This is a genomic window from Nitrospira sp., from assembly GCA_037045225.1.
Taxonomy (GTDB): Bacteria; Nitrospirota; Nitrospiria; order Nitrospirales; family Nitrospiraceae; genus Nitrospira_A.
The window spans coordinates 1,610,029-1,839,340 of record JBAOHZ010000009.1 but is presented as its reverse complement, the minus strand read 5'-3'; the positions used below and the strand labels follow the sequence as shown (position 1 = coordinate 1,839,340).

226 protein-coding genes, 4 tRNA genes and 1 riboswitch (1 of these 231 cut by a window edge) are annotated in these 229,312 nt (G+C 58.5%); of the genes, 162 read left to right on the top strand and 68 right to left on the bottom strand.

The genetic code is table 11. The annotated features are described in order from the left end of the window. Window positions 1-362: the start of a glutamate-1-semialdehyde 2,1-aminomutase gene (gene hemL, locus V9G17_09390; GenBank protein ID MEI2752805.1), read on the bottom strand. Its footprint begins 922 nt before the window's first position; only the first 362 of its 1,284 coding nucleotides appear in the window; it begins with the start codon at window positions 360-362; the stop codon falls past the left edge of the window. Between the two features lie 710 nt (window positions 363-1,072). Between hemL and V9G17_09385 the strand changes: the two genes are divergently transcribed. Further along, window positions 1,073-1,315 carry a hypothetical protein gene (locus tag V9G17_09385; GenBank protein MEI2752804.1) on the top strand — a complete coding sequence of 81 codons (243 nt, stop codon included), beginning with the start codon at window positions 1,073-1,075 and terminating at the stop codon, window positions 1,313-1,315. A gap of 55 nt (window positions 1,316-1,370) precedes the next feature. Here V9G17_09385 and V9G17_09380 read toward each other — a convergent pair whose 3' ends face one another. The 4 genes from V9G17_09380 to V9G17_09365 form a co-directional block, all read right to left on the bottom strand. Further along, complete coding sequence (locus V9G17_09380; GenBank protein MEI2752803.1) at window positions 1,371-1,778, bottom strand: YidB family protein; 408 nt, start codon at window positions 1,776-1,778, stop codon at window positions 1,371-1,373. A 36-nt stretch (window positions 1,779-1,814) separates the two neighbouring features. After that, entirely contained in the window at window positions 1,815-2,351 is a 537-nt protein-coding gene (locus tag V9G17_09375; GenBank protein MEI2752802.1) for a barstar family protein, read from the bottom strand. A gap of 6 nt (window positions 2,352-2,357) precedes the next feature. Continuing rightward, a complete protein-coding gene (locus tag V9G17_09370) occupies window positions 2,358-2,819 on the bottom strand; it encodes a ribonuclease domain-containing protein (protein MEI2752801.1) in 462 nt (153 codons plus the stop codon). Window positions 2,820-2,935: 116 nt separating this feature from the next. Further along, the gene (locus V9G17_09365; GenBank protein ID MEI2752800.1) at window positions 2,936-5,257 is read right to left on the bottom strand and encodes a 6-phosphofructokinase; all 2,322 of its coding nucleotides are present in this window, start codon (window positions 5,255-5,257) and stop codon (window positions 2,936-2,938) included. A 207-nt stretch (window positions 5,258-5,464) separates the two neighbouring features. On the opposite strand from V9G17_09365, the gene pyk reads away from it, so the two are divergent. The 24 genes from pyk to V9G17_09245 all read left to right on the top strand — a co-directional run bounded on the left by pyk (window position 5,465) and on the right by V9G17_09245 (window position 35,733). Beyond that, entirely contained in the window at window positions 5,465-6,916 is a 1,452-nt protein-coding gene (pyk, locus tag V9G17_09360) for a pyruvate kinase (GenBank protein ID MEI2752799.1), read from the top strand. A 4-nt stretch (window positions 6,917-6,920) separates the two neighbouring features. Beyond that, window positions 6,921-7,484: a hypothetical protein gene (locus V9G17_09355; GenBank protein ID MEI2752798.1), complete on the top strand. Its 564-nt coding sequence runs from the start codon at window positions 6,921-6,923 to the stop codon at window positions 7,482-7,484. After that, window positions 7,481-8,131: an HAD-IA family hydrolase gene (locus V9G17_09350; GenBank protein MEI2752797.1), complete on the top strand. Its 651-nt coding sequence runs from the start codon at window positions 7,481-7,483 to the stop codon at window positions 8,129-8,131. The genes V9G17_09355 and V9G17_09350 overlap by 4 nt, the downstream gene beginning before the upstream one ends. Then, complete coding sequence (locus tag V9G17_09345) at window positions 8,128-9,699, top strand: pitrilysin family protein (GenBank protein ID MEI2752796.1); 1,572 nt, start codon at window positions 8,128-8,130, stop codon at window positions 9,697-9,699. Before V9G17_09350 ends, V9G17_09345 begins: the two co-directional genes overlap by 4 nt. A gap of 56 nt (window positions 9,700-9,755) precedes the next feature. After that, window positions 9,756-11,204 (top strand): pitrilysin family protein, encoded by a 1,449-nt coding sequence (locus V9G17_09340; protein MEI2752795.1) that lies wholly within the window; start codon window positions 9,756-9,758, stop codon window positions 11,202-11,204. 192 nt (window positions 11,205-11,396) lie between these two features. After that, window positions 11,397-12,233: an MBL fold metallo-hydrolase gene (locus tag V9G17_09335; protein MEI2752794.1), complete on the top strand. Its 837-nt coding sequence runs from the start codon at window positions 11,397-11,399 to the stop codon at window positions 12,231-12,233. A 219-nt stretch (window positions 12,234-12,452) separates the two neighbouring features. Next, window positions 12,453-13,403 carry a site-2 protease family protein gene (locus tag V9G17_09330; protein ID MEI2752793.1) on the top strand — a complete coding sequence of 317 codons (951 nt, stop codon included), beginning with the start codon at window positions 12,453-12,455 and terminating at the stop codon, window positions 13,401-13,403. Window positions 13,404-13,406: 3 nt separating this feature from the next. Next, window positions 13,407-14,135 (top strand): hypothetical protein, encoded by a 729-nt coding sequence (locus V9G17_09325; GenBank protein MEI2752792.1) that lies wholly within the window; start codon window positions 13,407-13,409, stop codon window positions 14,133-14,135. Window positions 14,136-14,196: 61 nt separating this feature from the next. After that, on the top strand, window positions 14,197-14,670 hold the full coding sequence (locus V9G17_09320) for a DUF1566 domain-containing protein (GenBank protein MEI2752791.1): 474 nt from the start codon (window positions 14,197-14,199) through the stop codon (window positions 14,668-14,670). Between the two features lie 598 nt (window positions 14,671-15,268). Then, window positions 15,269-16,948 (top strand): ABC transporter ATP-binding protein, encoded by a 1,680-nt coding sequence (locus V9G17_09315; GenBank protein MEI2752790.1) that lies wholly within the window; start codon window positions 15,269-15,271, stop codon window positions 16,946-16,948. 108 nt (window positions 16,949-17,056) lie between these two features. After that, on the top strand, window positions 17,057-18,454 hold the full coding sequence (locus V9G17_09310; GenBank protein MEI2752789.1) for an ATP-binding protein: 1,398 nt from the start codon (window positions 17,057-17,059) through the stop codon (window positions 18,452-18,454). Continuing rightward, window positions 18,451-19,809 (top strand): sigma-54 dependent transcriptional regulator, encoded by a 1,359-nt coding sequence (locus V9G17_09305; protein MEI2752788.1) that lies wholly within the window; start codon window positions 18,451-18,453, stop codon window positions 19,807-19,809. Before V9G17_09310 ends, V9G17_09305 begins: the two co-directional genes overlap by 4 nt. A 784-nt stretch (window positions 19,810-20,593) precedes the next feature. Continuing rightward, window positions 20,594-20,884: a tetratricopeptide repeat protein gene (locus V9G17_09300; GenBank protein MEI2752787.1), complete on the top strand. Its 291-nt coding sequence runs from the start codon at window positions 20,594-20,596 to the stop codon at window positions 20,882-20,884. A gap of 130 nt (window positions 20,885-21,014) precedes the next feature. Beyond that, complete coding sequence (locus V9G17_09295; protein ID MEI2752786.1) at window positions 21,015-21,302, top strand: hypothetical protein; 288 nt, start codon at window positions 21,015-21,017, stop codon at window positions 21,300-21,302. A gap of 228 nt (window positions 21,303-21,530) precedes the next feature. Then, window positions 21,531-22,460, top strand: a complete 930-nt coding sequence (locus tag V9G17_09290) for a carboxypeptidase-like regulatory domain-containing protein (GenBank protein MEI2752785.1) — start codon at window positions 21,531-21,533, stop codon at window positions 22,458-22,460. 148 nt (window positions 22,461-22,608) lie between these two features. Beyond that, on the top strand, window positions 22,609-24,636 hold the full coding sequence (hyfB, locus tag V9G17_09285) for a hydrogenase 4 subunit B (GenBank protein MEI2752784.1): 2,028 nt from the start codon (window positions 22,609-22,611) through the stop codon (window positions 24,634-24,636). A gap of 65 nt (window positions 24,637-24,701) precedes the next feature. Further along, the gene (locus V9G17_09280) at window positions 24,702-25,658 is read left to right on the top strand and encodes an NADH-quinone oxidoreductase subunit H (protein ID MEI2752783.1); all 957 of its coding nucleotides are present in this window, start codon (window positions 24,702-24,704) and stop codon (window positions 25,656-25,658) included. A gap of 4 nt (window positions 25,659-25,662) precedes the next feature. Then, a complete protein-coding gene (locus V9G17_09275) occupies window positions 25,663-26,328 on the top strand; it encodes a hydrogenase (protein ID MEI2752782.1) in 666 nt (221 codons plus the stop codon). Window positions 26,329-26,365: 37 nt separating this feature from the next. Further along, on the top strand, window positions 26,366-27,898 hold the full coding sequence (locus V9G17_09270; protein MEI2752781.1) for a hydrogenase 4 subunit F: 1,533 nt from the start codon (window positions 26,366-26,368) through the stop codon (window positions 27,896-27,898). A gap of 4 nt (window positions 27,899-27,902) precedes the next feature. Continuing rightward, the gene (locus tag V9G17_09265) at window positions 27,903-29,495 is read left to right on the top strand and encodes an NADH-quinone oxidoreductase subunit C (GenBank protein ID MEI2752780.1); all 1,593 of its coding nucleotides are present in this window, start codon (window positions 27,903-27,905) and stop codon (window positions 29,493-29,495) included. 77 nt (window positions 29,496-29,572) lie between these two features. Continuing rightward, window positions 29,573-30,094, top strand: a complete 522-nt coding sequence (gene nuoB, locus V9G17_09260; GenBank protein ID MEI2752779.1) for an NADH-quinone oxidoreductase subunit NuoB — start codon at window positions 29,573-29,575, stop codon at window positions 30,092-30,094. A gap of 379 nt (window positions 30,095-30,473) precedes the next feature. Beyond that, the gene (locus tag V9G17_09255) at window positions 30,474-33,182 is read left to right on the top strand and encodes a sensor histidine kinase KdpD (GenBank protein MEI2752778.1); all 2,709 of its coding nucleotides are present in this window, start codon (window positions 30,474-30,476) and stop codon (window positions 33,180-33,182) included. A gap of 144 nt (window positions 33,183-33,326) precedes the next feature. Then, entirely contained in the window at window positions 33,327-33,902 is a 576-nt protein-coding gene (locus V9G17_09250; GenBank protein ID MEI2752777.1) for a winged helix-turn-helix domain-containing protein, read from the top strand. A gap of 169 nt (window positions 33,903-34,071) precedes the next feature. Then, entirely contained in the window at window positions 34,072-35,733 is a 1,662-nt protein-coding gene (locus V9G17_09245; GenBank protein ID MEI2752776.1) for an outer membrane beta-barrel protein, read from the top strand. Window positions 35,734-35,811: 78 nt separating this feature from the next. Here the strand turns inward: V9G17_09245 and V9G17_09240 are convergent, their stop codons facing one another. From V9G17_09240 to V9G17_09230, 3 genes are read right to left on the bottom strand one after another with little or no spacing between them, the layout of a single operon-like run. Next, window positions 35,812-36,543 carry a hypothetical protein gene (locus tag V9G17_09240; GenBank protein MEI2752775.1) on the bottom strand — a complete coding sequence of 244 codons (732 nt, stop codon included), beginning with the start codon at window positions 36,541-36,543 and terminating at the stop codon, window positions 35,812-35,814. Window positions 36,544-36,555: 12 nt separating this feature from the next. Then, a complete protein-coding gene (locus V9G17_09235; GenBank protein ID MEI2752774.1) occupies window positions 36,556-37,503 on the bottom strand; it encodes an NAD(P)-dependent oxidoreductase in 948 nt (315 codons plus the stop codon). Window positions 37,504-37,506: 3 nt separating this feature from the next. Continuing rightward, the gene (locus tag V9G17_09230) at window positions 37,507-37,986 is read right to left on the bottom strand and encodes a hypothetical protein (protein MEI2752773.1); all 480 of its coding nucleotides are present in this window, start codon (window positions 37,984-37,986) and stop codon (window positions 37,507-37,509) included. A gap of 97 nt (window positions 37,987-38,083) precedes the next feature. Between V9G17_09230 and V9G17_09225 the strand changes: the two genes are divergently transcribed. Together V9G17_09225 and V9G17_09220 are read left to right on the top strand one after the other, a co-directional pair. Beyond that, complete coding sequence (locus V9G17_09225; GenBank protein ID MEI2752772.1) at window positions 38,084-39,448, top strand: M20/M25/M40 family metallo-hydrolase; 1,365 nt, start codon at window positions 38,084-38,086, stop codon at window positions 39,446-39,448. A 156-nt stretch (window positions 39,449-39,604) separates the two neighbouring features. Continuing rightward, window positions 39,605-40,570, top strand: coding sequence for a multicopper oxidase domain-containing protein (locus V9G17_09220; protein MEI2752771.1), 966 nt, complete (start codon window positions 39,605-39,607; stop codon window positions 40,568-40,570). A 122-nt stretch (window positions 40,571-40,692) separates the two neighbouring features. Here V9G17_09220 and V9G17_09215 read toward each other — a convergent pair whose 3' ends face one another. The 9 genes from V9G17_09215 to der form a co-directional block, all read right to left on the bottom strand. Next, window positions 40,693-41,739, bottom strand: coding sequence for an NAD(P)-dependent alcohol dehydrogenase (locus tag V9G17_09215; GenBank protein ID MEI2752770.1), 1,047 nt, complete (start codon window positions 41,737-41,739; stop codon window positions 40,693-40,695). 31 nt (window positions 41,740-41,770) lie between these two features. Continuing rightward, window positions 41,771-42,196: a PEGA domain-containing protein gene (locus V9G17_09210; GenBank protein ID MEI2752769.1), complete on the bottom strand. Its 426-nt coding sequence runs from the start codon at window positions 42,194-42,196 to the stop codon at window positions 41,771-41,773. Window positions 42,197-42,341: 145 nt separating this feature from the next. Then, entirely contained in the window at window positions 42,342-44,063 is a 1,722-nt protein-coding gene (locus V9G17_09205; GenBank protein MEI2752768.1) for a hypothetical protein, read from the bottom strand. Between the two features lie 89 nt (window positions 44,064-44,152). Then, on the bottom strand, window positions 44,153-44,530 hold the full coding sequence (locus tag V9G17_09200; protein ID MEI2752767.1) for a cytochrome c: 378 nt from the start codon (window positions 44,528-44,530) through the stop codon (window positions 44,153-44,155). Between the two features lie 18 nt (window positions 44,531-44,548). Further along, entirely contained in the window at window positions 44,549-44,848 is a 300-nt protein-coding gene (locus V9G17_09195) for an anti-sigma factor (protein ID MEI2752766.1), read from the bottom strand. A gap of 28 nt (window positions 44,849-44,876) precedes the next feature. Continuing rightward, entirely contained in the window at window positions 44,877-45,509 is a 633-nt protein-coding gene (locus V9G17_09190) for an RNA polymerase sigma factor (GenBank protein ID MEI2752765.1), read from the bottom strand. A 76-nt stretch (window positions 45,510-45,585) separates the two neighbouring features. Next, window positions 45,586-46,620 carry a hypothetical protein gene (locus tag V9G17_09185; GenBank protein MEI2752764.1) on the bottom strand — a complete coding sequence of 345 codons (1,035 nt, stop codon included), beginning with the start codon at window positions 46,618-46,620 and terminating at the stop codon, window positions 45,586-45,588. 147 nt (window positions 46,621-46,767) lie between these two features. Continuing rightward, window positions 46,768-47,226 carry a hypothetical protein gene (locus tag V9G17_09180; protein MEI2752763.1) on the bottom strand — a complete coding sequence of 153 codons (459 nt, stop codon included), beginning with the start codon at window positions 47,224-47,226 and terminating at the stop codon, window positions 46,768-46,770. Window positions 47,227-47,452: 226 nt separating this feature from the next. After that, a complete protein-coding gene (gene der / locus V9G17_09175; protein MEI2752762.1) occupies window positions 47,453-48,847 on the bottom strand; it encodes a ribosome biogenesis GTPase Der in 1,395 nt (464 codons plus the stop codon). Between the two features lie 60 nt (window positions 48,848-48,907). On the opposite strand from der, the gene V9G17_09170 reads away from it, so the two are divergent. Continuing rightward, window positions 48,908-49,594, top strand: a complete 687-nt coding sequence (locus tag V9G17_09170) for an HAD family hydrolase (protein MEI2752761.1) — start codon at window positions 48,908-48,910, stop codon at window positions 49,592-49,594. 47 nt (window positions 49,595-49,641) lie between these two features. On the opposite strand, the gene V9G17_09165 is transcribed toward V9G17_09170, so the two are convergent. Further along, window positions 49,642-53,586, bottom strand: a complete 3,945-nt coding sequence (locus tag V9G17_09165; protein MEI2752760.1) for a PAS domain S-box protein — start codon at window positions 53,584-53,586, stop codon at window positions 49,642-49,644. Between the two features lie 140 nt (window positions 53,587-53,726). After that, window positions 53,727-54,371 (bottom strand): class I SAM-dependent methyltransferase, encoded by a 645-nt coding sequence (locus V9G17_09160; GenBank protein ID MEI2752759.1) that lies wholly within the window; start codon window positions 54,369-54,371, stop codon window positions 53,727-53,729. Window positions 54,372-54,595: 224 nt separating this feature from the next. Here V9G17_09160 and leuS point away from each other — a divergent pair, with 224 nt between their 5' ends. From leuS to holA, 3 genes are read left to right on the top strand one after another with little or no spacing between them, the layout of a single operon-like run. Beyond that, entirely contained in the window at window positions 54,596-57,031 is a 2,436-nt protein-coding gene (gene leuS, locus V9G17_09155; protein ID MEI2752758.1) for a leucine--tRNA ligase, read from the top strand. Between the two features lie 4 nt (window positions 57,032-57,035). Continuing rightward, window positions 57,036-57,671, top strand: coding sequence for an LPS assembly lipoprotein LptE (gene lptE, locus V9G17_09150; GenBank protein ID MEI2752757.1), 636 nt, complete (start codon window positions 57,036-57,038; stop codon window positions 57,669-57,671). 36 nt (window positions 57,672-57,707) lie between these two features. After that, the gene (gene holA, locus V9G17_09145; protein ID MEI2752756.1) at window positions 57,708-58,802 is read left to right on the top strand and encodes a DNA polymerase III subunit delta; all 1,095 of its coding nucleotides are present in this window, start codon (window positions 57,708-57,710) and stop codon (window positions 58,800-58,802) included. Here holA and rpsT read toward each other — a convergent pair. Further along, window positions 58,786-59,061: a 30S ribosomal protein S20 gene (gene rpsT / locus V9G17_09140; protein ID MEI2752755.1), complete on the bottom strand. Its 276-nt coding sequence runs from the start codon at window positions 59,059-59,061 to the stop codon at window positions 58,786-58,788. The two genes, holA and rpsT, sit on opposite strands and share 17 nt — an antisense overlap. A gap of 115 nt (window positions 59,062-59,176) precedes the next feature. Here rpsT and pyrF point away from each other — a divergent pair, with 115 nt between their 5' ends. The 8 genes from pyrF to V9G17_09100 all read left to right on the top strand — a co-directional run bounded on the left by pyrF (window position 59,177) and on the right by V9G17_09100 (window position 64,342). Next, entirely contained in the window at window positions 59,177-59,896 is a 720-nt protein-coding gene (gene pyrF / locus V9G17_09135) for an orotidine-5'-phosphate decarboxylase (GenBank protein MEI2752754.1), read from the top strand. A gap of 168 nt (window positions 59,897-60,064) precedes the next feature. Next, window positions 60,065-60,141 (top strand) — tRNA-His (locus V9G17_09130). A gap of 36 nt (window positions 60,142-60,177) precedes the next feature. Beyond that, window positions 60,178-60,552 carry a PilZ domain-containing protein gene (locus V9G17_09125; GenBank protein ID MEI2752753.1) on the top strand — a complete coding sequence of 125 codons (375 nt, stop codon included), beginning with the start codon at window positions 60,178-60,180 and terminating at the stop codon, window positions 60,550-60,552. Window positions 60,553-60,726: 174 nt separating this feature from the next. Continuing rightward, on the top strand, window positions 60,727-61,071 hold the full coding sequence (locus tag V9G17_09120; protein MEI2752752.1) for a PilZ domain-containing protein: 345 nt from the start codon (window positions 60,727-60,729) through the stop codon (window positions 61,069-61,071). 230 nt (window positions 61,072-61,301) lie between these two features. Further along, the gene (locus V9G17_09115; GenBank protein MEI2752751.1) at window positions 61,302-61,667 is read left to right on the top strand and encodes a hypothetical protein; all 366 of its coding nucleotides are present in this window, start codon (window positions 61,302-61,304) and stop codon (window positions 61,665-61,667) included. Between the two features lie 342 nt (window positions 61,668-62,009). Continuing rightward, window positions 62,010-63,311, top strand: coding sequence for a glycosyltransferase (locus V9G17_09110; GenBank protein ID MEI2752750.1), 1,302 nt, complete (start codon window positions 62,010-62,012; stop codon window positions 63,309-63,311). 57 nt (window positions 63,312-63,368) lie between these two features. Then, on the top strand, window positions 63,369-64,076 hold the full coding sequence (locus tag V9G17_09105) for a hypothetical protein (GenBank protein ID MEI2752749.1): 708 nt from the start codon (window positions 63,369-63,371) through the stop codon (window positions 64,074-64,076). Between the two features lie 41 nt (window positions 64,077-64,117). Beyond that, a complete protein-coding gene (locus tag V9G17_09100; GenBank protein MEI2752748.1) occupies window positions 64,118-64,342 on the top strand; it encodes a hypothetical protein in 225 nt (74 codons plus the stop codon). Between the two features lie 58 nt (window positions 64,343-64,400). Here the strand turns inward: V9G17_09100 and V9G17_09095 are convergent, their stop codons facing one another. Beyond that, window positions 64,401-65,231, bottom strand: coding sequence for an HAD-IIB family hydrolase (locus V9G17_09095; GenBank protein ID MEI2752747.1), 831 nt, complete (start codon window positions 65,229-65,231; stop codon window positions 64,401-64,403). 552 nt (window positions 65,232-65,783) lie between these two features. On the opposite strand from V9G17_09095, the gene V9G17_09090 reads away from it, so the two are divergent. Further along, entirely contained in the window at window positions 65,784-70,514 is a 4,731-nt protein-coding gene (locus V9G17_09090; GenBank protein MEI2752746.1) for a hypothetical protein, read from the top strand. A 97-nt stretch (window positions 70,515-70,611) separates the two neighbouring features. On the opposite strand, the gene V9G17_09085 is transcribed toward V9G17_09090, so the two are convergent. Continuing rightward, complete coding sequence (locus V9G17_09085) at window positions 70,612-70,794, bottom strand: hypothetical protein (GenBank protein MEI2752745.1); 183 nt, start codon at window positions 70,792-70,794, stop codon at window positions 70,612-70,614. A gap of 35 nt (window positions 70,795-70,829) precedes the next feature. Between V9G17_09085 and V9G17_09080 the strand changes: the two genes are divergently transcribed. The 3 genes from V9G17_09080 to V9G17_09070 all read left to right on the top strand — a co-directional run bounded on the left by V9G17_09080 (window position 70,830) and on the right by V9G17_09070 (window position 72,610). After that, entirely contained in the window at window positions 70,830-71,447 is a 618-nt protein-coding gene (locus tag V9G17_09080) for an RNA polymerase sigma factor (GenBank protein ID MEI2752744.1), read from the top strand. Next, window positions 71,444-71,803 (top strand): hypothetical protein, encoded by a 360-nt coding sequence (locus V9G17_09075; protein MEI2752743.1) that lies wholly within the window; start codon window positions 71,444-71,446, stop codon window positions 71,801-71,803. Before V9G17_09080 ends, V9G17_09075 begins: the two co-directional genes overlap by 4 nt. A gap of 300 nt (window positions 71,804-72,103) precedes the next feature. Then, window positions 72,104-72,610: a DUF3106 domain-containing protein gene (locus V9G17_09070; GenBank protein ID MEI2752742.1), complete on the top strand. Its 507-nt coding sequence runs from the start codon at window positions 72,104-72,106 to the stop codon at window positions 72,608-72,610. A gap of 50 nt (window positions 72,611-72,660) precedes the next feature. On the opposite strand, the gene V9G17_09065 is transcribed toward V9G17_09070, so the two are convergent. The 3 genes from V9G17_09065 to V9G17_09055 are packed head-to-tail and all read right to left on the bottom strand — an operon-like array spanning window position 72,661 to window position 74,800. Then, the gene (locus tag V9G17_09065) at window positions 72,661-73,635 is read right to left on the bottom strand and encodes a diguanylate cyclase (protein MEI2752741.1); all 975 of its coding nucleotides are present in this window, start codon (window positions 73,633-73,635) and stop codon (window positions 72,661-72,663) included. Continuing rightward, window positions 73,632-74,468, bottom strand: a complete 837-nt coding sequence (locus V9G17_09060; GenBank protein ID MEI2752740.1) for an HDOD domain-containing protein — start codon at window positions 74,466-74,468, stop codon at window positions 73,632-73,634. Before V9G17_09060 ends, V9G17_09065 begins: the two co-directional genes overlap by 4 nt. Next, window positions 74,465-74,800: a hypothetical protein gene (locus tag V9G17_09055; protein ID MEI2752739.1), complete on the bottom strand. Its 336-nt coding sequence runs from the start codon at window positions 74,798-74,800 to the stop codon at window positions 74,465-74,467. The genes V9G17_09060 and V9G17_09055 overlap by 4 nt, the downstream gene beginning before the upstream one ends. A gap of 218 nt (window positions 74,801-75,018) precedes the next feature. Between V9G17_09055 and V9G17_09050 the strand changes: the two genes are divergently transcribed. From V9G17_09050 to V9G17_09010, 9 genes are all read left to right on the top strand, one after another. Continuing rightward, complete coding sequence (locus V9G17_09050; GenBank protein ID MEI2752738.1) at window positions 75,019-75,702, top strand: TIGR00266 family protein; 684 nt, start codon at window positions 75,019-75,021, stop codon at window positions 75,700-75,702. 173 nt (window positions 75,703-75,875) lie between these two features. Then, on the top strand, window positions 75,876-77,009 hold the full coding sequence (locus V9G17_09045) for a M48 family metallopeptidase (GenBank protein MEI2752737.1): 1,134 nt from the start codon (window positions 75,876-75,878) through the stop codon (window positions 77,007-77,009). Window positions 77,010-77,023: 14 nt separating this feature from the next. Next, on the top strand, window positions 77,024-77,509 hold the full coding sequence (locus tag V9G17_09040) for a metallophosphoesterase family protein (protein ID MEI2752736.1): 486 nt from the start codon (window positions 77,024-77,026) through the stop codon (window positions 77,507-77,509). 125 nt (window positions 77,510-77,634) lie between these two features. Further along, window positions 77,635-78,144, top strand: coding sequence for a DUF3015 domain-containing protein (locus V9G17_09035; protein ID MEI2752735.1), 510 nt, complete (start codon window positions 77,635-77,637; stop codon window positions 78,142-78,144). Window positions 78,145-78,146: 2 nt separating this feature from the next. Continuing rightward, on the top strand, window positions 78,147-80,102 hold the full coding sequence (locus tag V9G17_09030; protein MEI2752734.1) for a DUF4105 domain-containing protein: 1,956 nt from the start codon (window positions 78,147-78,149) through the stop codon (window positions 80,100-80,102). Between the two features lie 522 nt (window positions 80,103-80,624). After that, a complete protein-coding gene (locus V9G17_09025) occupies window positions 80,625-80,951 on the top strand; it encodes a TRL-like family protein (protein ID MEI2752733.1) in 327 nt (108 codons plus the stop codon). A 105-nt stretch (window positions 80,952-81,056) separates the two neighbouring features. Continuing rightward, complete coding sequence (locus V9G17_09020; GenBank protein MEI2752732.1) at window positions 81,057-81,689, top strand: outer membrane beta-barrel protein; 633 nt, start codon at window positions 81,057-81,059, stop codon at window positions 81,687-81,689. Between the two features lie 6 nt (window positions 81,690-81,695). Continuing rightward, window positions 81,696-82,457 (top strand): alpha/beta hydrolase, encoded by a 762-nt coding sequence (locus V9G17_09015; protein ID MEI2752731.1) that lies wholly within the window; start codon window positions 81,696-81,698, stop codon window positions 82,455-82,457. Between the two features lie 220 nt (window positions 82,458-82,677). Then, window positions 82,678-83,658, top strand: a complete 981-nt coding sequence (locus tag V9G17_09010) for a VacJ family lipoprotein (GenBank protein ID MEI2752730.1) — start codon at window positions 82,678-82,680, stop codon at window positions 83,656-83,658. A 4-nt stretch (window positions 83,659-83,662) separates the two neighbouring features. Here V9G17_09010 and V9G17_09005 read toward each other — a convergent pair whose 3' ends face one another. Both V9G17_09005 and tdh read right to left on the bottom strand, forming a co-directional pair. Next, a complete protein-coding gene (locus tag V9G17_09005; GenBank protein MEI2752729.1) occupies window positions 83,663-84,853 on the bottom strand; it encodes a glycine C-acetyltransferase in 1,191 nt (396 codons plus the stop codon). Between the two features lie 76 nt (window positions 84,854-84,929). After that, complete coding sequence (tdh, locus tag V9G17_09000) at window positions 84,930-85,964, bottom strand: L-threonine 3-dehydrogenase (GenBank protein ID MEI2752728.1); 1,035 nt, start codon at window positions 85,962-85,964, stop codon at window positions 84,930-84,932. Between the two features lie 119 nt (window positions 85,965-86,083). Between tdh and V9G17_08995 the strand changes: the two genes are divergently transcribed. The 8 genes from V9G17_08995 to V9G17_08960 all read left to right on the top strand — a co-directional run bounded on the left by V9G17_08995 (window position 86,084) and on the right by V9G17_08960 (window position 90,797). Then, a complete protein-coding gene (locus V9G17_08995) occupies window positions 86,084-86,218 on the top strand; it encodes a hypothetical protein (GenBank protein ID MEI2752727.1) in 135 nt (44 codons plus the stop codon). Then, window positions 86,215-87,240 carry an energy transducer TonB gene (locus V9G17_08990; protein MEI2752726.1) on the top strand — a complete coding sequence of 342 codons (1,026 nt, stop codon included), beginning with the start codon at window positions 86,215-86,217 and terminating at the stop codon, window positions 87,238-87,240. The genes V9G17_08995 and V9G17_08990 overlap by 4 nt, the downstream gene beginning before the upstream one ends. Window positions 87,241-87,242: 2 nt before the next feature. After that, a complete protein-coding gene (locus tag V9G17_08985; protein MEI2752725.1) occupies window positions 87,243-87,854 on the top strand; it encodes a YceI family protein in 612 nt (203 codons plus the stop codon). 347 nt (window positions 87,855-88,201) lie between these two features. Beyond that, entirely contained in the window at window positions 88,202-88,798 is a 597-nt protein-coding gene (locus V9G17_08980) for a hypothetical protein (protein MEI2752724.1), read from the top strand. A 31-nt stretch (window positions 88,799-88,829) separates the two neighbouring features. Beyond that, window positions 88,830-89,756: an SUMF1/EgtB/PvdO family nonheme iron enzyme gene (locus tag V9G17_08975; GenBank protein ID MEI2752723.1), complete on the top strand. Its 927-nt coding sequence runs from the start codon at window positions 88,830-88,832 to the stop codon at window positions 89,754-89,756. A 46-nt stretch (window positions 89,757-89,802) separates the two neighbouring features. Beyond that, window positions 89,803-90,063: a type II toxin-antitoxin system HicA family toxin gene (locus V9G17_08970; GenBank protein ID MEI2752722.1), complete on the top strand. Its 261-nt coding sequence runs from the start codon at window positions 89,803-89,805 to the stop codon at window positions 90,061-90,063. Continuing rightward, window positions 90,060-90,284 (top strand): type II toxin-antitoxin system HicB family antitoxin, encoded by a 225-nt coding sequence (locus V9G17_08965; protein MEI2752721.1) that lies wholly within the window; start codon window positions 90,060-90,062, stop codon window positions 90,282-90,284. The genes V9G17_08970 and V9G17_08965 overlap by 4 nt, the downstream gene beginning before the upstream one ends. Window positions 90,285-90,350: 66 nt before the next feature. Further along, on the top strand, window positions 90,351-90,797 hold the full coding sequence (locus tag V9G17_08960; protein MEI2752720.1) for a hypothetical protein: 447 nt from the start codon (window positions 90,351-90,353) through the stop codon (window positions 90,795-90,797). Window positions 90,798-90,942: 145 nt separating this feature from the next. Here V9G17_08960 and V9G17_08955 read toward each other — a convergent pair whose 3' ends face one another. Then, window positions 90,943-91,854 carry a uroporphyrinogen-III synthase gene (locus V9G17_08955; GenBank protein MEI2752719.1) on the bottom strand — a complete coding sequence of 304 codons (912 nt, stop codon included), beginning with the start codon at window positions 91,852-91,854 and terminating at the stop codon, window positions 90,943-90,945. Beyond that, window positions 91,833-92,672, bottom strand: coding sequence for an SUMF1/EgtB/PvdO family nonheme iron enzyme (locus V9G17_08950; protein MEI2752718.1), 840 nt, complete (start codon window positions 92,670-92,672; stop codon window positions 91,833-91,835). The genes V9G17_08955 and V9G17_08950 overlap by 22 nt, the downstream gene beginning before the upstream one ends. A gap of 173 nt (window positions 92,673-92,845) precedes the next feature. Between V9G17_08950 and V9G17_08945 the strand changes: the two genes are divergently transcribed. The 4 genes from V9G17_08945 (at window position 92,846) to V9G17_08930 (ending at window position 98,288) form a co-directional block, all read left to right on the top strand. Continuing rightward, window positions 92,846-93,277, top strand: a complete 432-nt coding sequence (locus V9G17_08945; protein MEI2752717.1) for a VOC family protein — start codon at window positions 92,846-92,848, stop codon at window positions 93,275-93,277. Between the two features lie 5 nt (window positions 93,278-93,282). Further along, window positions 93,283-94,905, top strand: coding sequence for a hypothetical protein (locus V9G17_08940; GenBank protein MEI2752716.1), 1,623 nt, complete (start codon window positions 93,283-93,285; stop codon window positions 94,903-94,905). 25 nt (window positions 94,906-94,930) lie between these two features. Further along, entirely contained in the window at window positions 94,931-95,953 is a 1,023-nt protein-coding gene (locus V9G17_08935; protein ID MEI2752715.1) for an NAD-dependent epimerase, read from the top strand. Between the two features lie 157 nt (window positions 95,954-96,110). Next, the gene (locus tag V9G17_08930; GenBank protein ID MEI2752714.1) at window positions 96,111-98,288 is read left to right on the top strand and encodes an SUMF1/EgtB/PvdO family nonheme iron enzyme; all 2,178 of its coding nucleotides are present in this window, start codon (window positions 96,111-96,113) and stop codon (window positions 98,286-98,288) included. A 12-nt stretch (window positions 98,289-98,300) separates the two neighbouring features. On the opposite strand, the gene V9G17_08925 is transcribed toward V9G17_08930, so the two are convergent. Then, window positions 98,301-99,083, bottom strand: a complete 783-nt coding sequence (locus tag V9G17_08925; protein MEI2752713.1) for a polysaccharide deacetylase family protein — start codon at window positions 99,081-99,083, stop codon at window positions 98,301-98,303. 243 nt (window positions 99,084-99,326) lie between these two features. Between V9G17_08925 and V9G17_08920 the strand changes: the two genes are divergently transcribed. Next, the gene (locus V9G17_08920; protein MEI2752712.1) at window positions 99,327-99,722 is read left to right on the top strand and encodes a hypothetical protein; all 396 of its coding nucleotides are present in this window, start codon (window positions 99,327-99,329) and stop codon (window positions 99,720-99,722) included. Between the two features lie 25 nt (window positions 99,723-99,747). Here the strand turns inward: V9G17_08920 and V9G17_08915 are convergent, their stop codons facing one another. Next, the gene (locus V9G17_08915; GenBank protein MEI2752711.1) at window positions 99,748-100,461 is read right to left on the bottom strand and encodes an HAD family phosphatase; all 714 of its coding nucleotides are present in this window, start codon (window positions 100,459-100,461) and stop codon (window positions 99,748-99,750) included. A 165-nt stretch (window positions 100,462-100,626) separates the two neighbouring features. On the opposite strand from V9G17_08915, the gene V9G17_08910 reads away from it, so the two are divergent. After that, a complete protein-coding gene (locus V9G17_08910) occupies window positions 100,627-102,651 on the top strand; it encodes a cation:proton antiporter (protein MEI2752710.1) in 2,025 nt (674 codons plus the stop codon). 9 nt (window positions 102,652-102,660) lie between these two features. Here the strand turns inward: V9G17_08910 and V9G17_08905 are convergent, their stop codons facing one another. Continuing rightward, a complete protein-coding gene (locus V9G17_08905) occupies window positions 102,661-103,749 on the bottom strand; it encodes an aromatic ring-hydroxylating dioxygenase subunit alpha (protein ID MEI2752709.1) in 1,089 nt (362 codons plus the stop codon). Window positions 103,750-104,004: 255 nt separating this feature from the next. Between V9G17_08905 and V9G17_08900 the strand changes: the two genes are divergently transcribed. From V9G17_08900 to V9G17_08870, 7 genes are all read left to right on the top strand, one after another. Further along, window positions 104,005-104,535 carry a DsrE/DsrF/DrsH-like family protein gene (locus tag V9G17_08900; protein ID MEI2752708.1) on the top strand — a complete coding sequence of 177 codons (531 nt, stop codon included), beginning with the start codon at window positions 104,005-104,007 and terminating at the stop codon, window positions 104,533-104,535. Window positions 104,536-104,556: 21 nt separating this feature from the next. Further along, on the top strand, window positions 104,557-104,802 hold the full coding sequence (locus tag V9G17_08895; GenBank protein MEI2752707.1) for a sulfurtransferase TusA family protein: 246 nt from the start codon (window positions 104,557-104,559) through the stop codon (window positions 104,800-104,802). A 139-nt stretch (window positions 104,803-104,941) separates the two neighbouring features. Beyond that, a complete protein-coding gene (ftcD, locus tag V9G17_08890) occupies window positions 104,942-106,504 on the top strand; it encodes a glutamate formimidoyltransferase (GenBank protein MEI2752706.1) in 1,563 nt (520 codons plus the stop codon). A gap of 23 nt (window positions 106,505-106,527) precedes the next feature. After that, window positions 106,528-106,722 (top strand): 30S ribosomal protein S21, encoded by a 195-nt coding sequence (gene rpsU, locus V9G17_08885; protein MEI2752705.1) that lies wholly within the window; start codon window positions 106,528-106,530, stop codon window positions 106,720-106,722. A 71-nt stretch (window positions 106,723-106,793) separates the two neighbouring features. Beyond that, window positions 106,794-107,453 (top strand): endonuclease III, encoded by a 660-nt coding sequence (gene nth, locus V9G17_08880; protein ID MEI2752704.1) that lies wholly within the window; start codon window positions 106,794-106,796, stop codon window positions 107,451-107,453. Window positions 107,454-107,620: 167 nt separating this feature from the next. After that, window positions 107,621-108,433, top strand: coding sequence for a mechanosensitive ion channel family protein (locus V9G17_08875; GenBank protein MEI2752703.1), 813 nt, complete (start codon window positions 107,621-107,623; stop codon window positions 108,431-108,433). A gap of 181 nt (window positions 108,434-108,614) precedes the next feature. Next, on the top strand, window positions 108,615-109,334 hold the full coding sequence (locus V9G17_08870; protein MEI2752702.1) for an outer membrane beta-barrel protein: 720 nt from the start codon (window positions 108,615-108,617) through the stop codon (window positions 109,332-109,334). A 127-nt stretch (window positions 109,335-109,461) separates the two neighbouring features. Here V9G17_08870 and V9G17_08865 read toward each other — a convergent pair whose 3' ends face one another. Together V9G17_08865 and V9G17_08860 are read right to left on the bottom strand one after the other, a co-directional pair. Then, window positions 109,462-109,881 carry a hypothetical protein gene (locus tag V9G17_08865; GenBank protein ID MEI2752701.1) on the bottom strand — a complete coding sequence of 140 codons (420 nt, stop codon included), beginning with the start codon at window positions 109,879-109,881 and terminating at the stop codon, window positions 109,462-109,464. Window positions 109,882-109,886: 5 nt separating this feature from the next. Beyond that, on the bottom strand, window positions 109,887-110,132 hold the full coding sequence (locus tag V9G17_08860; GenBank protein ID MEI2752700.1) for a hypothetical protein: 246 nt from the start codon (window positions 110,130-110,132) through the stop codon (window positions 109,887-109,889). A 243-nt stretch (window positions 110,133-110,375) separates the two neighbouring features. On the opposite strand from V9G17_08860, the gene V9G17_08855 reads away from it, so the two are divergent. From V9G17_08855 to V9G17_08840, 4 genes are all read left to right on the top strand, one after another. Then, window positions 110,376-110,807 carry a PGPGW domain-containing protein gene (locus V9G17_08855; GenBank protein ID MEI2752699.1) on the top strand — a complete coding sequence of 144 codons (432 nt, stop codon included), beginning with the start codon at window positions 110,376-110,378 and terminating at the stop codon, window positions 110,805-110,807. Between the two features lie 58 nt (window positions 110,808-110,865). Further along, window positions 110,866-113,511: a DNA polymerase I gene (gene polA, locus V9G17_08850; protein MEI2752698.1), complete on the top strand. Its 2,646-nt coding sequence runs from the start codon at window positions 110,866-110,868 to the stop codon at window positions 113,509-113,511. Window positions 113,512-113,515: 4 nt separating this feature from the next. Beyond that, window positions 113,516-114,070: a metallopeptidase family protein gene (locus tag V9G17_08845; protein MEI2752697.1), complete on the top strand. Its 555-nt coding sequence runs from the start codon at window positions 113,516-113,518 to the stop codon at window positions 114,068-114,070. A gap of 352 nt (window positions 114,071-114,422) precedes the next feature. Next, entirely contained in the window at window positions 114,423-115,115 is a 693-nt protein-coding gene (locus tag V9G17_08840) for an alpha/beta hydrolase (GenBank protein MEI2752696.1), read from the top strand. Between the two features lie 116 nt (window positions 115,116-115,231). Here V9G17_08840 and V9G17_08835 read toward each other — a convergent pair whose 3' ends face one another. From V9G17_08835 to V9G17_08810, 6 genes are all read right to left on the bottom strand, one after another. Then, window positions 115,232-115,411: a hypothetical protein gene (locus V9G17_08835; GenBank protein MEI2752695.1), complete on the bottom strand. Its 180-nt coding sequence runs from the start codon at window positions 115,409-115,411 to the stop codon at window positions 115,232-115,234. A 21-nt stretch (window positions 115,412-115,432) separates the two neighbouring features. Continuing rightward, the gene (locus tag V9G17_08830) at window positions 115,433-115,969 is read right to left on the bottom strand and encodes a nucleotidyl transferase AbiEii/AbiGii toxin family protein (GenBank protein MEI2752694.1); all 537 of its coding nucleotides are present in this window, start codon (window positions 115,967-115,969) and stop codon (window positions 115,433-115,435) included. Further along, on the bottom strand, window positions 115,948-116,145 hold the full coding sequence (locus tag V9G17_08825; protein ID MEI2752693.1) for a hypothetical protein: 198 nt from the start codon (window positions 116,143-116,145) through the stop codon (window positions 115,948-115,950). The genes V9G17_08830 and V9G17_08825 overlap by 22 nt, the downstream gene beginning before the upstream one ends. 161 nt (window positions 116,146-116,306) lie before the next feature. Next, window positions 116,307-117,560, bottom strand: coding sequence for a hypothetical protein (locus V9G17_08820; GenBank protein ID MEI2752692.1), 1,254 nt, complete (start codon window positions 117,558-117,560; stop codon window positions 116,307-116,309). 72 nt (window positions 117,561-117,632) lie between these two features. Next, a complete protein-coding gene (locus V9G17_08815; GenBank protein ID MEI2752691.1) occupies window positions 117,633-118,190 on the bottom strand; it encodes a hypothetical protein in 558 nt (185 codons plus the stop codon). After that, window positions 118,190-119,200: a hypothetical protein gene (locus tag V9G17_08810; protein MEI2752690.1), complete on the bottom strand. Its 1,011-nt coding sequence runs from the start codon at window positions 119,198-119,200 to the stop codon at window positions 118,190-118,192. The genes V9G17_08815 and V9G17_08810 overlap by 1 nt, the downstream gene beginning before the upstream one ends. Window positions 119,201-119,576: 376 nt before the next feature. On the opposite strand from V9G17_08810, the gene V9G17_08805 reads away from it, so the two are divergent. The 7 genes from V9G17_08805 (at window position 119,577) to V9G17_08775 (ending at window position 126,407) form a co-directional block, all read left to right on the top strand. Beyond that, window positions 119,577-120,608 (top strand): alkaline phosphatase family protein, encoded by a 1,032-nt coding sequence (locus V9G17_08805; protein MEI2752689.1) that lies wholly within the window; start codon window positions 119,577-119,579, stop codon window positions 120,606-120,608. A gap of 7 nt (window positions 120,609-120,615) precedes the next feature. Continuing rightward, window positions 120,616-121,107 carry a hypothetical protein gene (locus V9G17_08800; GenBank protein MEI2752688.1) on the top strand — a complete coding sequence of 164 codons (492 nt, stop codon included), beginning with the start codon at window positions 120,616-120,618 and terminating at the stop codon, window positions 121,105-121,107. Further along, the gene (locus V9G17_08795) at window positions 121,088-122,458 is read left to right on the top strand and encodes a HEAT repeat domain-containing protein (GenBank protein MEI2752687.1); all 1,371 of its coding nucleotides are present in this window, start codon (window positions 121,088-121,090) and stop codon (window positions 122,456-122,458) included. The genes V9G17_08800 and V9G17_08795 overlap by 20 nt, the downstream gene beginning before the upstream one ends. Window positions 122,459-122,646: 188 nt before the next feature. Continuing rightward, window positions 122,647-123,729 (top strand): HEAT repeat domain-containing protein, encoded by a 1,083-nt coding sequence (locus tag V9G17_08790; protein ID MEI2752686.1) that lies wholly within the window; start codon window positions 122,647-122,649, stop codon window positions 123,727-123,729. A gap of 92 nt (window positions 123,730-123,821) precedes the next feature. Next, entirely contained in the window at window positions 123,822-124,922 is a 1,101-nt protein-coding gene (locus tag V9G17_08785; protein MEI2752685.1) for a HEAT repeat domain-containing protein, read from the top strand. Continuing rightward, window positions 124,915-125,676 carry a HEAT repeat domain-containing protein gene (locus tag V9G17_08780; protein MEI2752684.1) on the top strand — a complete coding sequence of 254 codons (762 nt, stop codon included), beginning with the start codon at window positions 124,915-124,917 and terminating at the stop codon, window positions 125,674-125,676. Before V9G17_08785 ends, V9G17_08780 begins: the two co-directional genes overlap by 8 nt. A 20-nt stretch (window positions 125,677-125,696) precedes the next feature. Next, window positions 125,697-126,407, top strand: a complete 711-nt coding sequence (locus tag V9G17_08775; protein ID MEI2752683.1) for a HEAT repeat domain-containing protein — start codon at window positions 125,697-125,699, stop codon at window positions 126,405-126,407. A 21-nt stretch (window positions 126,408-126,428) separates the two neighbouring features. Here the strand turns inward: V9G17_08775 and V9G17_08770 are convergent, their stop codons facing one another. Then, entirely contained in the window at window positions 126,429-127,748 is a 1,320-nt protein-coding gene (locus V9G17_08770) for a UDP-glucose/GDP-mannose dehydrogenase family protein (protein MEI2752682.1), read from the bottom strand. A gap of 193 nt (window positions 127,749-127,941) precedes the next feature. Here V9G17_08770 and V9G17_08765 point away from each other — a divergent pair, with 193 nt between their 5' ends. The 3 genes from V9G17_08765 to V9G17_08755 all read left to right on the top strand — a co-directional run bounded on the left by V9G17_08765 (window position 127,942) and on the right by V9G17_08755 (window position 130,744). Beyond that, window positions 127,942-128,352: a CBS domain-containing protein gene (locus tag V9G17_08765; protein MEI2752681.1), complete on the top strand. Its 411-nt coding sequence runs from the start codon at window positions 127,942-127,944 to the stop codon at window positions 128,350-128,352. A 64-nt stretch (window positions 128,353-128,416) separates the two neighbouring features. Continuing rightward, complete coding sequence (locus V9G17_08760) at window positions 128,417-129,991, top strand: fused MFS/spermidine synthase (GenBank protein ID MEI2752680.1); 1,575 nt, start codon at window positions 128,417-128,419, stop codon at window positions 129,989-129,991. Between the two features lie 273 nt (window positions 129,992-130,264). Beyond that, window positions 130,265-130,744 (top strand): hypothetical protein, encoded by a 480-nt coding sequence (locus tag V9G17_08755; protein ID MEI2752679.1) that lies wholly within the window; start codon window positions 130,265-130,267, stop codon window positions 130,742-130,744. 105 nt (window positions 130,745-130,849) lie between these two features. On the opposite strand, the gene V9G17_08750 is transcribed toward V9G17_08755, so the two are convergent. Together V9G17_08750 and V9G17_08745 are read right to left on the bottom strand one after the other, a co-directional pair. Continuing rightward, window positions 130,850-131,185: a hypothetical protein gene (locus V9G17_08750; protein ID MEI2752678.1), complete on the bottom strand. Its 336-nt coding sequence runs from the start codon at window positions 131,183-131,185 to the stop codon at window positions 130,850-130,852. Window positions 131,186-131,397: 212 nt separating this feature from the next. Beyond that, the gene (locus tag V9G17_08745; protein ID MEI2752677.1) at window positions 131,398-131,745 is read right to left on the bottom strand and encodes a 4Fe-4S dicluster domain-containing protein; all 348 of its coding nucleotides are present in this window, start codon (window positions 131,743-131,745) and stop codon (window positions 131,398-131,400) included. Between the two features lie 242 nt (window positions 131,746-131,987). Between V9G17_08745 and V9G17_08740 the strand changes: the two genes are divergently transcribed. The 15 genes from V9G17_08740 (at window position 131,988) to V9G17_08670 (ending at window position 145,689) form a co-directional block, all read left to right on the top strand. Then, window positions 131,988-132,485 carry a DUF192 domain-containing protein gene (locus V9G17_08740; GenBank protein ID MEI2752676.1) on the top strand — a complete coding sequence of 166 codons (498 nt, stop codon included), beginning with the start codon at window positions 131,988-131,990 and terminating at the stop codon, window positions 132,483-132,485. 17 nt (window positions 132,486-132,502) lie between these two features. Next, window positions 132,503-132,820 carry a Rieske 2Fe-2S domain-containing protein gene (locus V9G17_08735; GenBank protein ID MEI2752675.1) on the top strand — a complete coding sequence of 106 codons (318 nt, stop codon included), beginning with the start codon at window positions 132,503-132,505 and terminating at the stop codon, window positions 132,818-132,820. A 38-nt stretch (window positions 132,821-132,858) separates the two neighbouring features. Next, window positions 132,859-133,191: a protease inhibitor I42 family protein gene (locus V9G17_08730; GenBank protein ID MEI2752674.1), complete on the top strand. Its 333-nt coding sequence runs from the start codon at window positions 132,859-132,861 to the stop codon at window positions 133,189-133,191. Window positions 133,192-133,219: 28 nt separating this feature from the next. Next, a complete protein-coding gene (dat, locus tag V9G17_08725; GenBank protein ID MEI2752673.1) occupies window positions 133,220-134,059 on the top strand; it encodes a D-amino-acid transaminase in 840 nt (279 codons plus the stop codon). A gap of 88 nt (window positions 134,060-134,147) precedes the next feature. Further along, window positions 134,148-134,666 carry a ribosome maturation factor RimP gene (gene rimP, locus V9G17_08720; protein ID MEI2752672.1) on the top strand — a complete coding sequence of 173 codons (519 nt, stop codon included), beginning with the start codon at window positions 134,148-134,150 and terminating at the stop codon, window positions 134,664-134,666. A 42-nt stretch (window positions 134,667-134,708) separates the two neighbouring features. Continuing rightward, on the top strand, window positions 134,709-135,848 hold the full coding sequence (gene nusA, locus V9G17_08715) for a transcription termination factor NusA (GenBank protein ID MEI2752671.1): 1,140 nt from the start codon (window positions 134,709-134,711) through the stop codon (window positions 135,846-135,848). A gap of 63 nt (window positions 135,849-135,911) precedes the next feature. Then, window positions 135,912-138,497: a translation initiation factor IF-2 gene (gene infB, locus V9G17_08710; protein MEI2752670.1), complete on the top strand. Its 2,586-nt coding sequence runs from the start codon at window positions 135,912-135,914 to the stop codon at window positions 138,495-138,497. Next, complete coding sequence (locus V9G17_08705) at window positions 138,494-138,775, top strand: DUF503 domain-containing protein (GenBank protein MEI2752669.1); 282 nt, start codon at window positions 138,494-138,496, stop codon at window positions 138,773-138,775. Before infB ends, V9G17_08705 begins: the two co-directional genes overlap by 4 nt. Window positions 138,776-138,783: 8 nt before the next feature. After that, the gene (rbfA, locus tag V9G17_08700; protein MEI2752668.1) at window positions 138,784-139,182 is read left to right on the top strand and encodes a 30S ribosome-binding factor RbfA; all 399 of its coding nucleotides are present in this window, start codon (window positions 138,784-138,786) and stop codon (window positions 139,180-139,182) included. Window positions 139,183-139,185: 3 nt separating this feature from the next. Beyond that, on the top strand, window positions 139,186-140,217 hold the full coding sequence (gene truB / locus V9G17_08695; protein MEI2752667.1) for a tRNA pseudouridine(55) synthase TruB: 1,032 nt from the start codon (window positions 139,186-139,188) through the stop codon (window positions 140,215-140,217). 6 nt (window positions 140,218-140,223) lie between these two features. Continuing rightward, a complete protein-coding gene (gene rpsO, locus V9G17_08690) occupies window positions 140,224-140,493 on the top strand; it encodes a 30S ribosomal protein S15 (protein ID MEI2752666.1) in 270 nt (89 codons plus the stop codon). Window positions 140,494-140,688: 195 nt separating this feature from the next. Then, window positions 140,689-142,806, top strand: coding sequence for a polyribonucleotide nucleotidyltransferase (pnp, locus tag V9G17_08685; GenBank protein MEI2752665.1), 2,118 nt, complete (start codon window positions 140,689-140,691; stop codon window positions 142,804-142,806). 6 nt (window positions 142,807-142,812) lie between these two features. Beyond that, window positions 142,813-144,066 carry a pitrilysin family protein gene (locus tag V9G17_08680; protein ID MEI2752664.1) on the top strand — a complete coding sequence of 418 codons (1,254 nt, stop codon included), beginning with the start codon at window positions 142,813-142,815 and terminating at the stop codon, window positions 144,064-144,066. A 375-nt stretch (window positions 144,067-144,441) separates the two neighbouring features. Further along, complete coding sequence (locus V9G17_08675) at window positions 144,442-144,954, top strand: hypothetical protein (protein MEI2752663.1); 513 nt, start codon at window positions 144,442-144,444, stop codon at window positions 144,952-144,954. 60 nt (window positions 144,955-145,014) lie between these two features. Continuing rightward, window positions 145,015-145,689 (top strand): hypothetical protein, encoded by a 675-nt coding sequence (locus V9G17_08670; protein ID MEI2752662.1) that lies wholly within the window; start codon window positions 145,015-145,017, stop codon window positions 145,687-145,689. Window positions 145,690-145,796: 107 nt separating this feature from the next. Here the strand turns inward: V9G17_08670 and mutS are convergent, their stop codons facing one another. The 5 genes from mutS to V9G17_08645 form a co-directional block, all read right to left on the bottom strand. Beyond that, window positions 145,797-148,445, bottom strand: a complete 2,649-nt coding sequence (mutS, locus tag V9G17_08665; GenBank protein ID MEI2752661.1) for a DNA mismatch repair protein MutS — start codon at window positions 148,443-148,445, stop codon at window positions 145,797-145,799. Continuing rightward, a complete protein-coding gene (locus V9G17_08660; protein ID MEI2752660.1) occupies window positions 148,438-148,782 on the bottom strand; it encodes a LapA family protein in 345 nt (114 codons plus the stop codon). Before V9G17_08660 ends, mutS begins: the two co-directional genes overlap by 8 nt. Further along, window positions 148,779-149,405, bottom strand: a complete 627-nt coding sequence (tsaE, locus tag V9G17_08655; protein MEI2752659.1) for a tRNA (adenosine(37)-N6)-threonylcarbamoyltransferase complex ATPase subunit type 1 TsaE — start codon at window positions 149,403-149,405, stop codon at window positions 148,779-148,781. Before tsaE ends, V9G17_08660 begins: the two co-directional genes overlap by 4 nt. Then, on the bottom strand, window positions 149,377-150,933 hold the full coding sequence (locus V9G17_08650; protein ID MEI2752658.1) for an NAD(P)H-hydrate dehydratase: 1,557 nt from the start codon (window positions 150,931-150,933) through the stop codon (window positions 149,377-149,379). Before V9G17_08650 ends, tsaE begins: the two co-directional genes overlap by 29 nt. Before the next feature lie 67 nt (window positions 150,934-151,000). Next, window positions 151,001-151,714: a pyridoxine 5'-phosphate synthase gene (locus V9G17_08645; protein MEI2752657.1), complete on the bottom strand. Its 714-nt coding sequence runs from the start codon at window positions 151,712-151,714 to the stop codon at window positions 151,001-151,003. A gap of 291 nt (window positions 151,715-152,005) precedes the next feature. On the opposite strand from V9G17_08645, the gene alaC reads away from it, so the two are divergent. The 13 genes from alaC (at window position 152,006) to rlmB (ending at window position 164,632) form a co-directional block, all read left to right on the top strand. Then, window positions 152,006-153,202 (top strand): alanine transaminase, encoded by a 1,197-nt coding sequence (gene alaC, locus V9G17_08640; GenBank protein ID MEI2752656.1) that lies wholly within the window; start codon window positions 152,006-152,008, stop codon window positions 153,200-153,202. After that, complete coding sequence (locus V9G17_08635; GenBank protein ID MEI2752655.1) at window positions 153,199-154,512, top strand: homoserine dehydrogenase; 1,314 nt, start codon at window positions 153,199-153,201, stop codon at window positions 154,510-154,512. The genes alaC and V9G17_08635 overlap by 4 nt, the downstream gene beginning before the upstream one ends. 45 nt (window positions 154,513-154,557) lie before the next feature. Further along, complete coding sequence (thrC, locus tag V9G17_08630) at window positions 154,558-155,616, top strand: threonine synthase (protein MEI2752654.1); 1,059 nt, start codon at window positions 154,558-154,560, stop codon at window positions 155,614-155,616. 18 nt (window positions 155,617-155,634) lie between these two features. Then, the gene (gene apgM / locus V9G17_08625) at window positions 155,635-156,885 is read left to right on the top strand and encodes a 2,3-bisphosphoglycerate-independent phosphoglycerate mutase (protein MEI2752653.1); all 1,251 of its coding nucleotides are present in this window, start codon (window positions 155,635-155,637) and stop codon (window positions 156,883-156,885) included. 4 nt (window positions 156,886-156,889) lie between these two features. Beyond that, complete coding sequence (locus V9G17_08620) at window positions 156,890-158,125, top strand: aspartate kinase (protein MEI2752652.1); 1,236 nt, start codon at window positions 156,890-156,892, stop codon at window positions 158,123-158,125. Window positions 158,126-158,252: 127 nt separating this feature from the next. Next, on the top strand, window positions 158,253-159,842 hold the full coding sequence (cimA, locus tag V9G17_08615) for a citramalate synthase (protein MEI2752651.1): 1,590 nt from the start codon (window positions 158,253-158,255) through the stop codon (window positions 159,840-159,842). Window positions 159,843-159,987: 145 nt separating this feature from the next. Further along, on the top strand, window positions 159,988-160,263 hold the full coding sequence (locus V9G17_08610) for an integration host factor subunit alpha (protein ID MEI2752650.1): 276 nt from the start codon (window positions 159,988-159,990) through the stop codon (window positions 160,261-160,263). Between the two features lie 41 nt (window positions 160,264-160,304). Then, complete coding sequence (locus V9G17_08605; GenBank protein ID MEI2752649.1) at window positions 160,305-160,658, top strand: MerR family transcriptional regulator; 354 nt, start codon at window positions 160,305-160,307, stop codon at window positions 160,656-160,658. A 62-nt stretch (window positions 160,659-160,720) separates the two neighbouring features. Continuing rightward, window positions 160,721-160,797 (top strand) — tRNA-Pro (locus V9G17_08600). 166 nt (window positions 160,798-160,963) lie between these two features. Beyond that, a complete protein-coding gene (gene surE / locus V9G17_08595) occupies window positions 160,964-161,779 on the top strand; it encodes a 5'/3'-nucleotidase SurE (GenBank protein ID MEI2752648.1) in 816 nt (271 codons plus the stop codon). Beyond that, window positions 161,776-162,411, top strand: coding sequence for a DedA family protein (locus V9G17_08590; GenBank protein ID MEI2752647.1), 636 nt, complete (start codon window positions 161,776-161,778; stop codon window positions 162,409-162,411). Before surE ends, V9G17_08590 begins: the two co-directional genes overlap by 4 nt. Window positions 162,412-162,420: 9 nt before the next feature. After that, the gene (gene cysS / locus V9G17_08585; GenBank protein ID MEI2752646.1) at window positions 162,421-163,881 is read left to right on the top strand and encodes a cysteine--tRNA ligase; all 1,461 of its coding nucleotides are present in this window, start codon (window positions 162,421-162,423) and stop codon (window positions 163,879-163,881) included. Continuing rightward, the gene (rlmB, locus tag V9G17_08580; protein MEI2752645.1) at window positions 163,856-164,632 is read left to right on the top strand and encodes a 23S rRNA (guanosine(2251)-2'-O)-methyltransferase RlmB; all 777 of its coding nucleotides are present in this window, start codon (window positions 163,856-163,858) and stop codon (window positions 164,630-164,632) included. The genes cysS and rlmB overlap by 26 nt, the downstream gene beginning before the upstream one ends. A gap of 16 nt (window positions 164,633-164,648) precedes the next feature. Here the strand turns inward: rlmB and V9G17_08575 are convergent, their stop codons facing one another. Continuing rightward, window positions 164,649-164,933: a LuxR C-terminal-related transcriptional regulator gene (locus tag V9G17_08575; protein ID MEI2752644.1), complete on the bottom strand. Its 285-nt coding sequence runs from the start codon at window positions 164,931-164,933 to the stop codon at window positions 164,649-164,651. Between the two features lie 221 nt (window positions 164,934-165,154). Here V9G17_08575 and V9G17_08570 point away from each other — a divergent pair, with 221 nt between their 5' ends. The 20 genes from V9G17_08570 (at window position 165,155) to V9G17_08475 (ending at window position 188,361) form a co-directional block, all read left to right on the top strand. Then, entirely contained in the window at window positions 165,155-165,928 is a 774-nt protein-coding gene (locus tag V9G17_08570; protein MEI2752643.1) for a prepilin peptidase, read from the top strand. Window positions 165,929-166,220: 292 nt separating this feature from the next. Continuing rightward, window positions 166,221-166,655 carry a GspH/FimT family pseudopilin gene (locus V9G17_08565; GenBank protein MEI2752642.1) on the top strand — a complete coding sequence of 145 codons (435 nt, stop codon included), beginning with the start codon at window positions 166,221-166,223 and terminating at the stop codon, window positions 166,653-166,655. Then, entirely contained in the window at window positions 166,652-167,179 is a 528-nt protein-coding gene (locus V9G17_08560) for a prepilin-type N-terminal cleavage/methylation domain-containing protein (protein MEI2752641.1), read from the top strand. The genes V9G17_08565 and V9G17_08560 overlap by 4 nt, the downstream gene beginning before the upstream one ends. After that, the gene (locus tag V9G17_08555; protein ID MEI2752640.1) at window positions 167,176-167,952 is read left to right on the top strand and encodes a prepilin-type N-terminal cleavage/methylation domain-containing protein; all 777 of its coding nucleotides are present in this window, start codon (window positions 167,176-167,178) and stop codon (window positions 167,950-167,952) included. The genes V9G17_08560 and V9G17_08555 overlap by 4 nt, the downstream gene beginning before the upstream one ends. Before the next feature lie 19 nt (window positions 167,953-167,971). Next, window positions 167,972-169,459, top strand: a complete 1,488-nt coding sequence (locus V9G17_08550; protein ID MEI2752639.1) for a pilus assembly PilX N-terminal domain-containing protein — start codon at window positions 167,972-167,974, stop codon at window positions 169,457-169,459. A 102-nt stretch (window positions 169,460-169,561) separates the two neighbouring features. Further along, window positions 169,562-171,361, top strand: a complete 1,800-nt coding sequence (locus V9G17_08545; GenBank protein ID MEI2752638.1) for a GspE/PulE family protein — start codon at window positions 169,562-169,564, stop codon at window positions 171,359-171,361. Between the two features lie 347 nt (window positions 171,362-171,708). After that, complete coding sequence (locus tag V9G17_08540) at window positions 171,709-172,212, top strand: GspH/FimT family pseudopilin (GenBank protein ID MEI2752637.1); 504 nt, start codon at window positions 171,709-171,711, stop codon at window positions 172,210-172,212. Between the two features lie 7 nt (window positions 172,213-172,219). Continuing rightward, window positions 172,220-172,744, top strand: a complete 525-nt coding sequence (locus tag V9G17_08535; GenBank protein ID MEI2752636.1) for a prepilin-type N-terminal cleavage/methylation domain-containing protein — start codon at window positions 172,220-172,222, stop codon at window positions 172,742-172,744. 20 nt (window positions 172,745-172,764) lie between these two features. Further along, entirely contained in the window at window positions 172,765-173,865 is a 1,101-nt protein-coding gene (locus tag V9G17_08530; protein MEI2752635.1) for a prepilin-type N-terminal cleavage/methylation domain-containing protein, read from the top strand. A 14-nt stretch (window positions 173,866-173,879) separates the two neighbouring features. Further along, window positions 173,880-174,512, top strand: coding sequence for a PilX N-terminal domain-containing pilus assembly protein (locus V9G17_08525; GenBank protein ID MEI2752634.1), 633 nt, complete (start codon window positions 173,880-173,882; stop codon window positions 174,510-174,512). 16 nt (window positions 174,513-174,528) lie between these two features. Further along, complete coding sequence (locus V9G17_08520; GenBank protein MEI2752633.1) at window positions 174,529-174,843, top strand: hypothetical protein; 315 nt, start codon at window positions 174,529-174,531, stop codon at window positions 174,841-174,843. 78 nt (window positions 174,844-174,921) lie between these two features. Beyond that, window positions 174,922-179,340: a hypothetical protein gene (locus V9G17_08515; GenBank protein MEI2752632.1), complete on the top strand. Its 4,419-nt coding sequence runs from the start codon at window positions 174,922-174,924 to the stop codon at window positions 179,338-179,340. A 239-nt stretch (window positions 179,341-179,579) separates the two neighbouring features. Further along, entirely contained in the window at window positions 179,580-180,362 is a 783-nt protein-coding gene (locus tag V9G17_08510; GenBank protein ID MEI2752631.1) for an Ig domain-containing protein, read from the top strand. A gap of 115 nt (window positions 180,363-180,477) precedes the next feature. After that, a complete protein-coding gene (locus V9G17_08505; protein MEI2752630.1) occupies window positions 180,478-181,539 on the top strand; it encodes a PhoH family protein in 1,062 nt (353 codons plus the stop codon). Between the two features lie 17 nt (window positions 181,540-181,556). Beyond that, the gene (ybeY, locus tag V9G17_08500) at window positions 181,557-182,009 is read left to right on the top strand and encodes an rRNA maturation RNase YbeY (GenBank protein ID MEI2752629.1); all 453 of its coding nucleotides are present in this window, start codon (window positions 181,557-181,559) and stop codon (window positions 182,007-182,009) included. An 88-nt stretch (window positions 182,010-182,097) separates the two neighbouring features. Next, entirely contained in the window at window positions 182,098-183,012 is a 915-nt protein-coding gene (gene ftsY, locus V9G17_08495) for a signal recognition particle-docking protein FtsY (GenBank protein ID MEI2752628.1), read from the top strand. A gap of 138 nt (window positions 183,013-183,150) precedes the next feature. Further along, window positions 183,151-183,939, top strand: a complete 789-nt coding sequence (locus V9G17_08490; GenBank protein ID MEI2752627.1) for a response regulator — start codon at window positions 183,151-183,153, stop codon at window positions 183,937-183,939. A 33-nt stretch (window positions 183,940-183,972) separates the two neighbouring features. Then, on the top strand, window positions 183,973-186,162 hold the full coding sequence (locus V9G17_08485) for a M1 family aminopeptidase (GenBank protein MEI2752626.1): 2,190 nt from the start codon (window positions 183,973-183,975) through the stop codon (window positions 186,160-186,162). Continuing rightward, entirely contained in the window at window positions 186,149-187,279 is a 1,131-nt protein-coding gene (locus V9G17_08480; GenBank protein ID MEI2752625.1) for a hypothetical protein, read from the top strand. Before V9G17_08485 ends, V9G17_08480 begins: the two co-directional genes overlap by 14 nt. Beyond that, window positions 187,276-188,361, top strand: a complete 1,086-nt coding sequence (locus tag V9G17_08475; GenBank protein ID MEI2752624.1) for a phosphatase PAP2 family protein — start codon at window positions 187,276-187,278, stop codon at window positions 188,359-188,361. The genes V9G17_08480 and V9G17_08475 overlap by 4 nt, the downstream gene beginning before the upstream one ends. A 19-nt stretch (window positions 188,362-188,380) precedes the next feature. Here V9G17_08475 and V9G17_08470 read toward each other — a convergent pair whose 3' ends face one another. From V9G17_08470 to V9G17_08445, 6 genes are all read right to left on the bottom strand, one after another. Then, the gene (locus V9G17_08470) at window positions 188,381-190,168 is read right to left on the bottom strand and encodes a glycosyltransferase family 39 protein (GenBank protein ID MEI2752623.1); all 1,788 of its coding nucleotides are present in this window, start codon (window positions 190,166-190,168) and stop codon (window positions 188,381-188,383) included. 11 nt (window positions 190,169-190,179) lie between these two features. Then, entirely contained in the window at window positions 190,180-190,479 is a 300-nt protein-coding gene (locus V9G17_08465) for a lipid-A-disaccharide synthase N-terminal domain-containing protein (protein MEI2752622.1), read from the bottom strand. Then, window positions 190,476-191,249 (bottom strand): glycosyltransferase family 2 protein, encoded by a 774-nt coding sequence (locus V9G17_08460; GenBank protein ID MEI2752621.1) that lies wholly within the window; start codon window positions 191,247-191,249, stop codon window positions 190,476-190,478. The genes V9G17_08465 and V9G17_08460 overlap by 4 nt, the downstream gene beginning before the upstream one ends. Before the next feature lie 111 nt (window positions 191,250-191,360). Further along, window positions 191,361-193,055, bottom strand: a complete 1,695-nt coding sequence (locus tag V9G17_08455; GenBank protein MEI2752620.1) for an ABC transporter ATP-binding protein — start codon at window positions 193,053-193,055, stop codon at window positions 191,361-191,363. A 19-nt stretch (window positions 193,056-193,074) separates the two neighbouring features. Next, window positions 193,075-193,150, bottom strand: a riboswitch (Fluoride riboswitch). Between the two features lie 71 nt (window positions 193,151-193,221). After that, window positions 193,222-193,953 (bottom strand): hypothetical protein, encoded by a 732-nt coding sequence (locus V9G17_08450; protein ID MEI2752619.1) that lies wholly within the window; start codon window positions 193,951-193,953, stop codon window positions 193,222-193,224. 137 nt (window positions 193,954-194,090) lie between these two features. Then, window positions 194,091-194,666 carry a hypothetical protein gene (locus tag V9G17_08445; protein ID MEI2752618.1) on the bottom strand — a complete coding sequence of 192 codons (576 nt, stop codon included), beginning with the start codon at window positions 194,664-194,666 and terminating at the stop codon, window positions 194,091-194,093. Between the two features lie 201 nt (window positions 194,667-194,867). Here V9G17_08445 and V9G17_08440 point away from each other — a divergent pair, with 201 nt between their 5' ends. The 6 genes from V9G17_08440 (at window position 194,868) to V9G17_08415 (ending at window position 201,812) form a co-directional block, all read left to right on the top strand. Beyond that, window positions 194,868-196,337, top strand: coding sequence for a class I SAM-dependent methyltransferase (locus V9G17_08440; GenBank protein ID MEI2752617.1), 1,470 nt, complete (start codon window positions 194,868-194,870; stop codon window positions 196,335-196,337). 272 nt (window positions 196,338-196,609) lie between these two features. Further along, window positions 196,610-196,894, top strand: a complete 285-nt coding sequence (gene tatA / locus V9G17_08435) for a twin-arginine translocase TatA/TatE family subunit (GenBank protein MEI2752616.1) — start codon at window positions 196,610-196,612, stop codon at window positions 196,892-196,894. A gap of 94 nt (window positions 196,895-196,988) precedes the next feature. After that, the gene (locus V9G17_08430) at window positions 196,989-197,288 is read left to right on the top strand and encodes a twin-arginine translocase TatA/TatE family subunit (protein ID MEI2752615.1); all 300 of its coding nucleotides are present in this window, start codon (window positions 196,989-196,991) and stop codon (window positions 197,286-197,288) included. A gap of 250 nt (window positions 197,289-197,538) precedes the next feature. Continuing rightward, on the top strand, window positions 197,539-199,206 hold the full coding sequence (locus V9G17_08425; protein ID MEI2752614.1) for an alginate export family protein: 1,668 nt from the start codon (window positions 197,539-197,541) through the stop codon (window positions 199,204-199,206). 71 nt (window positions 199,207-199,277) lie between these two features. Next, the gene (locus tag V9G17_08420; GenBank protein ID MEI2752613.1) at window positions 199,278-199,706 is read left to right on the top strand and encodes a hypothetical protein; all 429 of its coding nucleotides are present in this window, start codon (window positions 199,278-199,280) and stop codon (window positions 199,704-199,706) included. 243 nt (window positions 199,707-199,949) lie between these two features. Beyond that, the gene (locus tag V9G17_08415; protein MEI2752612.1) at window positions 199,950-201,812 is read left to right on the top strand and encodes an ATP-dependent DNA helicase RecQ; all 1,863 of its coding nucleotides are present in this window, start codon (window positions 199,950-199,952) and stop codon (window positions 201,810-201,812) included. Between the two features lie 78 nt (window positions 201,813-201,890). Here V9G17_08415 and thrH read toward each other — a convergent pair whose 3' ends face one another. Both thrH and V9G17_08405 read right to left on the bottom strand, forming a co-directional pair. After that, entirely contained in the window at window positions 201,891-202,511 is a 621-nt protein-coding gene (gene thrH / locus V9G17_08410) for a bifunctional phosphoserine phosphatase/homoserine phosphotransferase ThrH (protein ID MEI2752611.1), read from the bottom strand. Between the two features lie 82 nt (window positions 202,512-202,593). After that, window positions 202,594-203,391, bottom strand: coding sequence for a YkgJ family cysteine cluster protein (locus tag V9G17_08405; GenBank protein ID MEI2752610.1), 798 nt, complete (start codon window positions 203,389-203,391; stop codon window positions 202,594-202,596). Window positions 203,392-203,524: 133 nt separating this feature from the next. Between V9G17_08405 and V9G17_08400 the strand changes: the two genes are divergently transcribed. After that, window positions 203,525-203,923 (top strand): hypothetical protein, encoded by a 399-nt coding sequence (locus V9G17_08400; GenBank protein MEI2752609.1) that lies wholly within the window; start codon window positions 203,525-203,527, stop codon window positions 203,921-203,923. A 90-nt stretch (window positions 203,924-204,013) separates the two neighbouring features. Here the strand turns inward: V9G17_08400 and V9G17_08395 are convergent, their stop codons facing one another. Beyond that, entirely contained in the window at window positions 204,014-204,826 is an 813-nt protein-coding gene (locus V9G17_08395; GenBank protein ID MEI2752608.1) for a YdcF family protein, read from the bottom strand. 81 nt (window positions 204,827-204,907) lie between these two features. On the opposite strand from V9G17_08395, the gene V9G17_08390 reads away from it, so the two are divergent. Next, window positions 204,908-205,393 (top strand): EVE domain-containing protein, encoded by a 486-nt coding sequence (locus V9G17_08390; protein ID MEI2752607.1) that lies wholly within the window; start codon window positions 204,908-204,910, stop codon window positions 205,391-205,393. Between the two features lie 57 nt (window positions 205,394-205,450). On the opposite strand, the gene V9G17_08385 is transcribed toward V9G17_08390, so the two are convergent. Further along, entirely contained in the window at window positions 205,451-205,699 is a 249-nt protein-coding gene (locus V9G17_08385) for an ImmA/IrrE family metallo-endopeptidase (GenBank protein ID MEI2752606.1), read from the bottom strand. A 222-nt stretch (window positions 205,700-205,921) separates the two neighbouring features. Between V9G17_08385 and ricT the strand changes: the two genes are divergently transcribed. From ricT to V9G17_08340, 9 genes are all read left to right on the top strand, one after another. Further along, the gene (gene ricT / locus V9G17_08380) at window positions 205,922-206,674 is read left to right on the top strand and encodes a regulatory iron-sulfur-containing complex subunit RicT (protein ID MEI2752605.1); all 753 of its coding nucleotides are present in this window, start codon (window positions 205,922-205,924) and stop codon (window positions 206,672-206,674) included. Window positions 206,675-206,799: 125 nt separating this feature from the next. After that, window positions 206,800-207,891, top strand: a complete 1,092-nt coding sequence (locus tag V9G17_08375) for a saccharopine dehydrogenase C-terminal domain-containing protein (protein ID MEI2752604.1) — start codon at window positions 206,800-206,802, stop codon at window positions 207,889-207,891. 7 nt (window positions 207,892-207,898) lie between these two features. Continuing rightward, entirely contained in the window at window positions 207,899-209,455 is a 1,557-nt protein-coding gene (locus tag V9G17_08370) for an aldehyde dehydrogenase family protein (protein MEI2752603.1), read from the top strand. Further along, a complete protein-coding gene (locus V9G17_08365) occupies window positions 209,439-210,038 on the top strand; it encodes a VOC family protein (GenBank protein MEI2752602.1) in 600 nt (199 codons plus the stop codon). Before V9G17_08370 ends, V9G17_08365 begins: the two co-directional genes overlap by 17 nt. A 156-nt stretch (window positions 210,039-210,194) precedes the next feature. Beyond that, window positions 210,195-211,265 (top strand): cytochrome c peroxidase, encoded by a 1,071-nt coding sequence (locus tag V9G17_08360; protein ID MEI2752601.1) that lies wholly within the window; start codon window positions 210,195-210,197, stop codon window positions 211,263-211,265. 111 nt (window positions 211,266-211,376) lie between these two features. Continuing rightward, entirely contained in the window at window positions 211,377-211,883 is a 507-nt protein-coding gene (locus tag V9G17_08355; protein MEI2752600.1) for a DUF1264 domain-containing protein, read from the top strand. A 52-nt stretch (window positions 211,884-211,935) separates the two neighbouring features. Then, the gene (locus tag V9G17_08350) at window positions 211,936-212,493 is read left to right on the top strand and encodes a DUF1264 domain-containing protein (GenBank protein MEI2752599.1); all 558 of its coding nucleotides are present in this window, start codon (window positions 211,936-211,938) and stop codon (window positions 212,491-212,493) included. 87 nt (window positions 212,494-212,580) lie between these two features. Then, the gene (locus tag V9G17_08345) at window positions 212,581-213,027 is read left to right on the top strand and encodes a c-type cytochrome (GenBank protein ID MEI2752598.1); all 447 of its coding nucleotides are present in this window, start codon (window positions 212,581-212,583) and stop codon (window positions 213,025-213,027) included. A 3-nt stretch (window positions 213,028-213,030) separates the two neighbouring features. Beyond that, window positions 213,031-214,056 (top strand): hypothetical protein, encoded by a 1,026-nt coding sequence (locus V9G17_08340; GenBank protein ID MEI2752597.1) that lies wholly within the window; start codon window positions 213,031-213,033, stop codon window positions 214,054-214,056. Between the two features lie 53 nt (window positions 214,057-214,109). On the opposite strand, the gene V9G17_08335 is transcribed toward V9G17_08340, so the two are convergent. The 5 genes from V9G17_08335 to V9G17_08315 form a co-directional block, all read right to left on the bottom strand. Beyond that, window positions 214,110-214,469 (bottom strand): PilZ domain-containing protein, encoded by a 360-nt coding sequence (locus V9G17_08335; protein MEI2752596.1) that lies wholly within the window; start codon window positions 214,467-214,469, stop codon window positions 214,110-214,112. A gap of 3,051 nt (window positions 214,470-217,520) precedes the next feature. After that, window positions 217,521-217,596, bottom strand: a tRNA-Lys gene (locus V9G17_08330). A 47-nt stretch (window positions 217,597-217,643) separates the two neighbouring features. Beyond that, window positions 217,644-217,720 (bottom strand) — tRNA-Arg (locus tag V9G17_08325). Window positions 217,721-217,767: 47 nt separating this feature from the next. Beyond that, a complete protein-coding gene (locus V9G17_08320) occupies window positions 217,768-218,397 on the bottom strand; it encodes a YkgJ family cysteine cluster protein (protein ID MEI2752595.1) in 630 nt (209 codons plus the stop codon). Between the two features lie 5 nt (window positions 218,398-218,402). Next, entirely contained in the window at window positions 218,403-218,960 is a 558-nt protein-coding gene (locus V9G17_08315) for a hypothetical protein (GenBank protein ID MEI2752594.1), read from the bottom strand. Window positions 218,961-219,257: 297 nt separating this feature from the next. Here V9G17_08315 and V9G17_08310 point away from each other — a divergent pair, with 297 nt between their 5' ends. Next, window positions 219,258-219,545, top strand: coding sequence for an HU family DNA-binding protein (locus tag V9G17_08310; protein ID MEI2752593.1), 288 nt, complete (start codon window positions 219,258-219,260; stop codon window positions 219,543-219,545). 130 nt (window positions 219,546-219,675) lie between these two features. Here the strand turns inward: V9G17_08310 and V9G17_08305 are convergent, their stop codons facing one another. Next, window positions 219,676-219,948, bottom strand: a complete 273-nt coding sequence (locus V9G17_08305; GenBank protein MEI2752592.1) for a MoaD/ThiS family protein — start codon at window positions 219,946-219,948, stop codon at window positions 219,676-219,678. Between the two features lie 132 nt (window positions 219,949-220,080). On the opposite strand from V9G17_08305, the gene V9G17_08300 reads away from it, so the two are divergent. The 9 genes from V9G17_08300 to V9G17_08260 all read left to right on the top strand — a co-directional run bounded on the left by V9G17_08300 (window position 220,081) and on the right by V9G17_08260 (window position 227,359). Next, entirely contained in the window at window positions 220,081-220,452 is a 372-nt protein-coding gene (locus V9G17_08300) for a hypothetical protein (protein MEI2752591.1), read from the top strand. Window positions 220,453-220,571: 119 nt separating this feature from the next. Continuing rightward, window positions 220,572-221,129 carry a dTDP-4-dehydrorhamnose 3,5-epimerase gene (gene rfbC / locus V9G17_08295; GenBank protein MEI2752590.1) on the top strand — a complete coding sequence of 186 codons (558 nt, stop codon included), beginning with the start codon at window positions 220,572-220,574 and terminating at the stop codon, window positions 221,127-221,129. A gap of 223 nt (window positions 221,130-221,352) precedes the next feature. Then, window positions 221,353-221,808, top strand: coding sequence for a Fur family transcriptional regulator (locus V9G17_08290; GenBank protein ID MEI2752589.1), 456 nt, complete (start codon window positions 221,353-221,355; stop codon window positions 221,806-221,808). Between the two features lie 35 nt (window positions 221,809-221,843). After that, complete coding sequence (locus V9G17_08285; protein MEI2752588.1) at window positions 221,844-222,272, top strand: rubrerythrin family protein; 429 nt, start codon at window positions 221,844-221,846, stop codon at window positions 222,270-222,272. Between the two features lie 101 nt (window positions 222,273-222,373). Further along, window positions 222,374-223,660 carry a heterodisulfide reductase-related iron-sulfur binding cluster gene (locus tag V9G17_08280; protein MEI2752587.1) on the top strand — a complete coding sequence of 429 codons (1,287 nt, stop codon included), beginning with the start codon at window positions 222,374-222,376 and terminating at the stop codon, window positions 223,658-223,660. A gap of 50 nt (window positions 223,661-223,710) precedes the next feature. Continuing rightward, window positions 223,711-224,295 (top strand): DUF3501 family protein, encoded by a 585-nt coding sequence (locus V9G17_08275; GenBank protein ID MEI2752586.1) that lies wholly within the window; start codon window positions 223,711-223,713, stop codon window positions 224,293-224,295. A 58-nt stretch (window positions 224,296-224,353) separates the two neighbouring features. After that, a complete protein-coding gene (locus V9G17_08270) occupies window positions 224,354-225,106 on the top strand; it encodes a 6-carboxytetrahydropterin synthase (GenBank protein ID MEI2752585.1) in 753 nt (250 codons plus the stop codon). Between the two features lie 254 nt (window positions 225,107-225,360). Then, window positions 225,361-226,605, top strand: coding sequence for a hypothetical protein (locus V9G17_08265; GenBank protein MEI2752584.1), 1,245 nt, complete (start codon window positions 225,361-225,363; stop codon window positions 226,603-226,605). A gap of 1 nt (window position 226,606) precedes the next feature. Then, the gene (locus tag V9G17_08260) at window positions 226,607-227,359 is read left to right on the top strand and encodes an OmpA family protein (protein ID MEI2752583.1); all 753 of its coding nucleotides are present in this window, start codon (window positions 226,607-226,609) and stop codon (window positions 227,357-227,359) included. Here V9G17_08260 and V9G17_08255 read toward each other — a convergent pair. The 3 genes from V9G17_08255 to V9G17_08245 form a co-directional block, all read right to left on the bottom strand. Then, complete coding sequence (locus V9G17_08255; GenBank protein ID MEI2752582.1) at window positions 227,356-228,114, bottom strand: SUMF1/EgtB/PvdO family nonheme iron enzyme; 759 nt, start codon at window positions 228,112-228,114, stop codon at window positions 227,356-227,358. The genes V9G17_08260 and V9G17_08255 overlap by 4 nt on opposite strands. 279 nt (window positions 228,115-228,393) lie before the next feature. After that, complete coding sequence (locus tag V9G17_08250; protein MEI2752581.1) at window positions 228,394-228,726, bottom strand: thioredoxin family protein; 333 nt, start codon at window positions 228,724-228,726, stop codon at window positions 228,394-228,396. Between the two features lie 79 nt (window positions 228,727-228,805). Then, window positions 228,806-229,276, bottom strand: coding sequence for a redoxin domain-containing protein (locus V9G17_08245; protein MEI2752580.1), 471 nt, complete (start codon window positions 229,274-229,276; stop codon window positions 228,806-228,808). Window positions 229,277-229,312: the final 36 nt, after the last annotated feature.

Genomic DNA, 229,312 nt, shown 5'->3' with positions numbered 1-229,312 from the left:
ACCGCTTCGGTTCCTGAACTCACCAGCCGAACCAATTCCATGGAGGGCAGGGCCTCGCGAATCATCGTGGCCAGCTGAATCTCTAGCTCCGTCGGCGCGCCATAGCTGGTGCCGTTCGCGGCGGCCTGTTGAATGGCCTTGGTGACGGTCGTTGGCGCGTGGCCGAGAATCATCGGTCCCCAGGACAGGACGTAGTCGATGTAGCTATTCCCGTCGACGTCATAGAGGCGTGAGCCTTTGGCGCGGGCGATGAATCGAGGCTGCCCCCCTACCGAGCGAAAAGCCCGAACCGGACTGTTCACCCCACCGGGGATGATGAGCTGCGCATCTGCGAAGAGTTGTTCCGATCGTTGTGTTTTCATGGGCCTCTTTCATCGAGCCGTGAGTTGGGGCGCCAACCTACCACGGGAAATTAAAAACGGTCAATTGTCGATGCTGGGTCGAGGAGTGGCTCCGCGCCTCCACTCAGTCACGATTTGATACAGCTGGTTATCCGAATAGATACACCTCGTTGCAGCCAAGAATCATTATGTCTATTTTAGCATGGATAAACAATGAGTTAGATGTTTAGTCTCATATGGCGCATGTTTTGCTAAGTGCCTAGTATCACTGCGTAGGAGAAAGAGATGAAAGTGATTTGTTCTTGGTGCCAGGGGGAAGGGCGGACGGGGTTGGTGACAGAAAAAGCTCCGTTGGCTGACCCGCGCGAGACCCACGGGATCTGCTCCGCTCACCTCCAGCAACTGGGTATTGGCCGAGATCCACGTATCTCGAGTTGTGACGAACTCCCGTTGCCGCGCCATGAGTCCGTCCTTCTGAGCCGAAGCTCTCGTCCCGCCATGACCTGTTACGAGTGAGTGTGCGCTCGGCTGGGGGATTTTTCAGACAAGAGCGACAAAAAACGTCAATCATTGCCGGAATGCCACGCTTTTGGTGAGGGGTTTAGCCCACACCCTGCTTGTTCAAGCTATCTATCATACTGAAAACATTACCGATGTATTCGCCGATGTCGGCTGGTGCGACTCTTGCGCTCTCAGCGAGATGCGTCGAGTGCGAACGAATGGAGTGAGGCGTGAAAGTTCTGTGTGCCTGGTGCGTACGAGACAGGAAGCCGGCGTTTCTGCGGGAGAAATTCCCGTTGGAGGATCCGAGTGAAACGCATGGGCTCTGCGGCGATCATTTCACCTTGCTGAGTGCGAGTGTGGGGAAAATTGTGACGCCGCGAGTCTGGCTGCTCTCACGCATACACGACTTTTCCTGGCAAGTGACGCGGCGGGCGCAGCAAATAATGGGACGTTTCTTCCCTCTCTGCTAGCCAATGGACTCGGAGGGGCACCCGGCACCCTGACATGAGCGCCGGGTCTCAGGCCCTATCCGAGTTTTCCTCGCAAGAGATTCAACCCCTGTTCAATCAGACTGCTGTCCGGCATCTTGCCGTCCGGCGTCAGTTTATCGACCAATCCGGGAAGTAGATTTGCCAGCTGGCCGCCGGCCGCCTCCGGGCTCAGGCCCGCTTGAGAAGCCAGTTGCTTCAAGAGGTCGCCGCCCAGCCCCTGTTGGATCTGTTCGGCTGAAATCGGCAAGTTCTTGCCGGTGCTGACCCAGGAATTCACGATGTCCCCCAGGCCGTTTTTCTGAAACGCCTGCACGAGTCCATTCAATCCGCCGACGGAACTGTTCTGTCCCAGCAGACTCACGACGGCCTGCATCAGAGGATTTTTATCACCACCACCCATCATGCCGGCAGCGGCCTGTCCGAGTTGATCGAGAAGACCCATCTTGACCTCCTTGTATAGATAACCCCTGTCCCGTGCCTATTGCGTGATTTTTTTGGCCCCCTTCGGCGGTGCAGATTTCGTGGCCTTGCGCTCCATGGCCAGCGGCGGCGCGAACCAGTTGTGGCGGCTGCGCTTATGGCGATCTGCGACGGCCAACACGGCGTGAAACGGCAGACCGTTTCCCGTCGCGTCGTCGGATTCTTTGAGGCTCCAGGCTTCCCCGGCTTCGCTCAAAATCTCCACGAACGTTTCAAAGTCGTCCTCCTCGTCTGGTTTCGACAACACCTGGTCGGCATCGGTCACTACGACGAGGTATCCCTTGGCCGGCAGCCAATCTAGATCGGCCAAACATTCCTCCAGGGCGTCCCAGTTGTGGCCGAAGTAGTCCGGAAACGAGAACACCCGGCTGAATTCATCCAGCAGGCCTGCCTTCGTCTTACATTTCTTGCCGGCGATGGTTTTGATGACGAAGTGTGCGGGGACAGAGAGAATTTTATCGAGCGCTTCTCCCTCGGCATGCACCAGGAGATGCGCCCAGGGTTTCTTGATCGATTGCAGTGCAATGAGCGACATGTAGCCTCAATTCATCGGAACAAATGTCCGGTAGTGGTCTGCCGTGTAATAGGCTTTGCCGGTGCGTTGATCGATGACGATCCGTTCAGCGCCTCGATTCTTCCCCGGCACCTTGGGGTGCACATCGTACTCACGATAGCGACCACGTGGGAGTACGCGTTCACGGTTTTGAAACGTACGTCCACCGATGTATCCCGGCGGAGGTTCCCCATGGCGCGATTCAATCGCGTTCAGGGTCTCCCTCGCAGAGAGGGGAATCGGCACCTGGACGCCGCGCGGTTTCGTCTGGGGACCGGCGCGTACGGAACCGTTCTGTGTCTGGGGCGTCTGGTCGGGGGCCGGTGTCAGGGTCGGCGTCGGAGTGTCGAGAAGCGTGTGGCCAGGTTCAGCCGCGAAGGCGACGCCCAGAGACAGGGCCACGGTCGCGCAGAGCCAGAGGAGAAGACGGGTGATGCGTCGAATGGGCATAATGCGTGACAACCGGTGGCATCAACAGGCACGACCCTAACATGTCACATGGGAGGGGTCAACGTCGTCCCGCGCGGGTCCACGCGCGCAGCATGGCGCTAGACTCGATGGTAGGCTCACTCCGTCCCGTGCATGCGGGTAAACAATTCCCAGTCGAATGGTTTGGGGGCCACGGCGTGCAGCGGGATCGTGTCGAGCCGGTTCGAATCGTGGTAGGCCACCATGCAACCGACGATCGTGTCCGGCTGTTCGACCAGCCGGCGTACGGTTTCGTAGCCGAGATGTTGCGCGATCATCTTATCCTCCGGTGTCGGCGGGGCACCCCTGAGTGTATGTCCCAGGATCGTCGCCTTCGTGGCCGACGCCAATGAATAGTGACCGGACGTTTCCCGATGACGCGGCCAGGTTGCGATGGTGTTGGCGACATAGTCAACCAAGCCATGTACACCGCCTTCCCGGTGATGCCGGTGGGGGGTCCGCTCCGCCACGATAAAAATATGGCTCTTGTTGGGCACGCCCAGGGTGCGTTTCAAGGTGCCCAGCACCACGTCGTCGATGTAGGCATCGGGATCCGGGTGTTCATTCACGAGAATTCCTTCCGCACGAGCCTGATAGGCACAGGCTAAGGCCAGATGGCCGGACCCGGCGCCCATGACCTCCACAAAAAAGATGCTGCCCATGGCGGCGCTCGTCGCCTTGAGGGATTCAATGGATTGATTCGCCAGCGCGATGGCCGAATGAAAGCCCAAGGACGTCGTGCCGGCGATGTTGTTGTCGATGGTGCCGGGAATGCCGACGACCTGCACCCCGTAGGTCTCGTGAATCGCCCGGGCGCCCCGCAAGCTGCCGTCGCCTCCCAGTACCACGAGCGCGGAGTCTTCGAGATAGGGGGCCAGGGACCGCATGGCGGCGCGTTGGACCTCTTCGTCTTTGAAATCTTCGAAACGGCTGCTGCCGATGGGGCTGCTGGCATGGCTGCTCATACCGCGCGTGTCTTCTTCCGTGACGGGATCAATCCAGTTGTTGGCCAGCCCCAAGAAGCCGTGCCGGACGAAGAAGACCTTCAGGCCGAAGAGATTTCCGGTTACGCGTAATTCTTTCAACGCCGCCCCGCCGCCGCCGAAGTCCCCGCCCGACACGAGTGCTAGGAGGCGCTTGATGCGTTGAGGCTTGAGGGTGACACGTTGGTTCCGCTCCCGTTCGACCGTCACCCAGGCTTCGCGGGCGACCCGTTCGCTTTCAATCAGGCCGACGGCCGTGGAGTAGCCGGACAGTTTGCCGTTCTCCAGGGTGAGGAGGACGACATTGTCCTGTCCTTCCTTGTATTCGCCGAATTCTGAAAAGGCCTCGCGGAACGGACGCGGGTCCAGATAGATACGCAGCGCGCGCAGGGTCGAACTGTGGGTGTAGAGACAGAGCACTTCTCCAGGGTGGGTACGGCCCAGTCGGTGCAGGCCGTCGATTACGTCGATATAGAGGTCGAAGAACGAATGCCCGCCCGGATAATTGTAAAAGGGATGTTTGATGAGACGCTTGGCGGTCTTCGCATCGACGCCGAAGGCCTGAGCCGCGGCGTCGATCTCCGCCTGTTTTTCCATGCCCGTAACCCAACCGAAGTCCTGTGATTCCAACGTGGCTTCGACATGGGGATGGACCGCATCGGCACGGTCGGGGATCAGTGCTTTCGTGATGCGCCGACAGAGCTGTTCGGTGTTCGGGCTGTGGCTGATGAGGTGGAGGAACGTGCGCGGATCCAGATAGTTGCGCAACTGCAAATAGCCCAATTGTTGTCCGACCACGCCCACCATGCGGGCCAGCGCCGCACCGACGGCCTCCGCCCGGGGGATCCCGCGCTCGGCATCCAGGACATTGGCCAGCCGCCGGCCCACTCGATGGGTCTTGCTCTCGACTTCCGAGACGCCATGCCGCATCGTGAGAAAGAGTGTGCGGTCGCCGAGATCGCGGGGCAGCAGCCAGAACCGGTCATCACCGAGATCGAGCACAATGCGGCCCTCGGTGAGTTGTGGCGTCAATTGAGCACGCGGCACGATGGCAACCGGGCGGCGATGGGCGGGTTTCTGCGTGGCGCCGATCGGCGCGCGATACAACGGGGCGAGTTCGCCGCGACTGAGGAGCCAGTTCCAGGCGGCAAAGAACACCAGGGGATCACCTCCGCAGGTGTCGGCGATCAAGTCCTGGCGTGCCATGCGATAGGCCTCGGCGCTGGGCAAACCGGCCTGGGCCTGCTGAATGAACGTTTTGATCCGGCCGGTCGCCGCCTCTGCGCGCGGTAGCCGGTCGGAAGCAGGCGGGGGTGCGGGCGGCAGCACGAATCTGCCGCTCGATGTGCGCTGCGCGAGGGCCTCCCCATAGGCCAGCAAGCCGTTCATTGTGACGAAGTCCAACTGATCGGTTGACTGACTGTCGGATGCGCTCATGCGTCGCCTCGTAGGCTGATTGGTAAGAGAAAATTAATGAGACCGGCGTCGCAGATCGGTGCCACCTCTGCCGATGTTCTTTTGCGGCATGGTGTCGGGTTTGTTAGAATGACCCGTTGCCGACCGAATCACGGATGCATCGCGTCTCACCGTTTCCATACAAGATGGTGTGCCGGGCCAATCTTGTCAAGACTGAAGAACAGCACCATGCGAAAAGCGAAGATCGTCTGCACCATCGGTCCGGCGAGTGATGGCGAAGCCGTGCTGAAGCAACTGATTCAAAGCGGCATGGATGCGGCCCGTTTGAATTTTTCCCATGGTACGCACGAATCGCATGGACGGGCGATCAAAACCATTCGGGCCGTGGCAGACCGCCACGGGATGGCGATCGCCATCCTGCAGGATCTGCAGGGGCCGCGTATTCGTGTCGGCGAGATTGACGGCGCGCTGGAACTCATTCCCGGGCAGCGCGTTCGGTTACGGACCATGGCCTTGCGATCCGGCGGGCAGATCGGTGCCAGGACGGTGCTCGCCGCAAGCACGATGCACGAGATCCCCGTGACCTATCAGGCCCTGACCAGGGATATTCGGTCCGGGGCCAAAATACTGATCGACGATGGGCTGGTGGAACTGACGGCGGACCGAATCGTCGAGGGTGCGGTAGAGTGTACCGTGGTGGCAGGCGGGCGGGTGACGTCTCAGAAGGGCATGAACCTGCCCGGCACGGTCGTGAGCGCTCCGACTCTGACGGAAAAAGATCGGGAGGATCTGCGCTTCGGCGTGGCGCAGGGCGTGGACTATATCGCATTATCGTTTGTCCGTGGAGCGCAGGACATCCTTGCGGCCAAGGAATTGATTGCCGCATGCGGCGGGGATGTGCCGGTGATCGCCAAGATCGAGCGGCAGGAGGCGGTGACGGATTTGGAGTCCATTCTCGAGCACGCCGACGGGGTGATGGTGGCGCGCGGGGATTTGGGCGTAGAGTTAGGGCCTGAAGCCGTTCCGGTGCTGCAGAAGCGCATTATTGCGATGGCGAATCGCCGCCGCCGACTGGTCATTACTGCCACCCAGATGCTCGAGTCCATGACGCAACATATGCGGCCGACCAGGGCGGAAGCGTCGGATGTGGCAAATGCCGTGTTCGATGGCACCGATGCCGTCATGCTCTCCGCAGAAACGGCCGTCGGGCACCATCCGGTAGAAGTCGTGCGGGTGATGGATCGGATCATACGGGCGGCCGAAGTTGAAACAGGGCCGGGTTTTGTCCGCCGCTCGCAGGGCGAGCAGGGGCAGGATTCGATTCCAGAAGCCATCGCCCTCTCCGCCTACTCGGCTGCCGCGACGATCGGTGCGAGTGTGATGGTCGCCTTCAGTGAACGGGGTACGACGGCGCGGTTGGTCTCTAAGCAACGTCCGGTCGCGCCGATCATCGGGTTGACCCCGTTCGAGCCGGTCCGTCGGCGGATGGCGTTGTATTGGGGCGTGCTTCCCCGCACGATGCCACAGATTCCGACAACCGATGAACGGGTCCATGAAGCTGAGCGGTGCTTGAAAGTGGAGGGGCTGGTGCGGAGCGGGCAACGCATGGTCATTGTGTCGGGGACCAGAATCGGTCAGACGGGTGGGACGAATCTCATACAATTGCACGAGGTCGGCTAGTCGCATGGGAATTCAATGGCGTCGTCTTCCGGGAAGGTTCGCAACGACGGTTCTCCTGCTGCTGGCGTGTGCCGCTCCCGGTTTGGCTCAGACCAATGCGGTCTCGCACTCTCCGGCGAAGGTCGTGGAGAAATACTTTGCTCTCGACAACAAAGGAGTACGGCTCGATGCGGATTCGTTCGAGGCGGTGGCAGGCCTCGTGGATTGGAAGGAAGAGCCGGCTTGGGGGAAAGTCATCGTCATCAATGGTTTCACGGTGCCGGACGATTTTCGCCAGTGGGAGATTGTGAGCCGGTTGGAGGTGCTGGTGCCGGTGGAATTTCATGTGCTGGGGGTCATGTACATAGATACGGCCGGGTTTGTGCCTGAACCGGGCATCGAGCAGGTGCGTGTTCGCGTGAAGGTTCAAGGGGCACGGTGGAAGATCATGGATCCCATCCTGCCGCCCCATGTGGGCCAGAAGCGGATGCTGAATGTCGTGCGGCAGGCCATGCTGGAAGAAAAGGACGGAGTGCGTCACGCGTCGTTGGCGGCATTACAGGCCGAGTTGCGAAAGGCAAAAGAATGACGAAGAAGGCTGCGATTGATTTGCTCATTTTCGACCTCGACGGCACCTTGATCGAGTCGAAATGGGATATCGCCGACAGCGTCAATTTGACGTTGCGCGATCTGGGGGTGCCGGAGCGCCCGCAGGAGGAAATTTTCGGATTCGTCGGCGACGGCGTGAAGAAGCTTCTGCGCTTGGCCGTCGGTGAGGGTAAGCAAGAGTTGTACGATGAAGCGCTTCGGGTCTTTCGCGCACATTATCTGGAACATTGCCTGGATCGCACCTCGTTTTATCCGGGGATCGACCGGGTGTTGGAACATTTCTCCGCCAAGCCCAAGGCCGTGGCGACGAATAAGGCGATCGAATACACGAACGTGATTTTGAAGGGCCTCGGCCCGCAACATTTTGTCTATGTGGTCGGCGGCGATAACGGGTTCGGTCTCAAGCCCGAGCCCGGCATGCTGGTGCATGTGATGGAGCAACTCGGCGTCGAGAAGGATCGCACGGTGCTGGTCGGCGACAGTACTAACGATATCAACGGCGGCCACAATGCCGGGATCCGTGTGTGTGCCGTGGGGTATGGCATGGGCAACCGTCAGAAGATGGTCGCCTGTCAGCCCGATTGGTTTATTGAACGACCGGAGGAACTGATGGAGCTTTTCATATGATCAGCATCACAGGGGCGAGCAGAATGGGTGTGCTTATTCTGGTCGGAGTGCTTGCGGCTGCTGTGCCGGGTCAGGCCGGCTCCCCGAGCCTGGCGGACCGGGTCATCGAGCACAAGCTTGCAAACGGCATGACCGTTTTGATGGTGGAGCGGCACCAGGCTCCGATTGTCAGCGTCAACATGACGTTTGGAGTCGGCGGTGTGAATGAGCAGGTCGGCCAGACCGGCCTGGCGCATCTGTACGAACACATGGCGTTCAAGGGCACCCGGACAGTCGGCACGCGAGATTACGAGCGGGAGCAGGCCGTCCTGGACGATTTGGCTAGGGTCGGCACCGAGCTTGACCGGCATGAACGTGAAGAGGCGGCCCGCGCGCAGGCGGAAGGCAAACCGCCGGTTCCGTCCGAAACGGTCCAGCAACTGCAGCGGCGTTTCAAAGAGTTACAGGAGAAGGCCGGCGAGTATGTGGTCGGCAACGAGATGGCGCTGCTCTATCAGCGCCACGGCGGCGTGGGGCTCAATGCGTCGACCGGCAAAGACATCACCCGCTACGTCATCAGTCTGCCGGCCAACCGGTTGCCGCTGTGGGCGGCGCTGGAGTCGGACCGCATGGCGCATCCCGTCCTGCGCGAGTTTTATAAGGAGCGGGGGGTGGTGATGGAGGAGCGGCGGCTCCGGACCGACGACAGTCCGAACGGGCTGCTCTATGAAACGTTCACCTCCACCGCATTCCAGGCGCATCAATATGGCGTGCCGACCATCGGCTGGGGGTCGGACATCCTGTCCCTCACACCGGCGGCGACAGAGGCGTTCTTCAAGACCTATTACGGCCCCAACAACGCGACCGTGGCAATTGTCGGGGACATCAACCCCAAAGAGGTCATTGCGCTGATCGAACAGACCTTCGGAAAAATTCCGGCCGCGCCTCCCATTCCATCCCTGGTGACGGAGGAACCGCCGCAACGCGGTGAGCGGCGTGTCGAAATCGAATTCGATGCGGAGCCTGCATTGGCGATCGGCTACCACAAACCCACGATCGGGCATCCCGACGATTTTGTGTTCGACGTGATCGACGAGGTGCTGACCGAAGGCGTGACCTCGCGGCTCTACAGCACACTCGTGCGTGACAAGCGGCTGGCGGCCTCGGTGATGTCCGATACGAATTATCCCGGTGTCCGCGCCCCGAACCTCTTTGTCATTGCCGCAACCCCACTCGCCCCCCATACCACGGAGGAGGTGGAGTCGGCGATTTACGAGGAGCTCGACCGGTTAAAGACCGAGTCGATTTCGGCCAAGGAGTTCGAGCGGGTCCTCAATGGACTCGATGCAGACCTGGTGCGATCATTACGGTCCAACAGCGGATTGGCCTCGCAGTTGGCGTTTTATCACACCGTGGCCGGGACGTGGCGCTATGTGCTGAGCGCGCGCGACCGGATCGCGGCGGTGACCCCGGCCGATGTACAGCGGGTGGCCGCCCAGTATTTGACGAAGCCGAACCGGACGGTCGGTGTCCTGGTCAAGAAGGCGCAAGACAAGAAAATGGCGGCCGCAGGTGAGGTGGGTCGATGAGGCGCGTTGTGCGTGACGCGTATCTTGTGACGCGTGAAGGGGAGAGAGGAATTCTCATGAGGAAAGCGATGGGACGGATGTCGTGTGTGGCCATGGTGCTCATGCTCCTGTTGCAAGCGACGGTGGGATGGGCGGCGGACCCGACATCGAATGATCCGCGTACGATGCGGTTCCCGACGGTGGAATTTAGCCCGCCGGATGCGGAGCGTGTGGTGTTGGAGAACGGCATGGTGGTCTATCTGCTCGAAGATCACGAACTCCCGTTGGTGACCATCAATGCGACGCTTCGAACCGGTAGCTGGCTGGATCCGGCGGACAAGGTCGGGTTGGCCGGGATGACCGGGGCGGTGATGCGCACCGGCGGCTCCGTCGGCATGTCTCCCGATGAGGTCGATGATGAGCTCGAACAATTGGCGGCTTCGATGTCGATCGGGTTTGCGAAAGAGTCCGGTTCGGCGTCGCTCGATGTGCTCAAGAAAGATCTGAAGCGTGGGCTGCAGATCTTTGCCGATCTGTTGCGTCGGCCGGCGTTCGAGCAGGGCCGTGTGGAGCTGGCGAAACTGCAGGCGCTGGAAGGCATCAGGCGGCGGCAGGACAGTCCCGGATCGATTGTGGGGCGGGAGTTTGCCAAGCTGCTCTATGGCCCGACTCACCCGAGTGCCCGCGAAACCTCCGTTCGTTCGATCGATGCGATTACCCGTGAAGATCTAGTGGCGTTTCATCAACGGACGGTTCATCCCAACGGCATTATTCTCGGCGTGACCGGCGATTTCGAGAAGGCCGATATGTTGGCTCTGTTGCGCGACGCCTTCGGCGATTGGGCCAAGGGCAGTGTGCCGGCCGTCACGATTCCCGCTGTGTCCGAGACCGACTCCAAGACCGGCCTTGTGCGGTTCGTGAACAAAGACACGTCACAAACGCACTTGCGGGTGGGACATCTGACCATCAAGGAGACCGATCCAGATTACGTCGCGGTTGCCATCGCCAACGACATTCTGGGCGGCAGTTCGTTCCGCAGCCGGCTCTTCAACGATGTGCGCACCAAGCGCGGCTTGGCCTATTCTGTCGGCAGCGGCCTCCGGGCCAGCGTGTATGATGAAGGTGTCTGGCTGATGCGTGCCGAAACGAAGTTGTCGTCGACTCAAGAGGTGGTGAATCGTTTCGTGGCAAACATGGAGCGGATGCGCAATGAGCCGGTGACCGACACTGAATTGGAAGAAGCCAAGGAAGCCTATGTGAACTCGTTTGTCTTCTCGTTCACCAGCGCGTCGAGCATTGTGGGACGGCTGATGGATCTTGAATATGACGGGCTGCCGAAAGATTGGCTGCAGCAGATCCGCGACAAGGTGGTGAAGCTGACGAAAGAGGATATCCAACGGGCGGCGAAGGCCCATTTTAATCCTGAGCGGCTGCGGATTCTGGCCGTCGGGTCTGGCGAGGCCCTGTCGAAAGTGCTGGCCAGTTTCGGCGAGGTGAAGGAAATTACGTTGGTACCGGAGAGTTGAGGGAGCGGCAGATCGAGTGGCTCTTTGCTCGCGCAACGCGCGGCATACGAATGCCCTCGTTGGACGCGCCCAGTCAGAGCCACCACAACCTGCCTACTGGAGTGGCGAGGTGTAAGACGGGGTTCGTTCGATGCCTGCTTCGAAGTCTCAGGGGTGGTAGTCGGAAGCGTTGAATCTAGGCCGGAGGTTCTTGTGTCTCTTGAAGACGAACTCAGCGATATTTTGAAGAAGGCTCGCAACGGACAGCAGCGGTCGGTGGCCGATGTCGCGAGTGCGAGTGGCTTGTCGGAAACCGAAGTGACGGAGCTGGAGCGGGGGCAATCGCCACGGAGTCGCGAACAGGTTCGCGCGATTGCGCAGGCGCTTGGACTGATGGCTGAGCCGCTCACCCAGGTGGTGGACGGTTGGACTCCTCAGGCCATGCCTCCATCGGTACCGCATGTGGAGACGGTGTTGGGGTCGGTCGGCGGGTATGAGGTGAAGGGGTATATCGTGCATGATGGCGGCGAAGCCGTCGTCATCGATACCGCCTATAACGCAAACGGGATGTTGGCCGCGCTCGCCAAGCGGAAGCTTCGTTTGCGAGCGATTTGTCTGACGCACGGCCATTCCGATCATGCCGAGGGAATGGAGGCGATCCTCAAGACATACCCGGTGCCGGTCTATCTCGGCCCGGACGATCTCGATCTCCTCAGTTGGTGTCCGTCACAGGAGTTGCTGCATGTGCCGCAGCGGGGCGAGACGCTTTCGGTCGGCGGGCTGACCATCCGGTTCATGCCCACGCCCGGCCATACCCCGGGCGGAGTCTGTTATGTTGTTGAGCAGGCCGGTGTCCCGATCTGTTTTGTGGGTGATACGCTGTTTGCTGGTTCCATCGGCCGCTCCAGTCCAGCCGGGCTCTACGAGACCCATTTGGAATCGGTTCGGAAGCAGGTACTGACGCTGGTTCCTGACACAAGGCTATTCCCAGGTCATGGTCCGGCCACAACGGTGCGTGAAGAGCTACACCACAATCCGTTCTATTCCTAGCAGGGTGTTGAAGCAGTCAGCCAGCAGCGTGCTCGCACCGTTCAGAGGCTCAACGTACGACTCAGAGTACGTCGAGCCACTGAACTCGCTGCGGCCTTGCCGGACGGCCTGTCTGACCATCCTGCAGGCTGTTACTATGGTATCTGTGATATCTCCCGGACTGGATTCTCGAGGTGTGGAACGTATTGTTCACCAATCTGGTAGGCCTGGAGGCCCGGCATGAATCGTGAGGACTCGGAGCCGAGCCGGTCTTCCGACGAACTGATTCCCTCCTCATCCGACGAGGATGAATGGGAGGAGGACGAACGCCGGCAGTTCTCTGTCTGGATGCTGCCTGCGCTCTTGTTCCTGCTCACGGTATTTACCGTCCTCTGGGCCGGAGCCTATCAAACCAACACCAATCCGCTCGTCGGCCCATGGAACTTTCTCGTCGATGATCCGGGCTCGTTATGGCGGGGTGTTCCATTTGCCGCCACTCTGCTGGGTATTCTGGTGACGCATGAACTGGGTCATTATGTGTTGTCGCGTATCCATGGCGTGCCGACCTCGTTGCCGCTTTTCGTGCCGGGGCTGCCACATTTCGTCGGCACGTTCGGCGCCATCATCCGTATGCGGGCGCCGTTGACCGATCGCCGGGCGCTGTTCGATATCGGCGTGGCGGGGCCGATTGCCGGCTTTGTGGTGGCAGTCATCGCGCTGGTGGTGGGCCTTCGGCTCTCGACGGTGGTCCCGATTCAAACCAGTTACGGCATGCATCTCGGCGAGCCGCTCTTGTTGCAGGTTGCGTCGTGGGTTGTGCTCGGCCCGCTCGCTCCCACCGCGGATGTGATACTTCATCCGATTGGGTTTGCCGCTTGGTTCGGTCTCTTCATTACCTCGCTCAACCTACTTCCCATCGGTCAGCTTGACGGGGGACATGTGGCCTACGCGTTATTGGGAGATCGGCAACGTAGCCTAGCGGTCGCCCTCGTCCCGATTCTCATGGTCTTCGGCTGGCTGGGGTGGAAGGGGTGGTTCTTGTGGGTGGGGCTGGCCGGTATGATGGGATTGGCCCATCCACCGGTGCGGAATTCTCATCGTGAACTCGGGCGAACCCGTGTGCTGGTTGGTTGGCTCGCCCTCGTGATTTTTGCGCTGACCTTTTCCTGGGAGCCGTTTATTTTGCGGTAATCGATGCATTGTCAAAAATGTGGTTGGGCACAGGAGGACGGTCGGGTTGAATGTGTTCGTTGCGGGATTGTTTTTGCGAAGCTCGCCAAAGCGCCACGGCCTGGCTCAATTGCTAGGCCGCGTCCACCGGTTCGTGACGCAGCCTGGCTGAGATTCGCCAGGGATTATCTATTCACGACGGAGGAGTCGGTCAATCCGTTCCATTTCGCCGGGCGGGTGTTGGTGTTGTTCGGGCTCGTCCTGTGGGGCTGGCGCTTCATCACCACGCCGCTTGAGACCAACTACACGGGCGAATCGTTTCTGCATCTGGTGAATCTGCCATTCCATGAGGCAGGGCATGTGCTCTTCATGCCCTTCGGACGCTTCATGACCATCCTCGGCGGCAGCCTCGGACAAATTCTCATGCCGCTGGTGTGCCTGGGCACGTTTCTATTTAAGACCCGCGATCCGTTCGGCGGATCGGTGGCTCTGTGGTGGACGGCCGAGAACTTCATGGACGTGGCGCCCTATATCAACGACGCCCGAGCAATGGACCTTCTGCTGCTGGGCGGATTCACCGGCAAGGAAGTCGATGCGCATGATTGGAACAATCTGCTCACCATGCTCGGATGGTTACAGTACGATCATGGTCTAGCGAAACTGTCCTACGGCATTGGGACGGCGTTGATGGTACTCGCGTTGGTCTGGGGCGCAATGCTCCTGCATCGCCAATACCGGCGACTGGATTGGTAGCTGCGGCGCCCATCCTTGAAAAGATCGGACACATCGGGCACACTGCCGGACTATGCTCACCTTGCCTAGGCTCGTTCGAAGTGCAGCCTGCCTGATCGGGCTCTGTGTCGGTTTCACGCCGGGGCTTGTCCAAGCCGAAGAGGGTACGTCACGGTTCGTTCTGGAGCTGGACGGCCAGGCGGTGAAGGATGTGGTGAGCGGGCTGACCTGGGAGCGTGAACCGGATTATATCTTCGATGTGTGGGATCGCTCAGTCGCCCGTTGTGCCACCAAAACAGTCGGTGGCCGACAGGGCTGGCGCGCTCCGAGCATCGACGAAATCAAGACGCTGGTGGATTTGGATCAACAGGATCCCTCGCTTCCGCAGGGGCATCCGTTTCGCAATATTCGGTCCGGCATCTATTGGACGGCAACACCCCATCCCACCGATGACATCGTCGCCTGGCAACAAAGTTTCTTCTCTGGCCAAGCGGTGACCGATCAAAAATCCGGCATGCGCCGTCTCTGGTGCCTGCTGGCAGTCGCACCTAAGTAATCCCGGTAGGCGCTCGCTCGCGACGACATTCCTGCGATAACACGGCATGCAATTTTTGCAGAGCCATCTCCGGAGTGCTCGCTGGGGAAGCGCGGCGGCGATGCAGCCTGGTCCTTCTATAGGGTCAACCGCGTATAGATCCAATACATTGTATGGCCTGGGTAGAAAGGCACAAGAGTTGCTTTGACGAAACGGCAGGGTAATTGCGTCCCTCAACATGCCTGCATCTGGATAGGAACCGGAATCTATGGATCAGACGGATCATCCTTGCGAGCAATGTGCTCGAACCAACGCTCGCCTGATTTTCGATCAGTGGAGCAAGCTGCTCCTGTGCGAAACGTGCCTGGAGCGAATGAGATGGCAGCAGACGTGGTCGCTCCTGAGGGAGGCTGAGACGCCTGTGCGCGCGAGTTCAGTCATTCCTGGGCACGAATGAGAGAGGGCATGCGAATGAAGGAGGCTCCGGCGTTGACGGAGAGGATTTCTCGGTAGGCATGCGACACCACACCGACACACCCGTCTGTGTGGCGCCCGTCCTCTGAGTGCGGATGGTTGTCTCGCCTCGCGACGAATGCATGCGCGTGATTAGGAGGCTCTCATGCCTGGCCCCAATCTACAGCTGAAGCCGGTTCGCAGCACCCTGTGGGCAGAGGTGTCCCGGCTTGCGTTTGTGATCGGCCTCGAACAGCGCATTCTCATGCTCATCGTCTCCTACGCCTTGGCCATTGCTCTCTTCTCGCTGGTCGTTCCTCTGACCGTTCAGGAACTCGTCAATAGCTTCGCCATTTCGATCCAGCCGGTCATGATTGTGACCCTCGCATTGATCATTCTGATCGGGCTGCTCTTCATCGGGTTCTTTCGGGTCTTTCAGACGAGCGCGACGGAAATACTTTTTCAGCGTCTCTATACCCGTATCGCGATCGCCATGACGGAACATCTGCCTCGGGTGCGGGAAGACGTGTTCGTGCCCAGCTACGCGAACTACTTCGGAGAAGCGGAATTATTGCCGCGCGCGGTGGTGGTTGTGCTGGTCGACCTGATCAACGTGGTGATTTCCGGTGCGACCGGGATGCTCATCCTAGTCGTCTATCATCCGAACTTCCTCGTCTACAACGCGTTTCTGATCGGCGGGTTTGGGCTGGTGCAATTCATGTCCGCGCGAGGAGGCGTTCAAGCGACGCAGACGGTCTCGCAACTCCATTACGATCTCATGACCTGGATGCAGGATATCGCGCAAAATCGCCTGCATTTCAAGGCCACCCAGAGCGCGCCCTTGTTGCTCAGTAAAACCGATCGGCTGCTGGATTCGTACTTGTCGGCGAGACGAGCCCGCTCCGGCGTGTTGACCTGGCGTCAGTACGTCAGCACGGTGATCTGGGAGGCGGTGTGTCACAGCAGCATGATCGGCATGGGCGGGTGGCTGCTGTCGGTTGGACAGATCACGCTCGGGCAGTTTGTGGCCGCCGAAGTCATTGTCGGCACACTCCTGCTCAATCTCGATACGGTGACGCGTCGAATGTACGCCGTCACCTATATCCTGACTTCGTTCGACGAGCTGACACGGGTTTTCTCCCTTCCCAAAGACGATGTCACAGAAGAGGCGTCGCTCGCGCGGTTGGCCGATCCCGCGATCCACGGTCTTCGTGTGACGTGTAAAAATGCCGCGTTTGCCTATCCCAACTCCCCACCGGTCATTGAGGGGTTCAATCTAGAGGTGGTGCCCGGAGAAAAGGTGGCGGTCATTTCCTCGACCAGCACGGGGAAATCCACCCTCGCCCTGTTGCTGGCCGGTCTGTCTCGCCCGACCGCCGGGGTGATTCGATTCAACGATGTGGATCTCCGCGAGATGACCATGGAGGAGATCAATGCCGCTCGTGCGCTGGTCCTCGATTCGCATCTGACGTTGTTCGGAGGGACGCTGGAGGAAAATATCTCACTCGGACGGCCGTCGGTCAAATTCGAAGACCTTCGCTGGGCGCTGAGGTTTACGGGATTGGAGGATGATGCCGATAGATGGTCGCGCGGCCTGGAAACCCAGGCTCTGGCAGGAGGAAAGCTCTTCACGAAGAGTCAGATTCTGCGCATCCTCGTCGCCCGTGCGATCGTGACGCGGCCGCAATTGCTCATCTTCGATGGGACGTTACATAACATGGAACCGGATCTGAGGCAGATTCTGCTGCGGCGACTTTGCTCAAAGGAGGAAGCGTGGTCGGTGATCTTCGTCACCAACGATCCTTCCATCGGAGAATATGTCGATCGCCGCGTCATGCTGGGGTGAGTGTCGCCGGGCGTTGAGTCTGTCCCGGCAGCCGCGCGTTCGGCTATACAGCCTCAGTCCTGCGTGGTAGCATGCGACCCTGCTCGAATCTTCCTGTAGGACAGAGGTATGTTTAGGCCAATTCCCGAAGCCGCCTTCCTCCGGAGAGCTCCCTATCGGTTGATCGCAGCCGTCCTGCTGATGTTGGCGTTGGTCGTGGCGGTCATTCTGCTCTTCAGTCTGGAGCAGGAGAAACTGCTCCTGCAGGGCGTCACTCAAGGCAAGACGGTTCCCACGGATTTGTTTCCCGCGCTGTGGCAGTCGCGTCGCGATTTGATGCTGGTCGCCCTCATTGTCTTTCTGGTGAGCGCGATCGGGATCACCGCGGTCATCACGTTTCTGCACTATGACAGCACCATTCGAACCCTGGAAGAAGTGAAAGGGCTGGCGCGCCACATTCTCCAGAGCATTCCGACCGGCGTGCTGACGTTGAATCGTCGGGGCATTATTACGGCCATTAATCCCTCGGCGGAAACGGTCCTGAAGCGTGCGTCGATCGACATGCTGGGCTATTCGTACGAATTGGTGTTTACGGAGGGAAATCCTATTCGCGGGGCGCTCGATGCGGCGTTGCGGTCGCATGTCTACATGAGTCAGCGGGATCTGCCTTATGAACATCGCGATCGTACACCACATACTATCCGCGTCAGCACCGCTGAATTGACCGGTGATGAGGGGCAATCGGCCGGCGTGATCCTTCAGGCGCAGGATGTGACGGAATGGTTGGCTCTTGAACGGAGAGTCCGGGTTGCCGAAAAGCTGGCGGCGTTGCATACCTTGTCTGCCGGGGTGGCGCATGAGTTGCGCAATCCGCTGAGTGCCATCGATTTGAATCTGCATCTCCTTGAAGAAGAATTCACGGAGCAAGGGGGAGCGGCGAAACATGCCGCGCATTATCTTCAGGTGTTGAATGCCGAGTGCCGGCGTCTCTCGGTGATTCTCGACAATTTCATGAAATTTGCGCGGCCCGGTGTCATCGGCCTCCATGCGGTTGATTTGCCTGCCCTGATGGCGCACATCATGGCGCTCATGCAGTTCGAAGCGGAGGAGCGCCGGATCGATCTGGAGCAACACGTGGGCTTGGATATTCCTCCGGTGTTGGGCGACGAGACACAAATCAGCCAGGTATTGGTCAATATCGTCGTCAACGCCTTTCACGCCATGCCCAACGGCGGGAGATGCCGTATCACGGCGGAACCACGCACAGGGGAGGGGAATCGCTGGGTGGTGATTGAAGTGAGTGACACGGGCATCGGTATTGAGCCGGGCGACCTGCCGCGCCTCTTCGAGCCGTTCTATACGACCAAGTCCAGTGGAACCGGGCTCGGCCTCGCCATCGCCTACCGGATCATGCAGGATCATGGCGGGACCATTCAGGTGTCGAGCGTGCCGGGGAGTGGGACTACAGTGGTGCTGCAATTTCCAGTTGCGGTCGATGAACAGCAGCGTGTGGCGGTGACATCGTGACCCCAGGCGCCGACATCCTCGTCGTAGACGATGAGGTCAATATCCGCGGCGCGTTGGTGACGTTGCTTGAAAAGAAAGGTCACCGTGTGCGCGGAGCCGGGACGGGAGAAGAAGCCCTGGAGCAGCTTGAGGCTACCGCCGCGGATCTCGTAATGACCGATCTGAAGATGCCGGGGATGGGCGGCATGGAGTTCCTTCGACGCCTGAAGGGAAAGTGGCCGGATACGGAAGTTGTGGTGATGACGGCCTATGGATCGATCGATACGGCAGTGGAAGCGATGCGCTGCGGCGCATACGATTACCTCACCAAGCCCATCGATCGTGAGCGGTTCCCCTTCGTGGTGGAGAAGGCGCTTGAGCGTCATGCGCTGGCGAGCGAGAACAGGCAGCTTAGGAGCCACCTCGAAACACGCACCCGCTTCGATCAAATGGTGGGTGAGAGCGAGCCGCTGCGGCGCGTGTATGACCTGGTTGAGATGGTGGCCGAGAGCGACGTCACAGTATTGTTGACGGGAGAAAGCGGCACGGGGAAGGAGCTGGTCGCCCGGGCCATCCATCATCGGAGTGCTCGCGCGAATGGACCGTTCATCACGCTGAACTGTGGTGCGTTGCCGGAGAATCTGTTTGAAAGCGAACTGTTCGGCTACGACAAGGGCGCGTTTACCGGGGCGATGACGACGAAGTTGGGGCGATTCGAGCTCGCGCATGAAGGTACGCTGCTGCTGGATGAGGTGGGCGAGCTGTCGCTGAAATCACAGGTGGATTTTCTGCGCGTGTTGGAGACAAAGGAATTCAGGCGCCTGGGTGGAACGAAGGTGATTAGCGTCGATGCTCGGATCATTGCCGCCACGAACCGCAATCTGGAGGAGGCTGTCAAGCAGGGCGATTTTCGCGAGGACCTCTACTATCGACTCAATGTCGTTCCGATCCACCTGCCGCCGTTGCGTGCGCGCTCCGAGGATATCCCGCTGCTCGTGATTCAGTTTTTGACCGCGTTCTCGGCCCAATATCGCCGTGAACCAAAGGAGGTGTCGCGCGATGCGATGCGGTCGCTTCGTCTCTATGCGTGGCCCGGGAATATTCGCCAGCTCCGGAATCTCATGGAGCGGCTAGTGGTGACAGTAAAGGATGCCACCATTCAATCCGAACATCTTCCCGAAGAGATCCAAGCCAGTAAGGAGGATGCCCGTACGATGCTCGTGACGCTGGGGATGTCATTGGAGCAGATCGAACGGGATGTCATTCAACGAACCTTGGCTGAAGTCACGAATCATCGCGAAAAAGCGGCGAAACTTCTTGGCATCAGTCTTCGCGCGTTGCAGTACAAGATCAAAGAATACGGTATCCGCGGCTAAGCCTCGCCTCCGTTCTCTCATGACCGTGCCCCCCTACTCGTCTGCCCGCCGGGATGTTCAGACTCTCGCGGTAGTGGCCTCTCTGTCGGGTGAAGGCGTGGTTGCCGCGTGTACCTCCCGCATCTGTCCCGCACTCTGCAAGAAGTGCAGCTCCTCTTCCTCGGTATCCTGAGTATCCGGCCAACACCTGCAATTCTTGCACGCCGAGAGCGTGCATACGTCGGTCCGAGGCAGGGCAGTTCAGCAAAGAGAGCATAAATAACCACTTTCTGATGGAGTAACGCCCTTAGAAGGGCGGTGTTGGCTCTCGGCATGCCTCGTGCAAATGCCCATGGAGCATTCGGGACTGCACAGCAAGTAGACGTGGCGAGTGACGCGATTATGTGCTCCTGCGAGGCGAGGAGCGCAAACACTCGCAAGGCAGGTGCTGTGGCTGATGTTCAGGGGATCGATTTCCGTGGATGGAGGGAGTGGTGTCGAATAGAAGTCCCGACAAAGTTCCTCTGTTCGAGAAGATCCTGGCCGGCGGGTGTCTCGTAGGGTTTGCGGCTGCCGGGGTTTCAGAAACAGCGCTTACGGTTTCCGTCCTCTCGGTCATCGTGATGGCCCTTGTTGCGCTTTTCCAGGACCCGCTTTCCTGAGGGCGCGCAATCCGCTCACAGAAGCCTGTCGCCGGGAGGCGCAAGTGGAATGCGGAATGGATCGCCGAGGGGCCTGTGACTCGCCGATGGAACGTGCCTGACAGAGCGGGAAGTCGATTATACAGCCATATAGGAGTCTGCGCATGTCGGCGAACGGTGCACGTTCCGCAAAATCACAAGCTTCCTTGCACTCCGTCTCGAGCGAGGAATGGCTCGGGCGAATCGGGCGCCTGCAAGATGCGCTGACCGTGTGTCCGACCGATGTCGGGGCGCGGTGCGAATTAGCGACGTTATTGGAGCGGTTGGAGCAACCGGAGGAGGCCTTGTCCCATTGGCAAACGCTGCTGACCCGTGATCCGAACAGCCTCAAGGCGCGCGAAGGAGTGGCGCGCTGTCGTCAGCAGGCAGGCCGTCCGTTACAGTCGCCTAGCTAAGCGCGCGCCGGCCGACGTGGTGGCACGCGATCGAATGGACTCACGGCAGGGGCGATGAGTTGACCGGAAGCGTACGCGGCGTGGGCGGCAATGGTCTGGTCAAAATGGTGAACGGAGAGGAACAAGGAGCGTGAAGCCTATTGTGAACGATACAGGCGTCGTGGTGGTGCAATACCTGCGCGGTGCGACCGCGCTCATCTGGATCGATCCTGCCAGCCGGGTGGTCTTGAGTAGTAATGCCGGGTTGAGTGCGTTGCTTCATCAGGGAGTCAGGGGGTGGGACGGTCGATTGGTTCCTCCTGGGAGAGGGCATGATTTTTTGACGGCGGTGTACGATCGTTTTTTCATCAATGGTTGCGCCGTTCGATGGATGCATGCGCGGGCCGCCGTTCCGGTGCAACGACGATATCCCGTCTAGCGAGAATGAAATCGAGACGGCTTCTGCAGCGTGTGTCTGTGGGACCCGCGAAGGCACGTGGCGGGACACCGTGAGCCTCGGCGAGGCGGCGCACATTCTGATCAGGGACTTGACCACGAATACCATTCAGCGCATTGTGGATTCGGTTCATTGATAGAAACACGCGCATTGTTCGTCGGGCTTCGGGTGACAAACCTGATATCTACCTTCAGCAAAAGAGGATATGTCATGCGATATCTAGTGGCGGTCATGTGTGCTGTGCTGGCTGGGGTGAATTGCCCCGCGCAGGCCTACGAGGGAACGACAGTGACGGACGGCGGTACCCTCACGGGGACGGTCATGCTGGAGGGAACGGTTCCCAAGCCGAAAGGCTACAACCTCACAACCTTGCCGGACCAATTTTATTGCGGGCGCATTTCGGACGGGCAAGGGTGGCGCATTCTGCAGCCATTTCAGGTCGGGCCTGCGGGCGAGTTTCGCGACGTCGTGGTCTATCTTGAAGGGATCGACAAGGGCAAACCCTTCCACGAAGGGGGCGTGCCGCAAATCGACGCAAAAGATTGCCTGTTCGAACCGTTCACCACCGTCGTGCGTGACGATCAATCGGTCACGGTCGTTAACATGGACCCGGTCATGCACGACATCCAAGCCTATGAAACGTCGCGTCTGGGTGCGCGGGTGCTGTTTAATGTGCCGCTGCCGATGAATCCGGCGCACCCCCGTAACCTCAAGGATCGCAGCGATGCCGGGATGTATCACAAACACATGGCCGGTCCGCCGATGAAAGAGTTGGTGAAACTCAGCAAAGGCCGCCGGATCTTCGTCATGCAATGCGGCTTCCATGCGTATATGGAGAGTTGGGGACTGGCTGTCACCAATCCCTACTTTGCCAAGACGGATGAACAGGGCCGGTTCACCTTGACCGATGTGCCCCCCGGGACCTACCAGCTGGTGGTCTGGCATCCGTACATTCGTACCGCGACCGAGCAAACCGTCACGATCGGTCCGAAGGGGGCGGTGGAGGCGAATATCGTGGTCCCGGCCCCGACGGGGCGGCTCTATGCCAACGAGGTGATGGAGCATCCGTACAATCGCTACAACGTGCTTGAGGAAACAAAGCAAGAAATCGACCCGATGATCCACAAGCAGGAGCACTAAAACGGGAGGACGGCACAGGTCCATCGTCAACGGTCAGTCGCTGAGAGCGATGCTGCGGTCGACGCATGGCCAAGGACGATCGTGCCGGCCGGTGAAGGCTGAATGTATCCGGTGACGGGGGATACGCTTTGAGGTTCTTACTGCAACGATGATCGTTCTACTCGTCGGCCTGTTGACGATCTACATGGCGGGCGCCATCCTTCCTCTCTGTTTTCCTGGCAAGGCGAGGATTCAGAACCTCGTCGCACACGGGTTTGCGGCGGGGGCGGGATGTGTCGGCATTGTCCTAGGCCTCACAGGGATGCTGGCAACGGCTCCTCTGACTCTCGCACTCGAGTCCAACATTCCCCACCTGACCTTCGCCCTTCGCCTGGATCCGCTGGCGGCGTTCTTCGTCCTGACCATCTCGCTGGTGGGGTTGGCCGCGTCGATCTACGCGTTCGGCTACGTCGGCGAATTCTCCGGCCGCGTCTCGGTGGGATTGTTGGGCTCTCTCCTGAACGGATTCTTGCTCTCCATGACCCTGGTCGTCCTGGCCGACAATGGGTTTTTCTTCCTGATCCTCTGGGAAGTCATGTCCCTGCTGTCCTATGTGCTGGTGGTGACGGAGCACGAGAAACCCGGTGTCCGGGAGGCCGGGTTGTTCTATCTCATCATGACGCACGTCGGGACCGCTTTTATCATCCTGACGTTTTTGATCTTTTTTCAGGAAACCGGCTCCTTCTCCTTCGAGGCGTTTCGCCACCACGATCAGCAGCTTACCGAGGGATTGCGATCGATCGCGTTCTTCACGACGTTGATCGGATTCGGCGCGAAGGCCGGTATCGTCCCGCTGCATGTATGGCTGCCCTATGCGCACCCCGCCGCCCCGTCCCACATCTCAGCCTTGATGTCGGGAGTCATGATTAAGACCGCCATCTATGGATTGATCCGGGTGTGCTTCGATTTCATGGGGGGGGAATTTCCCTGGTGGTGGGGCTTCACGTTATTGGTCGCCGGCACAGTCTCGGCGCTGTTGGGCGTCATGTATGCCTTGATGGAACATGACCTGAAGAGCCTGCTGGCGTTTCACAGCGTGGAGAACATCGGGATCATTCTGCTGGGAATCGGCGCGGGGATGATCTTCCATACCTATGGCTTGCATGAACTGGCCGCGCTCGGATTGCTGGCCGGTCTGTATCACACCCTGAATCACGCGGTGTTCAAGGCGCTGTTGTTTCTGGGTGCCGGAGCGGTGCAGTTCGCCACTCACACGAGGAACATCGAGGAGTATGGCGGCTTGCTTCGGCGCATGCCTTGGACGGGGGCCTTTTTCCTGGTCGGCGCCGTCTCCATTGCGGCGCTTCCGCCCACCAACGGGTTTGTCAGTGAGTGGCTGGTTTTTCAGAGTCTGTTTCTCAGCTTTCAGCTGCCCACCCTGTTTCTCAAGTTGATGCTGCCGATTGCCGCCGCGATGCTGGCGCTGACGGGTGCGCTGGCGCTGGCGTGTTTTGCAAAGGCTTTCGGGATGTCGTTTCTGGCACAGCCACGCAGCACCCATGCTCGTCAGGCCACGGAAGTGCCCCGGTCGATGCGGGTGGGCATGGGCCTGTTGGCAGGCGCCTGCGTGGTGTTAGGGTTGGCGCCTATGTTGGTCGTCCCGTTGTTGGATCGGGTCACGGCTCCATTGACGGGCGTCGCCATCAGTGAGGAGGTGCTGGCGCTCGACGGCTGGGTCGTGGCGCCGGTGACGGTGGAGTTTTCCAGCATCTCGACGCCGGTGTTGGCCATGCTGCTGGTCGGAGCAGGAGGGTTGGGTCTGCTGATGGCGCGGCATTTTGGAAAGGGATTGCACGCGCGCTATTACAAGACCTGGGGGTGCGGGCTGAATCTAACGCCTCGCATGGAATACACCGCGACCGGCTTTGCGCAACCGATCAAGCAGGTCTTTGAAACCATCTACCAGCCGACGGTGAAGCTGGAGCGGGAGTTTCAGGAGCAATCGAAGTATTTCATCAAGCATCAGCGGTTCGAGTCCCACATTGAGCCGGTCTTCGAGAAATACCTCTACCGGCCGGTGGTGGCCTTTCTGCTGGCGACAGCGGACCGCCTGCGCATTATTCAGGCCGGCAGCCTCCATCTGTATCTGACCTACATTTTCGTGACCTTGGTGCTGTTGTTGTTATGGGCGGGGTAGGGAGCGGCGAGAGCACACGCGCGTAGGTCGCGTCCGGGTGTTCGAGCCGTGAGTGGCGGGGGACCATGCAGTCGATCGTTCACATCTTCTTGGTCGTCGTTCAACTGGCGCTGTTGTTGACCTTCTCTCCGTTGGTCGTTGGACTGATCCGAAAGGTGAAGGCACGCCTGCAGTGCCGACGTGGGGCGAGTCTCTTCCAGCCCTATGCGGATCTGGCCAAGCTCTTTCGGAAGCAGCCGGTGATCTCTTCGACGACCTCGTGGATTTTTACTGCGGCGCCGTACATCGTCTTTGCCTCGACGGTGGCCGCGGGGCTGCTGATGCCGGTGTTTGTTTCGCACACGCCGTTGAACTTTGCGGGGAACATCATCGCGCTCGTGTATTTGCTGGCGTTGGGGACCTTCTTCCTGATTCTGGCCGGACTCGATGCGGGGTCGGCGTTCGGCGGAATGGGCAGCAGCCGAGAGGCGATCGTGGCGACGTTGGCCGAGCCGGCTATGATGTTGTCCATCCTCTCCATTGCACTGACAGCCGGCTCCACAAATTTGAGCACCATCGTTCACCAATCGGCCTTGATGGAAGGAATGGCCGTGGCTCCGCCCGCGCATTTGATGGCGTTGGCCGCCTTGTTCATGGTGACGCTGGCGGAAACGGGCCGTGTCCCGGTGGACAACCCCGCAACGCACCTGGAGCTGACGATGATCCACGAGGCCATGTTGCTCGAATATTCCGGGCGGTACCTGGCGTTGATGGAATGGGCGGCCGGGATCAAGTTGCTGGTGTTCTTGACCCTGATCGTGAATGTCTTCGCCCCGTGGGGCATCGCGACGAGCCTGGCGCCATCGGCGATCGCCGTCGGTCTTCTGGTGTATCTCGGAAAAGTGGCTGGCCTGGCCATTGTGATCGGCGTGATCGAATCGATGTTCGCGAAGCTACGGTTGTTCCGGGTGCCGGAAATGTTGGGCGCGGCTTTCATCCTATCGTTGCTCGCGCTGGTGTTTTTTTACACATTAAAAAGGTAAGACGGTGCCAGCTTCGACCCAATTGGGCTCCCAACTCGTCGACCTCTGCTCGGTCCTGTTGTTGCTCTGTTGTTTTGCCATTGTGGCGCAGCGTCGACTCTCCGCCTGCGTGGATCTCTTTGCGGTGCAGTCGGCGTTCCTGGCGGCGACGGCCGCACTCGTCGCATTTCTGACCGGGCACAAGCACATATACTTCGCGGCAGCCTTAACGGTCGTCATCAAAGTGATCGTCCTGCCTCGCATTCTCAGGAAGGTCATCGAACGATTAAATGTGTCCCGGGAACTCGGGATGAACATCAACATTCCGGCGGGCCTGCTGATCTGCGGCGCGTTGGTGATCATCGCCTTCTTTATCACGCAGCCCATCATTCCGCTCGGATACCTGCTGACGCGCGATTCCCTGGCCATTGCGCTGGCCATTATTTTGATCGGATTTTTCACCATGATTGCCCGGCAGAAAGCGATTACGCAGATGGTCGGCTTCCTGGTCATGGAAAACGGGGTGTTCCTAGGCGCAACGGCCGCCGCGTACGGTATGCCGCTGATCGTTGAATTGGGTGTGTTCTTTGATGTGTTGGTGGCCGGGCTGATCGTCGGGATTTACACGCATCGGCTACAGGATACGTTCGATAGCGTGGACACCAGCACGCTCACGGTGCTGAAGGAATGAATTCCTCGATGACGGATGTCCCGCGGGTAGGTGCTGCATGTGGTCGGTGATCGTCCTGCTGACAGGGCCGGTGCTCGCGGGACTGCTCAGCCTGGTGATCCAGCGGGCACGGGTGCTGCACGTCGTGAATTTTGCGACGATGCTGGCGCTGGCTGTTGCCGAGACGGCGTTGACGAGGCAGGTGCTGGCCGAGGGATCAGTCACGACCTTGGGTGCCTTCGTCTACGTGGATGCGCTCTCGGACTTCATTCTCGTGATTATCACTGCGATCGGCTTGTCCTGTTCGCTGTACATGTGGTCCTACATGGACGACCGAGTCGCCCTGGGCGTCATCGCCCCCAAGCGCCTCGGTCACTTTTATTTCCTCTTCCATATGTTTCTGTTTGCGATGGTCGCAGCGACGGTGGCGAACAGCCTCGGCGTGCAGTGGGTGGCGTTGGAGGGGACCACCCTGGCGACGACTTTCTTAATCGCCTTTTTCCGTAGACGCGAGTCCCTCGAAGCAGGCTGGAAATATTTGATTCTCTGTTCGGTGGGCATCGCCCTCGCGCTTTTCGGAGTCGTGCTCACCTATTACTCTTCTGTGCGGGTCCTCGGCGATACCAGCTCCGCGCTCAACATGACCGCGCTGATCGGCGTGGCGAACCAATTGGATCCGAACGTGCTCAAGCTGGCGTTCATTTTCATGCTCGTCGGTTATGGCACGAAGGTGGGCTTGGTTCCCATGCATACCTGGTTGCCCGATGCCTACAGTGAAGCGCCCGCTCCGATTGCGGCGATGTTGGCCGGGGTGCTGGAGACGGTCGCGGTGTATACGGTGCTGCGCAGCAAGGCGCTGGTGGACCAGGCGCTTCCCCCGGAGTTCACCGGTAATCTGCTGCTCACCTTCGGGCTACTGTCGTTCATTGTGGCGTCCCTGTTCATCCTGATCCAGCATAACTATAAGCGGCTGTTTGCCTATTCGAGTATCGAACATATGGGGTTGGCCATGATCGGCTTCGGGGTGGGCGGGATGATCGGGACCTTCGGGGGCCTCTTTCATTTGCTCAATCACGCGGTGGCCAAAGCGCTGGCATTTTTTGTCGCCGGCAATATCCACCGTCGATTCGACACCTTGGAAATCGACGGGGTGCGAGGGCTGGCGCGTGCGCAGCCGATTACCGCCGTGGCGATTCTCGTGGCCGGTTGCGCGCTGGTCGGGTTGCCTCCCTTCTCGCCGTTTGTCAGCGAACTCTTGGTTGTGTCGGCAGTCGCGGCGCAGGATTTTTCCTCCGATACGATGCATGTCGGACGATTTGTCACGATGACGATTTCTGACGAGATGCGAAGTCTCGGCATCGTCGCACTGTTTCTCTTTTTCGCCGTCGTACTGTTCGGTGGCTTCATGTTTCGTATCGGGGCCATGGTATGGGGCACTCCTCCGGCCGGTGTCGCGCAGGGAGAATCGTGGACGGTCGGCCATGTGCCGTTGATGATCATGATCGTGGCGTTGTTGGGGCTGGGATTCGTCCTTCCCGAGCCGATTCAGACATTGCTGACTCGGGCCGTCAACGTGATTGTGGTGAGGTGATCCTATGATCGACGCACGTCCGGCAGTCGAGCAGGTGCAGGCAGCGTTTACGCAGGCCATTACGGAGGTGTGCGCCGTTCACGGTATCCCGATGCTCCGGGTGAAGAAGCAGGGGCTCCCCACGATCGCTCATTTTCTGCACACGAATCCGAGTCTACGAGGATCGTTGTCGCTGCTCTGGGCGGTCGATCATCGTCCTCGCGAGGCGCGCTACGAGCTCTGTTATCTCTTCACGTTGGCGGAACGCAAAGATTGGCTGCTGCTGGCGACGGATCTTCATGACGAGGAGCGGGAGTTTCCGTCGATCACACCCCATCTCCATGCGGCCAAGTGGTACGAGCGAGAGATCCGAGATCTGTTCGGGCTGATTCCGGTCGGCCATCCGGATATGCGTCGGCTCGTGCGTCATGAACATTGGCCGAAAGGGGCCCACCCGCTGAAAAAAGATTTCCCCTGGGATCGGGTGTTGGGGCGGGTGCAAGGGGAGTATGCTTTCCGAAAAATTCACGGTGAGGGAGTGTTTGAGGTCCCCGTCGGGCCCATCCATGCAGGCATCATTGAGCCGGGGCATTTCCGGTTTTCGGTGGCCGGCGAGCCCATCATGCAACTCGAAGTGCGTCATTTCTGGAAACATCGCGGTCTTGAGAAACTGTTCGAGCAGCAGCAGCTGACCGAAGCGGTCCCCTTGTCCGAACGGGTCTCCGGCGATACAAGCGTCGGTCATAGCCTGGCCTATTGTCAGGCCGTCGAGACCTTGCAGGGCGTGGAGGTGTCGTCCCGCGCCCGATATCTACGGACGCTCTTTCTGGAGCTGGAGCGGTTGCACAATCACATCGGCGATGTGGGCGCCATCTGCAATGACACCGCCTATGCCCTTGCCCATGCCCATTGTGGCCGGATGAAAGAGCAACTCATGCAACTGAATGATCGCCTGACCGGGTCACGGTTTTTGCGTGGCGTCAATTGCATCGGCGGAGTGACGCTGGATCTTTCCAGCCTGCAGCTCGCGCAGGTCGAGGTGGAGCTGAATGCCCTTGAACAGGATTTTTCGGCGATTGAAAAGATTGTGCTCGCGAACGCGTCATTGACGGAACGGCTGGAAAACACGGGCATCCTGACGGAAAATATGGCTTGGGACCATGCGGTGATCGGTGTCGTCGGTCGGGCCTCCGGTATGGATCGGGACCTTCGTCGTGACCGGCCCTTCGCCGCGTACGACGCACTGCAGCCGAAAGTGGCGCTCTACCGGTATGGCGATGTTCGTGCCAGGATGCGGGTACGGCTGGATGAGATCCATGAGTCGATGCGCCTCATCCGCGAGGCTCGCCGTTGCCTCCCACTGGGCCGGCTCGTGACTCAGCCGACGCATCAACCACAGCCGGGAGAATGGGCGTTGTCGGCGGTCGAAGGATGGCGCGGCGAGATTCTCTATGTCGTCATGGCAGGAGAAGCAGGGCGGATTCATCGCTGCAAAGTGCGTGACCCGTCTTTTGTCAATTGGCCGGCGATCCAATGGGCGGCGCCCGGCAATATCGTGCCGGACTTTCCGTTGATCAACAAGAGTTTCAATTTGTCGTATGCCGGAAACGATTTGTGAAAATCTAGCATTCAGCGATCGGCTCTCAGCAGCCGGCTCTGAGCTGAGAACTGCTGGCTGACGGCCAGGGAGGAGCCATGTTTCGAATCCTCAAAAAAAGTCTTCAGACCGGTGTCGTGACGGGGCAACATCCGGCCGGGGCTGAACCGTCCGAGCCGGTGAGCCAGGAAGCCATCGACAAGGCCAAGCCGTTCCGGCGTTCGCTGACGATTCGCGAAGTCGATACGGGCTCGTGTAATGCCTGTGAAATGGAAATGAATGCGCTGGCTAATCCCGTGTACGACGTGGAGCGGTTCGGGGTTCATATTGCGGCGTCGCCGCGGCATGCCGATGCGCTGGTCGTGACCGGTCCGGTGACGGTCAATATGGAGCGAGCCTTAAAGGATGTCTACAAGGCGACGGCCGATCCTAAGCTCGTCATCGCGTTGGGAGACTGTGCGGTGAATTGCGGCATGTTCAAAGGCAGTTATGCGGTGACGGGCCCGGTGGATCGGCATATCCCCGTCGATGTGCGTATCCCCGGCTGCCCTCCGCGTCCGGCGGAAATCCTCGCGGTGCTACGAGCGTTACGTAAAGATCGGCCGGATTCAGGTCAGTAGCGCCCAGAGACAGTCACGCCTCCGTTCATCCCACAAATCTTCGATCTGCTCAAGAGGCGGTCACAGCTTCGTCCACATGTCTTCTTCAGCGCCTCGCTCGCGAGTGGATATGCTTCGACTGTCCGTCACCTGAAACGATCCGTCCCTCATGCGTGAACAGCCGTACGGGACGATCTTTCTCGAACATCCGTGTGCCTGTCCTTTTTACACCGTTTTTACTTTCTGCGCGGTACCGTGAATATGGGGTGTAAGGGAAGAGCCGCGCAGTGGATGCGTTCTAGGAGTTTCGTTGACGCTTCCCGGTCTGTCTTTTAAAATTCACTCGGGCAGTCTTGTATCATTTCGTTGCTATTAGCAGAGTTCTTTTCTCAGGAGTGCCGTGGAAAACCAACGCCCGGATCCCGATGCGCTGCTGAGGCGCGCACAGGCCGAAGAAGCCGATCAGACTCGCGGCAAGCTGAAGATTTTCTTCGGCGCGACAGTGGGCGTCGGGAAAACGTATGCCATGCTGCGAGCGGCGCATGAGCAGCAAGCCGACGGCATCGACGTGATGATCGGGTGGGTCGAGACGTACGGCAGGACCGAAACGGACGCTCTGGTCGAGGGGTTGCCGGTTCTTCCGTTCCGGGAGGTGGCCTATGGGGTCTCCAGGATCCGTGATTTCGATTTAGACGCCGCGCTGTCTCGTCAACCGCAGCTCTTATTGATGGATGAACTGGCGCATACGAATGCCCCTGGCTCCAGGCACCCCAAGCGATGGCAGGATGTGAGGGAACTCCTGCAGGCAGGCATTCACGTCTATACCACCGTCAATGTGCAGCACATCGAAGGCCTCAATGACGCCGTGGCTCAAATCACCGGCATTCGCGTGAGCGAAACCGTACCTGATTCCATTCTCGAACAGGCGGACGACGTCGAATTGGTGGATCTTCCGCCGGACGATCTCCTGCAACGGCTCAAGGACGGCAAGGTGTATCCGCCGGAGCAGGCGCAACATCCCCCCAAACATTTCTTTCGGAAGGGTAATTTGATCGCGCTACGCGAGATGGCGTTGCGTCGGACGGCTGAGCGAGTTGATCAGCAAATGGAGGTGTATCGCCGAGACCATGCGGTCGTCGCCACCTGGCCGGCCGCGGAAACCATCTTAGTCTGCGTGAATCTGAAATCCAGGGGGCCGATGTTGGTTCGTGCGGCCAGGAAGATGGCCACAGGACTCCACGCCAGATGGATCGCCGTGTATGTACAGACCTCTAAGCATCTGCGGTTGCCTGATCTCGAGCGGAGCCTAGGCGTGGACACTCTGCGGTTGGCGGAGCGCATGGGCGCAGAATCGGTGACGTTGACCGGGGACGACGTGAGTGCGCAGCTGCTGGCCTATGCCAGAAGCCGCAATGTCAGCAAGATCATCGTCGGAAAACCGTTGCGATCACGCTGGAAGGAATGGCTCTTCGGATCGGTTGTGGACGATCTCGTTCGCGGGAGCGGCGACATTGATGTCTACGTCATGACCGGTGAAGCGGGGACCGGAACACCTCTCATGAAGGGACTGCTTCAACGGACGAGTGAGCGTCGGAACTACGGCTATGCTGCCGCTGTGGTGGTGGCCTGCACGGCGTTGAGTTGGATCATGTCCTCCGACTTCGGTCAGGCCAACCTCATTATGGTGTACCTGTTCGGGGTGGTGGCCATCGCCACCAGATGGGGGCGGGGGCCCTCGGCGCTGGGCTCATTGATGAGCGTCGCGGCGTTCGATTTCTTTTTCATCCCCCCCTACTATTCATTTGGCGTTTCCGATGTGCAGTATCTGCTGACGTTCGCGGTGATGCTGGTGGTCGCGCTGTTGATCAGCCGGCTCGCGTCTCACAAGAGTCACCAGGCGGAGGCGGCCTTGATTCGCGAAGAACGAACCGCCGCGCTCTACGCCATGAGCAGAGAATTGATCACTCAGCGTGGTCTTGACAAGCTGGCGTCTGTCGCGTCCCGCCATATCCACGATGTGTTCCATTGCCAGGTGGCGGTGTTTCTGCCTGATCGAGACGGGCGGGTGCATCTCCATCGGGGTGATGCGCTTCATTTTGAGCTCGATCCGAAAGAGGCCGGTATCTCTCAATGGGTCTTCGACCATAAGGAATCCGCGGGGTATGGCACGAATACCCTTTCCGGGTCGGATTCGCTCTATCTGCCATTATTAGGCGCTCATGGGGCGGTTGGTGTTCTGACGGTGCGAGCGTCGCGCCCCGCCGAATTGTTGGCTCCGGAGCAGCTGCATCTTCTCGAGACCTTTGCGAATCAAATGGCGTTGGCGTTGGAACGTGCGCGTCTGGCGGAAGAAACACAAGAAGCCCACGTGCAAACTGAAACGGAGCGCATGCGGAACGCCGTGTTGAGCTCAGTGTCCCATGATTTGCGGACGCCGCTTGCCACAATTGTCGGAGCGAGCAGCGCAATACTGAATACGTCCCGACCCATGTCGATTGAGAGTCAACAGGAATTGGTCCGATCCATCAGTGATGAGGCTGGTCGCTTGGATCGATTGCTGAAGAGTCTTCTCGATATGACTAAACTGGAAGCGGGGGCCATGCAGCTGCGCAAGGACTGGCATGCGCTGGAGGCGGTGGTCGGCACGGCGTTGGCCCGAGTGAAATCGCGCATCGCGACGCGTCCGGTGTCAACAATATTTCCGGACAATCTCCCTTTGGTGCTCGTGGATGGCATCTTGATCGAACAAGTGCTGATAAATTTGCTGGAGAATGCGGCGAAATATTCTCCTCCGGCCTCACCCATCGCTGTGACGGCCTTGTTGAAGGATGGAATGATCGTGACGGAAGTCGCGGATCGAGGGCCTGGTATTCCAAACGGCGAAGAACGGCGGATCTTTGAAAAGTTTTATCAGCTCGATCCCGATCGGGAGGGCGGCGTCGGACTTGGATTGACGATCTGTCGAGGGATTATCGAATCCCATGGCGGGCGCATTTGGGTGGACGCCCGATCCGGTGGCGGCTCGAGTTTCCGTTTCATGCTTCCGGTAGAGGACAATCAGCCGACAGTCGAACCGGAACCGAACGGGCGCGATCGCGCAGCCACCTAGGACCTGCCACAGAGGCTATCCACGATGATCCCCGATATGACGGTGCTGCTCATTGAAGATGCGCCGGAAATTTGGCGATTTCTTCGCACCACACTCCCGCCTTATGGTTATCGAGTGTACGAAGCTGCCAACGGTGCGGAGTGACTGGCGCAAGCCTCCGCTCGCAATCCGGACATCATCCTGCTCGATCTCGGCTTTCCCGATATGAACGGTACCGCGGTGATCGAGCACATTCGTGCCTGGTCGAACATGCCGATCATCGTCCTCTCCGCACGAGACCAAGAACAGGTCAAGGTGCAGGCCTTCGATCTTGGCGCCGATGATTACGTCACGAAACCGTTTGGCGTGGATGAATTGCTGGCCCGCATGCGCGTGGCGTTGCGGCATGCCAATCGTCCGATCGGTGATGCGGTCGAGCCGGTCTATACGTTCGGCGACGTGACCGTCGATCTAGGGCGAAGGCAAGTGTTGGTGTCAGGGACGGAGATCCACTTCACGCCGATTGAATACAAGTTGCTGACGACGCTCGTGCGGTATGCCGGGAAGGTGGTGACGCATCGCCAGTTGCTCAAAGAAGTGTGGGGGCCTCTCCATATAGAGGAGGGGCACTATTTGCGTGTGTATATGCGTCAATTGAGGAATAAGGTCGAGGCCGATCCCGCTCAGCCTCGTCATCTCGTGACGGAACTGGGGGGTGGCTATCGTCTCCGGTCGGAATGAGTGCTCCACCGACTTTTACAGATTCTTTACACCTCCGTCCTCAGTTTTAATTCTGTTTTGACACGAAATAACATAGAGTAGCTTCTCGTCGAGCCCGAGACGGGTGACGTGCAATGGTGTCGGCCTCTGTGCCATGGTTCATCTGGAGCTTGTTCAGGGTGTATACAGCGTGACGAAACTGAAGAAGGGCCGACAGCGACAACAAAAGGGAAAAAGAATGGTGATGCGGAAGTGCATATGGGCTTCGGCAGGATTGATCGGTGTCTTCGTATGGGGATTGTCGGTCATTGGATTGGCGCAACAACCGAGGGGCACCGGGTACAACCCTATTGAGGCTCAATCGACTCACGAATCTCACGCCCCCCACTCGAACACCGTTCAGGAGTCGAGTTTGTCGTCGGCGAATGGTGGCGAGGATTCCACGTCACCGGGCAGACGCGAAACTCTCGTACTTGGAGCTTCCGCTCAAGATCGACCGTGGTTTCTCCGACGCCTGCTGACTGCCTACCAGAACGAATTCAATCCGCCGTCCCAAACCGGAGAGGCCGAGCCGGCTCCGGCTCGGCGTGCCTTGCCTGCTCCATGGGATTCGCCTCCGTTTCCCGGTTCGGAGTATCAAGGGTCTCCATTGATTGGTGTGCCTGTGAACAGCAAAGAGTATCCATTGATGAAAGCCATGAGCGACACGTCGTTGGGCGACCTCATGAGGGCCAACAGAATTAAGGCATACGGCTGGATCAATGGTTCCTACAATTGGAGCACGGCGACAAACTCTAATATGCCGAGCTCCTACTGGATTGTTCCGAATTCGGTCATCCTGAATCAGGCTGTGTTTCGGTTGGAACGGGAAGCAGACACGGTACAGACCGATCACGTCGACGTGGGGTTCCGTTTGACTGGGTTGTACGGGAGCGACTATCGGTACATGACCGCCGGAGGCATCTTCAGCCAGCAGCTTCTCAAGCGCAATCAGCTTTATGGATTCGATCCCACGGAAATGTATATGGATACCTATATACCGGGGATAGCCGATGGATTGATCATTCGAGTCGGACGATGGGTAGCAACGCCCGACATCGAAGTGCAGTTTGCGCCGGACAATTATCTCGCGACTCACTCGCTGCAGTTTACCTTCGACACCTATACGCAGACAGGGACACTGCTCACGCTGGCGCTCAACAAACAGTGGACGATCCAGGGCGCCATTCACTCGGGAACGGATATGGCTCCCTGGTATAAGGGCGCAGTGCCCACGGGAATGGTCGGCGTGCGGTGGGTTTCGGAAGATAACAATGACAGTGCCTATATTGTGCTCAACAACATCAACACCGCCAAGTTCCAACACTTTGAGGAGAATGGACAGCCGGCAGGCCACGACAACTTTAACTATGTGGTAGGCACCTGGCAACACCGCTTCAGCCAGACTGTTCATAGCAAACTCGCCGGAATTTTCATGTGGCAGCGCGATGCCGTGCTTGGAGGCACACCAAGTATCGGCCCATTGCAATCATTCGGCGGAGGGGGAGGGCGAGGGGCATTGCTTCCGGGCACGTCGCTGACCTACGGTATTCTTAACTATACAATGATTCAGGTGGCTCCCCGTGATTTCATCACGGTACGGAATGAATGGTGGCGGGATGAGCGTGGCATGCGGTCCGGGTTTGCCGGACACTACTCCTCACATACGATCGGACTTGCGCATCAGCTCAACGATGTCGTCATGATTCGCCCGGAAGCCGGTTATTATCATAATTACACCAGACCGACATTCGGACTTGGAACAGAGAAGGGTATGTTCATGGTAGGAACCGATGTCACCCTGCGGTTCTAAGCGGATGGTGCGAAGCCACCCGTGACATGGCATAGAGAAGATTAGAGGTTCACGGAGAGAAGGTCGGGACGGTGACGCTCAGGATGCGGGCTTCTGCTTTTCCCTCAAGAGCCGGAGCATTTCGGCGAGTTCTTTGCCGAACCGTTCGAGTGCCACGTCTTTGGCTTCGGCCACCGCGGTCTTGTCCTCAAGTGATGGCGCCGAGCCGATGAGAGTCGTTTCCCCTTCCGCCGTTTGGGTGCCGTACAGATAGCCCGTGCGGACATCCCATAAGGTCCCTTCCATCATGAACAGCGCGTGGCTTTCGGTGCCGTGGGCGAAGTAGGCGCCGAGGCCGGTGGCGTACCAGGCGGCATGCCCGTTGTTGTACCGTTCCACGGCGGAGGCCCCATCGATGACGAGAAGCGCGTCGGCGTTGTACCGGGCGGCGGCCAGGCGAATGTCACGGAATGTGGTTCCTTGGACCGTGGAGTTCGCTAGCAGGAAACTCTGCTGAAGAATGCCCTCTTCCTGTACGGGCGCGAGCGCCCGCTGCACGCGGTCGGCGTCGGCGCTCACCCAATCTACCCGTTGCAGTACCGGCCGGCTTGGAAAATCTTCGTGTTTGAAAAACACGGCCAGGCGATAGGGCGAAGGTAACTGCGCCTGCAAGGCCATGGCGGATGCGACATCGCGATCCGTGACCACCTCGGGATGGTCGTGAAACGATTCCTGCAGGAGTTGCCGGTTCAGGCCGCGGGCGCTGGTGCACGCGGAGATTGCGATCGACAACAGCAGGAAGAGAAGGATGCGCAGAGAGACGGATCTCATACAACTCCTGTGTTACGTGGCAGCCGAAGGCTTGGCTGGATTGATAGGCGAAAGTGCTTCCAAAGCCAACATTAGCGCATGCGTACCTGCTCGGCCATGGCCGAGCGCTTGCACCTGTTCATAGAGCTGATGTGCGAGGGTCAGACCCGGCAGGGTGAGCTGTCGCCGTCGCGCCTCTTCCAGCGCAATGCCCATGTCTTTGATGAAATGTTCGACGAAGAACCCCGGGTCGAAATTACGGGCTAGAATACGTGGCGCCAGATTCTCCAGCGTCCAACAGGCGGCCGCACCACCGCGGATCGATTCCAACATGCGATCCAGCTGTAATCCGGCTCTGTACCCATAGAGCAGGCTCTCGCAGACGCCGATCATGGTGCCGGCGATCACGATTTGATTGCAGAGCTTCGTGTGTTGTCCCGTCCCCGCCTCGCCCTGGTGCACGATTTTCTTGCCGAGGCATTCCAGTAGCGGCATGACGGCCTGAACAGCCTTGGTGACCCCTCCGACCATGATGGACAGCGTCGCATTCCGCGCGCCGACATCGCCTCCGGAGACCGGTGCGTCCACGGCGAAGGTCCCGCGTGACTGAGCCGCCAGGGCGATCTCCTGCGCGAGAGACGGTTCCGTGGTGGTCATATCGATGAGCACCATCCCGGGCCTTACGCCTGCGAGCACCCCCTGCTCACCGAAGTACACTTCTCGCACATCCCGGGGGAGTCCCACCATGGTAATGACCACGTCTGTCTGCTCCGCCACGGCGCGAGGTGAATCTGTCCACGTTGCGCCCTTGGCGAGAATCGGTAACGCTTTGCTGCGGTTCCGGGTGTAGAGGGTGAGGCGATACTTGGCCGATTGCAGATGGTGGCACATGGGTGCGCCCATCACGCCGGTGCCGATCCATCCCACTCGTGTGTGGGCGGGGGCGGCAAGGCGTGGGGGCTGTTCCTGAGGATAGACCATCGGTTACTCGACTAACGGCGTAATGCGATTGGCAATCGCCTGGACGATGCCCTCTTGATCCATGGCGATTTTCCCACCGCGAAAACTCAGCGCATACCCACCATGGCTGGGAGCCTGCACCGTGGCGTCCACCGTTACGCGCGCCCCATCCTCAACCTCGGGATCTTTCACCATGGGGACCCCGCACAGCCCCGGCACGGCGACCGGTAGCGAGGCCGTGTCGTCTTCCAGGGTGAAGAGGTAGCCGCCGTAGCAGGTGGAGCCGGCCGGGATTTCATAGGGATCGAGCGACTGTACGTTGCGCACAGTTCCTCGTAGCGTGATTTGCCGCAAGTGGAACAGGGCTGGATCGGTGAGAATATCTTGTACGGTCACGACTTCCTGTGCGTCGACTCGGCGGCTGTCTGCAACCAGGACGATCATCATGCAGCAGACCAGTGTCACGAGGAGGCTGGTTCGGATCTGGAGAACATCGTGGATCATCGAGCGTATTCTACCATTCTTTGTTTCGATCCTCGCCCTCATAGGTTTTCCTTCTGCGAGTCGATATAATCGCCGGCGATCACAGGGAGGCACAGCGATGAGCGATTTGCAGCGACAATTAGACATCTACATCAAGGACGCTCGCCCACGCTATGAAGACATGCTCGGGCAGGCCGTCGAAATTCCCTCCATCAGCATGGATCCTCAGCATGCGCCGGATATGCACCGAATGGCGGAATTGGCGGCGCAATATCTGCGGGCTGCCGGGGCGGAGGCACACATCGTTGAGACCCCTGGTTACCCGGTGGTGTCAGGCGGATGGACAGTCGATCCGAGTTACCCGACCGTGACGGTGTACAACCACATGGATGTTCAGCCGGCGCAAGAGCCGGAATGGAAGCAGGCGCCGTTCGCGTTTCAAAACGACAATGGGATCTACCGCGGGCGGGGGGCAACGGACGACAAGGGGCCGGCGTTGGCCGCCCTGTTCGGCGCGCGTTATGCGATTGAACAGGGCGTGCCGATCAATGTGCGGTTTCTATGGGAGCTGGAAGAAGAAAACGGCAGCCCCAGTTTTGGGGCGGCCATCAAGAATCGCGCGGCAATTCCACGGCCGGACTCGGTGGTGATTTCCGATACGATCTGGCTGTCGAAGAATCAGCCTGCGATGCCCTATGGATTGCGTGGTTTGCTCGGCGCGCGCCTCGTCCTGCGTACCGGCTCCAAGGATGCCCATTCGGGGGTGACGGGCGGTGCGGCGCGTAATCCACTGGCCGAGTTGATGGACATCGTCCACTCCTGTGTGGATGCCAAGACCGGTAAGGTGAAGATTCCGGGCTTCTACGATGATGTGGTCGAGCCGACCAAGGCAGAGATCAAGAGTTTCCTGCAGTCTGGATTTCAAGTGAGTAAGTTCAAGCAGGCCTATGGGTTCAAGACGCTTCGCACCCAGGATCCGGCAGAGGTCATGCGCCGTATTTGGGCTGCGCCGACGTTTGAGGTGCATGGACTCGTCGGCGGTTACCATGGGCCGGGGGTGAAAACGGTGGTGCCGGGCCATGGGGAGCTAAAGGTCAGTATGCGGCTCGTGCCGAATCAGACTCCGGAGAAGGCCTTTGCGTTGCTCAAGAAATATGTCGCCAAGTTGAATCCGGATGTGAAGGTCGAACGCGAAGGGATGTTGCAGCCGTTTCGCGGTGTGTTCGACGGGCCGTATGTGGAAGCGGTGAAGCGAGCCGTGAAGGCGGGATTCGGCAAAGAGCCGGCGTTTATCCGTGAAGGTGGCTCGATCGGTGCCGTGGTGACGATGCAGAAGGCCTGGAAGGTCCCGATACTGTTTCTGGGCCTGAGCCTGCCCGAGCACGGCTACCATGCGCCGAATGAGTATTTCGATTGGGGCCAGGCCTCAGGCGGCATGAAGGCGTTTGCGCATTACTTTGTGGAACTGGCTGCGAAGCGATAGCTGACTTACAGATGTATACGTAGGTGAACCATTCGGCCCTGATCACGGGTCTGAAAAAATGACAAAATTCGTGTTGTTTCGTTTGTGATCACGGTATCCTGCCTGCTGTTGTTGAACCAATACCTATTAACTTTCAACAGGAGGAGCCGCAGCATTATGACAGTACGTCCTACCCGCTTTCGCCAATCTGTGATCCGCACGGTCTTGGGGCTGGCCTCAGTGTACGGCGTGGCCATGCAGCCGATCGAATCCGCTTTCGCGAAAGTCGTCGAAGTGTCCATGACGGCCGTGGAAACCAAACTTGTGATAGACGGCGAGGGCCATACCTATGACGCCTGGACCTTTAATGGTCAGTTTCCGGGACCGGTGATTCGTGTGCAGGAAGGCGACGAGGTCGTCTTTTCATTGACGAATCCCGACACGAACGGTCGTCCCCATTCGATGGATTTTCACGCAGCGGAAACCAACTTTCTTGAGCATTACAAGGAAGTGCGTCCAGGCGAGTCGCTGCAATATCGTTTCAAAGCCAAATGGCCCGGCATCTTCGCCTATCACTGCGGTGCCTCTCCCATGATTCAGCATATTGCGCGCGGCATGATGGGCGCCATCATCGTCGATCCCAAGGATCCCAAGGCGCTGCCGAAAGCGGATCGCGAGTATGTGTTGGTGCAGAGCGAACTCTTCAAGGATCCTGACGATGTGGATGCGATGTTCGATCGGAAGTATCAGTACGTCGTGTTCAACGGTTCCGTCTTCCGCTACGATCCTGTGCACAGCAAAGCCGGAGGTGCGTTTCTGGAGGCCAAGCCGGGTGAGCGCGTTCGGTTCTATTTTGTGAATGCCGGGCCGAATAACGTGTCGGCGGTCCATCCGATCGCTGAAATTTGGGATGATGTGTGGGAGAGCGGCAATCCCGCGAATCATACGCGCGGTGTGCAGACACAGCTGATTCCGCCGGCGGGCGCGGCGATCCTCGATATGGTGCTGGACAACAATGACGGGGTCTACCCGATTGTCACCCACTCCTTGACCGACGCCCTTCGTGGTGCCATTGCCCTGTTGAAGGTGGACAAGGACGCGAAACCGCTTCCCCTCATGCCGTTTGTCGCGCCAGCCAAGTAAGTGCGTTGTCGCCGGGCGGCCTTGTGGCCGCCCGGCCTGCCGATTCGTTCGACTCTTCCACGTTCGTGCGCCGCTCTCAGGTTCTACATTCTGTGAACACAGGTTCGGCCGCACCCGAGGCGTTACTTCAGAGAGCTCATATCGATGACGAACCGGTAGCGCACGTCGCCGCGGGCAAGACGGTCGTAGGCGGCGTTCACCTGTTGGATGGGAATGACTTCCACCTCGGCACCGAATTTGTGTTTGCCGCAGAAGTCGAGCATCTCCTGTGTCTCCTTGATCCCGCCGATCAACGATCCGACCAGTCGTCGCCGGCGCATGATCAACGGAAAGGCGCCGAGCTGCGCAGGCTTATCAGGCGCGCCGACCAGAATCATGGTGCCATCGGTTTTCAGCAATTCCAGATAGGCATTCAGATCATGGGGTGCTGAGACGGTGTCCAGGATGAAGTCGAACTGTTTGGTGAGTTGGGTCAGGGTCTCCGGTTTCGCGGTGGAGTAATAGGCCTGTGCGCCCAGCCGCTTTGCATCGGCCTGTTTCTTGTCGGAATGGCTCAGTACGGTCACGTGGGCGCCGAGGGCCGTGCCGATCTTGACGGCCATGTGTCCGAGGCCACCCAGCCCGACCACCGCGAGCCGATGTTTCTTCCCCACCTTCCAGTGTCGTAACGGGGAATAGGTGGTGATGCCGGCACACAAGAGCGGCGCCGCTTCCTCGGGACGCAATCGCTTGGGGATCCGCACAAGATAGCGTTGATCGACGACGATCTTGGTCGAGTATCCACCGTAGGTGGGCGTGACGCCGTCTCGCTCTGTGCCGTTGTAGGTGAAGGCAAGATGGCCTTCGCAATATTGCTCCAGGCCTTTCTTGCAGGCGGGGCATGTCCGGCAAGAATCGACGAAGCATCCCACCCCCACGGTGTGGCCGATTTTGAATCGTGTGACGGAGGCGCCGACCTGTTCCACCGTGCCGACGATTTCGTGTCCGGGCACCATGGGGAACAGCGACCCGCCCCATTCATCCCGTGCTTGGTGCACATCCGAATGGCAAATGCCGCAGTACTGAATCTTGATCAGCACGTCTTGGCGTCCGACTTCACGGCGCGAAAATTGAAATGGTGCGAGGGGGGATGTTGCGTTGAGTGCGGCATAACCTTGTATATCGATCATCGTGGTCTGCTCCTCGGTGATTCTCGCTGTTCTATGGTGTCGGGGCCGGAGGGTTCGTGTCGGCTTCGAGTGTGATGCCGAATGTCGACGGGTCTTGTTCCCACGCACCCGGTGCAATGAGGCCGAGTAGGGGGAGAAGGAATATGGCTCCACCGACGACATCGACAATTCCTATGCTGCTGAGTTTACGGCCCGTCATGCGGGATTGGGACTTGTACCCAGGCTTCTGTACCTCGACGACGAGATCTCCTCGTCGAGGGACCTGATACTGCAACGGCGTCGTTCCGGCCGCGGTGCCGTTGATGAGAACCTGCGCCCCCGATGGGTCAGAGATGACGGTGAGCTGTTGTGAGCTGCCCCCGAAAATTGAGCAGCCGGTGAGGGTCAGATGCGACGCGATTACGAGAGCGACAGTGGCACCCCGGCCGGTGTGAACGGTTCTAGATCTGACGGGCATGGACTCCTCCCTGGAGATGCTGGCGGATATGGTTAACATAGGATAGGTAGGTTGGCAAGGCGACGAAGACCAAGCGCGAGGCGGCAGGAGGCAACGGCGGGACGATGAAGTGAAGGACGCTCCATCGCCCCGCTCTCATGTATGGTCAGGCGTGAGGGGCGGCGGTGGTTGCCAGGATCGGTTGGAACATCGGATCCGCATCCAACACCGCCTTGAGCAGTTCCGAGTGCAGGAAGTAACGCCACACCTCATCCGACTTGCCGGGCACCTCATCGAACCAGCGCTTGGCTTCGGTGAGGTGATGAAGCATTTGGGTCTTGTCCCCGTAGTTCGGCAAGAAGATCATGGTATAGGCCATCGCATATTCAGCGAGAAACTTATCGAGTGGAAGTTCTGCCTGTGCCAAGGCCGCTTGGGCATCGGCGTAGGCACGGGGCGTCTCGGTATCGTGTAGGATCCGGTTCCAGGACACTTTGTTGATGCGGGACCAAGCCAACTGCAAGAGTGCTTCGGACTTGGGCGTTCTCCGGTGCTCGGGGATATCCTTTACAAGAGCTTCGAAGGTCTCGACCATGGGAAGCTGGTCGTTATTCCATCGGTAGGCGATACCAAGCCGGAACCGGTTGTCGAGTTGTTCCGGTTTGGTCGAAGCCAGCGTTTGGAGTGCCGGTATGAGACGGTAAAGATAATCCGCCGGGGTCGGTTGCGACAGGCCGCCCATTTCCATGCCGTTTGAGAGGTCCATGCGGGCCCCTTGCGCGTAGATATTCCAGTAAAATTCGTCCAGCACGATGCCCAGGCTCGGGTCTTTCACAGGCATCTGATGGCTGTTCCGTGCCTCCCGCAACAGTGCGCTATACAGGTGGCGGGTCAGCACCGTCAGGGCGTCGGGTTGCTTGGGATCAATGAGCAGCACTCGGTTGAGCAATGCCACCCGGTCGCGCAAGTCGGGAAAGATGGCAGCGCGTGCGGCAGCGGCAGTCAGGGTTCCGGGCTGATCGTCCGGTCCCCACCACGCCATGGATTCAGGTAACGCGCGGCTGCTTTCGGTGGCAAATGGAATTTTGTCTGCCATCATGCCCGGGGCTTCCGGCTCCGAGGCGACCGGCAGGTTGAACACGGCGCTATCTCCGGGGAAACCGTGTCGCTTGAGTCCGGTGAAGACAACCCATTGGGTGGTCACGGATTTCAATGCGCGCCGCGGCCGTTTGATCGTATTGGTCCATTTGACGTTGCCGGGGGCATAGGTGATCGGTGAGGTGAGGGGATCCTGATATTGCACCGACAGCTGGACCAGCGTCGTCGGGACGCCAAGAACTTTTCCGGTCCGCTCGAGCTTGAATGAACCGGATGGAATAGTGCGGCTGCCGATGACGGTCACATGGAGGCCGCTCCCGGGAGGGGAGATACCCACCACGTCGGCTACGAAGGTCGAGGCAGGCGCTCTCGGCAGATCGTCGCCAAAGAAGACCAACGGACCTGTGCTTGGCCAGATGATATCCATGGCAATGTCCGATCGCTTCAACATCGGGGCATAGGCCTCGGTGAGGGTCTGCCAGCAGGAATCGTACGACGCATCGGCGGCCGGTGCGAATTGTTTCACCTTAGCCGGGGATGCGACGACGTAACGGTATTGGCAGGCAAAATCCAATTGCCCGGCCGTCACGCGGTCGCCGTGCGCGATGGCTTCGGCATATCGGACGGCGGTTTGGACTGCCGGTGGTTGCTTAGCGGAGGCGGTCGGGCGATGCCCCTTCCCGCCGGTCGCCGGTGCCGACTCGGCTGTCCCGGCCCAGAGACCGAGAGAGACTGCGAGGGTCACGATGGCAATGGTCTGTCGTCGATGGAACAGGTTCCCGCGAATCATGCGAACGACCTCCGGTGACAAGAAAAGAAAGTCACTGTACCACGTGGCTCTTTTCAGGGGAAAGGGGCGTCCTGGGAGTCGATGCGAGATTACGGACCTGGTGGAGGAGGTGTGAGCGGCCGGGTAAACCGAACCAGGGAGCGGATGTATTGGAGAACGGCCTGTTGATCCTCGGCCGGCAGTACGTCCTGCCAGGCCGGCATGGAGGTGCGTGGTTTTCCTTGGGCGATCGTGCGAAGCAACTCGCGATCCGTTTTGGCAGAGGTCGCGGCGGAGATGAGATTGCCCGGTCGAGGGGACAGAAACGGGGCCTTGGCCCCGTCGCCCTTGCCGGTGGAGCCATGGCACTCCATGCAATGTTGGCGATAGATGGTTTGCCCGAGGTCGAGAGGGTCGGACGGTTGGGCGAGCAGGACGCCTGTTCCTCCGATGGTCAGGAGGAGCGCGAAAAGGAGGTGATGGGACATCGGCCGAATCACGGCTGATTACGCCGTTGCCGCAGCCTTCAAAATCTGGCGGCGGAGGCTCGCACGATCATTCTTGGAGAGTGGCGGAGACGGGCGGTTCCGGCAGAGCTGGACGGTTTGGCGTAAGGAATCGAGAAATACTTCACAATTCGGGCAATCACCGAGGTGGGCGCGAATTTCCAGACACACGTCACCGGAGAGTTCGTCGTCCAGATAGGCAGATAGCCGTTCAAGCACTTTGACGCAATGTCGCTTTCCGTGACCCAGGTGAGGGGCGGGTTTGCGGGTGCCTGGATGTGTATGTGCGCGATCAGTCATGGCGGTGTTTCTTCTTAACTATACCAAACTATCGGTGCCCGGTGGTAACGTTCGGATGAAATTCTCCGGCCAGTCCTTTGCCGCTGAGTTCCCTGCGAACAAAGAGGCGGGCTCGATGCAGCCTCGATTTGATGGCCCGTTCGTTGAGCCCCAAAATGCCGCCCACTTCTTTCGCGCTTAAGCCCTCCATGTCGCGGAGCACCAGCACCATCCGATACTTTCGCGGCAATTTGGCGATCGCGCGATCGAGGATCTGGCGAAGTTGCTTATTTTCCAGCGCTTCTTGAGGGCTGAGGCCCTCCATCGGGACTTGGAGGGAAAACTCGCCTCCCGACGTCGGGACGAATTCAGTCAACGACAACTCGCGTTCCGGCTCGCCTTTGCGTTTGCGCCGCATGCGTTGGCACGCATGGGAGGCGATGGCGTAAAGCCAGGTCGAGATTTGTGCGTCACCACGAAAACGGTCGTACGCACGGTAGGCGCTGAGAAACGTTTCCTGAACCAGGTCTTTCGCCGACTCGGCTTCGCCGCATAACCGATAGGCAAACCGGTACATCACGTCGACATGGTCACGATACAGTTCGTCGAATGAAGTGGATGGAGAGCGGGAAACAGCATGGCCGTCGTGGAGATCCGGCCGACTTTTCTTCCGTAATGCCATACGCGGGTGCGAGTCTACGGGCGGCGTGAGCCACTGTCAAGGAGCGCATCGACCGCCGTGGCGTACTGGGTGGGGGTCAGTTCACACGGCGGATCTCGACGAGTTCGCCCTTTTGATTCAGCTCGACAGTGATCGGCCACCCTTCCTTCACGGTTGCCAGAGAGGACGGTTTGGTCGTCAGCGGAATGGCCTGGGATCCCTCCGGGCCCTGCATGGTCAGCGCGTCGTGCCCGTCGGCACCATAGGTGAGCGGGCCGGAGAGGAATCGGTGTGACGGGGTGGAGAGTCCGTCTTGGTACAAATCAATGGCCACATGCCGATCCCGAATCCATACCGACATTTCCTGCCCGACTTTGGCATTCTTCACGCCGGTCTTGCCGCTCACGGTCACGATGCCCAGCGGGGTCTTCAGGAATACATAGTTCGATTTGAGTTTTGAGACCGTGCCATTCAGCAGGAGTTGCAACGGTGACGGTGTGCGGGGAAGCTGATTGACCTGCAGATCAAATTGTACGTCGTGCAGCCCCTTGATGGTGCCCGCCCCGTCCACTTCGATGGCCACAGGTTGATGATCTTGGCGCCCGGCGATTTTGGCTTGAAATGAGCCGAGCGCGAAGGATTGTTCGCCATCGGGCGTCCAGAACGTCACGGCGGTTTTCTCAGGGGACGTAAAATTTGGCATGCCGCTGACATACCGGTGGACCAGTTTGTCGATGCCCCTCTCGCGAATATCGATGACACTGGTCGTGCCATGGACCCAGAGGGTAATTTTTTGCGAGGTCTTGATGTCGCGAAGGGTGGTTTTCGAACTGAGCGAAAGTGGTCCGATCGGGGTTTGGAGGAACACAATGCCGGGTTTCGATCGCCAGATCGCGCCGGAGATCTGAACCGAGGGAGACACCGGCGCGGGGGCTGCGGCCGGGGATGCGTCTTCGGCAACGGTCGGTTCCGGATTGTCTTGGGCCGCTGGATCGGTGAATTCAGGGAGCGGGGGCGGTTCGACGAGTGGCTCGGATGGGTCTGCCCAACTGGGTGGGGTCAGGACTAGACAAGTCCCCAGCTGGATTGAAAGCACGAGGAAGCGAAAGGCGGAAACTCCAGAATGCATCATAGTGTTCACAAACCCGTCGTGATCGGAGTGGTGTGACGCCGATTGAATGGAGCAGAAACCGACCTTCGCTCGTGCGGGGCCGGTTCATGCCGGATCACGTGTGGCGTACAACGTCTCCTGTGCGAATAACATGCTGATCCGTATGAGTCAAGTTGAAAGCCCTTCGAGGCGAGCGACGTGTTCGGGGGCCTGTGTGTCACAGGCAGAAGGTGAGAGGGGTAAAAGGTCTGCCTGGTGGTGGAGTGTCAGAATGATACGTGATTGCTGCCGCCGGGCCTGGTCGGGAATTCCCACTCCTCTGAGATGTATCAGGCCTGCTTCCCAGTGGATGATGCGCGCGCGTTCGAAGGAGTTCCAGTCTTCCGCTGCGATGTGTTTTTCCAAATTGGACAAGATGTCATAGAACAGATCCAGCAAGGGGTCACGAAGCGACTCGACCGGGGAGATCTCCAGCGGAGGGGAATCGCCGGTCAGGAGGGGCGCAATGTCGCGAGCCTGTTCGTTCGCATGGAGTACGCGACCGTCCATGGAGAGGACGAGGATCGCGGTCTCGGCCCATGGGGCCGGGGGAGCGAGGAGTCCGAGGTGTGGGCGTTCGATGAACATGGAGCGGTGCGCTTCCCTGGTACGGCTGTCCATCTTCGGTTCGGCACGTTGGGCTGGAGGTGCCGTCCGAATACCGATGTGAAACGCAAGATGCGCGCCACAGTAGCGAACTCTCACAGAGGGGGAAAACTACGAAATATTCAAGGAATCGTGGGGAACGAAACAGACCGGGTGAGGAAGCCTGGAGCCGATTGTGTCGATTGCGCCTCAACCTGACAAGGTTGCCTCATTTTTTCCTGGTCAGCAGTCGAACGGGTGTGCCCGAGAAATGATATTCCTTCCGAATCTGGTTTTCGAGAAACCGGAGGTAGGCCGGCGTCATATTGTCGGGATGTCCCACAAAGAGCGCAAAGGCCGGCGGGCGTGTCGCCACTTGCGTCATGAATGCCGATTTGCTCGCTTTGGCCGGCTTGCCTTTTCGAACCGGTAACGGGTGCTCCTCCAACAAGCCCTGAAAGAATTGATTCAGGGGTCCAGTGGGGACCCGTTTACAAAATGAGAAATAGACTTGATCGATTAAGGCGAACAAGCCGCGCAAAAAGTCCTGTTCCAGTGCCGAAATGAACAGTACGGGCGCCCAGGCGAGAAACGGGAAGCGACGGTCAAGGTCTTGTTTGTAGGCCTCGCGTGCGTGCACGTCGTCGGTTTTGAGATCCCACTTGTTGACGATGAGGATGCAGGCGCGTCCTTGCTTGAGAACGAGGCCGGCAATTTTGGTGTCTTGCTCAGTGACGCCTTCTTCCGCATCCAGCAGCAGCACGGCGATGTCTGATCGGCCGATGGCGCGTAAGGATCGGGCGACGCTATACCCTTCAATGCCCCGTTCTACACGGCCCCGGCGGCGTATTCCTGCCGTATCGGTCAGCACATACTGCCGATCCTTGAACGTGGCGACCGAGTCGACCGGGTCACGGGTTGTGCCCGGCACATCACTCACGACGACGCGCGCTTCCCCGAGCACTGAATTGACCAGGGTAGATTTCCCGACGTTTGGCCGTCCGACGATGGCGATACGCGGCGTCTCGCTGATGGCCTCTTCGTCGAGGGGTTCGGCCATGTGGGAGAACAGGTCGTCCAGCAATTCGGCGACACCGATGCCGTGTTCGGCCGACAGGGGGTAGAGCTGTTCCTGCCCGAGGCGATAAAAATCGGCGATGAGCGGATCGGCCTTCGGGGTATCGATTTTGTTGATCACGTAGTAGACGGGTTTATCCGAGCCGCGCAGGGTTTGCACGACCTCTTCATCGGCCGGCGTCAGGCCTGCCCGGGCGTCCAGAACCAGTACCAGGATATCCGCTTCGGCGATGGCGAGTTGGGATTGTTGCCGGATCAGGGACAACATGCCTTCGCTCGCTGTCGGGTCGAGGCCACCGGTGTCCACGAGGCGAAAACGGCGATTGCGATAGGTCGAATCGGCGTAGTTCCGATCCCTCGTTACGCCCGGCACATCGTCGACGATGGCCGCACGTGTGCCAAGAATGCGGTTAAACAGCGTGGATTTCCCGACATTGGGCCGCCCGATGAGGGCGATAATGGGCAGCCGGCCGCCCTCAAGCGTGAACAGCGGGGCCACAGGACCGCGCGTTTGTTTGGTGCGTGACATGGTGCGCGACGGTAGCATAGAGATTTCACCGAACACAATGACTCGTCTTGACGCGCCGGTCTCCGGTATACTGCCTGGATGCTGTCACCACGCGCCGCGTCCGCCCCTCAGTCCGTCGATTGGAGTCAGATCGACGATGTGCTGCTCGACATGGATGGCACGTTACTCGACCGTCATTTCGACAACTTTTTTTTCGAGGAAGAACTGCCGAGACGGTATGCGGTGAAGCAGGCCCTGACGTTTGAGGAAGCCCGGGATCGGTTGATGACCATGTACCGTTCCGTGGAAGGGGAGTTGGCCTGGACGGATTTGCACTATTGGTCGGAACGGGTGGATCTCGATGTGGTGGCGATGCATCGCGAACTCGACCACATGATCGGGTTTCTGCCCGATGCCGAGGAATTTCTCTCGTCCCTGCGTCGAATGGGAAAGCGGGTGACGATCCTGACGAACGCGCATCGAGCCGGGGTGGATGTGAAAACGGCCAAGACGGGGTTGGATCGGCAGGTCGATCGTATCGTGGATGCCTTCGAGGTGGGCTGGCTCAAGATGCGATCGGAGTATTGGCCGACCTGCCGTGATCTGGTCGGCTTCGATCCGGCGCGGGCGTTATACGTCGATGACGATGAGCAATGTCTGGCTGCGGCCGAAGATTTCGGGATCGGTCGGATTTTTCACCGCTCGCGGTCGAGCTCTCAAGCTTCAGCCGTGCCTTCTGCGCGGTTTTCCTCCATCGAACATTTTCACGCCATCCTGCCGGGGTAAGTCTCGGTCCGCGCTACTGCTCCCGCCTGACAGGCCATGGGGGTGTGTTACGTGATGGGATCCAGCAACTCGCGGAGTTTCTGTGCCAATTCCGTGGGGAGAAAGGGTTTCTGAATGAAGCCGGTGCCTGGTTCCGCGAGAAACGTCGGCAACACGCTGCCCTCCGCGTATCCCGACATAAAGAGCACCCGGAGCTCAGGCCATCGCTGACGCAGGTGCTCAGCCAAGGTCGGTCCGGTCATCTTCGGCATCACGACGTCCGTCAGCAGAATATGAATGGGAGTTTGGGTGGCGGCGACCAAGCGGAGCGCCTCTTGCCCGCTGGACGCTTCGAGCAGGGTGTAGCCGTAATCGGACAGGGCTTGGGTGAGCAGCAGCCGGACGGCCTGTTGATCCTCGACCAACAGAATGGTCTCCTGTCCACCATGAGGTCTGGACAGGAGGGGAGCCGAGGTGGTGAGCGCCGGGGCTTCGACCAGTGGAAAGTAGAGGTCGAAGATCGAACCTTCGCCGGGTGTGCTGTCGACAAAGATGAACCCCTGGCTTTGGTTGACGATGCCGTAGACCGTGGCCAACCCGAGTCCGGTTCCTTTGCCGTCTTCTTTGGTCGTGAAGAAGGGTTCGAAAATATGGGACAGGGTTGTACGGTCCATGCCTTCCCCTGAGTCGCGGATCGACAGGTGCGCATAGGCTCCCGGCAGCAATGTGGGATGGGGCACCGGGTTGTCGGGTGTAATGAGCAGGGCCTGCGTGGCCATCGTGAGTGTCCCGCCGGCAGGCATGGCATCTTTCGCGTTCACGGCCAGATTCAGCACCACTTGATCGATCTGTCCTCTGTCTGCGCGAATCGTGCAGGGCTGCGAGTCCAGATTTCTGACCAGGCTGATGTCTTCGCCGATCAGCCGTTCGATCATGGAACTGATCGACGAGAGCGCCTCATTGAGATCGAAGATCTGGAACGTCAGTACTTGGCGCCGGCTGAAGGCCAGGAGTTGCTTGGTCAAGGCCGCCGCTCGCTGGCCCGCGGTCAGGATCTGCGTCAGCAAATGATTCAGTGGATCTTCGGCCCGTACCTGTTCCAGCAAGAGCGTGGCGCCTCCGTTGATGACCGTGAGCAGGTTGTTGAAATCGTGGGCCACGCCGCCGGCTAAGCGGCCGATTGCTTCCATCTTGTGGGCCTGCCGGAGCTGGTCTTCGAGTTGCTTGTGCTTCGTGATATCGACGAAGAATCCGATGGCGCCGACTGCCTGGCTGCCGGGCCCTTGCAGCGAGCTGCCCCACATGTTCACCTCCACCAGGGTACCGTCCTTCCTCTGGCGGCACAGCTCCAGGTTCCGTGGCGCCGCGCCGCTCATCGCGGCCGTCCACAAATCTTTGGACTCCTCTTCCTGTCCTGGCGGCACATAGGGGAGTTCTTGGCCCAGCACCTCGTCTTTGGTCCATCCGAAGAGGGCGGTGGCGGCGGCATTCCAGGTGGTGATGAGGCCTGTTTGATCCAATTCGATCATGGCCAGAGGGGACTCTTCGATGATGGTCTCAAGATGGCCGGTCGTCCGGCGCAATTCGTCGGTACGCTCACGGACATGGTGCTCCAGCGCTTCTTGCGCCTCACGGCGATCGGACGCTTCCAGGGTTAAGGTCGCCATGGCGGCCAGGGATCCGGCGAAGGTTTGTTCTTCCGGGGCCCATGTTCTGGTGGAGCCGACGTGCTCGATGCATAAGATCCCGATCACCCTACCGTGTCGTCGGATCGGGGCATCGAGCACGGCGTTGATGTTCAAGGGGGCCAAATAATCCAGCGTCAGCTCGCTCATGCGTGGATCGGTTTGGGCGTCATGTGCAGAGAGGGCAAAGGGTTCTTGATCCAGCGCAAGGACGAAGGAGGGGTACTTATCAGTCGGCAGGCGTAATCCGCTACGGTGCTGCTTCGGAGTAACTTCAAAGAGGTCCTGGAGGATCAGGGTGCTCTGTGTATCGTCAAAGAGCCAGATGCTGGCCCGCTCGACGGACAGCGTGTGGGCGGCATTCTCTGCAATAGTCGGAAAGGCCTCCAAGGGGTAACCGCCGTGAATGGCAGGATGTTCCGCCAGGCCATGCAGGACGGTCTGCTGTACGGCTAATTGCTTCAACCGTCCTTGTTCGATTTCTTCATGTTGTTTTCGGTCCGTGATGTCTTCCGAAATGCCCAGCATATAACGCGGCAGGCCGGCCTCGTCGTAGAGGGGCACCTTCTTGGTATGGAGCCATCGCAAGCCATGGTGCTTCGTCTGGATGGGTTCGGCGGGAATGTCCAGCACAATGCCGCTGGTCAGGACTTCGCGGTCTCTGGCGGTAAAGAATGTCGCCTGCTCATGAGGGAAAAAATCGAAGTCGTCTTTCCCCAAGAGCGCCTCCCGCGGCACGCCGGTCAGTTCCTCGCCCGCTTTGTTGAACTGGACGTAGCGCAATTCTTGGGCGTCTTTTACAAAGACCATGTGGGGAATGTGCTCGACGATAGACTCCAGGAGTTGGCGTGTCTGGGTCAGGGCCGCTTCCATGTTTTTTTGTTCGGTCACGTTCGTGCACACGATGACGATATCGTACTGCCCGTCGGGGTTGCGCACGGCCCGGGCCGCTTCCCTCACCCAGAGCACGCTGCCGTCCTTGCGCATCTTCCGGAAGCTCCAGCGAAGGGCTTCTCCCGGCCGGCTGAGACAGTCGGCAAAATGTTGCTGCATGCTGCCGTGATCATCCGGGTGCGCGATCAGAGTCGCCGGGTAACCGCTCAGCTCGTCGGCCTCATAGCCCAATTCGGCGGCAGTGGCGGTGTTGACTGTGAGCAATGTGCCCTGCGCGTTGACGGTCAGCAACATTTCTGGGCTGCTCTCAAACAGCGCACGGTATCGCTCCTGGCTGATGCGCAAGGCTTCTTCTGCCTGTTTCCGGGCAGAAATATCCCGAAGCACAGCCTGAAATCCGATGACTTCCTGGTCGCGTTGCAGCAGTTGCACGTTTTGTCCGACCCACAGGATCTGTTGAGAGCGGGTGATCAGGGGAAACTCATAATAGGTGCTGGCCGTCTTCCGGAGAAATTGCCGGAAGTAAAAGCGTTCCGTTGAGCGACGGTACTCGGGGTGCACAAAATCCAGCGCACGATGGCCGAGCACCTCTGTCTCGTGATACTCCAGGAGCCGGACGACCGCGGGATTGATGAACGTAAAACGGCCGCTCCCGTCTGTCCGGTAGATGATGTCCTGGGCATACTCCATGATGAAGCGATGGTGTTCGGTCTTGATGGTGAGGAGCAATTCCATCTGCTCCCCTTCCCGTAGCTGACCGGTGAGTTGATCCACCAGTTGCGCGTTGTGATATTTCAGCTGGAGGGTTTCCTGGACGGTGCGGGAGGCTCGGTGCGCCGTGTAGACCATGAGCAGCGAGAAGAGCATGGTGCAGATCGCCATCGGCAGGGCTTGCTCATGGTTGAGGGTGAAGAGTCGCAGGATGAGTGGCGTCAACATCGGTAGGGCGAAAGACAGAAAGGCGTCGAAGCGAGCGGCTAAGGTAGAGACGGAACCGGCGGCGATGCCTGCGAGTACGAAAGTCAAAAAGAGTTGGTGGGCCGGTGAGGATTCCGGAAACAACCACAGGGCCGAGGCACCCCAGCCGAGCCCCGCGAGGGTTGTGCCGAGCAGAAACGCCCGGTCCCAGCGGTAGATGTTGGCGGGGCCCGGTTTGTTGGCCGTGAACGATCGAGCGAGCCCGTATCGGCCTGTGATAAGGATCAGGTGGTACGCAAGCCAGATGAGCAGCCGGTCGTGCGGGACGATATGCCAATTGACGGTGATCAGAGCGAGTGCGCAGCCGAGCCCGGCCACCAGCGCTGCCGGCATGGCCTCATACAGGAGCACGACCCGTTGTAGGGCGATGCTGCTGTCGCGGGCTGAATCAGATGGTTTGGATAATGGAGAGGTCAACGGCGGCTGCCTGTCGGGAAACGACGGTGAGGAGGCCATCTCGGTCACTCCTGTCTGATGCATGGGCGAACCCCAGGCTAGACCATTACTACAAAATTTCCGTCAGGGAAACAATTTTCCACTTTCAGGGCTCCCGCGGTTTGGCCGGTTCCGAAAACGGAGAGATGCTCGTGCAAGTGTCAGGCTTTGAACATGAACTGCGGGGAAGGTTGCTCATTGACGCGGGCGGTGCCGCGATACATGTCACCCCCGATTCTCGGGACGCCGGGAAGGCAATACCGATCAAGTTGTTCCAGTCGCAGGCCGGCGTCGAGCACCAGTCGATCGATGCGGCGGTTGAGATGGCAACCGCAGGCCAGGATGTTTTGCAGGGGGTTGAGCCGATCCTGCCAGCGGGCGATGAGGGGATCGTCGCTGCGGCCGTGCTCCAGGAACAGAAAGCGGCCATCTGGCTTCAGGACCCGGCGAATGTCGTGTAGTGCCCTGACCGGGTCCGGAATCGTGCAGAGAGTGAACGTACTCACCACGTCGTCGAAGGTGGCGTCGTCAAAGGGTAATTGCTCGGCACTCCTCTGCTGAAAGTGAACGGGGAACGAGACGTGTGCCACCCGCCTGGCGACTCGATCCGGCAAGAGTGGTGCGGGATCGACGGTATGCAGGGCGGTCACGGTCGGGGGATAGTGTGGCAGGTTCAATCCGGTTCCGAAGCCGATTTCCAGGACGATGCCATGCACCGATGTCAGCAGCTGCCGGCGTTCGGCCTGAAACCGCTCGCCTCGGAGCACCCAATCCATGAGTCGTGGAAAGATGTAGGTTGCGTACATCAGTGTGGGCGTCTGGTGGAATGCCGTGGTGGCATCGATGGCCGGGTGTTGAGTGTGTCGCTATTTGATCAGGAGTTGCGTCAGGGATCAAGCGAGGCTCCCCTTGGTGGCCGAATCGGCCTTCATTGGCCCAGCCTCGTCCTTGTTGCTCCGTGCGGCGTGTGCTAGAGTCGTCCGTTCTTTCACCGAACACGAATGATGACCTCACAAATGACGATCACACCATGAGTAAGGCGTACGACCACCAGGCCCTTGAATCGAAGTGGCAAACCTATTGGGAGACACACCGCCCGTTTCGGGCGCTGGACGATCACTCGAAGCCTAAGTTCTATTGCCTCGACATGTTCCCGTACCCCTCAGGGTCGGGCCTGCACGTCGGGCATTTGGAAGGGTATACCGCCACAGACATTGTGTCCCGCTACAAACGGATGTGTGGCTTCAACGTGTTGCATCCTATGGGGTGGGATGCGTTCGGGTTGCCTGCCGAGCAGTATGCGGTGAAAACCGGTGTGCATCCCGCCATCACCACGGCGCAGAACGTCGCGACGTTTAAGCGGCAAATGAAGCGAGTCGGGCTCTCCTACGATTGGGACCGCGAACTCAGCACCACCGATCAGGATTACTATCGTTGGACTCAGTGGATCTTTCTGAAGCTGTTCGAGCGGGGGCTCGCCTACGTGGCGGAAGTGCCGGTGAACTGGTGTCCTGCGTTGGGGACCGTACTGGCCAACGAAGAAATTGTGGACGGCAAAAGCGAGGTCGGCGGGTTCGATGTCATTCGTAAGCCGATGCGGCAGTGGGTCTTGAAGATCACGGCCTATGCGGAGCGATTGCTTGAAGATCTGACCCTGGTCGAGTGGCCGACCAGCACGCTCGAAATGCAGAAGAATTGGATCGGCCGGTCGATCGGTGCGGAGGTCGATTTCCCCTTGGCCGACCGGACGGGCAATTTGCGCGTGTTCACGACCCGCCCCGACACGCTCTTCGGTGCGACCTACATGGTGTTGGCGCCGGAACATCCGCTGGTCGATGTGGTGACGATCCCGTCACAGCAGGAGCAGGTCGCGGCCTATCGTGATGCGGCATCCCGCAAGAGTGATCTGCAGCGTCAGGAGCTGGACAAGGTCAAGACCGGTGTCTTCACCGGCGGGTATGCCATCAACCCGGTGAACCAGGAGCGCTTGCCGATTTGGATCGCCGACTATGTGCTGATGACGTACGGCACCGGCGCGATTATGGCGGTACCTGCGCATGACGAGCGTGACTGGGCCTTCGCCACGCAATATCACCTGCCGATTCGGGAGGTGATTCAAGGCGGGCAGGTTGAGAAGGCGGCCTTCGTCGAGACGGACCGCGGACGTGTCATCAATTCGGCCACGCCGGACGGATCCTGCTCTCTCGATGGACTGTTGCCCAGTGACGCGATCCCCAAAATGATCGCCTGGCTCGAAAGCAAGGGCAGGGGCAAGAAGACGATCAATTACAAGCTGCGTGACTGGCTTTTTGCCAGGCAGCGTTATTGGGGTGAGCCCTTTCCGATTGTGTGGGTCGACGGCGAACCTCGGCCTTTGCCGGAGGAGCAGTTGCCGCTTCCGTTGCCTGAGACGAAGAATTTCAAGCCCTCCGGCAGCGGCGAAAGCCCCTTGGCAAATTTGCACGAGTGGCTGGAGACGACGGATCCTGTCAGCGGGAAGCCGGCTCGACGGGAGACGAACACGATGCCGCAGTGGGCCGGATCCTGCTGGTATTATCTGCGGTTTATCGATCCGAAGAATGCCGGGCAGGTAGTCGATCCGGAGAAGGAACGCTACTGGATGCCAGTGGACCTCTACATCGGCGGCAGTGAACATGCGGTGTTGCACCTGTTGTATAGCCGGTTCTGGCACAAGGTCTTGTTCGATGCCGGGGTGGTCAGCACGCCGGAACCGTTCAAGAAACTCGTGCATCAGGGCATTGTGTTGGGCGAAGACAATCAGAAGATGTCGAAGTCGCGCGGCAATGTGGTGAACCCGGACGAGATGATCGACCAGTTTGGTGCCGACGCGGTGCGGCTCTATGAAATGTTCATGGGCCCGTTGGAATCGATGAAGCCTTGGAGTACCCGCGGGGTGGAAGGGATCACGCGATTCCTGGATCGGGTGTGGCGGTTGATGGTCGGCGACGAGGGTGCGTTGAGTCAGGCGGTCACGGATGCCGAGCCGACAACCGAGCAACTGCGACTGCTCCATCACACCATCAAGAAAGTGACCGACGATATCGACGCCTTGCGCTTCAATACGGCGATCTCGCAGATGATGGTGTTTACGAACGACATGACGAAGCTGGAGCAGCGCCCGCGCCGTCTGCTGGAACCGTTTGTGTTGTTGCTCTTACCGTTCGCGCCGCATCTGAGCGAAGAGTTGTGGGAACGTCTCGGTCACACACCGAGCGCCGGCCAGTACGCATGGCCGCAGTTCGATCCGGCCTTGGTGGTCAGTGACCGGTTGACGATTCCGATTCAGGTGAACGGAAAACTGCGGGGGAAACTCGATGTCGACGCCGGGGCCTCACGCGATCAGCTGGAGCCGCTGGCCAAGAAAGAAGTCGCCGAATGGCTACAGGGGAAAGAGCCGAAGAAGGTTATATACGTCGAGAAAAAATTGATCAACTTCGTGGTGTGATGCCGTGTACCGGTACCTGTCAGCTTGTCTTGTCTGTTTTTTTGCGATGATCCTCACCGCCTGTGGGTATCAGTTCCGGGTGCAGGGCGCTGGGCCCACGGTCGGGGGCGCGCCGGTGGCGGAGACGAAGCGGCCACATGCGCCACGGCTGGCCATCCTTCCGATTGCGAACAGCACCTACGAAGCGAATTTTGAAGTCAAGCTGGCGAACTATCTGCGTCGGGAATTCTCGGCCGGTGCGGGAGCGGAAATCGTGGGCCCCTCGGCGGGCGCCGATCTCTACATGTCCGGACAGATCATGCAGATTTTGCTGCCCACTCTCAGTTTCGATCAGACCACGACGTTTGAAAGCCGGGTGGAAATGCTCGTGAGCGTGAGGATCGAGGCGGCCAAAACGAAAAAGGTTGTCTGGTATCAGGTCGCGAAGGGCACCTCGGAGTTTTTTCTGACGCAAGATCTGCAATTCAACCGGGTGCTGCAGAATCGGGCGTTGGAGCAGGCGGGCCGGTTTGTCGCGGAGGATCTCGCCTCCCGATTCCTGCTCTTTCTGGATACGGGCGAGTTAGAGAAGGCGTTGCAGCGCCCGGTGAAGGCCGAGGCCCCTCCGGCCGGGGAGCCCCCGCCTGCCTTGGCGCGCTGACGCGATGGGAGCGTTCCACGAATGAGTGCCTCAGTCATGAGTATGGAGCTGCCACAGTCTCTCGCGCGTAGCGGGGTGGCGCCGATTTATGCCGTGGTGGGCGAGGAGGACTATCTCCGCGACCAATCGGTGGCCGCGCTGAAGGCCGCCGCTTTGGGATCGGCGGCGGACAGCGGCTTCAATCACGATATCTTTCACGGTGACGACTCCCCGGTAGAAGATGTGTTGGCCTGTGCGGCGGAGATCCCGGTGTTCGCCGAACGCCGCGTGGTGGTCTATAAATCTCTTGAAAAGCTCCCGGCGCGAGAGGGCGAAAAACTGCTCTCCTATTTCGCGGCTCCCAACGACACAACGACGTTGATTGTGGTGAGCGCCAAGCTGGACGGGCGGATGAAGTGGACCCAAGCCCTGACGAAGCGGGCGGTGACGGTCAATTGCGCCCCGCTGCGCGACGCGCAACTCTCGACATGGATTCGCCAGGAGGCAGCGGCATTGGGAGTGCGTCTCCACGAGGAGGCCACGCAGCTCCTCAAGGAGGTGGGAAACGAATCACTCTATGCGGTGAAGCGGGAGTTGGAGAAGCTCGCCGCCTATGTGCCGTCCGACCGGGCTGTGCAATCGGTGGATGTCGAGGCGCTGAGGGGGACCGAGTCCGGTGCATCGGTGTTCGATCTCATGAACGCCATAGGAGCGCATGACCATGGACGGGCGTTACGAATCCTTGCCAGAAACTTGGAAAATGGAGAGGCTCCGCTCCGGATTCTCGGCGCGTTGGTGTGGCAATACCGACGGCTGTGGAAAATGAAAGAGCAGGTCAAGTCAGGTGGTCGGGAAGGCGAAGCGGCCAGGACGCTACGAATGGATCCCTCACGAGTGCGTGGTTTTCTGGCGCAATTTTCAGACGCGCAGCTGACGCACACGTTTCAATGGTTTTTGGAAACCGACTCGAAGCTCAAAGGCGGGAGTGGCAGTGCCCCCGTGCGCGTGATGGAGGACTTGTTGTTACGGCTCTGCGGGCAGCCGCAGAAACCAGCATCACCGGTGGAGCCTGTGCATCCAACACCACCGGCCTCGCGCCCATCGGGTTCGAGACCGGTGTCGAATGTCAGGACTGTTACGCGGAAGCGGTGATCGCGTTCACACGCACAGTGAGTCGGGACACGCGGCGCGAGGCCGTATTAGGCTTTAGGACACCCTTGGTGACCGCTTTGCTGAGAGCTGACGTGGCTTCCCGCAGGGTGGCTTTGGCTTCATCCGGCTTCTTGGCCGTGATCGCATCCTGAACCTTGCGGAGGATGCTTCGGACCGAGCTGATGGTGGCGCGGTTACGTAAACGACGCTTCTCAGATTGACGGGCACGGCGAATCGTGGATTTGTGCACAACAGGCATACGGATTCTCCTACGTTCAAAGCTTGAGCTTGTAGCATAGGATGAGAAGAGAGGTCAAGGACATGGAAAGGAGTCAGCTGGGCCCCGGGGAAATCTCGACGGTGCCGGCGTACACATGATGGCGCGAATTGATGCACGAGATCGATTGATTGTCGCATTGGATGTCCCGTCTGCCGCGGAGGCGGATGCGTTGGTGGCTCGAATGGGAGACCAGGTGCGGTTTGTGAAAGTCGGCCTGGAGTTGTACACGGTGGCGGGGCCGGATATCGTCCAGAAATTAGTGGACCGGGGCAAGCGGGTGTTTCTTGACCTCAAATTCCTCGACATTGAAGAAACCGTCCGGCGCGCGACGGCCCGAGTGGCTGCGATGGGGGCCACGTTCTTGACGATTCATGCGAATCGAAAGGCGCTGATCGCGGCGGTGCAGGGCCGGGGCCCGTCCGATCTCAAGCTGCTGGCCGTGACGGTGCTGACCAATTTCGACGGAGACGATCTGCGGGAGATGGGCATTCAGCGGAGCGTCCAGGATCTAGTAACCGCGCGGGCGATGCTGGCGGCTGAGGTCGGCTGTGACGGTGTGGTGGCGTCGGGAGAGGAGCCACAGGCGATTCGCGCCAAGGTGGGGCCGAATCTGGTCATTGTGACCCCCGGCGTCAGGCCGGCAGGAAAAGGGACCGATGATCATGCGCGGGTGACGACGCCGACCCAAACCATTGCCGCCGGTGCCGACTATCTGGTGATTGGTCGTCCCATTCGCGATGCCCAAGATCCTCCTGCCGCCGCCGCGGCCATCTTGGAGGAAATGCAAGCGGCCTTCGATCGTCGGGAGCGTTGACGGTTGGTGAACAGGTTCATTGCGCCCCTGTGGCTGTGATGAAGAAGGCCCCGCGACGTTGCCCGCTCACTCTAGGCAGCGAACAATGAGTCAGGGGGAGGGTTCCCGGGCGGTTGCGACTGTTCTTCGGGGTTTGTTAAGATGCGCGTTCCTCGTTGGCCGAGTGTGGTGGGTGTAGCTCAGTTGGTTAGAGCGCCGGATTGTGGATCCGGAGGTCGCGGGTTCGAAACCCGTCACTCACCCCAACGCTCACGGGTACGGACCATTCAGGCGGATACCCTATGACCGGTGGCAGCAAACAAGTCGTTCCCTTGGCTTCGTGCCCCTCGCCGGCTGCGGTCGCTGCGAGGTTCCAGCTGCGGTCGTTTCGCCGGTTTCCCGTCCAATGTTCTGTGTACTACTCCAGCGATGCGCTTCAAGGAACCGGCATTGCCTGGAACCTCTCCCTCAATGGCTGGCGTGTCGACGGAACCCATCCGATTGAGCCGGGGACGGTCGTGACCCTCTGCGTCTTTCTTCCCGATCAACATCCCACCGTGTTTATTGACCGCGCGGTCGTTCGTTGGTCGCGGGGGCGGGAATTCGGCATTGAGGTAAACATGATCAAAGCCGATGAGCATGCGCGCCTGGAACAGTTCGTGACCGCCTTAGTCTGACCACCGCCCTGTGCCTCTTCCCCCTTGTTCCTCTTCTCAACCTGTGCGGTGCAGGGGCCTGCCCGCGCCTCCTGATAAAAAAGAGAATATTCCTGGCCATCCTCACTGAGTCGAGTAGACTGAGTTGTAGTTGAGGACGATACGGCGGCCTGCCCATTCTCCTCGCCACGAATCATGGCTCAATCACACACATCTCGTTCCCATTCCCGCGTGCCCGTGAGCTGTTTCCTGTACTACCTCGGGGAAGGCCTGATTGGAACCGGCAAGGTGTGTGATCTCTCGGTCAAGGGATGGCGGATTGAGGGGGATAAGCCCGTCACGGTTGGAATGAAGCTCACACTGCGAGTCTTTTTACCTGACCAGCCGAGGGCGATCGATGTCGACGGGGTGACGGTGCAGTGGGTGGATGGCCGTGACTTTGGGCTTGAAACCATCAGGATGAGTGCGACCGCGCAAGCACGTATTCATAAATTTATAGAGTCAGTCCACAAGGACGCAGGATCTTCCCGTGTCGCGTGAGCCCGTGATTCTTCATCGGTGTTCCTTCGAGCGTCAGGTTCAGTCGGGTTGCTAGTTCTCACCAGCCTGTTCCATTTCTTCTGCCCCATTACAGAATTCTGTCCGCGATAGCACGGTCCTCCGTGTACCGGGTCAGTTTGCCTGAGCCGGGGATCCCCCCCCACTTTCGGGGACTATCGGGCTATTCGTGGTTTTTCATATTCTGCCGAGGCGTTTGTTTGGAGGAATGGATGGAACGACAGAATCGCCCACGTTTTATCATCGAGTGCACTGGATCACGTTCCGAGGAGGGGCTGTTGGTGTGGAACGGCCGGATGCTGGATCTCTCGATCCCGGGATGGTCACGGACCGGACTCAAAGGGTTGCAAGCGGGAGATCTTCTCCAACTGCACCTGCACATTCCAGGACAGCCTAAACCCCTCTCCGTGAGACTGGCCACAATCCGCTGGGCCAGCGAGTCAAAGCTGGGGGTTGATCCCATCTTAATGGATGCCGATGACCAACTCCGTTTGAGTGACTTTGTCAGTGCCCACGATAGCGTACCTGCTTTCAGCACGGATCGAAACGAACAGATCGTCATTTCCGACCCTGGATAACCGTTTTCCCCTCGCGCCCCGCTTGCCCTCGTGCGTTTTCCTCGCCTGCCTGTTCCGGTTGTCGTTTATATGCGATCTACATCATTGAGGGTTCGCCTTCGCTCAATGGAGTCGGGGCAGGTGCGCTCGTCGATGAAACGGTGGGTCAGTCTGAGGTCTGCGCCGATAATCGAACGAGATGTCGAAGCCGTTCCCTCGGTGTCGCGGCAGGATTGCTTGACATCATCAGGCAAGATGGTGTCTCTTAGCTTAGCACCGTGTCACATCCACGAGCCCTTCGCCGATCCAGTTGAGTCATGTCATCCATGGTTTGCCAGGGCGGAGGCGTGCGAGACGGAACGTATGACTCCTGGCCCTCAACTTTCTGACGCTTCCAATACCACCCCGCTGACGCCTGAAACTGAAGCGCAGGTCGCCCAATTTGCCCACACGGATATTTTGGTCGGTATTCCTAGCTTCAACAATGTCGAAACCATCGGGCATGTCGTCAAGGCGGTGAGTGCCGGCTTGGCTAAGTATTTCCCGGAAGCCCGAGCGGTATTGGTGAATTCGGACGGTGGCTCGACCGACGGCACGCAGCAAGTGGTTACGCAGGCGGTCGTCGATCTCAAGACGCTCTTCATCGGTGACCAACAGAGTTCGCTCCATAAGATCATCACGCCGTACCATGGCATTCCTGGAAAAGGGAGCGCGTTTCGAACGATTTTTGAAATTGCGCGTCGCTTGAAGGCCAAGGCTTGCGCCGTGGTGGATTCTGATCTGCGCAGCATTACGCCGGAGTGGATTGAGTTGCTGGTCAGCCCGGTGCTCGAGCAGGGGTTCGACTACGTCGCGCCCTATTATCTACGCCACAAATACGACGGGACGATCACGAATAGCATTGTATATCCGCTCACGCGCACACTCTATGGTCACCGGATCAGGCAGCCCATCGGTGGCGATTTCGGGTTCTCGGGGCAATTAGCCCAGCACTACCTGGATAAACATGTGTGGGAGTCGGAAGTGGCGAAGTTCGGCATCGATATTTGGATGACGACGGAAGCGATCGCCAGCGGGGCGCGAGTCTGTCAAAGTTTTCTGGGCGCAAAGATCCACAACCCCAAAGATCCGGCAGCGGACCTGTCGGCCATGCTGGTACAGGTGCTCGGCGCCGTGTTTGCGCTGATGGAAGATCATTATGCGGTATGGGGGAAAACCGATGGTTCGAACGCGGTGCCGTTGTTCGGGTTTCAGTATGAGGTCGGCGTCGAACCGGTCAATGTCAACGTCGATCGGATGATCAGCACGTTTCGGCAGGGCCTGAGTGATCTGGGGACGATTTGGGACCAGATTCTTGCTCCCGGTACCCGACAGAGCCTGCGCCCGCTGGGGACCTGTTCGGCGCAAGACTTTCGTATCGCCGACAGCCTGTGGGCACGGGTGGTGTATGACGCCGCCGTCGCGTATCGCAACCGGGTGCTGCCGCTCGATCATGTGTTGAAGGCCTTCACCCCCCTGTATCTGGGGCGAACCGCGTCGTTTGTGCTGGATACGCAGGGGCTCACATCGAGTGAAGCCGAAGGCCGCATTGAAGCGCTGTGCCAGGCGTTTGAAAAGGATAAGTCCTACCTGGTGGCTCGCTGGAATGAGCCCCATGCCAGTTGATATTCGCGAGGCGATCCATCTGAAGGCAGGCTGCAGAAGAGGCCGGAGGAGGGAAACATGAAGGAGTTTTTTGAGAAGGGGCTGCTTGATCCCTTGGAGTTGATGGCGCGGCAGGTGCTCGCGGTTTTGCCGAGCCTGTTGGCGATGTCGATCATTTTTTTCGCAGGATTGGTGGTGGCGTGGACGGCCAGCCAGGCCCTTGAGCGGTTGTTGCGGGTAGTTGGGTTGGATCGATTGTTTGATCGACTGGGAGTGACGGGCGCCTTGCTGCGCGGCGGCGTCAAGACCGACCCCTCGCGGTTGGTGGGGCAAGCGGCCTATTGGTTAGTCATGATTTTTGCGACGGTCGCCGCGCTGGGCGCGCTGAATCTCCAGCCGATCAACGATTTTGCCAAATCGTTCCTGGCCTATGTACCGCATCTCGTGACGGCGGGTCTTATTCTCGTCGCGGGCTGGTTGCTCTCCAACTTTGTCTCCCAGGCGGTGTTGATCGCCGCGGTCAACGCGGGGTTGCCCCCTGCGCGATTAGTGGCGACGTGTTCGCGGTGGGGCATTCAGCTCTTGGCCGTAGCCATGGCGCTGGAGCAGCTCGGTATTGCACAAAACATTGTGGTGGTGGGATTTGGCATTACACTGGGAGGGGTTGTGTTAGCTGGCGCGCTGGCCTTCGGGCTCGGCGCAAAAGATTTGGCGAAGGACTATCTCGAACGGGGACTTTCCGTTCGTATGCGAGACGGGAAGCCCGATGACTTGCGCCACCTGTAACGGGCGAGCTGGTTCAGCGCCTCGATCATAAAGGACAGGGCATGAAGAATAAAATCTCGGAAATTGATGGAGAGGCGAAGGCGCGTCGCTGGTTGGGCGGCGAGGCGGCCGTTCCCCGCTATCCGCACCGGCGTCAAAACCCGTTTGTGTTCAATCGATCGCTCGTGGGGCTGGTGGCCTTGGCTGTTGGGCTGGGATTTGCCGGTGGGCTCTTGGCTGGCATTCAATTCCCGCGGCGCGCCGATGCGCCGCCGAAAGGAAACTAGTGCCTCGTTCATTTCGGCGTTGGGTCAGAGTGCTGCCGGAGTGCCGTTCGGCCGATCGTCAAAGAGTCGGCAGGAGATCCATGAGGCTGCGGTTCCATCCTACCGGTCCCACCCCTTCGGCGCGGGTGAGGTGGGGAAGCTGCACGTCCGGGTCGTAGGAGCCATCCGGCCTCCGGACGAGGATGGGATAGTCTACGGCTTCGAGCATGGGGAGGTCGTTCAGGCTGTCTCCGATCCCGACGGTGGTTAAGATGCGCTGTTCCTGCTGTGCGGCCTGCATATACCAGGCAATGAGTCGTCGACTCGCAACCCCCTTATCGTTATCTCCCATCAAGTGATAAAACCGCCCTCCTCGCGTCATGCGTAGACCGCGTGTTTCCGCCGCAGCCAGCAGGCGGGGCCAGGCCACTCCGTTTCCCTCAACGACAAACGGCTCGTCGTATTCCCGGTGGAGCGCATGCAGGGTCTCCTCGGGAGACAGTCCTGTGAGATGGGATATCTCGCTGGGGGAGAGATCTCCAAATCCCTGCAGACGACAACCGAGCTCTTGACGAATGGCGTTCAGCGCCTCCCGTAATTTGGCATAGGGGGTTCCGATCGCGACTACCTCATATTCCCCGTTGGCCGTTGCTCCCTCCAAGGGAAATGGAAAAGAGCCCTTGGGAATGAACAGCCCACCACCGTTTTCGACGATAAAGGGATGGTGATTGTGGAGGCGAAGCCGAAGCGGCTCCATTTCCGATCGGGTCTTGCTCGACACCAAAATAAGGGTCGCGCCTGTTGTCTGGATAGCCGAGAGCGCATCCACCGCGGCGTCGTAGGAATACGTGGTGGCGTCGAGCAGGCTTCCGTCGAGGTCGGTGAGGATGAGGATGTGGCGCTGGGGCAACGGGATACTCCTTGAGTCCAGTATACGGAACCTCCGGATGTAGATCACCACCCTTCTCGGCAACGCGGCCAGTTTTCCTCATTGGTTACGGGGCAGCACTGGCCTGCAACTGTGTTTCCCGAACTCGACGACGGTGTGGGCGGCTCCGGTGTTCCGACCGGTCCGCGCACCCATCGAAGATCACCGTGGGAGACTCGTAGGTTCTGGTCCCGACGACGTTGGCTTGTGTCAAGTTGATGCAAGGGGCTGTGTCGGAACAGGCACAGGGGAATCCCCAATCAAGATCGGACCGAGAAATACCGAAAAGGATAGGCACATTGCTGTGTCAGATCCCTGGTTGAAGGGGAAGGCGGGTGAAGGTCCCCATCCAGGGGCATCAGCGCATCCGGGCTCGGAAGAGGACCATCTAGTGGACAAGACCCTTCCTCCTGTTCCCGTACCGTGTTGTTCTCGAGTGCAGTGGCATGTCCGTCTGATCATCCCCCCAGTCGATTTCATAGTGATCACATGTTGAGAATGCTGAAACGTATCAAGTAGTTACAGGTTGGTGCCGTGCGACACGATAAGAAAAACCCGCTCAAACCCGACAAGAAGAGCCCATCGAAAGCTCCGAAAAAGGTCAGCTTTGGCTACAACAAGAAGTCAGCGCTGCTCGAAGATGCCATTACGCAAATGAACGCCGGCAAGTACGGCCGGGCGTCTGCCGTGCTCAAAGATCTGCTCGCACTCGATCCACTCAACGCTGAAGGGCGGCACCTGTTCGCCACGCTCCACTTGCGGCTCGGCAGTCTCATGAGCGCTCGGACGGCGTTCGAATCGTTGGCGAGAGAGGCGATGGAACGGCAGGACTACTGGCTGGCGGAATCACTGTTGCGGGAATACCTGACGGCTGGCCCACGCTATGTCCCCTTCCTGGAAATGTTAGGCCGTGTGTATGAAGATAAGGGCGATGTCATGGCGGCCGTGGCTGAGTACGGAAAGGCTGTGGAGGTGTTGCTGGAAGATCCGGACACCGACAATCCCAATCGGGCGAGTGATCTCTTTGCGAAGATTCGGTCGATCGCTCCAGGGAGTCCGGTGGCCTTCCGTTTTGCGGCTCTGTTCGACACGGTGACGGGGCAGGTCCTGCAGGCCACGCCCAAGCCAGCGGTCGCTGAGTCCAGCGGCGAGTCTTCCCAGAGCCCGGCCTCGTCTGATTCGCCTCTTCCTTCTGCGGACCCTGCGGTGATCATGCCCTGGGAACAGCTGGAGACGGCCTTGGGCGAGGTCCCATTTCAAGAGGAGACACAGGCTGCTGCGGTCGCGCCGGCTTCCGAGACCATGGTTCCAGTCGCCCCCTTCTCATTCCCGGTAGAGGCGGGCGAGGATGGTCTGGGCCAGGCTAAGCCAGAGGATATACCGGCAACCATGCTCTCCACGGGGAACCCCGTGGAGGAGTCGAAAGCTCCTAAGCACGTGGACCCCGTCGAATTTTTGGCGACTCCGGATTTAGATCCGATTCAGTCCGAGCAATCGGAGCCTCCCAACGACACGCTGGCTCCCGATTCGGTCGAGCCAGCCGAGCGCGTTACTTCACCGACTGCTGAAGTGGGGCTAGCCACGAGCGAAGTGGCGGCGCAATCCGACCACGATCCAATTGCCCAAGTGCGGGCCACCCCTCTACCAATGCCTCGGGAGCAAGTCGAAGAGACCGCTACACCGGGGGCTCCGGTCTCAGAAACGACGGACTCCATCGCGACCAATCTTGTCTCTCCACCGTTCGCTGAGGTCGAGTCTCCGTCGTCGGCGGCAGAGCCGATAGTTTCCACGATTGAATTGCTTCTGCCGGCTACCAGCAGTCATCCGATCACTCAAGCGCCGGCAAGCCCCGCCCCGATGCCTTGGGACCAGATTGAAGAGGTCGGGACGGAAATCCCGCCGCCGGAGAGCGACGAACCGGTCTTTGCTGAAGCGCCTCGCTCCGAACCTGAGGTGCCGGAGGCCGTCGCTCTGCTGCAGTCTAGGGAGGTGGAGATCCTCCCGCCGGTGGTGGACACCGCCACGCCGACGATCGAACTGCTCGCACAGGCCAGTAGTGTTCCGATTGCCAAAGCGCCGACCACTCCCGCGCCGATGCCCTGGGATCAGATTGAAGAAGACACGAACGCTGCGGTCCCCAGTGCCGAAACGGTGCTGGCGCACGGAACGGTCGAGGCCACAACGGCGAGTGAGTCTCCCGCTGAGGACCAGCTGATCGAGGCAGGGGCGGCCACGGAGCCTTCCCCTTCACCACATTCCTCCGACATCACTGCATCGGGGCTCACGTGGGATGAAATTCTTGCGGCAGTCACGGCTATGCAGACGTCTCCTGCGCCTGCGCAGACGTTGTCGGGCAAGGAGGAGCCGCTTGTTGCTGATCCAGTTGTCCCAGAGCCGTCCGCCGACCTCCTTATGGCTCCGGCCGAGCCGGAAGAGACAGAGGTCTCGTTATTTGAGGCGGAGGTGTCGGATCACTTGGCCCATCAGGCAGAGGCCGCCTCATCCTTGTCGGCACCCATGCCATGGGAACAGATCGAAGTCGACGACGTCACGATTCTACCCCAGGAGCCGGAGCCTGAGTTCGGGTCGGTTTCTGCCGAGAGGGTCGTGGCAGTCCAGGACTCTACTCTGCTTTTGTCGGAGGCGCCTCAGGTTCCTGAGACCACGGTTTCTGCAGAGACTCGCGTAGGTGAGACGATCGTTGATCGTTCTGTTGAGCCGATTCCACCTATCGACTCGGAATTGCGCAATCTGTCTCCGGACAGGCCGATCACCGCGCATGAACATCCGATTCATATTCCTGTAGAGACGTACAGCGTGGCCGAGGAGTCAACTTCCGATGCCCCGGTTGAAGCTCAACCACCCTCCAATGTGACGATCGCTGAGACGGTGGAACCGCCCTTTCACCTCGCCGGCGATGAAGCGGTCGCGGTGACGGTGTCGGCCGAGCCTGCGCTTGTCCCCACCGACCTGGTGACGGAGTTCACCCTTACGGCCGGCACCGACGTGACGTCTCCTGCTCCGGAACCGGCCGTGGTCGTCCCCGCGCAGCAGCTACTTAGTTCGCCGGTCACAGAGGTGGGCGTGGAGAGCCCTGCGGCTGCCATGTCGTCTTCGCTGATAGACGAGAAGCCGGTCGAAGCAGCTCAGCCGACGGCGATGTTGTCGCCGACGGTTCAGGAGGTGCTGCCGGCACCAGAGCCGAAGCCTGCATCGGTGGAACAGGAACCGGCCGTGACAGCGGTGGCTGGGATTTCTGAAGTTGTGACGACTTCGATAGCCGATTCCGTGGTGGCGACAGTGGAGACCGCACTCGTCTCGGCAGGGACGGGTCAGAAATCAGTTTCACCTCCACCGATTCCTGAGCCGATTGTGACGCCAGTGGAAGTGCCGGGTTTGACGATGATCGAGCCGATGCAAGACTCGGTCGTCAGCGCACCGGCTGTGGCGGCGTCCATTGAGTCTGTGGCTCCTTCCGGTGAGCCGGCAATTACTCCGACGACTCCGTCTGCGTCAGTGTCTGCCGTGGATGAAGGTTTGCGCATTATTTGGGATGACTCATCGTCAAAACCGACTTCGAGTGTTGGAGCCGGGAATATGCTGACACGCTGGCTCAAGAAGCCGGTCGAGCCCGCTCCGGCTGAGTCTCATGACGAGCATGCCTCGACGACGGTCCCCGCCGTGTCCTCGTTGCCCGTTGAAGCACAGGAAGCCACCGTCGTGGTGACCGGCCACTCATTCGATCCACCAAAGAGTTCCACACCTGTTGCTGCGACCGCGTCTGTGGTTCGTTCCAAGGTGAGTCAGCCGGTCACGGCCGGCGTGTGGCGTCGAACGGGCGAGGTGGTGGCGTCTCTCGTCGGAGCCGGCGTGTCGACGACCCACTCATTGGTTGTCATGGTGCTGGCACTGGTGGGCGTCACGCTGGCTCTCATGGCTGGGGGTATCGGTGCCGTTGCGCTGACCTGGCTCGTCTTGGATGAGCAGCCCAACGCGGCTTATCGCAGCATGACCTCCGTCCCGCAGCATACGTTACAGGATTCTAGCAAGAACGGATATGTCCTCCTCCTTGGATTCGGTGCGGCGGCATCACAGGATCCTGTGCAGGCCGGGATAGACCGGCGGGTAGACGGCGCCGATCGCGCGGTTGCCCACACCTGCTTGAGTGCGGAAGAACAGTTGTCCGGCGGGGAGCAGGGGGCATCGGCCGAGACGATCGGCAGGTGGATGAAGATGAGTGATCCGGCGTCGCAGATGCGCGCAGAAGCGACGGGCATCAAGGCATGGGTCTCCAGGGCCGAGGTGAGCATGGGCCGGTACCAGCAGTGGCTGTCCAAACCCTTTGAAGATTGGGGATATGGGCAATCAATCACTCCGAACTGCGGGCTGATTCTCTCTGCCCATCGACTCTATGTGGCTGAGGGATTCGCGCAAGATATCGACACCGGAGTCACGCGGCTCGAGACTGATCTCACGGCCTGGCGGACCGTGTTGGGGCAGGCCAAGACGCTGCCGGTGAAAATGTTGGCCAGTGCCGCGATGAATGACGACATCATGGTCGTGGGAGGGCTCTTGGTGCGGCCGGAGCTCGAGGACCGATTCGTGAGCCGATTGGCGAAACTTTCCCGGCCGCTCGAACAGGCTGAACAGTCTGTCCGATGGCCGATGCAGAGCCAGTTCGTGCTGGCCACAAGGACTCTGGATGAGGCGCTGCGTGAGGACCGGTCCGGGACGAGACCGTTCTACGGCGCCATCGCCGCCGTGTTACCGCTGCCGAAGCAGCGCCGGTTTAATGCCTATGCACAATATTATGAAGCGGCCGAGAAGGCAGCCGTGGAAGGGCAGTATACCGACTTGCCGAAACAGTCTCAGTTTGTGCGTACTCCGCCGTACGGACTGGGAGACGTATTCGTGAATCCCATTGAGAGCCTCGTCGGGCTCGATCCCCTTCCCACATGGGAACTGTATGCCGGGCGAGTGATGGAAACGGATGCCCGGTTACGGCTGGCATCCTTACAGGCCTGGTTACGACGGACCCCGCCGGAGCAGGACCTGATGACCAGGATTGCCAAGGCCGGGCAAGGTGTGTACGACCCCTTCACCGGGTTCCCCATGTTGGTGAATAAGCAGAAGGGGGTGCTCTACAGTGTCGGGCAGGACTTGAAGGACAACGAAGCCCTGAGCCGATTGGACGTAGTGGCGAAGATTCCTTCGGTCGCATGGCCTGACGGAACACGCCCTGACGACAGTGAGAAATCCAAGTAGTCCTTTCCCGCGCAGGCTCCTCCTCCTCCTCTCCTGGTATCTCTCTTCCGTATGGTGCATTCCAGGCTGGCTCCCACAGGTCTGATCGCCAGAGCGGTTAGCCTGCCCGTTCAATCCAGTCAACCGAGAGGTCCTTGGTGCGTTGTTGTTCCTGGAGGGAGCGGCTGCAGGTATGTCCAGACGACACGTGTTGGTGAGTGAGAGGATGTTCGGCGATGCCGGAGAGCATGTCCTGCCGCCCCTTGATTTCAAGGTTATTCGAGTCGAAAATCGAATCCATCCCAATGGTCCCCAGGTAGACAGGGGTAGGTGGGAATGAGCGGCTGGCATTCCCGGATTGCCATAGATGGGCAGCCAGGCAGTCTGTGCCTGGGTGAGAGGGTGGGATCACTGGATCGAACCCAGGCATTGGATCGGTTCCTGGCAGGGATTGAGCGGCGCGCATTCCGCATGGCCCATATCGCCACGGGGAATGAGGATGAGGCGCTGGATCTCGTGCAGGATGCCATGTTGAAGCTGGCGCACAAGTATGGTGAGCGGGCCGAAGCGGAATGGGGTCCGCTGTTCCACTGTATTCTCCAGAGCCGAATCCGCGACTGGTACCGCCGGGAGAGGGTGCGCAATCGGGTGCGGGAGTTTTTTCGCGTCTCTCAGGATGAGGAGGAGGGAGAGGATCGGCTGGAACAATTCGCCGATGTGACCGCCGCGGCGCCGGACGAGGAGTTGCAGCGTAAACGTGCCTGTGCGGAGCTCGAGGTGGCCCTACGCGCTCTCCCGCTACGACAGCAGCAGGCGTTTCTGTTGCGCATTTGGGAGGAATTGGATGTCGCGCAAACGGCTCAGGCGATGGGCTGTTCGCAGGGGAGCGTCAAAACTCATTTGTTTCGGGCGTTACAGGTATTGCGAAAACGATTGGGAGCGCATTGGCCATGAACGAACGATCGGACGAACATCCAGACCCGCTGGCGGTGGCGGCCAAGGGGCTTCTCGATCGGAGTGTGCAGGATCTTGATCACAAGACCGTGTTGCTGGTGCAGCGCGCCCGGCTCAACGCGTTGGACGCGGCTTCGCGGCGGCGATATCCCTGGTTCCGATGGGCCGGCGGTGTGGCGGTGGCGTCGATGACGGCATTGGCCGTCACCATGTGGATGGGGCCATTCAACGGAGCAAGCCACCCCCATCTTTTGCTCGAAGATCTTGAACTGATGCAATCGCCTGAAAATATCGAATTGTCGGAAGACCTCGAATTTTACGATTGGCTGGCCGATGGCGCTTCTGCGACCGGCTAAGTGTGGGGTGTGGCTCGGTGTGTGTCTGGTGGCCTCACTGGTTCAGGCCGCTCCGGATCCGGCGCCAAGTCCGGAAGAGATCGAGGCTGATTTTCTCGACTTCCTGGGATCTTGGCAGAACGACTCCTGCCGCTGGGTGGATCCCTTTCACGTTGCTGAAGATCTTCCCGTAGACCATCGTCCGAAATCGAAAACCGATGTGCCGGGGCAGCGTACAAGCCCTTCGACACAATTGAAAGGCAGTGAACAGCATCGTAGTTCGACCGTCCCACGTGATCCGATAAGGATGCAGACTGGACCATGAGAGCGCTACTCGCGTGTGTGATCGTGTTGGTATGTGGCGTGGCCTCTGCCTGGGCCCAAGGCGATGCGACGGGTGTGCCGTGGAACCAGCTGAGTCCCGGCGAGCAGCAACTGTTGCAACGGTTCAGTGAGAACTGGGACGAGCTGCCTCCGCGCAAACAACAACGGTTGCGCAGCGGGGCACAGCAGTGGGGAACGATGACCCCGGAGGAGCGGCAAGAAGCGAAACAACGGTTTAAGCAATGGCGGACGCTTCCACCGGAGCAGCAGCAACAGTTGCGCGAACGGTATCAGCAGTTTCAGCAACTCCCGCCCGAACAGCGCGAGTCGGTGCGGAACGCTCGGCGGTGGTTCAGGTCTCTCCCGCCCGAACAGCGTAAAGAGCTGCGGGAGAAATTCAAAAGCATGTCTCCGGAGGAACGGCGCGCATATCGGCGGGAGCTTCGCCGTCAGTACGGCGGGAATGGCAGCGGACAGGCACCCGGCGGGTCATCGCCGCAGTAAACAGTGGAATGTGCCGATCGGTCTCTTCCCAGGACACTCCCTTCGAGCACCTAGTGGGTAGATTCAGATACTGAATCAGGGGACTGTGTTTTCCGGTTGTCCTTCACGTAGACGCTGCCGGGTCGGCTCTTAGCGACTTTCTTCAATTCCGAGACAATCTTGCTGACATCTCCCGGGTGGGGGATGGTGCGATGTTCATTCGTCACCACGGCGATGGACACACTCATGATGGGAAATCGTTCGTGGTTGCCGCGGCGGTCGACGGAGTCGATGAATCCTGTCTGTCGATCCTCCGGATCGTAGAAGTCCGGAATGACCAGATCGAACCGCTTGATGAGGGTCTGGCAGATCGCATCGATGGCGGAGGGGGCGCTCATAAACACAAAGTCGTCTCCGCCCACATGGCCGACGAATCCGTCGGTGCCGGTCAGTTCGCTGACCACGGTGGTAAGGATCCGGCAGGTGACGACCAGGACTTCGTCGCCGCGGGCATACCCATACCGATCGTTGAACGACTTGAAGTTATCGATGTCCAGGTAGGCCAGGGCAAAGGGCGATCGGTTTTCGATGCGGGCGGTCGTTTCATGGAGAATGGTGCTGTTGCCGGGGAGCCTGGTGAGGGGATTCGCGTCCAGTGAGCGTTCAAGCCGACTCAGGCAAAGGCGCACCCGTTGCGGCACTTCGTCTGGACGGTAGGGCACGGCGATATAGTCGTCCACCCCGAGCGTCGCCCAATCCAAATCGTTGAGCCGGATATCACGCACCAGGATGATCAGGGGCAATCGGCCGAGGAAGGGGTCGGCGCGCAAGTCCTTGGCTAATGTATCTGCGGAACGGCCGTTGGTGCCTTCGGCGGCAAGCACGAGGCAGGGTGGATCGTGTACCAGTTCATGCATGGCGAGACGGCCGGCATCCGGTGTCACCACCGTAAAGCTAGACCGGTTCAGCGCCGCGGTCAGCCGCTCGATTTCAAGCGGATCGCTGTGCAGCAACAGAATGCGCCGGGTTGGGGACGCCCCGCTCATAAGTAGTCGTCGATAGTCTGAAATTCTTCCGTGGCCTGGGCCACGCAGTGGGCGAGGCTCTGTGTATCCAGGCCCACCAGATCCCAGGCTTGACGGGACAGCGGCGGGACCAGATCGTCGCCGGGGTTCCCGCAGGCGAGACCCTTTACCAACACATCGGCCACGTGCACGATGGCCGTCTGGAGCTTCGCCTCCTGGGCTGCCGTCGGCGTGTGGTGGTAGAGAATCGGCTCCCTCAGGCTGATCGGGAGATGCCAGGCGGTGGCGAGCCATCCTCCGACGTCGGCATGGGTGATGGCGAACAGTTCTTGCTCCGCGTCCATAAGAGGCCGGGAGGTCTTGCGGGTCAGGGCTGTGATTTGTTGTCCGACATCGGGCCATTTGACATACAACACGACTTTGCCGATGTCGTGCAGCAGCCCGCCGACAAAGACTTCCTCCGGATTCTTCATGGCCGCCTTGGTGCCCAGAATGTGCGCGGTGATGGCGACGCCCAGTGAGTGCCGCCAGAGTTCGTTCATGCCGGCGTTGCGCATGATGTCGAACGCCGTGGCACAGAGGGTGAGGCCCTTCACCACGTTCAAGCCCAGGACCACCACCGCGTGAGCGACCGACGCAATACGCGAAGGAAAACCGTAAAAGGGGGAATTGGCCAGTCGCAAGACCTTGGCGGAGAGCACCTGGTCTTTTTCGATCAGCGCACCGATTTCTTCCGCCGACACGTTGGGGCGGCCGATCATCGAGGCGAGTTTCTGGACGACATGCGGCAGAGTCGGCAGTTCACCGACTTGCTCGATGCGTCGACGGAGATCAACGTGTCCTGAAGGATTCATGCCGATGGCGTCGCCTCCGGATGGTCGTTGATTCCGTGTGTGGTTCGAATGTGGAGGCGAATCGCCTCACGAAGTCGGCATTGAATCGGATCCTGGTCCACCAGTCGAAAGCGGTGGTCGAGCTCGGCTTCCAGCTCGTCGAGGGTTTTGCCGCTTGCGTCACCCGCCTCCCCCTCCACGTAGACAGAGGTCAGCTCCAGGCGCTGCAATCGGGAGAGGGTCGCTTCATCCAGCGCGGCGCCGACAGGCAGCACCACCAACCCTGCGTTGTTGGTGACCGGTTTGGCGAGAATCATGCCCGGCGTGAGCTCTGCTATCACGACTCGTTTCATACGAGCGGCCTATCCTGGTTCAATGGCGCACGGGTCCTGATTCGGTCGCTCTTTATCGGTCGGTTTCGGCTGAATCTGAAGAGGGCGGAACGAGCAGGGCGCGGAGGAGAATGCATGGACGCACGATGGCTTTGTGGTGTCGACTTGACAGGATGGGGGACATTCCACAGAATCGGCTGCATTGTCAGCGAGCTGTAGTTTCAAGAAGGGAGCATCCGATGAAGAGCGAGATTCTGTATCCCGGTGCCTTTCCGATGGTGCGTGTCTATCTGAATGAAGGCGAGACGGTGAAGGCTGAGTCCGGTGCGATGGTGGCGGCCTCTCCGACGATCGATATCGAAAGCAAGATGGAGGGCGGCTTCCTGGGCGCGTTGTCGCGCAAGATGTTGAGCGGCGAGAAGTTTTTCTTTCAGACGCTCAGGGCTGCTCGTGGAGCGGGTGAAGTCCTCCTGGCTCCGACGGTGCCCGGGGAGATTGTGTTGCTGGATCTTGACGGCGTTAATGAATATATGGTGCAGAAGGACGGATTTCTGGCCGGCGCGGAAGGGGTGAAGATCGAAAGCAAGATGCAAAGCCTCACGCGCGGTTTGCTGGGCGGCGAGGGGTTTTTTATTCTGAAGATCGGCGGGACCGGACAGCTGGTCCTCAACAGCTTCGGAGCCATTCATAAGATCGAGCTCAAGCCGAACGAAGAGTACATCGTCGATAACAGCCACTTGGTTGCCTGGACGTCCACCACTACCTACAATATCGAAAAGGCCTCCTCCGGTTGGATTGCCAGCCTGACCTCCGGTGAAGGACTGGTGTGCCGCTTCCGTGGTCCCGGGGTGGTCTACATCCAAAGTCGCAATCCCGGCAGCTTCGGGAATTGGATCAGACAGTTCATCCCTGTCTCAGAATAGCGGCCGAATGGCGGGCGCTGAAAACGCCTGCCAACTTTGTTCTCGGTTCGAAAAAATCCTCAACGTACCCAGAGGGTACGCTTCCGGTTTTTTCTCGCCTGCGGCCGCGTTGGCCGCCGTTTTGAACGCCCGCTTCACAGACGATATTTCTTCATGAGGAAAGTCCAGGCTCAATGAACCCTACTCCCAACGCGCTCTGTTTCGGTGATGGCCTGCCGGGCGCAGGTGCGCCGTGCCATGTCACGGTATCAGCCGATGGTTTGACCATGGATCCAGTCGGGGATGTGTCGCTTGTCGAAGAGGCCATTGCGTTCACGGCCATGTCCGTTCAGGCCGGGGGGCTGGATCATGATCAACTTGTGGTGTTGTGGGGAGAGGGCGCCTCGGCCAGGACGCTTTATCTGAAAGACCCGGCGTTGATCATCGCCTTCCGTCGCGCCGCTCCGGCTGCGTTGATGGCGCATCTTGAGCGGGCGGCTGAGCAGGTTCGGCGCGCGCGTCACAGCCATCGTGTCTTATGGGGCAGCGCGGTGGGGGTGGTGGTCGGGCTGGGATTGATGTTGTGGTTCGGGTCGGATCTGATCGTCGAATGGGCGGTGGCCCGCATCCCCGTCTCGTGGGAACAGAAGCTCGGCGAAACGGTCTATCAAGACTTCTTGGCCAAAGAGACGGTGCTCAAGGAAGGCCCGGCTGTCACGGCGGTACAGGACATGATCCAGCGCATGACGGCCAAGATTCCCAATAACCCCTACACGTTCCAGGTGTCGGTGGTCCAGAGCCCGGTGGTGAACGCGTTTGCGTTGCCGGGGGGCTATGTGGTGGTGTTCACGGGCTTGATGAAAAAGGCGGAGAGCGGGGAAGAAGTGGCAGGGGTGTTGAGCCATGAGTTGAATCATGTGTTGCAGCGGCACGGGATGGAACGTATCGTGAGGACGATGGGGTTGGCTGCGGTGGTGAGTATTCTTGTGGGAGATCAGCAGGGCCTGATCGGGCTGGCCAGGCAACTAGGAATGGAGTTGGCCACATTAAAGTTCGGCCGCGAGCAGGAGACAGAAGCCGATGTGACCGGCATTCGGCTCTTGCACGACGCACGCATTGCTCCGGACGGCATGATCCGGTTTTTTGAGCGTCTGTCGGAAAAAGACAAAGAACGTGTGGAGCTTTTTTCCACCCACCCCATGAGCGCGGCCCGTGCTGAGCGCTTGAAAGCGGAACTGGCCGCATTGCCCAAGCAGACTCCCGAGCCGTTCACCTTCGAGTGGAAAAGCGTTCAGGACTCGTTGGGGACGTCCGAGCCAAAAAAATAGTCGCGGAGTGGCGGATGCGCATCGGGGTGGTTTCAGATACGCATGGGTTGTTCGACCGGGCGATTGTTCGCCACTTTTCAGGGGTCGACCATATCCTCCACGCCGGGGATATCGGACAGGGCGGCGTCATTGAGCAGTTGGCACACATCGCTCCGGTGACAGTCGTATCCGGTAACGTCGATGGGTTCGAGGCAAGCGGGTTTCCGGTGGAGCAGGTGCTCGAACTGGCGGGCCGCCGGATCGCGCTGTACCACCGGCTCTATGAGGGTGGCCGGCTCACTCGCGAAGGGGCGGGATTTTTGGCGCGTACGTCTCCGTCGATTTGTATCTATGGGCATACCCACCAGCCAAAGGCGGAATGGCAGGAAGGGGTGTTCTTGTTCAATCCCGGATCTGCGGGACCAAAACGGTTTCACTTGCCGCGTGCGGTGGGACTGCTGGTGCTCGAATGTGACACGCTCGACGCGCGGCATATTCTGCTGGCTGATCGGGCAGAGTAAGGTGCGGTGGCGGCACGCAGATTTTTTTTGCTCTACAAGATAGGATACGTTGGCTATAATGCGACAGGCTATCAATAGGTAGTCGCGCGGATAGAGTCAGCCACCAGTTTAAACGAGGAGGACTTATGCTGAGACAAGTCATCGTAGCATTGGGTGTGGCCGCAGTGGTATCGCAGGCAGGTTTGGCCATGGCTGCCAATCCCGACACCGGACCTGGTTGTGGTCTTGGGAAGCTGGCCTGGGCGGATTATAAGAATCAAAAGAATATCGGCCCGCAGGTCATGATGGCGACGACCAACGGCACGTTCGGCAGCGGTACCTTCGGCATCAGCTCGGGAACGTCCGGCTGCACGAACGATGGGCAAGTCATGGCTGATCAAAAGACCACGATGTTCGCCTTGCTGAACTTCGAGAATTTGACCCAGGAGATGGCGCAGGGACAGGGTGAGCATTTGGCTTCCCTGGCTTCGCTCATGGGGATTGCGGACGAGCAGCATCCGGCGTTTTTTGCGTTAACCCAAGAGCGCTACACGGCGTTGGTGCAGGATGGTGAAACCTCGTCGGTCGCGTTGGTGAAGACGTTGAACGACGCGGTCTCGAAGAGCCCTGTCCTCGCGCAAGCTGTCAGCCGCTAACAATGCCAGGGCTCCGGTCATTGACCGGAGCCCTGTCCGTTCTTCTGCTTCCCATCGTGCCCATCCTGTCTTTTCTGCTGGTGCTTCTTGTTCTGGCGACGTCTGTCGCAGCGGAAGACTTGCCCGCGCCTTATGTGACGCAACTTCTTCAACAGGCTCGTCAGGCTCGGTTGGCGGAGGCGCGTGAGTGGCAGCTCCTGCTCCACTATCGCGCCAACCTGTTCGGCGGCTACACAAGCGAACAGGATGACCCAGGGTTTTTTCTCTCACCCGAAGGCAAGACCGATCCTCAGGCGGAGCTCGATGCGACGCTGAAACAGTTTTTTTCACCGGACCTGGTCGGTCGTTCTCAGCAACCGGCTCAATGTGCGTTTGTCGCGCGCTACGGCTGGCTTGCGGAGCAGTTGACGTTCGATCCGATGCAGCTGCCTCCCATGCCCTGCGAACGCTTCGAACGATGGATCGCGGAGTTTCACGCCCGCTCCATCACGCTCGTGTTCCCGTCGGCGTTCATGAACAATCCCGCGTCCATGTTCGGCCACACGTTGTTGCGTATCGATCAGGAAGGGCAGACGCCGCACACCCGCATTCTGGCCTATACCATCAATTACGCGGCGGATGTGCCGCCTGACGAAGGTCTTGCCTATCCCGTGCGCGGCATCTTCGGCGGCTATCGAGGATACTTTTCCACCATTCCCTATTACCTCAAGGTGCAGGAATATCGGGACATCGAAAATCGCGATATCTGGGAGTATCGGCTGAATTTCAACGGGCCGCAAATTCGTCGGCTCCTCATGCATGCCTGGGAGCTCGGCAACGCCTCCTTTGATTACTTTTTCTTCAAGGAGAACTGTTCCTACCATCTGTTATCCTTGCTGGAATATGCGGACCCTTCGCTGCATCTGACCGAGCAGTTCCGGTTCTGGACTGTCCCGGCAGACACGGTTCGGGTGCTGGCGGCTGAGCCAGGCTTGGTGAAAGAGATCGCATTTCGTCCGTCCCGTGTCACACTCATTCGCCGCAAACGCGAACACCTGTCGGAGCCTGAGCAGGAGATGGTGAAGCGATTGCTGCAGGATGCGTCCGCCACTCAGTCGGAGGACCTTCGGAGCCTGCCGCCGGCCCGTCAGGCCTTCGTGTTGGATGTCGCGTCCGACTATGTGCGGTATAGGGGGGAGCGCGACGAAGCGCAGGCAGCGACGGCTCGAGACCACAACCGGCAGATCTTGACCGCACGGAGTCTCTTGCGGATTCCGTCACAAGATCTCTTGATTCGTCCCTTCGCCACGCAGCCGGAGCTAGGGCACAAGACATCCCGCGCGAGTCTGGGCGGCGGCTGGCGAAACAACGATACCTTCGAAGAGGTCAGTGTGCGAGCCGGATATCACGATCTGCTCGATCCTGAGTCTGGCTATACGCCGGATGCGCAGATCGAACTCGGGTCAATCAGTCTGCGTCACTACAACCGGGCCGATCAGACGCGGATTGAACGGGCCACCCTGGCGAACGTGTTGTCGCTGTCACCGATCGATAGTTTGTTCCATGCCCCCTCTTGGAAATTGAACATCGGGATGCAGACGATCAAGCATGGAACCTGCGAGCTCTGCAGCAATTGGAATGTCAGTGGTGGCATCGGTGCAGCGACGGAGACGCATCTGCTCCGCCGTGAGGTGTGGTTTGCGTTTGCGGAAGTGGAGGGGAATTACAGCCGGGCCTATGAAGAACGACATCGGGTCGGCGGTGGGGCATCGGTGGGGCTGTATGCCGATCTGGCCGAGCGGTGGCGGCTGTTGGCCTCGGCGGGCTATCTCAGGTATGCGTTAGGCGAGAAGTCCGACGATGTGCGCTGGTCAGTGGGGCAGCGGTATACGCTCGCGCAGAATTGGTCGCTTCGCCTGGAGTACAGTCATCGCGATCACGATAACGATGTCCTGTTCACGATGCAGGCGTTTTTTTAGCGCGCCTGCATGGCCAGGTACGAGATTACGGAACGGGTGGCGATTGCGTCAGGCTCGACAGGGACGGTGCTTCGGATGTGGCCAGACCTTGAGTGGGTTTCAGCGTCACGGCCACCGCGTCGGGGTCGATCGTATCCCCGCCACCATAGGGACGGCCAGCAGCTGATTGTCGGAGGTCAACGAAGCCGAGTGGCCTGAGGTGAAGTTCTCGATGGCGCAAGCACTTCGGGCTCGCAGGAGCTTACAATTGCCGGCGTTCCTACGTAATGGAGGCCCGCCTAGATCGTCGGACATCGCGGACGCACCTTGTGTGCGAAGTCCGATGTCGCCTGCTGAGGAGGCCCATCAACGGTCCTTTTCGTGATGGGGCCATATGGACCTAGGGTTTGTACGGTTCTATTCGGAGGCGCTCGCGCGTAAACCGGCTTTGCGATTGACAAGCCTAGAGAGGTTACCTATACTCCCGCCACGTAGAGCCCCAACTTGGTGGGCGCCATCAACTAACCTCGAGAGGGAGGACTTATGAAGAAGGTGACCGTCTTGTTTTCTCTGAGCCTGATCAGCGCAGCGTATCTCAGCCTCACGGGCTGTCAGATCGTGGCGTCTCCGATGGCAGGTGGAATCTACAATGAAACGAAGTATGGCGATGTGGCCACGACCCACAACAGCGCCACGAAGGAAGGTAAGGCCTGCGGTACCTCGATTCTGGGCTGGGTAGCGACGGGTGATGCCAGCGTGTCGGCGGCGAAAGCGGCCGGCGGGATCACCACCGTGGCTTCGGTGGACCACTCAGCGAAGAACATTCTCGGCATCCTTGGCGAATGGTGCACGATCGTTAAGGGCAGCTGATCCGGTTCGTTGTCTCTCTGAGGAAAGGGTCTTCGGGATATGCTCCCGAAGACCCTTTTTTCTTTCTTCGTTCAGTGGCCTCCTGCATGGTACGGTACGACGTGTATGTGGCTTCCCATCCTCCTGTGTTTTCTGGTCGGTTCATTGTCGCACCCGTTTGCAGCCGGAAGCGCCGAATTTGGCGAGATCGATTTGGCTGGATATTTCCTAGGCAGCTGGCCGCGTGATCAGAGTCTCTACAATCAAGGTGAGACGGTGTCGGCTTCAATCCAGCATGGCTTCGGCGCTGGGGTGAAAGTTGGCCTCTTTCCACATGCTACGCGCCGGATGCTGGGCATCGAGATTGATTCGTACGGGCATGGTGGCGCACTCTCTTTCCCGAATACGGCGAACGGCCACCAGAACGGGACCGGGCGCTCAAATCTGTTGGTGCTCAATACCATGATCAATCTGGTGCTCCGGTATCCGGGCGAGACGGTGACGCCCTACCTCGGCATCGGCGGCGGCTGGTCGCACGGAACATTGCTCAATCCCAACATCACCGGACGGGCCGACCAGGATTTCGAGTCCGCCCGCGCATTCGGTCGTCAGTATCTGGCGGGGGCTCAAGTCATGGTCAGCCAGAAGGTCTACGTGTTCGGAGAGTATCGCTACTTTTCTGCCAACTACCATTGGGACGGCCTCGCGGTAGATTTTCGCGTTCATTATGGGGTGGTCGGGGTGGGGCTGCGGTTCTAATCTGCCATGAGTCTGTTCGATCAATTCTTTGTCTATCATCCGGATCCGTGGGAAGAAGGCGATTGGTCCGCCGCCGGCGGTGTGCCGTTGCAGGAGGTTTGGTTTCAGGCTACGGATGGAACGAAATTGTTCGGCTGGTATGCGGAGCAGTCTGCCGGGTCTGCGGTCGTGCTGTGGTGCCACGGTAATGCGGGTAATATGGTCCACCGGCTGGACAATCTTCGTGCGTTGTATCGGTTGGGGTTGTCGGTGTTTCTCTTCGATTATCGAGGATACGGGAAGAGCCAGGGGCGTCCCTCGGAAGCCGGACTCTATCAGGATGCGATCGGGGCCCATGACTATCTCACGCACGTTCGCCGGATCAGGCCTGAACGTCTCGTGATTTTCGGCCGTTCCTTAGGCGGCGCGGTAGCTGGAGAACTGGCGGCGCAGCGACCTGCCACGGGGCTGTTGCTGGAGTCCTGTTTCCCATCGATCGAGGCGGTGGCTCGCCACCATTATATGGGGTTGCCGCTGCACTGGTTGTTGGGCGCGTCGTTTCGATTGGAGGATCGGCTTCCTCATCTTTCGTTGCCCAAGCTGTTTGTGCATGGAGATCGTGATGACATTATCCCGATCGAATTGGGCCAACGGGCCTTTGCCGCCGCGAAAGCGCCGAAGGAGTTCTACATCGTGCGAGGCGCCGATCACAACGATGTGCCGTCGGTCGGTGGGCGGGCCTATTTTGCCACACTCTCCGCCTTTATTGCTGCGGCGCTCGGTCGCTGAGGGGGAGAGAGGCTCTGCACCGTCTGCGTTTTTTTCTCGTCAGGATCGGCTTGCTTGCTAAGATGCCCTGGAGCGATCATGGGGTGGGCTGTGAGACCGGCAGGCGGCGTCATCAGCTGGCAGCTGTCCGTATAATTCTGCTAGAGTGCGTTCGCTTGCCGTGCTATCGAATAGCGGGACTGAAGTCAAATTGGGAATGAGGGGCTCTCGTCGAGGAGGCATGGTGCATCGGATAGGTGTAGGCGCGGGACGGTTTCTCGAAGTGGTGTCGGCGGTCGTGTTGCTGATGGTGGTGGGATGTGCCGGCGGGCCGCCTCGCCCTACATTGACCACAGGTGCCGGGGTTGAATCTCTCTCAGTGCCGGAGTATCAAACTGACGGGGGTGGAACCGCCACGGTCGACACCACCCCGCTCGCATCGCCTCACGCGGCTTTGGCCGAGGACAAGCAGGCGCCGTCGCCTGTCTCGGAACCGACGGTCGAGCCGGCTGAAGATCCGTTTTTCGATCCCTTTGCGAAGAGCGACGAACCTGCTGGGGGAGAAGAGTATGACCCCTGGGAGCCGGTGAATACGAAAGTGTTCGAGTTTAATAGGCTGGTGGATCGGTGGGTGCTCAAACCGGTCGCGCAGGGGTATAACGCGGTCATGCCCAACCCGGTGCAGATCGGCATCGGCAACGTGTTCTACAACATACGATTCCCTTCGCGGCTGATCAACAATCTGGCTCAGGGCAAGTTGTCGGGCGCTGGGACCGAGGTCGGCCGCTTTCTGCTGAACAGCACCTTCGGGCTGGGCGGGCTAGTTGATGTCGCGAAGTATATGAATATCACCACACCGGAAGAAGACACCGGACAGACGTTAGGGTATTACGGCATGAAACCGGGCCCCTACGTGGTGTTGCCGTTGTTGCCGCCGTTTACCTTGCGGGATCTGGTCGGGTTTGTCGGAGATATTGCTCTGAATCCGATCAACTGGATGGTGTTCCCTATTATTGAGATCAACGGCATTCCTTCATTGGTTGCTCATCACAACCGGACGACCTCGTCCATCGCACAGATTGGCAGCCGCGTCGGAGAGATTCTGAACGATCGCTCGTTGAATCTGGAAAAATTTCAAGGAGTCGAGGAAGCGACGCTGGATTTGTATACGGCGGTGAAGAATGCCTACATTCAGAAACGGCGGAACCAGATTCGCGAGTAAAGCGTTACGTGATCACTTTGAGTTCACGGCCTACTTTGGCGAACGCGACAACCGCTCGTTCGAGTTGCTCGTGGGTGTGGGCGGCAGACAGTTGCAGACGAATGCGAGCTTGCCCTTTCGGGACCACCGGATAGCTGAACCCCACGACATAGATCCCTTCCTGCAGTAGACGGTCGGCCATCCGTGTTGCGACCGCCGCCTCCCCCAGCATGACTGGAATGATGGGATGGATTCCGGGCACGAGGCTGAAGCCCAGCGCCGTCAGTTGTCCTCGAAACCAGCGGGCGTGCTCCATCAAGGTGTGACGCAGGCTGTTGCCTTGCGCGACCAGCTCGATGGCTTGTAATGCGGCCGCGGCAATGACCGGTGGCAGACTATTCGAGAAGAGATAGGGCCGGGAACGTTGTCGTAACAGCTCGATGAGTTCTTTCCGGCCTGTGGTAAACCCACCGGTTGCGCCACCGAGCGCCTTCCCGAGGGTGCTGGTAATCAGATCAACCCGTCCGGCGACTCCGAACTGGTCCGGGGTGCCGCGCCCGCCTGTTCCCAATACTCCGGTGGCATGACTGTCGTCCACGACCACCGCCGCATCATACCGATCGGCCAGCTCCACAATGCGGTCGAGTTGTGCCAGATCGCCGTCCATCGAAAACACCCCGTCGGTCACGATCATGCGCACCCGGCTCGCAGCCGATTCAGTCAGCCGGGCTTCTAGCTCGGCCATGTCGGCATGGGCATAGCGCAGGCGGGCGGCTTTGCAGAGCCGAATACCGTCGATCAGGCTTGCGTGGTTCAAGGCATCGCTGATGATCGTGTCCTGCTCGTCGAGCAGGCTCTCGAACAGTCCGCCGTTGGCATCGAAGCAGGAGCTATAGAGAATGGTGTCGGCAGTGCCGAAGAAGGTGCTGATCGCCTGTTCGAGGGTTGTGTGCAGCTGTTGCGTGCCGCAAATGAATCGGACGGAAGCCATCCCATAGCCGAACTCGTTGAGTCCATCGGCGGCTGCCTGCCTCACCTCCGGATGATTCGCCAACCCGAGGTAATTGTTCGCGCACAGATTGATGACATCCCCCTGGGCCACACGGATCTCGGTACTTTGCGGGCTCAGGATCTGCCGTTCGGTCTTGTAGAGACCGGCTGCACGGATGTCCGCCAACTGTTGTTCGACGGCTTTCTGAAGCGACGTGTATGCCATGATTTGTGTGAGTCGTGAACAGTCGGGCGTAACGTGTCCGGACGGCCGACTGAGAAGATGCCTCAGCCAGGACCGTTCATGGAAACAGGACTACTTTGCCGCATTGGCCGGAGTTGATCAATTCAAATCCTTGGGCGAAGTCCTTGAGCGGGAAGGTGTGGGTGAGGACCGGGCGGATATTGAGGCCGGCTTTGAAGAGACCGGCCAGGCGATACCACGTGCTGAACAGGCGACGACCAGTGATCCCATGAACACGGATACCTTTGAAGATGACCTCGTTGGCGAGGTCGCAGGTGACGGGGCCGGTCGGAATGCCGAACAGCGTCACGCGCCCGCCGTTCTTCACGGCCCGAAAGGCATGGTGCAAGGCCGTGGGGTGTCCGGACATTTCCAGTGACGCATCGACGCCTTCTCCTTTCGTGATATCGAGAATTGCGGCGGCGATGGCTTCCGGGCCGTCGGTCTTCGCATTGAAGACGTGATCGACGCCCACGTGTTTGGCCAAGCCCAGGCGGTAATCACTGACGTCGGTGGCGAGAATGGTAGCGGCTCCTGCAGTGCGGGCGACAGCCGCCGCGAACAGGCCGGTCGGGCCGCAGCCGGTGATGAGGACGGTGTGACCGGTCAAGTCCTCTACCAGGGCCGCATCGACGGCATTCCCTAACGGTTCCTGCAGGCAAGCCAGCTCGGGCGGAATGTCCGGAGACGTTTTCCACAGCACGGTTTCCGGGAGCACGACATAGTCGGCAAACGACCCGTCCAGATCGACGCCGAGAATCCGGTAGTGCTTACACACGTGGGCCTGGCCGGTGCGGCATTGAAAGCAGGCGCCGCAGGTCAAGTGCGATTCGGCCGCGACATAGTCGCCGACGCCCACGAGTGTGACATCTGCTCCCACGGCCACCACTTCGCCGCACATTTCATGTCCGATCGTCCTGGGAGGGTGGATGCGGCTGTGAGCCCAGGCATCCCAATTATAGATATGGGCATCGGTTCCGCACAGGGACGTGGCTTTCACGCGGATAACGGCATCTGACGGGCCTGGTGTGGGATCGGGGCGATCGGTATAGGTCAGGCCCGGTTGAGCGGCGGTCTTCACGAGTGCGCGCATGGGCTCATTATAACAAGACCGCGGGAAATGCCTAGCAAGCCGTTGAAACACGTCGCCAGCGGCGTTCACAAATGTGACGCGCGTGATTCAGCGCGTCGTGAACCTCAGTGGTTCGCCGTATGACACCTGTACGATTCGCCGGGTTGCTTGCTGCGTCCTTGCTGGATGGCCTGGCCGTGAACATGCAGTTCGTCCGAATCGTCGTGGCAAAATACGGGTTGAACTGGGTAGGGCTCCTGGGTAGGATGCGATGATGCGATATGCGTTCGGTAAGGTACTGGGACCGGCGCTCGGCGGATTTGGGCTGGCGCTCAGTCTCCTGATTGGTGCTGTTTCGGTCGTAGCCGGTGCCTCTCCTGCCTCGGCGCCAGCGGCCGCGAAGCGGTGGGCGCAATTCGAACTCGTCAGCACGGAGTCGGATGGGTCGGTACAGGTGGGCAAGGACGTGGTGCTTGGCATCACCCTTGGCGGAGTGCCCGCGGGGACCGAGTCCGTCATGGCGATCATCGAGTCCTCCGGCTTTCAGAGTCAGACCGTGTCGTTGAGCGAGGATGATACTCCCGCGGTCTTCCAGGGAACGGCGATATTGGAGCCGAATTCCATCTTGAAGAGCCGGACCACTGTCCATCCGAAGGCCGTGCGAATTCGAGTGTCGTTCGCGAGGGCAAAAATCACGGGACTCGAGGAGTTTCTCAAACGTGATGTGTATGTCACGCTCGGCGACCCGCCGCTGGAAGAAGACAACGCCGAGGTGCTTCCCGGGCCACCCGCTGAGAGCCCGGAAGCCGATGCTGCGGCTGTGCAAAAGGTGACCGAGCAGGTGATGACCGTGAATGCGACCATTGCCGAGGAAGATCTCTTGCCTTTACCGCCTCCCGGAGAATCCAAAGCTTATTGGAAACAAGTGAGTGATCTGATCAGCCGGAATTGGAGTCGGCAGATCCGCTCCATCCGTCGGGCTCCCAGCAGCGAGACCGTGCGTGTGCATTTCAAGATGTACGCCAGTGGAGTTGCGCAGCTGATCCAGTTGGAGAAAGGTTCAGGCGCGCGGGATGTCAATGAAGCCGGATTGCAGACGATCATTCATGCCCACCCGTTCCCCCCTATTCCGCCGGATATCAGCAGCGATGTCGTCGATGTGCATGTGCGTATGCGAACGGGGGCGAAAGTCGCAACCCGCGATGTGCAAATGACGGTCGAGAAAAAACCGTCCAAGCCCGTGGTGCCCCCATCACCGAAGGAAGGTCCCGCCGCAAGCGGTCCTGTAAAGGAGTAGTTATGACGAATCGGATCGGTCGTGCGATGGTTATGTGGTGTATGGGCGCAACGGTGCTGTTCGGCGCAACGCTCGGGCATGCCGAAACCGCGCGCTATGATGTGGATCTGGATCATTCGATCGTGGAGTTCAAGGTCGCCCATATGGTGATTTCAAAAACCACCGGGCATTTCAAAGACTACACCGGATTTATCGAAATGGACCCCGATGCCGGGACGGTCAAGTCGCTTGAAGCGACCATCAAGACGGCCTCGGTGACGACCAACCATGAAAAGCGTGACGCGCATCTGCGCAATCCCGATTTCTTCGATGTCGAGAAGTATCCGACGATGCTGTACAAAATGAAGAGCTATAAAAAGACCGGCGACGGCTATACCGCCGTCGGTGATTTCACGTTGCACGGCGTGACGAAAGAGATCACGTTGACGGGCAATTTCAACGGCGTCACGAAGGATCCCTGGGGGAATACCCGGGCTGGATTTACGGCTGAAGGCAAACTGAACCGGAAAGACTTCGGTATGGTGTGGAACAAAGCCCTCGATAGCGGAGGGTTAGTAGTTGGGGACGAGGTGTTCATCAAGTTGGACATCGAGTGTATTAAGGCAAAGTCGTAAGTCGAATACCCCCCTCTCAGGGGCCGCATGCCTGCCCGGATTCCAGGTCGGGCAGGCCGACCCAGCCGCGGCGCATGTAGCGGGGTATCTCTGAAACAGAGATACGGCCCGCCCTCTCCGTGATGCCGGTTTGATCGGCTCAGTAGCTGATTAAGGCCTAGCGTGGATGTCTCCGGACGTCTAGTTTCGTTTCGGGCTGGTCCTGTTGCGGTTCCATGGCGACCCGGGCTGTGTGTCGATGGGGGGATGGTTCAACCAGAATGATTCGGAGGCCGAGAGTAGGGGGCATCGTCATGTGTCGCAAGCGGGCTGGAAAATTCGGATTAGGCATCGGTAGGATATGCAGGATGTGGATGGGCAGAGTGGTGACCGTGCTGGCGGTGCTCTGGAGTGTGGCTGCCGTGGAGGCCGGGGCGCTGGAGTTTACGGCCGATCAAATTACCAAGATCAATGGCCGAACCCAAAAGTCCAACATCTTCTATCGAGACAACATGTGGCGCATCGAGCATCACACGATGGGACCCGTCAACATCAGTATTGTGCGCAAAGATAAGAAGGTGGTTTGGCTTCTGCTGTCGCGGATGAAACACTTCAAAACCGTGCCGTACCAGGCGGAGCAGGATCTGAAGGTCACAGAGCGGTTGGAGGGGGAAGTGTCGCGCGAAGAAATCGGGACGGAAACGCGCGAAGGGCATCCGACGACCCTCTACGAAGTGACGGTGAAGGAAGGTGAGCGGACGGAAGTCTACTATCAATGGCTCGCGACCGACATCCGTTTTCCAATGAAACTGGCCAAGAAAGACGGGAGCTGGATCGTCGAATATCAGCACGTCAAATTCAGGCCCCAGATCGATTATCTGTTCCAGCTGCCGCTGAATTTCGAGCCCTTGGAAGAGTTCGATCACGAGCCGGCAGCGACGGAATCAAACCACCAGCCGATGTGAGCGGCAGACTCGGATACAAAGGAGCGTGATTGTGACGAAGGTTGGCATGACGGCATGGGCGATGGGTGCGGCGATTGTGGGGATGAGCGGGGCCCTCTATGCGTTGGATGTCGCCGACGTCACCAGGGAATGGACGCCGGAAGGGAAAAAGCTGGCAGCCGAGCGGGTGAAGTTGCCGGCGCATGATGAGATGATTCGTATTCCGGCGGGCGAGTTCCTGATGGGCAGCGATCGGAAGGTCGACAAGAATTCTTACCTGGCCGAGTTCCCGCAACGGAAAGTCTATTTGGATGCCTACGACATCGATAAGCACGAAGTGACCACCGTGCAGTTTCTCAAATACGTGCTGGCCCACAATCTCGATCCTTTGATCGATTGGCAGTACGACGGCGGCAATTTCCAGGATACCATGGTCAGCCATCCGGTCATGCATGTGTCCTGGTTCGATGCGGAGGCCTACTGCAAATGGGCGGGGAAGCGATTACCGACCGAAGCGGAATGGGAAAAGGCTGCGCGCGGCGAAGACGGTCGCATCTATCCCTGGGGCAATCAAATGGCCGGACTCTCCCGGGCGAATTTTGGGCGCACGGGCCTCTCGGGGCCGGTACGAGACCGCCCGGAGCGGCTGTTGCTCTATCCGCCCATCATTTCTGTGGATAAGTACGATAACGCCGCCAGTCCCTATGGTGTGTTTCAGATGGCCGGGAATGTGGCTGAATGGGTGAATGATTGGTATGCCCCCAAATACTATGCCACTGCCCCTAATAAAAATCCCAAAGGTCCTGAGACCGGCAGCCAGCGAAGTTTTCGCGGCGGTGGCTGGATCGACAGTACTCCCAGCGTGCGAGTGGCGCAACGGAACGGGACGGAACCCAATACCAAGATGAATTGGATGGGATTCCGCTGTGCAAGGGATGTGAAGGACGGGGCGGACGCGCCACAGGCTGAGGCGAAATGACGGTATCTGGTGACCAAGAACCGAGAGTAGACGCTGAGCCGAACCAGTGAATAAGCGGAAGTTACTGGCTAAGGTCCTCAGCGGTTCGAAGAACTTACGATTCAACGAGGTTATTTTGCTCGTGGAAGCCTTCGGATTTCGTGCTTCGAGAGTTAAGGGAAGTCACCATATTTTTGTGCACCCAGATCTAAGTGAGTTGGTGAATTTGCAGGAGGTCGGAGGCAAGGCGAAGCCTTATCAGGTGAAGCAGTTGATGGATCTCGTCGAGAGGTATAACCTTAGGCTCCAGGAAGATGAGGATCGATGAAGAAAGATTATCATATCAACATCTTCTATAGCGAAGACGACGGCGGATACATCGCTGATATTCCCGACCTGGAAGCCTGCTCAGCCTATGGGAAGACTCCAGCGGCAGCCCTGAAGCAGGTAGAGCTCGCCAAACGCCTCTGGTTACAAGCGGCTAAGAGCGAACGGAAACCGATTCCCAAACCTCGTTACCGTCCCGCCATTTACCAGACCGCTTCCTGACCGACTCCCCTGTGAGTGCGTTTCCAACGTTTGACAGCGAGCACGGGTGGCGTGGAGGAAGGTGGATTGAGGCTGGTCAAGACAGTCAAAACCTCTCTATGCTTTATGAACCGCCAGTTCGCAACAATATTGTTTGGCCTCTTAGTTCCTGGCCTTCTTGTGGTGGGGGGCGACAGAGTTTATCCCACTATTGTTCGCAACGGACATCCAGTCACGATCGTGATCACGACAGTGTTTGAGGATAACACCGAACGTACCACTGAAGTTCCTTCGATGGGTGAGATGTACGGTCAAAAAGTGGCGAGCCAGATTAGTCCTGAATCGGTCGGCCTCTTTGGAGTCGTGAATCCAAGTGCTGCGGGAGAAGGGGCCGGCAAACGGGTTATTAAACAAGTAAGAGGGGTGACCTATCGACTGGCAACCGGAGACGTGCTGATGACGTATCCCAGAGATCAGGATGTGATCATCAGCTTAAATACCGGGGGGGGATTCATCATCGGATTGTCTATTTGATTTCTCCGAATGGGGTGTTTGATATTCCAGAAGAATGACAGGAGAGATGGCGGGATCACATTTCATGGACCGAGAGGGCCGGCCGGAAACTATTTTCGATTGAAGGCGAGAAGAGAAGGTCGCAGTAGCCGGTCAGGGCAGAACCTTAGGCTTGTGCTCCTTTCTTGTTCAGTAAGATGGCGTGGGCCTGCTCGCTCGTTTCCTTCACCAGAATGCCCATCTTGCCGTGCGAAGGCTCGAAATCTACCGGCAAGCCGTGGCTGCGAATGCGCTCGCTGGCCGTGGGGCCGATGGAGGCGATGACCAGTCCCTTACTGGCTTGTTTGAACTGCGCCGACTGCCCTTCCTGTTCCACGACCTGCATCACATGATCGATCTGGGCCGCATTGGTAATCAGCAGCACCTGTACCTGCCCGGCCAGAATCTGCCTAATGACCTGTTTGAGCGGAGCGGTATCTTCCGGGAGCGCCCAGCGGTAGACAGGCACTGGAATCACCTGGGCTCCGCGCTGGGTCAACGCCTCCAGCAATTCGCGGTTCGGTAGCCCGTATTCTTGCACCGCCACACGTAACCCTGTGACCGGCCGGTGGGCGTCCAATGTGGAGATGACATCCGCCCAGGTATTGGGCTCCGGTACCGTCAACGTCGGGTGGAGGCCCAGGGCTTTGAGTGCGGCCACCGGTTTGGGCCCGCGCGCAATAAGCACCGTCTCTTTTAGAGCGCCCTTGATCGTATCTTGGGAATGACTGCTGTGTAGGATGTCAAACAGGGTGGTGGTGCCGGCCCCGGTCATCAGGACCAGCACATCGAGACCGTCGGTCAGGAGCTGCTCGCCGAACTGCAGTGCGGCAGAGTTGTCCTCCAACGGAATTTCGCGCAGGGCCGGCGCCACCAACGGCTTGCCGCCGTGGCGCTCGATCAACCGCATCATCTCTGTCGCCATGCGCGATTCAAATGCGGCGACGGTCAGTCCGTTAAACCCTGTGCCGGTCATCGTACGTCGTGCCTCAACCACCGACTGCCCAGCCGGTTGAGTTACTTGGCGTCCATCGCGCATCGAAATCCGGTTGATTCATTTCTCATCGTCGGATCGCTGTCTACGCGGGTAAAGATCCGGACTGTGGGCGTTTCATTCTGCCAGCCGGCCCCTCGAATGACCTTTTTCTCGCCGCTTTCCGGACCCGGAGGATTCTTGTCCGGGCTCTTTTCGTAGTACTTGGAGTCATACCAGTCGTTGACCCATTCCCACACATTGCCGGCCACGTCATAGACGCCGTAGGGACTCTTTCCTTTCTCGTAGCTGCCCACCGGCATGAGCGTCTTCTCGCCGATCCACTTCTGGTTGAAATTGAGGTGTTTGTCGGTGGGTTCCACATTGCCCCAAGGGAAGCGCCAGTCGTTGTTGCCCTTGGCGGCTTTCTCCCATTCGGCTTCTCGCGGCAACCGCCTGCCGGCCCACTTGCAGTAGGCATCGGCATCGGCCCAATCGACGTTGATCACGGGGCGGTCGGTCAGAGAGGCGGGAATGCCGGTGCCCTCCCAGAGATTACGCGTGGGGTTTTTGGGGTTCTGGGGAACACGATGATTCGTGGCCTTCACGAATTCCAGGTAGCGTCCATTCGTCACTTCATATTTGTCGATATAGAAGTCGGTGATCTCGATGACGTGTCGGGGATATTCATCGCGTCCACCGTCCCGGTCCCCGGTCGGCACACCCATGGGATACGAGCCGGCCGGAACCAGGACCAGCGGGGCGCCGTCTTTTCCGGTTACTTCTTTGGGAAAGGCCGCCGGCTCCGCCGCAAACGCCTGCGAGCCTGTACCAGTGAATCCAATGAGTGCCATCACTGCTGCGAGGACGGATCGTGCCAACATAGCTCCAAGCTCCTTTGGTTCGAGAACGACGATGGGAGATCGTACCACAGCGGTGGAGGTCAGAAACATGGCTAGTTGCTGCCCTTGCAACAGGAGGCTCAGGCCCTAGAGCGAGAATGAGGATTGACGAGATGACAGGCTCACACCTACTATACGATGAAGGAGATCCTACCGTGCCGACCCATCGAGGCTTGCGACATCTGGCCCTTCGCGTGACCAATCTTACGCGCTCGCGCGCCTTCTATGAACGCTTTCTGTCCATGAGCGTGGTGTGGGAGCCCGATCCGGACAATGTGTATTTCAGCTCGGGATCCGACAACCTGGCCCTGCATCAGATCGCGCCTGCCGAGCTGGCTCAGTATCAGCCGTTGCGCGGACAGTTGCTCGATCACGTCGGGGTGGTGATGGAAAGCCCGGCCCACGTGGATGACATGTATCGGGACGTTCAACAGGATGGGGCACGCTACGGAGCCACCATCGCCAAGCCTCCTAAGCAACATCGTGACGGCAGCTACTCCTTCTACTTTACCGACCCGGATGGAAACGTCATCCAGGCCTTGTATGAACCAACCATCAGCCGTATGAAGTTCCAGTCTCCTGCCTGACCATCATGGGTATTTGGGACACATGGTCGCGTGATCAGTATGTGGGCTTGGCGCCCTGGGTCTGGGTACAACTCGAAAGCAACCAGCCGCCTGGGCCGTTTCCGTTCGTTGGCGGAGTTGCTCCGGAGGTGGTGGCGAGCCTGCATGAGGCGCATAGCCTGTTCCTCGCCTGCGTCGAGACGGCCATCAGCGATGTCTTCTCTCGACGCGCGACCCTCGACGATCCGCAGACCAAGGTGCGGCTTGAAGATGCCTATGCCGAGCTCGTCAATTCCCGTCAACAACTGAGTCAGCACATTACCGCTCGGCGCCAACCGGACGGCCACTTTCACTGGTCCCATCCGTTTGATGCCACAAAGTCGGCGACCGTGGTGAATACCGGTCTGCGGATTTTTAATGCTGTGAAACGCCAGGCGATTCCTGTGCCGTTCGAGCGTCCGATGGGGCCGGCGGTCGGAAAATTGCTGGGGATGCTGGACGGCACGCAGGAGGCCGGCGCGATTCAGACGATTGTGGCGACGGCCGGGCGGGACGGCGAGCGGCTGTTGACCAAGTTAATGGAGTTGTTTGTCCAATACGAGTGTCTCACGCCCACGGCGCAGACTTCGATTCGAACCCAGTGGTTGTCCAATACCAACGATCGGGACACGATTCATCTGGGCCATGCCGCTTTGATGTACCGGCAGCAGGACCAGTTCCTGTTATTTGATCCGTGGCTGTTACCCTGGTTTGCAGAGTCGAATGTGCCGAGCCTCTGGGTGTCGATGCTGCCGAAACCGGCGGCGATTTTTCTGACGCACGATCACGATGACCACGTGGATCCTCGGACGCTGCTTCACGTCCCGAAGGATGTGCCGATCGTCATTCCCAGTCGGCGGAACCGTAAAAAATATTTTTATGACTACCTCCCGTTGCTCCGGGAATTGGGGTTCGCCCACATCATTGAACTGGCGCATGGCGAGACGTGGAATTTCGACGGCGGGGCCGTGGTGTCGGTCCCGTTCTATGGCGAAGACCCCTGTGACCTGGAGATGCCCAGGAATTGCTATCTCATCACGGATCGCGGGCAGAACGTGCTGGTGCATGCAGACAGTGGACCGACGAACAGCGGACGGTCGGCGATCAAAGAAGGTATCATTCAGCAACTGGTGCAGAAGTATGGCTCCCTGTCGTTGGTCTTGGCCTCTCAGCAGCAACTCCAAGAGATCCGCAGTTACGCTGCCCATGCGCCCCTGTCTCATCCGGGACTCTGGTTGGAGGTGGGTGAGAACGGCTACCTCACGAATAGTTATCTGGATGAGTTGTGTGCCACCGCGCAAGCGCGATTGTTTGTGTCCTACGCCACCGGGGGGGCGGACTGGTATCCCGATCACCTGTCATTCATGTTCAGCCAGCGCAATCCGGCACGCACGGCACTGCTGACGGCGAATTGGGAGCCGCCCGAAAAATTGAAAGATCTTCTGGCTCAACGTGATTGCCGGTATCATCGCGCTCATGCGCTGGATCTATTTCGCGGTGCGGGCGACGGGTCGGTTCAGGTCGTCTCGGCGGCCGAGGCCTTGGCGCCTCTGTCGCTCTATCGACTCGATCATGGCGAGCCGGCGTTCATGAAGCGTGGCGGGAGATAATCAGTCAGGAAGGGGAAGAGTCGCTATGGGGTCTGCACAGGGTGTTGTGCTCGTCACCGGCGCTGCCGGGTTCATCGGGTCGCATGTAGCCAGGCGGTTGCTCGATCGTGGCGATACCGTACTTGGCCTGGATAATCTGAACGACTACTACGATGTCCGGCTCAAAGAGGCGCGCCTCGCGCGGCTCCGTTCGCATCCGCAATTTCAGTTCGTGAAGCTGGACCTCTCCGATCGCGCCGCAATCGCCGCGTTGTTCGAGCAACATCCCATTCGGCGCGTGGTCCATCTGGCGGCACAGGCCGGGGTCCGGTATTCACTGGTGAATCCCCATGCCTATACGGCGAGCAATATCGATGGGTTCCTGAATATTCTGGAAGGCTGCCGTCATCATAAGGCCGAGCATCTAGTGTATGCCTCCACGAGTTCCGTCTATGGCGGTCACACGAAGATGCCCTTCTCGGTGCATGACAATGTCGATCATCCCGTGTCGCTCTATGCCGCTACGAAGAAGGCCAATGAGCTGATGGCCCATTGTTATGCGCACCTCTACCGATTCCCGATCACGGGATTGCGTTTCTTTACCGTCTACGGGCCATGGGGACGACCGGACATGGCGCTCTTTCTGTTTACGAAGGCCATTCTCGAAGGCAAGCCGATCGATGTGTTCAATCACGGCAAAATGCAGCGCGACTTCACCTACGTCGACGATATTGCCGAAGGGGTCTTGCGCACGCTCGACCGGCCGGCGCAGGCAGATCCAGGCTGGGCGAGTGATAACCCTGATCCGGGCAGCAGCTCCGCTCCCTACCGGCTCTACAACATCGGCAATCACCAGCCGGTTGAGCTGTTGCGGTTTATCGAGGTGCTGGAACACACGCTCGGCAAGAAGGCCGAAAAGAACTTCCTTCCCCTCCAAGCAGGGGACGTGCCGGCCACCTATGCCGATGTCGCGGATCTCATGCGTGATACGGGCTTCAAACCCGCCACGTCCATCGAGCCCGGTATTGCGCGTTTCGTCGAGTGGTATCGCGAGTATTACAAGGTGTGAGAATTTTGAAGTGTTTCGATCGTTTGGTTTGAGATTGTCGCGAGAAGATTTGGCTAATGTGATGGATTGTAGGCATCCCGTCTGGTCGCTACTCCATTGAGAGTGGGCTGGGTTTAGAGAGAAACTCTCATTCATTCCTGCCCATGATGAGTCCCGCATGCCTGGCACTTTCCGGGTGAGCCGTCGCCAACTTTCCAGATTGCTGTTTGGTTTCCTGGTATGGCTGTACTCTGGCATGCCTCGTCCGGTAGGCACCCAAATGCCAATAGAACCGCGAATAGATGGGCACAAGCCATTGATCCTGGCTCCCGACTCACCTGACCTCTGGCCAGGATTTCGCCAGCAATTGATTGAATGGCGTGATCAGGCCAGACAAGAGTTGCAGTATGACGATGTCCGATACCGGGATGAATCAACATCGTGGGCACAGTCGAGTCTATCCAGTTGCTTCGTGATGTTGTGTGACGCCACTTTTTTTGATCATGAGCTGGGCCAATACCGGGTCAGAGAATTTCTCCAGCAGGCGCGGTCTGACTTTGGTGGTTTCGACAATTTGATCCTGTGGCATGCGTACCCTCGTATTGGCGCTGATGATCGAAATCAATTCGATTTCTATCGGGACATGCCTGGAGGATTGCAAGGCATACGAGATGTCGTGCGACAGTGCCATCGCTTCGGGGTACGAGCGTTCGTTGTCTATAAACCTTGGGATGTCGGGACTCGCCGGGAGGCATTGTCTGATGTTGCTTTGCTGGCTGAATTGGTTGAATTGACTGAGGCAGACGGGGTTTATCTCGATACGATGCCGGTCGCACCGGCCGGACTCCGCCAAGCCTTGGATGAAGTTCGGGCGGGGCTCGTTCTTGAAGGAGAAGGCGAACTGCCGCTTGTCTCTATACAGGATCACCACATGTCTTGGGCTCAACATTTTGAAGATAGTCATGCGCCAGGAGTGTTGAGGAACAAGTGGTTTGAGCCTCGCCACATGATGCATCAAACTGCTCGATGGAACCGAGACCACATACCTCAGCTTCATACTGCGTGGATGAACGGTGCCGGGATAGTGATATGGGAAAACGTATTCGGTTCATGGGTAGGATGGTCGGCCAGGGACCGTTCAATGCTCCGCGCACTGCAGTCCATCCAGCGTCGATTTTCATCCCTTTTTACGGGAGGGAGCTGGATCCCCCTCATCCCCACGGAACTCCCGGACGTATACGCAACCCTTTGGGAAGAATCTGGCGTCAGGCTCTGGACCGTCGTGAACCGGGCAGATCGTTCAATGTCCGGAACGATCCTGAATGTTCCCGTTGTGAAGGATGGACAGTATTTTGATGTAGTTGAGGGACGCGAATTATTCCCTCGGATTAATGGAGATATGGTCACCTTTGAAGGGACCATTGCTCGACGTGGGATCGCTGGGTTTGTGGCAGGGAATCGGACTGCCCTGGGCACGGACTTTAATGCTTTTCTTAAGATGAGACAAGCCAGCCATTCAGAGATAGATGAGAGAATGGAGGTGCCTCACCGAGCCGTTAATCTGCTGGGTCGAAAAGAGCGCCCTGACTATTCAATTGTCAGGGTTCCCTCTGGGATGGTGCTGATTCCAGCCGTGTCCTTCACCTTTCGTGTGAGATTGCGAGTTCGAGAGTGCGGTTTCTATGGGAACGAAATATCCCGAGAGGAGCTGTATGCCAACTTTCATAAACTTCGCATGTTCGAGCGTGCTGTCTCATTAAGCAGGTTTGCAATCGATCTGACGCCCGTGACGAACGCTCAGTATGCAGACTTCTTGCGCGATTCAGGGTACCAGCCCCAGCATACGAAGAACTTTCTAAAGCACTGGACAAATCGAACCCCACCAGTTGGCATGGAGGAACACCCAGTGGTGTATGTGGGTTTGGAGGATGCAAGAGCCTATGCGACCTGGGCTGGCAAGCAACTTCCAACCGAGGAAGAATGGCAATATGCTGCGCAGGGCGCTTCGGGATTGAAATATCCTTGGGGAGGGGTGATGGAGCCGGGACGATGTAACGCTGGCGAAACCGGTGCGACTACAAATGTCACGGCGTTCCCAGAGGGTCGATCTCCGTTCGGGTGCTATGATATGTGCGGCAATACGTGGGAGTGGACCGAAAGTGAACGGACGGATGGGCGCACACGGTTCTGTATGATACGCGGCGGTTCATACTATACGGCGAAAGGCTCTCATTGGTATATGGATGGAGGCCCTCAACCGTCAAATTTTGCCGCGAAGTTTCTGCTCATGTGGCCGGGTCTGGATCGATGTGCGACCATTGGGTTTCGGTGTGTAGTCCCGGTTGAGAAGTTGTAACGCATGTGTAGGCTAGCCTCCCGGGTGAATCACCTCCGACGCCCACCTGGTCTCGTAGTGCGATAAGAACCGGCAGAGTTGCTCAAATTCGTGCATGTGGTCTGCGATGTCCATGCAGAGGGGATGGGCGGTGATGGTGGCAATCCCCCCGAGTTGCTCGATCGTGTGAACTTGCTGCTCCACAGTTTCCCGCCATTCCTGAATCGTCCGTCGTCCGTGTGCCGCTGCGCTGCCGCTGCGCCTCTCCGCGTACTTGCCGTGCAGGAGCTGTTCGTGATCGGGCAGGGTATTAATCGGAAGTGACAGCAGTTCCTGACTCACGCGTTCCACGGCTGTGGTGTGTTCCGTGATTCGATCCGATACCAGTCGGATGCCGCAGTCCCCGAGCAGTCGGTAGGTACGGACATCGGAGCGGGAGGCATGGTTGCGCCAGACCGTGATCCGTTTCCCTGTGACGCTCTGGATGGCGGCGATCGTTTGCTCAATGTCCCGGCGTTGCATGGCGGCAGATCCCAGCGCCGATCCGCCGAGGGTTCGTGAGAGCCAATGCCGGACTGATTGAAAGGCACAGAAGGTGTGCCCGCCGAGCTCGGCGTTGGCCTGTCTGCTCAGGTTGCCCACCCCGTTCTGTTCTTCGATACAGGCCTTCCCGGTGATGAACATCGTGACCTTCACGTGATGTCGAGCGGCGATCTCGCAGTACCGCAGCGCCAACTGCACTTCGGTGTCTCGGGCATATGGTCTGTCGACATTGCGATAGGATCGATGGCGCACGTTACCGGTCAGGCAGACCATAGCGATTCCGATGGACAGGGTTCTTGCCGGCGTGTGCATTCTACATCGGCAAGCGGATTGAGATTGTGCTTCAGTAAGAGTAATCAGACTATTCGGGGGAATCAAGATTCATGAAGGTATGCAGCGGCTCGGGAAGTAGTGCGCTGAGGGAAATAGGCGGCTACGTCACCACTTGTCGCAGCTTGGAGCAAGGAGTAAATTAGAACATAGGTTCTCCGCTGTATGATGAGGGTTTCAGTGGACATGACTAGACATCGAGCGATTCGGTCGTGGCTCGTCGCAGGGATGTTGCTACTCGCATGGCAGGGGCTTGTGTCGGCCGAAGCGCCGCCGACCGAGACAGCGACGTGGAGTGAGATGCGTAGCCAATCATCCAACGCATGGTCCCAGACTCCGGTCATGAATGAGAGGCGCGTCGACATCTTTCGGCAGACGCCCACGTTGAGTGGTCGCTTGCAGGTTCGCGAGCAGACCCTCATTCCCTATGTCGGTGCTGGCTTCGGTGGGGGATATATGACGGAGCGGGATCGGGCTCTTGGTCCGGGGCCGGGACTTCCGCAGCAAAATCTCTCGGGCGACTCGTTGGGCAAGGGCATGATGCCGAACGAATTTCAGATGGGCATTCGCATTCCGTTTTAAGTCCTGCCGATTGTTTCGTGCCGTATCAGTGTACCCCTCCGCTCTCATCGCGTGCCTTGAACATTCGACGGGCGAGATCTGCCGGTTCCACTCCATCCAGGGTCGGGAGGACCAGGTGTGCCTCGACGAGTTGAGATGCCGGGTAGGTCGTCTCGATTGCGAGGACGTGCATGCCCGCCTTCAGGCCTGCGAGCACTCCTGCCCGAGAATCTTCGATCACCAGGCACTCGCTTGGCTTGAGCAACGGTGGCCGTGGCCTGTGGGCGTTCAGTTGCTTGAGCGTGAATGTATAGATCGCCGGGTCCGGCTTGCCGAGGGCGCAGTCATCCGCGGACACGATCAACTCAAATGCCTGTTCGATGGTGCTGCCGCTGAGTGCGGCAAGGATCTGTTCCCGTCGGCCGCCGGACGCGATCGCCAGCCGGTACGCTCCAGCCGCGCGCTGCACGAATCCGGTGATCCAGGGAAACAATGCCGGTTTGCGCAGAGCGGTATGTTCTCGGAACAAGCCGGCTTTTCGTTCGATAATCTCCGCATGAATCTCGGAGTCGCAGTTCCCATCCCGTCTCGTCAATAAGGCCGCCGTGCAGGTTCGTTCATCCATGCCCAGGTAGGTGCCGTAGTATTCCTCCTTACTTAGGCGGAGTCCCGCTTCCGCCAGCGCCTGCTGAAAGCAGTGCAGGTGGGGCGTTTCGTCATCGGCGATGACGCCATTAAAGTCGAAAATGATCGCGCGCATAGGAGGCCGTCTACTCTGATCTGCTCTGTGGGTGCGTCACTGTAGCCGACCGGTCTCCCCCGAACAAGCGGTTCTGCTTGTTCGGGGGAGAGCCCTACGGTATGCTGCGCGTTCGGCACGCAGCATACCGTGCCTGATCCAGCCACAAACGGACCCCGTGACACGATGAGTGACTACGCAGTTCTCGGCGATCTCCTGGTGATTTATACGGTGTCCACCGCGGTGGTCTTCGTGTTTCATCAATTTCGCCTGCCGTCGATCGCCGGGTTCCTCGTGGCTGGTGCGTTGATCGGCCCGCATGGGCTGCATTTGATCCCCGATGTCTCACAGGTGCAGGTCCTGGCTGAGATCGGGATTGTGTTGCTGCTCTTTACGATCGGGATGGAATTTTCCTCCGCGCACTTTGCCGCGGCCCGACGCATTCTCCTGGTTGCCGCGCCGGTGCAAACCGGGGGCGTTCTTATCCTGGCGATGCTCGGGGCTTTGGCGGTGGGCCTCTCGTATCAACAGGGGATTTTCTGGGGTTTTCTCCTTTCATTAAGCAGCACGGCCATTGTCCTGAAGGCCCTTTCTGAGCAGGGTGAAAGTGATTCGTTTCACGGTCGCGCCACCGTGGCGATTCTGATCTTCCAGGATCTGGCCGTCGTTCCGATGATGCTCGTCACGCCGATCCTCGGCACTCCGAGCGGGAGTGCGATGGGGACAGTCCTGATGACGTTGGTCAAGGCGGCGGTCGTTGTCGGATTGATCGTCGCGGCGGCCTGGTATCTCGTCCCGCGACTCCTGCGCCATATCGTTCGGAGTCGAAGCCGGGAGCTGTTTTTGCTTTCCATCATCGTGCTCTGTCTCGGTATTGCCTGGCTGACGTCGCTGGGGGGACTCTCGCTCGCGCTCGGTGCGTTTATTGCCGGATTGGTCATTTCGGAATCCGAATACAGCCATCAGGCGTTGGCCGAGGTCCTGCCGTTCCGTGACAGTTTCAATAGCCTGTTTTTCGTATCGATCGGCGTGTTGATGGACTTGCGGGTGGTGCTGGCGCATCCCTTCATTGTGTTAGGCCTGTTGTTGGCCGTCATTGTAGGAAAACTGATCACCGGGAGCGGGGCGATGGTGGCGGCTGGGGCTCCGCCCAGGTCATCGGTGCTTGTCGGGGTGGCGCTTGCGCAAGTCGGGGAGTTTAGTTTTATCCTGGCACAACAGGGGCAGGATGCCGGCTTGTTCACCGGGGACCAGTATCAAATGTTTCTGGCGGTGTCGGTGTTGACCATGGTGGTGACGCCGTTCTTGATGCAATGGGCGCCCCATCTGGGGCGGCGAATCGAAGCGATGCAACGCGTCCGTGGCTGGATGCCGGCCCGCACCGCCGCCCACGTGGAACACACGGAGAGTTCCCAGATCCGGATCAAGGACCATGTGATTATTGTGGGATACGGGCTCAATGGTCGAAACCTCGCCCGCGTCTTGAGCGAAACGGAGATCCCTCACGTAGCGCTCGATCTGGACGGCGAAACGGTGCGCCGCGAGGCGCGTCATGGCGTGCCGATCTACTACGGCGACGGGTCGAACGCCAATGTGCTTCGGCATATGAAAATCGACGATGCCAAAGTGCTGGTCGTGGCCTTGTCCGATCCGTTCACGGCTCGGAGAACGGTGAAAGTGGCCAAAGGATTGAATCCAAAGCTCCACATCGTCGTGCGAACGCGATATTTGCGGGAATTGGAAGAATTGCATCAATTGGGTGCGGATGATGTGGTTCCGGAAGAGTTCGAGACGTCGATCGAAATCTTTGCCCTGGTGCTGCGTACCTACAGTTTGCCGCAGGAATTTGTGGCGCGAAAAGCGGAGCAAATCCGGCGAGAAGGGTATGCGTTGCTGCGTCGGAGCGAGATGCCGGAGTTGGCGCATCATCTCCGCGGAGGCACGTTGACCGATGTCGAGGTGGAAACGTGCCGAATCGATGACGAGGCTCCGGCGGTGGGAAAGTCGTTGACGGAATTGTCCATTCGCCCGCGGACCGGAGCGTCGGTGATCGCCTGGACTCGCAGCCAGGTCACCCAGTCGAATCCGGCTGAAACCGTGCGGTTGCAAGCCGGAGACGTCGTCACGTTGCTCGGATCCCGCGACCAGATTCGTCGCGCCATGGCGCTCTTAAATGAGCCCAATCACGGCACGAGTCACCAGCTCAACTAGCGCTGTCGGCTAACTTCTCCAGCGAAGCGTCACGCGGTCTTTCAGCGGATGGTCTAAGGGACGTCCGGTTTGGATGGCGGTGAGATGGGCGGCCTTTAGTTTGTAGTACCACTTGGCGGGCGTATCAGCGTCATCGATCAGCATGAGCGACGGTTTGTATTTCAGTCCCACCGCTTGCCGCTCCATGGCTTGCTTGTCCTGCTTCATGAAGATGTTGGCAAAATAACGGAACAGGGGCTTGGCAAAGGGCAGCCAGGGGAGGAGGTTCCAGGCGGCGGCAAAATCGATCCGGCATTGCTGCTCGCCGATGGGCGTGACCGTGGCGCGCGAAGAGACGTACATTGAGCCGCATTGCACAAACTCGAAGCGTTGGTTGGGGAGCACGAAGTCGATGGTCGTCGTTAAGGGCCCGCCGTAGAGTCGGTTGAGGAGCTTATAGGGCCCGCTGTTCTTCGAGGGGGCATGTGGAACCATGCGGAACCCATTGGGGATCGGCTCGAAGGTCTTGGCTTTGTCGTGCATGCTGGCTTTGGTCCGCCACCAGGAACTCTGATGTACGAAGGGGCCGTGGGCCGGGTCCATGAGGCCAACGATGCCGTCGTCGATCGTGCAGTCTAAAATCGTCGAGATCTGGATCATGCGATAGGGCTCGGACGGCAACGGGAGGCGTGGGAGTGCCGGAACCGGTTGTTTCGGCTGCTGTGGATCGGGGAGAAACACCCAGATGTACCCATCCTGATCCTGGCAGGGATAGGATGTGATGCCGATCTTGTCGGGTTGTAACGGGGATCCTTCCACGAGTGCCGGAATATGGCGGCAGCGGCCGCAGGTGTCGAACTGCCATCCGTGATAGGCGCACTCGACACGCTCTCCATCAAAGTGTCCGAACGAGAGCGGCATGCCGCGATGTGGGCAAATGTCGCGTATTGCCGCCACCTTGCCGTGCTTGTCGCGGCAGATGAGAATCGGGTGTCCTAACATCACATGCGGTTGCATTTGGCCGACAGCCAGAGATGTGCTCGTGCTGGCTGGGTACCAGAAACCGAAGAGCGGGGCGCTCTTACTTGGTTTGAGTTCGGTGATGAGGTCTGTGCTCATAAGTAAGGCAGTGGCCAGATTTGTCTCGCTGAGTGAGATCGTTTGTCACCGAATGGACTATAACGGCGGGCCTGCAACAGGTCAAGCAACCGGCGGCATAGGGCGAAGGCTGCAGACGGCACGATCTGGATCGCCCCCCCGCTTCTGACTGCCTATTTGACCGCCCATTTCTTGACAAGAAAAAGAAGCGCAGACTATAGTTAATTTCCATCGCAGGTGACTCCATATCCCTACCCCGAGAGACGAGGTGCCCTCATGACAACCGCACAAATCGAGCCGACGGCTGCGCTGGCGGAACTTCGCGAGTCGAAGACGGATCGGGTCACGATCGTGCTCCTCAGCGGAGATCTCGATAAGGCCATGGCTGCGTTCATCATTGCCACCGGCGCAGCAGCCATGGGGATGCAGGTGACGATATTTTTTACGTTCTGGGGCCTCAATACGATCAGGAAGAAAGGCGCGAGTAGTTCAGCGTCTGACTTGCTGCGTCGGATGTTCGGGTTCCTCAACAAGGGTGGAGCCGATACGTTGCCCCTCTCGCGTTTTCATTTCTGGGGGTTGGGTACGAAGATGATGCAGGTGGTGATGAAGCAGAATCGTATGCCGGGCGTGCCGGAGTTGATGCAGATGGCGCTGGACCTTGATGTTCGCTTCATTGCCTGCACGACGTCCATGGGATTGATGGGCATTACGAAAGATACGTTGATCGACGGAATCGACCAATTCGCCGGGGTGACCACCTATTTGGCCGAAGCCAAGCAGGGCAGTGTCAATCTGTTCATATAAGCAAGGGGCTGAGGGGGCGGCATGATGCAGGCTGATGTGAAACTCGATACGCTCGGGTATTTTTGCCCGATGCCGATTATTTTGACCTCGAAGAAGATCAAGGAACTCACGATGGGGCAGGTGCTGGAAATCGTGTCGGACGATGAAGGCATCAAAAAGGATATGCCGGCCTGGTGTGAGACGACCGGCCACGAAATGGTGGGGCTCGAAGAGGAACAGAGTGCGTCCAAGCGGATCTATAAGGCCTTCGTCAAGAAGACCAAGTAGGGGCGGCGACAAGCGCGCGGCCGCGGGGCCACCATGTGAGTAACGCCGGAGGGCATGGTTACCAGCCTCCGGCTTTTTTATTGCCTCAGCCTTCCAGGACGGACCGGGGCGGGCCGGGTTGGGTGAGAGAGGGAACGTTGTGAGCCAGGTTGTTGAATGTGTCCCGAATTTCAGCGAGGGACGGAACGCCGAAATCGTCGACGCGTTAGCGGGAGTGGTCCGCTCAGTGCCCGGTGCTGTCCTGCTGGATTACACGAAGGACCCGGACCATCACCGGGCCGTGGTGACCTTCGCCGGTCGGCCCTACGCCGTGGCTGAGGTGGCCTTTCAGATGGTGCGACGGGCTTCCCAGTTGATCGATCTTCGAACCCATCACGGCGAACATCCGCGCGTCGGGGCGACGGATGTCATCCCGTTCGTACCGATTCGTGGCGTCAGTATGCAGGAGTGTGTGCAACTGGCTCGCATGGTCGGCCAGCGTATCGGGAATGAGCTCAAGATTCCGGTGTTCTTGTATGAACAGGCGGCGACCACCGCCGAGCGGATACAGTTGGAGTGGATTCGGAAGGGTGGATTGAAGGGACTGGCCGACCGGATGGCCAGCGATCCTGCGTGGGCGCCGGACTTCGGCCCGACGCATCTGCACCAGACAGCCGGGGCCACAGTGGTGGGAGCACGGTGGCCGCTGATTGCGTTCAATGTGAATTTGAAGAGTCGCGATCTTTCGGTTGCCAAGGCCATTGCCAAGTCGGTCCGTCAGTCGAGTGGCGGGCTGCCGTTCGTCAAAGCGATCGGTGTGGAGCTGACGAGCCAACAACTCGTGCAAGTATCGATGAATCTGACGAACCATGAAGAGACCCCGCTCCATGTCGTGTTTGCGGCGGTGCAGCATGAAGCGACGGCTCGTGGTGTGGAAGTGGCCGGCACGGAGATCGTCGGATTGGTTCCAGAGCAGGCCCTCATGGAGACGGCGCAGCAGACGCTCTGTCTCACGCAATTCGACGGGCGACAGGTGCTTGAGGCGCGATTGGACCGCCCCGAATCCCGAGAGGCGATGGGGCGGCTGGGCCTGTCGCAGCCATCCAAAGAGGTATCGCCTGTGTCGACGAAAACCGGGGTGGCGGCGGGGAAGGCGGCAGAATCTCAAGGGGTGACCGGGGGCAGCGTGGGGGCTGAGTCGGCGGCGTTCGCGGCCGGGTTGGGAATGATGGTGGCCAAGCTGAATCGTGCGCACGCGGTTGGGGCGCGCTTGGCTGAGATTCGCACGCGCCTTCACGAACTAGCGGAAGCGGATCGAGAGGCCTATGCACAGGTGCTGCAGGCGAGAAAACTTCCGATCACCCATCCGGATCGTCCGCTCCAACTCTCGTTGAACTTGCTGGGGGCGATCGAAAAGCCGCTGGAAATTGTGAAGGTGTCTTGTGAGCTCATCCCGCTCCTACGTGGTCTCTTGGCACAAGCGAAACCGGAGCTTCAGCCGGATCTGAAGATGGGGCTGGGACTCGCCAATGCCGTCATCGACGGGTGCCTTGGGATGATCGAAGAGAACATGAAAATCCAACCAAATCAGCTACTTATTGCATCGATTCGTGGGCGTTTTTCAGCGGTGGAACAAATGCTTGTGGATGCGAAATCGCTATGCTACACTCCGCCCTTCGATTCGTGGGCGCAAAACATGTTGAATATTCTGAAACTTCGGTGAAAGAGAGTCGAAGGTAGCTGACGATGGAAATTAAGGTTTTCAATAACAACGTCGAAAAAGCCCTGAAGGTCGCCAAGAAGAAATTGGCGGGCGAAGGATTGTTCCGAGAACTGAAGCGCCGCCGCTACTACGAAAAGCCGAGCGTTCGGAAGAAGGCGAAAGAGCGAGAAGCTCAACGTCGTCGGCAGAAGTGGCTCGCGAAGCGACGGCCCGAATAGACGTCAGGCGCTCGTTCCATCCGACGACTCGTTCGACCACTCCCTGTTGAGTTCTCCACTCCCGCAGATCCATGCAGGCGCAAGAGATCCACGCCGTCATCCGAACGGTCAAGCGGGAAATTTCCCGCTGGCCAGATCCGGTTGTCGGCGTCGTGGCTAGACAGTCAGGCCGTGATCCCTTCCTTGTATTGATTGCCTGTCTCCTCAGTCTACGCACCAAAGACAAGACCACAGCCGAAGCCAGCGCGCGGCTCTTTGCCTTGGCGTCCACACCGGCCGTCATGCAGAGGCTGACTCTCCCGGTCTTGGAGCGCGCCATCTATCCCGTCGGCTTCTATCGGACGAAGGCCAAGCAAATTCAGCAGATTTGTAGCCAACTTCTTGAGCGGTATCATGGTCGGGTTCCGGACAAGATCGATGAATTGCTGACTCTGCCGGGGGTTGGGAGGAAGACGGCCAACCTGGTGGTGACCGTCGGGTATGAGAAGCCCGGGATTTGCGTCGATATTCATGTCCATCGGATCAGCAACCGATGGGGGTATGTGCAGACCAAGAGTCCCGACGAGACAGAAACAGCACTGCGCGAAAAGCTTCCCCGCAAGTATTGGATTACGTTCAACGACCTGCTCGTGCCCTACGGGCAGCACCTGTGTCAGCCGGTCTCGCCATTCTGCAGCCAGTGCAAGATCGCCGCCTATTGCGGTCGAGTTGGGGTGACGCACTCCCGCTAGCCATGAGAAGGGAGTAGCCGGTGCACATTGGTGATCGTCGGATCGACGTCAACCCATGAGCCGGATCTCCTGAAAGTTCACTACAAAGTTTGACGGAGTTGCGAGTCTGCACCTTCCGTGTAGAATGACATGCCAGTCGAGTCTGTAGCCCTTCACGGGAGGAATCCATGGAAAACGTGTCCAAGTACAACGAGCTGCTGATGACTTATGTGATTGCGTTCGGGAGCAAGGTGCTCGGTGCTATTGCACTCTGGGTGATCGGGGGGTGGGTTATTACGCTTGCCGGCGGACTCACGTCTAAGGCAATGGGGGCGCGGAATGTGGATCCGACGCTGACTCGCTATACCGAGGCGGTCGTCAAGGTCGCACTGCGTATCGCTCTGATCATCGCGATACTGGGCGTCATGGGTGTGGAAACGACCTCCTTCGCGGCACTCTTGGCGGCGGCCGGTATTGCCATCGGTGCGGCGTGGTCCGGCTTGTTGGCGAATTTCGCTGCGGGCGCGTTTTTGATGGTGCTTCGTCCGTTCAAAGTCGGTGACATGATCACTGCCGGCGGCGTTACTGGCGATGTGCTGGAGATCGGGGTGTTTGCCACCACACTTCAGACCGGGGACAACGTGCGCGTGTACGTCGGGAACAATAAGATTTTCTCGGACAATATTGTGAACTACAGCCAAAATCCCTATCGCCGGGTCGATTTATCGGCTCAGTTGGCGCATGGCGTCGATTCTGGATCGGCGGTTTTGCAGATGAGGCGTGAAATTTCCGCGATCCCCAATGTGTTGACTACCCCGCCGCCCGATATCGACGTGGTCGGATTTACGCCATCGGGAGCACTCCTTGCCGTCCGCCCCTACTGTGACAACAAACACTACTGGCAGGTGTTTTTCGATACCAATCGGGCGATCGAACGCGTGGCGACGGCGGCCGGATGGCCGACACCGGCTCCGGTGCACGTTGCGGTAACCCGGCATTAGTCGGGGCGATGCCGTGCGCTGCATCCGGTGACGGCATCTGTTTCGACGATGGTTGCGGGCTGCCGCCGTGGCGTTATCCGACTGTTCAAAAAATCAAACTCTTCTGTCCCAGGATGAGTAGAGGTGATACTCATGAAGTGTCTCATGAGTGAGGCATTCGATCCGATGGGAGGGGAGACGTATGCTGATCAAAACAACAGGCAGCCTGGGATGGGCACTGTGTCTTGTGGTGGCGGCGGAACTGTTGAGCAGTGGATTTCCGGTGGACAGTCAGGCCGAATGGTATGTGGCCGGGCAGGCGGGATATGCGATGATCAAAGATCCCCGCAATACGCCGGTGACTGGTGATCAAGCCGTCACTGGCATCCCGAACGGGACGATTTCGTCCCGACTCGATTTCGACAACTCGCTGATGCTCGGGGCCAAGGTGGGGTACTATTTCGAGACGCTGCCCTGGTTGGGCGTGGAAGCTGAAGTATTTACCTCCGCTCCGAACTTGAAGCAGCAAGTGGTGACCGACCGGGCTCCCGGTGTCGGCACGTTTCAGTACAATCAGCCTGGTGCGCATATTCAGGCTACGACGGTGGCGGCCAATCTGGTCGCGCGGTACCAGATGGGGGCTTTTGAACCGTACGTCGGCGTCGGCCCTGGGATCTTTTTTATTCGGTCCTCGCATCCGTCCTACGGGGCAGGGAAGCCCGGTTATGCCGATGCCGATGTCAGGCCGGGTCTGAACACGCAGGTGGGATTGCGCTATCGATTGACGGAGCATGTGGCGCTGTTCGGTGAATGGAAGGTGAACTACACTCGTTTCCATCTCGAGCCGCGCGGGCCCTATGGTGGCGTCAATGCCAACTATTTCGTCAATATCTTTGCGTTCGGGGTCGGCTATCACTTCTAGTCCACCTCCTCGTCGGTGACCCTGTGCCGACAGCATGAGGCCGACGCGAAAAGGTTGGGTTGAAGGATGGGCGTGGGGGCGTGAGATAGTCACGCTCCGAGGCGTCTGCACCGCCGCCGGCGAGTCGCTAAATGAACAATTTGGTTTCCGCTTGCGCGGTGAGCGAGAGAATGGAGGGGAGCCCGAGTACCTCGTCCACGTTGCGTTCCACCGCGCCGGCTTCCACCCCCATATATTCGAGGCCCGCGCTGCATGCGATGAGGCGAAACTGCCCGACGAGACGGGCTTCCTGGAACATCTCGGAGATCTTCGGGACCTTCTTCTCCTTCAGAAGCCGGGCGACCTGTTCCGCCGAGGCCGCATATTCGGGCGGAAAATCGATGTCGTCGATCTTTCCTTCTGCGAGTTTCTTAATCGTCCAGAACAGCAACACCACGATTACATCCTTGCCCATGGCGGCGGCGGTGAGCCCCAGAGTGGCGACCTGATGCAGCTTGTCGTACGTGGCGTTATGGGCGAAGAGAACGAACTTGGGTTTGTCGGCCATGGCGGCTATTGGACTTTCTGTCTGGTTTTGACGCTATTCACAAAATCGGTGATGGCCGCATCTACTTCGGTAGGTGTCATGGCGCGATCGTGCATTTCGCTCTCGTCGAGGAGGTAGCGCTCCCCGTCTTTTTCCTGCCGCACCACCACGGAATTTTCCGGTGTCACTTCCACCCGCATGAACCATTCTTTCCTGCCCTTGGTAATCACCACTTCTTTGCCGAGCCCGATTCGGGTGATGTCGATCTGCAAGTCTGATTCGGGGACGTTGTCAGCTGCCCGAACCGCTTGCCCGCCGAGTACAACGGGGCACAAGGAGAGTGCGAATGCGAGAGCGGCCAGGCCGGAGGTGTGGAGGCAGGCTCTCCTAAGTCGTGCGCTGCGGGGTCGTAAGGACAGCATGGTCCGGAATTATAGCTGGCGGAGTAGGCAACGTAAACCGGCTTGCCTCCGTTGCTCTTTCGGCCATGCGAAGCCCCATGCTAGGATGCGCCGGTGATAAGCGAAGTTCTCACGCAGATCGAGTCCTACGTGCCGGCGAATGTGCTGATCTGGTTTGCGGTCTCCTCCGTGTTCATGTTCGTGGGGACCTTGATCGCAATTCCCGTCATTCTCATGCGGCTGCCGGCGGACTATTTCGATGTCCGCATTCCGCGCCCCTGGATGGAGAACCATAATCCGGTCCTTCGACTGATCGGCCATGTGGTGAAGAACGTCGTGGGCGCGATCTTTTTGTTCGCGGGTTTTCTCATGCTGTTCCTGCCCGGACAGGGCGTGCTGACGATGTTGATCGGCCTCTCTCTGATTGAGTTTCCCGGCAAGCGGAGGGTGGAGGCCAAGATCGTGGGGCAATCCACCGTCCTCAGCACCATCAATGCCATGCGGGCCAAGTTCGATAAACCGCCGCTCATCATCGCGCCCGACTGAGCGCGCCGCGGTCGGTTCGATCCCTGCACGGGGCTCCATCGATTACGTTGTTTCAGCTATGCCCACACTCTATCTCATCGACGGGAGCGCCTACATCTATCGGGCATTTTTTGCCCTGCCCCCGCTCTCCAATTCCAAAGGCCTGCAGACGAACGCCGTCTACGGGTTCACGACGATGTTGTTGAAGGTTCTACGGGATCATCGGCCGGACTATGTGGCGGTGGTATTCGATGAAAAGGGGCCGACTCATCGTCATGAAGCATTTAAAGACTATAAGGCGCAACGGCCACCCATGCCGCAAGGTATGAGCGCGCAGATTCCCTACATCCATCGCGTGGTGGAAGCCCTGTCTTTGCCGGTCATCAGACAAGCGGGGTACGAGGCGGACGATCTGATCGGCACTCTGGCCCGGAAAGGGGAGGTCGAGGGTCTTGACGTCGTGATCGTCACCAGTGATAAGGACATGTTCCAACTGCTCACCCCCAAGACGCGCATTTTCGATCCGGTGAAAGATAAATGGTTCGGTGAAGCGGATTCGCAGGTGCGCTTCGGCGTGGAGCCGGCACGTGTGGTCGAAATCATGGGCCTGATGGGGGATGCCAGCGACAACATTCCCGGCGTCAAAGGTATCGGTGAAAAGACCGCGATGAAACTGATCGCGCAATTCGGCACCATCGAAGAATTGCTGAATCGGGTCGAAGAAGTCACGCCGGCGAAAACCAAGAACTTGTTGTTGGAGCAGGGTGAGCAGGCGCGGATGAGCAAGCAGCTCGCGACGATTCAGCTGGACTGTCCGCTTGAATTTGTCCCGGCCCAGTTTCAAGCGAAAGCGCCGCAGACGGAGACGCTTGTAAGCCTGTTGCGTGAACTAGAGTTTATGACGCTGGCCAAGGCCTTTCAGGGAGAGACGCCTGAACAGAATCGGCTGGGGGCTGATGTCGAACAGATTCACGATGCTGCAGCGGCGGACGCGTTTCTGAAGAAGCAACCGGCAGATGCGATGTTGGGCGTCTCCTGCGTCCTGACCGGTGAGCCGGGTGTGCGCGCTGATATTCAAGGCTGCGCGCTGGGTCGGTCAGATGAGCACGCGGCCTTCGTGCAGGGCGAGGCGCGTGGCTGGCCACGCCCACTCGTTGAGTGCCTGCTCGATGGAAGCAAGCTGAAAGCCGTGCAGGATCTCAAGCCGCTGCTGTTGGCGCTTCATCGACAGGGTGTCGAGATGCCGGGGCCTTATTTCGATACGATGGTGGCAGATTATCTGTTGAACCCGAATCGCCGGGCCCATACGTTGGAAGCCATCGCCATGGATCTGCTGACTTATCAGTTGGGTGCGGGGGAGCGCGACGATGCTAGTAAGGGCCCGCAATCCCTGTTCGATGTGGATGAGGCGCTGGTTCGTCGAACGGGCGAGGCGGCCGCTGTGACGGCGAAAGTGGCACCGATGCTTCGTGAGCGGCTGAAGGAGCAGGGGAGCCTCGCGCTGTTTCAAGACGTAGAGATGCCGCTCGTGCCGGTGTTGGCCGACATCGAACGGAATGGCTTCTTGCTCGATGTTGAGGGCCTGCAGGTTTTGAGCAAAGAGTTGGAGCGTGAGCTGGAGCAGATGGTGGGAAGTATTTACCATCTGGCCGGCGGCGAGTTTAATATCGGGTCGCCCAAGCAGCTCGCCACAGTACTCTTTGAGACCCTCGGCCTGAAGCCGCTCCGAAAAACGAAGACCGGCTACTCCACCGATGAAGACACCCTCACGCAACTCGCCTCGCAGCATGACCTGCCGGCACAGATCCTGAACTATCGAACGCTGACGAAACTTAAATCAACCTATGTCGATGCCCTGCCGCAGTTGGTGAATCCAGACACCAAACGGCTCCATACGTCGCTGAACCAGACGGTGGCGGCGACGGGACGACTGTCCTCGACCGATCCCAACTTGCAGAATATTCCGGTGAAGGGCGATTACGGCCTGCGCATCCGCGAAGCCTTCATCGCGCCGCCGGGTTATCAATTGCTCTGCGCCGACTACAGCCAGGTCGAACCACGCATTTTAGCTCACCTCTCGCAAGACCCTCGCCTGCTGCAGGTCTTCGAGAAGGGAGAAGATATTCACATGGCCACGGCCATGGAGATTTTCAATCTGCCTGCAGGAGAAGTCACGCGGGAGATGCGTCGCGCGGCGAAGAGCGTGGTGTTCGGGATTGTGTATGGCATCAGTCCGTTCGGCCTCGCATCGAACATCGGTGTGTCGCAAGCCGATGCCAAGAAATACATCGAGACGTTCTTCGAGAATTTTGCGGCCGTGCGGACGTTGATGGATCGCAATATCGACGACGGCAAGACCAAGGGCTATACGACGACCATCCTCGGCCGCCGGCGCCCGATCCCGGAATTGCAGGGTGGCGATCCCTCGCAGCGCGGTGTCGGCGAGCGCATGGCGGTGAATAGCCCGATTCAAGGATCGGCCGCCGATCTGATCAAGGTGGCCATGATTAAGGTCCATCAACGCCTCCAGAACGAATTGTCCCGCTGCAAGATGATCCTTCAAGTGCATGACGAGTTGATTTTCGAAGTGCCGGACCAGGAATTGGAACAGGCGAAGCAGCTTGTGAAAACCGAAATGGAAGCCACCGGCGCGGCGTTGGGTCTGTCGGTTCCGCTCAAGGTCGATCTGGGGGTGGGGAGCAACTGGCGAGTCGCCCATCCGTAGCAGGATGTTGAAACAGGCTGCCAGCGGCGTTCTCAGTCGCACGTCTTCCTGCGACGTACTCAAGCGGTACGCCTCAGTCGACGTCCTCCCTGCGGCCTTGCTGGCCAGTCTGTTTGAACATCCTGAACGAACGCGGGTGTTGTACAGAGCGTCAGTCGATACGGTTCAGCCTATGCCGCCTCGAAAGCGTACATTGACCATACCCGAACCGGAGTTTCAGGCATTAGTGCAAGAAGCGCTGGACGGCCTGCCCGACGAGTATGCCAAACTCATCACCAACGTTGCCGTGGTGGTGGAAGAAGAGCCCTCACCCGAAGTCCTCGCCGACCTGGAGATGGAGGAAGACGAAGATCTCCTCGGCCTCTATCAAGGTCTCTCTCTCGACAAAGAATCCTTCTTCCAGGCGGGTGGACAACTGCCGGCCAAAATCTCCATCTATCGCGGGCCGATCCTCCGACTTTGTCGCACCAAGAAAGAAGTCGTGCAGGAAGTGCGCGATACTGTCGTGCATGAGATCGGCCATCATTTTGGGTTTGACGATGACGAGATGCCGTATTAGCGGGATGGTGAAAAAGACGACAGTATCGCACCCGGGGCGATGCGAGCCGAGAGACCTTTGCCGTCACTACGATCGCCAGCGGCTGCATCAGAGCCTGGGCTATCTCTCGCCGCTGGAGTTCGAGCGACGGATCAGTGCCCCTTAACCTGGTGTCCACAAAACCCGGGGCCGCTCATCTCGACCCCTTTTATTCGTTCGTGTGCCTGACGCGGCGATACGGTTGACTCTGATCGCCTCCTCATGCGATCTCAGCAAAGACGGAGGCCCTGGCGCCCCCATTATCTTTCAGAAATTGAGTGCAATGGTTCGAGCCAATTTTAATGAAGGTGCGCTCTAGAAAAGGAGAGCTACGATGAGTACAAAACCTACAATCGTCCTAGTACACGGTTTCTGGGGTGGTGCTGCACACTGGAACAAGGTGATCGTCGAACTCTCGCGCAAGGGATACGACAAGCTGCGCGCGGTTGAACTAGCTCTGACCTCTTTGGCCGACGATGCCGAGCGCACACGCAAGATGGTGGCACAGCAGCAGGGTTCGGTATTGCTGGTCGGGCATTCATACGGTGGGGCGGTTATTACTGAGATGGGTGACCTTCCGAATGTAGTCGGCCTGGTCTATATCGCCGCATTCGCGCCCGACGCCGGCGAGAGCCCCGGCGGCCTCAGCCAAGCCACGCCGCCGGCCGCGATCGCCAATCTTGCGCCCGACAGCGATGGCTATCTGTGGATCAAGGCAGACAAGTTCCACGAGAGCTTCTGCCAGGATCTGACGGCCGACGAAGCCCTGGTGATGGCGGTGGCACAGAAAGCGCCGCTGGCCAGTACGTTCGGCGATAAAGTCACCGCGCCCGCGTGGAAGAAGAAGCCGTGCTGGTACCAGGTGTCCAGTGAGGACCGGATGATCCATCCAGATAATCAGAAGCACATGTCAGGACGCATGAATGCCCGCAAGGTCCTTACCCTAGCAGCGAGCCACGCGTCGTTGGCGTCGAAGTCGGTCGAGGTGTCGGGGCTCATCGACGAAGGAGCCCGCTCTTTAGCGTGAGCGTCCACTCCCAGAGATGTCTAGCAATTCGCGGACAGAGTGCACTCACCGATCTATGGAACACAGTGCCAAGAGGCAAGTTCGTGCGGGGGTATGTTGTATGGCTGATGAACCGGTTATGAATACAGCCGACTGACGATCTGATCGAAGTTGAAGAGCATCGCGTTGGTGCGGGTGTAGGCCGCGTGGCCGTAGTAGTGGTCGCGGATATTGGTTGAGCTGGTGCAGTCTTTATAATCCACCAGCAGGCACTGGCCTTTGCTCGGGATGCGTCCAGGATCGAATAATTCCACCATACTTCGTAAAGTCCTGCCGATCTAACGGTCGACAAGTCCGAGCGTCGTTTTCCAGCGGTCAACATACGACCAATTGATCCGTAAATCGGCCTGGCGCGCGCGAATTTTTTCTAAGTCAGCGCGGTCCTGGAGTCGCCCTGCCACCATTTTGAGGATGACGAGATCCTCGATCGACAGCATAGGGACTTGGAGCGTGCCAAATGGGACCGTCTGTCTCCTCTCCAATGCGGTTCGAAGATAGGTCGAGTCTGCCAGGAGGAAATCGATCACGACTTCCTGCCCGGAGCGGATTCCGACAATGCGCCAAATCGAGATCCCCTGAAAGATCATAGGGCTCGGATGGATGATGGTGGAGTCGAAAAGGGATGAGACGAGCGCCTGCATCTGTTCGCGTGAAGGCGGATCCAGCAGAATGAGGAGGTCGATGTCCGTGGTGGCTCGAGGCTCCACCAAGGCGCTGTAGGCCCAGCCTCCGGCGAGCGCGTAGGCGACGCCGCGTCGGTTGAAATCGGTAATGAGGTCGGAGAATGCTTGGACTAGGATTGGCTCTGCCGCCATGCCTGCTCTTTGGCCAGTCGAATTTCGTGCATGACCTGCGAGATTCCCTCGCCCGGTCCATTCCGTTGTTCGATGACGGCTCGGCGCAAGGCCAGCCCCAACTCCGTCAGTTCGACCGTGCGGCGCAAATTGTCGGCAATACGTATGTCGTCTGCGGATGGGGACGATGGTGACATAACCCAGGCTCCGAGGAAGCGCGGTCGCTGAAGAAGAGTCTACTCGACGATCCGGTCGGGAGCAAGCAGGAAGGCGCGCTCTGCCGATGTTCCCTCACTGGAAAAGGGCGGGACCAGATCGATGTGGGGTCCCAATTGCCTGGCGCGGCCAAAATTCAGGATCAGGAATACAGCCGACTGACGATCTGATCGAAGTTGAAGAGCATCGCGTTGGTGCGGGTGTAGGCCGCGTGGCCGTAGTAGTGGTCGCGGATATTGGTTGAGCTGGTGCAGTCTTTATAATCCACCAGCAGGCACTGGCCTTCGCTCGGGAACCGTCCGGCGCGTCGGGCACATTCCACCCAGCGCTCAAAACCATCGTAGGGTTCCAGCAATTCCCACACCGCCTTATTGGCGGCTTTGGCATTCTCAGCGGGGAGCGCATCGCTGCCGGCCACGGCCAGTTCCTGCACGTAGTCCCCGCCCCAGGCAATCGGCATTTCGACGGTGATCTGCGGCAGGTCCATTTTGGACAGCCAGGTTTTTCCATCTGTGCGCAAATTGCGATGGTTCACGATGTGAAGCAGTTTGCCGATGCCGGATGGATCCCAACCGTACCGCACCGGCGTGCCGAAGGTCACGATATCGAGGGCCACGCCATTGAGCAAGGTGCCATTGGTCAATAACGGGTCGATGCGCTGAATGGCCTGCGCATCCGGCGCGGGTGGATTTGCGGCGAGCAGAAGATCGAAGAGGGTCTTCCGTCCCGTGATCGGCGATGGGCAGAGGAGATTGGAGGCCAGCGCAAGGACGAGGCCGGCTTGGCCATGGGCTTGAATCAGGATACGGTCGCCGGGGCCCAGATGCTGCTCGCCGACGAGGACGCGCAAGCGGTCCAACAGTCGGCAGGCGGCCAGAGCGCGGCCGAGGTGATGGTGTTCGCTGGACCAAAGTTCCCGGATACAGGCGATGGGTGTGGCCAGTTTCTGATTCAAGGCTTTCCGGCATTGGTCGACCGTGGTGGTCGTAAAGTTTCCCGCGTCGCCGATCTGGCTGTCGAGCAGGGTTTTTGTGGCGTCATCGTTGGCTAGCGGCGGTTTCATGCCGCCCGGCAGCGGGGTGATGCCATTCGTGCCTTCCCGCATGAACGAGAGGAGCGAATCTAGCCCTGAAATGCCGCGTGAATAGCCTCGCTTGAGCCCGCCCACTTCATCGAGCCGTCCCAGACCAAACACATCGGTCCCAGGAATGGCGCCATGCAGAAACATGATCAGCCGCACACCGGCTTGTGACAGCTTCTGCCCGAGCTGGCTCATGGCGTCCTGCCAGGCCGGGGAGTCGGTGTCGGGCGGCGTGGTCCAGTCCGCGTAGGTCAGCCGGTCGCCCGGATTTTTGCGGGAGAGTTCGTCGTGCTGAAAATTGTTTTCAATAGGCATGGGAAGATTGTCTTACCCGAAACGGAGCGCGAAGTTCAATGGAGGAGCTGCAGATTCGATCCGGAAGGAGGTTCAACGATGCGCGGCTGTATCGGGCGTGCGTGAGCTCGTGGACGTCGGCGCAGGTGGGCGGGGCTTGGGCATGACGGCGGTGGCAGAACAGGTTTTCGCTGCGTCATCGGTGCGGCGTTCCACGATTCTGACACCCTGCAGATATTCCTGCACGATTTCCTCCCGCACGACCTCGATGTCTTGCTCGGCCTCACGACCGGTGCGTTCACGCAGGCGATCGGTGGCATGTTCCTTCACGAGCACTCGAATTTGTTTGGCGATATCAGCTCGGGCGGCGAGCTCGGAGACACGTTGGCAGACGAGTGTGCCTTTGCTCAAGTCGCCCTGTCCCTGGCCGGTCAGTAGTTCCTCCGGGCTGGATATGGCTTGCGCTAGGGTGGCTTGGGCTGTGCTCGTCGGCGCTTCCCCCTGCTCTCGTGTGTGGAGGTATTGGAAGGTCTGGTCGGCGTGGCCGCGTACAGTGGGAGCCGTCAGATCTGCAGCCAGCGTTGGTGATGCAAGCAGCAGCGCACAGAGAGGCCACCATCCTGCTCGAAGGGGTCCGGCGCTCAGTGACATTACGGCGTTCCTCCCTGGTTGTTTCCCTTATTGGGAACAATTTGTGAGGGTTGGGGTGGGACGGCCACCGGTTTCTTCGGTGCCTGGTAGATGATGGACGGTGGGGTTTCGCGAGGGGCACCGCTTGATGGTTGTTCCGCAGCAGGCGCGGTCTGGTCGACTCCCGATCGATAGGTATGGAGTGTGCGCGTTGTCGGTCGGCCGTTTGGCGGCGGGACTTGCCGATAGGTCGGCATCGTGCCGCGGCTGCCCTGCGGTGGTGGTGTTCCAGGCTGTGCTGGTACTTGAATTGCGCCTGGTTGGGCCGGTTGCTGCGGGACGACGGCATAGCCCGGCAAGAAGGGAACGGTATGGGGCACGGGCGGCCGCGGAGGTTGCGGCGGGGCCGGTGGGGTTTGGGCCCCCACGGTCTGTTGCGCGATGGCCAGGTGCGGATTGTCGGGGTTCAGCCGACTTGCTATCCCAAGCAAGGCGTAAATTTGCGCGAGGCCGGTCGTCGATGGAGAGGGGTGCGCGAATGGAGCGAGTAACACCCAGTCGGTCCAGGCTTGCGCGACCATCGCATCAGACTCCGCGCGGTTGAGCAAGTCGTTCCGGTCATGGCTCAGTGCTTGGACCTGTTCAGGCGAGCTGGCTGCGGCGAGGGCGTCGTTCGCTGCGTCGAGTTCCTGTTGCAACGATTCCACATCCCGTCTGAGCGCAAGTAACTGCTCACGCGCATCCTCGTTCTGGCGTAAGGTCGCAATGGCCCGGGCGACCTCGTCGGTGTCCACCTGTGCGGTGAGATCGACACGGACCATGACGAACTCCCCATCCAACGTGGTCGTGACGTGTTGATCGAGAATGAGCACCATTCCGGCGGTGTAGCTGCGGAGTTCATCCCGGGTGACATCCAGATCCCGCACGACCGTGACGCTTTCCAGATACGAGGCGACCTGTTCCAACGCCTGTCTCTTGGCCTGCTCGGTGGCCAGTCTGATCCCATCTGATTTGGTTTCATGATCGTTCATTCGATGTTCGCCAGTTCCGGTGACGAGTCGAACTTCGGCTTGGCTTGGGGTCGGACAGGTGAGGAACAGGGAGAGAGTGATGCAAAGGAGGCCGAGAAAAAGGCGGATGGACCGCGCTCGTGTGGAGGTGTCGGGGATGAAACGCGGGCCGCTGTCGAAACGGTTTTGGGGCATCGCCTCACCACCGCGGTGTGTCTGTTTGAGTAGGGGAGTCGAGCAGTTGGCCCGACTGGGTCAGGATACCATCGATCCCCCTCGGGCGCCATGAGTGGCGGGGTTCGCGCCTTGCCTTCGCGGAAAACAGCATGCTAAGGTATTTTCTCTTCACTTCTCGAAGGGTCGTATGGTGGGGCAGGTTATGAGTCGTATCCGCAGTATGATCACAATCACGGCGGCCTTCTGCATGGTCGTCGGCCTGGGTCTGGCACTCGGGGCGCCCTCGTCCCAATCCGTTGCGTTTGCGGCACGCGGTGGGGGCGAAGCGGCAACTCCCGCTCAGGTCGGTACCACGGAGCACGTCATTCTCTTCGTGTTGGAAGGGTTGGGCCAGGAATCGCTTAAGAGTGGTGCGATGCCGGTCTTGTCGTCCCTTGTGAAGGACGGGGCTGTGACCTGGTCTGCCATGGCGGTGGCGCCTGCGCGCCGGTTGCCGACGATGGCATCGCTGGTGACGGGCATGCCGGTCGCCAAACACGGGATCACGTGGAACGTGTTTGAATTTAGTCGTGGATATCCCCGCGCGCCGACAGTGTTTGATTATCTGGACCTGAGCGGCGGCCGGGACAGTGCCATTTTCTATATGGATGAGTCGTTGTATCAACTTGCGAAGCCGGAGCCCTACACGGACTATCAAATGTGTGGTCCGCTGCGGGCCGAATGTAATCCTGACCGGTTGATCGGTTATGTCCGGGATTATTTCAAGAAGGCGACGAGTGGGTCTGGTTACGGTCATGCCATTCCGTCGTTGCCGCATCTTCTCGTGGTCCATTTGCCGACTCCAGGGCGCGTCGGGGAGGCGCAGGGTTGGAAGTCGGCTGCGTACAAAGACGCACTCAAGACGGTTGATAAAGCAATGGGGACGGTGCTCGATTTATACCGGGAACATGGTTTGATCAAGCAGACCACGGTGTTCGCCACCTCGCTGAGCGCATTTGGAGAGACGCAATTCTCGGCCGGCGAAGTCTCGGGTGAGCAGGCGAGTAATGTTCCGGTGGTGCCATGGATTGCCTCCGGCGTCGGTATCAAGGCTGGGCATACGATTCGCCAGCCGATGTCGATTATCGATACGGGCGCGACGGTGATGCGCGCGCTCGGCCTCACGACCTATACCGAATGGGAGAGTCACCCGGTCGAAGAAATCTTCAAGACCGCGTTCGTGGCTGCTCCTGTCAGTCCACTCCTGCAATAGAGGACCGATGCATTCATCATCGCACAGAGGATTCGCCGGACGGCAGGTGTACTTCTGGATCCTCGCGCTGGCGTGCGTACTGTTGGTTGGGCAATCGGGACGGCTCTTGGCGGCCGGTCCTCCCCCTGCGTACGGCAAAGAGCATCCGATTACCATCGATCCGACTCCGTTGGTGCCGCAATCCTGGTGGCAGATTCCTGGCGTGACGCCGCCGCTCTGGGTCTTGGACCCGGAGACCTCGGATGCCTACCGGACAACCGAAACGCGCGAGCTGAAGCTCAAGCCGGGACAATACAAGTTCATCAGTTTTACCTTCGACTTTCCCTTCACGGTGAGTTTGGACGGGAAACTGGAATACTCCAAGTCACTCGATCAATGTGTGGAGGGCCGCGGGACTCAGACCCTGGTGGTACGGTGCAAACGCACCTATCCCCATGGCGGTCAACGTGATGCCTATTACGGGAATAGTGAGGTGGGTGATGGCACAGGCACTCGATGATCTGCTGGATTCCCTCGAAGATGCGGACGACGCCACGCGTGAAGAGGCGGCGAAGGCTCTCGCCGAGTTAGCGAATCCGGCCACGCTGGATGCGCTCATTGGCGCTTGCAGCGATGAGTTTTGGTCTGTGCGGACTCGTGCCGGATGGGGCGTGGCCAAGATCGGCGGCCCGAAGGCGATCGAAGCGCTGATCGTACTCTTCAACGACCCGATCATGGAAGTTCGCAACGAAGCGGTCGCGGCCGTGGTCTCGCTTGGCGTGGGCCAGCTGGATCGGCTGCTTGCCGCGATGAAGGATGAGCGGTGGCGGGTTCGGGAGCATGCGGCCAAGGCCTACGGGGATCTCCATGATTCGCGCGCCGTCGATGCGCTGGTCTTTGCCTGCCGGGATCGCGACGGAGCCGTGAAGAGTGCCGCCGCGGAAGCGCTGGGAAAAATCGGCGATCCGAAAGCCATTCCCGCGCTGGTAAAACTATTCCGTGATTCATCCAAGATCGTGCGTGAAACCGCCGGCATTGCCCTGGTGGCGATCGGGCAACCCTCCGTCGATTTGTTGCTCGAGACATTGAAGGACAAAGATTTCGTCGTGCGTTGTCATGCGGCTCGTGCATTGGGCGGCATGACGACGGACTATCAAATCGGCCGGAGCTGGGTGCAGGAGCCGCGTGTCGTCGATGCCTTGATCGAGGCGTTGAAAGATCCCGATCGCGCGGTGCGCGAAGATGCCACGATTGCGCTGGGTATGATCGGCGATCCTCGTGCCATCGATGGATTGCTGGAAGCGATGAAGGACGGGGCGGTGAAGCGCCATGCCATTGCGTCGCTGGGTATGATCGGTGATCCTCGCGCCCTTCCTGCCGTCTTAGCCGCCCTCAAGGGAAAGGGTGTGCGTCAGGACGGCACTCCGACCCCCGGGTGCATCGTCAGTGAAGACGCATTTATCAAGGAGGCGGCCGCGACGGCGCTCGGTCATTTCCGCGACCCACGCGTCATTCCGGATCTCATCATGCTGTTGAAGGACGGGGTGTTACGTGAGAAAGCGGCGGCGGCGTTGGTGTTAATCGGTGACTCCGCCATCGAACCGCTGATCTCCTTTCTCTACGATCCCAAGGCTTCGGAAGTGGAGGCCGAAGGTGAACGCGTCCTTTCCTACGCATCCGTCCGGCTGACGGCGAAAGATTCTTTGCGGTTACTCGTCGTTGAAACGTTGGAGCACCTTGGGTGGACGCCTCCGGATGAAGAAACGTCGGTAGACTCCAGCCAAGCCGATAATCTTCGCGTCGACCGCCCCCTGGGCGATATCGGCCGGTTTGGTCCGAGCGGAGATTTTGCCAAAGGATCGGTGCGGTAATCTCCGGTTTTCTCGCCCGGGATTTCTGTCTCGGAACGAGTATCTCCGGCGGTCCTACCGGCTGTGCCTTTCTGTGTGGAAGGGCGGTGCGGAGGGCGCTTCGATGTCAGGTTGCCCGGCCGACCCCGCGGTGACCCCCTAAAAAATTCTGTGTGAAGGTCGATGGCCTCACCAGAGGCCGAGGTACCATGGCCGACACTGTCACTGAACAGATCGCAGCGTTGTCGGACGAAGATTGGGCGATTCGAGAAGAGGCTGCGACCCTGCTGGGCGAGCTCAATGACGCTCGGGCTGTTCTGCCACTGACAAAGATGCTCCGTGATTCCGATCGGGCTGTCCGTGAGGCCGCGATCGGGTCGCTCTCCTCGCTTGGCTCCGCGTCGGTCCCTGCGTTGGCCACCTGTTTGGCGGATCCGGCGTTGCAGGTGCAGGAAGCGGCTTCGGCCATCTTGGCCTCGATTGCCGATGCGCGGGTGTTTCGCCCGTTGGTCGAGGCCCTGGGTAGTCGCGATTGGATCGTGCGTATGCATGCCGCGAAGGGGCTGGGACGGATCGGCGATCCGGAAGCCGTCAACGTCTTGATGCCGCTTTTGCAGGACAAGGTCAAGGCTGTTCGCGAGGAGGCCTCCGGTGCGCTGGCCGCCATCGGTGCCGCCGCCGTGTTGGGGTTGATCCAAGCCCTGGAGCACGATGAATGGTTGGTTCGCCTCCATGCGGTGGAGGCGTTGGGGAAGCTGAAGTCTCCGGACTCGGTCGATCCGTTGCTGCGCGCGCTGTTTAATGAGCGGGACTCGGCGATTCGCGAAGATGTGGTGCGGGCCTTGGGTGCGATTCGGGATGCGCGGGCGGTCGATTATCTGGTGACGGTCATGAAGGAGCCGGGGTTGCGGCTGTTGGCCGTCGAGGCGCTCGGCCATATCGGCGACCCTCGTGCCGTGCCTCTGCTTCGGCGGGTGGTGGAGGGGGTACCGCTGGGCGAGCCTCGCGACACGGCCACTCCCTGTGCCGATGGGTGGACGGACGAGATGGCGACCATGGGGATGGCGGCTCGTGCGTTGGGCATGATTGCCGACGGAGTGGCCATACCGTCTCTCATCGTGGCCTTGCGCAATACCATTACGAGGTCGGAGGCGGCTGCGGCGTTGACCAAGTTCGGACCGGCGGTGATTCCGTCGTTGTTGCCGATGCTGGCCAAGGAGCAGGACGAAAATATTCGGTATCACGTTCGAGAGACGTTGACGGCTGTTGGTTGGCGTCCAGGGCGGGTCTGATAGGGAAAGAGTTCGTGATGGGTGATGTCGCTGCGGGTAGTCAGCCCCGGCACTCACCGAATCAGAAAACCTCGCACTCGCGAACGAGAAACATGTCCAAGGAAAGTATCGATACACTGGTTTCTGAACTCACCCACGAGGAAGAGTGGCGGCGTATGCGGGCGACGGCGGCCTGCTTGGCCGGTGGACCTCGGGCGGTGCAGGCGTTGACGCAGGCGTTGGAAACGGGCGATGTGGCCCTCCGAGCTGAAGCGGCGGCGATGTTGTCGCGGATCAAGGATCCTGCAGCCGGACTGTCGTTGGTCGGGTTGCTTCGGGATTCTGAAGAGACCGTCCGGCAAGCCGCCTTTGCAGCTCTTGAGCAGATGGCCGGCAACCTGGATGACGAGACTGCCGCAGGTCTGGTACGCAACCTCCACGAGTCTCCGGATGAGGATGTGCGCAATCGGGTTCGGCAACTCCTGGGCGTGATCCCCAATGCGATCACTCCCCTGTGCGAGATGTTGACCCATCCGGAGGTTGAAGCGCAGACGACTGCAGCGATGATCCTGGAACATTTGCTGGATCCGCGCTCGGCGGACGGCTTGATCGATGCCATGTCGTCCCCTGCGGTGCGTGACACCGCGGTGCGGACACTGAAGAAGCTGGGGGCGATTCGAGACCGGATCGATGCGACGTTTAATGCTTTGCGCGACGTGGAGGGGGCGAGCGAACGTGAAGAAGCCCGCATGTCCACGGTCATGGATTTGCTGGGGATCGGGCGACCCTCGGTCGAAATTCTGATTGAGTATCTGGAAGATGACGATTGGGTGGTGCGGGAAGCGGCCGCAGATTTGCTGGGAAAGATTGGGGATGTGCGCGCGGTCGAGCCGTTGATGAAGCGGCTTCAGTTGGATAAGGATACCGGAGTGAAAGAGTATGCCGTGAAGTCGCTGGGGCTCATCGGGGACCCGCGTCCGGCGCAATTGTATATTGAGGCAATCCCGATCAGGCCTTTGCGTGTGATGGCGATTGAGGCCTTGGCGAAAATCAAGGATGTCGAGGTCTTGCGTCCGTATAACGAGCTGTTCAACCGGTTGCGGACCGACCGGGACGGCATCGTGTCGTACAGCGCGGGCCTCATCGCAGACAAACTTGCCGCGCTTGAAGGCGAACAGCCGGTCGGACAGGAGGAATCGGACGATCATGAGTGATGCCGAGCGAATTGCACAATTAATCTCCGCGCTTCGCGATGACAACGAAGCGTTGCGGGACCATGCGATGGCGAGCCTTGGGCAGATGGGCATCGAGGCCGTTCCGCAACTGATCGGCCTGATGGCCGATGAAGACGTGGTGATTCGTGAAGCGGCCGCGACGGCCGTGGTGCGGATCGGGCCTGTGGCGTTCGATCAGATGCTGGAGGCGTTGACCGACGATGAATGGGCGATTCGCGAGCAGGCGGCGAATGCGCTGGGGCGTTTTCGCGATTCGCGTGCGGTCGATCCCCTCATGGTGGCCCTGAAAGACAAGGACGGAGCCGTCCGGACGGCGGCCGTCTGGGCCCTGGAACGGATCGGCGACTCCCGTGCGACGCCGGGATTGATCGAGGCACTCGGCGACGGCACGGTGCGTGAAGACGTGGCGCGGGTGTTGAAAAAGATCGGTGATACCAGGGCCGTCGATGCGCTGATCGGCGGACTTCTGGGCCCCAATTGGATGGTGCGGCGTCATGCCGCGGAAGCGCTCGGCAAGATCGGTGATCCGCGTAGCGCCGATGCGTTGATCCAGTCCCTTCAGGATGAGGACTGGCTCGTGCGTCGAAATGCCGCCGAGTCGTTGGCGCGCTTGGGGGCGAAGCAGGCCATCGAGCCATTGCTTCCCCTCCTGGAAGATGAAAATACGATGGTGCAGGAAACCGTCGAAGGTGTCCTTGCAAGTTTGGGATGGAAACAGGCGACCTCGTCATAACCCGATAAAGGAACTCTACTATGGCAGAAGAAGCACCGGCAAAGCTGATTCAGATCGGACCAAAGGGCGGCACCAAGAAGGACGGGTTCAACCTGGTGACGGAACGGGTGGTGGCCGTCAATCCTGAGGCCAAGCAGTTGGAGGTGGAGCTGCTTGCGTACGACGGCAAGACCGTGGTGTTGGATGTCGGTGACGAGGCCCTCGAAGATTTCCTCAAGATCAAGCCTGGCGATGGCGCGACGATCCGTGTCGTGGAAGAAGGCGGCAAGCGCATTGCGAAGAGCTTCCGGATCCGGGCGAAAGACCCGAATGCGGCCAAAGCCGATGCCATGTTGATCGATCTCAAGGATTCGCATTGGCTCAATCGAAAATATGCGGCGGAAGTGTTGGGTGAATTGAAAGATCCGCGCGCCGTTCTGCCGCTGGTTGAGGCCCTGACCGATGAGGTGGGCGATGTGCGGCAGCGAGCCTACGATTCCTTGATCAAGATCGGCGGAATCGCCGTCTCGTCACTCGTGCCGTTGTTGGCTTCTGAGGAAGATGATGTGCGCCAGTCGGCCACGGAGATTATTCGGAAGATCGGAAAGCCGGCCGTCGAGCCCCTTGCCACGGCCTTGGCGGATGCCGATGACCGGCTGAAGACCCGGATCATGAAGGTGCTCGATCGGATGGGCTATAAGCCGAAGGCCAAAGAGGGCGCTCAGGCCGAGCCTGCCAAGCTGCTCAGTTAGTGTGGGCCGTCCGGCCGCCGGTTAGGCGGCCGGATTTTTCGTGGGGCGACCGACCGAGACGTGGCGGAATCCAAAGCCAACCACGCGGTCCGACTCGTAGGTATTGCGGAGATCCAGCAACAGCGGTTGCCGCATGGATTTCTTCAGCCGATCGAAATCAAGGTTTCTGAACTGGTTCCATTCGGTCATGATGATCAGGCCGTCGGCGCCTTCCGCGACGTCGTAGGTATCCTGACAGGGCACCATTCCCGGCAGGAGTTTCGTCGACTCCTCCATTGAGGCTGGGTCATAGGCGCGAATCGTCGCCCCTGCCTTCATAAGTTCGCTTAAGATTGTCAGGGACGGGGCTTCCCGCATATCGTTGGTGTTGGGCTTGAACGACAGGCCCAATACGCCGAGCGTTTTTCCCTTCACGTCGCCGCAGGCCTCTTTCACCTTTTCGACCATCCGCAAATGCTGTTCGTAGTTCACCTTGGCGGCAGCCCCTGCGATCTGAAACGGGTAGCCCACACGCTCACCGGTCTGGACGAGTGCCGCCAGGTCTTTCGGGAAACACGAACCTCCGAATCCAGGTCCGGCATGCAGAAATTTGTTCCCGATGCGATTGTCGAGGCCCATTCCCTTGGAGACCATCTGCACGTCGGCGCCCACTTTTTCACAGACCGTGGCGATTTCGTTGATGAAGGAAATTTTGACGGCGAGAAACGCGTTGGAGGCGTACTTGATCATCTCTGCGGTCGGAATGTCAGTCACGACGATCGGAGTTTCCAGGAGGTACAGCGGACGATAGAGGTCTTGCATGATCGCCACGGCCTGTTCACTGTCCGCGCCGATCACGACACGGTTGGGGCGCATAAAGTCTTCGATGGCCGACCCCTCGCGCAGGAATTCAGGATTGGAGACGATGTCGAAACGGAAGCGGCCGGTTTGGTTGGCCTTGATGACTTCGCGGAGCTTCTCGCCGGTCCCGACGGGGACTGTGGATTTTGTGACAATGACTTTGTAGCCGGTCATGTTCTTCGCGATGCCCCGTCCCACTTCCTCGACATAGGACAAGTCGGCTGATCCGTCTGATTTCGGGGGGGTCCCCACGGCAATGAAGATGGCCAGCGCCTTGTCGACGGCCTTGGCGACATCGGTGGTGAAATGCAGGCGGTCTTCTTTGATGCCTTTGGCGACGAGTTCGGTGATTCCCGGTTCAAAAAAGGGTACTTCTCCCTTCTCAAGTCTGGCGATGCGGCGCGCATCGGTGTCCATACACGTGACGTTCACGCCGAATTCCGCGAAGCAGGCACCGGTGACTAGGCCGACATAACCCGTTCCAATCACACTGATATGCATGGAAGCATCTCCTCCTGAAGGTAAGCCGTGGAAACTCTGGGTGAGTATCTGTGTAGAGTTGGTAGTATAGCAACGCGTACGAAAGTGAGCAATTCATATCGCAGGTTTTAACCGGCGGGCGGGGCGGGGGCGAATTGCAGATTGCTGCGTACTTCCAGTAGAATTCGGCCCTCTTTGAAGGAGCGGCTGGCACATGGCAGGTTTGGGCGGGTCCGTTCAACGACCACTAGCGATGATGATGCGTCCCATCACCAGGACCGTGCATCCCGATGACACGCTTTTGGCCGTCGCCCGGCAGCTGCGTGATGCCCGTGTCGGGGCGATGCTCGTTGCTGATCATGGCGACTACGTGGGCATCGTCAGTGAGGCCGACCTTGTTCGTAAGGGCATGGCTAGCGGGGCAGCCGCTGAGCAGGTGAGGGCCCGTTCGGTGATGAGTACACCTCTGATGACGATCGATATTGCCCAGTCCGCGCACGAGGCGAGTGATGTGATGGCTGAGCGGGGGATCCGGCACCTCGTGATTACGGAAGAGGGTCGGGCGGTGGGCATGATTTCGGTGCGCGATCTGTTGCGCTATTTCAAGAATTGGGGAGCGATGTAATGATGGTGCGCCGCCGCCTTCAGCATCGCCGGTGTGTTTCACGCGGCCCTCTGGTCCCTTGTTGATGATGCCACAGGGATCCGCTGCGCCCTCCACTCCACGCCTCTTTTTGCTCATCACGGCACTCGTGACCGGTGCTATTGTCATGGCGCTGGAAATTCTTGGAAGCCGTTTGCTGGCCCCGGTCTTCGGAAATTCTCTGTTTGTCTGGGGGGCATTAATCGGAATCATCCTGGCGGCCATGAGTTCGGGGTACGCCTTCGGCGGCTGGGCGTCGGATCGGTATCGAGTTGCGGCGGTACTTGCGTGGCTCCTGCTTGGTTCCGGGGCCTGGACGGTGCTGATGTCCTGGATGGGCCAGGCCGCGATCTTCAAGGTTGCTACGCTCATCGAGGACCCGCGATGGGGCCCCAGCCTTGCGGCCTGCGTCTTGCTGGCGCCCCCGGCGTTTGGGTTGAGCGGCGTCATGCCGGCATTGCTTCGATTAGCCGTTGTCGACATGGGGTATCTCGGTCGCCACACCGGCAGCATGATCGCGCTGTCCACTGTCGGGAGTCTGGCCGGGACCTGGGGCACGGCCTTTTTTCTCCTCTCCTGGTTGGGGACCCAGACACTCGTGGCTTCTTTGGGAATGCTCCAGCTGTTGCTTGGTTTGTTGTGGCTGCAGCAGGGGAGTGGAAAGATCTCGAAAATGACGGGTGTGTTCCTGACCGGCCTGCTCATGCTGAGTTGGCAATTGTTTGGGCAGGCGCCTCCCGTTGCCGGGTTGGTGCATCAGGAGGATAGTCCGTATCAGCAGGTACGCGTTCGCGACGACGATCTGTTTCGCTACCTGGTCCTTGATCGCACCTGGCACGCAGTGATGTGGCGGTCCGACCCGACCACGCTCTTCCTTCCGTACAGTCAACTCATGGTGGCGGCAGTGGCATTGGCTCCGGAGCCCAAACGGGGACTCATTCTGGGGCATGGTGGTGGATCGCTTGCCAAGTGGTTGGCGCAGGTCTGGCCGGAGCTCGAATTGGATGTCGTGGAGTTCGACCCGGCCGTTGTTAGGATGGCCGAGGAATATTTTGAGTATCACCCCCCTGCTAACCATCATGTCTTCGTCAAAGATGCTCGTGTGTTTTTGCGCGATACGAAGGTAACGTACGACGTCATCTGGGTCGATGCGTTTGCTCGACATCTCATTCCATTTCATTTGACCACGGTAGAGTTCTTCTCGGAACTCCGGAGTCGGCTGAATCCCAATGGGGTATTGGCGCTCAATCTGGCGTCGTCCGGCGAGGGTGGGGATCTTCAGCGCGCGAACGCGGTTGTGCAAACGTTGAAGACGGCGTTTCCTACGATCGAGTCTTTTGGCGTGAAGGGGCCATGGCGGGCGCATCAAACCACGGCGGAGAATTTGATTTTTTTCGGCGGCGGGCCCATCGATAGAATGCCGTATGGCGAGGTAGTGACCCGTATTCAATCGCAGGTCGAAGCTCGCCGGCTGCCACCTGAAGCAACGGCTTTGTTAGCGGCGCGACGCGTTCAGCCCTGGTTGCCAGGCTTGACCTTGACTGACGACTATACGCCGTACGATTTGCTGATCGGATCGCATGCGGCAGAAATGTCTCCTGATGGAAAGGTGTTGCCGTAAGCGTATGAAATAATAAATTAAATATGGTGATTCTCTTTCCGTGACAGCAGGAATTTTTTTGGAGAGCGGTCTGAATGAACCGCCAAGAACTTTCTTGCTTCCTTTTTAATCCCTATGCTATAAGGTGTCCCTCATCAGCCTATTATGTAGGACATTTTTGAGTAGTGGAGGCTAGCCTCCTGGGCGGAGTGTCTAGCGGATGGTTCAGAGCGCGGTGGTCATTATTCACCAACCTAATCGCATCTCTTCTTAATCTCTTTAAGGAGGTAGGTCATGGGTAAGACGATGGTAGCAGTTTTTTTTGGCCTGGTCATGCTGGTGGCTGGGGCATCTGGCGCGTATGCGCTGCAAGCTGGCGGTGTCGAAATCGGTGATTTGGATACCGGTTCCGTCGTCGGTCAGCCGTTTAAGGAATTGATCGTGGACGCGGAATTGTACGCCGTTGAAATCGGCAACATGAAGGCGTGGTATCCGCCTGTCACCGTGATCGACTTTAAAGTTCGTCCGGGCCGTCCGGTCGTGTTGAAGGTCACGAACAGTTCTACCGCGGAGCATGGGTTCCAAATGACCGATGCCGCCAACTCGGGTTCGCCGTTTGTGATGAAGGCTGAAGTGGTGTTGAAGCCGGGTGAAACCAAGTACATCGGCGTTCCCACCAGTGACATGTTCTATGCCACGCAGGGGAACACGTTGATCTACCGCTGTCATCTGCACCCGGCCCATGTCGGTGGCAAGATCCTGATGATTAAGTAATCGACGTTTGAAGTGACGATAGTGCAACGCCCCATCTGCAGTGATGCAGATGGGGCGTTGTTGTATCGAGCGCCTGCTGGTTGATGGCGCGGAAATGTTTATTTCCTAGGCTTCCTGCTCCGGATGGCATTCGGCTGCAGCGTCCAGGGGGATGCTCTGAATACCCTTCAGTCTACCTGCCACAATCAGGAGCAAGAAGCGGCTTGCTATAGGGGCTGCCTGCCGCTGTTCCGTCACAATCGCGTTCATGTCCACGATCATTTCGTCACCGTCCCATTGTGTGTCGTTCACGATCCAGAAGTGGTTGGTGGCATCCGGGAATTGTTTCGCCACGAAGCTTTCTATGATGGTGCCGATATCTCCCGTTTCGGCGATGGCTTGGATGGGAAGCGAAGCTATGGCGAGGAGGCCGAATAGGAGCAGGAGAGTCACGCGTGTCATATGCACCTCCCGTTGAGAGGGTGGCGAAGAGGCGGAATGCAGCGAGGCCAGGATAGAAGGGGAATTGGCCTGCGCAGGCCGCACATCTCTTAAAGTCTACAGCGATCGATCCGGGAAAGCCATAAAGTTGACGGTTTGCACATATCCGAAAATGACGAAGGCTCCCGAAGGAGCCTTCGCGCTGCCATCTATATGACGATCGTAGGTGGTAATTAGTTGCGAACGCCGCTCCACACCTTGGCGGCGTCAATTTCCTTGTCAGGATTCAAGGTCTTAGCTTTGTCCAGGAGCACGTCGGTGGTTTCCGGATAGGCCGGGTCGGCGATGCAGCAATTGTCGACCGGGCAGACCGCTGCGCATTGAGGTTCGTCGAAGTGTCCGACGCACTCGGTGCAACGATCATGAGTGATGACATAAATATTGTCGCCGACTCCCTGTCCGTCGCCGACATGGTTGCCCTTCCCTTCGGCGTCGCTACGCGTTTCGAAGATCGCTTCGTTGGGACATTCTGGCAGGCATGCCCCGCAGGAAATACACTCATCGGTGATCAGAAGCGCCATGGCCTGTGCCTCCTAGTTCCTAAATGACGGATAAGATGTTGACAATTTCGTGTCGCCGCGACCATAGTTCGCGACGAAACAGGTCCGCATTCTATGCTGCCGTTCTTCGGCAAGTCAACAGAATGAGACTCGGGAAGAAGGCCTAGCGCTCGGAAAGTCATGGGGCTTTGGGCCCAATGTACATGCGGCTCTGCGCGTGTGCGATCACATGAGGATGCATCCATGTCCGACGACATTTGGTTATGGTGACGCGCGTGAGTGCTGCCGAGTCGGAGCAGCGTCGCAAGAAAATTGTAACGTTTGCGCTCTTGCTCATTTTACTGGTGAGTGTGATCCTGTTTCTTGGGGGGCCGAAGGAATCCGAGCTCATTCTCGTCGAGTTTCCGAATGGAAAGACCATGGAAACCGAAGTGGCCAGTACGCCTGAAAAATTGCTGTTCGGGCTCGCGTTTCGCGAAGGATTGCCAGCCGATACAGGGATGCTTTATATCTTTGAGTCGACCGGGCTGCATCGCGTGCAGACGAGACAGTTTCGTATCGCCGTCGATATGGTGTGGATCGACGAGAGCCACCATGTGGTGCACCTCTTAGAGCAGGTTCCCCCCTGCGAGAAGGACCCCTGTCCGTTGTACGGGCCTCCCCCCGAGCCGGTTCGGTACCTCATCGAGGCCGAGGCGGGCTCCATCCGGCGCGCGGGCATCACGACGGGGATGGAACTCAAGTTTACGCTTCGCATGTAAGGAATCGGAGTCGTCTTATGGAAGGGTTTCAGTACGTGGCCAAGGTTGAGGACATTCTCCCTGGCCAGGTCAAGGTTGTCACGGTCAAGGAGCGGGCCATTGCGGTGTTTAATATCGAGGGCCAGTTTCACGCCATTTATAATGAATGCCCGCATGAAGGGGGGCCCCTGAATAAGGGGCGTGTGAAGGGACATGTTGTTTCCTGTCCTTGGCATGACTTGAAGTTTGATATTCGCAATGGGCAAGGGACCGACGGAGGAGGTTACTGCGTCGGTAGCTATGATGTGCGGGTAGAGGATGGACAGGTGTTTGTCGGGGGGCGGCGCAAGGTATAGCTCCTGGCAAGAGTGCCTGGGATTTGTAGGAGAGTACTATGAGTCCATTAAGCAAGGCAGTGCCCACCGGGACTGAGCAGGAACCGGGGGCGAAGATACTCAAGGCCCGGGTGGGGGCATCGGTGCACATTCGGCTGTGGGAGGACCGCACGCGTGGGGAGTTATGGGTTCCCGCCTACGACGCCACCGTCATGCCCCTGGTCGAGGACGATTTTCTCCGCACGGCCAGCAATAATGCGGTCGATGCGGGGCAGCGTACGTTTGAGTTCAAGCCGATGGTCGTCGGGACCCACCGGTTGGTATTTGAAAAGCGGATGGGGTGGAAATTCACGGCTGAGGACCGGCAAATTTTCTACGTGATGGTGTCGTAACGCGGCGGGAGGCGATGAGAACTGAGGCATGCCTGACATTGCCTGTGTGAATGGCCGTTTCGGTCTACTGGCTGATGCGGTTGTCAGTATTGAGGATCGGGGGTTTCAGTTCGGTGACGGGGTCTACGAAGTCATTCGGACCTATCGCCGACAGCCTTTTGCCTTGGACGCGCATCTGGCTCGACTCGAGCGGAGCGCTCAGGCATTGCAGCTGTCGAGCGGGTATACGAGGACGCAATGGGCGTCTTTGATTCAGGAAGGTCTGCAGCGGAGCCAATTTGCTGACACCAAAATTTATCTGCAAATCACTCGTGGACAGGCCCCCCGCGATCACCCATTCCCGGCATCATCCGTACCGACCACCGTTCTGACCTTCCGTGAGCTTCATCTGCTGGATCCTTCCGTTCGTACGGCCGGGGTCCAGGCGATCTCAGTCGAGGATATCCGGTGGGGGCGGTGCGATATCAAGAGCGTGAACCTCTTGGCAAACGTCCTGGCGCGGCAGCGGGCCAAGGAAGCGGGGGTGTTTGAGGCGATTTTGGTCCGAGAGGGGGCTGTCACGGAAGGTTCGGTCAGCAATGTCATGATCGTGCGGAACGGAACTATTTACACCGCACCGGAGGGCCCTAGGATTTTGTCCGGGGTGACGCGCACGATCGTATTGGAGTTGGCACGCAAAGAAGGGATCCCGGTCGTCGAAGTGTGTCCCTCTCTAGGCGAATTGCGCATGGCGTCGGAAGTGTTTTTGACGGGCACGACGGTGGAAGTGTTGCCGGTCGTGGGTGTCGATGGAAAGTCGATCGGTGCCGGATCGCCCGGGCCTATTTCTCAGCTGTTGTCCCGCCGTTTGGAAGCGCTGGTCGGCTAGCGTCCCCTTGCTTTCACTCCTATGGCATGGTAAGGTCTCGCGCTGTAAGTGGGCCAAGGCCCACTTTTTTGTTTGAGCAACTTTTTCTATGAATGACACGGGAGTGATTTCGGCAGGGAAGCCGGCAGTGAAACGCGCGGAGGCGTTAAATCTCCGTGTTCAAGAAGTCGCCGCTCCTATTTTGCAGTCGCATGGGCTGGAGTTGGTCGAGGCCGTTTGTGTCGGTCAGGGGCCGAGGACGGTCATCCGTGTATTCATCGATAAGCCCGGAGGGATCACGTTGACGGACTGTGAGCAGGCGCATCGCTCGTTGAGTCCGGCGCTTGATGTGATTGATCCGTTTCCTCATGCCTATACGCTGGAAATTTCGTCGCCAGGACTGGATCGTCCCTTGCGGAGCGTGTCGGACTATCGGCGCCTGATCGGAAAGCCGGTGACGCTCAAATTGCGCGAGCCCATCCAGACGCAGTGGCGGCTGGTGGGCACAGTGGCCGAAGTGGACGATCGTGGAGTGGTCCTTGCCATTCAGCAGAAGAAAGCCACGGAGACTATCCGAGTTGAGTTTGATCAAATCGCCCTGGCGCGGCGGAAGGTGGAGTTCTCGTAGCAACAGGTGCCGGGGTGATGTGTTAACCATGAGGTGTGAGCTATGAACCGAGAGTTGATCGCCGTCATCGATGAAATCGGCCGTCAAAAAGGGATCGATAAGGCCAGGGTCATTGGCGCGATCGAGTCAGCCCTTCAAACCGCTGCCAAGAAACGATTTGGTCAGGCGGAAAACATTCAAGTAGAAATCGATCCGAAGACCGGTGAAATCTCGGTCGTCTCGAAGAAAATCATTGTCGATACGGTGGCCAACCCGAAAGCGGAAATCTCCCTGAAGGAAGCGCGCCAATATGACGAGGGCGCGGAAGTCGGTGATGAGATCGGTTCCCTGATCGAGATGGATGAGTTGGGCCGCATCGCCGCGCAAACGGCGAAGCAGGTCATTTTCCAGAAGGTGCGCGAGGCGGAGTGGGAAGCGGTTCAGAAGGAATACTCGACCAGGCAAGGCGATCTGGTGAACGGTATTATTCTCGGCATGGAGCGCCGGAACTTTCTGGTCGATCTCGGCAAAACGGAAGCGATTCTTCCCATTCAGGAGCAGATCCCGCGTGAAACGTATCGGCGTGGAGATCGCGTGAAGGCTTTGCTGCTGGAGGTGCGTCGTACCCCGAAGGATGTGCAGGTCATTCTTTCTCGCAGTCACCCGCAGTTTGTGGCAAAAATGTTCGAGCTTGAGGTCCCGGAAGTCGGCGAAAAGATCGTGGAGATCAAGTCGATCGTGCGGGAGCCTGGCGACCGTACCAAAATTGCGGTCTCGTCCCGGGACAAGGCGGTGGATCCGGTGGGGGCTTGTGTCGGCATCAAGGGGTCGCGTGTGCAGGCTGTGGTTCGTGAGCTGCGCGGGGAAAAGATCGACATCATTACGTGGACGCAGGATCCGCGGGTCTTTATCGCCGAGGCCTTGAATCCGGCCACAATCGAGAAGGTTGGCATCGATGAAGAAAAGAAGTCCGCTCTGGTCGTGGTGGCCGATTCGCAGTTGTCTCTGGCCATCGGGAAAAACGGACAAAATGTACGCTTGGCCGCGCGCCTGACCGGCTGGAAGATCGATATCATCAGCGCGACCGAATACGAGAAGGAAAAGGCAGAGCGGGATCGGGACATCAAGGCGGCCCTGGCAGAAGAAACCGAGGCGCAACGCCAGCAGGATGAAGCGCGGGCTGCCGCGCAACAGGCGGAATAAAGCGACTCGACATTCACGGGCTGAATGGCAATTAATTAAGCGGGTGGAGCTGAGCGGTACTGTATGCGCGTGTACGAATTAGCAAAGCAGCTGGGGATGGAAAATCGGGAGCTGATTCCTGAACTGAAACGGCTCGGCATTCCGGTGGCGTCCCACAGCAGCGCCTTGGATGACGATTCGGTTCGTGTGGCCCTGGAGAAGCTGACCTCGAAGGTGAGGAGCGGTGAGGCGGCGCCCGGCGCGCATGAGGCAAAAAAGATGGTGCGTTCGTCAAGAGAGGCGGGGGCGTCTCACGAGCGAGGGCACACGATCGCGCACGAGGAGCCACAGAAGCCTGATAAGAAGCGCATCCTCATTAAGAAAAAAAGAGAAGAGGGGGTTGAGGACACAGCAGCATCGCTGGCGGCGGCTGAGGCGGCTTTTGCGCCGACCGTGCCTGCTGGGCCGGACGTGCCGGTGACCGGCGCTGAGGTGGATGGGCTGGAAGCCGCTCCAGTTGAATCGGCTCCGGCTGATGAGGTAATCGTCCAGCCGCCCGTCGTGACTGTGTCGGAGGAACCGCAGGTAAAGCCGGTTCAGGCGCCTCCGGTCGTGCCTCCTCCGCCCGACGCGCTGGTGACGGCGAAGAAGAAAACTGCGGCGGTCGAGGCCATGGAGGCTGAGGCTGCGGCGCGCGAAAAATTGAAAAAGGCCAAGAAGGCTCCGCGCACTCGTGAGGAAGATGAAGCCAAGTTTAAGAACGACGCCACTCGATGGGGAGATCTGCGGGCAATCCCGGTGCAGCGGCGCGAAGACCGATCCAAGCATATTCACCATGCCTCGCCAACGGAAGTCACCAAGCCGAGAAAGAAAAGCGTGAAATTGAGCGCAGGAGTGAGCGTTAAGGAATTCGCGGAACTCATCGGTCAGCGGCCTGCGGACGTGGTCCGGAAGCTGATGGAGATGGGGCAGATGGTGACCTTCAACCAGTCGATCAATCTCGAGGCAGCCTCCTTGATTGCCGAAGAGTATGGCACCAGGGTCGAAGTGTCGACGGAAAAGGTCGGCGAGGCGTTGCTGGAAGAGGCCGCGCAGTCGTCCGGTGAGGAGCATGCCGTCTTGCGGCCCCCGGTCGTCACGATCATGGGGCATGTCGATCACGGGAAAACATCCTTGCTCGATGCGATTCGGCTGACCAAAGTGGCAGAGGGTGAGGCCGGAGGAATTACCCAGCATATCGGTGCCTATATCGTCGGGGTTCGCGGCAAGCAGGTGACCTTTCTGGATACTCCGGGTCATGAAGCGTTTACGGCCATGCGCGCCCGTGGTGCGAAGGCGACGGACATCGTCATTCTGGTCGTGGCCGCCGATGACGGCGTCATGCCGCAGACGGTTGAAGCTATTCACCACGCCAAGGCCGCCGGAGTGCCGCTGATCGTGGCCATTAATAAGGTTGATAAGCCGGGAGCCAATGTCGATCGTGTCAAGAACGCCCTGACCGAACACGGTCTCGTTCCTGAGCCCTGGGGTGGTGACACGATTATGGTTGAAGTGTCCGCGAAGCAACGGACCGGCCTGGACCAGTTGTTGGAAATGATTCTCCTGCAGGCGGAAGTGTTGGAGTTGAAGGCGGATCCGGCACGTATGGCGAAGGGCTTGGTCATCGAGGCGAAGCTGGATCGTGGGCGCGGACCGATCGCGACGGTGTTAGTGCAGGGCGGGACGCTCCATGTCGGGGATGCATTTGTGGTCGGCAATTTCAGCGGTCGCGTTCGCGCACTGATCACCGATACGGGGAGTAAGGCGACGGAGGCCGGACCCTCGGTTCCAGTTGAGGTGATCGGTCTCCCGGGTGTGCCGTCCGCCGGCGATTTATTCACCATTGTGAAAGATGAGCGCGTTGCTCGCGAGATTGCGCAGGAACGGGCCATGAAGCAGCGGGCGGCGGATCTGGCTGGACCGGCGAAGGTCAGCCTGGACGATCTGTTTGCCAAGATTCAAGAGGGGAATGTCAAAGAGTTGCCCATCGTCATCAAGGCCGATGTGCAGGGATCGGCTGAAGCCTTGGCCGCTGCTGTGGAAAAAATGCCGGCCGGCGCAGTCAAGTTGCGAGTGATGCACAGTGGTGTGGGTGGGATTACCGAAACCGACATTCTCTTGGCAGCAGCTTCCAAGGCCATCGTGATCGGGTTCAATATTCGGCCGGAGCCAAAGGCGTCGGCGTTGGCGGAGCGAGAAGGCGTGGATGTCCGTTTGTACAGCATCATTTACGATGCGCTCAACGATATCCGCGCTGCGATGGAGGGCCTGCTCGAGCCTACGCTCAAGGAGCGTATTCTCGGTCGAGCGGAGGTGCGGCAGATGTTCACGATTCCCAAGGCCGGCTTGGTGGCCGGTTGTTACGTGGTGGATGGCGTCATCTCTCGGGCCAGCGTCGGTGTGCGCGTGATTCGAGACAGCGTGGTGGCCTATGAGGGCAAGCTGGGCTCGCTCCGTCGGTTCAAGGATGATGTGCGTGAAGTGCAGCAGGGGTATGAGTGCGGGATCACGGTCGAGAATTTCAATGACCTCAAGGCCGGCGATATTATCGAGGCCTACGCCATTGACAAGATTGCGGCAAAGCTTGAGCCAGTGAACCGTGGGACCTCACCGCAAAGTCATCGGGCATGATCGTCGGGCTTTGCACGGTTGAGCTGTTCATTCCTGACGGGCATTCACTGAAAGACAAACGGCAGGTCCTGCAAAGCCTGAAGACCCGATTGCGAGACAAGTTTAATCTGTCGGTTGCTGAAGTCGGAGATCAGGATTTGTGGCAGAAAGCGATTCTGGGGTTGGCTTGCGTGGCGAATGAGTCTGCGCACGTGAACCAGGTGCTGGATCAAGCTGTGAATGTGATTCAGTCTGTGCCGACGATCCAGTTGTTGCGCTCGCGAATCGAGTTGCTCTAAGGCACGTCATGTCCAAATCGACGTATAGCCGAGCCGATCGTGTGGCGGACCAGATCCGCATGGAAGTGGCCGATATCCTGATGCGGAAGATCAAGGATCCGCGTGTGCGCTCGGTCACCGTCACCGATGTGGAGTTGACCAAAGATCTTCGTATCGCGCGCGTCTTTGTGACGACCATGGAACAAAATAAGGATGAGCGGCTGGTGTTTGATGGACTGGCGAAGGCCAGTGGGTTTGTTCGGGCTGAGTTGGGCCGACGCTTGGCGCTGCGGTATTTGCCCGAGCTGATCTTTATGAAGGACATCAGTGGGCCCAGGGCCGACCGGGTGCTGGAGTTGTTGGACGGGCTGCACCGCGACCCATCCCACGATGAACAATTGAACGAGACCCCGCGCAGCGATGCCTAACACATGACCATGATTGTCTCGACGGAGCCGCGTACGACCACTGTGCTGCAGGACGGAGTCTTGAATGTCCGCAAGGAGGCCGGGTGGACGTCGCATGATGTGGTGGCTCGTATTCGTGGCAAGTTGCGCGGGATGAAATTGGGCCATGCCGGAACATTGGATCCGGACGCGACGGGCGTGTTGCCGTTGCTCGTGGGCCGTGGCACACGCATCGCTGAATATTTGCTGGCGTGGGACAAAACCTATCTCGCCGGGTTACGGCTTGGTGAAACGACTGATACGCAGGATGCCACGGGAACGGTGCTCACTCGCTCACCGGTTGAGTCGTTGACCGATGCCCGTATTCGTGAAGTGGTGGCTGGGTTCGAGGGGCGCATTCAGCAGCTGCCTCCCATGTACTCCGCAGTCAAGGTCGGAGGCGTTCCGTTATACAAATCGGCGCGGGCGGGGCGAGAGGTGTCTCGGCAGGCTCGCGAGGTGACCGTCTTTCGCCTGGATATTGTGGATATTCAGATCCCCAATGTGACGCTCCGGGTGGCCTGCTCCAAGGGCACGTATATCCGGACGCTATGTGCCGATATCGGCGAGAAGTTGGGAGTCGGCGGTCACATGGCGACATTGGTTCGCGAGCGTGTGGGGCCGCTCACGGTGGATCAGGCGTTGACGGTGGACGAAGTCGAATCACGGTTGGAGCAAGGGGCGCTCGCGGCGTCGATGTTGACGCTGGACGAGGCGCTGGTCGGACTGCCGGTGTGTACGGTGGGGGCGGGAACGGCCGGCCGGGTTCTGCATGGCATGCCGGTGCCTTGTTCCGAAGTGCTGGCGTGGCATGGTCTGCCCTCGAGGCTTGTTGAGGGGGAGGCCAGACCCATCCGCATCAAGGACGACGCGGGCCGTTTACTGGCCATCGGCACAATGCCGATCGGCATGGATACGCAGGCGCCCGGAGTCAGTGGGCAGCCGATCGCTGTCTCGAAGGTCTTGGTTACAGAAGCATTACAAGGTGGGAGCATCGCGAACTCAATAGAGGAGTAGAGACGTATGGCACTGGTAAAAGAAGTGAAGACGGAATTGGTCAAGAGTTTCCAGCAGCATGGCAAGGACACCGGCTCTCCGGAAGTGCAGATTGCTATTCTGACGAACCGGATTACGTATCTGACGGAACATTTCAAATTGCACAAGAAGGACCACCATTCACGGCGCGGGTTGTTGACGTTGGTCGGCCGCCGTCGTCGGTTGTTGGATTATCTCCGGAAAGTTGAAGAGGCTCGGTATCGCGCCATTCTGGAGCGCCTGGGCATTCGTAAGTAGTCGTGTGAGCGAGTCGGCCGCCACCGCGTGGGTGGCGGCCGAACCATTTGTTGTCCCCGCAGGTGAACACTGAAACACGTTCAACACCAGGGATCGACATGCAACGGGGGGCCGAGTGATGCCGTTGAATGCGCACTGCGCCGGTTGAACGTATTTCTGTGGGCATCTGTGGGAGTTAAACGGAGGAGACCATAGATGAAACATGTTGTAGACATTGAGCTGGCGGGTCGCCGCTTGACGCTGGAGACCGGTCGCATCGCGAAACAGGCGGACGGCGCTATTTGGGCCACCTATGGCGACACCGTGGTGCTTGCGACGGCTGTGGCCTCGCAAAACGCCAAGCCGGGAGTGGATTTCCTCCCGCTGACCGTAGATTACCAGGAAAAGACCTACGCAGCGGGGAAGATTCCGGGTGGCTATTTCAAACGGGAAGGCCGGCCTTCTGAGCGTGAAGTGCTGACCAGTCGGTTGATCGATCGACCGCTTCGTCCGCTGTTTCCTGAAGGGTATTACTTCGAAACCCAAGTCATTGCCTCCGTGTTGTCTGCTGATAAGACGGGCGTGTCGGATGTGATCGGTATTACGGCGGCCTCCGCGGCGTTGGCGGTCTCGTCGATCCCGTTCAACGGACCGATTGCCGGGGTGAAGATCGGTCGCGTGAATGGTCAGTTCGTGGTAAATCCCGATCTGGAAGCCCTGGAAACGAGCGACCTCCATCTCGTGGTCGCGGGAACCGCCGATGCGGTCATGATGGTCGAAGCCGGGGCGAATGAATTGCCGGAAGCGACCATGTTGGAAGCGATCGAGCTGGCGCACAGCGAGATCAAGAAAATCGTGGCGAAGATTGAAGAGTTGCGCAAGTTGGTCGGCAAGGCGAAGCGGGTCGTAGTGCAGGAGCCGATCGATGCCGCGTTGACCGAGCAGGTGCGGGCGCTTGTGGCCGGTCCGATTCGCGAAGCCATTCTCATTCCCAATAAGAGTGCGCGGCAAGAACGTCTGGATCAGGTGTTGGCCGAGGCGGTTGCGAAGCTCAAGTCGGATGAGCCCAATCGGGATCGGCACGTCAAGATTATTTTCCACGGGTTGGAGTACACCGAAGTCCGCAACATGATCCTTGAGAAGCGGGTGCGTGCCGACGGGCGTGGTCCGGCGGACATCCGCCCGATCACATGCGAAGTGGGCGTCTTGCCCCGTGCGCACGGCTCCGCGGTGTTCACGCGCGGAGAAACGCAGAGTTTGGCGGTGGTGACGCTGGGCACGGCCGACGATGAGCAGCGCATTGATGCTCTGGAGGGTGAATACATGCGCACCTTCATGCTGCACTACAATTTCCCGCCGTTCAGCGTCGGCGAAGCGCGGCCGCTGCGATCGCCGGGCCGTCGTGAGGTCGGACATGGCGCACTGGCTGAGCGAGCCCTCAAATCGATTATCCCAGGAAAAGATAAGTTCCCCTATACGGTGCGGATCGTGTCAGAAATCCTGGAGTCGAACGGATCCTCTTCAATGGCCACGGTGTGCGGCGGTACATTGGCACTGTTGGATGCGGGCGTGCCGATCAAGGAGCCGGTGGCGGGGATCGCGATGGGATTGATCAAGGAAGGCGATCAGGTCCTGGTCCTGTCGGACATTCTCGGATTGGAAGACCACCTGGGCGATATGGACTTCAAAGTGACGGGAACGAAAAACGGCGTCACGGCGTTGCAGATGGATATCAAGATCGGTGGCATCACCGCGACGCTGATGCGTGAGGCGCTTTCCCAGGCCAAAGCGGGTCGGTTGCACATTCTCGGGTGTATGGCTCAGGCGTTGACTGAGCCGCGAACCAAGCTGTCAGCCTTCGCACCGCGCATATTCCCGATGAAAATTAAACAAGACAAGATTCGGGACGTCATCGGCCCGGGTGGGAAGATGATTCGCAGCATCATCGCCGAGACCGGCGTGAAGATCAGCGTCGAAGACACCGGTGATGTGACGATTGCTTCTTCGGACGAAGCATCGGCCCAGAAGGCCATCGAAATGATCAAGCGGCTGACTGAGGAAGTCGAAGTCGGCAAGATCTATCGTGGAACCGTTCGGAAGATTATGGATTTCGGCGCATTTGTCGAAGTGTTGCCCGGGACGGACGGTCTCGTGCACATTTCCCAGCTCGCTCATCATCGTGTCAAGGCGGTCACGGACGAGGTGTCGGAGGGTGACCAGGTGATGGTCAAGGTGTTGGAAATCGATAAACAGGGAAAGATTCGTTTGAGCCGGAAGGAAGCCATGCCGGCGCCGGCTGGTTCCCCCACGACCGAACCAACGCCTGCGGGATAATTGATCGTGTATCGTAAGATCGTGCTCGACAACCGGTTGCGCATTGTGGCCGAACTCCTTCCGACGTTGAAGTCCGTCACGATCGGTATATGGGTGAACGTCGGATCGCGCGATGAGCAGCCGGGGGAAGAGGGCTTGTCTCACTTCCTGGAGCATATGTTTTTCAAGGGAACGCGTAACCGCACGGCGACGCAGATTTCCCGTGAGATCGATGCGCTGGGAGGTGAGATGAATGCGTTCACCACCCGAGAAACGACGACGTTTTATGTGAAGGTGCTCGATCAGCAATTGGAGGCGGCGTTGGAGCTGCTTTCGGATCTGTTCTATCGTTCCCGGTTCGACTCCAGGGAAGTCGAAAAAGAAAAGCAGGTGGTGCTCGAAGAGATTCGGATGGTGCGGGATGATCCGGAGGATCTCGTCCAGGAGCTCCACATGAAGCACACGCTTGGTACCCATCCGTTGGGCCGGCCGATCCTGGGGCAGGCTCCGAGAATCCAGGCCCTGGGGCGAAACGATCTGCTGTCCTATGTTGGTTCGCACTACGATCCTGAGCGTACCGTCGTCGCCGTGGCGGGTAATTTTACCTGGAGGCGGTTGGAGCAGTTATTGGCGCGGTATTTTTCCAGCTCGCACAAGGGGGTGGCTGCTCAACCGAGCCGTCGTCCGCCTGAGGTGCGAGGTGGCGTGTTGGTTAAGCGCAAAGCTCTTGAACAGGTGCATTTGTGTCTGGGCCTACAGGGTTTAAGTGCCGGACACAAAGATCGGTATGCGGCCCATGCATTGAACGGAGTGCTGGGTGGTAGCGTCAGTTCGCGCTTATTTCAGGAAGTGCGTGAAAAACGCGGACTCGTCTACTCGATCTACTCCTTCTTGTCCACGTATTCTGACGGCGGTATGACCACTGTTTATGCGGGGACGCGCCCGAAAGAGGTCGAGCGAGTCGTGGAGGTCGTCTGCCGGGAACTCAAGAAGCTTCGTGTGCATGGAATCGATGCAAAAGATCTGGCGCGGGTGAAAAACCAGATGAAGGGTAGTCTGATGCTCAGTCTGGAGAGTTCACACAGCCGTATGAGCAAGTTGGCCAAGGATGAGCTGACGCAAGGTAGTCATGTCTCCCTCGAGCAGATGATCGCGGAAATCGATCGTGTGACGACCGATCAGGTCTATCGTGTGGCGCAAACATTGTTGGATCAGCGCTGTCTCTCGATTACGGCGCTCGGGCCGATTGCGACCAAGAGCCTGCAGTCCTTTGCGTCATAATCAGTCAGACCTACGGGTGCTCTGCTGTGGTGCCGTGAGGTGGACTCAGTGAATTCGGACGGTGATTTTAATTTTATGAAGTAGGGCACGATATGATACGCTCGGCCTGTCTCCGCGTGGGAGAGGCTGAATTGGGGCAAAACATTCTCTTGACACGTTTGGTGGATTTAAGTACCATGGCCGCGTTTTCATCCTATAAGTCTGAATTTATTTCGGCTGCATTACAGGGGAAGGTAAGCAGAGAGAAAGGGGGTGTGCATCGCACTTCCTCCTCCTAGCGCGTTCTCTGGATTTTTGTTTTTTTCTGCACTCTTTTTTTGGGATACTGTGATTCAACGGTTCTCTGGTCATCATTTTTCCAAGGAGGGTAGGGTTATGAATAGGGTCGGAATTCTAGCCGCACTTGCAGTGTCCTCCGTTGTCGGCTTGCTGACCGCCGGTGTTACGTTCGCGGCGGATGCTCCAGCCGGGGGTGGACCGAGCGAAACCACCACGGGCAGCGGAAAGTTTTTTAAGGGCGAGACCACCAATACCTTGAAGGGACGCGTGTGGTCGCAATGGGCAGACAATCCTGATAGCGAATTGCTCTTCGGCATCCAGTACTGGAACACCGGTGATCCGGCTTCTGGTGAGGGTGGTGGTCGGTCGTCAACGTCCATGGATGTGAAGCCGCCGGATCCTTTGTTTACGTGTTGCGGCTGGGGCTTTACTGGCGGAACCGATAAGAATAATCCGTACGCCGGCTGGCACCATGCGCAAACCACTGTTCGTTTGTCTGTGAAGGATAAGAGTCTGATGGATCAAATCATCAAGGCATCGCAGGAACTCGTGGCGATGGAAGTGACCCTTGATGGTCGGACCATTACCGGCTTTAAGCTCTTGAAGTAGGATTTATACGCGAGGCGACATTCTTAAGACTTTTTTGTCTTCTTTAAGGAGGATGTGATTATGAAGCTTCAAAAGCAGGGGTGGACCTTCATGGCTGCCGTGGCTTTGGTGGTAGGGTTCACCTCCACTGCGCTGGCCATTGAGGCGTTCCAGGAGCGATTCGAGTGGGGAGATTTGAGCAAGCCCACCACGTTGCAGGGGCGTGTCATCATTCTGGATCCATACGATGAAGCGGTTTGGCTCAACATCGCCGTGTTCGGCGGCAATGCGGAGAGTGGTCTGTTCTGGCAGAGAATTCACCCGGGAAAGAACCTCAAGTTCTATCCTGCTGATAAGGCTGTGTGGGATCAGCTGAAGTCCATGGCGCGTCCGCATTCTGGACCGGCTGCGGCAAAGGAAGTTCCTCCTGGTTCCCCTACGACCTTGGTCGAATTTGTGGCTCAGGAAGTCGAGCAGAATCGTCGCGTCATTACGTCAGTCAAGAAGTTGGCTGACAATGCCGGCGAAATGGGCAAGCCAAAGAGCATCTCCTCCCTTCGTTTGAAGGAGTGTGACGGCAAGACGGAAGTGGATGCTCCTTGCCACGCCGCCAAGACCTTGCTGAACACGTCGCCGAAGACGCCGGATGGAGCGAATTTGCCTTTGCAGTATGATGTGTTGTTGCCGGATGGCAAGCCGATTGCCAACCTGATTCCTTGGACTGCCAAGTACAATCAGGGTGGTGGACATCACTAGTTCTAGAAGGCCATTGGCCTGAAGTAAGAAGGCGGCATTCCTTTCGGAATGCCGCCTTTTTCATTTATGGCACCAAGGGAAGAAAGATACCTAGGCCTTGAAGGGAACTATTCCTGTAGCAGCCGTTGTTGCAACGCGGCCAGGCGATTGAGCGCATCAAGGGGAGTCATGGAGAAGAGATCCATCTGGCGAACCTCCTCTAGCAAAGGATGAGGCGCGGGGAGAGTGGCGTCAAATTGAAGTGACTGTTGGCTCTCCAGTACTGGCCGCCCGGATGGTGCCGAGGACTCTAGTTGAGCGAGCACGGCCTTGGCCCGGTGTATCACCAGGTCGGGAAGACCTGCCAGTTGGGCAACATGGATTCCATAACTGCGATCGGCGCCTCCACGGATAATCTTCCGCAGAAACAGCACCTTTCCATCACGTTCCTGCACGGCAACGCAGTAGTTTGTAATTCCTTCCCGTAGACTCTCCAATTGCGTCATTTCATGGTAGTGGGTCGCGAAAAGGGTGCGTGCGCCGAGACGCTGAGGGTCTTGGATATATTCTGCGATGGCCCAGGCAATGCTTAGGCCGTCGTAGGTGCTCGTGCCGCGACCGATTTCATCGAGGAGGATTAAGCTGCGAGATGTGGCGCAGTTGAGAATATGTGCCGACTCGGTCATCTCAACCATAAAGGTGCTCTGGCCACCTGCGAGATTATCGGAGGCGCCGACTCTGGTGAAAATGCGATCCGCCAGTCCGATCCTGGCTTCCGTGGCAGGGACAAAACTCCCCATCTGCGCCATCAATGTGATCAGGGCGACCTGTCGGAGGTACGTGCTCTTCCCGGCCATGTTGGGGCCGGTCAGAATATGCAACCGGCTGGTAGCCAGGTCCAGATGGGTATCGTTCGGGATGAATCCGCCAGAGAGGTCAAGGCGTTCGACGACCGGGTGCCGCCCTTGAACAATCTGAAGTCCATCCCCCTCGTCGATGGTTGGTCGCACGTAGCGATTTAGTGCGGCAGTTTCGGCCAGCGCGGCTAGTACATCCAGAATGGACAGTCGTCGGCTGATTTCCTGAAGGCGGGTCGTTTCTTCGGCTAATCGTGTCCGGAGTTGTTCAAACAGTGCTTGCTCCAAGGCCGTCAGTTTTGCGTCGGCTCCCGTGACCCGCTCTTCGAGTTCCTTTAACTCGGCGGTCATGAAGCGTTCGGCATTGACCAGGGTTTGCTTGCGGATATAGTCGGGCGGTACCTTCCCGAGATTTGCCTTCGTGAGTTCAATATAGTATCCGAAGACTTGGTTATATCTGATTTTCAGCGACTCGACGCCGGTGCGTTCGCGCTCTTTGGCTTCCAGTCCGGCAATCCAGCCTTTGCCTTCCCGGCTCGCCTTGCGAAGTTCATCCACCTCTGGGTGGTATCCGCTCTTCAAGATGCCACCGTCGCGAATCGATACGGGCGCCTCCTGCTCGATAGCTCCTTCGATTAATTCGAAGAGATCCTGGGCGTTATCCCATGAGGATGTGAGCTCGGCGAGGAGTGGCGCCTGGAGTCCTGACAATTCGGCTTGAATGGCCGGGAGCGAGGAGATGGAAATTTTCAACGCGAGAACATCTCGTGGATTGGCAACTCCGAGGGACATACGGCTGCAGAGACGGGAGATGTCCTGGACGGTTCGCAACGCCGTTCGGAGGCGAACTCGCGCGTCGATCAGTTGTTTCAGTTCATCGACTGCTGTCAGTCGGGCTTCGATCGCCGCGCTGTTGACCAATGGCCGCAGGAGCCATTCTCGGAGTAACCGGCTTCCCATCGCGGTGACGGTACGATCTAGCACGCCTAATAGGGTATAAACCGACTGGTTCGACGATTCCTCCGTACGACCCGCAGGCCTGATGAGCTCCAGATTGCGGATGGTGACGCTGTCCAAGTGCATGGCGTCATGATCCTGCCTGACTCGTGGCGGACGGATATGGTCGAGCGGGGACGACGGCTGGGTCTCTCTGACGTAACGCAACACGGCCGCTCCGGCTTGGATGCCCAGTGTGAGTCTGTGGCAGCCGAAGGCTTCCAGGGAATGAACGTGGAACTGCTCTTGTAGCGCGATACGGCCCGGCTCCAGGTCGAACCACGTCGCAGGTTGTGTGCAGCATCGGGAGCCTGTCAGGTCGGCCGTCCACTGGTGTTCGTCCGGGGAGAGATCTTCGGGAAACAGCAGTTCTTTCGGGTCGAGGCGGGCCAGCTCGTCCCGCAGGGCCGCTTCTGCTTGATTCCCGTGAAACTCACTGAGCCAATAGTCTCCAGTCGAGACTTCGAGCGTGGCGAGTCCGTAGGAGGATTCTTTGCGTCCGGCACCTGAGGCGCGAATGCGCACGGCCACCGCGGCCAGCACGTTGGATTCTGTGGAGGGGAGGAACTCACTATCGATGAGTGTGCCGGGGGTATAGAGTCGAACGACTTCTCGGCGGACGAGACCCTTGGCGAGTTTGGGGTCTTCCACTTGTTCGCAGAGTGCGACGGTGCGGCCGGCACGGAGGAGTTTCGCGATGTAGTTGGTGGCAGCGTGATAGGGGACCCCACAGAGTGGAATCGGGGTCTCGCTGGATTTATCCCGGGATGTCAGGGCGATGGAGAGAAGTTTGGACGCTTCCACCGCATCTTCCTGGAACATTTCATAGAAATCACCGACACGGAAAAAAAGGATGGCATCGCGATAGGCCTGCTTGATGTCGCGATATTGCCGCATCAATGGGGTGCCGTCGGCGTCACCCATCGGAGGGCTCCCCCTCGGCAGGAATATCCGAAAACGATCCCACACGGCGAGCGGCTTTGTCGAGGGCCTGTCGGAGGCGCTCCAGATCTACTTCAGCTTCCTGCAGCGCCTTGGTTTTTCGCCGGAGTTCGATGCGGCCGCGCACCCAGGCCGGAAATAGCAGAATTCCCGATACCAGCAGTCCGACACCGAAGGCGGCCAAAATCGGTTTATAGATCAGGATTGAGGCGGATCGAAGGCCGAAAAAGTACCGTAGAGTGACTTCCTGCTCCTGGTTCTGCAAGAAAAACGATAATGTGAGCAGCAGTAGCGTTCCTACCAATATCAGTCGGATCAATGCGAGGCCCTCCTTGGCCGGCTCAATTGTACACGTGTTTGCTGAGCCGCTCTAGTGGGGCGATTTGTGGAGAGCTTGGAGCGAAGGGCGTCCAGTAGGTGCCGTGCAACAGGGCCTCTGGCTGTGAGAATTGCACGGCGGGTCGCCGGAGGATGGTGCGACAAGTGGATATCGAGTCGGTCGGTCGGAAGATCGGCGCCCCATCGGTCGGCCCACTCGATCGCCATGACGGTATGGCCGTTGAGGTAGTCGTTGAGGCCGGTGTTTTCGAGCTGGCCGGCGGTCAGGCGATAGAGGTCAGTGTGGACCAGTGGGAGGCGTCCCTGGTATTCGTGGATTAGGGTAAATGTGGGGCTACTCACGTCCGTCGGTTCGGCAAGCAGCCCGGCTGCGATACCTTTCACCAGTGAGGTTTTACCCGTTCCCAATTCGCCGAATAGGGCCAGCACTTCGCCGCCCTGAAGAAGTGTGCCCACGCAGCGTCCCAGGCGGTGGGTGTGTTTCGGCGAGCGAAGCACAACGCGCCACGGTTTGCCGATAGGGGGAAGCCCCGCGGGTGTGTGTCTGGCAGGTGCCGCAGGTGATGGCACCGGCTTAGGTGTGTGTGGTCGGCGAGATGGCATGGGGGATGTGCCGAATGAGATCACTCGCAATCATGCCGGCTTGGCCGAGATGCTGTGCGGCCAAATCTCCGGCTAGGCCATGAAAGTATGTCGCCGCGCAGGCGGCGTCCCAAGGGGCCAAGCCTTGAGCAAGGAGCCCGCCGACCATGCCAGTCAAGACATCCCCGGTACCGGCTGTGGCCATTCCGGGGTTGCCGGTCGGGCAGATGGCTGCCAGACCGTCTGGGCGTGCAATCACCGTACAGGCGCCTTTGAGAATGACAAAGACACCGCGCTCTCGCGCAAATCTGGTGGCTGTGCCAAGACGGTCGTCATTGACTGATTGGGTGGTGGCCTCCGTTTCCAGCCTGGCCATCTCGCCAGGGTGCGGGGTGATAATCGGCGGTCGCTTGCACTCGGTCAGTAACGAGGACTTCCCTGCCAATGCATTCAACGCATCGGCGTCCAGTACGCAAGGCTTGTCGATTCGTTTCACGAGTTCCTGTACCAGGTCGACGGTCTCGGGATGGGTGGTCAGGCCCGGCCCGATCGCGATAGCATCCCGGGCGCCGGCGAACGCGAGCAAGCGATCCAATCCGGATCGCGCGAAGGTTCGAGCTTTAGTCTCCGGCATCGGCAGGGTCATCACTTCCAGGAGTTTTGCTTCCAGAATATCATTGGCGCTCGAGGGGATGGCGGCTGTCACCAAGCCGGTTCCGATGCGCAGGGCTGAGAGCGCGGCCATTGCCGCGGCGCCTGTCTTGCCGACCGATCCGGCGATGACGCCGAGATGGCCGTACGTGCCTTTGTGCGAGGAGGGCCGTCGCGAAGGGAGTGCCGCGCGCGCGTCCGTATCGGTCAGCAGCATCAGCCGGCTTCCGACAGATTCGACAAAGGAGGCGGGGATTCCAATATCCACGAGCCGAACCGTTCCGGCGCAATCGATGCCGGCTCCACCGTAGAGCCCCGTTTTCGGCAATCCGAAGGTCACCGTGAGATCCGCGCGCACGGTGGCTCCCAACACCGCTCCTGTGTCGGCGTGCAAGCCCGATGGAAGATCGACGGCCACGGTCGGGCGGCCGGCGGCGTTTATCGCTTCGATCGCATCACGATAGAGGCCGGTGACGGAGGTGGAGAGGCCGGTGCCGAGAATGGCATCGAGAAGAATGTCGCCGGTCGCCAACCGCTCCTGTATCGACTCGGCGCTGGTTGGGCATGTGACGGCCGATTTCCCTGCCGATCGGAGAAATCGTTGGTACATCGTCTTTGCATCGCGACTGAGGTCATCGGGGGATGTGAGCAGCAGGATGTGGACCCTGGCCTGCTTCCGTCGTAACAGCCGGCCGACGACAAAACCGTCTCCCCCATTGTTTCCCTTGCCGCAGAGGATGATGACCGATTTCCCGGCGAGGGGTGCGTACCGGGCTTCAAGCTGGGTGACGACCCCTGCTCCGGCTCGCTCCATCAACATCAGGGATGGTACCAAGGCCTCGGTGATAGTCCGTTGATCCAAGGCCCGCATTTGCTCGGCGGTCACGATCGGTATCATGGTGTGCTGTGACTCCCGGTCGGTTTCTCGCGGCGAGGCTGGCCAATCCGTGCCGTGAGGGGGCGGACTAGGCGACCAATTCCTTCATTTCGCGCACAGCTTGGACCAATCCGACCATGACGGATCGGGCAATGATGCTGTGACCGATGTTGAATTCCACAATCTCGGGCAATTTGGCGAGTCGTTTCACATTTTTATAGGTCAAGCCATGCCCGGCGTTGACGCCGAGGCCGAGTTTGTACGCCAGTTTAGCTGCCTGGGTGATGGCCTCGAATTCTTCATCTTCTTCCTTCGACCGTTTGGCGTTGGAGTACCGGCCGGTGTGCAACTCGACATACGCGGCACCGATTTTGTGCGCCGCCTTGATTTGATCGAGACTCGGCTCGATAAACAGGCTTGTGGGGATGCCTCCGTCGCGGAGGAGGTCGACGATCTTTTGAATCCGATCACGATGGTTGGCGACATCGAGACCGCCTTCTGTGGTCAGCTCTTGCCGGCGTTCCGGGACCAGTGTCACGAGATCCGGTTTCACGCTCAGCGCAATCTTAGCCATGTCGTCGTCGGCCGCCATTTCCAGATCCAGTTTCGTGCGAACGATTTCCCGCAGCATGGTGAGATCTCGATCCTGAATATGCCGGCGGTCTTCACGCAGATGCACAACCAAGCCATCGGCACCGGCCAGCTCCACGAGAATCGCGGCCGTCAAGGGGTCTGGATCGGTCCCTCCGCGCGCCTGCCGGAGGGTCGCCACATGATCGATATTCACACCCAGTCGAGCCATTACGCCTCCGCAATTTCCCTGAACGTCGCAGCAGAAAGATTTCGGAACTGGTCGAAATTCATAGACAATTCTCTTGTTACTGAGGCATTATTAACAGAAGATGGCACGGGGGAGCAAGGAGGCAGATCGTGGCAGGCCTTACTGTGCCCAAGGTGAGCGCTCGTTCTCAAACCCTGACAATCCTGGCGAAATTGACTCATTTTGAGGCCTCCATTAAAATACGCCCCTTTCAGAGGCATGGCGACTGAATCTGTTCGGCAGAGGACCCGCCTGTAGGAGTCTGACAAATCCATGGCGATCGGCGACGGCTTTTACCGCATTAAACGACTTCCCCCCTACGTATTTGCGCAAGTACAAACCCTGAAGCTTGAAGCGCGTCAGCGGGGCGAGGACATCATCGACTTCGGCATGGGCAATCCGGATCAGCCCACGCCTCCTCACATCGTCGACAAATTGATCGAAGCGTCGAAGAAGGCCAAAAACCATCGTTATTCAGCCTCGCGCGGGATCACGAAGCTACGCCATGCAATTACCGGTTGGTATAAGCGCAATTACGATGTGGATCTGGACCCTGAGACCGAAGCGATCGTGACGATTGGCTCCAAGGAAGGCATCGCGCACTTGGCGCTGGCCACGATCGGGCCAGGTGATGTGGTGCTGACGCCCACGCCCACCTATCCCATCCACATGTACAGTTTTATTATTGCTGGCGGGGAAGTGCGTGGAATTGAACTGCGCCAGGACAGCGATTTTTTCGATGATCTGTTGCACGTCTATCGTCAAACGTTGCCGCGCCCGCGTATTCTCGTGATCAATTTCCCGCACAACCCGACGACCGCTGTGGTCGATCTTGAGTTTTTTAAGAAGATCGTCGCGTTTGCCAAGGAACACGATGTGATCGTGATTCACGACCTGGCCTATGCCGATATCGCGTTCGACGGCTATAAGGCGCCGAGTTTTCTCCAAGTGCCGGAAGCGAAAGATGTGGGCGTGGAGTTTTATACGCTGTCGAAGGCCTACAACATGCCCGGCTGGAGAGTCGGATTCTGCGTCGGCAACCGTGAAGTGGTCGGTGCGCTCGCCAAGCTGAAGAGTTATCTCGACTATGGAATTTTTCAACCGATTCAGATTGCCAGTACCGTGGCGTTGAATGGCCCACAGGACTGCGTCAAGGACGTGGTACAGCGGTATCAAAACCGGCGCAATGTGCTGGTGAACGGACTGAATCGTATCGGCTGGCAGGTGGCACTACCCCGCGCGACCATGTTCGTCTGGGCGCGTATTCCGGACTCGTTCCGGCATATGGGCTCGCTGGAGTTTTCGAAGCTGCTTCTGCGTGAGGCCAAGGTGGCTGTGTCGCCCGGAATCGGTTTCGGAGAGGGTGGCGATGAGTTTGTGCGATTTGCACTGGTGGAAAATGAACATCGCACGCGGCAGGCGTTGCGCGGGATCCGCAAAGTGTTGAATTTGGATGATCAGGAATCATGAAGCGTGAGATCGGTGTCGGATTAATCGGATTTGGAACGGTCGGCACCGGTGTGGCTCGGGTGCTGATCGAGAATGCTGAACTGATTCGTCGGCGGGTGGGTGTGCCCGTCAACCTGGTTCGCATTGCGGACCTGGACATCACACGCGACCGCGGTATTGCGATTCCGGCAGGTGTGCTCACGACGGATATTCAGCAAGTCCTCACGGATCCACGGGTGGATATCGTCATCGAGTTGATCGGCGGCTATGATTTCGCCAAGCGTGTGATTCTGGATGCCATTCAGCGTGGCAAACATGTAGTCACGGCCAACAAAGCCTTGCTGGCCGTGCATGGTGAGGAGATCTTTGCCGCGGCTTCCCGCCAAGGGGTCGACCTCGGGTTCGAGGCCAGCGTGGGCGGCGGGATTCCGGTCATTCGTGCGCTGATGGAAGGATTGGCCGCGAACAATATCCAGTCCATCTACGGCATCATCAATGGTACCTCGAATTACATTCTCAGCCGGATGACCAGCGAGGGGCAGCGGTTCGACGAGGTGTTGGAAGAGGCCAAACGTGCCGGTTATGCCGAGGCCGATCCCACGTTTGATGTGGCGGGTATCGACTCGGCGCATAAACTGACGATCATGGTCAGTTTGGCCTACGGCACCCCTGTCAATTTCAAAGACATCTACACCGAAGGGATCACCGGGCTCACACCGCTCGATATTGCCTATGCGAAGGAGTTCGGGTTTACCATCAAGCTGTTGGCGATCGCCAAATTTTCAGATGGTGAAATCGAGGCGCGTGTGCATCCGACGATGGTGCCCTCGGCGTCCCAAATTGCCAAGGTCGACGGTGTCTACAATGCGATACAGCTGGTGGGCGATGCCGTCGAAGATGTGGTGCTCTATGGCCGGGGCGCCGGGTCGATGCCGACGGGAAGTGCCGTCGTGAGTGATGTCATGGCGATCGCGCGAAATTTGCTCAAGGAGGCTGCCGGTCGTGTCCCGCCTGCATCCTACCAGCCCGATCAGCGTCGGCCATTACGCATGCGGCCGATGGAGGAAATTGTCTCGCTCTACTATATTCGTTTTATGGTGCTGGACCGGCCGGGCGTCTTGTCGCAGATTGCCGGGGTGTTGGGTCGGTATGGGATCAGCATTTCGTCGGTATTGCAGCAGGGACGCAAAGAGGGGCAGACGGTGCCGGTGGTGATCATGACGCATATGGCTAAGGAGCGGGACATTCAGTGCGCGTTGCGTGAAATCAACCCCATGCCCTACATTTCAGAGCCCACCACGCTGATTAGGGTTGAAGGGCGGGATGAATGAATGGGACTGTTCGGGCGTGCTGAGAGGATGGTTGAGTAGATTCTTATGACTCGTTGGCGTGGCATTATCGAAGAATACCGAAAATTCCTGCCGGTCACAGCGAACACGCCTGTGGTCACGCTCGGCGAGGGTAATACGCCCTTGATTCGTGCCGCGCGACTCGCGAAGAAAATCGCTCCGGGGATCGATCTCTACCTGAAATACGAGGGGATGAACCCCACCGGATCCTTCAAGGATCGTGGTATGACCATGGCGATTTCCAAGGCGGTCGAGGGGGGTGCCCGGGCGGTCATTTGCGCGTCTACCGGAAATACGTCCGCTTCAGCAGCGGCGTACGGTGCACGGGCGGGCATTGCCGTGTATGTGCTGATTCCGGCTGGAAAGATTGCATTGGGGAAATTGTCGCAGGCCATGATGCACCAGGCCACTGTCATTCAAGTCGAGGGTAATTTTGACCAAGCCTTGGCCATCGTCAAAGAGTTGTCGGCAACCTATCCCGTTGAGCTGGTGAATTCCCTCAACCCTTTCCGGATCGAGGGGCAGAAAACGGCGGCGATGGAGATTTGTGACGATCTCGGCGATGCCCCAGCTATGCATGTACTTCCTGTAGGGAATGCAGGTAATATCACCGCCTATTGGAATGGTTATCGTGAGTATCGTGCCGCCAATCAAACAACACGATTGCCTCGTATGATGGGATTTCAGGCCGCCGGTGCGGCGCCGATTGTGTTGGGACATATCGTGCAAGAGCCACAGACGGTGGCCACGGCGATCAGAATCGGCAATCCGGCCAGTTGGCAATCGGCCCTCACGGCGGTCAACGAGTCATCAGGTGCTATCGATATGGTCACCGACGAGGAAATTCTTCATGCGTACGCGATGGTGGCCAGGGAGGAAGGGGTGTTTTGCGAACCTGCATCCGCTACCTCTGTTGCCGGTGTGATTAAGTTAAGTCAAGCCGGACAATTACGCGAAGGCGCCATGGTTGTGTGTACGTTGACCGGGCATGGTTTGAAAGATGCCGATACGGCGATTGGTATCTCACGTCAGCCTCAAACAGTAAAAGCCACCCGAGACGATGTGGCCCGCCTCCTTCATGTCTGATTACCTCAGGAACATTGCATGAAATATTTGATCCTGCATGCCGACGGGATGGCCGATCTTCCGTGTCCGGAGCTCGGTGGGAAAACCCCGCTTCAGGCGGCCGCAACTCCGAACCTTGACCAGATTGCCCAGCGTGGCGAAGTGGGGCTCTTGAGCCTTCCCTCGGAAGCCGGAGCCGCCGGAAGTGATGTCACCAGTGTAGCCGTGTTGGGCTACGATCCCAAAAAATATTATCCGGGCCCCGGCCCGCTGGAGGCGGCCGGCCTCGGCGTCACGGTGGGCGAGCAGGACGTGGTCTTCCGATGCACCATGGTAACGGTACGAGGAGAGGCAGCCTCCGGCAGTAAAGATCGGGCAACCGACATTAAGAAGCTCGGGCCGCATGTTCTGATGGAGGACGCGACCGCCGGTCTCATCGACACGGAGCAGGCTCGTGAGCTGGTCGAAGCGGTGAACGAACAGCTAGGCTCGGAGTCGATTCAGTTTTATCCCGGTTCCGGGCATCGGCATCTCATGGTTTGGGTTGGCGGAAAATCCCGCGCGACCTGTCTCGATCCGCAACCGTTGGTCGGCCGGTCGATTGCCGATGCGTTGCCGAGTGGTGATGGCGCCGACGTGCTGCGCAAGATCATGGATGCGGCGTTTTTTGTCCTGCGCGACCATCCGCTGAATGAGGAGCGTGAGCAGGAGGGGGGCAAACCCGCCAATTGCCTGTGGTTATGGGGCCAGGGCCGCGCCGCCGTGTGGCCACCTCTGCCGGAGCGATATCAGATTGCCGGTGTGGTGGTGTCATCCAGCGATGTGCACCGTGGTGTTGGCGTGTGCGCCGGGTTGGATGCGGCCGATGTCCCGCTTGCCGACGGCAGTGAAGCGAATGAGTTCACGGGTTGCGTCCAGACGGCCGTGCAGGAGCTGGCGAAGAAAGACTTTGTCTATCTCCATGCCGGGCTCTCCGACGACGTGCTTCACGCAACCGATGTGCAGGATAAGGTGCGGGCTATCGAGCGGTTCGACGCCCAGGTCGTGGGGCCCGTTCTCGCGGCACTGGCGACGTATCCTGCCTATCGATTGCTCGTCGTGTGTGATCCTGGTCTTGCGAAGGGCCATGGGGCCGAGGTTCCGCCGATCTTGTATGCCCTCTGTGATAGTGCCGCCAAGCCGTCGGGCGGAGTCACCAGTCGGTTTCACGAGCAGGATGCGAACATTGCCGGGACCGCACCGCGTGATGCGACGAAATTGATGCTGCGATTATTTCCGCGCGGAGTCTAGAGCGGTGGCACTGATTGTTCACAAATACGGTGGAACATCCGTCGGTACGGTCGAACGGATTCATCGCGTCGCCGAACGTGTTGAACGTGCTCAGAAAGACGGACACCAGATCGTGGTGGTGTTGTCGGCCATGAGCGGAGACACGGATCGGCTGCTGAAGTTGGCACATGAGGTTACCGACGCGCCGGACGAACGGGAATTGGACATGCTGCTCTCGACGGGGGAGCGGGTGACGATTGCGCTGCTGGCTATGGAGCTTCGTGGGCGAGGGGTGAATGCTCGGTCGTTCACGGGTCGGCAGGTCGGTATTCACACCGACAGCGCGCACACCAAAGCCAGAATTTCCCGTGTCACGGCCGATCGGATCAAGGAAGCGTTGTCTGCCGGCGTGATTCCCGTTGTGGCGGGGTTTCAGGGCATCAATGCCAGTTCGGATGTCACGACGCTGGGGCGAGGGGGTTCCGATCTGACAGCTGTTGCGCTGGCGGCAGCCCTCAAGGCCGACCGCTGCATTATCTATACGGATGTAGACGGCGTCTACACCGCCGACCCGAATATCGTGCCGGCTGCGCGACGTCTGGAGAAGATCTCCTACGAAGAGATGTTGGAAATGGCAAGCCTCGGCGCCAAGGTGCTGCAGAGTCGCTCCGTCGAGTTTGCCGCGAAATACTCGGTGCCGGTGGAGGTCAATTCGAGTTTCAAAGAAGGAAAGGGAACGCTCGTGACACGTGAAGATGCCGATATGGAAGGGGTTCTGGTATCGGGCGTGACGGGGGACCGCAATCAGGCCAAGATTACGATTGTCGGTGTGCCGGATCGACCGGGGATTGCCGCGCGCGTGTTCGGGGCCGTGGCCAATGCCAACATCGTGGTGGATATGATCATCCAGAACGTCAGCCAGGCCTCGACAACCGATATTTCGTTCACGGTTCCCAAGGCAGATTTACGCAACGCCGTGGATCTCGTCCAGCGTTTGTCCGAAGAGATCGGGGCCCGGTCGGTGGCTGTGACCGAATCCATCGCCAAGGTGTCGCTCATCGGGGTGGGCATGCGGTCGCATTCCGGAGTGGCGGCCAAGATGTTCGAGGTGCTCTCTCGCGAAGGTGTGAACATCATGATGATCAGCACATCGGAAATTAAGATCTCCTGCGTCATCGAGGAAAAGTATTTGGAATTGGCCATGCGCACGCTTCACACGGCATTCGGCCTGGACCGGGTGTCGGCGCCAGCGCTGGGCTAGTCTGCGAAAGCCGATATCGGCCGGTGTGCCGTCTCCTCGACAGGTCCGTCATGACCCTGTTAGTCTCACATCTATGAAACGTCGCAATACAGCGCCGCGGCGCTCTCGCGGTTCGGAACCTGTTTCGGTGCCGGCTCTCACGGCGGCGCAGGCGTCTGCGCTTGAAATCTACGATACCACCTTGCGGGACGGGGCTCAGGCGGAGGATGTCAGTTTCTCCGTGGAGGATAAGCTTCGTGTTGCGCAGCAGCTGGATGAACTCGGTGTGCACTTCATTGAGGGCGGCTGGCCCGGCGCGAATCCCAAGGACATCGAATTCTTTCGCATGGTCAAGACCATACCCTTTAAAAACGCGACTATCGTGGCGTTCGGGTCGACGCGCAAAGCCAGCAACTCGGTACGAAAAGATAAGAATCTCCAAGAACTGCTCGCGTCCGGAACTCAGACCATTACACTCTTCGGCAAGAGTTGGTCGTTCCAGGTGACGGATGCATTGGGTATTGCGCTCGCCAAGAATCTGGAGTTGATCGAAGACTCGATTCATTATCTCCGGTCCAAGGATCGTCGGGTGTTTTACGATGCCGAGCATTTTTTCGATGGGTACAAGGCCAATCCTGACTATGCGTTGCAGACGATTCGCCGAGCGATTGCCGGGGGCGCCGAGCGGGTCATTCTCTGCGATACCAACGGCGGGACCATGCCGTGGGAAATCCGGGAAATTTGCCGCATTGTGAAACAGGAATGCCCCGTGCCGTTGGGGATTCATGCGCACAACGACAGCGAAATGGCGGTGGCGAACTCGCTCGTCGCCGTGGAGTCCGGAATTCTGCAGGTGCAGGGCACGATCAATGGCATCGGTGAGCGATGCGGCAATGCCAATCTCTGCTCCATCATTCCAAATCTCCAGTTGAAAATGCAGCGGCCTGCGATTGGGGCTAAACTGACACGCTTGCGAGATGTGTCGGGCTTCGTGACCGAGATCGCCAACCTGATGCCCAACAAGCGGCAACCCTATGTCGGGGATGCGGCCTTTGCGCACAAGGGCGGCGTGCATATTCATGCGGTGCTCAAGAATGCGGCGACCTACGAACACATCGATCCCGCCGAGGTCGGAAACCGTCGTCGGATCTTAGTGTCGGATTATGCGGGGCGCAGCGGACTCCTGGAAAAGGTTGAGGCCTACGGCATTTCGCTGAACAAAAATCACGCGAAGGTGCAGGAATTGGTCGAGACACTCAAGGAACGCGAAAGCCAGGGATATCAATTCGAAGGCGCCGAGGGATCGTTTGAGCTGTTGATGCGTAAAGCGATGGGCAGCCACCGTCCCTCTTTTCAGCTGCTGGGGTTCCGAGTGATCGTCGAAAAGAAGCAAGAGCATAGCTTGCTGCTGTCTGAGGCGACCGTGATGGTGAAGGTCGGCGAGGTGATTGAACACACGGCCGCCGTCGGTGCCGGCCCGGTCAATGCCCTCGACCACGCGCTCCGCAAAGCGTTGGAAAAGTTCTATCCGCAACTTCGGGAAGTGAAACTCCTCGACTATAAAGTGCGTGTGCTTTCCGCTGATAAGGGGACGGAGTCAAAGGTGCGCGTGTTGATTGAGTCGGGAGATCACAAGGAGAAGTGGGGCACCGTCGGGGTGTCGGAAAACATCATGGAAGCGAGTTGGCAGGCGTTGGCGGATAGCATTGAGTATAAATTGCTGCTGGCGGATCGTTAGGCGATTTTCTCCCCCGTTTGGTTCACATAATCCTTGACAGGGCAGGTAACCTCACGTAACTTATGGGGAAATTCTTTGTCTTGGACGCTCGACACCAAGAAGCACTTCCTAAGGAACGACTCTAGTGGATGGCGGGGGGAAAGGCATGAGGAAGGCGGATATCGCGAACGAAATCTTCAAGCAGGTGGGAGTGTCCAAGAACGATGCAGCCGATATCGTTGAACTCGTGCTCAATCTGCTGAAGGGAGTGCTGCAAAAAGGTGACGCAGTCAAGATTGCAGGATTCGGGAATTTTGTAGTACGGAGCAAAGGGGCACGTAAGGGGCGGAACCCGCGAACCGGCGAAGAAATCGGGATCACTCCCCGTCGCGTGGTGACCTTTCGTCCCAGTCAGGTGTTTAAAAAGTACGTCAATTCCTAGTCGCTACCTTGCCACGAGCACACGCAGCATGAGGACCGGTCATGGGGAATGAGCCCAGGCTGGGAAGTAAAGTTTTCTACAAAATCGGCGAAGTCAGCAAGATATCGAAACTGCCGGCTTACGTCCTTCGGTTTTGGGAGTCGGAATTTAGCTTCCTTCGGCCGAAGAAGAGCCGTGGCAACCAGCGTCTGTATGTGCAGAAAGATGTGGATACGGTACTGGAGATCAAGCGGATGCTCTATGACGAGGGGCATACGCTAGCCGGCGTCAAGCGCTACTGGGCTCGTCGAGGACGAGTCACCGTGAAGAAGCAGGGCTCGCGGAAAGAACTGGCGCAACGTGTCAGGGGCGATCTCCAGGCGATTATCAGAATGATCGATTCTCATTCGTCCTGAACGGTTCCTTGTGATGCGGGCGGCTGCGTCCAGTCGTGTGGGTACATCGATGTCGTGTGTGTCGGGGCGTAGCGCAGCCCGGTAGCGCACTCGCTTGGGGTGCGAGGGGTCGTGGGTTCAAATCCCGCCGCCCCGACCATCGACACGATGTTCTCTATGACTGTCAGTGTCCCGAGGGACGTTGATCATTGCGGACGATCCGGTGAGCTTGTTCGAGTGTTTTCCCGCCTCTTTCGTCCCCACTCTTGATCCAGCGGTTTCGGTGCTCCATTTTCACGATGTGTGCGAATCATGAAGGAGCGGTTGTGGCGCGTGTACGGATTCTTGTGACCAATGACGATGGGATTGCGTCCCCCGGGATTCACACAGTTGCGGCGGCATTGGGTGCATTGGGAGAGGTATGGATTGTCGCACCCGATCGGGAGCGCACGGCCGTCGGGCATGCGGTCACGTTGCATAAGCCCCTTCGTATTACCAAGATGGCGCCGCGTGTATTTATGGTGAATGGGACGCCGGTGGACTGTGTCAATTTGGCTCTGGTGAAGGTCTTGCCCGAGCGGCCGTCGTTGATCGTATCGGGGATTAACCGAGGGGTGAATCTCGGCGATGATGTGATGTATTCCGGTACCGTGTCCGGTGCGCTAGAGGGAACAATCCTGGGCATCCCTTCGATTGCCGTGTCTCAGGAAGGTGACGAGACGTTTCGGTTCGAGGTCGGAGCGCAGTATGCAGCCCGAGTGGCTGCCGAGGTGTTGCGGCATGGATTGCCGCCCGAAACGATCTTGAACGTGAACATTCCGAATGTTCCGGGACGGTCTATCAAAGGCGTGAAAATTACCTGCTTGAGTCGGCGTCGTTTCAATAACCCCATCGTTGAAAAAGTCGATCCGCGGGGTCGTAAGTATTATTGGATTGCCGGCACGCGTCAGTCGTGGAGTCGCGAGAAGGATGCCGACCATGAAGCGCTGGAGCAGCGTATGGTGTCGGTGACCCCGCTTCATCTCGACACGACCCACCATGAGGTGTTGGAACAGTTCAAGGCATGGGAGCATCCGCTCTCGCGACCATCCGCGCGTCCGAAAGTGGTGAAACCGCATGTTCGAAAGAGGGGCCAGGCGTGACCGGACTGATCGAGTGGTTGATAGAAGTGCTCGGCCGATTCGTCATCTCCACGATTTCGACGTTCGGCTACACGGGCATCATCATCACAATGGCGATCGAAAGCGCCTGTATCCCGCTCCCGAGTGAAATCATCATGCCGTTTTCCGGCTACCTGGTTTCCACCGGCCAATTCTCGATGATCGGCGTAACCCTCGCCGGCGCAATCGGTAACGTGCTGGGATCGTTGGTGGCCTACTACGTGGGCGTGTGGGGAGGGCGGCCGTTTGTCGCGCGGTATGGCCGGTACTTCCTGGTCTCCCAGCATGATGTGGAGTTGGCCGACCGGTGGTTTGCGAAACATGGAGAGGCGGCGGTGTTGATCGGTCGTCTCCTGCCTGTCGTTCGAACGTTCATCTCGCTCCCGGCGGGGATTGCGCGCATGGACGTCAAGAAGTTCGTGCTCTATTCATTTGTCGGAGCCCTTCCCTTTTGTTATGCGTTGGCCTATGTGGGTTTGAAGATGGGGGAGCACTGGAATGAATTGCGTCAGTATTTCCATCATGCCGATCTGGTGATCGGATTGGCACTTGCCGTGGGCCTCGGATATTTTCTCTGGTCTCATTGGCCGAAGCGTCGTCCGTCTATGGAGTAATTGCGCGTCATGTTGCGTGTCTACAATACCCTGACCGGAAGCAAAGAGCCGTTCGAATCATTGGTGCCTGGAAAGGTCCGCATGTATGTGTGCGGCGTGACGGTCTACGACTATTGTCATATCGGACATGCTCGGAGTGCGCTGGTGTTCGACGTGTTGCGTCGGTATCTGGAATATTCAGGTTTCGTCGTCGAGTTTGCCAAGAACTTCACCGATGTCGATGACAAGATCATAAAACGGGCGAATGAACAGGGCGTGAGCTGCGAGCAGGTCACCACCACCTATATCAACGCCTATTACGAGGATATGGAGAAGCTCGGTGTGCGCCGCGCGACGCTCGAACCGAGGGCGACGGAACATATCGCGGACATTGTGCGGCTTGTCGACACGTTGCTCACCAAGGGGATGGCGTATCGTGTCGACGGGGATGTCTATTTCCAGGTCGATCGGTATCCAGCGTATGGTCGGCTTTCGAAGCGGAACCTTGATGATTTACAGGCGGGAGCGCGGGTGGATGTCGATGAGCGGAAACATCACCCGATGGATTTCGCCTTGTGGAAGGGCAGCAGGCCCGGTGAGCCTTCCTGGGACAGTCCTTGGGGACCGGGCCGTCCCGGCTGGCATATCGAATGTTCCGCCATGGCTATGCGGCATCTGGGTGAAACCTTCGATATCCACGGCGGCGGGATGGATTTGATTTTTCCGCACCACGAAAATGAGATCGCGCAATCCTGCGGCGCAACCGAGAAAGAGTTTGCGCGATACTGGGTGCATAACGGATTTGTTCAGATCAATCACGAAAAGATGTCCAAGTCGTTGGGAAACTTTTTCACCATTCGCGAAATCTTTCAGCAATCGGAATGGCCCGACACGGTGACCGGCGAGATGATGCGCTATTTTCTCCTTTCGACGCACTATCGAAGCCCCTTGGATTTTTCCGATCAGAGTCTCAAAGAAGCGAAAAGCGCACTCAACGGATTTTACGATCTCTTTGAACGGTTGAATGAATCCGGCCCGTCCGATGGTGCGGCTGATCAGCTACTGCAGGAGGCCACGGCACGGACGCGAACGGCATTTGTGGCGGCCATGGATGATGATCTGAATACGCCCAACGCGCTGGCAGCATTACAGACGCTACGCGGAGAGGCGAACAAGGCGCTTGAGGCCGGATTATCCGGTGCGATGCGGCGACTGGTCCGACAGGAGTTTCGCGCTTTGGGCGTCGTGCTCGGTCTTCTGCAGACCGACACCTGGCGTTTTAAGGGGCAGGGGCCACAGCGAGCATCCGGGGAAGCCGAGTCGACCGCAAAGACATTGTCTGACGAGGAAATTGCCGACAAACTGGCTGCGCGCCTGACTGCGAAAAAAACGAAAAATTACCCGCTCGCCGACCAGCTTCGAGCCGAGTTGGCCTCCCACGGTATTACGATTGAGGATCGGCCCGATGGCACCAGTCGATGGAAACGATGATTCCCAGGAGGTGATCTACGGCCTCCACGCTGTGCGTGAGGCGCTCCGCGCCGGGGTTCGCCCGCTCCAGCGTCTCCTTGTCTTGGGAACCGACCGGCAGTTCGGGGAGATCGTGCGCCTGGCCAGGGAGCAGCGCGTGCCGGTCCGTGTCGAACCGAGGGCCGCATTCGATCGGCTTGTTCCTTCGGGGCACCACCAAGGCGTGGTGGGTATGGTTGCGGCGAAGGCCTACGCGGAGCCTGATGAAATTCTTGCCTCCGCGCAAGCAGAGGGCCAGACGCCACTTCTGGTGCTGCTGGATGGTGTCGAAGACCCACACAATTTGGGGGCGATTCTGCGGACAGCCGAAGCGTCGGGCGTGCAGGGTGTCTTTATTCCGGAACGTCGTGCCGTGGGGTTGACGAGTGTGGTGGCGAAGGCTTCCGCCGGGGCAGTCGATTATATGCCCGTGGGGCGTGTGCCGAATCTCTCGCGCTTAATTGAACGTCTTCAAGCTGCGGGCGTCTGGGTCTACGCGTTGGATGCTGACGCTCCCAAGGCCTATACGGCACTGGATTTCAGGGGCCCTGTGGCGCTGGTCTTTGGCGGGGAAGGGACGGGGGTTCGCCCAGGGGTTCGCGATACCTGCGACGATCTCGCCCACATTCCCATGCTGGGAAAAGTCAGCTCACTCAATGTTTCGGCATCAGCAGCCATCGTGCTGTATGAGGCCTTGCGTCAACGTCGGGGAGGGGCGGGGAAACAGTCGTAGGAAGGGGGCACGGGGCTTACCGGAGCTTCAGCATTTTCCCTTGAATCGCGGCCTTGAGCAATTGCGCGGTGTTGGAGACTCGAATTTTCTTCATCATGTTCGCCCGATGTGCTTCGACGGTCTTGACGCTGATTTTTAAACGCTGAGCAATTTCCTTGTTTTTGAATCCGGTCCAGATCAACTCAAGGATTTCCTGCTCACGAGTCGTGAGGGCTTCCGGACGTCGTTTTCGAGGGGGAAGGACCGGATCCGGTGCGGATGCTTTTGCTCGAGGTTTTGGGGTCTTCGCGACTGGTGACATGTACATCTAGCTCCACTTCGGGTAAAGACTAATCACAGATGGAGGTGTGTCACCTCCTGTGCCAAATGACTCCCGGATTATACGCAGTGCCCCTGGCGTTTGTAAATGGAAAGCGCGAGGGGGAAGGTGTCTCGTCTCTGCGGCTATTGGCGTAGTTTCTAATACCTATACTTAGAGAGGTGACTCATGTCCTGGTCAGCCCCATTACTACAGGCATATCCATGACCTTCTACCTCATGGTGCTGTTGTTCGGCGCGGTGATCGGTAGTTTCTTGAACGTCTGCATTTACCGGTTGCCTCGTGAGGAGTCGGTGGCTTGGCCGGCCTCGCACTGTCCCTCCTGCCACCACGCCATCGCCGTCTATGACAACATTCCGATTCTGAGTTACCTGCTCTTGCATGGCCGCTGCCGGGCTTGTCGTGCGCCGATTTCGATCCAGTATCCCTTGGTGGAAGCGGCCAACGCGATTGGATATGTGCTGGTCTTTTGGACGTTTGGATTTACCGCAGCGGCCTGGGCCTATGCAGCGTTGGTGTCCGCGCTGATCGTGGTGGCGGGGACAGACCTCTCTCATACCATGATCCCGGACGCCATCACGTTGCCGGGAATCGTCATTGGTCTGTTGTGTGCCGCCTTGATCCTCCCGATCGGACTTGTCGATTCCTTGCTCGGTGTGTTGTTGGGGGGCGGTCTCTTATGGTTCTTGGCCTGGGTCAGTCCCTACGTCTTCGGGAAGGAAGGGATGGGAGGCGGGGATATCAAGCTGATGGCCATGGTCGGGGCCTTCCTCGGCTGGCAGCCGGTTTTGTTGGCCATTATGATCGGCTCGTTTCTAGGGTCTATTGTCGGTGTCGGGCTCATCGCGGCCGGCGTCCTGCGGCGCGATCAGTACATTCCGTTCGGACCATTTCTATCCGTGGGATCTCTCCTTGCCCTGCTGTTTCACCAGCCGCTCCTCACGTGGTATTGGGCCTTGATCGATCTTCCGCAGTAGCTGCCCCCAAATCGTTGACCAGAGCCGATTTGCAGGCATCTCGGTCTCGCCGACCTGTATCTGAACGGATGATTCACTGTATCCGATTCGGAACAGTTCAGAACTGTCCACCTTCATTTGTTTGATCGGCCTCCGGTCGCGATTTCCGATCGTCAGCCTATTTCCTCAATATCTTCGCAGGTTCCCGTGATGCTTCGGCAGGGATGGAGCGCCAATGAGCGGGATGCGTCTCAGGCGTGAGCAACGGCATGGAACTTGGAAATGCTCTACGCGCTCGAGGAAAGGAGCCGGTATGAATGAACGTGGTGGGAGCCTGGTGGAGTTGTGCACGGTAGTCGCCATCATCGGGATTGTGATGGGAGTCAGTGTGCCTGGATGGGCAGCGCTCGTTGCGAAGCATCATCAGCGTGCGGTGATGAGGGAGATTGCATCGGAACTGCGTATGGCGCGGCAATTGGCGATGGCGCGGCACGAGCGTATTCGAGTGGTCGTGGATGCGGAACAGTCTGAATTGCGCACGGAATGTACCGACTGCAGCAATAGCCTACTGCGTCGGTATGCGTTCGGGCAGAGGGGTACGGTCATTGAATCCATGTCGACGAAGCCGGAAATTCTGTTTCAGCCTAGTGGTCGATCAGCGACGGCGACCACCATGATTGTCGTTGACGGTCGCCACGCATCGCATCAGGTGACGGTGAGCATCACCGGTCGGGTGACTGTGTCATGACACCATCTAATCTGAAGAGCCTCAAGCGACGTTCCGTTTTCGTGGGTGCGCACGGATTCACCCTTGTGGAAAGTATGGTGGCGTTAGTCGTGTTATCGATCGGCATGATCGGGACGATCGGGATGTGCGAGTGGGCTGAGCGCGGTCTGCAACGCGGGGCCTTGACGACGACGGCACTCGCCTTGGTTGAATCACGGCTGGAAGCCAAGCGGAGTGTGTCGTGGGAGCAATTGTTGATGGACGATTTGGATCACGACGGCACATTGGAATCTGCCATGCATGACGATGGCTTGCAGGATGACAGCACGAACGGCGATGGCATCTTCACGGCCGGTACCACTCAAGGCAACATTCGGCTTGTTTGGACGGTGGAGTTGAATCGAGGCAGCCATCCGGCCGGAGCGAGTTTGGCGACTATCGAGGCGCGTGCGACATTCCGAACCATAGCGGGGCAAGAGAAAGAGGTTCGGGTCCGCACGATCCGAGCCAATCCTCGGTATGTCGGCCCGTCGGTGCTGTCATGAGCCGCGGCAAGGGCTGTGTCGTCTGCGCACCGCCCCGTGTGAAGCTCGGCTGGCGCCTCGGTACGGCCGGAGTGAGCCTCATTGAACTGTTGATCTCCATGGCGATCAGCAGCGTTGCGATATCCGCCTCAATTCAAATGTTTTCGGCGGTCGGCCTTCGCTTCACGGCGCAACACTCGGCTATGGCGACCAATCAGGATTTGCGCCTTGGCTTGGATGTGTTGTGTAGCGAAATACGGTTGGCCGGAAGCGGGTTGTTAGGGGGAGATGCGCCGTTTCTCAAGGCGAAGTCGGATGAGGTGGAGTTCTTCGCCGGCTTGAGCGGTGAGTCGACCACCCTGACACAGATGGCAGACATTGGTCGACAGGAGCTGTCGGTGGAAGAAGGGGCCGGCTGGCCCAAAGGGAAGCAGGTTCTGGTGTGTACGGCTGCGCGGTGTCGGTGGAACCAGTTGGCGGCCGACGGCCGGAAGCACACATTGTCATTGGCGACGCCGATTGGTGAGCCGGCTCCGATTCGGAGCGCCGTTTTCCTGCTCAATCGAGTGCGTTATTACGTGAAGCGGCAAGACGATGGAGTGCTGCGGGTCATGCGTGATGTGGATGGTGGCTCAAGCACGTTATTGGGCGACGTGCGCCGCTTTGAGCTGCAGTACCTGGACAGGAATGGTGCTGTCGCAACGGAAGTCGGTGAGGTGGTGCGGGTGCGTGTCACGATACAAGCTGGACGACAAGGATCGATGTTACTGCGAGATGTGGCGATACGGATGTAACTGGTAAAGGGAAGTGACTATGAACACAAGTATGGGGCGTTCAGGAAGTATGGTTCGGCACGATGAACGGGGAATGGCGTTGTTGGCGGTGCTGATGGTGGTGTTCTTGCTGACCCTATTAGGGATGACATCGATGCAGCTGGCCGGACAGGAGATGGTGAGTGCCAGTGCATTACAGGAAGAACGGCTTGCGCACCACGCTGCTGAAGCAGCGGTGGATGTCGTGATGGGATGGTTTCACGATCCCGGACTGTTGTCGCAGGGAGCGGAGGTGACGTGGTTGACGAAGCGGCTGGTCAATGCACAGGGGGACCCCTCCTATTTTGATGCAGCGGGGCGTGCGCAGTTTGTGGGAACCGGCGCCGATCCCGACGTGGTCTTTGATGCCGCCAATATTCAGCACGATCGGCTGCTGAACGATTCTCAAACCGGATGGTTTAAATCACTCAAGGGGCTCGCCAGGATCCTCAAGTTGCGGGTCTATGGCGCGACCCGGCCGGGATTGCTCTGTACGGTCGAGGTTACGGCGGGAGCCGGCCCTGCGTCGCGTGTGACAAAGACCGTCTCGGTTGAGTTCGGCGCTTATGCGGTTCCCGCGTTGCATGCACCCATCCAGAGCGGCTCATTGGGCGCCGAGTCTGTGCAATACCGGCCTGGCTCTGTGCTCGCTCATTGGGGCGACGTGATGGTGAGGGGCAGCGCGTATTTCACTCAGCCGGAAGAGATTCCCCTCAAGAGCGGGTTGGCACCGATCACCGGGCAGGCGTATGGCGAGATGGCGCATCGGGAGGATCGATGGCTTACGATCCGCCTCGGTGGCGATGCCTATTTTTCCCAACTGCCAGCAGAGGCCTGGTCGGGAATTCCACTGAATCTCCACACTCATCAGGAGCCGGTTCCCGGTCTCAAGTTCGATCAGTGGGACTACGACACCTTGAAGCGAATGGCCAAGCAGTTTGGACAGTACTACGGGATTGATCGTGAAGGATTGCTGTATGCAGGTGGGGCGATTCAGCCAGGATTGGGGCGCCCTGCTGCGGACGTATTTGCCTCAAAGGGCCCAGGTGACCATCGAGGGTTGATTTTTGTCGATACGCTGGATGGGACAGCCCCGCGACAGGACAACCTAGGAACGATCGTGCTTGATCAAGAATATGCAGAGGGCCTCTTTGTTGTGAATGCGCATGTGCTCTGGAAGACAGGGGCGTATGGCAAACCGGTTCCCGTCCTCAGTCCGCCGCCGGAAGGCCAGCAAACTTTGGGAAGCAGGGTTCCTGTGCAATTGCCCGGCATTCATCTGCAGGGGGTCCTGTATGCTGCAGGGGATGTGCGATATGCAGGGCATCTTAAGGTTTACGGTGGAGTGGTCGCACAAGGAGCGATCGTGGACAGCACGAACGGATCGGGGATGTTGGAAGTTTGGTACAACCATGATCTTCGCGAGGGCCTCGTGCAAGGTATGCCACTGGTGGTTGTGGCGCCTGGAAGCTGGCAGGCCAAAATGTGAGGAGAGGCTGCTCGACCGATGCGGTGAGACGGTCATGATGTTGGACTCGAAGAAGTAGATGTAATGAAATCATATTTGCAGAGTTCAGAAAGGAATCGGTCCATGAGTCGTGCGATGCGCTCTATGTCTACCGTCAGTGAGTTTGTTCATGGTGCAGGATCTGAAGGGCAGAGCCGTTCCGTCAGCCACTACCATCAGCTCGTCGAACAGGGTTTTCTCCAACAGGGAGAGTTGGTGTCGGCCACGGCCGAAGCGTCGAGAAAACGACTTGATCTGGCCACGGTGCTTATGGAGCGATATCGGATTCCCAAACCGGCTATCGGTGCCGCACTCGCGGAATTCTATCACTGCCCGTTTCTTGCCTATGACGAGCGCATGGTCATGGAGCGGGAGTTAATAAGAAATCTCAGCCTGGATTATCTTCGAGTGAATCATTGGGTTCCGCTCAGGCGACTGGGTAGCGGCATCGAAATCCTGATCGACGATCCGTGCGATCCGGAGAAGATCTTTGATGTGCGACGAGCGTTTCCTGGGCAGGCACTATCCTATCGAGTGGGGCTGCGTAGCGATATTGAACGGTTCTTGAGCGTCGTCCCGGGACGAGAGTCAGGCGATGCGATCTCCGATATCCTCGGCGAGTTGGTTAGTGAGGCACAGTTAGAAGAGCAACAAAATGCGACGATTGCCGCGATCACCGAAAACGATTCGGCCATCGTCCGGCTCGCCAATCAGATCATTACAGACGCCTATCGTCGCGGGGCGTCGGATATCCACATTGAACCCTATGCCGATCGAAAAGAAACCGCCGTACGTTTTCGCGTCGACGGCACCTGTTTTACGTATATGAAAATTCCGGCCGCGTATCGACGGGCGATCGTCTCCCGCCTGAAGATTATGGCTAACTTGGACATCGCCGAGCGCCGCAAGCCGCAGGACGGAAAGATTCGGTTCAAATTGAGTACCGGACAGGAGGTCGAATTGCGGGTGGCCACACTGCCTACGTCAGGCTTCAATGAAGACGTGGTGATTCGCTTATTGGCGGCCAACGGGCCTCGCCGTTTGGAGGAGTTGGAATTCAGCGATGAAACGCGACGACTCGTGGGGCAGTTGGCTCAGAAGCCGCATGGCATTATCCTGTGCGCCGGCCCGACGGGGTCAGGGAAGACCACCACGTTGCACGCCATACTATCCTCGATTAATACCGACGAACGAAAGATTTGGACGGCGGAGGATCCGATTGAGATCACGCAGGATGGATTACGGCAGGTGCAGGTGCATCCCAAGATCGGGCTCACCTTTGCCACGACCATGCGGGCATTTCTGCGAGCGGATCCGGATGTCATCATGATCGGAGAAATGCGCGACAAAGAAACGGCTGATATTGCCATCGAAGCGTCGCTCACAGGCCATCTGGTCTTCAGTACCATCCATACGAACAGTGCTGTAGAGACTGTGGTGCGTCTGCTCGACCTCGGGTGCGATCCGTTCAATTTCTCGGATGCCATGTTAGGTGTGTTGGCAATGCGATTATGTAAGCGCATCTGTTCCAACTGTCGGGAGGCCTATCATCCCACCTGTGGTGAATATGACGAACTGGTGCAGGCCTATGGAGCGAGCGATTGGGAGCGTGTGCGAGGAGCGCATGATCCAGGCCTGACATTGTTTCGTGGACAGGGATGCGATGCGTGTAACCAGACCGGTTATCGTGGACGAGTGCCTATTCATGAGCTGATGGTGGTGTCTGATCCCATGAAAGCATTGATTCAGACGAGAGCGCGGACCGGCGAACTGATGGCTCTCGCCAAGAATGAAGGCATGAGGACGTTAGTGCAAGACGGCATTGAGAAAGTCCTGCAAGGTCTCACCACGTATAAACAGGTGCGAGCGGTCGCGATCAAATAGGGATATCGCGATTGGCGCGTGGCACATCTCGACACCCGAGACTCTCTGCTTGAGGGACACTTCTGCCTCTTGTATGTGCGCGGGTGACGCTCAGAAGATCATCGGTAAAGCTGTTAGCTGCCGTAGGGTGTGTTTGCGCAGCCTGTGACACTCAGAGGTTAGCCCACGCTTCCGTCCAGCTTCACTCCCTCATCAATTTTTCCCGTGGTTAGGACTGAGAACGTCAGGAATCCGACAAAAATTGTCACCGAAGTGATCATGGAGCGCTCTAAAATGTACGCAGCTCACGATGAATGTACACGATATATCAATTGGTTATGCGCTAAATTAAGTGGAAACCCATCGGCATGGCACTTGCTCATCTGGCTGTTGCCATGTGTGTCTCTACCTATCTCCAACGGTCCTCTGCTGTCCGCTTCCAGAATGGCTTCACCCTCATCGAGGTGATGATCGCGGTCGCGATCGTCGGAATTTTGGCCATGGTGGCCCTCCCCAACTATCTCCAATGGAATGCTCGCTATCAGCTGAAACAAGCCACAACGGAATTGGCTGGCAGCCTCAACTTGGCCCGTATGGCAGCGATGAATCGGAATCTCGCCGTTACTGCCACACTGGCTCTTGTATCAGGTAGGGTGAACATCGATTTCGGTGGGGCACTGGCCCCAGTCGTGTTGCCCCAGGCCGTCGTCGCGTTCACGGGTGGTCCGACGATTCAATTCACCCAACAAGGGTTGAGCGGGGCAGCCGTGAATGTTCCAGTGACGCTGACCTCTCAGCAGGGGACGACCTATTCCGTGGTCGTCACTCCGGCAGGCAAGGTGAACTGGTGTACCCATGCGACGTGTCCCTAGAGGCCGAATGAAAGATAATAGAAAACCACAAGGCTTCTTCAGGCGGATCGCAATCACGAAGCAGGGGTTTACCCTGTTGGAAGCCATGATTGCAGCGGGTGTGCTTTCGGTCGGACTCCTGGGGTTGGCCGGGCTCTCAGGAATGTCGCTGGGTAAGAATGTCGACGCAAACGACATGTCCCGCGTGACGAATCTTGCCGCCGATATGGCGGAACGTATTCAGAATAATCGACAACGTGTGTTGGACTATCACAATACCGACACCACAGCCGCGTGCGCACAGAGCGCAAGTACGCAACGCATGGCCTTAGGCGACTGCACACAGTGGCGAGCGTTGCTGACAACTTCTGGTCTTACCGGTGCCACTGGGAGTATCACCGCGACTCGACTCGATCCGGATCCCACGGCAAACCCGGTCACGATGAATCGCTTCCTAGTGACGATTACTGTCAATTGGCAGACAAGGAAGAGTGATGTGAGCACGGCACGGACCAAAGCCGCAGTATTTACGACGGTGGTCGCGCCTGAATAGCCGCAGTGTGGAGCATGACAATGCGTAAAGTGTATTGGAATCAAAGAGGCTTCACTCTCGTGGAATTAATGGTCGCCGTCTTGATCACGGTGGTGATTGTGGCTGCGACAATGACCACCGTCGTGACCTCGAATCGTGCCAACGTCGTGAATTCGCAGGTGGCAGATACGCAACAGAATGTGCGAGTGGCCATCGACTTGCTCAGCCGGGATATCAAGCTTGCCGGCTATAACTATAACGCGACTGATCCAGCCACTAGGTCGGTAGGTGCGTGCAACGCTACCATCGGTGCCATAGTGAAGCCGGTCGGCCTGCTCCCGCAGGATCACACGCCGACAGGCGCGGATACCGGAGCAGATGGAGTGTCGATGGTGCTTCCGGTGAATACGGCAGGGTGGACGTTGACCACGGCGGTGGGTGGAACACCGAACAGCAAGACCTATGACAACACTATCAGCCTTTCGGGAGCTGCGATTACGGAGATGGTCGCGCAAGGACTCGTCGTCGGGTCAACGGTTTCCATCGGAGGTGCAGTGTCAAAAACGGTACAGGCGGTCAATGCCACGTCGATTGGGTTCGGCTCTGGGAACTTTGTGGATGGGCAGTTCCCGGTCGGTACGCGTGTGTATTTGATGCAGTGCGTCCGGTATCAGGTCGTGGCGAATACGCCTACCACCTGTGGAAGCAATACACCCTGTCTGGTGCGAAATAACGTGCCGCTTGTCGACGGTGTGGAAGACTTGCAAATTGCCTATGCTTGCGACGGCTGCAACCAGGCGGCCCCTAATCCCCTGTTTCCAGACGGGGTCGTCGATGATCAAGATGCGTCGTCGACCTCTGGGTTTCCGACCTTCACCCAGGGGGACTTTGTCTCCGACAGTGCGTGGGCGATCACTCCGTGGATGCCGGATAAGATCAGAATGGCGCAAGTCAGCCTGGTAGTCAGACCAATGAACGCGGATGACGGCCTTGATGAGAAGGGAACCAAAGCCATCAATACCACGGGACCCGTGATCGTCGGTGACCACAACCCATCAGCGGATGCGGGCTATGACGCCAACATTTATACGCAGCAACGTCGACGCGTGATGATCCGCACGATTCAGCCGAGAAACCTGTAACGAGAGACGCTGTGATGAATCTGCGACGGGATACCATCAGTGCGGGCCGAACGTACGACCGAAAAGAAATGAAGAATCAGCGAGGCATCGCGTTGCTCACAGTGATGCTGATGTTGTTGATTCTCACCATTCTCGGCATTGCGTCGATCACTGTGACCAGCATGGAGCATCGAATGGCTGGATTTTTCCGTAGTACTGAGGCTGTGGTGGCTGCGGCAGACTCCTGTGAAGGACTTGCCGCCAACATCATCCAGCAGACATTGTCCCCCCCAGGAGTGCTCCCGACCGCCTTCGTTGCACCGACGGGGCCTGTCCCGGCGGCCAATGCCACGACATTGTATGCCGAAATCTACGGGTACGATCTTCCGTCACCTGCCGCGGCAAACACACCGGCCGTGAACTATGCCGATGTGGCAAACACAGCCCCGAATTTTGTGATGACCGATCTCCCGGGTTTCACCGTCAACGGCGATATCGATCTTCTCTACACGCACGCGAAGAGTGGGCAGGGAACAGGGGTGGCCGGCACGGAGCATGTGTATCGGATCACCTGCATGGCGAGTAACCCTGCAACCGGTTCAAATAGCGCGGTGACCTCTGTCTATGGCTGTTTGGATGGCGACACGTGTGTGAAGAAAATCAACTAAGAGGGAGCCTATGACCATGTATCGCGCAATCATCATTGTGGCGCTCGGCGTACTGGCATCGGTGTTACCCTCCGGCCCTTCATTCGTGTCGGCACAAACCGAAGGTGTCATGCCGTTTTCATCAGCCGGGTTTCAGTCCGGCGTGATTGATGAGGTGCAGGGATCGACCATCCGCATCGATGGTCGGAGCTATGTGCTGAAGTCCGCGGTGGTGGTGGTGGATCACGAAGGGGAGCCACTTGAGATTGAGCGGATTATTCCCACGTCGCTCGTAAAGTTTCATCTGAAAGAAGGCCACATCGACAAGATGGTGGTCACGTTGCCGCAATAGCGCATGAAAGGTCTTGTCTCAACTCGTCGCCGCGCATTCGACGGCTGTTGTCCTGCTTGAGATGAGGAGGAAGAACGCATGAATCGCCGAACCCTTGTTGCTGTGATGCTTGTGGCTGGAAGCCTGAGTGCTTCGCTGGTTGGCTCCGGTGATGCCGTAGCCGTGGTGTCCAATGCCGACTACACTGCTGTGCCGGCCTTCGTTACGAACGCGACGACACCCAATATCATCGTCGTAATGGACAACTCGGGCAGTATGAGCAATCGCGCCTGTGAGTCGACGTCATGCGGCATGTTGGCGGATGGCAGCACCTCGACGACGACGACGTGGACCGATACCACTCGATATTCGGGCTATTTCGATTCACTGCGTTGTTATACTTATAACACGACGGACACCCGATTTGAGAGTGGGACTGGCAAGGCAACATTGGATGCAGCGTGTCCGATTACGGAGTGGGACGGTAATTTCTTGAACTGGGCAACCTTGCGTCGGTTCGACGCGGTGAAGCGGGCCATGATCGGTGGAGATTGTTTCAGTGCCAGGGATGCGGATGGAAACTGCCCAGCCAGCGGGACGCCGGCCCTGAAGACCGTTCGCGCACAGGCTAGTGGGGTGAACACCGAGCGTGCGAGTGTTAATTATGGCAGTGGCACTGGTGCCAATACATATGTCGGGCATATTCCACTCGCGGATCGAAATAGTAGTCCAGGCACGATTACGATCCATGTGGCAGGCGCCTATTTTTGTGTGGATAACGATACGACATTTGACAGTAATTGCGGCGATTCGTACAGCGTTCGAAAATATCATCTGAAGATTGGATACGCGAACGAGCCCACCGGAGTCATTCAACAGATCGGTGGCAAGGCACGATTCGGCTTGATGGAGTTCAAGTCGAACAGTGAAGGCGCGCGGATGTTGGTGGGGGCCGGCTCCCGTCAGTCTATCGACTGGTCGGGAACCGGGGTTGAGACATTCACGACGAACACGGCGGCCATGGTGGATGCGGTGCAGGAGTCCTATCCTTCGACGTGGACTCCGCTCAGTGAGGCCCTGTATGAAACCGCGCGGTATGTCGCACAGATCCAGTCGACCTTCTCGGCGGGCTATGTCTATCCGGTCGCATTTTCCGGTGGTGTGTCAAATGGTGTTAACTTTGCCACGAGTGGCGCCGGGTCGGTCGGCACGAGCGAAATCACGGCCCTGGTTGGGACTGAAACATGTCCGCCCGGTTACATCACCAACGCGTGTGGTCGTGATCCCTATTTCTTCGGGCAAAATCATACGCCGCCCTGGTCTGCGAGTTCTCAGGTGGTGACTTGCTGCCGGACATTTGTAATCGTGTTCACCGACGGCGAACCGACGCAAGATCAAAATATACCGACGGCGCTGCAAGACTATGCCCATGCTCATCATGGGCAACATTGTCTTGGGAGTGATACGGCGGCGCCCCCGCGCCCCATCAACGGCACATGTAATGTGCACGCAGCCACTCCATTCAGCGATTTGCTTGCAGAGCACAAGACCGATTATGCCGACAACGGCAGCCATTATTTAGATGATGTCGCCTATTGGGCGCACACGAGCGATCTTCGTCCTTGTAGCGGTACGAGTGATGGGACGATCGCAGGTTTGGCGGTCACCGGGCATTGCATCGCTGGCACCCAGAGTGTGACGGTGTATTCATTCTTTGCATTCGGCAACATGAATGGTCGTGGGATTCTGGCCCAAGCCGCTCGCTTAGGAGGCTTCGAGGACGCCAATAATGACGGCATCCCTCAAACTGGCGAATGGGATAAGGAAAATAATCTCACAGGAGCGGCTACGCCGGACGGTATCCCGGATGCCTATTTTGAATCCTCCAACGTTGATGATCTGCAGGATAAGTTGCTGGCCACGATTGCGAGTATTCTCAGGCGGAGTGCGTCCGGTTCATCGGTTTCCGTGCTGGCTACGGCCTCGACTGGTGAAGGGGCGTTGTATCAATCCTATTTTTACCCCAGCACCATCGAACCCACGACGCTCAGCGACGTAAAGTGGACGGGTTATACGCAGGCCCTATTCATCGATACGTTCGGCAATACTCGCGAGGATACGAATCAAGATGGTCGGCTTGATTATAAGGTCGACAAGATCATTAAGACCCGCTTTGATTCACTCTCGAATTCCGTGAAGGTCGATAAATACGTCGACACTGACGGTGATGGTTTGCCGAACGACCAGAACAGCGACAATTCTGTAACGGTGGCAGACTGCAATCCCTGCGGGCAGGCGTTGAGCGAGATTCTCCCGATTTGGGAGGCCGGGAAACGACTGGCTGTGAAAGATTCCACAACTCGCACCATCCTCACCTGGGTCGATTCCGATCATGATGGAGTCGTCGATGCGAGTGAGCAGATAGCCTTTTCAACCGCCAACGAGTCAATCCTTCGGCCATATCTTCGTGCCACATCGAGCGCCGAGGGGACCAAGATCATTAATTTTGTGCGCGGCTGTGATGTGGGGACCTGTCCAGAGCAGTCAGCGACAAGGGACCGCCGACTCAGTGTCGCGTCAGGAGGAAGCACCTCCTTGAAAGTGTGGAAGCTCGGAGACGTCATCCACTCCACACCGACGCTGGTTGCGGGTCCCAGGGATCGGCACGACGCGCTCTATGGCGATCAAAGCTATTCGGCATTCCTGCAGAAGTGGTACAACCGCCGGCAGGTGGCCTACGTGGGGGGAAATGACGGCATGCTACACGCGTTCAACGCGGGGTATTACCATCCCGGCGATGATGCAAGTGCCTCTGCTCCCACGAATATCACCGAACACGGCTGGTTCACCACTGCTCCAGCGGACAATTCCAGTGGGGCTCCATTGGGGGATGAATTGTGGGGGTTCGTTCCGTATCAACTTCTTCCTCAGCTGGAGTTCTTGAGTCGTGCTGATTACCAGCATACGTACTATGTCGATCTGCCACTCAAAGTCGTGGATGTTCGGATTTTCACCCCGGACACCGATCATCCGAACGGATGGGGCACGATCTTGATTGGCGGATTTAGAATGGGTGGAAGTTGCGGCGCCTGTGTATCTGGATCCGGCGCGCCGCCGATGACGGTCAACATCAGCGGTACGGACTATACATTTTATAGTTCCTACTTTGCGATGGATGTGACCAATCCCGATGCCCCCAAGCTGTTGTGGTCGTTCAGTAGCTCGAATTTGGGGCTGACGACCAGTGTGCCGGCTGTGGTCCGGGTCAATCCTGCAGCGGATGCGAAGGCCAGTAATACAAATGCAAAATGGTACATGGTGGTGGGGTCCGGCCCGACCGGGTATGACGCGAGCGCGGCGCAGAGCGCAAGAGTCTTTGCCATCGATCTTGCGACAGGGCCAGGCAGCGGCAACAGCCTGGTGACAACGTATGCAGCGGGGTCCTGGAATTCGTATATCGGAGACATCACGGCTTTCGATCGAGATCTCGATTATCGCCACGATGTCGTGTATTTCGGGCGAGTGATTGATGACGGGGCGCTTCCCTGGCGTGGCAAGATCTATCGTTTGACCATGGGCGCCGGAGGAGTCACGTCCAAGTTCGGTACAGTCACCAATCCGGCTCAGTGGGGCATTGCGTTAGGCAGTGCCCGCGTGCCCACCGAGATGTTGGATACGTTTGCGTCAGGAGCGGAGATGGGCCCGATTGCGACGGCACCGTCTGTGACGATGGACGACGCGGCTAACGTCTGGGTTTTTGCGGGCAGCGGGCGTTATTACAGCAAATCCGACAAGACGGATGTGTCCACCCAGTATTTCGTCGGCCTGAAAGACTCGGTTCTTAATGCCGGGTGCAATCAATCGGCCGGTCCGCTCAACTGCATGGACAATGATCTTGTGGATGTATCGAATGCCACTGTCTGTGTGGTGGGAGTCGGCGATTGTGGTCAGGCCAGTGGAACCAGCCAGGTCTCCGGCGTGTCCGGTGCCACGACGTTTACCGGCTTGATCGGACTGGTTCAGAGTAAAGATGGCTGGGTGACGAAACTCGTCGAACCTGCCAACCCGCCATCTCATCCGGTCCCCTACGGCATCGGCGAACGGGCCGTCAGCAGTCCGACGGTCTTCGGCGGAGTGGTCTTTTTCCCTACCTTTATCCCTACGAACGACATCTGTGTCTCGTCTGGAACGAGCCGACTCTGGGCGCTCTTTTACAAAACCGGGAGTGCGTATCAAGAGCCGATTATCGGAACGGCTGCATCAGGCGCGAACCAAACGGTCAATAAGTTCGGCTCTCTTGGGGAGGGATTGGCGTTCGGTATCGTGGTTCACATGGGCTCAGGCCGGGACGGCGGCAGTCCCTTCGGGCTGCTCATCAATATGAGTCAGGGAAATTTTGGCGACTGTACGACGTGCGGGTTGGGAGGAGGATCCCCTGGAGGTCTTCCGAGTTCGAACATCGACGCCAACGTTGCGATTGATCCACGGAGTCGATACTTCTCATGGACGAACATGTGATGGTCACTTTGAGGCAGGCGCTACATGGGAGGGTGGGGGGACTCCGTCCCCTTGCCTTTCCTCAGGCAACCCGTCTGGGATTGATGGTCCTCGCGGTTGCTGTCTGCGGCGGGTGTTCGTCATCTCCTCAGGATGGGGCGGGTGCAGCAGGCAGCACAAAGACTAACCACCCTCCGACCGTCCGCCTGGTAACCATTGTTCCAAATCCTCTCGTCTTGGCGGGACCTATCACGGCGCATGTGGCTGTTGACGACCCGGACGGTACCCAACCGGTAACACGACTTCAGTGGATCGTGAACGGAAGTCCGGTCCTGGGGGCGACGGGGTTTGAGTTCGAGGCCGATCGTGTGAAGCGAGGTGATACAGTTGCGCTTGAAGTGGTGGCCTCTGACGGCCAGGTAGAGAGTCCCCCCTATCGTACGGATCCGGTGACTGTGGTGAATACTCCGCCTCTCGTCTCGCGCGTCACGATTGAGGCGGATTCGCCTGACAAGGGAAATCGCGTCTTTGCCAAAGTTGAGGCGGTTGATCCAGACCATGACGACATCCAATACCTGTACCGTTGGTGGCGGAATGACAAGCAAGTGAAGGAAGGGGAGGACAACGTTCTTGATACTGCGGGTTTCGGCCGCAAAGACATTGTGGCAGTCGAGGTGGTTGCGCGAGATCAGGATGCACTCGCCGCTCCAGCTCGGTCGGTGCCGATTGTGCTGGGGAATTCCCCACCACAAATCCTGTCGACTCCCACCGCGTTAACGAGTCGAGAGCAATACGAATATGTCGTCCAGGCGAAGGATCCCGATGGAGATAGCGTCAGTTATGGGTTGGAGACTGGTCCTCCAGGGATGACGATCGATAAGGTGACGGGCCAACTGACGTGGAATGTTACAGCAGGTGTTGCAGGGACTCACCGGGTAAAGGTGATGGCGGAAGATGGTCAGGGCGGTACAGCCTGGCAGGAGTTTGAACTTTCGATTCCCTCCACGGCTCAGTCACCGCCGGCGTCTCCGTCCCAAGGCTAATCTGTTCCGAGGGGTTTCCTTATTTTCTGGCGCGCCCCCTCCGCCCTTGTTCCGGACTTTCCCGGTTTGTTAGAATCTTCCTATCGTCTTGACGAAAGGGGTTTTCGACACCGGCGTGCGCAAGATCAAACTACGGGAAGGCACGAATACCGCAGCCCTCTTTGGGCACCACGATCGACACCTCAAGTTGATTGAGGAAGAGTTTGGGGTGCGATGCTCGGCGCGGGGTGAAGAAGTGACGGTGGAGGGGACGCCCGAGACCGTCAAGCAGGCCGAGCGGGTGCTCAATGAACTCGCCTCGTTGACTAATGAAGGTTACGATCTCCGGTCAGACGACGTCACACACGCGCTGACCGCCCTCCGTCACAATCAAGACGCTTCCCTCAAAGAACTGCTCTTCAGCGCTTCCCCCATCGTGACACGGAAGCGGTTCATCGTTCCGAAGACTCCAACTCAGAAATACTATCTGGACGCGATCGAAAAGCACGACATCGTGATCGGTATCGGTCCTGCAGGCACGGGCAAGACCTACTTGGCCATGGCTATGGCGGTCAGTGCGCTGATGAAGAAAGATGTAAGCCGCATCATCCTCGCGCGGCCCGCCGTCGAAGCCGGCGAGAAGCTCGGGTATTTGCCGGGCGATATGTATGCCAAGGTCAATCCGTACCTTCGGCCACTCTATGACGCGCTGTTCGACATGATGGATATGGAGCGGGCCAATCGCTTGATCGAGCGAGGGGACATCGAAATCGCGCCCCTGGCTTTCATGCGTGGCCGCACACTGAACGATTCATTTGTGATCTTGGACGAAGCGCAAAACGCGACCGCCGAACAAATGAAGATGTTCCTCACACGGCTGGGATTTCATTCGAAGGCCGTCGTGACGGGGGACATTACGCAGATCGACCTGCCGTCCGATCGGGTGTCGGGTCTCATCGAGGTGCGCGATATTCTTCAGGACATTGCCGGGATCGAGTTTGTCTACTTCGATGAGCGAGACGTTGTGCGGCATCGCCTCGTCCAGGAGATCATCAAAGCTTACGATCGCCACACGGCTGGTCCTGCGCATCCGGCTCAGCAACGAAAAGGCGAGGCTCAGACCAAGGGCCATCGCGTGGACTCTAAGCCCACTCGTCCCGCGTCTCCTTCCGCAGGTTCCTGGGGCCAGTCGCATTAATGCCGGTTGTGATCGGCATGCGGCTGAGGAGGTGCCACCTCCGTCTCGGGGCACTCAAAAAACTCGCCCTGCAGGTATTGCAAGCCGTCGGCGACGCCGAGGCGCTGTTGAGTCTTGAGATCGTCGGCGACGTACGGATGCAGCGCCTAAATCGAACCTTCCGTCATCGTGACAAGACAACGGATGTGCTGGCGTTCGCGACCAGGGAAGGCCCTGGGCCATCCTCATCTCTGCTGGGCGACGTCGTCATTTCTCTCCCGCAAGCCATTCGCCAGGCGCGTCGGCATGAGCAGGGTGTTGACCACGAGTTAGCCGTGCTGCTGATTCATGGTGTGCTCCACTTGTGCGGGTATGACCACGAGCGCAGCGAGGCGGAGGCGCAGCGCATGACTCGGCGTGAAAAGGCCGTGCTGCGAGCCATCGCTCCTGTTCCACGGCTATTGGTGCCGCGCGGATCGGATCGGGTATGATGCAGGACTTGATCGCCGTATACGACAAGTCCTAGGTCGGATCGTTCATCAATCATTCTGATGACTTGACGAGAGGGTGAGGTGCGCGGTGGGTTGGTTTCAGAAACTAAGTGCGGGGCTCTCCAAAACACGGGATGCGGTCACGGGACAGCTGGATCGACTCCTGGGGCGGGCGGCTGATCCGGCGCTGCTGGATGAGCTGGAGGTGGCTCTGATCAGTGCAGACCTGGGTATGCCGGTCGTGGAACGTGTGATGGGGCAGCTGCGGGCCCAGATGCGGGGCGGTAATTTCTCCTCGGCCGATAAAGTGCGAGATCTCCTGCGACAATCTGTGCTGCAGATTCTTCTTCCGACACAATCCGCTTCGATGGAGCAACTAGTGGCACAGGGGCCGCGCCCCTTTGTGATTCTGGCTGTGGGAGTCAACGGGGTCGGCAAGACGACGACGGTGGCCAAGTTGACCCAACGATTTCGTCAACAGGGGAAAAAACCATTGCTCGTGGCCGGCGACACCTTCCGGGCGGCCGCGATTGATCAATTGCAGGTGTGGGCGGACCGCATCGAGGTCGATGTCATTCGCCATCGCCCGGGCGCGGATCCCGCTGCGGTCGCCTATGACGGGATAACGGCTGCGAAAGCGCGTGGTTCAGATGTCGTGTTGATCGATACGGCTGGGCGGCTGCATACCAAAACAAACCTGATGGACGAGTTGCGAAAGATCAAGCGTATCGTTGCGCAAGAGTGTCAGGGGGCGCCTCATGAAGTGTTGCTCGTGTTGGATGCGACAGTGGGGCAGAATGCCATTGCTCAAGCGAGGCAGTTCCATGAGGCGGTCGGGGTGACCGGAATCGCCCTGACGAAGCTGGATGGCACAGCGCGTGGCGGCATCGTGGTGGCCATTGCCGACACGTTCAAAATTCCGGTTCGGCTGATCGGAGTCGGAGAATCGGTCGAGGACCTGCAGGACTTTGATGCCAAGGCATTTGTCGACGCGTTGTTCTAGCCCTCACTAACGGCCCCAACTCAGACGCTTTCACTCAATTGCTTCTCATCCCGTCGAGCCCATGTTAGGCTTTCTCTAACGGGCTGCTTCCGCTGTGCGGCCTTGTCGCCATTGGCCGTGAGGCACATACAGGATAAGATGATGAGCACGTTACTGGTGATCGACGATGATCGGTTGCACTGCGATCTATTGCAGATGGCACTCGCCCGTCACGGGTATCAGGTCAGTATTGCGACCAGCGGACGTGAAGGTGTCGTGTTGTTTCGACAGCTTCGTCCACTGGTGACGCTCCTTGATTTGCGCATGCCGGAAATGGATGGTTTGGCGGTGCTCAAGGAAATCCGAGCGCAGGACCCGCGCGCCGGGGTGATTATCCTCGGTGGTGGCGCGACGGAGCAGTTGGAGAATCAAGCGCGCGAGTTGCACGTCACGGATTTCCTGCGAAAAGGGTTGTCGCTGGATGTGCTCATCGGAGCCGTCCACCGTGTGGCGCAGCAGGCGAGGCGACAGGCCTCATCTGAGCAGTCCCGTGCCGCGGAAGAGATGGATCAGCTTCCTGATGAGCAGATCCTTGTGGTTGATGATGATGTGATGGCGCGCGACCTCCTGGTGCGGTTTCTCAGCCTTCGCGGCTACCAGGTTCGAGCCGCGCAGGATGGTCGCGAAGCGTTACGATTGATTGGCGACTCGGCACCGGATTTATTGATCCTGGATCTTGCTATGCCGGAGATGAACGGGGTCGAGGTCTTGCGGGCGCTTGCGGCGCGAGACTATGCCGGCCGGACGATCATTTTGGGCGGACATCACAATGACTCCTTATTGGCCGAGGCCTGGGCGTTGGGTCCGCAAGAGGTGCTGGATAAGCCCATTGATTTGGAGCGGGCGTTGATGGCTATCCAGCTTGTGATGGTCTGTCGAGAGTGTTAATCTTCATCGTCCACCTCGAGGTGCCGGTGAAGGGTGACTGGTTTGTATCGCCTCATCCGTTTGGGTCTGCTCACAATTTGTTTCCTGCCTGCGCCTGTACTCGCTGAGTCAGTCCTCCAGCATCCGACGATTGAACATCATCAGCTGGCCCTTGAATTACGTCCTGATTCCCATCAACTGGTCGCCACAGATCGAGTGACCGTTGCGGGAGGAGTTCCCGGGCAGGAACTGGCATTTTCCCTTGCACTGACGCTCGTGTTGGAGCGGGTCGAGGATCTCACGCATTGTCAGGATCCCTGCGAGTCCGCCCCCTCGATTCCATTTGTAAGGAATAGCGCGTCAGGTCAGGCGGAGTCGCAGCGCATTATCCTGAAGCAGCCGCCTGCGAATCTGGCAGGGGGAGCGATACGGCTCAATTTTGTCTACCATGGGGTAATCGATGATCCGCCCCGAGATCCGCGCCACCTCCGGTTTGTTACGCCGAGTGAAACGGCCGGGCACATCGGTCCGGAGGGGGTGTATCTCAGCAGCGAGAGCCAGTGGTACCCGGACCTCGACGATTCGCTGGCCACCTATGATGTACACATCACGTTGCCTGAAGGGTGGGCCGCCGTCACGCAGGGCACGGCCCAGGCCGACGCCTCGAGATGGATGGTGTCGACGAAGAGTGAAGCGTTGACGGTGGTGGCCAACCGGTTTGTGGTCAAGACTCGCGCCTGGAAGGCGCAATCCGGGCAGTCGATTCAGTTGGCGACGTATCTCTTCCCGGATGAGGCCGCGCTGGCCGATGAGTACCTCGATGCATCGGCCAGATATCTCGACGCCTATATCCCGCTGCTGGGCGCCTACCCCTTTTCACAATTTGCCGTCGTCGAAAACTTTTTCTCGAGCGGATTGGGCATGCCGTCCTTCACGCTGCTGGGAAGCGGGGTCATCAAGCGGCACTATACGCAACCATATGCGTTGGGGCATGAGATCGTGCATTCCTGGATCGGCAATGGGGTCTTCAACCGGGTGAGCCAGGGCAACTGGGTGGAGGGGCTGACGACCTATCTGTCCAACTACTACTATCACGAGTTGACCGGCGACAAGGCGCAGGCTCGTGAGCAACGGCGGTTGATGTTGCTGGGTTATTCCGTCTACGTGCGTCCCCACGAAGGATACCCGCTCAAGAGCTTTGCGCAAAAGCGTGATGAGAAAGACAATGCCATCGGCTACCAGAAATCCGCCATGGTCTTTCATGCGCTCAGACAGGAAGTGGGCGATGCGGTATTTTGGCGGGCGCTAAAGCGCATTCCGGAACGGTATCTTGGAGCAGTGGCCGATTGGAGTGATGTGGAGCGGATCTTTCAGGAAGAGGCGGGCCGCGACCTGCGATGGTTTTTTGCCCAGTGGGTCGAGCGTGCCGGTGTACCGGAACTCGCCCTGTCCGGCCTTCGAGCGCAGAGTATCCCCGGCGCGTCCGGCCACGCGAACGTCATCGAGGCGACGGTCCATATCGCCCAGCGCGACGAGCCTTATCGAGCGTCAGTGGAGCTGGAGTTCGTGTTGAGTGAGGGGCGCACCCAGCGCGTACGCGTTCCATTGAGCGCCGCACAGCAGGACCTGGTCGTGCCCCTTGCGGAGCCGCCGTCGGCAGTCCGGTTGGATCCGGATTATCATCTGTTCCGGCGTGTGGCACGGAGCGAGATGGCTCCCATGCTGAATCTGTATGTGACGGATGGCCAGCGAACCGTTGTCTTGGCCCAAGACGCCGCGGGGAGGCCGGGCCCGTTCGGCGACATCCTCCAGCGTATCGCCGCGCAGGAAGCGGCGAAGCCTGGTGCCGCGCGCACGGCGGTGCTTGAATCACGTGAGGGTAACCGGCCTGCGCCGCCGGGATCGTTGCTGTTGCTGGGCGATCCGCGCGAGAATCCGGTGGCGGCAGAAGCCTTGCGTTCTTGCGGCGAACGAGTCCGTCTCCTCGAGGACGGATTTTCCGTGGCGGGTAAGACGTACGAAGGCGCCACCATGGCGTTGCTGGTCTCCTGTCGGCGTGATGAGTATCCCGGCAGTGTGGTAACCCTGCTGTATGGAGTGACGCCCCAGGCGCTCGGGCGTGTGGCTCGACTCTTGTTTTTTTACGGGTGGCAGAGTTATGTGGTTTTTCATGAAGGAGCCGTGGTTGCACGGGGAGATTGGGAGGATATGATGAGTGCAGAGGTGCCAATTGAAACACGTTAAGGTGGCCATGATCGGGATGCTGGGACTCGCGCTGGTTGCCACCTCGATGGTTCCGCCGGCAGCAGCTGAGCCGAAACGTGCGCAGGCCCCGGCGAAACCCGCTGCTTCGTCCGAACGACATCTGACGAACATCCGGCAGCTGACGTTCGGCCGACAAAATGCCGAGGCCTACTTCTCCTTCAGCGGCAATAAACTGATCTTCCAGTCCACGAACAATTGGATGAAAGACACGTTTGCCGCGGCGATGCATCCGTCCGACGTCCCGCTCGGCTGTTATCAAATGTACGTGATGGATCTCGAAAGCGACAAGATCCGGATGGTCAGCACCGGTGCCGGCACCACGACCTGCGGGTATTTTTTTCCCGGCGATCGCCGGGTCCTGTACTCCTCGACCCACCTGCGAGGTCCCAACTGTCCTCCGAAGCCAAAGCGCGACGGAGCGTATCGCTGGGCGTTGGATGACTACGATCTCTTTTCCGTTCGGATCGACGGGCTGGACCCGCAACGGTTGACGAACACGCCGGGGTACGATGCCGAAGCCACAGTCTCTCCCAACGGCAAGACCATCGTATGGACTTCCATGCGCGATGGGGATCTGGATATCTACGCAATGGATCTGGACGGGACCCACCCTCGACGGTTGACGCAGGAGATCGGATACGACGGCGGCGCGTTCTTCTCGCCCGACAGCAAGCGAATCGTCTATCGCGCCCAGCATCCAAGCAATCAGGAGGAGCTGGATCAGTACAAAGCGCTGCTGGCTCAAAATCTGGTCGAGCCCGGACGACTGGAAATTTTCATCATGAATGCCGACGGGTCGAATAAGCAGCAGGTGACCAATAACGGCGCCTCAAACTTCTCGCCGTTTTTCCATCCCGACGGCCATCGGGTGATTTTTGCGTCCAATGTGGAGACGCGAAACGCATCGGGGCGACCGGATTTTCACCTCTATCTGGTCAACGAAGACGGATCCGGTCAGGAGCGGTTGACGGTCGATGGACACTTCAACAGCTTTCCGATGTTCTCGCCGGACGGGAAGACCCTGGTATGGGTGTCGGACCGAGGTGCCAAGGAGCCCGGAGAGTTCAATGTGTTTCTCGCCGATTGGGTTCCATGATCGAATCAGGTGACGGGTCGGCTGCGCCGGTGACGGTGCAGCCTGAACCACCACCGGCCAGCCCACCGATCTCGGCGGTCCTGCTCTCGGTGATTGCCTTGCTTGGGTCGTTCGCGGCGCTGTTTTATATCGACATCCCCATCCTGTGGTTCCTTCGGTCGCACAATCTATCGGCGCTCCAATCGTTAGGTGATCTGGGCGAGAAGCTCGGCAATGGTGGCACGCTCGTGACCATCAGCCTCGTGCTCCTGGGGATTGGGTACATGGCGAAGCGCCAGCCCCTCACACGCGTGGCGCTGGATAGCCTCCTGGCGCATGGGGTGGTGGCAATACTGGTGAACGGGCTGAAGCACATCATCGGCCGTCCGAGACCCAGGCTGACACATTCGGGCGGGTGGCAATGGTGGCCATCGCTGGATTCCGGTTTGGATTCGTTTCCGTCCGGCCATACCTCCGCGACCGTGGCCGTGGTGACTGTGCTGGCAAGGGCGTTACCCCGGTATCGATGGGTGCCGTTTGCCCTGGCCGCGTGGGTCGGAGCCAGCCGGGTCTGGCGTGGCTCCCATTTTCCGGGTGACGTGGTGGCGGGGATGGTGTTGGGGTTTGTGGTGGGCTCGATTTTTAATGGTCCGCTGCGCTGGTGGGGACGATCTTGTGCGCAGGCGCTAGTTCGTATCGCCCCAGTGGTCCTGTTGCTCACGGGCCTATTTTGGGTGTTGACACATCGAATCGTGGATCCGCTGACGGATCACATCCTGCTTGCCTCCGGGATCATGCTGGTAGTCGGAGGTGTGGCGTTGCGAATGGGAGGACGTCGGAATCCGGCGAGCGACGGTGATATGACGAGAGTTGCAGCGGCAGAAGGTCTGGTCGGACTGGGGTTAGGTGTCGTGACCGGCGCACCGGTCATCATCGGCTTGGCCGGATTATTGTGTTTCGCACGATGGAATGGGAGAGTCGCCTATACGGACGCGTGCGTGGCGGCCTCGCCGTCCTCCTCAGGCCACGTCCTTTATGCGGGAGGAGTTCTTGCTGTGGTGGTCGTGATCCAGGCGTGTAAAGGGCTTGTGCCGTTGCAGTGAAGAGAGAGTGAGCAGGATGTCAATGTCCTGGAATGCGAATCGGCGGCTGCTCCGCCTCTTCCGGCACATGGATCAGCGATTGGTTGGCCAGCAAGATGTAGCCGTACCGTTCGAGCAGAACCGGGTAGTCCATCGTTTCGAACGGCAATCTATTTCTCAGCGCCGCCGGTAAGAGGATCATGGTGCGTCCGGGTTGAGTCAGATAGGGTTTGATGTTCGCTTCTTCATTCTTCGGCACCACGATAGCTTTCCGCTTCGCGTAAAACACCAAAGAGGGGCGTGGTTGTCCGTAGAGGATTAGCCGGTCGTTGGGCCCGAGATTGACGCCTGCGACTTCTGCCAATTGTTGGGGCGGTTCGATGACAAAGTGGTTCACCAGCGGAAAAGTCAGCTGTGTGGCGGCGAGTACGACGAGGGCCAGTGATCCACCGGCAACCCAGAATACGGCCGGTCGCCTCGTTTCGCTGAATCCAAAATAGGCAATCAGGCCCATTCCCAGCAGGAAGATCGAGGCAACGGTATAGGGGCCTGGTCCAAGCGTCACTTGCCCTGCGAGGGGGAATTCATCGACTAGTTTCCCTGCGAATTTGGCGTAGAGGGGCGGCAACGAGGCAAAGGCCAGCGCCAAGATGCAGCCGACGGCTGTCATCGTGTGGATTGCGGCACGCAGGCCCGGAGTCGTCTGGTTGGTCACGCAGCGGTTCCAGTAGGAGGCCGTCAAAATCGCCGCCGCGGGAAACAGCGGACCGATGTAATGCGGCAAGCGGGTTGAGGACAGGCTGAAAAACACCAATCCTCCCAGAATCCAGGCGGCCGTGAACCATTCGAGCGCGTGGGGCAAAGGATGGACATCCAACACCGAGGTCTGCGACGGGGGCAGCGCGCCGGATTGTTTCGAGTCCTTCCAGCTGCGATAGGCCTGGTACCAGGCGAAGGGCAGCAGGCTGCTCCAGGGGAAAAATCCAAGCAGGAACACGGGGAGGTAAAAGAGGAGCGTGCCGCCGTGTCCTTCCATGGTGCCGAAGAACCGGCCGATTGTGTCGCCCTGCGCCGAGGTCGTATACCGCTGTCCATGAATATTCAGCATCATGAGGTACCAGGGCAACGCCAGGAGTAGAAACAGTACGAGGCCGGGAATGGGAAACCCCTGACGCCAGAAGTGTGACCAGGAACGGGTGAGCCACAGGTACAATCCCACGGCCAACATGGGAATCAGAAACCCGATCGGGCCTTTCGTCAGGGTTGCCAGCGCCATGCCGATGTAGAAGAGCCACAGGTAGTGGCGTTCACGGCCTTCCCCATATAAGCCCAGCCAGAATCCATAGAGCGACAGGGTCGTGAAGAAGATCAACACGCTGTCGGTCAGTGCCATCCGGCTGAGGCCGATGATTTCCAGGTTCAGTAACAGCATGGCCGCGCCGAAGAGGCCCACCACCGGTCCTCGGCAGCGCGTCAGAAAGAGATATTGGAGCAGGATGAGCCCAATACCGAAGATGGCCGACGGGAAGCGCGCGGCGAATTCACTCACCCCGAAGACGTGATAGGAGAGGCTCATCAACCAATAGACAAACACCGGTTTGGCGAAGCGCGGCTCGTAATTGAATGTGGGGCTGATGTAATTGCCCGTTTCGTACATTTCACGGCCGGCCTCGGCGTTCCGCCCCTCATCTCGATCGGTCAGCCCGAGGGAACCAAGTCCAACAAAGAAGAGCACGGCCGCCAGAGCCAATAGCAGGACGAGCGCCAACGGTTGGATCGATCGGTCGGCCTGCGCCGGCGTCTGCGAGGACGGGTGCTGTCCGTTCATGTGAAGTTCCATTAGGATTTGGTCGCCGGGGATGCCGTGCCGGAGTCGGTGTGGTTGGGACGGTGAATCAGCATGAGGTTGCGGAGATAGACGATACTGCCGATGCTTTGCCCGGCGATGAAGACAGGATCCTGCCGATAGATCGCATAGGCGAGTGTAATCAGCCCGCCGATCATACTCATGTACCAGAAGGCGGTCGGCACGCGACTTTCCGCATGGCGCTCGGAGGCGATCCACTGGACGACCCAGCGCATAAAGAAGATTCCCTGCCCTAGGAATCCGATAATCAGCCAGATGGTGTCGAGTGTCATAGTCGTGTGGGGGCCGAGACCGAAGGCGATGATGTCGTCGGAGCGGTACGGTATTGGTAGCGCAGGCACCGGTGCTGCATCCATCGCACAGCCACCAGATCGTACAGGCCTTTGAAGAGGCGGTTGCCCACGCCATACTTCGACGTGCCCCGGGTGCGTGGATAGTGGCGCACCGGCACTTCGGTGACGGTGAACCCGTGCATCAAGGCGAGGGCTGGAAAGAAGCGGTGCATGCCCTCGAAGAGCTGCATTTTTTCCACCACCGGGCGGCGGAATAGCTTGAGCGAACAGCCGGTGTCGTGCACCCGATCACCGGTAACCGCGCTGCGGACGTTGTTGGCAATGCGGGAGGAAATCTTGCGCGTGAGGTTGTCGTGGCGGTCTTTTCGCCAGCCGCAGACGAGGTCGAAGGTCTTGATGTGCGGGAGCAACGTGGCGATATCCGCTGGATCGTTTTGCAGATCGCCGTCGATGGTCATGACCAATTCCCCAGTCGATTGCTTAAACCCGGCATCGAACGCCGCCGATTGCCCGTAGTTCCGATCAAAGTGAAAGACCTTCACGGTGCGGTATTGAGCGGCCAGTCCGTCGAGGATGTCCGCACTGCCGTCCGAGCTGCCGTCGTTAATGAAGATCAATTCGAACGGAGCCGATCGCGACTCCTCCCGGCCGTCCAGGACTTTCACAAGTTGCTCAGTCAGGGGTACCAGATTGTCGCGCTCATCCTTGATGGGGATGACTACGGAGGCCCATGGGCGGGTCACAGTCATGGAGCGGAAACAGTTCCTTCACGCAGCGGTTTGTCCCTGTGCACGGCGCCCATTCTACAAAACGCATAGAGGGGCGGTCAAACGGTTCTGTCCCAGGCTGTGTGGCTGTGTTCATGAATCGAGCGAGATTCGACGATCCACAAAGGCCGAGAAGTTCGGATCGTTGGACAGGAAGATGACCGACCAGGGTTCGTCTTTGGCGCAGAGGCGGCGAAGCAGCACTTCACGTGTGGCCGGCAGCATGTTGTGGAGCGTGCCGTCGAAGATCAGCAATTGCGGCCGTATCACAATCGCTCGGGCGACGAGGAGCCGCAGAATCTGACTCATGGAGAGGGTGTTGTCCAGGCTGGACACGCGCGTGTTCAATCCCTGCGGCAGCGCATCGATGTCGTGGTCCAGTTCGACGAACCGGAGCGCCCATTGGAGGTCTTGGTAGTCGATCGTGGGACGGCCAAGAGTGATGTTCTCTTCGAGCGTTCCGTCCAGCAACGTGGGATGGGAATCGAGGACAAGTCCGCGAACCCGGCTGATCGAGTCGCGGCTCACCTCGACCAGACTCATATCGTTGTATCGAATGAACCCGGCCGTCGGTGGGTGTAGTCCGGCCAGGACCTTGGCGAGAGCGGTTTTCGTGTTGTTCGTGCTGCAGACGATGGCCACCTTCTCCCCAGGCGCGACATCGAGAGACACGTTCTCGAAGATCGGCGCACCATCCGGACCGCAATAAGAGAGGTTCCGGCATGTCATGCGGATGCCGGCTGCTCCGAATTGTGCCGCCGGGACGTTTTCCTGCGCGCCGTCCTCCTCGGTCGGCAGGGAGAAGACCGCGGCAATTTCTCGACAAGAGACAAAGGTAAAGAACATGGCGACCATGCGTCGGGCCAGGGTATCCATGTTGAGCAGCAGGTTGCCGACCAACACTTCGGCGGCGGCGAATTGCCCGACGGTGAGTTGTCCATCCGCCACGAGGAGTCCGGCGGTGATGAGCAATCCGCTGTGGCCGACGACTTGCCAGAGGGCTGCAGCTTTGTACTGTCGCCCGGTCAGTGTGTCGGATCGGCGCTGCCGAATTCGGGCGTAGGTGCGGGTCAGGGTATCGGTGCGTTCAAGGAGATACGGGCTGTCGCCTGCGGCTCGCAGATGGGGGAGATTGTGCGCAATGTTTTGAATCCAACCGAAAATATCGTAGTGGAGTCGAGACATCTCCAGAGTGATGAAGAAGCCGCCGCGCCCGAAGAGCGTCAGTAATCCCACAAAGCCCAGAATCAATACCAGAATGTAGAGGAGAAAGAAGGGGTGAAACAAGATCAGCATGGTCACCCCGATCGTACCGACTACGGCGACATTAAACAGGTCCGCCACCATGGCCACCAAGGCGCGGGTCAGCAAGTCGGCCTCCATGAACCGATAGGCCTGCGGTGTGGCGAACGTATCGTCGCGGAGGCGGGGTAGGAGGCGTGTGAATCCGATTGCGACGCGCGTGTAGATTCGTTGCTGGAAGGTCTCCACGGCGCGCGCCTGCAGCACACGGAACGCCGCGACCCCGGTCAGGGAGCTGGCGACGAACAGTGTCAACGTAAAGATCATGCGGGGTTCCATCGCGAAGGAGAACGTGCTGACGAGCTCCTGAACGGCAATGGGGACACAGAGGAGAAAGAGCCCGATGGCGACGGAGTAAGACGCGATGATGCCGAGGATCGATCGCTCCAGTTTCAGCAACATCCCCAGGTGGGCGAAGATATCGCGAAGGACTTCAGTGAGTTGATACTGGGGATAGGTTGGGGTTGTGGTGGGACCCTGATGCACAAACACTCCTACCGCGTGGGCGCTGGTAGGAGTTATCAGCCGAGCGCGAGGCGCGCGACCGGCGGTTCTCGGTGAACTCCATCACCTGGTGGATTTGCTCTAACTGAGCGAAGTCTAGACTGAGATCCGGTCTTGCGTCAACACAACCGGCGCTTCCCGCATCCGGTTAACGAAGGAAGAGCGACTTGAAGATCAGGGCTGTGCCGGAAAGAAAGAGAAACGCGGCGAAGGTGGTGCGGTAGCGTTCCGTACTCATCTTGCTGTACAGCAGCAGTTCCGTGGTGAGGAACATGCTCACGCCCACCGCCATGTAGAGTGCGGTGGCAGAGGTGGCGATTGCGGAAGGACCGAGAGAGATGCCCAACGTGATGAGTTGAAACAGCGCGAACGTGCCGTAGGACACGGCGGTCGTGGCGCGGGTTTGGTCTTTGTCGTACGGTTTGCTGTGGATGATGGCCGTCAGCAGCGAGCCGCCCAGATTAGTCAGGCCATGGACGATGCCCATCACGATGAAATAGGTACGTTCATAACGCACCAGCGATTCGATCAACCGATTGAATGGCAGATAAACGCTCTTGAGCGCCGCGACGATCAAGAAGAGTCCGACAATGCTCCCGATGTTCAGCTTGAGTTTCGTGACCAGCAAGAGACACAGCACCACGCAGGGAATCGACAAGGTAAGGATGTGCTTGTAGAAGGGCCTCTGGATGTGCCGGTAGTCCTTGCTGACTTGCAAGAGATTGATGGTCAGCGAGATCGGGAGGAGGATGGTCAAGGCCGTGATGAAGTCATAGCCGAGCACGAGGAGGATCGGAGTTCCGAACAGCAACACTCCCACGCCGAAGAGTGACTGGATGCTTGCCGTGAGGAGGATGGTGGCGAGAATGTCCCACTGCAAGGCGATACGACTCCTGTCTGGCCGAAGGTGCCTGCGGCGGGCCGACCCTCTATCCTGGGGCTCTTGCCTGGGGTGCGCAGACCGGTATAGCTCAGTGCCGGAGCGGGCGTCAATCTAGTCACAGGTGGGGGATGGGGTTATTGGTTTCGGGCAGGGGAGTCCGAGTTCGTCGCGGCGGTGATGGTGAACCGCATGGTGCCCATCAGGCTCATGTCGTTGACCTGCTCACCGGCGTGGATCTCCACCTTATACCGGCCCGGCTTCCAGCCGCTGTCTGTGGGGAACAGCTTCAGGTAGCCGGTTTGGTCCTCCAGGGCGATGTACATCGCATCTTCGGTGACCACGGTGCGTTCGTCCAGTCCGGCTACGTTCTCCGGGTAGCAGCGCCCAAAGACTTGGAACGATTGGTAATGCTGGTGCAGTTCGAAGACAATGAAGACCGGTTTGGGGCCGGCAGGGAACTGCTCGGTCGGTCTCACGGGAACAATTTCGTGGGTCCGTTGAAACCCGAGTTCCTCGTCAAACCCTTCGGCGAGCACAATGTGGCGAAACATCCCTTCGGGTGGGGCGTCGAAATTATACGGCTTTGGGCTCTCCGTGCGATTCTGGAAATCCGGAATCGGCACATTCCGAGTGAGCGGGAGATCTTCGGCCCAGAGGAGGGAGCCGGAGAGCAGGAAGATGGGAGTGCAGAACCAGAGCGACTGCCTCATCCCGTCTTGGTACACTCTGCCCGGCCGGCCTGTCAAGGAACGGCTCCATGCCGGCTCTCTGACCGGACGGTTCGCGTGGCAAGTGGGAGGTCTGCGCGGCGAGGCGGGGCGAGGAATCGCGCGGGGTAGGTTGCGGGCGAAAATTGCTTCCTGTTAGACTTTCCCTCTTTCTACAGGGGGACAGATATGGAACAGCACCTCATGACGCCGTTAGAGGATCCCGACGCACTGCCGCAACCGCTTGGGGAGTACAAGCCGGTCGACTATTGGCAGGCTCATATCAATACGCTGTTTTATCAGTTGCGGGGCGACCAGCAACGCAGTTTCTACCAGACATTCACCTCGGCCGACTATCGATTGGCGCACGCGCTGGCGGCCGACTATTTCGAACAGGTCACCAAGCGTGACAAGAAAATCGCTGCGACCCGTGGGACATCAGGCGGGCCGGCTGCGACGCCGTCCACCGATTCCAGTTCCCAGCCACAGTTAACGGTCATGGAGTGGGGGCCCGGCAACGGCAATCTGGCCGCCTGCTTTCTCAGTCATCTGCAGCGTCTCGATAAGGACGGGCGGGTATATCCGCGTGTGCGGTATCTGTTGGTCGATTCCCAGGCCCACGCGTTGGACCGGGCGCGTGCCCATCCGGATCTGATTCCCCATCTGGCGAAGGTGGAGTCGTTGTGTGCGGAGGTCGAGAACATGACGACCATTGCCGATGGCACCGTCGACCGTATTCTGTGCAACGAACTCTGGAATGAGTTGGCGACCAAGCTCATGGTCAAGAAGGCCGGCGAGTTCGAAGAGGAGCACCTCCGGCCGAACCTCAATGAGCATAAGGCCGCAGCGATCGCCGATTGGTCGGGATTTATCCGCGCCTTCGACGAGAAGGACATCGAACGACTGAAACAATTCCCGCCCTTTCTGGACGATCTGATCTGGGAGCGCGAATACCACAAGGTGGACTGGAAAGACGTCCCCTATCGCAAGACGATCACCGAGTTCATGAAGGCGATCGACGATGAGGTGTTAGTGCCGGTCAATCTCGGGGCCTTTGCCTCCCTCAAGGAAGCGAAGCGGGTGCTGGCCCCGGATGCGGTGGGTTTCAGCAGCTTCGATGCCGGGACGGCGGATATGGACGTACTTAACGATCCGGACAAGCCCTGTTACGGCCAGTTCGGCGGTCAGTACAGCTTCATGGTGAACCTGGCCTTGATTCAGGCGGTGGCCAAGCATCTGGGTCTGAACTCGGTCACGATTGAAACGCAGCGCGAGTTTGTCGGGAGTCGGCTGGTCACCAATGTGATGACGCTGATGGATTTGCTGGCCTGTCACCCAATGGTCGGTTCAAAGGTGCCGGCATGGGAACTGGATCGGCTCACGGTCAAAACCATCCGCACCTTGAACGAGACCTATGAGAGTCCGTATCAACGCAAGATCGAGTTCCCCTTGCGCAGTGAGATGCCGGCCGAGGAGCGCGACGCAACGCAGGCTATCCTGCTCTCTCTCAAACCGAACGGGGTCCCGGATACCATTGCGTATATCACTGAAGAAGAATTAAGTCAGGCACAACCGGAGTTGGAGGATTTGGGCTATGAGCGCGAGGCGGTGCTGATGGCGCTCGGGGCACCCCCGAGTCCTGTCGAGTATTATCACTTTGCCTGTCGTCCGTAAGCCGCGTTGGTGCGTGTCGGAGAACGGGCCCACCAGGTGATGTCTGCGGGAGAAAGAGCTTGACTAATTAACTTCATTTCTATAGCCTTTCCCGCGATTTCTAAGAGAAGATACCTCTCCCTTCCGTGCATCGCGAGAATTCAAGCGGGATGGGGGTTCGCAGGCAAGATTACCTTAAGCGACGTTCTTCACGAGACGGTGTTGCGGTCGCGAATGCGTGAATCAGCGTCGTGCGAATAATCACACAGCTGTAACAAGGAGCATACAGTACCATGTTTGGTTCGTTTGGCTGGATGGAGCTGTTGCTGATTCTCATCATCGTTCTGATTATCTTCGGTGCCGGGAAAATTCCTCAGCTCGGGGAGGGATTAGGTAAGGCAATCAAGGGGTTTAAGAAATCGGTTCACGAAGCGGATGCCATTGACGTCACGGCCACCGAGGCGGAACCCGCCCCGGCTCAGCCTGCGGCACAGATCCAGCAAACCGGACAGCCGGCGACACCGCCGCCTGCGCAGCAGGCCGGTGCAGCTCCACCGCCACGAACGACGCAGGGGTAACTTGCGAAACTGAGGATGTAGACCGAATGACGGCGATGCGACCTCGGCGTCCCGCCGCTCGGGCTTCAGGACACCCCCCTCAGTATGGAACACCATGTTCGGTCTTGGCGCTGGTGAAATTCTCATAATCCTGGTCATTGCCTTCCTGCTCTTCGGGCCCAAGCAGTTGCCTGAGATCGGACGTCAGGTGGGTAAGGCCGTCAAGGGATTTAAGGAAACGGCAGACGATCTGAAGAAGACCGTTGAGCCTGAGATCAATATGATTCAGCAAGAAATGAAAATGGTGGAGCAGGATTTCGAGTCGTCGATGAAGGAAGCGGAAGAACAAATCAACCACGCAACATCGGGCGTAGAGCAGGGGGCAGAGGAATCGGGTTTGCCCAAGCAGGCTTAATTCCCTCATATCCGCTCTACGGCTGCGAAGGGAGGTGACCAGAGCAACAATACAAGACCTTACGGTGTGAGAAGCTCGTTTCAGGATTGAAACGAGGATCGGGGCCGAATGGTGGGCACCATTCAGGTTCGAGCATCCCGACATCACGCACAAAGTGGGCTTTGTAGTGCAATAGCGGTTGGATGTATAGGCGGCACCCGGCGTGAGTGGGTACACAACGGGTTGCCATCCAATTCACAGGAGGAACGCTATGAAACGCATCCATGGACGGACCAGATGGGGCCGATTGGCCGCCATCTTCGGCGCTGTGGCAGTGACGGCTCTGCAGTGTCTGACAGTCCCGGCTTTTGCCGGATTTGAACTTCCCCCGGGCGAACGTATCACTAACCTTCCTGCAATTCCTCGTAACATGCCGCAAAAGGAAGCGTACGAACTGTACGATCCGGTCATCGGCCGGAACTTTGATATCAAGAATCTCTGGATGCGCGCGGATCTGCGTGTGCGGCCTGAAATGCGCAACAATGCCTGCTTCGGCGGCGCGCAGCTTGCCGCAGGAGCTTGTAACTCCTTCGGAGGCGCCAACGCCAGAGGCGCTGCTTCCGGCAACGGTAACAAGGGCAACGACATGTTCGTGCAGCAGTGGATGCGTTTGGGTATCGGGTATGATCTCTCCCCAGACGTAAACTTCTATGTGGAAATCATCGACAGCGCCACTTGGGGCGGCAATGGCAGCGCGGTGAATGCGGGGAACGGTGGTGATCCGCTGAACCACAACGGCGCATCCGCAGGCGGAGCCGGCAACGGTGGCCGGTTGGGCGTCCGTGCGGCCTACATGTTGATCAGAAATCTAGCCGATGTGCAGGGCTTGAGTGTGAAGGTCGGTCGGCAATATGTCGTGTTCGGCAATCACTCTCTGTTCGGTCACTTCGACTGGGCCAACACCGGTTATTCGCATGATGGTGTGATGTTCGCGTATCAGACCAAGAACTGGGACAGCTACTTCGGCTGGTTCCGTAACTCGGAAAGCGACCTTGGCCAGGCTGCTCCAGTCGGGAGCGGCGCGGCCAACATCGCCGGCAGCGGCGGTCAGGATGCGCAGCGCGATGCCGACATGTTCATTTTCTACAACCAAATCAAGATGGTCCCTGGAATGGTCATTGAGCCGTTCTACGTGTTGTACCAGAATCGGTATGGTTCGGCGGACAATGCGGCACAAGGGCTTGGAACGGCCAAGCATTCGAACCAGACTCGCCACATGATCGGAAACCGGATCGAAGTGCGCAAGGGCGGGTTCGATTTCAGCAACGAAATTGCGTACCAGTTCGGCCAAATGGGTCAGGCTGGGGCCTGCTCAGGCGAACAAAAGTGTTTGCACATCAACGCGTGGGCGACCAGAAACTGGATCGGCTACACGTTCTATGACACGGCGTGGAAGACGCGATTGGCATTCAATCTCGATTACGCTTCCGGCGACAGCCGCAATAACACCTGCGGTGCGACACCCGGTTCCTGTAGTTCCGCCAATACCTTTGAAAACTTCTTCCCGACGAACCACATCCATATGGGTTATATGGACGTGCAAGCGTGGAAGAACATGCTGTCTCCGTCCGTCAACTTGCAGGCCCGTCCTTCCGCTCGTGACCATATCGAATTGTGGTACACGAACCTGAACCTCGCCAACTCCAAGGATTGCTGGTATCGAGGGGCGCAGGGCTGCTACGTCTTTTCGAATCAGAACAATACCAAGACCCACATCGGCGACGAAATTGACGTGGCGTACACCAGAATGTTCGCTGACGGCAAGGTGGCGCTCCAGGCTGCGTACGGCACGATTTTCGGTGGTGGTTATTTGACCAGCACCCTGAATCAGACGCAGAATCAGCACTGGGCGTACATGTCCCTCTGGATGAACTTCTAGGGAGAAGGCTTCAGCTCATAGCGCTTAGTCCTTAGCGACTGATCGCGAATGCAAGACAAAGGAGACACGTGATGAAAAAACTCATGTTCGTAACGCTGGGCATCGCAGCGTTGGCGATCGGCAGCCAGCCGGTTACCGCGCAGGCTCAGGTCGCGGATGCGATTCAGGTAGTGAACGATGCCATCGTCGAGTTGACCGATGCGCCGGCTCTCGGCAAGCGCACCACGGTCGATTTGGCCAAGCGGTGGGGGTCTGACCGGTCCGTCATCGATAGCGCCACGGCGAAATTGCAGGATGGGCTCAGCAAGGCTCAATCCGGCGGAGTGGGAGCTGATGCCATGCGCCAGTTGAAGATGGCGGTGGATTACGGCAAGGCTCGTCTGCATAAGGAAGCCCGGTTGTCTGCGCAGGGCGCGTTGCGCTACCTGTGTGTGGCGAATCAAGATCAAGGTCCCGGATGCGATACGGTGCCGAAGTACGGCAGCTATACCGCTCCGTAGAAGTGGATCGCAACATTTCTTGCGAGGCGTGAGGGAGACCCCCTGCCTGTCTCGAACAGTGAAACCCCGTCGGGTGATCCCCGGCGGGGTTTCCTATTTTCTGCCTCGGGGTGCCAGGCTGAGCCACGTAAACACGCGGCTGGATGGTCTTTCTAGACTGCCGGCTTGCCCGGGCTCAGTGGCGCGCTCTATACTCGGCTGATTCGTCATCCTCATCACCATTCGTGCGTTGCGTTCCTCACCGTGGACGATCTGAACACACAGCTGAGCCGACAGTTCGGTTTCCACACGTTTCGCCCGGGCCAGCGCGAAGTGATGGAGGCAGTGCTGTCCCGGCGCGACGCGATGGCGGTCATGCCGACCGGCCAGGGCAAGTCGCTTTGCTATCAACTGCCGGCCACGTTGTTGCCGGGGTTGACGCTGGTTATTTCTCCACTCATCGCTCTGATGCAGGATCAAGTGAACAGTGTGCAGGCGCGTGGAATTGCGGCCGCGGCATTCCACTCCGGGCTCTCCGAGCAGGAGCGCGATCGGGTGGTGTTGGATCTCAAACTGCGCCGGTTGCAATTACTCTATCTGGCCCCGGAGCGAATGCAGCATGAGCGGTTTCTCCGGCTCTTACGCTCGTTATGGGTCTCGTTATTGGTCGTGGACGAAGCGCATTGTATTTCCCAGTGGGGGCACGATTTTAGGCCCGACTATCTGAACATCGGTCGGTTACGACGGGAACTCGAGAGTCCGCCCTGTCTGGCCTTGACGGCCACCGCGACGGCACGCGTACAGGCAGACCTGTGTGAGCGGCTGTCGCTTCAGGATCCACTTCGATTGGTCACTGGATTTCGCCGGCCCAACCTGGCGCTGTCTGTCCGTCCCTGCCGTTCCCGCCAGGAGAAACTGGCGACCCTTGCTCGCGTGGTCCGTGAGTATGAAACGGGCACCATTCTCGTCTATTGCGCGACGCGTCGAGCCGTGGAGGAGGTTGCGGCCTGCCTGGGGCAGTCGTATTCGTCCGTCGGGTACTATCACGCGGGGTTGTCGGATGAGGAACGCCGTTCGGTTCATGAAGAGTTTCGCCTGGGAACAGTGCGGATTTTGGCGGCGACCAATGCGTTCGGGATGGGGATCGATAAGTCGGATGTCCGACTGGTGGTGCATTTCGATATACCGGGAAGTCTGGAGGCCTACTATCAGGAAGTGGGTCGGGCTGGTCGTGACGGGCAACCTGCCGCCTGTCTGCTGCTCTTTCATGAGCGTGACGTCGCGACGCAGGAATATTTCATTCAGCAGGCGTCGAAGGAGTCCGGCAGTTCAGCGCGGGCTGATCGCATGAAGACGTTGCTGCAGGATTTGTTGGGGTATGTGTCGGTCGAGACCTGTCGGCAACTCGCGATTCTCGACTACTTCAGCGATGAGGCTGAACGGGCGTTGGGGCCTTGCGGCCTTTGTGATCGTTGTGCAAGCCCTCCTGCGCCAAGCCTGGGCGTTGTCGGTGAGGAGGAGCCCTGTGCGAAGGCGGTCCTGTCGACCGTGTCTTGGTGTATGGGTCGCTTCGGTGTGACTCGGATTGTCGAGCTGCTCCGTGGAAGTCGATCGAAGGCGCTGCTGGCCTATGGAGCGGAAGACTGTCCCGAGTACGGTGGGTATCACACATGGTCGAAGACGGCGTTGACTCGTGTCGTGAAAGACCTGATCGAGGCGGGATATCTGCAGGTTGAAGGACTGGAGTATCCCACACTCGACCTGACACGGAAGGGCCAGGAAGTTGTGAAAGGGACCAGTTCCCTGGTGTTGCAAGAGAGGGCAGAGGCGCCCGGAGTATCGGTGCTGCAGCCGCAAGAAGGTAGAGAGAGTCGGTCGATGGCGCCTCCGCACACCGTTGTCGTCGACCCACAGCTCTTTGAACGGCTTCGCCAGCTTCGGCGGGAGTTGGCTGAGGAGGAAGGGGTCGCGCCGTTCGTGATTTTTCACGACAAGACCCTTCGGAACATTGCCGGACACAAACCCGTGACGCTTGCTGCGCTACAAGAAATTCCTGGAATCGGCGAGGTCAAGGTGGAACGGTACGGCCGTCGAGTGCTCGGCGTCGTGAATGAAGCCTGTGACTAGGCTGCCGTTTTCTTATCACCCGACGATCCGTTCATTGTCCGCGTATTCGAGCAGAAGGATCAGGAGATTGGTCTGCGATTATCCTCTCAAGTTCCCTGCCTTTCGAAACTGCTCTTGCAAGTCAGCGTAGGTCGTCGTCACGGGAAACTGAGGGAACTCTTTCGGGAGATGCTCGGGCGGGCGGAAGAAGAATCCGGCGTGAGCCTCTCCCAGCATGGCGGTGTCGTTGTAGGCGTCTCCGGCCGCCATGACGCGAAAATTGAGATTCTTCAACGCGGCCACCGCATGTTTTTTCTGGTTGGGCTGGCGCAATTTGTAGTTGACGATTTTGCCGGTCGGCCCGATCTCCAGCTGATTGCAGAAAATCGTCGGATATCCGAGCTGGCGCATCAACGGACGCGCAAATTCATAAAACGTATCCGACAGAATGATGACCTGGGTCCGTTCCCGTAGCCAGGCCATAAATTCGGCGGCACCTTCCATCGGTCCCATGGCGTCGATCACGGATTGAATGTCGGCCAGGGTAAGGCCGTGCTGATCCAGGATGTTGAGGCGGCGTGTCATCAGAGCATCGTAATCCGGCATTTCGCGGGTGGTGATCTTGAGCTCGTCGATGCCGGTCTTGATGGCAAAGTTCACCCAAATTTCTGGCACCAGCACGCCCTCTAGGTCCAGGCACACAATCACGGGGTTCTGCATTCATCCTCCTGTGGGAGTTTGTGGATGGTAAAAAGTGAATTCTCGGTGGCGAACAGTTATAAGCGCCAGCCGGCGGGCTGACTTATCCCCCGCTATTGCGACGAGCCTTTTCCTGGCTGAGATACCGCCAGATCTTGTCCATGGCCTTCTCGAACAGTTCTGTGCCGGCCCATTGCCTAGTCTGCTCTTCCTTATGCCGTCTGGCCCAATCGACGGCCAGTGGGAGCGGGATCAGCCTGGGTGCCGTTCCGGTCAGGTCTGCCCAGAGGAGGCTCAGCGCCGTACTGAGGCGAACGGCGACGGGAATCGGCTGGACGGTCTGCTGGGTCATATCCTGACATTCTGTGGCCGGTGAGGTGACCGCGAGTTCCCGGCAGGCGGCTGGTCGATCGGCGTAAATGCTGCAGATTTCGTGGTCGAGAAAAGGGCAGGGCAGACGAAGCGCGTAGTAGTCCCGGTTTAACGGCTCAATAGCCTCGTCACTCACGGGCTCTGAAGACTCGGCCAGCGAAGAGAGTCGTGTCAGGATCCCGGCCCGAGCCAGTTGTTGCTGAGCCAAGTCGAGCTTGGATAACAGGCGATTCCGTTCATTTTGATCCAACCGATCGATGGTGTTCGTGAGCGCAAACGCTTCCGGTGCCGAAATCGGCACGAGCATCCGGCAGCAGGCGGCGCAACCCTTTTCACAGGAGACTGTTTGGCCGGCATCGAGTAACGGGCGGTGCTCTAATGCCTGGGCTTCTTCTCCGAGACTGCGCATGAGCGGGAGGATCGCGGTGACCGGCACAAACGCGGTCGGCACTCCCACGGCGGTGCTGACTTCTCCGCTTGGCGTCTGCAGCGAGATTTCAAAATGTTGAATGGTGGTTTGGTTGCTCACGACCATCGATCTTTGTGTTCGAATGGGTGTCGCGGCGCGACGACGTTCATGCCATTCTGAGGCTGGCGCTATCATAGAGAACCTCCGAATCCGCGGTCAACCAGCGCCGCACGACTTCCGGTCTTGCCCCGTGATGATGGTTGCGGCTACTCTGTCGACGATGCGTTTATCCGGCCACATTATCGGATTGCTGAAAGAGTATATGCACGACCTTGTCGAGCAGGCCCGGCAGGAGTTGCAGGCTCAGGAGGCGTTCGGTTTCTCGGCACCGCCCTATCAAGCGGACCACGCCATCGCGGATTTACTGGCTATTTTAGATGACCGTACTGAATCGGAAGGGGTGCAAGTCGGGCTGCCCGTTGAGTTCTTGCACGAGATGTGGCGACGCTGCAGCGACGCGCGCAACGAGATCGCCGATCGCGTGTGGCTCGAAACCAATGTCGGCGCAGTTCCTCCCTCCAAGGCTCGTGTTCGTGAGCTGACCTACGCATCCGTCATTGACTATCTTGAGCGTGAGTCTTCCGGCGAATGATCCCTATACACGAGAGTCGTTCCTCGCATGGCTACACGGTCTTGAGTGTGTGCCTGTGTGGAGTCTCGACAGGCTAGGGGCTTGAGTAGACTACAATTTCCCAGCCAGCCAATAGACGATGATTCCTGCGACTTCCTCGATGGCTTGGGTGGTGACGAGCAGGGCCTTGGCGGTAGGAAGGAGGTCAAAGAGGGTCGCCTGTTCCCAGATTTGTTGTGGAGTGTGTTGGGATTCATAGCCGCATGCAGCGGGTGTCACGATAAATCCTTGCTTTTCGAACAGGCTCACCGCGCGAGGCAGGTGATAGGCGGAGGTCACTAAGAGGATGCGTCCTGACCCAAGCAGGGCTTTGGTCTGCACGGCGTTTTCATAGGTGGTCCTCGATTTGTCTTCGACCAGGATGGCGGATTCCGGCACGCCGAGGCGGAGCGCCCACCGCTTCATCTCGTGGGAGACCCTGGGACCGGTTCTGAGTATGGTGGCGTCGCCTCCCGTGACCAACATTCTCGGGGCAAGATTCGATTGCCACAAATCCGCGCCACAAGCCGTACGTTGACGCGAGGCATCAGCGACCTCGTCGATTGGACGGAGTGATCCCTTCTGATAGACACTTCCGGCTAGGACCACCACCGCATCGAACGTCGATGTGGAAGTGGGCTGGAACGGTGGGTACTGTGATTCGAGCAGCGCAATGTACAGGCTGGAAAGAAGCGGAGTGGCCGTCAGCAAGAGCAGCAGGACGGTAAGGAGTGCGAACCGCCTGACCCAAGTCGTCCTCCTGGGAGACACAGGGAAGCAGGCGGTCAACAGGGTGAATAGTCCGGCGATGACAATCCATGAGAATGGATAGAGTAGGTATTTCAAGGCTTTATACACACCGAACCACATGGGGGTGAGGTCCATAGACGCTCCCGGTTAACAGGCGAGATAGAGCGCTCAGCATACACTGAGGGCGTACAGACACCAAGGGTTGAGGAGGATTCGATGGCAGTTGAGCGGCACTATTGGTTGATGAAATCTGAGCCTGAGGTCTTTTCGATCGATGACCTGGCTCGATCACCGAAGAAAACGACTGCCTGGGATGGGGTACGGAACTACCAGGCGCGTAATTATATGCGGGCAATGAAGGTCGGAGATCAGGTTCTCTTTTATCATAGTAATGCCAATCCTCCTTCGGTGGTGGGAATTGCCGAGGTCGTGAGAACGGCCTATCCAGATGCCACACAGTTCGATAAGCAGGATGTGCACTACGATCCGGCCAGCCGTCCCGATCAGCCGCGCTGGGATCTCGTCGATATTCGATTTGTTCGCAAATTCACCGTTCCGATGGGGTTGGACTTGCTGCGAGGTCGGGTGGGCCTCAAAGGGATGGAATTGCTACGAAAGGGCTCACGATTGTCGGTTCAGCCGGTGCGGGTATCCGAGTGGAATGACATTCTCCAGCTGGAAAGGGGACAGGCCGGCAAATAGGGGCAAGCGGATTAGAGGCGATTCTGGGTTAGGGGAGAGGATGGTTTCGGCAGGAGGTCAGCTGCGAGCCTTTCCGTCATCCAGGTATCGATGTTGCCAGTCGAGCCAGGCGTGTCCGAGTTCGTGGGCCAGTATATACCGCCGCCGTGTGACGGGGAGTCGTTTGCGGATGTAGATGGTCTTGGCCTCATTGTCCCAAATCCCATCCGCATTCGCATCCTGCCGGTCCATTTCAGAGTCTGTGACCTGCCTGATCATGATGTGATAGCCGAATGGAAGGACGACTTTGTTTGGTATTCGCACCATGCCCTCACGGTCGTATCGATGGGTGGCCTTAACCTAGAATTCCTGTTCCTGGATAGCCTAACATATTTCCTCTTTCGTCTTCCTATCTAAAAATTGATTATTTTCAGTAGTTTGTGGTCTGTTGCCTTGTACTCGACCCATGAGGGTTCGCGGTGATTGCGGAATTTTCGATGCTGGTCAGGGAGCGCCGAGCATTTCAATTGAAAGAGGGGATGGTGTATCATGCCTCCAATGGTCGAGAACCTGCTGGCACAAGAACTCGCGAAACCCTATCCCTCAGTTGTTCGGATCGTGGGTGTAAAGATCCGTGATAGAGGGGAGGTCAAAAAATTTGATGCTGGGGACGTGCCCCTGGTGTCAGGAGATCGTGTGTTGCTCGAGGTGGCGGGTGAGTTAAGCTACGGGGTGGTCTACGGGGCCCCACAGGTGATGCCGTTCAGTCCGCCCATGCGGGTCATTCAGCCGATCGCCAGGAAGGCCACAGCCGAAGATGCGGCTACGATCGATCGATATGAACGGTTGGCATCGGAGGGGATGAAGGCCTGCCGGGAGCAGGCTTCGGCTCTCGGTCTCAGAATGAAACTTGTCGAGGTGTTCTGCTCGTTTCACCGCCGGCAGATGACCTTCGTGTACACGGCCGAGGATCGCATCGATTTCCGTGAATTGGTTCGTCTGTTGGCGCGTCGGTTCGGGGGACGTATTGAGATGCGCCAGGTGGGGGTGCGCGACGAAGCGAGTCGATTGGGCGGGATTGATACCTGTGGTCTCGTGCTCTGTTGCGCGGCATTTCTCACCGAAGTGAAGCCGGTCACTGTCAAGCAAGCGAGGGTACTCGGCCTCCCTGTCGACGATCCCAAATTGCTTGGCGTCTGCGGTCGCCTCAAGTGTTGCCTTTTGTTCGAGGCGATGGACACCCCTTCCTCAAAAGCATCCGCGTTGATTAATCCCTCCCGTACACGCCTGGCCTCGTCGTAAGTCTCTCGAGTTCCAAAGATTCTTCCGCTCATTCGTTTCCCGGGCCACTCTTCTCTGCACCCGATCGCCGTTAGAAAAGGCGGTTCTTTTCGTCCGAAGGAGTATAATGGGCTGTGAGGTGACGGATGCCTCAGGTCTTGGTACTGGGAGCCGGGAAAATTGGGTCCCTCGTGGCCGGGTTGCTGTCGGCTACCGGGCAGTATCACGTTCACCTGGCGGATCTCACCCTCGATGCCCCCAAACGACTCGTTGATGACTTGTCGTTGTCCACAGTCACCCCCTGTGCGTTAGACGTGCGGCGCCCGGATTCAGTTGCGGGCTACATCGGCTCACACCGATTCGACGCGGTGATCTCCAGCCTACCGTACTTTTGTAACCCGACCGTGGCCGAGCTCGCGCGAGCCCACCAACTCCATTATTTCGATCTCACCGAAGATGTGGCCGTGACCGGTCGCGTCAAGGCGATCAGCGAGGGCGCCGATCGTGCGTTTATCCCTCAGTGCGGGCTGGCGCCGGGGTTTATCAGTATCGTAACGAACGATCTCATCGGCCACTTCGAATCCATCGACAACGTGAAGATGCGTGTCGGCGCGTTGCCCGTTCATCCGAGTAATGCGCTGAAATATTCCCTCACCTGGTCCACCGACGGGTTGATCAATGAGTATGCAAACGTCTGTGTCGGCATTGAAGGGGGGGAGGAGGTCCACCTTCAGCCGTTGGAAGGATACGAGACGATTGAGTTGGATGGGCTGCTCTACGAGGCCTTCAATACGTCCGGCGGGCTTGGCACCCTTGCGGACACGTATCGTGGGCGGGTCCGAACCATGAATTATAAGACCCTGCGGTATCCCGGGCATTGCGAAAAGATTCAATTTCTCATGAAAGACCTCAAGCTGAATGAGGATCGGGAGACGCTCAAGCGAATCCTGGAACGAGCCATTCCTCAGACGCAGCAGGACGTGGTGTTGATCTATGCGGCGGTGACCGGCACCAGGCAGGGTGAGCTGTTCGAAGAGACCTACGTGAAGAAAGTGTACCCGCGAACGATTCTCGGGCGGCTCTGGTCTGCTATTCAGGTCACGACGGCGTCGTCGCTCTGTTGCGTCGTTGATCTTGTCATGGCTCAGCCGTCAGCCTATCGCGGCTTCGTCACGCAGGAACACTTTTGCTTGCAAGATGTGCTGAACAATCGCTTCGGGGATTGTTTCCGGGCCTGACAACATCATGACGAGACAAGAATTGTTCAAGACTTTGGGGTTGACGCAGGAAGAGCAGGGGGGCTGTCTTTCCTCCGCGACATGGAGTCGCTCCACCGACGCCGGTATCGTCGAGTCCTGGAATCCATCAACGGGGGAGCGACTGGCACAGGTGTATGGGTGTTCCGTTGCCGATTACGATGCCCTTGTGACCGAATCGCAGCAGGTCCAGTCCTCCTGGCGGATGGTGCCGGCGCCGAAGCGCGGTGAGGTGATCCGTCTGATGGGGCAGGCGCTACGAGCCCACAAAGATGCCTTGGGAACGCTGGTGTCGTTGGAGGTGGGCAAGATTAAGGCCGAGGGCGATGGCGAAGTGCAGGAGATGATCGACATGGCGGACTTCGTCGTCGGGCTGTCGCGGATGCTGTATGGGCAGACCATGCAGTCAGAGCGTGCACGACACCGGATGTATGAGCAATGGCATCCATTGGGCGTGGTGGGGGTCATTACGGCGTTTAACTTTCCTGTCGCGGTCTGGGCCTGGAATGCCTTTCTTGCCGCGGTGACCGGCAATACGGTGTTGTGGAAACCCTCACCGAAAGCTCCGCTCTGTGCATTGGCGGTTCAGCGGCTGTGCAATCGTGTGTTGGAAGAGGCCGGGTATCCCGGTGTCTTCGCACTCTTGACGACTGAGCGCGTCGAACTGGCCGAGCGGATGGTGCGAGACGAGCGGCTTCCGTTGATTTCTTTCACCGGCTCGGTGCCGGTCGGAAGACATGTTGCGGAGGTGGTCGGACATCGGTTGGGGCGGAGCCTTCTGGAGTTGAGTGGGAATAATGCCGTCATCGTGGACGAAACGGCTGATTTGGAGTTGGCGACACGCGCTATCGTGTTTGGGGCGGTTGGGACGGCGGGGCAACGGTGCACCAGCACCAGGCGTTTGATCGTGCAGGAATCCCAATACGAACAACTGATCACTCGGCTGCTCTCGGCCTACGCGCAGGTGAAGATCGGCGATCCGCTCCAGCCGGATTCGTTGATGGGGCCGCTGATCGACGGGGAGGCGGTGACGCGGTACCGGTCTGCACTTGAGGCCGTGATAAAGGCAGGCGGGGAGGTGCTGTGCGGAGGACGTGTCTTGTCTCGACCGGGCCATTTTGTCGAGCCCACGATCGTGCGGGCGCAGCACCACTGGGACATCGTGCAGCAGGAGACCTTTGCGCCGATTCTCTATGTGATGACCTATCGAACGTTGGACGAAGCCATTCGGATGCACAACGCGGTTCCGCAAGGGCTGTCCTCGTCGCTGTTTACCACTAACCTTCGAAATAGCGAGACCTTTTTGTCCGCGATCGGCAGCGATTGCGGGATAGCCAACGTGAACATCGGGACGTCCGGCGCAGAAATCGGGGGGGCGTTCGGTGGAGAAAAGACCACGGGTGGCGGCCGTGAAGCCGGCTCCGATGCCTGGAAGGCCTACATGCGTCGGCAAACCAACACGATCAATTGGGGAACGGAGTTGCCGCTTGCTCAGGGCGTGACCTTTGAGCGGATGGAAGGAGGACGCGATGGCGCACGCAGGTGACCTTGATGCGGTGATGGCAGTGATGACCGCCGACTTTCTGTCGCAGAATAGTGCGGGACGGATGCTCAGCCGGGCACTCGACGACGTCGGGGTTGGGTTTGTCCCGGTGATCGACCATGTCACTATCCGGACGATGGATATCGATCGGCGTGCCGAGGAATTCATCGCGCTGGGATATACCTACGATGAGACGATTCACTATGCCGATTGGTATGCCAAGGTGTTCCGGCGGGGCGGGTATCCCGCCCTGTTTGTCGATCAGGCGTACTCCGACGATCGAGGCAAAACCAGCATCATCCCTCGGTGGGTCGAGAAATTCGGCGATCAGGTGTTTCACCATGTGGCGGTTCGGGTGGAGGATATCGAGCAGGCCATTCTCAAATTGAAGGCGAAGGGCGTGGTCTTTGCTGGTGAGATCGTCGGCGCCCGGGGAGGTGCCTTGCGCCAGATTTTTACCGCCCCGGAGATGGTCGACGGGCAACCCTTTTCCGTGCTCGAACTAGCCGAGCGGCATCAGGGGTATCAGGGGTTTCTCCCGCCGCAAGCCGACAGTCTCATGCGCTCAACCATGCGAGGGATGTGAGATTCCGATGCCCGTTGCCCTTCCTGTCCGAACCTTGTTTCCCGCCATAGAAAGAGTCCCTCGACCAAGTGCGAGAATCTGCGTACAATGTGCGCCGTCGACTAACCCAGGTCGAGAGTGTTCTGGTCTGTGCGGTCTCAACAGGAGGTGTTCTTCATGGTGCAATCTCTCTCGGTGTCACGCTCGATCCTTGCACTACTGGTCGTCTGCTCAGTTGGGGCCGGCAGTGGCTCCGTGCAGGCTTCGCCGTCCGGCCACGCTCCTCACGGCACCGTGACGGTCGATGGTGTGACGGTGCCGGATGTCGGGCCCCTTCCGACGGTGGTTCCGATACCGGTCTCGAATCTCAACTACACTGCAAAGGTCGAACTTGGCAAGCAACTCTATTTTGATGGGCGACTCTCTAAGAATAACGCGATTTCCTGCGCCTTCTGCCATAACCCTGGGACGGGTTTTGCGGATCCCCGCCAGACATCGATCGGGGTCGGCGGAGGCATCGGGGGGCGTCAGTCGCCGACGATATACAACACAGCCTTCAATCACGTTCAGTTTTGGGATGGTCGCGCACGGTCGCTCGAAGAACAGGCGATCGGACCCATTCATAATCCGGTTGAAATGGCCGAGACGCATGAGCGTGTCGTGGCCAAGTTGGGGAAGATCAAAGGGTATCAGCAACAATTCAAGGCCGTGTTCGGGGCAGACGTCAGCCTGCAGGGCATTGCCGAGGCTATCGCCGCGTATGAGCGCACGATACTCTCCACGAATTCCGCGTTTGATCAATACGTTTTGGGTGATCAGAAGGCCATGGACGAGGCGGCGGTTCGAGGCCTAGCTCTCTTTAAGGGAAAGGCCCGCTGCATTCTGTGCCATAACGGCGCGAACTTTACCGACAACCAGTTCCACAATCTCGGAGTGCCGCAAGTCGGCCCGATGAAAGAAGATCTCGGCCGCTTTGTCGTCAGCAGGGCGGAAAAAGACCGAGGTGCCTTTAAGACGCCGACGCTTCGGAGTATCACGGACACTGCCCCGTATATGCACGATGGGGCGTTCAAGACGCTGGAGGAGGTCGTCGAGTTTCTGAATCAGGGTGGCGGGAACAATGCCAACCTGAGTCCCCTCATGAAGCCGTTGAATCTGACGGCGGAAGAGAAAGCCGATCTCATTGCGTTCTTGAAGTCGTTGACAGGAGCACCGATTCCATTCAGCATGCCAACATTGCCGAAATAAACGCGAATCCTTTTGATCTGTCCGTGTCTCTCACAGGCTGATAGCGCGTCCTGATCCGTCTATCGCGTGGAATCATTGGTAGGTTCTAACCCCAACCAGAGGAGGCCGTACATGTTTCGAAACCTTTGTGTGCTCGGTGCGAGCACAGTGGCACTCGCCTTCGGCGGGCCTGCGTTTGCGGCGGATATGAAACCGGGTCCGGCCGACGGATTCGATATTCACGTCATGGCACCGCATAAAATGGAAGACGGCTCGGTCGCCGGTCCCTTCCATCACTATTGCAAGGCCATCAAGCCGGAGGTGTTGCAATGTCTGTTGTTCGAATCCACCGATCCTAATGCGGTGTTGACCGACATTGAGTATTTCGTCGCGAAACCCGTGTCACGCTCGGCGGTGCCCCTCGATGTCTGGAACAAGTTTTATCACGACCATGAAGTTGAAATTGCCACCGGGCGGGTTCAGGTGCTGGATCTGCCTGATGCCCAGGCGAAGGAAGTCGCGGCAGCGGCAGCCAAGACGGACGGCATTATTTTTCATTTATGGCCGAAGGGCGCTAAGGCACCGGATGGATCGGTCGGACATCCGACGTCCGTGGGACATAAGCCGCGGACGGAGTAGTGTTGCCGGTCATGCGTGATCGATCTTGCGAATACATTGTAAGGAGGCCCCGATGCGAAGTGCGATTGTGATGATCGGAATGTGTGCGGCGGCGCTGACGGCAGCCGGCTGTGCGGAAACGTCCCATGAGATGAAGTCTTCCTCAGCCGCGGCACCCGCCGCCGCTGCGGTGGCAAAAGCCAAGCCGACACCAGCACAGGGGTATACCATTCACGTGATGGCGCCTCATAAATTCGAGGATGGGACGGTGCATGGCCCCTATCACCACTACTGCAAGCCGATTTCTCCGGAAGTGCTGCAGTGCTTGTTGTTCGAATCAACGGACGCCAACGCCCTGTTGACGGATATTGAGTATTTTGTGGCGAAATCCGTCTCGCGCGCGCATGTTCCTCTGGAGACGTGGAACAAGTATTATCACGACCACGAGGTCGAGATCGCCACGGGACGGGTACAGATTCTCGATATGCCTGAGGCGCAGGCAAAGGAAGTGGCGGCAATCGCCGCTAAGACCGACGGCATTATCTTCCATCTCTGGCCCAACGGTGCCAATGCTCCCAACGGTGAGGTGGGACATCCGCAATCTGTGGGCCACAAGCATCGCACTGAATAATCGGCGCACCGCAGATTCATCAGGCGGAGAGGGCGCATCGTGCGCCTTCTCCGCCTGTGTCATTTTTGGTGGAAGGGAGCGGCTGTGATGAATATTGGCCGGGTATGTCTGATCACCTTCCTCCTGCTCGGGGGAATCAGGCTGGGCTGGTCGGCGGAGTCGGAAGTCTTGCGTCCCCGTGTTCCGATCGACCAGATCGAGTCGACCCGGGCGGTGACGAATCCCTTTCCTGTCACGCCGGAGAGGCTGCAGCAGGGGAAGGCGCTTTTCGAGGGGAAAGCATTCTGTCGAGCCTGCCACGGATCGGATGGGAAGGGGTTGGGAATGGATTTAGACTATTCCAGCTTCAAAGGACCGCTGCCACGAAACTTTACCGACAAGTTATGGCAGCATGCTCGGACGGATGGTGAGCTGTTCTGGATTCTGAAAAACGGGAGTCCTGGGACGGATATGGCCCCATTTATCCCCCTGGTCTTGACCGAGGAAGAGGCGTGGCAAGTGCTCATGTATGTCCGTTCCTTTGGCGGGCGATGACATGTGAGGCCGGAAGTGCACTCGCGGGCTCGACTTCGACGGGCATGGTTCCTCGTTGGTTGGTTGGTTGCGGGAATCTCTCCAACGTTCCACGCCCAGGCGGGTGAATGGTCGGCCTCGACCGAAGCCAAGGTCTTGTATACCGACAATGTGTCTGAGCTCTCTGCTACGCGGCGGATGGCGTTGTCTGAGGACCCCAGTCAACCGACCATCGTGCCTCTCAAGAATCCTCGAGATGTGGTCTGGGAACCGTCGCTGGATGTGCGGCGTGTCTCCGAGACGGCCTTCGGTCCGACCGAATTCTCGATGAAGGCAGCCGGCTTCATCTATACCGATCACAGTATCTTTAACCATGGGAATTATCGACTGCAGGTGAAGCAGGCGCTGACACCGGATACGTCGCTGCTTCTTCGGTATCGGTACGTTCCGAATCTCTTTCTCGGGCCGAATATCGAGCGACGAACGGGCACACGGCTGTTAGATGAGGAACGAGTCACGTCCCATGTGTGGCGGACGCAACTTGAACATCGGTTTCATCAGCAATGGATGGCTACCCTCGTTGGGCGGTATGGGCTCCGATTCTTCAACGAGGCGTTCGCAGAACGAGACACGAAGTTCTGGACGATCGGCCCACAAGTGACATTTGACGCCGCTGCTTGGCTCTCGCTGACAGTGGCCTATCTGTTTGAGCGAGGGGTGGCAGACGGTCGGGGAGATGTGCAGGTGAGAGACGATGTCTCCTATCGACAACATTTCCTCTCCGTTAGCTCGACTCTGGTGCTGGGGCAGGGGTTCTCGTTAGATCTGGGGTACGCGTATCGACGAAAAGACTTTACGAGTGAGTTGGCAGGCGATAGCAATCGAGGCGTAGTTGATACGACACATGTCGGGTCGGCGGAACTGCGGTACCGGATTAGTTCGGATGCCTCGGTCACCCTGGGAGTACAGCGGTCGCAACGAGCCTCGAGTGCCACGAGTCGAGACTTTTTCAATACCAATACGTCCGTCGGCCTGCAGTATCGTTTTTAGTCGGTGGGGGGATGACGGCTTGCCGGATGAGATTGGCCTGGCGTGGGGCGGGATTAGCGATGGTGGTCGAATAAAAACCGGTCTAGACGGACTCGATCAGTAGGAGGGATTCGGATGAACTCGAGACCGAAGTGCCCTTGACGAACCCATCGGATGGCGGCCAGCTCAATGCTGAGCGCACGGGTTGCATCCGGCAGAAGCAGGCGCACGATAAGGTAGCTGCCGTTCAGCACGATTCGGTCGGACTCCACGGTACACCCGGTGTGAGAGACGTTGTGGATGACGCCTTCTGCGATAAAGGGAGCCCCAGCGAACATGATAGGGCAAACGATGCCAAGACGATCCCTCGATCGCTGAAAGGTGAGGGTTGTCTCCGTGGGGGAAGGAATGGAGGAAGGAACGTGTGGATGCATAGATGGGAGTGTAGGCGTGAGTCAGGGCGGAATCCTATTCCGCCTTAGAGGGGCCAGAGCTTTGCGCGGTCTGGTCGAGGCCGAATCCCGTGCCTCGTGGTCGCCAGTGATGGTCAGGTACGTTATCGGCGGCTGGCGGCATAGAAGCGGTGGCTGCAGGCCCGGCATCGCCAGGGGTAGCGACGGAGGAGAAACAGGAAAAAGTCTCGCCAACCGCGACGTTCGGAGCGATAGATGCGGCCGGTGCAGCTGGGACACGAATCCAAAAGTTTGGCGAGGGATTCGACGGAGTGCCGACTACCGAATGAAGAAGCCACTAACGACTCCCTACGTTGGGGTTATTCGCTCATCGAGGGTAGTCGGCGGGAGGAGGTTGCCGGTACCTGGTCGTTGCCGGCACAGGTGAGACATTCGTTCCCGGTAGTCGACCGTGAGCAGGTCTGATGGGTTGTTCCTCAGTCGAGCTGGGGGGCCATCTGGGATTCTGGAGGCGCTTCTCTCCAGAGGTCAGTCAGGTTCGACGAGTGCATCGGCATTACTCCTGCCACCATACCAGCCGAAGAAGATAAATCCCTGCCACATACGTTCCCACTATCGCAATGGCCCAGAGCATGATCGTACCCTCCCTTTGTGATTGGCCAGGTGGTCATCGGCCCGGCGTTCGCACAATGGGTAATAGCAACTCACGTACCATTTCCGTGATAGCGCGTAGTTCTGGCCGAACGTATTGTTTTTATTGGGGTGAGATGGTGGACGGTTGAGCAGCTCGATACGGCTTGCGTGAGTGCCCGGATTAAAATTGTATCCGATTCGATAATGAGTACATCAATTTGGATACCGCTCTGGTTGAGGACGAACGTGAAGGTGCTGCGGCGCGTGAGCGATGGGTAAAACCCGGGTGTGGGTGTTCAGACCTGCTGGTTGGAATAGGACATCCTTGGGCAGCGGACTGTCCGCGCTTACTCAGTGGGCGAGCGAACAGCCGGCGAAATCAGTTCCTACTTTGATTGACACGCACGTGCTTTTTAGCCCCCCAATCACGTTCACCAACGGATGGTGCTCAGTAGTGCAAGCAAAACCATGAGTAGGGACACGACGAGGCTGAGTGCGACCGGCAGATCGCTTCCCATTCTAGGGCGCACATATTTCTGAGTAGGACTGTTCGATACCATGCCGTTCCAGGTCGGACCGATTATGTTTTTGAGCTGTGGAATGAATCGTTTCGTGATTGCCGCTCGGCGGCCAAGGCATAGGCCGTAATGGCGTAACCGCATTGCCCGCATGACAGGAACCCTCCTGTGTGGACTAGGCTGTGGTGTCTGCAGCGGGGGCAATCATAAATCTTCATAGCGGCCTCCATGAATTAGTGGCAAAGATCATTGTGCAGCGACGGGACTGAGTTGGACGGTTGCGCTGGTTTCATTTCCGTATACTGCGCGTGTAGGTGTGCCACGGCGCTTGCGAACGAGGTGAATTCATTGGCCTCGAAATGTAAGGTGATCGAGCCGTACTTGAAGTGAAGTTTGCCGCAGGTACACAGGCTGAGTGCGGTTGGGCTTGTGCGGTGGTTTAGAGAATGCATGATGTGGATGCTCCTTTATTACATGAGAAAGACGTTTCCAGGGGAAGTGGTCTGGGCAGCCGATGATTTGTTATCAAGGCTTCTTTCAATGAGTTCATCCTAAGGTCATTGGGGTGATGAGTGAGATGGGCTTTCAACGCACCAGGGGGGGCGATCAGTACGCTGCAGCATTGGGCCTGGGCGGATGCTCCGAACAAGTTGCGTGGGCGGTGCAGTCGAGACAGCGGATCAGTAAGCACGGAAGTTCGGAGGGTGGGTGTCTGGCGAATCCATGAGGTATGGAAAGTCTTGGCATTGGGGCAAGTCGTAAGCAGCAGTGTTTCCTTATGGACCCCATTGTCGTTGTGGCGGTCGAGAGAGGCGGCCTCAGGCGCTCTGAGAGGAAGCACGATGTACAAGGATAACCAGGGATGGTTGTGGTTGGTGCAGTTGAATAGTGTGAGGGTTTCTTGCGTGATGGCGGGTGGCAGAAATGGGGGAGTTTTTGGGTTGATCGTGAGCATGGAGGCACCTCTGGCGTGTGACTAGGGACGACTCGTGATTCGTAGGGCTTCAGCGTCAACATGAGGAATGGTGCGACGCGATGCGGATTGCATTCCGCGTACAGGGTGCGAGTGACGTGAGCCATGCGCCCCGCAATTGATGCATCGCCATCGATCTTCAGGACGGTAGAAATCGAGAGACGGCTCGGTCGCAAGGCACCCTCCGCATCGGGAGCAATTCATGCGGCGTCTCTCCAGGATAGAATTTGGTATGTGAAGCCGTTGGATGGAGTTTGAGTAGAGGGGTGTTCCCCCTTCACGCGCTCCATCCAACGGGTCCATTCACGCTACTCCGCCGGACTGATGGGCATGCTCAGTGCCGCCTTGTCTTCAGGCGAGGGACATAAACGGGCAGTTCAGTTCCTGGTCGCGCTGAATATCGAAGCAGGGTGAATGTCTGTTATGATTTCAATTCTCAATATCATTGTAGGTCATGCGTGAGATCTTGGGAATGTTTACTTTCCGGATCTTCACATAATTTCTCGGCGCTGAGGGGCGAGCGGACTTTCTGTGCTAGCTGTGAGCGCGAGACCTTCTGCCCGAGAGCTGACAGGCTGTTTGGCGGCAGGATGATGGTTGCGGCTGGCTCCGTCGGTGAAACATTTTTGTCTCATGTCCGGGGAGGTGCATCTCAATGTTCAGCATGAGAAGGAGGATTGAGCCCGGTCGTCTATCACGCTCGGTTTGCCTCGCATTTCGCAAGGCGCAGATCGAAGGTTTCAACTGTCACGACTTGTGCCACTAGTCTGTGAGAACCCTCGTGCAGAGTGGAATCGATCTCTACCAGATGCAAGCGTGGTTGGACACAAATCGCCCATCATGACGCAACGGTATGAGCACCAGTATCTGGAGAGATTGCGGGATGGAGTCGGGATCTTAAACCGGCTGCTCTTGAATTAGGAATGAACTGCGTAAGTAGTTGAAAAATGGTGGGCCGTGTAGGGGTCGAACCTACGGCCCGCTGATTAAGAGTCAGCTGCTCTACCAACTGAGCTAACGGCCCCACCGGTGTGCACTATGTATCGATCGTCTCGTACCTGACAGAGCGAATGGTGCGCCTGACAGGATTTGAACCTGTGGCCCTCAGCTCCGGAGGCTGATGCTCTATCCAGCTGAGCTACAGGCGCTCCCGTCGATCAGATTCGGCACATTAGCATAGCGTTTCTGTTGCTGTCTAGGGAGTGAGATCGCCATTGTGCACGAATCCGTAGGGCAGGAGGATTTCGTCGTCGGCCTGAGATCGTGGGTGGCGCAGGACAGACAGCGAGAGTGCTTCGTATTCGGCGAGGCGATCGGCCTCGTTTCGAAGGGTGGCTGAAAGGCGGACAATGGGCACGGCGGTTTGAAGGGCGCAGGCTCCGTGGACGACACCATCGGATTCGTTGGGAATGCCCATTGTGCGGCACGTGATGGGTCTGTGAGAGTAAATGCCGCAGGTTCCGTCCGAGTCCAAGGCTGGGCAAGGAAGGTGGGCGAATTGTTCGGCCATCTCATCGACCGTGCGGTCGGTCCACTCGTCGAGGGAGGGGTTCGACTTCAGCGTAGGGTAGCGCTCTTCGATGGTGACGATCTGCGCACGGGCACGCGCGGTGATGGTCTGTTTGATAGGGGGTGGTAATACATCGAGGCCCTGCCGAATTTCGAGGGCATCGAGACGGGTAATGGGGAAGATTCCTGTGCAACAGTCACAGCAGCCTCGCCCGCAGGGGATTTGCCCCAGCAGGGAGGCGCGTGCACGTCGGAACCAGTCTTCGGCTTGGTGAAACAAGGGCATGGGGTGAGGAGAGGACGCCTTGGCCCCCATGGCGTCTATTCCTCAGGAAGAGAGAGATCGACGATGAGTTCTCCTTTGGGGGAGAAGAATCCTTGCTGATCGATCTGCACGATCCCGTTACAATGCTCCTGGAAAAATTCCAAAATCCATCCATTAAAATCATAGCCCTCGTCGGTGATGTCGGCTTCGACCATACGCGTCGTGAGGATGAATCGCGCGCGGGTGACGTGTTCTTGGGCGAGACTGGCCTCGAGGGTATCGTGTGAGGACAGATGCTCCAGGAATTGTTTCTGCTCCTGCTCGAACACATCCTGATAGCTGCCTCGATCGCGCACGCAAAACACGTGAATCGGCTTGCGCTCGCGTGCATACCCCAGAATGACTTGCACCCAGGCCCACTCGTCCAGCATAGCCTCGCTCATGTCCGGGGGGAGAATGGGAAGTTGCCCGCGCGATTTGAGAAATTCTATCAACAGGCGAAGCGGAGGAGCGTTTTCATTCTTGCAGAAGACTCGTGAGTAAATCACCGCCTCGGGTGCGGCCCCCTCGGCTGGTTGAGCGTTGGAGGAAATAATGGGGAGTTCTTTAGCCATGGAGACGCCTCTTGATCCTGAGTGATGTGCTGGATACCCGCCGCTCACGTACTGTACTCTCCGGTTTACGCGACGCGCAAGAGCATGAGACGCGCGCTGGTCGTGTGTTCGGATGCGCAACGCCCGCTTTGCGGCTCTTGACAGCCCCTAGGGCTTTGGATACACTCTCGCCCTGTTTTCGGACTGATTCTGCAGGACACGCGCAGATTTCCGGCTCCACCTCTGTACGTACGAGTTTATAGATCACAGACCGCACACGTCAGTTCACACTCATTCGTTGTTCAAAGGGAGGAACGCATGGCCAAGTCGATGACGAAATCGCAGATTGCTGACCATCTTGCTGGGAAGGCAGGGATTACCAAGAAGACGGCCGTCCAATTTTTGGACGATTTCGCCGCGCTCGCCTATCGTGAAGCGAAGAATGCCTTTGTCGTTCCAGGAATCGGGAAGTTGGTGCTGGCCAATCGGAAGGCCCGCATGGGTCGGAATCCGCAGACGGGTGAACCGATCAAGATCCCGGCTAAGCGGGTGGTGAAGTTCCGGGTCGCGAAAATGGCCAAAGATTCGATCCTCGGTAAGAAGTAATCAGCCTCGTTCCTCTACAGACTAAAGGGCCGGTGCTCCGTTTGTGGAGAGCACCGGCCTTTATGTTTTGTCCCGCGGGGGAGCGATTTGTTCTGGGGGCGAGACGCTGGGGAATTGTTTCGGTTGCCTGCTAAAAGGACGGAGCGAGTCCGCTGCCTCCTGCACCGTCATGCCCTACGAATCGAACGGCATCTCCGTCTTGCACCAGCGAATCCTCGCTGGCGATGCGTTTGTTGATGGTAACCAGGACTTTCTTTTCCCGCAATAGCTGGAGCATGTGGCGAAGTCCGCGGCCCTGTCGTTGAATCACTTGGCGAACGGTCACCGGGGCAGGGAGTTCGCAGGCGAGGTCCCGTTCTCCATCAGTGGTCTGTAGTTGTCCCATCAGCGTAATCGTAATCATGCGACCTGTGTCCTCCCGTTGATCTGTCGTCGTATCCGTGGCGCTGCCCAACCCAGGGGCAAAAATTGACTCCCCACGCCGGCCGCGACTAATATTATCACTATGCAATCCCTCAATATCCAGAGTCCGGGCATGCCCGATCTCCAGTTTGTCTTGGTCGTGTCGGCCTTGTGCACGTCCGGTCTGGACACGCTCAACGTTCCCGAAGAACTTCGGCGGAGGGTGTTCGACGCCTGTTGGGCCCTCGTGAGTACCGACTCACCCCCAATCACGCCTCGGGAACGTGTGCTGGATTTACGATCCGGTACGGAGCTGACGCTGGACGCGATCGTAGCCACTATTCGTCGGCTCTTTGCAGAAGCGGGAATTACCACGCTCACTTGGGAGCATGCAGCTAGCGATCCGACGCGATCCAGTAGCCCTGCAGCTGAGCCGTTGATTGATCGATTGCAACAGCTCTATCCAGATCCCCCTCCGACTTCTGGTCCCTCGGATCGAAACTAGCGGCCTCTTCTTGGCTTCACGCATCCGACTTCGGGTGAGGAAGGCGAAGCCTCCTTTTCCCGTGAGCGCGAACGAGGTATGATGGCGCGCGTGCTCTTCAATGTGATTTAGGAGGTGTCTTGCAGATTACGCCTACGCCGCTTCAGGGTCTTTTTCAGATCGAACCCGATGTCTTCGGAGATGCCCGAGGAAAGTTCGTCGAGATCTTTCGTGAATCACGATACGACGCGGCTGGAATCGACAAACCCTTCGTGCAGGATAATTTTTCCTGGTCCGTTCGCGGCACGCTGCGCGGACTTCACTATCAGTTGACCCGGCCTCAAGGGAAATTGGTCATGGTCGTCAAGGGAACGGTCTATGATGTGGCCGTCGACATTCGACAAGGATCACCGACATTTGGGCAATGGTATGGGGTAGAGCTGTCCGAGAGTAACATGCGGCAGTTGTATATTCCTCCCGGTTTTGCCCATGGTTTTTGTGTGCTGAGTGAAGAAGCCGGATTTCTGTATAAGTGTACAGAGGTGTATTCGCCGCCGGACGAGCGCGGCATTCTCTGGAATGATCCGGCTCTGGCGATTGACTGGCCGATCACGACGCCGCTGTTGTCGGCGAAGGATCAAGCCTACAAGTATTTGGCCGACATGATGACGGAATTGCCTTCGTACGTCAGCCGCTAGTGCTCTGCCGGTCTCCCAGCTGATTCGATTCCCCCCTCCGTTCTTCCTTGATCAGTTTCCGGGCGGCGTGGGCACTGAACCCACTCACTCGTCACCGCTGTCGATCTTGAACGTATCTTGCCGAGGTGATCCTTCCTTATCGCTGGCAGGCTGCAGCCGCGCCAGCCTTGCTGTCAGATGGGCCTACGTGCTATGTAGGAATGATTCCTGACTTGAAAGCAACATGATGAAGGTGCATCCCCAGGAAATTGAGGCGCGTTTTCGTCGGCACGCGGTGCGTGTGACTCGACAGCGGGCGGCCATATATGCGGCTTTGGCGGAAACGACCAGTCATCCGAGCGCCGAGGACCTCTATCGAACGGTGAAGCGCCAACAGCCGTTGATGTCGCGCAATACCGTGTACTACACGCTGGGGGTGTTGCGCCAAGCTGGATTGGTGCGGGAAGTGAACGTGGGCCATCATGTGGCGCGGTTCGACGGCAATGTCACCGCGCACCATCACCTCATCTGTTTGGGGTGCAGTCGAATTATGGATGTGATGGATGAGGGGTTGAATCAGTTGGCCCTCTCGCATCGGCAGGCGCGGGGATTTCAGGTGCTCGGGCATCGGGTTGAGTTTCGCGGATATTGTGCGGAGTGCCAGCACGCGCAAGAGAACGTGATGAAGCGTCGCGAGTAGAGGAGAGATTCGTCAATTTATCCAAGGAGGAGTGTATGGGAAACAGTTTGAAGGGCACAAAGAGTCATGAGAATCTCAAACACGCGTTTGCCGGGGAATCACAAGCCAACCGGCGCTATCTCTATTTCGCGCGTCGCGCCGACATTGAAGGCTATCCGGATGTGGGCGGGTTGTTTCGCGACACGTCTGAAGCCGAAACGGGCCACGCGTTTGGCCACCTGGATTTCCTGAAAGAAGTCGGGGACCCAGCCACTGGTGTGCCGATCGGGAACACCGAAGCCAATCTGAAGTCTGCGATCGAAGGGGAAACGTACGAATATACGCAGATGTATCCGGGCATGGCGAAGACGGCGCGTGATGAAGGTTTCTCGGAATTGGCCGAGTGGTTCGAGACCTTGGCTAAGGCAGAACGGTCCCATGCCAATCGGTTTACCAAGGGTCTTGATAGTTTGAAACAAGGCTAAGGCGCGTGTGATTTTCGCGTTCAATCATCAGCGATCAGCGAGGGCGCGATTGGATAGCCTCGCTGGTTGCTGCTGGCTGCGCGTGTGACCCTGTCTCCTCCATGACACAGCTCACCCTGATCAACCCGATCGACCCGAAGGACCTGGAGAAGGATACCCTGCGGATCTATGACGTATGCGACGGCTGCCGCCGCTGCTTCAATCTCTGTCCCTCCTTCAATACGCTGCTGGATCGAATTGATGAATACGCGAGTGACGTGACCAAGTTCACGGCGGCTGATCATCATCGCGTCGTCGACGAATGTTATTACTGCAAGCTCTGTTTCAACCATTGCCCGTATACGCCGCCCCATCACTACGGCATCGACTTTCCGCTCCTGATGGCAGTGTGGAAAAAGCGGCTGGCTATCGAGCGTGGGACCCGGTGGCGGGATTGGTTCCTCACGCGAACTGACCTGCTGGGACGACTGAACAGCGCCTTCGCGCCGCTGGTCAATTGGGGGTTGGGGCAGCGGTGGGTGCGAAGCGTCATGCAGACCGTATTAGGTGTCCACCGTGACCGGCAGGTGTTGCGCTATCAGCGTGAAACATTCGTGCGTTGGTGGGCGCGCCGGTCTTCGTCCAGGAAGGCGACGGCCAGCAAGAAGGCCGCTCTGTTTGCCGGGTGCCTGGTGAACTATCAAGCGACCGATGTGGGCAAAGCGACCGTGCAGGTGCTCGAAAAAAACGGGGTAGACGTCGCACTGCCGGACCAGTCCTGTTGCGGTATGCCATCGTTCGATATCGGCGATACGGCGGCAATGGTGGCCGCGGCAGAGCGCACGATCGCATCGCTGAAATCATGGGTGGATCAGGGCTATGATGTCGTCATTCCCACCCCCAGTTGTAGTCTCATGGTGAAGCGGGAATATCTGAGTTTGGTGGCCGGAGACGATGCGAAACGAGTGGCCGAGCATACGTATGACATCAGCGAGTACCTCATGAAGATGAAGCGTGAGGGCGGCTTGGCCATGGATTTCACGCAGAAACCTGGGCGGGTGGCGTATCAGGTACCGTGTCACCTGCGGGATCAAAATATCGGCTTCAAATCGAAGGAACTCATGGAATGTGCCGGGGCGAAGGTTGAGGTCATAGAAAAATGTTCCGGGCATGACGGGTCGTGGTCGGCCAAGGTCGAGTTTTTCCCCCTCTCCATGACGATTGCACAAAAAGCCGTGCGTGTGGTCGAGCAGACGCCGGCTGATCTGGTGGCGTCCGATTGTCCACTGGCGGGACTTCAGTTGAATCAGGCCGGTGCCGCGGCCCATGTGGGTGGGAGAGCTGCACAGCATCCCATTCAGATTGTCCGCGATGCCTATGGATTACCACGAGACCCGCGTGCCTCCTAAGTCGTAACCTCTTGCGCAGCGGGCGGGTTCTGTTTCACTCTGGACTAGACATGAAAACACTCACACTGCAGGACCTGATTCCTCACGACGAGTACGAGCGGCAGCGCGAGCCGTATCGTCAGACCATCATTGAGCTCAAACGGCGTCGGCGGATCAGTCTTGGCGAGAAGATCACGATGGTTTTTGAGAATCGGGAGACCGTGCGGTTCCAAATTCAGGAAATGATTCGCGTCGAGCGGATCTTCGATCCACAGAAGGTCCAGGAGGAATTGGATGTTTACAATGCCCTCCTCCCGGCCCCTGGTGAGTTGAGCGCGACGCTCCTGATCGAACTCACGGACCCGGACACGATGAAGCACTGGCTGGATCTATTTATGGGCTTGGATCACGGCCAGAAAGTCGGTCTCCGGGCCGGAGGAGACGTCGTCTACGGCGAGTTCGAGGGCGGCCATAGCCATGAAACGAAAATCAGCGCGGTTCATTTCGTCCGCTTTCGTCCGACACCTGCGATGGTCACGGCCATCGCCGATCAGGCTGCGCGAGTCGCGTTGACAGTGCATCATGCCGGGTATGACGCCGAAGCCGAGGTGCCGTGGGTGACGCGACAGGAATGGCTTGCAGACTTACGGCAATAAGAGTCAATTCAACGATCGCTCTTGAAAATTGGGTCTCGAACATTGAGAATTGGATCGTATGGCGTCTGTGCTCCTGAATAAACGCATAGAGTTCTGCGCCTCTCACCGGTACCACAAGCCGGAGTGGGACGCAGCGAAGAACCGCGCCACATTCGGCGCCTGTAATAACGATCCCGGGCATGGTCATAACTACATGTTGGAAGTGACGGTGGCCGGGGAGGTCGATCCGCAAACCGGTATGGTCGTGAACCTCTTCGATCTGAAGCGGGTCTTGCTGCAGGTTCTGGAAGAGTTTGATCACAAACACCTGAATTTGGATCTCCCCTATTTCGAACACCAAATCCCAACCTCAGAAAACATCGCGCGAGTCCTCTGGGACAAACTTCAGGTGCAGCGGGATATCGGCACCCTTCAACGGCTCTCTCTGTACGAGGATGAGGACCTGTGCGCTGATCTCACTGCGGAAGCAGGCCTGGAGGTGGCCTCAGTGACCAGGCGGTATTCGTTTACCGCTGTGCATGACGGCCATCGCGGACATACCTGGGACTTGTTCGTCTCAGTGCATGGACCGATTGATCGTGAGACCGGCATGGTCACGGATATTGTCGCGTTGGATCGCCTTCTGAAAGAGCGCGTCCTGGTACCGTTCGACGGGCGGGATCTACGCATTGTGTTGGCGACCCCTTTTGTGACCGGTGAATATCTGGCCAAGGCGGTCTGGGATCGTATTGCCTCGTCCATTCCAGCGGGGACTCTTCAACTCGTCAAGCTTGTCCAAACTCGCGACGTCTCCTACGAATACGCCGGCTAATTCGCATCGTCTCCCCTCGCACTCCCGCAGCCTCTCTGTCCCGATGCACCTGTGGCTAGCCGCGTCATTGCACCGCCTGCATTTTGTTCCGCTGCTCGGCAGTTCTTGCCGGGTATCCTGTGTCGCGCGCATCGCGAGTACACAAATCCCCTGAGTTTCAGGCCTGCCTGCCGGCTGTACGCCTGGCCCGAAAGTTGTATCTCTGTGCGAGGGCTGGGTCGTTCTGTTCGTTTGAATCGGGAGGTGCTGACACCATGATGTCTCTCTGGGAATTCTTCGGCCAAGATGTGACGCTCTTCGGGCAGCTCCACAGTCCGATGTTGAGCTGGCTCGGTTCCGGCGGCCTGATCGCCCTGTTCTTGTGGCATGCCGGGCGCCTGACGACGGCCATTTCCACGGTGCAGAGGTGCTACACCCGTGTCTGGCCGACCCTGACGAGCCTCACAGCCGACCGTAAGAGCTTGCAATCGGACTGGTTGACTGTTCCTAGTTTGAGCGATGTGAAGAAGCCGGGGAAATCAACCGGCGGTCAATCGGATCGGGTCGATTTGGATGATCTCCATACGCTCGACAAGGCGATGCGTCGGGAACCGCGTCTCGAGGCGGCCTGGTTACATTTTCGTAAGACCTTCATCGTGGAGCGCACCGCCTGGTTTATCGAGCCGAAAGTATTTGCGACCCGCACCGCGGCGGAATTTTTCCCTCGTGATTTGTTGAATAGCCGCTTGAATCTGGCCTTTTACCATCAGTTCCCGTCGTTGATTACGGGGGGCGGTTTATTGCTCACGTTTCTGGCCATCCTCATCGGCTTAAGCAAGCTTCATGCGGATGGATCGCATATCGTGGGGATCCAAGGGTTGATTAACGGATTAGCCGGGAAGTTCCTCACGTCGATTGTCGGGTTGCTCTGCGCCAACCTCTTTGTGCTGTTGGAGAAGTCTGCTTTGCATCGGTTGGGGACGACTCAGCAGCAGTTTGTCACGATGGTCGACGAGCTCTTCCCCCGCAGAACCATGGAGCAGATGTTGGAGAACTTCACGCCTGGGGCAGGGCCGTCACAAGCGTCGGCTGCGGTGGGGACGGTGCCCGGCGACCTTGGCGATCGGCTGGTGGGTACCCTCAGTGATCGATTGAGTCCCACCGTGACGGCGCTCAAGGAGGCCGTGGAGGTGCTGAGCCGGAGAGAGCCGGGAGGGCGATCCGTTGCGCCGGATCGGTTGGCCGAAGAATTGTCGCGGGTGATGCAGCAGACGATGGCGGCCCCGATCCAGGAGTTGAACCAGGCGATCCAGACGCTGGCACGCTCGGTCGAGGAACTCAAGCATGATCACGCGGGGGCCCCGAATGTCGGGACGAACGCGAGAGAATGGGACTCGACCTGCTTTGATGACACGTTGCCGTCAGAGTTGGAGGAGAACATCACCCCGGACGGCGGGATGCTTGGGTTGCGCTGGTTTGCGAATTGGCGGCAGGGGACCTCAATGAAGGGAGTGGCCTGATATGCGTATCAACCCCTCGCCGGACCTACAGGAGCACTCGTCGACGCTCACGATCGGAATTACGGATTTGATGACCTCACTCGCGGTCATCTTCATTCTGCTGTTCAGCGCCTATGTCACCAAAGTGTCCGAAACGGAACCACAGGCGAACGTGCCGGCACCCATCCCGGCGCCGGATCGGAAGGTGGCCCGGATAACGACGGATGATATGAAGGGGCTGCTACGGGATCATTTCCAACGATTTGACCTGTCGCTGGATGCCGATCCTGCGGATCCCAATGTGGTCCGAATCGTCGTGCCGGAGGCGTTGCTGAATTTTGAGTTCGGCAAGGGCGCGCTCTCGTCGGTGGCGGACCGCTTTCTCGCGGATGCGATGCCAACCTATGCGGCGTTGCTCTGCGGTGCCATGCGGGATCGCATCGATTCACTGGTGATCGAAGGGCATACCGATGATCGCGGGACAGATATCTACAACTTGAAATTGAGTCAGGAGCGTTCGCTGAATGTGATGGTGAAGGGACTCGAGGTGATTCAGGATTCGGCGCCCTGGGCCTATCACTGTTTTCACGAAAAGACGTCTGCCAGCGGGCGAGGGCGGCAAGATCCCATCATGGATGAGGCTCGTGTCCTTGATCGAGACAGAAGTCGTCGAGTGGTGTTTAAGATTCGCCTGAGGTCCGCAGACCAGGTGGCAGACGCCAATCACGCCATGCGGCTTCGTGAAGAGCCAAGCTTCAGCTCGCGCCTGTTCTAACGACCTTCCATCGCCTGTCCATCCCTTGCGCAGCGAAATCCGACATCGTTCCGGCGGGTATCCGGCGCATAACCTGCGCGATTCGCCGACCGGATGGTCGTGGAATCATTGTTCCATGCGCCTCCACGCAAGGCTCTGAGTGGTCCCGCCGAAGGCCCCTTTGGGTTGTCGCGCGCACTGAATTGATAGTAGGTGGGATCGTACAGATCGGCGACCCATTCCCAGAGATTCCCGGCTAAGTCGTAGACGCCATCCGGTGTTTTTCCCAATTCATAACGTCCGACATTGCTGAGGGCGTCATATCCTTGCCATCTGGTTTGCCCTGCATTGGCATGAGCCTTGGTCGGGTGCACACTGCCCCACGGGTAGATACGTCCCTCGTTGCCGCGAGCGGCAATTTCCCATTCCGCTTCTGTCGGCAATCGTTTCCCGACCCATCGGCAATAGTCACGCGCATCGTACCAATTAACGCCGGCCACAGGCTTCTGTTCGTGAGGGCCGGCGGTGGCCTCATTCCACTTGAACGGCGTCTCCGGTTTCTGGGCGGCCAGGAACTCGCTGTACCGGGAGACTGTGATTTCATAGATATCGAGATAAAAGGGTTTGACTGAAACGCGGTGGACCGGCTGTTCATCCTCTTGACCGCGGTCGCTGCCCATGGCGAATTCGCCGGCAGGAATAAGTACCATCGGCGTATCCTGGCGGGTGCCGATCAGCTTGGCGGGTGGCTCGGCAACGCGAGAGATGGACGGCATCGGAGCGACCGCACGTGATGGAGATGGTGAAAGATCTGCTGTTTCGGCCGACCCTGTGAACAGGAGGCACTGGAATAGGGCGAGGGCAATGGCGAAGAGCAAATGAGTTTGCAATCTCTGACAGGTAAGCGATGGCGAGACGGCCGGTGTGTGTAGCCTCACCCGCATATTGTATCCTGTTCCGGGGAAAAGTGTGAAGTCGACGGGGTGCGTGGCCTGCGAGGTGGCCCCATCACGTCAGGGTTCAGGAGTTTGGTGAGGCCTATCGAGAGGGGCCTGTTACTTCAGCAAATGGTCGGAGATTAAAGCCGCCAATTCGGCCGGTTCAACCACGCCTTCACGAGTCAGCAGCAGTTTGCCCTCCGCAAAGAAGTGCGTGGTGGGATAGGTCTCAAACGTATGGGCTTTCTTGATCTCGCGGCATCGGCCTGGCACGTGCATCTTGGCCTTGCCGATCTTAATGGTGGGAAACTTCGCCGCGGTTTCTTCCAGAATGGGATCGTATTGCTTGCAGGGCTCGCAGGTGGCGAGGCCATAGGCTACCACCGCCCCTGAACTCTCGGTGAATTCCTTATAGTTCTCGTCTCGAACGTCTTGGACCGTGCCGGTCATGGAATCTCCTCGGCTAGAAGGGGTGATCGAGGGGGAGGGCGTCGTAGTAGCCCCTTCCCCTCGGTCTTTGTCCCGGCGTTTAGCTCAGTTTTGCGAGGGCGGCGAGAATGTCCTTATCTTCCCGCGCGACCTTGATTTCTTGAACTTTGACGTAGGCAACTTTGCCGTTCTTGTCGATGATGACCGTGGCGCGCTTCCCGCAGTTCAGCGGTTCAAAATACAGTCCGTACTTCTTCACGACTTCGCGGTTGAAGTCGGAGAGGAGGCGGTGTTTGAGGTCCAGCGAATCCGCCCAGGCCTTGTGAGAGAAGAAGCTGTCGCAGCTGACGCCGAACAGTTCGGCGTGCGCGCTTTGAAACTTCGGGAAGTCATCGGTCAGGCACTTGTTCTCGCCCTGACAGACCGGGCTCCAGTCGAGCGGGTAGAACGCGAGGACGACATTGCTCTTCCCTCTGAACTCGCTCAACTTCACGTCCTTCTGGTCCTGATCCTTTAATGTGAAATCCGGCGCGGTATCGCCGACCTTAATTTCTGCAGCCACATCACTCATTGAGAATCCTCCTAGGTTAGACCTACAGCACTACGC

Bases quoted from the DNA above. Each gene is read 5' to 3' on its own strand.
- V9G17_09380 (MEI2752803.1), bottom strand. From the start codon at position 1,778: ATGGGTCTTCTCGATCAACTCGGACAGGCCGCTGCCGGCATGATGGGT.
- V9G17_09375 (MEI2752802.1), bottom strand. From the start codon at position 2,351: ATGTCGCTCATTGCACTGCAATCGATCAAGAAACCCTGGGCGCATCTC.
- V9G17_09370 (MEI2752801.1), bottom strand. From the start codon at position 2,819: ATGCCCATTCGACGCATCACCCGTCTTCTCCTCTGGCTCTGCGCGACC.
- V9G17_09365 (MEI2752800.1), bottom strand. From the start codon at position 5,257: ATGAGCGCATCCGACAGTCAGTCAACCGATCAGTTGGACTTCGTCACA.
- pyk (MEI2752799.1), top strand. From the start codon at position 5,465: ATGCGAAAAGCGAAGATCGTCTGCACCATCGGTCCGGCGAGTGATGGC.
- V9G17_09355 (MEI2752798.1), top strand. From the start codon at position 6,921: ATGGGAATTCAATGGCGTCGTCTTCCGGGAAGGTTCGCAACGACGGTT.
- V9G17_09350 (MEI2752797.1), top strand. From the start codon at position 7,481: ATGACGAAGAAGGCTGCGATTGATTTGCTCATTTTCGACCTCGACGGC.
- V9G17_09345 (MEI2752796.1), top strand. From the start codon at position 8,128: ATGATCAGCATCACAGGGGCGAGCAGAATGGGTGTGCTTATTCTGGTC.
- V9G17_09340 (MEI2752795.1), top strand. From the start codon at position 9,756: ATGAGGAAAGCGATGGGACGGATGTCGTGTGTGGCCATGGTGCTCATG.
- V9G17_09330 (MEI2752793.1), top strand. From the start codon at position 12,453: ATGAATCGTGAGGACTCGGAGCCGAGCCGGTCTTCCGACGAACTGATT.
- V9G17_09325 (MEI2752792.1), top strand. From the start codon at position 13,407: ATGCATTGTCAAAAATGTGGTTGGGCACAGGAGGACGGTCGGGTTGAA.
- V9G17_09315 (MEI2752790.1), top strand. From the start codon at position 15,269: ATGCCTGGCCCCAATCTACAGCTGAAGCCGGTTCGCAGCACCCTGTGG.
- V9G17_09310 (MEI2752789.1), top strand. From the start codon at position 17,057: ATGTTTAGGCCAATTCCCGAAGCCGCCTTCCTCCGGAGAGCTCCCTAT.
- V9G17_09300 (MEI2752787.1), top strand. From the start codon at position 20,594: ATGTCGGCGAACGGTGCACGTTCCGCAAAATCACAAGCTTCCTTGCAC.
- V9G17_09290 (MEI2752785.1), top strand. From the start codon at position 21,531: ATGCGATATCTAGTGGCGGTCATGTGTGCTGTGCTGGCTGGGGTGAAT.
- hyfB (MEI2752784.1), top strand. From the start codon at position 22,609: ATGATCGTTCTACTCGTCGGCCTGTTGACGATCTACATGGCGGGCGCC.
- V9G17_09280 (MEI2752783.1), top strand. From the start codon at position 24,702: ATGCAGTCGATCGTTCACATCTTCTTGGTCGTCGTTCAACTGGCGCTG.
- V9G17_09270 (MEI2752781.1), top strand. From the start codon at position 26,366: ATGTGGTCGGTGATCGTCCTGCTGACAGGGCCGGTGCTCGCGGGACTG.
- V9G17_09265 (MEI2752780.1), top strand. From the start codon at position 27,903: ATGATCGACGCACGTCCGGCAGTCGAGCAGGTGCAGGCAGCGTTTACG.
- nuoB (MEI2752779.1), top strand. From the start codon at position 29,573: ATGTTTCGAATCCTCAAAAAAAGTCTTCAGACCGGTGTCGTGACGGGG.
- V9G17_09240 (MEI2752775.1), bottom strand. From the start codon at position 36,543: ATGAGATCCGTCTCTCTGCGCATCCTTCTCTTCCTGCTGTTGTCGATC.
- V9G17_09235 (MEI2752774.1), bottom strand. From the start codon at position 37,503: ATGGTCTATCCTCAGGAACAGCCCCCACGCCTTGCCGCCCCCGCCCAC.
- V9G17_09230 (MEI2752773.1), bottom strand. From the start codon at position 37,986: ATGATCCACGATGTTCTCCAGATCCGAACCAGCCTCCTCGTGACACTG.
- V9G17_09225 (MEI2752772.1), top strand. From the start codon at position 38,084: ATGAGCGATTTGCAGCGACAATTAGACATCTACATCAAGGACGCTCGC.
- V9G17_09220 (MEI2752771.1), top strand. From the start codon at position 39,605: ATGACAGTACGTCCTACCCGCTTTCGCCAATCTGTGATCCGCACGGTC.
- V9G17_09215 (MEI2752770.1), bottom strand. From the start codon at position 41,739: ATGATCGATATACAAGGTTATGCCGCACTCAACGCAACATCCCCCCTC.
- V9G17_09210 (MEI2752769.1), bottom strand. From the start codon at position 42,196: ATGCCCGTCAGATCTAGAACCGTTCACACCGGCCGGGGTGCCACTGTC.
- V9G17_09205 (MEI2752768.1), bottom strand. From the start codon at position 44,063: ATGATTCGCGGGAACCTGTTCCATCGACGACAGACCATTGCCATCGTG.
- V9G17_09200 (MEI2752767.1), bottom strand. From the start codon at position 44,530: ATGTCCCATCACCTCCTTTTCGCGCTCCTCCTGACCATCGGAGGAACA.
- V9G17_09195 (MEI2752766.1), bottom strand. From the start codon at position 44,848: ATGACTGATCGCGCACATACACATCCAGGCACCCGCAAACCCGCCCCT.
- V9G17_09190 (MEI2752765.1), bottom strand. From the start codon at position 45,509: ATGGCATTACGGAAGAAAAGTCGGCCGGATCTCCACGACGGCCATGCT.
- V9G17_09185 (MEI2752764.1), bottom strand. From the start codon at position 46,620: ATGATGCATTCTGGAGTTTCCGCCTTTCGCTTCCTCGTGCTTTCAATC.
- V9G17_09180 (MEI2752763.1), bottom strand. From the start codon at position 47,226: ATGTTCATCGAACGCCCACACCTCGGACTCCTCGCTCCCCCGGCCCCA.
- der (MEI2752762.1), bottom strand. From the start codon at position 48,847: ATGCTACCGTCGCGCACCATGTCACGCACCAAACAAACGCGCGGTCCT.
- V9G17_09170 (MEI2752761.1), top strand. From the start codon at position 48,908: ATGCTGTCACCACGCGCCGCGTCCGCCCCTCAGTCCGTCGATTGGAGT.
- V9G17_09165 (MEI2752760.1), bottom strand. From the start codon at position 53,586: ATGGCCTCCTCACCGTCGTTTCCCGACAGGCAGCCGCCGTTGACCTCT.
- V9G17_09160 (MEI2752759.1), bottom strand. From the start codon at position 54,371: ATGTACGCAACCTACATCTTTCCACGACTCATGGATTGGGTGCTCCGA.
- leuS (MEI2752758.1), top strand. From the start codon at position 54,596: ATGAGTAAGGCGTACGACCACCAGGCCCTTGAATCGAAGTGGCAAACC.
- holA (MEI2752756.1), top strand. From the start codon at position 57,708: ATGAGTATGGAGCTGCCACAGTCTCTCGCGCGTAGCGGGGTGGCGCCG.
- rpsT (MEI2752755.1), bottom strand. From the start codon at position 59,061: ATGCCTGTTGTGCACAAATCCACGATTCGCCGTGCCCGTCAATCTGAG.
- pyrF (MEI2752754.1), top strand. From the start codon at position 59,177: ATGATGGCGCGAATTGATGCACGAGATCGATTGATTGTCGCATTGGAT.
- V9G17_09125 (MEI2752753.1), top strand. From the start codon at position 60,178: ATGACCGGTGGCAGCAAACAAGTCGTTCCCTTGGCTTCGTGCCCCTCG.
- V9G17_09120 (MEI2752752.1), top strand. From the start codon at position 60,727: ATGGCTCAATCACACACATCTCGTTCCCATTCCCGCGTGCCCGTGAGC.
- V9G17_09115 (MEI2752751.1), top strand. From the start codon at position 61,302: ATGGAACGACAGAATCGCCCACGTTTTATCATCGAGTGCACTGGATCA.
- V9G17_09110 (MEI2752750.1), top strand. From the start codon at position 62,010: ATGACTCCTGGCCCTCAACTTTCTGACGCTTCCAATACCACCCCGCTG.
- V9G17_09105 (MEI2752749.1), top strand. From the start codon at position 63,369: ATGAAGGAGTTTTTTGAGAAGGGGCTGCTTGATCCCTTGGAGTTGATG.
- V9G17_09100 (MEI2752748.1), top strand. From the start codon at position 64,118: ATGAAGAATAAAATCTCGGAAATTGATGGAGAGGCGAAGGCGCGTCGC.
- V9G17_09085 (MEI2752745.1), bottom strand. From the start codon at position 70,794: ATGGATTCGATTTTCGACTCGAATAACCTTGAAATCAAGGGGCGGCAG.
- V9G17_09080 (MEI2752744.1), top strand. From the start codon at position 70,830: ATGAGCGGCTGGCATTCCCGGATTGCCATAGATGGGCAGCCAGGCAGT.
- V9G17_09075 (MEI2752743.1), top strand. From the start codon at position 71,444: ATGAACGAACGATCGGACGAACATCCAGACCCGCTGGCGGTGGCGGCC.
- V9G17_09070 (MEI2752742.1), top strand. From the start codon at position 72,104: ATGAGAGCGCTACTCGCGTGTGTGATCGTGTTGGTATGTGGCGTGGCC.
- V9G17_09065 (MEI2752741.1), bottom strand. From the start codon at position 73,635: ATGAGCGGGGCGTCCCCAACCCGGCGCATTCTGTTGCTGCACAGCGAT.
- V9G17_09060 (MEI2752740.1), bottom strand. From the start codon at position 74,468: ATGAATCCTTCAGGACACGTTGATCTCCGTCGACGCATCGAGCAAGTC.
- V9G17_09055 (MEI2752739.1), bottom strand. From the start codon at position 74,800: ATGAAACGAGTCGTGATAGCAGAGCTCACGCCGGGCATGATTCTCGCC.
- V9G17_09050 (MEI2752738.1), top strand. From the start codon at position 75,019: ATGAAGAGCGAGATTCTGTATCCCGGTGCCTTTCCGATGGTGCGTGTC.
- V9G17_09045 (MEI2752737.1), top strand. From the start codon at position 75,876: ATGAACCCTACTCCCAACGCGCTCTGTTTCGGTGATGGCCTGCCGGGC.
- V9G17_09040 (MEI2752736.1), top strand. From the start codon at position 77,024: ATGCGCATCGGGGTGGTTTCAGATACGCATGGGTTGTTCGACCGGGCG.
- V9G17_09035 (MEI2752735.1), top strand. From the start codon at position 77,635: ATGCTGAGACAAGTCATCGTAGCATTGGGTGTGGCCGCAGTGGTATCG.
- V9G17_09030 (MEI2752734.1), top strand. From the start codon at position 78,147: ATGCCAGGGCTCCGGTCATTGACCGGAGCCCTGTCCGTTCTTCTGCTT.
- V9G17_09025 (MEI2752733.1), top strand. From the start codon at position 80,625: ATGAAGAAGGTGACCGTCTTGTTTTCTCTGAGCCTGATCAGCGCAGCG.
- V9G17_09020 (MEI2752732.1), top strand. From the start codon at position 81,057: ATGTGGCTTCCCATCCTCCTGTGTTTTCTGGTCGGTTCATTGTCGCAC.
- V9G17_09015 (MEI2752731.1), top strand. From the start codon at position 81,696: ATGAGTCTGTTCGATCAATTCTTTGTCTATCATCCGGATCCGTGGGAA.
- V9G17_09010 (MEI2752730.1), top strand. From the start codon at position 82,678: ATGGTGCATCGGATAGGTGTAGGCGCGGGACGGTTTCTCGAAGTGGTG.
- V9G17_09005 (MEI2752729.1), bottom strand. From the start codon at position 84,853: ATGGCATACACGTCGCTTCAGAAAGCCGTCGAACAACAGTTGGCGGAC.
- tdh (MEI2752728.1), bottom strand. From the start codon at position 85,964: ATGCGCGCACTCGTGAAGACCGCCGCTCAACCGGGCCTGACCTATACC.
- V9G17_08995 (MEI2752727.1), top strand. From the start codon at position 86,084: ATGACACCTGTACGATTCGCCGGGTTGCTTGCTGCGTCCTTGCTGGAT.
- V9G17_08990 (MEI2752726.1), top strand. From the start codon at position 86,215: ATGATGCGATATGCGTTCGGTAAGGTACTGGGACCGGCGCTCGGCGGA.
- V9G17_08985 (MEI2752725.1), top strand. From the start codon at position 87,243: ATGACGAATCGGATCGGTCGTGCGATGGTTATGTGGTGTATGGGCGCA.
- V9G17_08980 (MEI2752724.1), top strand. From the start codon at position 88,202: ATGTGGATGGGCAGAGTGGTGACCGTGCTGGCGGTGCTCTGGAGTGTG.
- V9G17_08965 (MEI2752721.1), top strand. From the start codon at position 90,060: ATGAAGAAAGATTATCATATCAACATCTTCTATAGCGAAGACGACGGC.
- V9G17_08955 (MEI2752719.1), bottom strand. From the start codon at position 91,854: ATGCGCGATGGACGCCAAGTAACTCAACCGGCTGGGCAGTCGGTGGTT.
- V9G17_08950 (MEI2752718.1), bottom strand. From the start codon at position 92,672: ATGTTGGCACGATCCGTCCTCGCAGCAGTGATGGCACTCATTGGATTC.
- V9G17_08940 (MEI2752716.1), top strand. From the start codon at position 93,283: ATGGGTATTTGGGACACATGGTCGCGTGATCAGTATGTGGGCTTGGCG.
- V9G17_08935 (MEI2752715.1), top strand. From the start codon at position 94,931: ATGGGGTCTGCACAGGGTGTTGTGCTCGTCACCGGCGCTGCCGGGTTC.
- V9G17_08930 (MEI2752714.1), top strand. From the start codon at position 96,111: ATGCCTGGCACTTTCCGGGTGAGCCGTCGCCAACTTTCCAGATTGCTG.
- V9G17_08925 (MEI2752713.1), bottom strand. From the start codon at position 99,083: ATGGTCTGCCTGACCGGTAACGTGCGCCATCGATCCTATCGCAATGTC.
- V9G17_08920 (MEI2752712.1), top strand. From the start codon at position 99,327: ATGACTAGACATCGAGCGATTCGGTCGTGGCTCGTCGCAGGGATGTTG.
- V9G17_08915 (MEI2752711.1), bottom strand. From the start codon at position 100,461: ATGCGCGCGATCATTTTCGACTTTAATGGCGTCATCGCCGATGACGAA.
- V9G17_08910 (MEI2752710.1), top strand. From the start codon at position 100,627: ATGAGTGACTACGCAGTTCTCGGCGATCTCCTGGTGATTTATACGGTG.
- V9G17_08905 (MEI2752709.1), bottom strand. From the start codon at position 103,749: ATGAGCACAGACCTCATCACCGAACTCAAACCAAGTAAGAGCGCCCCG.
- V9G17_08900 (MEI2752708.1), top strand. From the start codon at position 104,005: ATGACAACCGCACAAATCGAGCCGACGGCTGCGCTGGCGGAACTTCGC.
- V9G17_08895 (MEI2752707.1), top strand. From the start codon at position 104,557: ATGATGCAGGCTGATGTGAAACTCGATACGCTCGGGTATTTTTGCCCG.
- rpsU (MEI2752705.1), top strand. From the start codon at position 106,528: ATGGAAATTAAGGTTTTCAATAACAACGTCGAAAAAGCCCTGAAGGTC.
- nth (MEI2752704.1), top strand. From the start codon at position 106,794: ATGCAGGCGCAAGAGATCCACGCCGTCATCCGAACGGTCAAGCGGGAA.
- V9G17_08875 (MEI2752703.1), top strand. From the start codon at position 107,621: ATGGAAAACGTGTCCAAGTACAACGAGCTGCTGATGACTTATGTGATT.
- V9G17_08870 (MEI2752702.1), top strand. From the start codon at position 108,615: ATGCTGATCAAAACAACAGGCAGCCTGGGATGGGCACTGTGTCTTGTG.
- V9G17_08865 (MEI2752701.1), bottom strand. From the start codon at position 109,881: ATGGCCGACAAACCCAAGTTCGTTCTCTTCGCCCATAACGCCACGTAC.
- polA (MEI2752698.1), top strand. From the start codon at position 110,866: ATGCCCACACTCTATCTCATCGACGGGAGCGCCTACATCTATCGGGCA.
- V9G17_08845 (MEI2752697.1), top strand. From the start codon at position 113,516: ATGTTGAAACAGGCTGCCAGCGGCGTTCTCAGTCGCACGTCTTCCTGC.
- V9G17_08840 (MEI2752696.1), top strand. From the start codon at position 114,423: ATGAGTACAAAACCTACAATCGTCCTAGTACACGGTTTCTGGGGTGGT.
- V9G17_08835 (MEI2752695.1), bottom strand. From the start codon at position 115,411: ATGGTGGAATTATTCGATCCTGGACGCATCCCGAGCAAAGGCCAGTGC.
- V9G17_08830 (MEI2752694.1), bottom strand. From the start codon at position 115,969: ATGGCGGCAGAGCCAATCCTAGTCCAAGCATTCTCCGACCTCATTACC.
- V9G17_08825 (MEI2752693.1), bottom strand. From the start codon at position 116,145: ATGTCACCATCGTCCCCATCCGCAGACGACATACGTATTGCCGACAAT.
- V9G17_08820 (MEI2752692.1), bottom strand. From the start codon at position 117,560: ATGCCTATTGAAAACAATTTTCAGCACGACGAACTCTCCCGCAAAAAT.
- V9G17_08815 (MEI2752691.1), bottom strand. From the start codon at position 118,190: ATGTCACTGAGCGCCGGACCCCTTCGAGCAGGATGGTGGCCTCTCTGT.
- V9G17_08810 (MEI2752690.1), bottom strand. From the start codon at position 119,200: ATGAACGATCATGAAACCAAATCAGATGGGATCAGACTGGCCACCGAG.
- V9G17_08805 (MEI2752689.1), top strand. From the start codon at position 119,577: ATGATCACAATCACGGCGGCCTTCTGCATGGTCGTCGGCCTGGGTCTG.
- V9G17_08800 (MEI2752688.1), top strand. From the start codon at position 120,616: ATGCATTCATCATCGCACAGAGGATTCGCCGGACGGCAGGTGTACTTC.
- V9G17_08795 (MEI2752687.1), top strand. From the start codon at position 121,088: ATGGCACAGGCACTCGATGATCTGCTGGATTCCCTCGAAGATGCGGAC.
- V9G17_08790 (MEI2752686.1), top strand. From the start codon at position 122,647: ATGGCCGACACTGTCACTGAACAGATCGCAGCGTTGTCGGACGAAGAT.
- V9G17_08785 (MEI2752685.1), top strand. From the start codon at position 123,822: ATGTCCAAGGAAAGTATCGATACACTGGTTTCTGAACTCACCCACGAG.
- V9G17_08780 (MEI2752684.1), top strand. From the start codon at position 124,915: ATGAGTGATGCCGAGCGAATTGCACAATTAATCTCCGCGCTTCGCGAT.
- V9G17_08775 (MEI2752683.1), top strand. From the start codon at position 125,697: ATGGCAGAAGAAGCACCGGCAAAGCTGATTCAGATCGGACCAAAGGGC.
- V9G17_08770 (MEI2752682.1), bottom strand. From the start codon at position 127,748: ATGCATATCAGTGTGATTGGAACGGGTTATGTCGGCCTAGTCACCGGT.
- V9G17_08765 (MEI2752681.1), top strand. From the start codon at position 127,942: ATGGCAGGTTTGGGCGGGTCCGTTCAACGACCACTAGCGATGATGATG.
- V9G17_08760 (MEI2752680.1), top strand. From the start codon at position 128,417: ATGATGCCACAGGGATCCGCTGCGCCCTCCACTCCACGCCTCTTTTTG.
- V9G17_08755 (MEI2752679.1), top strand. From the start codon at position 130,265: ATGGGTAAGACGATGGTAGCAGTTTTTTTTGGCCTGGTCATGCTGGTG.
- V9G17_08750 (MEI2752678.1), bottom strand. From the start codon at position 131,185: ATGACACGCGTGACTCTCCTGCTCCTATTCGGCCTCCTCGCCATAGCT.
- V9G17_08745 (MEI2752677.1), bottom strand. From the start codon at position 131,745: ATGGCGCTTCTGATCACCGATGAGTGTATTTCCTGCGGGGCATGCCTG.
- V9G17_08740 (MEI2752676.1), top strand. From the start codon at position 131,988: ATGGTGACGCGCGTGAGTGCTGCCGAGTCGGAGCAGCGTCGCAAGAAA.
- V9G17_08735 (MEI2752675.1), top strand. From the start codon at position 132,503: ATGGAAGGGTTTCAGTACGTGGCCAAGGTTGAGGACATTCTCCCTGGC.
- V9G17_08730 (MEI2752674.1), top strand. From the start codon at position 132,859: ATGAGTCCATTAAGCAAGGCAGTGCCCACCGGGACTGAGCAGGAACCG.
- dat (MEI2752673.1), top strand. From the start codon at position 133,220: ATGCCTGACATTGCCTGTGTGAATGGCCGTTTCGGTCTACTGGCTGAT.
- rimP (MEI2752672.1), top strand. From the start codon at position 134,148: ATGAATGACACGGGAGTGATTTCGGCAGGGAAGCCGGCAGTGAAACGC.
- nusA (MEI2752671.1), top strand. From the start codon at position 134,709: ATGAACCGAGAGTTGATCGCCGTCATCGATGAAATCGGCCGTCAAAAA.
- infB (MEI2752670.1), top strand. From the start codon at position 135,912: ATGCGCGTGTACGAATTAGCAAAGCAGCTGGGGATGGAAAATCGGGAG.
- V9G17_08705 (MEI2752669.1), top strand. From the start codon at position 138,494: ATGATCGTCGGGCTTTGCACGGTTGAGCTGTTCATTCCTGACGGGCAT.
- rbfA (MEI2752668.1), top strand. From the start codon at position 138,784: ATGTCCAAATCGACGTATAGCCGAGCCGATCGTGTGGCGGACCAGATC.
- truB (MEI2752667.1), top strand. From the start codon at position 139,186: ATGACCATGATTGTCTCGACGGAGCCGCGTACGACCACTGTGCTGCAG.
- rpsO (MEI2752666.1), top strand. From the start codon at position 140,224: ATGGCACTGGTAAAAGAAGTGAAGACGGAATTGGTCAAGAGTTTCCAG.
- pnp (MEI2752665.1), top strand. From the start codon at position 140,689: ATGAAACATGTTGTAGACATTGAGCTGGCGGGTCGCCGCTTGACGCTG.
- V9G17_08675 (MEI2752663.1), top strand. From the start codon at position 144,442: ATGAATAGGGTCGGAATTCTAGCCGCACTTGCAGTGTCCTCCGTTGTC.
- V9G17_08670 (MEI2752662.1), top strand. From the start codon at position 145,015: ATGAAGCTTCAAAAGCAGGGGTGGACCTTCATGGCTGCCGTGGCTTTG.
- mutS (MEI2752661.1), bottom strand. From the start codon at position 148,445: ATGGGTGACGCCGACGGCACCCCATTGATGCGGCAATATCGCGACATC.
- tsaE (MEI2752659.1), bottom strand. From the start codon at position 149,405: ATGCCATCTCGCCGACCACACACACCTAAGCCGGTGCCATCACCTGCG.
- V9G17_08650 (MEI2752658.1), bottom strand. From the start codon at position 150,933: ATGATACCGATCGTGACCGCCGAGCAAATGCGGGCCTTGGATCAACGG.
- V9G17_08645 (MEI2752657.1), bottom strand. From the start codon at position 151,714: ATGGCTCGACTGGGTGTGAATATCGATCATGTGGCGACCCTCCGGCAG.
- alaC (MEI2752656.1), top strand. From the start codon at position 152,006: ATGGCGATCGGCGACGGCTTTTACCGCATTAAACGACTTCCCCCCTAC.
- V9G17_08635 (MEI2752655.1), top strand. From the start codon at position 153,199: ATGAAGCGTGAGATCGGTGTCGGATTAATCGGATTTGGAACGGTCGGC.
- thrC (MEI2752654.1), top strand. From the start codon at position 154,558: ATGACTCGTTGGCGTGGCATTATCGAAGAATACCGAAAATTCCTGCCG.
- apgM (MEI2752653.1), top strand. From the start codon at position 155,635: ATGAAATATTTGATCCTGCATGCCGACGGGATGGCCGATCTTCCGTGT.
- V9G17_08610 (MEI2752650.1), top strand. From the start codon at position 159,988: ATGAGGAAGGCGGATATCGCGAACGAAATCTTCAAGCAGGTGGGAGTG.
- V9G17_08605 (MEI2752649.1), top strand. From the start codon at position 160,305: ATGGGGAATGAGCCCAGGCTGGGAAGTAAAGTTTTCTACAAAATCGGC.
- cysS (MEI2752646.1), top strand. From the start codon at position 162,421: ATGTTGCGTGTCTACAATACCCTGACCGGAAGCAAAGAGCCGTTCGAA.
- rlmB (MEI2752645.1), top strand. From the start codon at position 163,856: ATGGCACCAGTCGATGGAAACGATGATTCCCAGGAGGTGATCTACGGC.
- V9G17_08575 (MEI2752644.1), bottom strand. From the start codon at position 164,933: ATGTCACCAGTCGCGAAGACCCCAAAACCTCGAGCAAAAGCATCCGCA.
- V9G17_08570 (MEI2752643.1), top strand. From the start codon at position 165,155: ATGACCTTCTACCTCATGGTGCTGTTGTTCGGCGCGGTGATCGGTAGT.
- V9G17_08565 (MEI2752642.1), top strand. From the start codon at position 166,221: ATGAATGAACGTGGTGGGAGCCTGGTGGAGTTGTGCACGGTAGTCGCC.
- V9G17_08560 (MEI2752641.1), top strand. From the start codon at position 166,652: ATGACACCATCTAATCTGAAGAGCCTCAAGCGACGTTCCGTTTTCGTG.
- V9G17_08555 (MEI2752640.1), top strand. From the start codon at position 167,176: ATGAGCCGCGGCAAGGGCTGTGTCGTCTGCGCACCGCCCCGTGTGAAG.
- V9G17_08550 (MEI2752639.1), top strand. From the start codon at position 167,972: ATGAACACAAGTATGGGGCGTTCAGGAAGTATGGTTCGGCACGATGAA.
- V9G17_08545 (MEI2752638.1), top strand. From the start codon at position 169,562: ATGAGTCGTGCGATGCGCTCTATGTCTACCGTCAGTGAGTTTGTTCAT.
- V9G17_08540 (MEI2752637.1), top strand. From the start codon at position 171,709: ATGGCACTTGCTCATCTGGCTGTTGCCATGTGTGTCTCTACCTATCTC.
- V9G17_08535 (MEI2752636.1), top strand. From the start codon at position 172,220: ATGAAAGATAATAGAAAACCACAAGGCTTCTTCAGGCGGATCGCAATC.
- V9G17_08530 (MEI2752635.1), top strand. From the start codon at position 172,765: ATGCGTAAAGTGTATTGGAATCAAAGAGGCTTCACTCTCGTGGAATTA.
- V9G17_08525 (MEI2752634.1), top strand. From the start codon at position 173,880: ATGAATCTGCGACGGGATACCATCAGTGCGGGCCGAACGTACGACCGA.
- V9G17_08520 (MEI2752633.1), top strand. From the start codon at position 174,529: ATGTATCGCGCAATCATCATTGTGGCGCTCGGCGTACTGGCATCGGTG.
- V9G17_08515 (MEI2752632.1), top strand. From the start codon at position 174,922: ATGAATCGCCGAACCCTTGTTGCTGTGATGCTTGTGGCTGGAAGCCTG.
- ybeY (MEI2752629.1), top strand. From the start codon at position 181,557: ATGCGGCTGAGGAGGTGCCACCTCCGTCTCGGGGCACTCAAAAAACTC.
- V9G17_08490 (MEI2752627.1), top strand. From the start codon at position 183,151: ATGATGAGCACGTTACTGGTGATCGACGATGATCGGTTGCACTGCGAT.
- V9G17_08475 (MEI2752624.1), top strand. From the start codon at position 187,276: ATGATCGAATCAGGTGACGGGTCGGCTGCGCCGGTGACGGTGCAGCCT.
- V9G17_08470 (MEI2752623.1), bottom strand. From the start codon at position 190,168: ATGAACGGACAGCACCCGTCCTCGCAGACGCCGGCGCAGGCCGACCGA.
- V9G17_08465 (MEI2752622.1), bottom strand. From the start codon at position 190,479: ATGACACTCGACACCATCTGGCTGATTATCGGATTCCTAGGGCAGGGA.
- V9G17_08460 (MEI2752621.1), bottom strand. From the start codon at position 191,249: ATGACTGTGACCCGCCCATGGGCCTCCGTAGTCATCCCCATCAAGGAT.
- V9G17_08445 (MEI2752618.1), bottom strand. From the start codon at position 194,666: ATGAGGCAGTCGCTCTGGTTCTGCACTCCCATCTTCCTGCTCTCCGGC.
- V9G17_08440 (MEI2752617.1), top strand. From the start codon at position 194,868: ATGACGCCGTTAGAGGATCCCGACGCACTGCCGCAACCGCTTGGGGAG.
- tatA (MEI2752616.1), top strand. From the start codon at position 196,610: ATGTTTGGTTCGTTTGGCTGGATGGAGCTGTTGCTGATTCTCATCATC.
- V9G17_08430 (MEI2752615.1), top strand. From the start codon at position 196,989: ATGTTCGGTCTTGGCGCTGGTGAAATTCTCATAATCCTGGTCATTGCC.
- V9G17_08425 (MEI2752614.1), top strand. From the start codon at position 197,539: ATGAAACGCATCCATGGACGGACCAGATGGGGCCGATTGGCCGCCATC.
- V9G17_08420 (MEI2752613.1), top strand. From the start codon at position 199,278: ATGAAAAAACTCATGTTCGTAACGCTGGGCATCGCAGCGTTGGCGATC.
- thrH (MEI2752611.1), bottom strand. From the start codon at position 202,511: ATGCAGAACCCCGTGATTGTGTGCCTGGACCTAGAGGGCGTGCTGGTG.
- V9G17_08400 (MEI2752609.1), top strand. From the start codon at position 203,525: ATGATGGTTGCGGCTACTCTGTCGACGATGCGTTTATCCGGCCACATT.
- V9G17_08395 (MEI2752608.1), bottom strand. From the start codon at position 204,826: ATGGACCTCACCCCCATGTGGTTCGGTGTGTATAAAGCCTTGAAATAC.
- V9G17_08390 (MEI2752607.1), top strand. From the start codon at position 204,908: ATGGCAGTTGAGCGGCACTATTGGTTGATGAAATCTGAGCCTGAGGTC.
- V9G17_08385 (MEI2752606.1), bottom strand. From the start codon at position 205,699: ATGGTGCGAATACCAAACAAAGTCGTCCTTCCATTCGGCTATCACATC.
- ricT (MEI2752605.1), top strand. From the start codon at position 205,922: ATGCCTCCAATGGTCGAGAACCTGCTGGCACAAGAACTCGCGAAACCC.
- V9G17_08375 (MEI2752604.1), top strand. From the start codon at position 206,800: ATGCCTCAGGTCTTGGTACTGGGAGCCGGGAAAATTGGGTCCCTCGTG.
- V9G17_08370 (MEI2752603.1), top strand. From the start codon at position 207,899: ATGACGAGACAAGAATTGTTCAAGACTTTGGGGTTGACGCAGGAAGAG.
- V9G17_08365 (MEI2752602.1), top strand. From the start codon at position 209,439: ATGGCGCACGCAGGTGACCTTGATGCGGTGATGGCAGTGATGACCGCC.
- V9G17_08360 (MEI2752601.1), top strand. From the start codon at position 210,195: ATGGTGCAATCTCTCTCGGTGTCACGCTCGATCCTTGCACTACTGGTC.
- V9G17_08355 (MEI2752600.1), top strand. From the start codon at position 211,377: ATGTTTCGAAACCTTTGTGTGCTCGGTGCGAGCACAGTGGCACTCGCC.
- V9G17_08350 (MEI2752599.1), top strand. From the start codon at position 211,936: ATGCGAAGTGCGATTGTGATGATCGGAATGTGTGCGGCGGCGCTGACG.
- V9G17_08345 (MEI2752598.1), top strand. From the start codon at position 212,581: ATGAATATTGGCCGGGTATGTCTGATCACCTTCCTCCTGCTCGGGGGA.
- V9G17_08335 (MEI2752596.1), bottom strand. From the start codon at position 214,469: ATGCATCCACACGTTCCTTCCTCCATTCCTTCCCCCACGGAGACAACC.
- V9G17_08320 (MEI2752595.1), bottom strand. From the start codon at position 218,397: ATGGGGGCCAAGGCGTCCTCTCCTCACCCCATGCCCTTGTTTCACCAA.
- V9G17_08315 (MEI2752594.1), bottom strand. From the start codon at position 218,960: ATGGCTAAAGAACTCCCCATTATTTCCTCCAACGCTCAACCAGCCGAG.
- V9G17_08310 (MEI2752593.1), top strand. From the start codon at position 219,258: ATGGCCAAGTCGATGACGAAATCGCAGATTGCTGACCATCTTGCTGGG.
- V9G17_08305 (MEI2752592.1), bottom strand. From the start codon at position 219,948: ATGATTACGATTACGCTGATGGGACAACTACAGACCACTGATGGAGAA.
- V9G17_08300 (MEI2752591.1), top strand. From the start codon at position 220,081: ATGCCCGATCTCCAGTTTGTCTTGGTCGTGTCGGCCTTGTGCACGTCC.
- V9G17_08290 (MEI2752589.1), top strand. From the start codon at position 221,353: ATGATGAAGGTGCATCCCCAGGAAATTGAGGCGCGTTTTCGTCGGCAC.
- V9G17_08285 (MEI2752588.1), top strand. From the start codon at position 221,844: ATGGGAAACAGTTTGAAGGGCACAAAGAGTCATGAGAATCTCAAACAC.
- V9G17_08280 (MEI2752587.1), top strand. From the start codon at position 222,374: ATGACACAGCTCACCCTGATCAACCCGATCGACCCGAAGGACCTGGAG.
- V9G17_08275 (MEI2752586.1), top strand. From the start codon at position 223,711: ATGAAAACACTCACACTGCAGGACCTGATTCCTCACGACGAGTACGAG.
- V9G17_08270 (MEI2752585.1), top strand. From the start codon at position 224,354: ATGGCGTCTGTGCTCCTGAATAAACGCATAGAGTTCTGCGCCTCTCAC.
- V9G17_08265 (MEI2752584.1), top strand. From the start codon at position 225,361: ATGATGTCTCTCTGGGAATTCTTCGGCCAAGATGTGACGCTCTTCGGG.
- V9G17_08260 (MEI2752583.1), top strand. From the start codon at position 226,607: ATGCGTATCAACCCCTCGCCGGACCTACAGGAGCACTCGTCGACGCTC.
- V9G17_08255 (MEI2752582.1), bottom strand. From the start codon at position 228,114: ATGCCGTCCATCTCTCGCGTTGCCGAGCCACCCGCCAAGCTGATCGGC.
- V9G17_08250 (MEI2752581.1), bottom strand. From the start codon at position 228,726: ATGACCGGCACGGTCCAAGACGTTCGAGACGAGAACTATAAGGAATTC.
- V9G17_08245 (MEI2752580.1), bottom strand. From the start codon at position 229,276: ATGAGTGATGTGGCTGCAGAAATTAAGGTCGGCGATACCGCGCCGGAT.